Here is a 225,635-nt window from a genome sequence, read left to right on the forward strand (position 1 = left end):
GTGGCCCAGGGTGTCGGCGGCGCGCTCTACGAGCGGATGGCCTACGACGAGTCGGGGCAGCTGCTCAACGCCTCGTTCATGGACTTCCTCATGCCCTACGTCACCGAGGTGCCGACCTCGATCGACATCGACCACCTCGAGACGCCGTCCCCGCTCAACCCGCTGGGCATCAAGGGCGCCGGCGAGGCGGGTGTCATCCCGTCCGCCGCGGTGTTCGCGGCGGCCATCGAGGACGCCGAGCGGCCCCACCACCCGGACCTGGCGATCACCGCGATGCCGATCTCGCCGTCCGAGCTGTTCGAGCTGCGCCTCGCGCACGCCGCCGAGCCCGCCGCCGAGCCCGCCGCCGAGCACGCCGCCCAGAAGGAGACCCGATGAAGTTCACCGGAGAGAACGTCCTGGCCGCTCCCGTGGAGAAGGCGTGGGACGCGCTGCTCGACCCGGCGGTCCTCGTCCGCACCATCCCGGGCTGCGAGCGGCTCGAGGCGACGGGGGACAACGCGTACGCCATGACCGTGACCGCGGGGGTCGCCTCGATCCGCGGGACGTACGCCGGCTCCTGCGTGCTGACCGACCTGGTCGAGCACGAGTCGCTGGTGATGAGGCTCGAGGGCGCAGGCGCGCCGGGCACGATCGGCGCGACGGTCGACGTGCGGTTCACCCCCGAGGGGTCCTCGACGCGGGTGTCCTACGACGCCGACGCCGTCGTGGGCGGCATGATCGGCGGGGTCGGCCAGCGGATGCTGACCAGCGTCTCGCGCCGGATGGCGGGCGAGTTCTTCGGCAACGTCGACGCGGTGCTGGCCGGCGGGGGCGCCGCCGCCCCGTCCGTGACCGAGCCCGGTGAGGGCGCCGCCAGCGCTTCCCCCGAGCCGGCGACCGGCCGGGTGTTCACGGCCCCGGCCGCCGCCGCCACGACGGGGTCGCGCCAGGAGTTCCTGCTCGGCATCGCGGTCGGTGCCGGTCTGGTCACGCTCGGCGTGCTGATCGGGCGTCGCCGGTGACCGACCTGACGGTCGACTCCACCGCCCGCGAGCAGGCGGCTGCGGTGCGCTCGGGCGAGGTCTCGGCCCGCGAGCTGCTCGAGCTGCACCTCGACCGGATCGAGGAGCGCAACCCCGGGCTCAACGCCATCGTGTCCCTCGACGCGGAGCGGGCACGCGCGGCGGCGGCGGTCGCCGACCAGGCGCAGGCCTCCGGCGAGGAGTGCGGACCGCTGCACGGCCTGCCCTTCGCGGTGAAGGACACGCACGCGCTCCGCGGCTGGCGCACGACGTACGGCTCGCCGATCCACGCCGACGCCGTCGCCGACCACGACGACCTGCTGGTGGAGCGGATCCGTCGAGCCGGTGCGGTCTTCGTCGGCAAGACCAACGTCCCGGAGTTCGCCGCCGGCTCGCACACCTTCAACACCGTCTTCGGCGTCACCCGCAACCCCGTCGACCCCTCGCGCTCGGCGGGCGGGTCGAGCGGGGGAGCGGCCTGCGCGCTGGCGTCCGGCATGGTGCCCCTCGCCGACGGCTCCGACATGGGCGGCTCGCTGCGCAACCCGGCGTCGTTCTGCGGGGTGGTCGGCATGCGGCCCTCCCTCGGCCGGGTGCCGGAGTGGCCGCTGTACAACCAGTGGGAGACGACGTCGGTGGGCGGCCCGATGGGGCGCAACGTGGGTGACGTGGCCCTGCTGCTGTCCGTCATCGCGGGCCCTGACCCGCGCGCGCCGCACGCGCTGGGCGACCCCGGCTCCGCGTTCGCCCCTCCGCTGGCGCCCGCCCCGCTGGCGGGCCTGCGCGTGGCGTCCTCGGTCGACCTCGGCGGGGCGCTCGTGGTCGACCACGAGGTCGCCGCCGTCGTACGCTCCGCCGCCGCGCGGCTCTCCGACGCCGGTGCCGCCGTGGTCGAGGCCGCGCCCGACCTCGCGCTGGCCGACGACACCTTCCGCACGCTGCGGGCGTGGCACTTCCAGGCGAAGCTCGGCCCGCTGCTCGCCCGGCACCCGACGTCGTTCAAGCCCTCGCTCGAGGCCAACATCCGCGCCGGCGAGTCGCTGACGGGCGCGGATGTCGCGCGCGCGTACGCCCAGCGCACCGCCCTGTCGGAGACGATGCGGCTGTTCTTCGGCGACCACGACGTCCTGCTGCTGCCGACCTCGCAGGTGCCTCCGTTCCCGGTGGAGCAGGAGTACCCGGAGTCGATCAACGGCCAGGAGATGCCCGACTACCTGGCCTGGATGCGCTCGGCGTACTTCATCACCGTCACCGGCTGTCCCGCGATCTCCGTGCCGGCCGGCCGCACCGCCGAGGGGCTGCCCGTCGGCGTCCAGCTCGTCGCACGCCACGGTGCCGACCGCCGCCTCCTCGAGGTCGCGGCCGCGGTGGAGGAGCTGCTCGGCTGAGCGGACTTCCCGAGGGTTGTGCGAGCTTCCCGGGGTGTGCAGGCCCCCGGAAGTTCGCAATCCCCCGCTTAGGCGGGGGATTCGCGACGACCCCCCACCTGTGGACAGACCTGTGCACGAACCACCCGAGGCTGGGGACGAGCACCCCGGCGCTGTGCACGACCCGCCGGAGCCGGAGGTACGCCGCACACGCAACCCGTACCGCAGGACTTGCCGACGAAACGGCGTTCGGTCGGCAACGTCTGCCGTGGCCTACGCCGCGGCCGCCTCGGTTGAATCGTCCCCATGGCGAGCACCCACCGGACGCGGCGGCGGATCAGGATCGGCATCGACACCGGCGGCACGTTCACCGACGTCGTGGCCCTCGACGAGGACTCCGGCGAGCTCGTCACCACGAAGACGCCGAGCACCCCGGGCAACCCCGCCGACGGGTTCATCGCCGGCATCGAGAAGATCCTCGGGATCGTCGGGGCCGACGGCGGTGACGTCAGCGCCGTCTCCCACGGCACGACGGTGGCCACCAACAAGCTGCTCGAGGGCAAGGTCGAGGCGCTCGGCTTCATCACGACCGAGGGCTACGAGTTCATGCTGGAGATCGCCCGCCAGTCCGTGCCCGACGGCTACGGCAACTCCTACTTCTGGGTCAAGCCCGACCGGATCGTCCCGGCCGACCGGGTCCGCACCGTCGGCGGGCGCCTCGACCACACGGGCGCTGAGATACGCCCCTTCGACGAGGAGGCCGCCGTCGCGGCGGCCCGGTGGTTCGCGGCGCGCGGCATCACCACCATCGGCGTCTGCCTGCTGCACGCCTACGCCAACGACGACCACGAGCTGCGGATGCGCGACGTGCTGCGCCGTGAGCACCCCGACGCCGTGGTGTCGATCTCCAGCGAGGTGCTCCGCGAGTACCGCGAGTACGAGCGCTCGATGACCACGCTCGTCGACGCGGCGGTCAAGCCCAACGTGAGCCGCTACGTCACCAACATCCAGGACCGCCTGCACGCCTTCACCGGTGGCCCCAGCACGGGCGGCGCGCCCATTCCGTTCTACGTGATGAAGTCCAACGGCGGCGTGCTGTCGGCCGACGAGGTCGTGCACCAACCGATCACCACGGTGCTCTCCGGCCCGGCCGCCGGCGCCCTCGGCGCCGCGCTCATCGCCGAGGTCGCCGGCTTCCCGCGGGTGCTGACCTGCGACGGCGGCGGTACGTCGACCGACGTGTCCGTCGTGCTCGACGGCGAGCCGACCCTCACGACCGAGGGGACCGTCGGCGCCTACCCCAGCAAGATCCCGATGATCGACGTCGTCACCGTCGGCGCCGGCGGCGGGTCGATCGCCTGGCTCTCGCCCGAGGGCACGCTGAAGGTCGGGCCGCAGTCGGCCGGCGCCGACCCCGGGCCGCTGTGCTACGCCAAGGGCGGCACGGAGCCGACGATCACCGACGCTCACGTGACGCTGGGGCGCATCCCGCCCCACCTCCTCGGCGGGGAGATCCCGCTGGACGTCGAGGCCGCCCGCAGGGGCATCGCCGACCTCGCCGAGCGGCTCGGCCTGGACTTCGAGCGCTGCGCCACCGGCATCCTGGAGATCTCCGCGTGGAACCAGGCCAACGCGCTGCGCCAGGTCAGCGTCAAGCGCGGCCTCGACGTGCGCGACTTCATGCTGACGACCTTCGGCGGCTCCGGGTCGCTGCTCGCCTGCCGGCTCGTCGACATCCTCGACCTCGCCGGGGTCGTCGTGCCGCCCAACCCGGGCAACGTCAGCGCCTTCGGCCTGCTCACCGTCGACGTGAAGAACGACTACGTGCAGACCCACGTCGCGAAGGAGTCGGCGCTCGACCACGCCGTCGTGCAGGGCATCCTCGACGACCTCACGGAGCGGGCACGCGAGGCGCTGGCCAAGGAGGGCTTCGCGCCGGCGCAGCACCGGTTCCAGCGCAGCGTCGACGTGCGCTACGTCGGCCAGGCGTTCGAGGTGCGCGTCGCGGCGCCCGAGGGCCGCGTCGACGCGGCGTACGTCGAGCAGGTCGCCGAGGCCTTCCACGCCGAGCACCGCCAGCTCTACGGCTACGACTTCCGCGGCGACCGCGACCAGCAGGTCGAGTGGGTCAACCTGCGCGTCACCGGCATCGGTCCGATCACCCGGCCCGCGATCCCCACGCTGGACAAGGCCGAGGGCGACCTGCGCGAGCGGGCCGAGGACGGCCGGCGCCCCGTGTGCTTCGACCCCGAGCAGGGCTACGTCGACACCCCGGTCGTCCGGCGCGCCGACCTCGGCGCCGGCGACACGTTCAGCGGCCCCGCGATCGTCGAGGAGTTCGGCTCCACCATCCCCGTGCACCCCGGCTTCGAGGTCGTGGTCGACGACTGGGCCAACCTCGTGATCCGGAAGGAGGCCGCCCGATGAGCGGCACCGCCCCCACCACCGCCGGCCCGACGACCCGCGCGGTCGACCCGGCGTACGTCACGGCGAAGCCGGTCAACCCCGCCGGACTGCCCACGTCGTACGAGCACGGCGGCCGGCTCACCCCACCGGGCACGGGCGTCGACCCGATCCTCGTCGAGATCGTGCAGGGCACCCTCGCCAGCGTCGAGATGGAGGTCGAGACCGCGATCGGTCGCACCAGCCGCTCGCCGATGATCCGCGACGCCCACGACTTCCGCGCCGGCATCCACGACCGGCAGCTGCGCAAGCTCACCGGCCGCTCCTACAGCGCGCTGGTGCACCCGATCGTGCGGGACTTCCCGATCGCGGAGATGCGCGAGGGCGACGTGTTCTTCCACAACGACGTGTACGAGTCCGAGGGCGGCATCGGCCACCTGCCGGACCTCTGCGTGACGGTGCCGGTCTTCCACGAGGGCGAGGTCGTCGCCTTCGTGCAGGCCTTCGGCCACCACGACGACATCGGCGGCGCGGTGCCGGGCTCGATGCCCAGCAACGCGACGACCGTCTACGAGGAGGGGCTGGCCGTCCCGCCGATCAAGCTCTGGGACGCCGGCGTCCCCAACCGGTCCGCGCTGCGGATCATGACGCGCAACTCGCGGATGCCCGACAGCCTGGCCGCCGACCTCGACGCCGAGTGCTCCGCCTGCCTGATGGGGGCGCGCCGGCTCGGCGAGCTGTTCGCCCGCTACGGCCGGGACGCCATCGAGGCGTCGTTCGACGCCATCCTCGACGCGACCACCGAGACCTACCGACGCGAGATCCTGTCCAAGATCCCCGACGGCATCTACGTGTGGGAGGACTACGCCGAGCACGACGGCGTCGACGAGCCGCAGCTGCACACGCAGCGGATCACCCTCACCAAGGTCAGCGACGCACCGGCCGACCCCGACAACGGCCGTCCGGCGGGGCCGCGGCTGATCATCGACTTCACCGGCACCAGCGCCCAGGCGAGGGGTCCGATCAACCACTGCGGCGACTACGTCGGCGGCAACTTCCTCAAGAAGTGGCTCGCGCCGATCCTGCGCAACCTCGCCGACACCCCCGAGCGGATGGCCGAGCTCGACGTCAACGAGGGCATCGTTCCCCTGATCGAGATGCGCTTCCCCGAGAAGGGCACGCTCCTGACCCCGATCCACCCCGCGCCCACCAACGCCCGCACCTTCGTCATCCTGCGGCTGCTCGGCGTGCTCGCCGGCGTCGTGGCCAAGGCCGTCGACGGCAGGATGCCGGCCGACCAGGAGACCATCCGCTACACCGGCGTCTACGGCAAGGACCTCGACGGCAACGACTACCTGATGCGCGAGGTGCTCGGCGGCGGCTCGGGCGGCCGCTACTACGCCGACGGCGAGGACACCATCCACGTCGTCCCCGACTCGCGCAACCTGCCGACGGAGTTCACCGAGTCGCGCTTCCCGTTCGTCGTCGAGCGCCTCGGCCTGGCGATCGACTCCGGCGGCGCGGGGGAGCACCGCGGCGGCCTCGGCTACGAGAAGCACATCCGGATGCTCGCCGACGCCCACTTCATGTCCATCGCCGACCGCTCGATCCTCGCGTGCTGGGGGGTGCGCGGCGGCAAGGCCGGCGCGCCGTTCCAGGTCGTCATCGACCCCGGTGGTCCCGACGAGCGCGAGGTCGACGCCCTGGCCGACGCGGAGGTCGTCAAGGCCGGCCAGGTGGTGCGCATCCGCACCACGGGCGGCGGCGGCTGGGGCGACCCGCTGGCCCGCGACCCCGAGCTCGTCGTGCGTGACGTGCTCTGGCGCAAGGTGTCCCCGGAGGCGGCGCTGCGCGACTACGGCGTCGTGCTCACCGGGTCGGTCGACGAGGGCGACCTGGGGCACGACCCGCGCGCGACGGAGGCGGAGCGGGCCGGCCGGGCGCCCTGGGACCGCAGCGCGGACGCGTTCTTCGACCGCGGCCCGGGCTACGCCGCGCTCGCCGACGGGGCGGCGTTCGCCGAGGTCGACAGGATCTGAGCCGGTGCGCGTCGCAGTCGTCGGTGGCCACGGCAAGACCGGGCGCGCCGTGTGCGCCGCGCTCGCCGGTCGCGGCGTCGACGCCCGGCCCCTGGGGCGGGCGGACTGGGCCGACCTCGCCGGGGCGGTCGCGGGCTGCGACGCGGCGTACGTCATCGCGCCCAACCTGCACCCCGACGAGCCGGCGTACGTCGCCGAGGCGCTCACGGCCCTGACCGGAGCCGGGGTGCGGCGCGCGGTCTACCACTCGGTCGCCTCGCCCTACGCGCCCGCGATGCCGCACCACCTCGGCAAGGCGGTCGCCGAGGACCTGGTGCGCCGGTCCGGGCTCGGCTGGACGATCCTGCAGCCCGGCGCGTACCTGCAGAACCTCGACCTGACCGGGCCGCTCGACCTGCCCTACTCGCCCGACGTGCCGTTCGGCTTCCTCGACCTCGCCGACCTCGGCCGCGCGGCGGCCGTGGTGCTCACCGAGCCCGGCCACGACGGGGCGACGTACGAGCTGGCGACGCGGCGGGCGACGGTGCGCGAGCTGGCCTCCGAGGCCGGCGTGGACGTCCGGCGGGTGCCGGACCCGCAGCTCCATCCGTGGCTGAGCGCGATGTTCGCCCACTACGACGACCACGGCCTGCCGGTGGGCACGCGGGTGCTGGCGTGGTTGCTGGGTCGGCCCCCGTCCCCGGCGACTACTTGATGCCGGTGCGCGCCATGCCCTGCACGAAGTAGCGCTGGAGGAACAGGAACAGCACCACGAGCGGCAGGCAGGTGAGCAGGGCAGCTGCCATGAGTCCGCCGTAGTCCGCGTCGTACTGTCCCTGGAGGAAGCGCAGCGACACCGGCAGCGTGTAGAGCGCCGGGTCCTTCAGCGCGATCAGCGGCCACAGGAAGTCATTCCACTGGGCCATGAACGCCAGCAGGACGAGGACGGCGATCAGGGGCTTGCAGAGCGGCAGCACGATGCGCAGGAAGATCCGCAGCTGTCCCGCCCCGTCGATCGTGGCCGCCTCGAGGAGCTCGTCGGGGATCGCGAGGAGGAACTGCCGGGCGAGGAAGATGCCGAAGGCGGTCGCGGCGGAGGGCAGGATCACCGCCCAGAACGTGCCGAAGAGGCCGAGGTCGATGACCGTGCGGAACTGGGGGAACATGATCGCCTGGGCCGGGATCATCATCGTGGAGATGATCAGGACGAACACCGCGTCGCGGCCCAGGAAGCGGAGCTTGGCCAAGGCGTAGCCGGCCAGGAGGTTGACCGTCACCGAGATCGCCGTGGTCACCGCGGCCACCATGACCGAGTTCACGAACCAGGTCCCGACCGGGAAGCGGGCGAAGAGGCTCGTGAAGTTGTCGGTGGTGAACGCGTCGGGCCACAGCTGGGCGCCGGCGTCGAACAGCGCGTCGCGCGGGGTGAATGCCACGACGAGCATGCAGTACAGCGGGAACAGCATGATCGCGCAGACGCCCGCCACCACGACGAACCGTGTCCAGCGGCTCACCGGGTGCCTCCGGCGGGCCGGGCCTCCGCCCGCTCGCGGCGCAGCCGCAGGACCACCACCACCAGCGTCAGCAGGAAGATCACCACCCCGATCGTGGAGCCGTAGCCGAAGTCGCGGGTCGGCCCGAAGCCCTGGTCGTAGGCGTAGGTCACGAGCATCTCCGTGTCGTTGCCGGGCCCCCCGCCGGTCATGACGTAGACGATGTCGAAGACCTGGAAGGACCAGATCACGTTCATCACCAGCAGGAAGAACGTCGGGGCGGAGAGCATCGGCACGGTCACCCACCAGAAGCGCTGCAGCGCGCCGGCGCCGTCGACCTCTGCGGCCTCGGTGACCTCGCGCGGCACGTCCTGGAGGGCCGCGAGGTAGACGACCATCGCGAAGCCGAGGCGGGTCCAGATCGTCATGACGACCACCGACACCATCGCGAGCGTCCCGTCGGTCTGCCACCTCGCGCCGTCGAGCCCGGCCGCGGCCAGCATGCCGTTCAGCATGCCGACGCCCTCGTCGAACATCAGCAACCCGATGAGCGCCACCACCAGGCCGCTGATGACGATCGGCACGAAGATGATGGTGCGCAGCACCGCGCGCGCCGGGACCGCGGAGTCGAGCAGGACGGCGAGGACGAGGCCGGCCGCGATGCTCGTGGGGACCGTGGCCGCGGTGAACACGAGCGTGTTGGCGAGCGTGCGCCAGAAGACGTCCTCCGACAGCAGCCGCCGGTAGTTGTCGAGCCCGACCCACGTGCTGCCGCCGAACGAGGACACGTCCTGGAACGACATCGCGAGGGCCGAGACCAGCGGCAGGAAGAGGAACGCGACGAGGAGCACGAGGTTCGGCGAGACGAACGCCCAGCCGACGGCCGCCTCGCGTCCGCCGCGACGGCGGCGCCGCGGGCGGCGGTCGCCCGGCAGCAGCGGGGGAGCGACGGCCGGGGCCGCTCGCGTCGACGTGCTCATCGGCGCCGGGACCTCAGCCGGCCGCGGACTCGAGCGCGTCGGCGATGTTGGTGAGCGTGTCGTCCACCGACTGACCGTCCACGAAGCACAGCTCGAGCTCGTTCTGCAGCACGGTGTTGATCTCGGCGAAGAACGGAACGGTCACCTGCGCCACGTCGTCTGGCGTCATGGTGGTCGCCTGCTCGACGAAGGTGGGCATGAGGTCGGGACGCACGGCGAAGTCGAGCTCGGCGTCGACGAGCGACTGACGCGTCGGCAGCTCGGTGGTCTCCTCGCAGAAGGTGCGCATGTTGTCGGGATCCACCATGAAGCGCAGGAAGGTCGCCGCCAGGTCGGCGTTGTCCGTGGCGGCCGCGGCGACCAGGGCGTTGCCGCCCAGGTCGGTGCTCGCGCGGACGTCGCGCGGCTGGTAGGTCACCTGCCACTCGAAGCCGTCGCCGATGCTCGTCTCGAGCGAGGGCAGCAGGAAGTCGCCGACGAAGGCCATCGCCACCTTCTGCGAGGCGAACGCCGTGTCGGGGTAGGTGGCGCCCTTCACCGAGGTGTTGGGCGGGACCCAGCCCCGCTGGAGGAACTGGCGCGTGTACTCGAGTGCCTTGCGACCCTCCGCGCTGACGATCGCCGGGGTGCGCAGGTCGTCGCCGAGCAAGCGGCCGTCGGCCTCGAAGAGCCAGGTCAGCCACCGGTAGGCGCCGAGCTGCTGCCAGTCGTAGGCGAACGGGAAGACCCCGTCGGGCAAGGACCCCCGCAGCTGCTCTGCGACGTCGGCGAACTCCTGCCAGGACCATGCCGAGTCCAGCGAGTCCGGGACCCCTGCGATGCCGGCCTCGCGCAGCAGCCGCGGCTGGTAGACGATCGCCGTGGTGTCGGTCTGGTGCGGGACGCCGTAGGGGGTCCCGTTGTACTGGACCGCCTGGAACAGGGCCGGGATGAGGTCGCCCGTGAGGTCGTCGTCGAGCTGGTCGCCGAGGTCGAGCAGCTGGTCGGTGCTGCTGTACGTGCCGAGCGTGGGGTAGTCCACCCGGAAGACGTCGGGCGGGTTGCCGGCCTGCAGCTCGGTGTCGACGGCGGTGAACATCTCGGCGTACGGCACCACCTCGAGCTCGACGCTCACGCCCTCGGCCTCGTTGAAGGCCGCGACGAGCCGGGTGAACGCGTTCTTCTCCGCGTCGCTCGCCCACGTCTTGAAGCGCAGGGTGTCCGAGCCGCCACCGCCGCCGCTCTCCTGCCGCGAGAAGCCGCCGCAGGCGCTCAGCGACGAGGCGGCCGTCACGCCGCCGACGGCGCCGAGCAGCGTCCGACGGGAGAGGTGGAGTGCCGGCGGGCCCGCGGGACGCGCGTTCATCACGACACCTTCGCGGATCGCCGGACGGCCGCCACCACCCTTCTGGGGGAGACGGCGGCGCGCGGGGCGGTGGACCGTGATTGACCGCTCGGCTCCGGGTCCGCTTCCCTGACCGGGTGACGGGCGGGGCGGGTGCATCCTCGGCAGCGCACGGACCGGACGAGGCGCGAGACGTCGAGGCCGCGCTGCGCGAGGTGGCCGAGCGGTTCGTGTCCGCCCTCGGCCCCGATCGGCTGATCGAGTTCCCGGTCACGCAGCTCGACCGCGTCGGCGTACCGGTGTGGGCGACGTGGTGGACCGGCGCGGACGGTCGCGGGGAGTCCACCACGTCGGGGCTCGGCTACGGCGCCACGGAGCTGAGGGCCCGCGTCGGGGCGCTCGGCGAGTGCGTCGAGCACGTGGGCTCGCGGCTCGCCCTGGCAGGACGGGAGGTCGAGCGCGGGTCCACCCGCGAGATGCGCCGGCGGCACGGCCACCACGGCGTCGTCGACCCCCGTCTGCTCGGCCTCCCCGCCGGGACGGACTTCGACGACGACCGGCCGCTGGCGTGGTGGGCGCTGCGCCGGCTGCGTGGCGGGAGCCTGACCGACGAGCAGGTGCTCGCGCCCGCCGAGCTGGTCGCCAGCGCGCGCGGCGAGCTGCCGGCAGAGGCGGCGCCGGGCGGCTGGCTCGTCACCCCGGTGACCAACGGGCTCGGTGCCGGCGGGCGGCTCGAGCAGGCGATCGCGCACGGCGTCCTGGAGGTCCTGCAGCGTGACGGCAACGGCCTGACCTTCCGGGCGATGGACACCGGCGTCGTCCTCGACCTCGACGGGGTGCGCGACGCCGAGACCCTCGCCGTGCTGGACCGGCTGCGCGCCGCCGGCGTCGACGTCGTCGCCAAGCTGGCCGCGACCGACTTCGGCATGGCGAACATCGACGTGGTCGGCATGGCGGACGACGACGACATCCTCTCGGCCACCGCGTGCGGCGAGGCGGTGCATCCCGATCGCGAGGAGGCGCTGCGCAAGGCCGTGCTGGAGTTCGCCAGCGCCCGGGCGCGCAAGCAGCTGATGCACGGCCCGCTCGACGCCGTCCGAGGCGTGGCGCCGCCCGAGTTCCTCGCCCAGGTGGAGGCGGTCGACCCCGCCGGCGAGGAGCAGCGGGTGCTCGCGGCGATGCTCGCCTGGCTGAGGGCGCCGCGCGAGCACTGGGAGCCGCTGCTGCGCGGGAAGGTGCTGGCGCGCAGGACCACCGTCCGCTTCACCGACCTCCCGAGCGAGGCGGTGGCCGGCGACGACGTGCTCGCGGTCCTGTGCGGCCGTCTGGAGTCCGAGGGCCACGAGGTGCTCGTCGCCGACCTCTCCCCGGCGCCCGAGGACGGGGTGCACGCCGCGAAGGTGCTGGTGCCCGGCCTCGAGGTGGAGACGGTCGCCTACGGCCGGATCGGTGAGCGCAACGTGCGCCGCCTCGTGCAGGCGGGGCGCACCGACCTCGTCCGCGTGGGGGAGGCGCCGGCCGGGTGGGCTCGGGTGCACCTGACGGCGGAGGCCGAGCAGCGGCTCGGGGGCCCGGCCTGGCTCGACCGGCACGCCCTCGACGCGGTGGCCGGGTCACTGCTGCCGCTGTACCGCGAGCCCGGATGGCACGCCGCGCAGGTCGCGCTGGCACGCGCAGGGGCCGGGGGTCAGTCGGCGATGCGCACGTAGGCGGTGTTCGTTACGGCGTACCTGACGCCCGAGGCCAGCACCGCGTCGCCGGCGACCGTGCCCGGCACCGGCACCGTGCCGTGCAGGAACGCGAAGGCGGGCGGCACCGTCCCGGTCAGCTCGGTGATCAGCCGCACCGGCTCGTGCACCTCCCGCTCGACGTCCTCGGCGGTGAGGATCTCGTCGGCGCCGGTGTGGTGCGCGGTGTGCGCCGCGACGACGTGCCGCTCGGCGATCCGAGCGAGGTCGTCCCACGTCATCAGCCACGGGCCGTCGGGCTCGTCGGGGAGCAGGTCGATGGCGTGCGCCGCGGCGTAGTCGCGCTGCTGCTCGTGCGGGACGTCGAGGGCACCGGTCGGCGGGAGGAACCAGCCGGTCAGGCCGAGCTCCTCGAGGGCCGGCACGGCGACCGTGACGTGGTTGCGGTAGGCGTCGTAGAAGCACGGCACGAAGCCGGGTCGCTCGAGCCCCCAGTCGCCGGTCTCGACGAACCGGTCGAGGTGCTCGGGCAGCACCGGGTCGAACCGGGCGGCGTACCAGGCCAGCTCCGCCCGCAGCGTGGACCGGTCCGTGGCGGGGGTGTTGTGCCAGTTCACCACGCGCACGTAGCGACCCGCGGCGAAGGCGGCGCGCTGGCGGGCCGGCTCGAGGACGCCGCTCACGACACCTCCTGCGGTCGAGCGTGCAGGTGGTGGTCGCTGAGCACGACGAGCACGTCGATGAGCTCGCGCCCTCCGCCGGTGAGGTCGGGGGCGTCCGGCGGCTCGTGCGCGGGTCGAGGGAAGCCGGCTTGGGCGAGTGCGTCGTGGTAGTGGTCGAACAGCTCCGCCAGGCGGGTGTCTGCCGGACGGGACGAGGCGCCCGGCTGGTCGCTGCTGCCACGGCCAGGGCGCGCGTCGACCACGGCGACGTACATCGCGATGCCCTCGCGCTCGAGGTCGGCGGCGCGGCAGGACGCCAGCGCCGCCAGGACGTCGCGCGCCGGTTCGGTGGCGAGGTCGTCGGGCAGGTCGGCGGGCAGCACGGCCCGAGCCTGTCACAGCGACGTCCTGGACCGAGCGCTCCGAGGCCGGCGCCGGCACGGAGCACTGCGAGCCGCGCCGCGCCGGGTCACCGCCGATGTGATCTGCGTAACTCCGCCGATCGCCGGACGTTGTGCCTGCCGGTGGCTCCCCCCGTGCCACCGGTCGTGGCCGGCCACCGCCGGCGCTCACGGCCCCGGCCGCCCGAACCCTCACGGGCGCCTCGAAAGGAACGACCGTTGCGCAAACCCTTGTCCCTCGTCCTCGCTCCGGTGCTGGCGAGCGTCTCCCTGGTGGGGATCGCCTCGACCTACTCCTCGCCGGCCCAGGCCAGCCCGGCCGACGACTACGTCGGCCCCTACTTCGGTGACGGCAACCTGCCGCCCGGCTGCATCAAGGACATGAGCCGGGACAACCCGGCCAACGTCTGCTACCACGGCAAGCTGGGCCTCAACGCCCTCGACTCCCCGCAGGTCGACGTGGCCATCCTGGTCCCGGCCTCCCCGACGGCGGAGCGCGACCTCCGGATCATGCGCCAGGCCGTCCAGTCCTGGGAGGGCGGCATCGACTACCTCTCCGACGAGATGGGCCTCGGCTGGCTCCGCGACGGGGTGGACTTCCACATCACCGTGGACACCATCGACCTCACCGGCGACGGCGGCGGCGAGCTCACGACGTACCCCCTCGTGGACCCGGAGATCGTGGTCATCGCCAGCAACCCGGCGGGCGGTCTCGGGATCGGCGTCGACCCGGTCTACCTCGGCGGCGAGCTGGGCATCGTGGACGAGGACGGCGTCCCGTGCCACAACGTGGAGAACCCCTTCGACCTCGACGCCTGGGAGATGCTCCCGGGGTTCGACTCCCACCACGAGACCCGCGGCGGGACGTACGTCGAGGACTGCGGCGGCAAGGGCGGCAACGTCTGCTTCTCCGTCAACGGCGCCATCGACCCGGTGCCCGGGAAGACCGACACGTTCTCGCTCTACGACCTCGTGCTCCACGAGACGGGCCACTGCCTGACCCTGGGCCACGTCGGTGACGGGGCCGAGGGCGAGTGGGGCCCGGTCCCCACCACCGACATCATGGCGTACAGCGCCGATCCGGTGGGCCAGAACAAGTGCGTCTCGACCCTCAACGTCGAGGCCTTCGCGGTCCGGATGAGTCGCTACCTCGACGTCGACGGCGACGGCACGGTCACCGCGGCCGACCGCCTCGAGCCCAACGACGCCGCCGGGGACGGGGCCAACCCGTTCCAGGTCCAGCACCCCGACGACCACCTCTACGCGTCCTCGACCGGCTCCGTGTGGGACTGCCCGCAGCCGGACCTCGGCCTGGTCCCGGGCGACCCGGTGGACTTCTCGCCGGAGCCGGAGGAGACCAGCACCCCGGTGCTGACCCTCAGCAGTCCCGAGCACGGGGCGGAGACGGCGGACGGCCGGCTGCAGGTGGCCGGCACCGTGGAGCGACGCCCCCTCGACGGTCCGCCGACCTCCGCGAGCGCCTCCCACGACGACGCCGACGGTGACTCGCTCACGCCGGTCACCGACATCGCGAACGTGCAGGTGGAGGTCACCGACCTCGACGTGGTCGCCACGGTGAAGGTCGACCAGCTCTGGCCGGAGGGCGTCGTCGGGCTCCCGAAGTACGGGGTGAGCATCGACGGCCGCGAGATCGAGTCGACGATCCCCGACCCGCGCAACCCCGCCACGGTGGTCACCTACGACCACTCCATGGAGACCGAGCTGCCCAGCGAGTGGTCGGAGTGGGACGCGACGGCCGGCACCGTCACCTTCCGCATCCCGCGCAGCTACCTCGCCGGCGCCAAGGTCACCGCGCCGTACGACGTCTTCGCGCTGACCAGCTACCGCGCGCCGACGAACATGTGGACCGTCGTGGCCGACGACCGCGCACCGGACGAGGGAGGCATCGGCGTGGCCGCCCCGGCGGGCGTGCAGCCCGCCGCCACGACCACCGCCTCCTCCGGGACAAGCGGCGGCACCACCGGCGGCGCCGTCCTTGACACCGTCGACCTCCAGCGCGCGGGGGGCAACACGTTCGTGGTCACCGACAGCACCCTCGGCGTGACCGGCGGACCCGGGCACCGCTTCGCCCTCCCCGTGCCGGAGAAGAGCACGGTCGAGCTGCTGATGACCTGGCCCGACGCCAGCGACCTCGACATGGTCGTGACCGGTGCGGCGTCGGGCTCGGCGGCCACCGCGGGTCAGCCCGAGCGGCTCGTCCTGCAGGACGTGCAGGGCACGCTCGACATCACGGTCGACCCCTACCTCGTCGTGGGCGTGCCGTCGACGACCTACACGCTGCAGGCCACGATCGTGCCCAGCGGTCCCGCAGAGGGCGAGACGCCCGTGGACACCGACGGTGACGGCGTCGCCGACGGCGACGACGCGTGCCCGGACGTGGCCGCGCCGGGGAGCACCGGGTGCCCGGTGCCGTCCGACGAGACGGTCACCGTCTTCGTCGACGGGGTCGAGGCGGCGAGCGAGGAGGTCGAGTCCAGCAACGGACCCGACACCTTCGCGATCGACGTCACGGTGCCGGCGGGGGCCCGCGAGGTCCGGACCGTGTGGATGCAGGACGACGAGGTCCTCGCCACCGACGTGCGCACCGTCGTCCACACCGCGCCCGGCACGGACCGGGACGGGGACGGTGTCGCGGACTCGCGCGACAACTGCCTCAAGCAGCCCAACCCGGGTCAGGCCGACCTGGACCGCGACGGGCAGGGCGATGCGTGTGACACCGACATCGACGGCGACGGGCACTCCAACGCCAAGGAGCGGTCGCAGGGCACGGACCCCTACGACGCCACCTCCTACCCCGGCAGGAAGACGCGCGTCGGCCTCGGTCGGTAGCTCCCAGCCCGGCGCGTGACCCCAGGTCACGCCGGGTCGGCGGGCCGGTCCCCTCGGGGCCGGCCCGCCATCGGCCAGCGGCTCCACGACGCGCCGGCCGATCGTCCCGCCCATCGACCCACGCGGTCCCGAGAGAGGCCCCACCGTGAGCTCGTCCAGAGGCGCTGCACGACGCAGCGGCGACCCGAGCAGGCGCACCGCCGCGTCCGGCCCCCCGGTCCGCAGGAGCAGGCACCTCGTGGTGCTGGCCGCGGCGCTCGTCACCGCCGCGACCCTGTGTGCGCTCGCCCTGGTGGCGGTGCAGACCGAGGAGGGCGAGACCCGGCCGGGCACCGAGGCCCGCCAGCACGCCGAGGCGGCCTGCGAGCTGACCACCAGGGCCGGCGAGGCGGCGGAGTCGGGACAGGAGCGGAGGAGGGCGCGCTATGCCGCCTCCGTGCTCCTGCTCGACTGGGCGATCATCGAGTCCGGGCGGGCGGCCGAGTCCGACGCCGCGCTCGGCGACCTCGACGCAGCCCTCGAGGCCGCCCACGCCGCCGGTCACGCGAGGGACCCGGACGGCTGGCGGACCGCCATGCGCGCGGCCCTCGCCGAGTGCGGGGCGGCGCTGGGCTGAGCCTGCGGCTCGACGCCCACCCCTTGGCAACACCTGCGCTCAGCGGGCGCAGCCACTGACAACTGTTGCCGGTGGGGGACCCCGCGCACGATCACTAGGGTCGCCGCATGAGGGTCCTGCTCGCGCTGGGCGGCAACGCCATGACGAACGCCGACGGGCGGGCGCGCCCGGAGGACCAGATCGCCGCCGCGCAGGTCGCCATGGCGGCCGTCGCCGGCCTCCTCGAGCACGACCACGAGGTCGTGGTCACCCACGGCAACGGCCCGCAGGTCGGCAACCTGCTCGTGAAGAACGAGCTCGCCGCCGGCGTCGTTCCGCCCGTGCCGCTGGACTGGTGCGGGGCGCAGACGCAGGCCACGCTCGGCTTCGTCCTGATGGACGCGCTCGACCGGGAGACGGCCGCGCGCGGGCTCGACCGGCGCAGCGCCGCGCTGGTCACCCGCACCGTCGTCGACGCCGACGACGAGGGCTTCACCCGACCCACCAAGCCGATCGGGCGCCACCTCACCGAGGCCGAGGCGAAGGTGCTCGTCGGCCACGGCGAGACCTGGGAGGACCGCGGCGAGAAGGGCTGGCGCCGCGTCGTCGCGTCCCCCGAGCCGCGCGAGATCGTCGACGCCCCCGCCGTGCTCGCCCTCATCGAGGCGGGCTTCGTGGTGATCGCCAACGGCGGTGGCGGCATCCCGCACGTACGCCGCCCGGACGGCTCGCTCGCCGGCGTCGAGGCGGTCATCGACAAGGACCTCGGCGCCGCGCTGCTCGCCCGCACGACCGGCGCCGACGTGCTCGTCGTCGCCACCGACGTGCCGCACGCGGTGATCCGCTGGGGCGAGCCCGACGCGGAGCCGCTCGGCCGCCTCACCGTCGACCGAATGCGGGCGCACGCCGCCGAGGGGCACTTCGCGTCCGGGTCGATGGGCCCCAAGGTCGACGCGGTGTGCCGCTTCGTCGAGGCCACCGGCGGCACCGGCGTGATCACCAGCCTCGACCAGATCACCGCGGCGGTCACCGGCGACGCCGGCACCGTCGTACTCCCCGTGGAAGCATCCTGAAAGGAACCGCCATGCCCAGCGCCATCGAAGTCCGCAAGGTCCCGATCCACTCGGTCGCCGACGCCTCCGAGCTGACGAAGCTCATCGACGACGGGGTCATCGCCGCCGACCGGGTGTTCGCCATCATCGGCAAGACCGAGGGCAACGGTGGCGTCAACGACTACACGCGGATCATCGCCGACCGGGCCTTCCGCGAGGCGCTCGTGGCCAAGGGGGCGGATCCCGAGCAGGTCAAGGGCGTGCCGATCGTGTGGTCGGGCGGCACCGACGGCGTGATCAGCCCCCACGCGACGATCTTCGCGACCACCGACGTCCCCGAGGACGACCCGTCGCGCCAGGAGATGCGGCTCACCGCCGGCTTCGCCATGAGCGAGCCGATCCTCCCCGAGGAGATCGGCTACACCGCGATGATCGAGAAGGTCGCCGCCGGGGTGAAGGTGGCGATGGAGCGCGCCGGCATCACCGACCCGGCCGACGTGCACTACGTGCAGACCAAGACGCCGCTGCTGACCATCCACACCATCCGCGACGCCAAGTCCCGGGGGAAGAAGGTGTGGACCGAGCACACCCACGAGTCGATGGACCTCTCCAACGGCGTCACCGGCCTCGGTATCGCCGTCGCGCTCGGCGAGATCGAGATGCCGACCGACGCCGACGTCATGCACGACCGCGACCTGTACTCCTCGGTGGCCTCGTGCTCCTCCGGCGTCGAGCTCGACCAGGCGCAGATCGTCGTCGTGGGCAACGCCACGGGAGTGGGTGGCCGCTACCGCATCGGCCACTCGGTGATGAAGGACGCCCTCGACGCCGACGGCATCTGGGAGGCCATCGGCTCAGCCGGCCTCGACCTGCCCGAGCGCCCGCGCACCAGCGACCTCGACGGCAGGCTCGTCAACGTCTTCCTCAAGTGCGAGGCCAGCCAGGACGGCATGGTCCGCGGCCGGCGCAACGCGATGCTCGACGACTCCGACGTCCACTGGCACCGCCAGATCAAGGCGTGCGTCGGCGGCGTCACCGCGGCCGTCACCGGCGACCCGGCCGTGTTCGTCTCCGTCTCCGCCGCCCACCAGGGTCCCGAGGGCGGCGGTCCGGTCGCCGCGATCGTCGACCTAGGCTGATCGGGGCCAGCGGGACCGACCCGACACGCGCCCGCCGCTGCGCGGGACCGGCGGGACACTGTCGGTCCCTCGTGATGGGGTGTCACCGTGAGCACCCCGACCGTCCGCTACCGGCTCGTGCGCCCCGACCGCGAGGTCGTGGTGCCCGAGCTCGACGAGCACCAGCGGCGCGTGGTGGACCACGAGGGCGGCCCGCTCCTCGTGCTCGCCGGTCCGGGCACCGGCAAGACCACCACGCTGGTCGAGGCGATCGTCGACCGCATCGAGCGACGCGGGGCCTCGCCCGACTCGGTGCTCGCCCTGACGTTCTCGCGCAAGGCCGCCGAGCAGCTGCGCGACCGGGTCACCGCGCGCGTCGCGCGCACGACGTCGGCGGCGTCCTGCTCGACGTTCCACTCCTTCGCCTACGCGCTCGTGCGCAAGTACGCCCCCGCCGAGCTCTACGAGGGGGCCATCCGGCTGCTGTCGGCTCCCGAGGCCGACGTGGTGCTGCGCGAGCTGCTCCGCGACAACCCCGAGTCGGTGGTGTGGCCCGAGCCCCTGCGGCGGGCGGCCGGCACCCGCGGCTTCGTCCGCGAGGTGCAGGCCGTCCTGGCGCGGGCGCGGGAGAAGGGACTCGACCCGGCCGGGCTGCGCGCGCTCGGCATCGAGCACGACCTGCCCGAGCTGGTCGCCGCGGGACTGTTCCTCGAGCAGTACCTCACGGTCCTGGACAACCTCGGCGCCACCGACTACTCCGACCTGATCCGCCGCGCGGTCATCGAGGCGGAGGCCCACCGCGACGAGCTCCGCGCCCGGTGGCGCCACGTCTTCGTCGACGAGTACCAGGACACCGATCCCGGCCAGGTCGCGCTGCTGCGCGCCCTCGCCGGCGACGGCCGCGACCTCACGGTCGTCGGCGACCCGCACCAGTCGATCTACGGCTTCCGCGGCGCCGACGTGCGCGGCATCCTCGACTTCCCCGCGAGCTTCCCCACCGCCTCCGGTGCCCCCGCCCCGGTCGTGGTCCTGCAGCGCACCCGACGGTTCGGTCCCCGGATCCTCCTCGCCGCGGGGCGGGTGGCCCAGCGGCTCACCCTGACCGGCAGCATCGACGCCGCCGCCCGTGACGCGTTCCTCGCGCCCGAGGCCGTCCCGGGGCCGCAGGGTCCCGGCCGCGTGGAGGTCGTCACCTACGACACCGAGCGCGCCGAGGCCGAGCGGCTCGCCGACCTCCTCCGCCGCGCGCACCTCGAGGACGGCATCGCCTGGGACCGGATGGCCGTGCTGGTCAGGTCGGGACGCACCAGCATCCCGCCCCTGCGGCGCGCCCTGGCCGCCGCCGGGGTCCCCGTCGAGGTCGCGTCCGACGACCTGCCCCTGGCGCGCGACCCGGCGGTGCTGCCGCTGCTCGACGCCCTGCGGGCGGTGGTCAACCTCGACAACGACGACCCCGACTCGCCCGACCACCTCGACCCCGGCCGCATCGAGTCACTGCTCCTCTCGCCGCTCGGCGGCCTCGACGCGTCCGACCTCCGCGCACTCGTGCGCCGCCTGCGCGCCCGCGAGAAGGAGGTGCCCGACGCCGCGGCCCGACGGACCTCCCGCGAGCTGCTGCGGCTGGCGGTCGTGGAGCCGGGCTTCCTCGACGGGCTCGACGGTCCAGACGTGCAGCGCGCCGCCGCGCTGGCGGACCTGCTGCGCGGTGGCGCGCGGATGCTGGCGGAGCAAGCCGGCGTGGAGGACGTGCTCTGGCACCTGTGGTCGTCGACGGCCTGGCCCCAGCGGCTCCGGCGGCAGGTCGAGGCAGGGGGCGCGGGAGCGCGCCGGGCGCACCGCGACCTCGACGCGGTCGTGGCCCTGTTCGACCTCGCGTCCCGCGCCGTCGACCAGCGCGACCACGTCGGGGTCGCGACCTTCTTCGCCAGCGTGGTGGCCCAGCAGCTGCCGGCCGACACGCTCGCCGAGCAGGGCGTGCGCGGCGCCGCCGTGCGGCTGCTCACGGCGCACCGCTCCAAGGGCCTGGAGTGGGACCTCGTCGTCGTCGCGCACGTGCAGCAGGAGGGCTGGCCCGACCTGCGCCGCCGCACGACGCTGCTCGGCGCCGACCGCATCGGCGTCGACGCGACCGGGCACCCCGACCTCGTCCCGCCCGTCACCACCCGGGCGCTGCTGATGGAGGAGCGACGCCTGTTCTACGTCGCCTGCACCCGGGCGCGGCGACGCCTCGTCGTGGCCGCCGTGCGCTCGCGCGAGGACGACGGCGAGCAGCCCTCGCGCTTCCTCGAGGAGCTCGGGGTCACGATCGACCACCAGGACGGGCGCCCGCCGCGTCCGCTGTCCCTCGGGGGCCTCGTGGCCGAGCTGCGTCGCACCGCTGCCGACCCTGCCGTGTCACCCGCGCTCCGCGAGGCCGCGGCGCGACGCCTCGCCGCCCTCGCGGCCGAGGAGGTCGACGGCCGCCAGCTGGTGCCTGCCGCCGACCCGTCCACCTGGTGGGGCACCCGCAGCGCCACGCGGTCCGTGGCGCCGATCCGCGATCCCGACCGGCCGGTGCCGGTCTCGGCCAGCATGCTCGAGTCGATCCTGGTCTGCCCGGCCCAGTGGTTCTTCGAGCGGGAGGCCGGCGGCGTCTCGGCGGTCCACCAGTCGGCCAACCTCGGCCAGGTGCTGCACGCCCTCGCCGAACGGGTCGCGGTCGGCGAGCTCGCCGCGGAGGTCGAGCCGCTCATGGCGGAGGTCGAGGCCGTCTGGGACCGGCTGGCGTTCCGCACCCCGTGGTCGCGCCAGCGCGAGCTCGCCCGGATCCGCAAGGCGGTGGCGCGCTTCGTGCAGTGGCACCTCGACAACCCCCGCGCCGTCCTCGGCGCCGAGCAGCGCTTCCAGAGCACGGTCGACGTCGACGGGCGCCCGGTGCTGCTCACCGGGTTCGCCGACCGCCTCGAGATCGACGACGCCGGTCGCGTCGTCGTCGTGGACTTCAAGAGCGCCCGCAGCGCGCCCACCGGTCCCGCCGTGGCCGGCAACCTCCAGCTCGCCCTCTACCAGTACGCCGTCGACACCGGCGCGCTCGACGAGGCGGCCGGCCGGGCCGTCGCCTCCGGGGGCGCGGAGCTCGTGCAGCTCGGCATCGACGACGACTCCGCGCGCGCCAAGGTGCAGGCGCAGCCGCCGCACGCCGACGGCGGGCCCGAGCGCACCGTGCTGCGCACCGCCCTCGCCCGGGCGGCCGACCTGGTGCGGGCCGAGACCTTCCCGGCGACCGCGGGCGCCCACTGCCGCGAGTGCCCCTTCGTCCCCATCTGCCCGGCCAAGGGCGCAGGGAGCGTGACCGTCCAGTGACCCAGGCTCCCACCTCCCCGACTCCCGCCTCCCCGGCTCCCGGGAGCCCGCCGGTGCGGCTCGACTCGCCCCGGAACCTCCAGGCCCTGATGGGCGGCCACGCCCCCAGCGACGAGCAGTGGGCCGCCATCACCGCGCCGCTGCGGCCCACGGTGGTCGTCGCAGGCGCCGGCAGCGGCAAGACCACCCTCATGGCGCAGCGGGTCGTGTGGCTGGTCGCGACCGGCAAGGTGCGTCCCGAGGAGGTCCTGGGGCTCACGTTCACCACCAAGGCCGCCGCCGAGCTGCGCCACCGTGTCACGACCGCCCTCGGCGCCGCCGGGCTGCTGGACCGCTCGGTGGTCGCCGAGGGCGAGGACGTGCTGGAGCCGACCGTGGCGACCTACCACGCCTACGCCGCGACGCTGCTCACCGACCACGGCCTCCGCATCGGCCACGAGCCGGACACCCGCGTGGTCTCCGACGCCTCCCGCTACCAGCTCGGCGCCCGCGTCATCGAGCGGTTCACCGGCCGCATCGAGCTGCTCACCGACCACCCGGCGACCGCCATCCAGAACCTCCTCGCCCTCGACGGCGCGATGAGCGAGCACCTCGTGGACGCCGACGACGTACGCCGCGTCGACGGGGAGGCGCGCCGCGGGTTCGAGCGCGCCATCGAGGAGGAGCTGGCCGGCAAGGCCCGCAAGACCTACCTCGAGGGACCGGCGAAGGCGATCAACGCCATCGACCGGAGGGCCGAGCTGCTCCAGCTGGTCACGGGCTACCGCACGCTCAAGGCCGACCTCGGCCTGATGGACTTCGGCGACCAGATCGCGCTCGCTGCGCGGCTGGTGGACGACCAGCCGGAGGTCGGCGAGCTTGAGCGCAGGCGCTTCAAGGTGGTCCTGCTCGACGAGTACCAGGACACCTCGGTCGCGCAGGCCACGATGCTGGCCCGGCTGTTCTCGGGTCCCGACGTCGACCACGGGCTCGGCCACCCGGTGATGGCCGTCGGCGACCCCAACCAGGCGATCTACGGCTGGCGCGGTGCCTCGGTGTCGAACATCCTCAACTTCGCCGAGACCTTCCCGGTCCCCGACGGCGAGCCGGGCCGGCTGCCGCTCACCGTCAACCGGCGGTCCGACTGCCGCATCCTCGACGTGGCCAACCGGCTCGCCGAGCCGCTGCTGGCCGCCTACGGCGACAAGGTGGCCCGGCTGCGGGCGGCTGACGGGGCCGCCGAGGGCCGCGTCGAGGCGCACGTGTTCGAGCGCTCCGTCGACGAGCTCGCATGGCTGGCCACGGAGGTCCGGCGGGTCCACGACGACGGCACCGCCTGGTCCGACATCGGGGTGCTCAGCCGCGACAACGCGCAGGCCGAGGAGGTCTACGACGCGCTCACCGCGGCCGGGGTCCCGGTGGAGATCGTCGGCCTGTCCGGCCTCATCCGGCTGCCCGAGGTGGCCGAGGTCGTCGCCACCCTGACGCTGCTGCACGACGTCACCGCCAACGCCGCGATGCTCACGTTGCTCACCGGACCGCGGTGGGCGATCGGGCCGCGCGACCTGCGCCTGCTGGCCGAGCGCGCCGCCGAGGTCGCCGGCGTCCGCGGTCGTGCGGCGACGGCGACCATCGCCGACCAGCTGCTCCAGATCGCCGACGGCATCGACGCCTCCGAGCTCCCGGCACTCAGCGACGCGCTCGAGTCGCCGGGGGAGGCGGCGTACTCGCCCGAGGCGCGCGACCGAGTCGCGCTGCTGGCGGCGGAGCTCCGCCGCCTGCGCGGCCACGTCGGCGACCCGCTGCTCGACGTGGTGCGCCGCATCATCGACACGACCGGCGTCGACGTCGAGCTGGCCTCGGCGACCTCGCCGGCCGCGGCGGCCCGACGCGACAACCTCGACCTCTTCGTCAAGGCCGTCGCGGAGTTCCAGTCCGTCGACGGCGACGTCACGCTCCCGGCGCTGCTCGCCTACCTCACCGCGGAGGACGACCAGGGCAACGGCCTCGACGTGGCGACCCCGACCGCCGCCGACTCCGTCAAGCTGCTGACGGTCCACCGTGCCAAGGGCCTGGAGTGGTCGTCGGTCTTCTGCGTCGGGGTGGGGGAGACCCGCTTCCCCAGCAACAGGTCCCGCACGCTCTGGACCTCCTCGCCCGCGGTCCTGCCCGCGCCGCTCCGCGGCGACCGCGCCGACCAGCCGCAGCTGCAGGGCCACGACAAGGCCGCGCTCGACGCCTACCGCGCCGCCACCAAGGCCCACGACGCCGAGGAGGAGCTGCGGCTCGGCTACGTCGCCTTCACCCGGGCGGCTCACCACCTGTGCGTGACGTCGTACGTCTGGGGCCAGCGCTCCACGCCGTTCGGGCCCTCCGACTACCAGCGGGTGGTGCGCGAGCAGCTCGAGGAGTGGGGTCGGCCGGTCGAGCGCTGGCTGGAGAAGCCGCCGCCCAGGTCGCCGAACCCCAACGACGACGTCGACACCTCCCGCCCCTGGCCCGTCCCCGGCCCGGGGGAGGAGGCTCGCCGGCGGCTCGCGGCAGCCGAGCTCGTCCGGTCCGTCGACCGCACCGCCCCCGACGAGGGCCTCGACATGGTGGAGGCCGCCCGGGTGGCCGAGTGGGACGACGACCTGGCGCAGCTCCTCGCCGAGGCGCGGGCCGAGCGCGCGACGACGGTCGACCTGCCGCTGCCGAGCAGCCTCTCGGTGACCTCGCTGGCCAGGCTGCGCGACGACCCCGCAGCGTTCGCCCGCGAGCTCGCTCGGCCGATGCCCAGACCACCCGCGCCGGCGGCGCGCTTCGGCACCGCCTTCCACGCGTGGGTCGAGGAGCGCTTCGGCCAGCAGGCGCTCATCGAGCCCGACGAGCTCCCCGGCCGCGCCGACGCAGGCATCGACGACGAGGCCGACCTCGGAGAAGTGGTCAAGCGGTTCGAGGACGGACCGTTCGGCGACCGCGCGCCCCACGCCGTGGAGGCGCCGTTCGCGCTGGTCCTGGGCGGCCAGGTGGTGCGCGGCCGGATCGACGCCGTCTACGCCGAGCCCGACGGCGGGTTCCTGCTCGTCGACTGGAAGACCAACCGCCACGAGACCGCCGACCCGCTCCAGCTGGCCCTCTACCGGCTCGCCTGGTCGGAGCTCACCGGGACGCCGCTGGACCGGGTGCGTGCCGTGTTCCACTACGTGCGGTCCGGCCGTACGGTCGAGCCCGCCGACCTGCCCGACCGCGACGGCCTCGAGCGCCTGCTCTCCGACCTCTGACCCCGGGGTCGCGCGTACGGGCGTATGGGCGCGGGCGTATGCCCGGGGGGCCCGGCAGCGGTGTGTGGTGCAGGTTCTGGCGCTTGAGAAGCTGCGTCACCGCCCGAGAGCGGTGAGTGAGGCAGGTTCTGGCGCTCGAAAGGCTGCGTCACGCACCGCCCGTACGTTGACCGCCCGGGGAGCGGTGTGTGAGGCAGGTTCTGACGCTCGAAAAGCTGCCTCACGCACCGCCCGTGCGGTCGCCGCCCCGGGAGCGGTGAGTGGGGCAGGTTCTAGCGCCTCGAAAGCTGCCTCACGCACCGCCCGTGCGGTCGCCGCCCCGGCAGCGGTGAGTGGGGCAGGTTCCCGCGCCTCGAAAGCTGCCTCACGCACCGCCCGGGGACCCGAACGCGGCCGTCAGCGCGATCTCGACCATCTCGCCGAAGGTCTGCTCCCGCTCCTGCGCCGTCGTCTCCTCGCCCGTGACGATGTGGTCCGAGACCGTGCAGATCGCGAGCGAGCGGCGGCCGTGCTTCGCGGCGAGGGTGTAGAGCGCGCTGGCCTCCATCTCGACGGCGAGCACGCCGTAGCCCACCATCTCGCCGAGGAGCTCGGGGCGCGTCGGGTAGAAGGAGTCGCTGGAGAAGATGAGGCCGACGTGGAACGGCGACCCGCCCTCCCGTGCCTCCGCGGCCTCGACCGCCCGCCGCAACAGGCCGAAGTCGGCCACCGGTGCGTAGTCGATGCCGTGGAAGGTGATCCGGTTCATGGAGGAGTCCGTGCACGCGCCGGAGGCGATGACGAGGTCGCGCACCCCGACGGCCTCCGTGACGGCGCCGCACGAGCCCACCCGCACGATCGACTGCACGTCGTAGTCGGTGAACAGCTCGTTGACGTAGATCGACATCGACGGCTGGCCCATCCCCGAGCCCTGCACCGACACGGGATGACCGTTCCAGGTGCCCGTGTAGCCGTACATCCCGCGGACCTCGCTGTAGCAGCGGGCCTCGTCGAGGAAGGTCTCGGCGATCCACTTCGCTCGCAGGGGGTCGCCGGGGAGCAGGACGGTGGGGGCGATGTCGCCCGGCTGGGCGCCGATGTGGGTGCTCACGGCGCCCAGCCTAGGCAGTGACGCGGTCCCCGCCGGTCGCGGCGACCCCGTGGGGCGTCCGGGCGGCGGTCGCGGGAGCCGGGGCTAGCCTGACGGCGTGACCGCCCAGCGCCCCCTGCCGCACGTCGCCCTCTCGGCCCACGCACACAACCGCATGGGGCTGCGCCGGACCGACGAGGCGTGGCTCGCCGAGCGCATGTCGGACCCGGCGACGCGCGTGCTGGTCGTGGCCGGCAACCGGCTGCGCCCGGTCGAGGGCAGCGTGCAGTGGACAGCACCGCAGGAGGCGCCCGAGGGCACGCTGGTGCTCCTCGGCGACCGCGACGGCGTCGTGCACGTGGCGGTGGTGGTCGACCCCGCCGACGCTCCCGGCAGCGCCGACGAGTGGGTGCCGCTGCGCGCGGTGCTCCCGCTGCTGGCCCAAGACGCGACCGGGCAGGCGCCGTTGCTCATGCACGCGATCGGCCTGGCGGAGTGGCACCACGCCACCCGCTTCTGCCCGCGCTGCGGTGGGACGCTGGTCAGCCGGGCCGCCGGCCACGAGCTGCGGTGCACGCAGTGCGACCGCGCCCAGTTCCCGCGCACCGACCCCGCCGTCATCATGGCGATCACCCATGGCGAGGGGGACGACGAGGCGATCCTGCTGGGCCGCAACGTCGCCTGGCCGGCCGGGCGGTGGTCGACACTGGCCGGCTTCTGCGAGCCGGGGGAGACGCTCGAGGACGCCGTGCGGCGCGAGGTCGCCGAGGAGGTCGGGGTCACGGTGGGCGAGGTGACCTACTTCGGCAGCCAGCCCTGGCCGCTGCCCGCGAGCCTCATGCTCGGGTTCACCGGCCGGGCCGTGACCACCGAGATCGACGTCGACGGCGCCGAGATCGAGGAGGCGCGCTGGTGGACGCGCACCGACTTCGACGCCGCCGCCCGCGCAGGCGAGCTGCTCGTGCCGCGGGGCGTCTCGATCTCGTCCTCGCTCATCGAGAGCTGGTTCGGCCGCCCACTCGACGGCCCCGGCTGGGGCTGAGCGGGGTCCTGCGGCGTCAGTCGCAGGTGTCGCAGACACCTGTCGCGGGCAGGGCGATGAAGCAGCGCGGGCAGAGGTCGACGGGCTTGTCGGTGGCCGCCACCCGCGACGGCCGCGACGGCCGCGGCGTCCCGGTGCCGCGAGCCGACGTCGTACGCGGCGTGCTCGCGCGGGTGCCCGGCACGCGGGTGCTCGGGGGCGAGTCGTCGCGGATGTCGAACCCCAGACGGGTCAGCGCCTTGCTGGCACCGGCGCCGCCGCCGGGGATGTCGGCAGGAGTGAGCGTGCGGCCCGTCGCGAGACCATGCGCGATGCCGGCGATCGCCGCGGCGTCGTACTCCCTGCCGTGGTGCACCAGCACGTGCGTCGAGACGCCGCCGCGCACGAGCATGTAGTTGGCGCCACCTGCCGCGTCCCAGGTCTCCATCGCGGTGAGGACGTGGTCGCGGTCGATCGAGTTCAGCAGTGACACGACGTCAGGCTAACCCCGGTCCGGCGTGGCGTCCCGCTCGGGCGGTGCTCACGCGAGAGCCGCCAGCTTCTCCTTGACCTGCGCCACGGAGGGGTTGGTGAGCGTGCTGCCGTCGGTGAAGAGCAGCGTCGGCACGGTCTGGTTGCCGCCGTTGGCCTGCTCGACGGTGAGCGCCGCGTCGGGCTGCTGCTCGATGTCGACGATCGAGAACTCGATGCCCTCGCGGTCGAGCTGGCTCTTGAGGCGGTGGCAGTAGCCGCACCAGGGCGTGGTGAACATCGTGAAGGTCATGGGATGGAGTGTCCCCTCCGGCGTCTAGGGTGATGGAACGGGTGGTTCCCACCCCTGTCAACCACGACCTCGCAGGAGTTGTTCCGTTGCTCGAAGCGCTCGACCCCGAGCAGCGACAGGTCGCCGAGGCGCTGCGCGGGCCGGTCCGCGTGCTCGCCGGCGCGGGCACCGGCAAGACCCGCGCGATCACGCACCGCATCGCCCACGGCGTGGCGCAGGGGGTCTACGCGCCGACCGAGGTGCTGGCCCTGTCGTTCACCACCCGCGCGGCCGGCGAGATGCGCGAGCGCCTCCGGGCCCTGGGCGCGCCGGGCGTGCAGGCGCGGACGTTCCACTCGGCCGCCCTGCGCCAGCTGCGGTTCTTCTGGCCGCGGGTCCACCACCGCGACCTCCCCGAGCTCGTGGAGTCCAAGCTCGGCATGCTGGCCCTCGCCGCGCGCCGCCAGCGGCTCGGCGTCGACCAGGCGACGCTGCGCGACCTCGCCAGCGAGATCGAGTGGGCCAAGGTCTCCAACGTCGCTCCCGACACCTACGCGGCGATCGCCCGGGCCCGTGGCCGGGCGGTGTCCGGCCTGGAGCCGGAGGTGGTGGCGCGCGCCTTCGAGGCCTACGAGGAGGTCAAGCGCGGCCAGGGCCGGATGGACATGGAGGACGTGCTCCTCCTCGGCGCCGGGCTGCTCGCCGACAACGAGGCGGTCGCGGCCCAGGTGCGCCGCCAGTACAAGTGGTTCGTCGTCGACGAGTTCCAGGACGTCTCACCGCTGCAGCACGCCCTGCTCGACCTCTGGCTGGGCGGGCGCGACGAGCTCTGCGTGGTCGGCGACCCCGCCCAGACGATCTACTCCTTCGCCGGCGCCGACGCCCGCTACCTCCGCGAGTTCACGCAGCGGTTCCCGTCGGCCACGAGCGTCGAGCTGGTCCGCAACTACCGCTCCACGCCCCAGGTCGTGGCGGCCGCCAACGAGCTGCTCGCCGGCACCCCGAGCAAGGGTGTCGACCTCGTCGCGCAGCGGCCCTCCGGTGCCGCCATCAGCTACCGCGAGGCGAGCGACGAGGTGGCCGAGGCGGAGGCCGTCGCCGACCGCGTGGCGGCGCTGCGGGCCGGGGGGACGCCGGCCAGCCGGATGGCCGTCCTGCTGCGCATCAACGCGCAGTCCGAGCGCTTCGAGGAGGCGCTCGCCGCGCGCGGCATCCCCTACGTCGTCCGCGGGGCGGCGCGCTTCTTCGACCGCCCGGAGGTGCGTCAGGCGATCACGCTGGTGCGAGGCGCGGCGCGCAGCGGGGAGGCCGACGGACCGGTGGCCGACGCGGTCGTGGCCGTCCTGTCCCAGATGGGGCACAGCAGCGACCCGCCCGAGGGCAGGGGAGAGGTCCGCAACCGCTGGGAGTCGCTGCAGGCGCTGGTCGACCTCGCCGCGGACTTCGGTCGTGAGCGACCCGACGCAGGCCTCGGAGACCTCGTCGACGACCTCGACCGACGTGCGAGCGAGCAGCACGCCCCGGTCGCCGACGCGGTCACCGTGGCCACCATCCACTCGGCCAAGGGCCTGGAGTGGGACGCCGTCTTCGTGGCCGGCATGCACGAGAAGATGATGCCGATCTCGCAGGCGCAGACCCCGGCGGAGGTCGAGGAGGAGCGCCGGCTGCTCTACGTCGCGATGACCCGGGCCCGCGACGAGCTCGCCGTCTCCTGGGCCACGGCTCGCGAGCCCGGCGGCCGCTCCACGCGCGGCAGCTCCCCCTTCCTCGCGCCGCTGCTCGACGGCGCGCCCGGCGTGGCCGGGCAGCGCCGCGAGCGCAGCAGGCGCAACCGCTCGGCCCTGCACTGCCGCGAGTGCGGCAGGGCGCTGTCGACGGCGCAGGAGAAGAAGACCGCCCGGTGCGCGGGCTGCCCGGCGTCCTACGACGAGGCGCTCTTCGAGCGGCTGCGCGAGTGGCGCCTGGCGCGAGCCGCCGAGGACAGCGTGCCGGCGTTCGTGGTGTTCACCGACGCGACGCTGCAGCTCATCGCCGAGCACGTGCCCTCCGACGTGAAGGCGCTGCGCGCGATCAGCGGCGTGGGCCCGAGCAAGATCGCCAAGTACGGCGACGAGGTGCTCGCCCTCGTGGCGGTCCAGACCAGTTGAGGGGTCCGGACCGGGCGTGCAGGCGGCCGTCCGGCGCTCTGCAGAAGTTTTTTCATGTAATGGCCACTAAATCGTTTGCCCCTGACGTACGCCGGGGTCTAACGTTCCACTCACGACCCGCGCACTGGGATCGCTGACAACGATCCGCGCCCGATGCCCCGAAGGAGGTGGCCCCCATGGAGAACAACACGATGACGATGACGGCGTGGACGCCGTCCTTCGGCATGTCCACCCTCGGCCGCCCCTGCGCGTACACGCGCGCCCTCGGCGCCGGCGTGGTGGCTGTCCAGGGCGACGCCGCCGCCATCGTGCGCGTCAAGGGCGATTTCCCGGGTTCTCCCGCCTGGAGTCCGTCGAGCTAGGTCACAACCTCGCACCGGCAGCCTCCAGGCCGCGGAACCCGAACCCGGGATCCGCGGCCTTTCTGTTTGTCCGTCACACCCGCGATCAGGTCAACGAGGAGGAGGTGAACACATGACCATCAGCGTTCTCGACCGCCGAGCTGCCGACGTCACGCCCGAGCTGGAGCCCCAGGCCCCGCTCGGAGCCCTGCACGACGCAGCTGCCGAGGTGGATGAGGAGTTGCTGCCCTGCCGCGTCAACGACGCAGAGCTGTGGTTTGCCGAGTCCCCCGCGGACGTGGAGCACGCCAAGGCCCTCTGCACCGACTGCCCCGTGCAGGCGCTGTGCCTCGACGGAGCCCTCGAGCGGCGTGAGCCGTGGGGCGTCTGGGGAGGCGAGCTCTTCCTCCAGGGCGTGGTGATCCCGCGCAAGCGGCCGCGAGGCCGGCCCCGCAAGTCCGAGCAGGTCGCCGTACAGGCCAGCCAGGACCAGAAGGACGGGGCAGCCGCGTAGGCGCCACCGCGAACCCGACTCCACCGAGGAAACACAGGAAAACATCGATGAAGACCTACCGGAACGGAAGCACCGACATGAATCTCATGCACGAAGAACTCGCACGCGCGCAAATGTCCGCGCGCCTGGGAGAGGCGCACGAACTGCGACGCGGCCACCAGCTGGCCCTGGCCCGTCGGATGAGCCGCAAGGCCGAGCAGGCCGCGCAGCAGGCGCGTCTCGCACTCGCCCGCGCGATCTGATCGATCCCCCTCTGGGGGAGGCTCTCGCCCTGATCGCGGGTGAGCACAGCACGAGCCGGTACGTCGTCACGGTGGCGACGTACCGGCTCGTGTCGATTTCGGCGCGCGGCCCAACCGGTCGTCAGGAGTAGCCTTCGAGGCGTGAGCGAGCCCGTGACGTGCGACTTCTGCGGCACGCAGGCACCCGAGGCCGAGACCCTGACGTGGACGACGGCGGTCGAGAACGGCCGGAGGCGGTCCTTCTGCGACACCTGCTCGCGCAGCCACCTGCGCGCGATGGAGAGCAAGCTCGACAGCGAGTGGTGGTGACCCCGTCCGGGACGGCTCACCCGAGGTCGAACCACGCACACCCGCAGTAGGGGTGCCGCTGCCAGCGGCGGGCGGTGGGCAGCGGCTCGTGGTCGTGGCGCCACGACGTGAGCCACGAGTGCGGCGGCTCGCCCCGGCCCCACGCCACCAGGTCGCGGGCGGCGGCGCCGGCGGCGAGGGCCAGCAGTGGGGGCGGCAGGTGGTCCGTGCAGGTGCGGTCGCCCTCGTCGAGCACGGCCGCGGCCACGCACCGTGCGCACGGCCCGATCCCGGGTGCGGCCCAGGGGCCGACCTCGACGGCCCAGGGACGCACGGCGACGAGCAGGTGGGGCAGCGAGGCGACGCTCCAGTCGTCGATCCTCGCGGAGACGAGGCGGCCCGGCGTCACCGCGACGCCGACGGCCGCGGCGTCGTCCACCACGACCCCGGCGGCGGCCAGCGCGCCGACCACGGGCCGGTGCCACACGTCCGGGCAGTCGAGCTGCGCGCGCAGCGGGGCGGAAGGGGCGGAGCCGGTCATGAGCCGAGGCTGCCACGCGCCCCGGTCGGCCGGGGCGTCGTCCACAGGGGACGCGGCCGGCGGGAAAGCAGCGGCGGCGCCACCCGATGGGTGACGCCGCCGCGGATCAGCTCACGGGGTGAGGCTCACGCCTTGCCGAGGATCCGGTTCAAGTTGGTGCCGCAGACCGGGCAGACGCCCTTGGCCATCTTGGTGCCCTTGTCGTTGACCTTGATCTCGCCCTCCGCCTCGCGCTTCTCCTTGCACTTGACGCAGTAGAACTCGCCGCTCCAGGTCTCCGCCATGACGGCCTCCTTGCTTGTTTCTTCGTGGTCGTCGCGACGGGGTTGTCGAAGGGGAAGCCCGCCGGGGAGCGCCGGCGGTCGCCGGTGCTCCGTCGGAGACCCTACGCCACGCGTGGCGCACGCTCACGCACCACACGCGCTGAGCGTGAATCCGCCTGCTCCTACGCTCAGCGCCATCAGTACCCTCGGCGCATGCCAGAGACCCCGCCGGACCTCGTCCACCTGCGCCTCGAGCGGCCCTCCGAGGGGGTCGCCCTGCTCACGCTCGACAACCCCGACATGCGCAACGCGATGAGCGAGGAGATGACCTCCTCCTGGGTCGCCGCCGTCGACGCGCTCGCCGCCGACCGGTCGGTCCGCGCGGTCGTCGTCACCGGCGAGGGCAGCGCCTTCTGCTCCGGCGGGGACACCTCCTGGATCGCCAGCGAGCCCGACGCCGGGGTCGACCACCTCCGCTCGCGGATGCTGCCGTTCTACCGCGCCTGGCTCTCGCTCCGCCGGCTGGAGGTGCCCACGATCGCCGCGGTCAACGGGCCCGCGATCGGCGCCGGCCTGTGCCTGGCGCTGGCCTGCGACATCCGCTACGCCGCCGAGGGGGCGCGGCTCGGCGTGCCGTTCACCAGGCTGGGGATGCACGCCGGCATGGCGGGCACCTACCTGCTGCCCGACGTCGTCGGGCCGGCGCACGCGCGCGATCTGCTGCTCACCGGCCGGGTGGTCGACGCCGACGAGGCGCTGCGGCTCGGGCTGGTCTCCCGGGTGCTCGGAGCCGGGTCGTTCCTCGAGAAGGTGCTCGCGACGGCGTCCGACGTCGCCGCGACCGCCCCGATCGCGGCGCGGCTGACCAAGGTGGCCCTCGCCGGCGGCGGGCACGCCGACCTCGAGTCCGCCCTGCAGTGGGAGGCGCTCGCCCAGCCGGTCACGCTCGCGACCGCCGACCTGCAGGAGGGCATCCGGGCGGCGAGGGAGAAGCGCCCGCCGCGCTTCCGCGGCCGCTGATCCGCCGCGGCGCGGAAGAAGGGCCCCGCAGCCGACCACGCCTGCCTTCCCCTGCCGGCGTCGAGGGACCGCGGGGCCCGTCTGCTGCGCAACGCTAGGGCCGTGCCCGCGGGCGGTCAACACAGCAGTGTCCACCCCTGTGGACAGACCTGTGGATGCTGTGGGGACGGCATCCCGGGGGCCGTGGAGGACGCGGTCGGCCGTGGGGAGGACCCTGTGGGCGACATCGCCGGCCCCGCGCCGTACTGTGCCGGTGACCAGCGGCTTCGGCACCGCAGGCCCTGTGGAGGAGAAGAACGTGAGCGAAGACGGCGGCGACGTCCAGCCCGCACGCGGACCCGTCGCCACGCTGCGGCGCATCGCGTTCCTCATGGAGCGCCAGCGCGAGGAGACCCGCCGGATCGAGGCGTTCCGCAAGGCCGCCCGCACGATCCTGCCGCTTCCCGAGGACGAGGTACGCCGGCGCGCCGCGGAGGGCACGCTCACCGAGCTGGCCGGCATCGGACCGAGCACCGCCGCCGTGATCACCGACGCCTGCAACGGCGTCGTCCCCGAGCGGCTGGTCAGGCTGGAGGCCACGGCCGGCCCGCTGGCCCACGGCGGTGAGGAGCTCCGTGCCCGGCTGCGGGGGGACCTGCACTCGCACTCGGACTGGTCCGACGGGGGCTCGCCGCTGGAGGAGATGGCGATGACCGCCATGGAGCTCGGGCACGACTACCTCGTGCTGACCGACCACAGCCCGCGGTTGCGGGTGGCCAACGGCCTCAGCGCCGAGCGGCTCACCCGCCAGCTGGCCGTGGTGGAGGCGGTCAACGAGCACCTGGGCGGCAGCTTCACGCTCCTCAAGGGGATCGAGGTCGACATCCTCGACGACGGCTCGCTCGACCAGACGCCCGACATGCTGCGACGGCTCGACGTGCGGGTGGCCTCGGTGCACTCCAAGCTCCGGATGGACGCACCCCAGATGACCCGGCGCATGGTCGCGGCGGTCCGCAACCCGCACACCAACGTGCTCGGCCACTGCACCGGCCGCCTGGTGACCGGCAGCCGGGGCGTCCGTCCGCAGAGCCAGTTCGACGCGCGGGCCGTGTTCACCGCCTGCGCCGAGGAGGGCGTCGCGGTGGAGATCAACAGCCGGCCCGAGCGCCGGGACCCCCCGACGGAGCTCCTCGAGCTGGCCCGCGACCTCGGGTGCCTGTTCTCGATCGACAGCGACGCGCACGCGCCGGGCCAGCTCGACATGCTCGACTACGGTGCCGCCCGGGCCGCCGAGGTGGGCATCGAGCCCGACCGGATCGTGACCACCTGGGAGCGCGACCGGCTGCTGGAGTGGGCATCGGCGCGACTGTGACCCGCGCGTTTCGCCACCCGTGCGTGGGCGGGGGCGGCTAGGTTCGGCCCATGAGCACCCGGACCCGTACGCCCGAGGTGGAGGTGCGCCGCTCGCGCCGCCGCCGGCGCACGGTGTCCGCCTACCGCGACGGCGACCGCATCGTCGTGCTGATCCCGGCCACGATGAGCGAGCGCGACGAGGCGACCTGGGTCGCCGACATGGTGGCCCGCATCGAGCGGCAGGAGAAGCGCCGGCTGCGCTCCGACGACGACCTGGTGGCGCGGGCGGCCAAGCTGAACGACCTCTACTTCGGCGGCCTCGCCGTGCCGGCCTCGGTGCGCTGGGTGACCAACCAGAACGCGCGCTGGGGCTCGTGCACGCCCGGCGACCGCACCATCCGGCTCAGCGACCGCCTCCAGCAGGTGCCGGGGTGGGTCGTCGACTACGTCCTCGTGCACGAGCTGGCGCACCTGCTCGAGCCCGGGCACACGCCGGCGTTCTGGGCCTGGGTCGACCGCTACCCGCGGGCGGAGAAGGCGAAGGGCTACCTGGAGGGCTACTCCGCGGCGGCGCGCCTTGAGCCGCCACCGGGCGGAGTCGAATCTGGCGAGCCCGGCGAGCCCGGGCACTGACCGCGCACCCGCGCCAGCGCGGCGTCGACGAGGACGTACATGTCGTCGAAGGTCGGCGGCAGCGCGTCCGCCGGCCACCAGCGCACGTCGAGCGACTCCGCGCTCGTGGCGTGGGCGGCGGTGGGCGCTGCGACGGCGAGGAACCGGACGTCGAGGTGGTGGACGGTGCCGCGCTCCGAGCAGAACTCGACCGTGTGCTCGTCGAGCGACAACGGCTCGGGGTCGAAGTCGAACGAGACGAGTCCGGACTCCTCCACCAGCTCGCGACGGGCGCCGGCGGCGAGGGAGGCGTCACCGGGCTCGAGGTGGCCGCCGAAGGCCAGCCAGGCGTCGGCCTTGCGGTGGTGGTTGAGCAGCACCGCGTCGGCGCCGGGGGAGACCACGATCGCGCCCGCGGTGAGGTGGTCGGGGAAGCACGCCTTGGCGAGCCCGTCGTCGTGGGCGGCCAGGTGGGCGAGGTAGCGCTCGCGCAGGGCAGCCTGTTCAGGGGAGGGCGGTGCCCACGCCGTCAGCGTCGCGACGGCGCTGGCGTGCAGGGCCGGGCTCACTCGCCGGGTCGCGGGTCGCCGCCGTCGAGGAGCTCGCGCAGGCCGGCGTCGAACTCGTCGTCGGACAGCTCGCCCGGGGCGACGGAGTCCTCGCGGAACCCCAGCGGGTCGTCGAGGTCGGCGGCGGTGGGCAGGAGGTGCGGCGACATCCACACGCCGTCGCGCGCCTCGGTGCCCTGACGGGTGCGCAGCGAGCCCCAGAGCGTGGAGGCGTCGCGCAGCCGGCGGGGCCGCAGCTCCAGCCCGACGAGGGTCGCGAAGGTCTGCTCGGCCGGTCCGCCCGCGGCGCGGCGGCGGCGTACGGTCTCCTGCAGCTTGGCGGCCGCGGGCATCCGCTCCGCGGTGGCCTGGCCGACGACCTCGTCGACCCAGCCCTCCACGAGGGCGAGGGTGACCTCGAGCTTCTCCAGGGCGGCCTTCTGCGCCGGGGAGGGCTCGGGGTCGAACAGCCCGCCGGCCAGCGCGTCCTGCATCGCGGTCGGATCGCTCAGGTCGACCTCCCGCAGCTTGGTCTCCATGCCGGAGGTGTCGAAGTCCATGCCGGCGCCGTACTCGGCGACCGCGCCGATGAGGTGGTCGCGCAGCCACGGCACGCCCGCGAAGAGGCGCTGGTGCGCCGCCTCGCGCAGCGCGAGGTAGAGGAGCACGTCGTCCGCGGTGACGTCGGGGAGCTCGGCCGCGAAGGCGGCGACGTTTGTCGGCAGGAGCGCGGCCCGGCCGATCGGGCCCAGCGGCAGGCCGATGTCGGAGGCGCTCAGCACGTCGCCGGCGAGCGCCCCCAGGCCGCTGCCGACCTGCGAGGCCACCATGGCGCCGCTGGCCTTGCCCAGCATCGCCATGAACGGCCCGGCGAGCTGCCGCATCTCCTCGGGCATGGCCTGGCCGAGGGCCTGCGTGGCGGAGCCGGCGATCGGCTCGACGAGGACCTTCCACACCGGGACGGTCTCCACGATCCACTCGGCGCGCGACCAGGCCGCGGTGGTGGTGACGCCGGACGGGAACTCGGTCGTCGTGTCGAGCCAGTGGTCGGCGAGGCGCACGGCGTCGGCGACGGCGGCGGACTGGGCGGTGGTGACCGTCGGGTCGGGCTCCTGCGCGGCGGCGCGGCGGGCGAGGTCGGTCACGGTCTCCCAGTTGACGGGACCGTCGTGCGGGGCGAAGAGCGACTGCATCTGCGCCATCAGTGCGTTGAGGTCGGGCATGCCGCCGGCGAACCCGCCCATCTGCGAGAAGATCTGCTCGAACGGCGTGCCCTTGAACGGGTTGTCGTCGGGATCCCGACCGGACGATCCCGGGCCTCCGGGGGTGTCACTCATGCCCGCAACGGTACCCACCGCGCCCAGCCCGGACATCCCCGCTCGGTCCTACACTCGGAGGCGTGACCGACCCCCTGCGCCTCGTCGACATCCGCGACACCCCGCTCGACGTCACCGAGGTCGTCGACGCACTGGGCGACGACGGCGCCGGCGGGCTCACGCTGTTCATCGGGCAGGTCCGCGACCACGACGGCGGCAAGGGCGTGACCGCGCTCGACTACTCGGCGCACCCGACCGCGCTCGCGCGCCTGAGGGACGTGTGCCGACGCGTGGCGGAGGAGCACGACGTACGAGGCGTGGCGGCGGTGCACCGCGTCGGACCGCTGCGCATCGGCGACCTCGCGGTCGTGGTCGCGACGACGGCCGCCCACCGCGGCGACGCCTTCGCGGCGTCGCGTGCCCTGATCGACACGCTCAAGGCCGAGGTGCCGATCTGGAAGCACCAGGTCTTCGACGACCGGACCGAGGAGTGGGTCGGCACGCCGTAGCGCCTGCGCGCCCCGAGGCGCGCGGCCTCCTAGGCTCGGCGCGTGGAGATCCTGCTGTGGCTGGTGCCGTCCGTCGTGGTGACGGTCGCGGCGATGGCCTGGGTGTCGTGGGTCGGGCGCGACGGGCACGGCGAGGTGGACCGCGACGTCGCCGTCGAGCGGCTCGGCAGGGCCCTGGCCAAGGAGCTGCCCGCCGGCACCCGGCGTACGTCCCCGCCCGTGCGTGACCGCAGCACCGGCATCGCGGTGCGTCCCAGCCACGGCGCCGGCCGGGACGGCACGACCCGGCGCGCCTCCTGACCCCGCCGCGCACCGGCGGTCGGTCGACCGCAGGTCGGCTGCCTGCCGGCCGGTTGCGGCCGTTTGAGAGAGTTGCGCCCATGAGTCAGCGGACCAGGGCGGGGCTGCTCGCGCTCTGCCTGCTGGCCGTGCTGTGGGGCACGGCCGCCTTCGTGCCGCTGCCCTACGTCACCTACTACCCCGGACCGACGGTCGACATCCTCGGCGAGGACGACGGCGGGGAGACCGTGCGTGTCACCGGGCACCGCGCGTACCACGACGAGGGCGAGCTGCGGATGACGACCGTCTACGTCAGCACGCCGCAGGAGGACGTGACGCTCCCCGAGCTGCTGCGCGCCTACTTCGACCCCGACGCGGCGGTGTGGCCGCGGTCCTCGGTCTACGCCCCCGACGAGACCGACGAGTCCAGCGACCGCCTGTCCGAGGTCGCCATGGTGTCCTCGCAGGACACGGCGGTGGCGGCTGCGCTGACCGAGCTCGGCGAGGAGGTCGACCCGATCGTCGAGGTGCTCGACGTGACCCCGGGGCTGCCCGCGGACGGAGAGCTGGAGGTGCGCGACGTGCTGCTCGAGGTCGACGGGACCGCCGTCGACGACGCCCAGGACGTCGTCGACGCGGTCGACGGCGCGAGGGCCGGCGAGCCCATCACCTTCCTCGTGCGCCGCGGCGACGAGGAGGTCAGCGTGGACCTGGTCCCCGAGGAGGTCGACGGCGACCTCCGCGTCGGCATCACGCCGGGGCCGGGCTACGACTTCCCGTTCCGCGTGAGCGTCGACATCGCCGACAACATCGGTGGGCCGAGCGCCGGGCTGATGATGTCGATGGCGATCTACGACACCCTCACGCCCGGTTCGCTGACCGGCGGAGCCCACGTCGCCGGCACCGGCACCATCACCCCCGCCGGCGACGTCGGACCCATCGGGGGCATTCAGCAGAAGATCGCGGCGGCGCGCGACGAGGGCGCCGAGCTCTTCCTCGTGCCCGCCGACAACTGCAACAGCATCGGGGGAGTGGACACCGGCAGCATGCGGCTGGCCCGGGCCACGACCCTGCACGGCACCCTCGAGACCCTGGCCGAGTGGGTCGCAGACCCTGACACCGACCTCCCGACCTGTGAGGACACCGCCTGATGACGGACCCCAGCGACTCCATCCCCGACCCGGCCGCGCCCGACGCGCTGCCCGAGGATCCCGCACTGGCGGCAGCCGTGCTGGAGATCGAGGCCCACGTCGCGCAGGACGGCTGGGACCAGCCGGCGCGGCTCTACGCCCTCGTCGACACCGCCGAGCTCGTGGCGCAGGAGCCCGCACTCGCCGCGGCCATGTCGATCGACGGCCCGGGCGACGACGGGTCCTTCACCCCGATCGAGCAGGAGGGCCTGCCCCCCGGCCAGGCGCTCGAGGACGCGCTGCCCACCATCGCCTGGCCCGACAGCGTCGCCGGGTGCGCGGCCGTGATCGAGCGGCTCGTGCTCCCGCCCGGCACCGACGAGGAGATCCCCGAGGACCCCGCGGCCGCCGAGGTCTTCGCCCGCGAGCACCCCGACCGCCAGGAGGTCCGGATGGTCGCCGGCGTCACGCGCGCCGGGGCGTCGTACTGCGCCCTGCGGCTGCGGGCCCACGACGACGAGCAGTCGGTGGTCAACGGCACCGAGCTGGTCCCCGGCCTGCTCGCGCTCCTCCACGCGACGCTGCACGACACCCCCTCCGACACCCCGTCCGACCCCCACGAGAACCCCTGAGCAGGCGCCGGCATGAGCAATCCCTTCGACCGACCCAGCGGCCCCCAGGGCCCCGACGGCCCGCAGCGGCCCGGTGGACCCGCAGGCCCGGGCGGCCCCCGCACCGTGACGTCGTCGCGCCGCCCCGGCGCGCTCGTCATCACCGCGATCGTCCTGATCCTCGCCTTCATGCTGCTGAGCGGGTTCGCGTCGTTCTGGACCGAGCGCCTGTGGTTCGGGTCGGTGGGCTACAGCGAGGTCTTCAGCACGCTGCTGCTCACCCGGGTCGGGCTGTTCCTGGTCTTCGCCGGGCTGATGGCGGCGACCGTCGCGCTCGCGATGTCGATGGCCTACCGCTTCCGTCCGGTGCTGTGGCCGGGCATGCCGGGCGTCCCCGACGACGGGATGGACCGCTACCGCCAGCTCCTAGCCCCCCGGATGGCCTGGGTGGTCGCCGGCGCGTCGGTGGTGATGGGCCTGTTCGCCGGCGCCTCCGCGTCGGGGCAGTGGCGCAGCTACTCGCTGTGGCGGCACGGGCAGGAGTTCGGCACGACCGACCCCTACTTCGAGAGGGACGTGGGGTTCTACGTCTTCGAGCTGCCGTTCTGGCACTACGTCGTCGACTACGTCATGGCGCTGGCGGTCGTGGGCCTGATCGCCTCGATCCTGATGAACTACCTCTTCGGCGGCATCCGTCTCTCCGCGCGCCCGGGGGAGCGCCTGACCAGCGCCGCGCAGATCCAGGTGTCGTCGCTGCTGGCGATGTTCGTGATCGCGAAGGCCGTCGACTACTGGCTCGACCGGTTCGACCTCGTGACGAGCTCCGGCTCGATCTTCACCGGCATGGGCTACACCGACGACAAGGCCGTGCTGCCGGCCAAGGAGATCCTCGCCGGCATCGCCCTCGTCTGCGCCCTGCTCTTCCTCGCCAACATCTGGCGGCGCACGTGGCTGCTGCCGTCGGTCGGCGTGGCCCTGTTCGCCCTGTCGGCGATCATCCTCGGGCTGATTGTGCCGACGCTGGTCCAGGCCATCCGGGTCAACCCCAACGTGCCGGACCGCGAGGGCCCCTACATCAAGGAGAACATCGACGCGACCCGCGAGGCCTACGCGCTCGACGCGGTGGAGACCAGGCCGGTGGGCGGTTCGCCCGGCCCGGCCGACGGCCGCCTCGACGAGCTCGACGCGGCGACCTCCAACGTGCCGCTGGTCGACCCGAAGGTCGTGAGCGAGGTCTTCGAGCAGCAGCAGCAGGTGCGCGGCTACTACTCGGTGAGCAACGTCCTCGACGTGGACCGCTACGACATCGGCGAGACCGACCGCGCCGTCGTGCTGGGCGTGCGCGAGCTCTACCAGAACGGCATCGCCGAGGGCGACCGCGACTGGTCCAACCTGCACACGGTCTACACCCACGGCAACGGCGTGATCGCGGCGTACGCCAACCAGCGCCCCGAGGACGACTCCAGCCAGTCGCTCAGCATCCAGTGGGCGGAGGGCCAGCAGGCCGACGAGGACGCGCTGAGCCGCGAGTACGGCGACGACTTCGAGGGCCGGGTCTACTACGGCGAGCAGAGCCCGTCCTACAGCATCGTGGGCAAGCCCGACGGCGGCGAGGACATCGAGCTCGACCTCCCGCGCGGGACGAGCAGCTCGGAGGCCGAGGAGTCCGGGACCGAGACGACGTACGACGGCGAGGGCGGCGTGCCGGTCGGCAGCCTGTTCAACAAGCTGCTCTACGCCGTGAAGTTCGGCGAGCCGAACTTCATCCTGTCCGGCCGCGTCCACGAGAACTCCAAGGTGCTCTACGACCGCAATCCCCGCACCATGGTCGAGAAGGTCGCGCCGTGGCTCACCGTCGACTCCGACCCCTACCCGGTGGTGGTCGACGGCGGGATCAAGTGGGTGCTGGACGGCTACACCGTCACCGACAAGTACCCGCTGTCGCAGCGTGAGTCGCTGGAGACGATGACCGACGACTCCCTCCAGCAGGACAGCGGCTTCCAGACGCTGCCGACCGACGAGATCAACTACATGCGCAACTCGGTCAAGGCGACCGTCGACGCCTACGACGGCACCGTCACCCTCTACGCCTGGGACGACAGCGACCCGATCCTGCGGGCGTGGGACGAGGTGTTCCCCGGCGTGCTCAAGGAGCGCGAGGAGATCCCCGACGAGCTGCTGTCGCACCTGCGCTACCCCGAGGACCTGTTCAAGGCCCAGCGCTACCAGTACCAGCGCTACCACGAGACCTCGGCGGCCGACTGGTACGAGGGCTCGACCCGGTGGGAGGTGCCGAAGGACCCGCAGGCGGCGACGCGGCTCCAGCCGCCGTACCGGCTGTTCTCGGAGACCGACGGCGAGTCGACGTGGTCGCTGACCTCGGTCTACGTGCCGCGCGAGCGGGACAACCTGGCGGCGTTCATGAGCGTCAACAGCGACGCCACGGACACCGAGGACTACGGCAAGATCTCCGTCCTCGAGCTGCCCGACACCCGCACGGACGGCCCGCGCCTGATCGCCGCGGCGCTCAGCACCGACGAGACCGTCCGGCAGGAGTTGCTGAGCTTCACCCAGGGTGACGCCACGCCGGTGTTCGGCAACCTGCTCACGCTGCCGATCGGCGACAGCTTCATGTACGTCCAGCCGCTCTACACGCGCCGCGACGACGAGTCGGCCTACCCGATCCTGCGCTTCGTGCTGGTCTCCTACCAGGGCCGCGTCGGCATCGGCGAGACCTTGCGCGACGCGATCGAGGACTCCCTCGACGGCGTCCCGGCCACGCCGGAGGACCCGGAGGGCGAGCAGGGCGAGGAGGGTGAGGAGCCGACCGAGTCGCCGTCGGCCTCCCCGACGGACGAGCCCGGGGAGGAGCCGACCCCGGCGCCCGAGGGCACGCAGGCGCAGATCCGCCAGCTGCTCGTGCAGGCCGAGGAGAAGTTCACCCAGGCCGACGCGGCCCAGCAGCGCGGCGACACCGTCAGGTGGGCCCGGCTGATGGAGGAGGGGCGCGACCTCATCGAGGAGGCTGTCCGGCTCGCCGGCTGAGCCGATCGGTCGGAGGCCCGTCGGACGGCCCGTCGAACAGGACGAAGCCCTGTCCGACGGGCCGTTCCCGCGTACGCCGTCGCCGCTCCTGGCAGTTCCTCCTGTCCGACGCGCTGAGGCCGCGGTGTGAGCAGCGCCATGGGACCCCGATTTGGGGTCCGCTGCGGCGCCCCTGTAATGTTCTGTTCACCGACGCGGGGTGGAGCAGCTCGGTAGCTCGCTGGGCTCATAACCCAGAGGTCGCAGGTTCAAATCCTGCCCCCGCTACCAATCGGATCGAGGCCAGACATTCGTCTGGCCTCGATCTGTTTCCCGCCCAGCCGGCGCGTCACTCCTCCTGCCCGGCCTGCTCGTCGAGCAGCTCGCGGGCGTGGCCGCCGGTCTCCTCCTGGTCGAGCCCGCGCCGGAAGCTGTCGAGCTTCTCCCGCCCGGCCGGGAAGGGCGGGAGCAGCGGGACGTCGGGGTCGACGACCGCCTCGAGCACGACGGGCCGGTCGGCGGCCAGGGCGCGGTCCCACGCGGCGTCCACCTCGTCGGGCGAGCTGATCCTGATGCCGGTCAGGCCGAGGAGGTCGGCGTACGCCGCGTAGGGGAACTCGGGGAGCGCCTGGCTGGCGGCGAAGCGAGGGTCGCCCTCGGTCTCGCGCTGCTCCCAGGTCACCTCGGCCAGCTCCTGGTTGTGCAGGACCAGAACGACGAACCGCGGGTCGGCCCACTCCCGCCAGCAGTGCGCCACCGTGACGAGCTCGGAGATGCCGTTCATCTGCATGGCGCCGTCGCCGACGAGCGCCACCAGCGGCCGGTCGGGCGCGTGCAGCTTGGCGGCGAGACCGTAGGGCAGTCCCGAGCCCATGGAGGCCAGCGTCGAGGACAGGTGGGCCGGCACGCCGGGCGGCAGGGTGAGGTGCCGCGCGTACCAGTAGACCACCGAGCCGACGTCGACGCTGACCTGCGCGTCGGCGGGAAGGCAGGGGGAGAGCGCCCGCACGACGCGCTCGGGGCTGAGCGGGCGGGCGGCGGTGCCGGCCCTCCGCTCGGCCAGGTCGTGCCACTCCCGGACCCGGTCCTCGACGTCCGCCCGCCACCCGTCCCGCGGCCGGAGACGCGGCAGCAGCGCCCCCAGGGTCTCGGCGGCGTCACCGACCAGCCCGACCTCCACCGGGTAGCGGTTGCCGAGGTGGCGGCCGTCGATGTCGACCTGGACCGCGCGGGCCTGCCCGGGAGCGGGGTAGAACTCCGTCCACGGGTCGTTGCTGCCGACGATCAGCAGGGTGTCGCACTGGTCGAGCAGCCAGCCGGAGGCGGTGGTGCCGAGGTGGCCCATCACGCCGCAGCTCGTGGGCAGGGTCTCGTCCCAGAAGGGCTTGCCGAGCAGGCTGGTGGTGACGCCGGCGCCGAGGCGCTCGGCCACCGCGCGCACCTGCCCGCCCGCGCCGCGGGCGCCCTGGCCGACGAGCAGGGCGACCCGCTCGCCGGCGTCGAGCACCTCGGCGGCGGCGGCGAGGTCCACGTCGTGCGGCACGACCCGGGGTGGGCGCCACTGGACGGACGTGGGCACGACGCCGTGCTCGTGCGGCAGGGCGTCGGGCGCCGGGGCCACCTGGACGTCGTGGGGAAGGATCACCACGCACGGCGACCGGGTGGCGAGCGCGGTGCGGAAGGCACGGTCGAGCACCATCTGGGCCTGCTCCGGGGCCAGCACCGCCTGGACGTACTGCGCGGCGACGTCCTTGAAGAGGCTGGTCAGGTCGATCTCCTGCTGGTACTCCGCCCCGAGGGCGGTCGTGGGCTGCTGCCCGACGATCGCGACGACGGGCTGGTGGTCGAGCTTGGCGTCGTAGAGCCCGTTGAGCAGGTGCACGGCCCCCGGTCCCTGCGTGCTCGTGACCACGCCGATCCCGCCGGTGTACTTCGCGTGGCCGACGGCCATGAGCGCGGCGTTCTCCTCGTGCCGCGCCTGGACGAACTCAGGGTCGCCACCCGCCCGGCGCAGCGCCCCCATGAACCCGTTGATGCCGTCGCCGGAGTAGCCGAAGAGCCGGTGCACGCCCCAGTCACGGAGCCGGTCGACGACGAGGTCGGCGACGAGTCGTTGCCCGGCCACGTCAGGCCCGTCCGGAGGTGAGGTCGGTCCAGCCACGCACGTCTGCCTCCTCGGCCCGTCGGTCAGGGGCCTCCCAGTGCCCAGGGCGGGGGAGGGGATGCGTGCACTGCGGACGTGACGGCAGCGTCGCGCCGGTCGCGGGACGCATCGTCGTCGGGGCCGCGGGTACCCGTCGTTCGTGGTCGTACGACGCGTGGACCGGGTGGCCGAGCCGTGGGGCAGCCGGACGCCGTACGGCCCGGGCGAGGACTGGCCCGTCCGGGTGGACACCCACCTCGCGGACGGGATCGCGCCCGAGGACGTGGACCGGTGGGTGCAGTCGGCGTCGATCCTGCACTCCAACGGCGACGGCATCGACATCGCGGTGAAGGACGACCGGATCGTCGGCGTCCGCGGTCGCGCGGTCGACCGGGTCAACCGCGGCCGGCTGGACCCGAAGGACCTCTACGGGTGGCAGGCCAACGGCTCGCCCGACCGGCTGACGCGACCGCTGGTCCGCCGGGACGGACGGCTGGTCGAGACGGACTGGGACACCGCCATGGGGGCGGTCGCCGGGCGGACCCGCGAGCTGCTCGAGGAGCGCGGCCCGAGCTCGATCGGGTTCTACACGACCGGGCAGCTGTTCATCGAGGAGTACTACACCCTCGGGCTCATCGCGCACGGCGGGATCGGGACCAACCACGTCGACGGCAACACGCGGCTGTGCACGGCCACTGCGGCGGCGGCCCTGAAGGAGTCGTTCGGCTGCGACGGGCAGCCCGGGTCCTACGCCGACCTCGACCACGCCGACACGATCTGCCTCTACGGCCACAACATGGCCGAGACCCAGACGGTCCTCTGGACCCGGGTCCTCGACCGCCTGGCGGGACCGAACCCTCCCCGCATCGTGTGCGTCGACCCGCGCCGGACACCCGTGGCGCGGCACGCGACCGTGCACCTCGCGCCACGTCCGGGCACCAACGTGATGCTGATGAACGCGCTCCTGCGTGAGCTCCTCGTCAACGACTGGGTCGACCACGCGTACGTCGACGCGCACGCCGTCGGGTTCCCCGAGCTGCGGAAGATGGTCGACGACTGCACGATCGAGCGCGCCGCCGAGGTGTGCGACGTCCCCGCCGGCGACCTCCGGGAGGCGGCCCGGCTCATCGGGACGGCCGAGCGCCTCGTCTCGAGCGTGCTCCAGGGGTTCTACCAGTCGCACCAGGCCACCGCCGCCGCCGTGCAGGTCAACAACGTGCACATCGTCCGCGGCATGCTCGGCCGGCCGGGCTGCGGCGTCCTGCAGATGAACGGTCAGCCGACCGCGGAGAACACCCGCGAGTGCGGCGCCGACGGGGACCTGCCGGCGTTCCGCAACTGGTCGAACGACGCCCACGTGGAGGACCTCGCCCGCATCTGGAACATCGACCCGATGCGGATCCCGCACTACACCGCCCCCACGCACGCGATGCAGATGATGCGGTACGTCGAGGACGGGTCGATCCGCTTCCTCTACGTCACCGCCACCAACCCGGTCGTGTCCATGCCGGAGCTGCGGCGGATGCGGTCGATCCTGTCGCAGGACCGGCTCTTCCTCGTGGTGCAGGACCTGTTCCTGACCGAGACCGCCCGGCTCGCGGACGTCGTGCTGCCCGCGGCGACCTGGGGGGAGAAGACGGGCACCTTCACCAATGCCGACCGGACGGTGCACCTCTCGGAGCGGGCCGTCGACCCGCCGGGGCAGGCCCGGTCGGACCTCGACATCCTGCTCGACTACGCGAGCCGCCTCGACCTGCGCGACAAGGACGGGGCGCCGCTGGTGAAGTGGTCCACGCCCGAGGAGGCCTTCGAGGCGTGGAAGGAGTGCAGCCGCGGCCGACCGTGCAACTACACCGGGATCACCTACGACAGGCTGCGCGGCGGCAGCGGGATCCAGTGGCCTTGCACCGACGAGCACCCCGACGGCACGGAGCGGCTCTACGCCGGCGGGCGGTTCTGGTCCCGGCCCGACTACTGCGAGAGCTACGGCCGGGACCTCGTCACCGGCGCCCCGGTGTCGCCCGTGGAGTACCGCGCCCTCAATCCCGACGGCAAGGCGGTGATCAAGGCGGGCGAGTACCTGCCGCCCCACGAGCTGCCGACCGAGGAGCACCCCTTCCAGCTCATCACCGGCCGGACGCTGTACCACTTCCACACCCGCACCAAGACCGGGCGCGCACCCGAGCTCCGGGCCGCGGCTCCCGAGGTGTGGGTCGAGGCCTCGGCCGCGGATGCCGAGCGGCACGGCTGGAGCGAGGGTGACCTGCTGCGCATCACGACCCCCCGAGGAGAGGTCACCGCCCGGCTGCGGGTGAGCGGGATCCGTCGCGGCGTGCTGTTCCTGCCGTTCCACTACGGCTACTGGGACACCGAGGCGGAGCACGAGCCCGGCACGGTCGGACGTGCGGCCAACGAGCTCACCCCCACCGACTGGGACCCGGCGTCGAAGCAGCCGATCTTCAAGACGGCCGCGGCCGCCGCCACCCGGGTGCGGGCCACCGACGGCACGCCCTCATCGGCGCCGACGACCACGGGGTCGCGCCCGGTCGACGCCGGCGTCCCTGCAACGCGGGGGATCGCCACCGCCCTCGTCCACGAGGACTCCGGCGGGACGGGGGCCCGGCTATGAGCGTGGTCCGGACCCTCCGCAGCCTCCATGGGAACAAGGTCGGTGCCGCCATCGAGGAGCTGCACCGGGCCGAGAACGACCTGGCCGGCGCGCTGCTCCACCTCAGCGACAGGCAGCGCACCGACCAGGAGGTCTTCCACGTCGCGCGCGACATCGCACGGTGGTCCCAGCAGCACGCCCGCGACCTGGCGCGCGTCGGGTCTGACTACGGCGTCGAGCTGGACCCGGAGCCGGAGGACGAGTCGGCGCTGCTGGCCCGGCTGAGGCAGAAGGCCGCCGAGGCGGTCGGCCGGCTCCACGAGCCGTCGCTGCTCCTGCTCGCGGACCTCCGGCACATCCACCGCGAGGCGGCGGGTGTCTCCCTGGACTGGGAGGTGCTGGCGCAGACCGCGCAGGCGATGCAGGACCGCGAGCTGCTGGGGCTCTGCCAGGACGCGCACCCCCAGACCCTGAGGCAGATGCGCTGGGCCGACGCCAAGGTCAAGGAGACGGCGGCCCAGGTCATGGTCACGGGCTGACGGTCCCGTCGTCGCGGCGGGCGCCCGGCCACGGCGTCAGGGTCGTGTCCCGCTGACCACCAGCATCTCGCACGGGCCGACGAAGCCGTCGGGCCCCTCGAACTGCTCGAGCGCCTCCTCGATCTCCCGCCACGCGGCGTCACGGTCCGCCTGGCTCACCGCGGAGAGCATTTGGTGCAGCGCGCCGAAGGACTCGTGCTCGAACCGCACGCACTCGCGGGCGCTGGCCATCCGGACCGGGGACGGCACCGCGGTCACGGTGACGTCCTCGAAGCCGGCGGCGGCGTACGCCGCCTCGGCGACCCCGGGCGCGGCGAGGCTGAACGGCCCGGGCAGGCCGGGCTGCGGCGCCGGCAGGTCGGCGATCCGCCGGATGATGCCGACCGGGAGCGAGAAGAACCCGTTGCGATCTGGGGTCGAGTAGACGACGGCCGAGAGCCGCCCACCGGGGCGCAGCACGCGGTGGATCTCGCTGAGCGCGCGGTGCTGGTCCGGCAAGTAGATCAGGCCGACGCGGGAGATCGCGGCGTCGAAGGACCGGTCCGCGACCCCGGCGAGGTCCTCGCCGTCCGCCTCCAGGGTGACGACCTGGGTGAGTCCCTCCGCGGCGGCGACGGCGGCGGCGTGCTCGAGGATCGCCGGTGAGATGTCGGTCGCGAGGACGCGTCCTGACGGACCGACCCGACGGGCCGCGGCCAGGGACTGTCCGCCCGCCCCGGCGGCCACGTCGAGCACGGCCGATCCCGGGCGGAGCCGTACGTCGTCGAGCATCTGCCGGGTCGCGGCGCCCAGCCAGTCCTCGATGGCCGGTCCCCACCGGTGCCAGGCGTCGGCGGCCTGCTCCCACTGGGTGCGCGTGGTGGCCTTGAAGGCGACGGGGTCGAACGTGGTGGTCATGGGATCCTCCTGTGCTGGGTGGCTGGGCTGTGCGACCACGTTCTCCCGCCTGCCGCACCGCCCTCCAGTACGACTTCTGGACCGGGGCGGAACAGTTTCTGGACTCGCCGTCGGGACGGGCGGACACTGATGGGGTGAAGGACTACGGGCAGTACTGTCCGGTCGCGCTGGCGAGTGCCGTCATCGCGGAGCGCTGGACGCCGCTGATCGTCCGTGAGCTGGTCCTGGGCGGGAAGAGGTTCAACGAGATCGACCGCGGTCTGCCGGGCATCTCGCGCACCTTGCTCAAGCAGCGCCTCGAGCACCTGCAGCGCAAGGGCGTCGTCGACCGGGTCGCCACGCCGACCGGTCACGAGTACCACCTGACCCCTGCGGGCCGTGACCTCGAGAAGGTCATCATGGCCGTCGGCGAGTGGGCGGTCCGCTGGATGTTCAGCGAGCCCGAGCCGCGCGAGGTCGACCCGGTCACCCTGACCTGGTGGATGTCGCGGCGCCTCGACGTCGCCGCGCTGCCCGACCGGCGCACGGTCGTGCAGTTCGACTACGCGGGCGACGCCCCGACCCGGATCTGGATGGTCATCGAGCGTCGCGAGACCTCCGTCTGCACGGACCCGCCGGGCTTCGAGACCGACCTGGTCGTCGCGGTGGCGCCCGTGGACCTGATGCGGGTGTTCTCCGGCATCGTCACCTACCCCGAGGCCCTGGCCCAGGGCGCGCTCACGCTGACCGGTCCGCCGCGGCTGGTCCGTGACTTCCCGCGCTGGTGCGCCTGGAGCCCGTTCGCGCCAGCGGTGCGGGAGCGCCTGGGCTTGCCTCCCGGGGGTGCCGCGCCGGAGCCCAGGCAGCCCACGCCCTGACGGCACACAGGGCAATTCCGGTCGGGCGGACCACTCGTCCGGTCCCGCAGACTGGGGCCATGACCGAGTCGGGACGCGACCGCCTCCGCGAGCTCCTCGACGCCGTGCTGGACGAGGACCACGCGACCCTCGCCGACATGGCCGGCGGCGCGTACGCCTCGCCGTTCCACTTCAACCGGCGCCTGCGCCGCGACGCGGGCGAGCCGCCCGTCGCGATGCGCCGGCGCGTCATGCTGGAGCGGGCCGCCTGGCGGATCGCCGGAGGGTCGAGCGTCACCGACGCGGCGTTCGAGGCCGGCTACGAGTCGGTGGAGGGCTTCGCTCGCGCGTACAGCAGGGCCTTCGGGCACCCGCCCAGCACGCCGGCGTCCGGGCACTGGCTCCCGGCCCCCAACGGCATCCACTTCCACCCACCCATGTCGCTGTGGGTGCAGTCGACGGAGCAGCGCGTGAACCCCATCACCGAGCACCTCGTCCGCCACGACCTCGACGACACGCGGACCCTCCTCGACCTCGCCAAGGGCGTGCCGGCGGACGCCTACGAGGCACCGCTGCTCCCGGGGATGCAGGTCCTCGGCTTCGACGGCCCGGACGAGTCGCTGGCGCAGCTGCTGGAGCACCAGGTCGCGACGAAGGAGATCTGGCTCGCGGCGATCGAGGGCGCCGACTTCCCGCCCGCGGCCGGGCGCGACCCGGCGACCCTGCTGTCGCGCCACGACGAGGTGGCGCCGAGGTGGCTCGCGACGGTGCGGGACCTCGACGCGCGCGGCGCCTGGGAGGACCGGCTCGTCGACGCGCTCTGCGACCCGCCGGAGAGCTTCGTGATGGTCAGCGTCCTCGCCCACGTGGTGACCTACTCCGCGGCCCGCCGGCAGCTCGCGCGGCACATCCTGCTGCGGAACGGCGTGGTGGTCGACGACGGCGACCCGATCACCTGGCTGCGCCGCCAGCGCGGCGAGGAGTGAGGACCGGACCGGGCCTCGCCCTCAGGAGGTTGGGGACCAGTCCTCAGAACGCGTAGCGCACCCGGCACTCCGGCAGCTTGTCGGCGAGGAGGTCGGTGAGCTGCTTCACCCAGCGCCCCTTCCAGCCGGTGCGGTAGCGCACGTTGACCTGGCCGCTCTGGCTGCGCTTGGGCTGCTGCAGGTCGGGCCGCCACAGCAGCTCCTCGCCGCGGGGGTGCCAGCCGAGGTTCACCTCGTGCAGGTCCTCGTTGTGCGTCAGGAAGATGACCTCCGCGGCCAGCTGTGCCCGGGTGCGGGGGCTGGTGCCGTCGGCGACCTGCTCGAGCAGCTCGGACCACTCCTCCAGCCAGGTCTCGTGGACGATGACCGGGCTGAGGTTGACGTGGACCTCGTAGCCCGCCTCGACGAAATCGTCCATCGCCGCGATGCGGTCGGCGATCTTGGAGGTGCGGACGTCGACCAGCCGCGACGTGCCCTCGGGCATGAGGCTGAACCGCACGCGGGTCCCGCCGCGCGGGTCCCAGGTCAGCAGGTCGCGGTTGACCAGCTTGGTCGCGAAGCTGGCCTTGGCGTTGGGCAGCCGGGCGAACAGGTCGACCAGGTCGCGCACGTTGTCGGAGACCAGCGCGTCGGCCGAGCAGTCGCTGTTCTCGCCGATGTCGTAGACCCAGTCCACCGGGTCGCACTGGTTGGGCTCCGGCTTGACGCCCTGCCGCCCCGCGTGGCGCTCGAGGTACCCCAGCACCGCCTCGATGTTGGCGAACACGGTGATGGGGTTCGCAAAGCCCTTGCGACGCGGGACGTAGCAGTAGGAGCACGCCATGGCACAGCCGTTGGCGGTCGACGGCGCGATCCAGTCGCTCGAGCGCTCGTTGCGCCGGGCGCTGAGGGACTTCTTCTCGCCCAGGACCAGCACCTCCTGCTTGTTGCGCACCCAGTCCTCCACGGCGCCGGCGTTGCCGTAGAGGCCGGGGATCGCCTGGTGCGACAGCACCTCGATGCGCTCGGCGTCGGGGAACCGGTCGAGCACCTCGCGGGCGCGGGCGAAGCGCTCGATGTCGCGCTCGTGGTAGATGCGGCGGACGTCGAGGAGGCGGTCGGCCAGCGCGGTGGGGACCCGGCTCACGAAGGCGGACCTCCGAGCCGGCCCTCGACGTCGACGACGTGGGCACGCACCTCGTCGGCGACCGCCTCGGGGTGGGTCCGGGGAGCCCAGTGCCCCGCGGCCAGATGGCGGCGGCGGAGGTCCTCGCACCACGGGTCGCTGGCCGTGAGGGACCCCTCGCGGATGAACGGGTCGCGCGTGAGCGCGAGCTGCAGCACCGGCACCGACGTCCGTCGCTCGCGGGGGCGCCGCGCCGCGCCGCCGAGGTTCCCCCGGTAGTAGCGCAGGCCGGACACCATGTCGCGCCCGCCGGCGACCCGGAGGACGGGCGGGGCGAGGGAGGAGACGAGGAACGGCACGTAGGACGAGGAGACGGCCTGGCCGACCACGCCCGCGAGGCCACCGGGACTCGGGTGGCGCAGCGTCCGGCGCACCCAGTCGGCGACATGGTCGAGGTTCGGGCCGCTGATCGAGGTGAAGGACGCCACCCGGCGCTCGGCGCCGGGCTCGCAGACGGCCTCCCACGCCTGCACCGAGCCCCAGTCGTGGCCGACCACGTGGGCGGGGCGGTCGGGGGACACCTCGTCGAGGACGGCCATCAGGTCCGCGGCCAGGTGGGGCAGCGCGAACGACGTGTCCGGAGCATCGGTGAGGGAGAGCCCCTGTCCGCGCGTGTCGTAGACCACGACGCGCAGGTCCTCGGCGAGGCGCCTCGCCACCGGGAACCAGAGCCGGTGCGTGTCGGGATAGCCGTGCACCAGGACCACCGGGGGCGCGTCGGGGTCGCCGGTCTCGTGCACCGCGAGGTCCACCCCGTCCGCGTGCACGGTGCGCTGCCGCCAGCGGCGGCCCGGGCCGGGGGCCGGGCCGGGGGCCGGCCCGGGAGGGTGGTCGTCTGCCGCGTCCATGCCGCCCGGTACCCCGGTGGCGTCCGTCCAGCCGTTCAGCGTCGCAGCACCTTCTCCATCGGCCGACCCTTGGCCAGCTCGTCGACCAGCTTGTCGAGGTAGCGGATCCGCCGCATGAGCGGGTCGTCGACCTCCTGCACCTTCACCCCGCAGACCGAGCCGGTGATCTGCTCGGCACGCGGGTTGAGCGTGGCTTGCGCGAAGAAGTCCTCGAAGGTGGTGCCCGCCGCGAGGTGGGCCTGCAGCGTCTCCGCGTCGAACCCGGTCAGCCACGCGATGACCTCGTCGACCTCGCTCCGGCTGCGCCCCTTCCGCTCCGCCTTCGCCACGTAGTGGGGATAGACCGAGGCCACGCTCGTGGTGAAGATCCGGTGCATGCCTTCGAGGATAGGTGCCGGGACCGACACTCAGCCCTTGTCGGGGTCGGCCGCCCTGCTCAGGACCTCGGACTCGCTGGCGACGGCCTTGACGGTCGCCGGGTCGACCAGGGGCTCGGTGCCGGGCTGGTGGAGGTCGGTGTCGGTCGTGTCGGGGTTGAAACCCTCGGCGGCCGCCGGGATGCCGGACGGGGTGGTCAGGTCGTCGACGGTCTCGTCGGCTGCTCCGGCAGCCACCTCGGCCTCGCTCATGCCCAGGGCGGGGGCAAGCACCGCCGCCTTCTTGGACGGGGCCTTCTTGGCCGGGGCCTTCTTGGCCGGGGCCTTCTTGGCCGGGGCCTTCTTCGCCGGGGCCTTCTTGGCGGCAGCCTTCTCGGCCGGGGCCTTCTTGGCGGCGGCCTTCTTGGCGGCGGCCTTCTTGGCGGGCGCCTTCTTCGCGGCGGTCCCGTCGGCCGGAGCCGTACGCGTCCCCAGCACCTCGTCCACCACGGGAGCGGGCGCCGCATCGGTCTCGGACCCGGCGTCGGATGCGGCGTCGGGTGCGGCCGTCCACGGGGCGCCGGCGGGCACGGGCGTCACCCCGGTGGCACGCTCGACGGCCCAGCCGACGACGCGTGCCGTGGTGCGGAGGCCGGCCCGGGCGGCGCCCACGGACGTGCCGATCGTCGCTCCGGCGACGGCGCCAGCGGTCCGGGCGGGATGGGTGATCACTCCGGTGACCGTGCGGATGGGGTTCACGAGTCGTCCTCTCGTCGGGGGGTGCACCCCGTGCCGTACCCAGTCGGCGGCCGTCCCAGACCTCCCCGGCACGTGGCGTGGGCCACGTCGAGCCGGACCCCGCTTTCGGGGTGGGTCGGTGCGTGCGAGGCGAGCCAATGGGTACGGGGGAGGTCCACGGACGCCGACATCCACGGCGTCGAGAGGAGGAAACACCCATGACCGAGCGCGCACACCTCAACACCGGTCGGAACACCAAGGGCTCACCCGTCCAGGCGGCGGCCGTCCTCGTTGGCGCCACCTTCCTGCTCGTCGGGGTCCTGGGGTTCATCCCCGGCATCACCACGCAGTACGACGGGCTCGAGGCGGCCGGGCACGAGTCCCACGCCAAGCTCCTCGGCATCTTCCAGGTGTCGATCCTGCACAACGTCGTCCACCTGCTCTTCGGCGCCGCCGGCCTGGCGCTGGCGCGCACCGCGTCCACTGCCCGCACCTTCCTCATCGGCGGCGGCGCGATCTACCTCGTGCTGTGGCTCTACGGGCTGGTGATCGACAAGTCGTCGCAGGCCAACTTCGTGCCCCTCAACACCGCCGACGACTGGCTGCACTTCGTCCTCGGCGTCGCCATGATCGGGCTCGGCGTCGTCCTCGGGAAGCGCAGCCGGGGCTCCGTCACCGCCTGAGCCCCATGACGACGGGCGACAGGCTCCACTTCATCGGCAACGCGACCACGGTGGTCACGTTGGGGTCCTTCACGCTGTTGACGGACCCCAACTTCCTGCACCGCGGCCAGCGCGCCTACCTGGGGTGGGGCCTGTGGACCCGTCGCCTGACGGATCCGGCCCTCGAGCCCGAGCAGCTGCCGCCGCTGGACGCGGTGCTGCTCTCGCACCTGCACGGGGACCACTTCGACCGGGTCGCCAAGGCGCGGCTCGACCGGTCACCGCCCGTGCTCTCCACGCCGGAGGCCGTGCGCCGGCTGGACTCGTGGGGGTTCGACGGCCAGGCGCTGCGCACCTGGCAGGAGCACACCCTCACCAAGGACGGCGAGGAGCTCCGCGTCACCGCCGTCCCCGGGATCCACGCGCGGGGGCTGCTCGGCAAGATGCTTCCCCCCGTGATGGGCAGCATCGTCGAGCACGTCGTCGGCGGCGAGGTGCGTCGGCGCATCTACTTCAGCGGCGACACCCTCACCGGCTCGCACGTCGACGAGGTCCGTGAGCGGTTCCCCGGCATCGACGCCGCGGTCGTGCACCTCGGCGGCACCCGGGTGCTGTTTCGCACCGTCACCATGGACGCCCCGATGGGCGTCGACTTCGTCGAGCGGTGCCGGCCCGCGGTCGTGGTGCCGGTGCACCACGACGACTACACCGTCTTCCGCTCGCCCGTCTCCGACTTCGAGGCCCGCGCACGCGAGCGGGGACTGCAGGCCAAGCTGCGCCGCCCCGCCCACGGCGACGTCGTGAGCCTCGTCCCGACCACCGGCTGAACGAGCGCCCGCCGGCTCACTCCGCCCGGGACGGCAGGTCGACCGGCCGTCCGAGCAGCGGCGCCACCAGTCGTCGGATCGTGGCGCTCGGCGCCAGCCCGAGCTCGTCGGCGAGCAGCCGCCGGTAGTGGTCGTACTGGCGCAGCGCCTCGGCGTGGTTGTCCTCGGCCATGTGCACGGCGATCACCTGCCGGTGGGCGCTCTCCCGCAGCGGCTCCGAGCGCACCGCGCCCAGCCCGGCGCGCAGCGCGTCGTGGTAGCGGCCGGCACGGCACAGCAGGTCGGCGCCCCGCTCCAGGGCGTGCAGGCGGCGCTGCCGGAACGACTCCTGCTCCACCGACAGCCAGTCGTCGTGCCAGCTCGGCAGCAGGTCCTGGGTGAGCAACGACAGGTCCGGCAGGTCCTCGACGCTCGGCGAGTCGGTGCCGCACAGCAGGCTGGCGCGGGCCTCGGCCTCCCACAGGTCGACGCTCAGGTCGGGGTGCAGCCACACCTCGAGCGCGTCGCCGAGGACGAGCGCGCGGCCGCGGTCGCGCGGCAGTCGCCACAGCACCGAGCGCAGTGTGGAGGTGGCGCGCGCGGGATCGGAGTCCGGGCGCATCATCTCCGCGAGGGCGCTGCGCGAGGCGCGGCGTCCCTGGTGGAGCACGGCGAGCAAGGCGAGCAGGCGGCGTGCGCTGGCCGGGACGGCGTGCGGCTGTCCGTCGATGTCGAGCCGGAACCCTCCGAGCAGGTTCAGTCGTGCCGTCAACGCCACAGCGCCTCCCCAGATCGCGATCGCGTGGGCTGTCAGTGCCCCTCACCCGGGCGTCCATGCATCCCCGGCGACGCCGCCGTGACGCCGCGCCACGCCGGCCGCGACGGCCCGTCGGCGGTGGGTGCACACCGCCGGAACGCCGGGCGGGAGCCTCGGAGGACTCTCGGGGGACACGTAGCGGACAGGCAGGGGACACGAGGCGTACGGCAGCGCAGCCGCCGCCGTCACGGCGACCGAACGGCTCTCCGGGAGCGTGGACGGCCAGGAGCGACACCCGCTCCTGCCACCCCACGCGATCGGAAGGACCGTCATGTACCGGCACACCAAGGAGCTCCAGTGGAGCGCCAAGCCCGAGCGTCCCGACGCCCTCTACGCCGCCAAGCTGCAGGAGGTCATCGGCGGCCAGTTCGGCGAGATGACCGTGATGATGCAGTACATGTGGCAGGGCTGGGCGTGCCGCACGCCCGGCAAGTACAAGGACATGATCCTCGACATCGGCACCGAGGAGATCGGCCACGTCGAGATGCTCACGACGCTGCTGGCGCGGCTCCTCGAGGGAGCGCCGGCCGAGACGCAGGCGGAGGCCGCGGCCGCGAACCCGGCGCTCGCCGCGGTGCTGGGCGGCCAGAACCCGCAGCAGGCGATCGTCAGCGGCGGCTTCGCGATGCCGACCAACAGCCAGGGCGTGCCGTGGAACGCGGGCTACATCGTCGCGAGCGGCAACCTGCTCGCCGACTTCCGGCACAACGTGGCGGCCGAGGCACAGGGCCGCCTCCAGGTGTCCCGCCTCATCGGCATGACCGACGACCCCGGGGTGAAGGAGACGCTCTCCTTCGCCCTGGCCCGCGACACCTTCCACCAGCAGCAGTGGCTGCTCGGCATCGAGCAGCTCATCGAGGACGGGCACACCGACGGCCTCGAGGACTCGCGCAAGGACGAGGAGGCCTCCGAGCACGCCAGCGTCTTCTACAGCTTCCACGAGGGCAGCACCGCCCACGAGGGCCGCTGGGCGCAGGGCACGACCCTCGTCGGCGACCAGGAGATCAGGTTCGAGGAGGGCCGTGCCCTGACCGACGACGTGCAGGAGCTGCCCGCCCCCGACCCGCTGCACTTCTCCACCTACGACGGCTCCAAGGGCCCCGGCAAGCCCGGTACCGCCGGTGGCGCCTACGCCCAGGGGGCGCAGAATCTGATGAACAAGGCCAAGGAGAAGCTCACTCCGGGGGAGTGAGCCGCTGCCATGACCGAGCTCCTGCTCCGCCCCCTGGCCGACGCCTTCATGCAGGTCGGCGTGTTCGTCGCCCTGATGGTGGCGCCATTCGGCTGGGCACGCTGCCGGTGGGGCCACCGCCTCGACGCCGCCCTCGAGCGGCGCCGGGTGGCGGCCCCCCTGGTGGCGGCGGCGCTCACGATGCCCCCCGGTTGCGGCGGCGCCATCATGGTGATGGCGGCCTACGGCCGCGGTGCGGTGTCGTACGGCTCGGCCGTCGCCGCCCTGGTGGCGACCATGGGCGACGCGTCCTGGGTGCTGCTGGCCCACGACCCGTGGCTCACCGTGCAGCTCAAGGGGCTGCTGCTGGTGGTGGGGGCGTGCACCGGCTGGCTCGTCGACGCCGTGGGTCTCGACCCGCGCCGGAAGCGGCCGGCCGCCGCACCCACCTCCCGGCGCGTGGCCCCGCCCGCCCCGACAGCGGTCCCGGCGCCCGCCCCGGTGCCGGTCGCGGCCCGAGCCGTGCCGGCGGCGCCGCGACCCGCGTTCGCGCTGCACGAGGTCGGCGTCCTGCCGGTCCTGCTGTGGCTCGCCATCGGCGGCGGCGCGACCGTGAGCCTGCCCGTGACCTTCCAGCTGCTCGACCCGGAGACCCTGTACCTGGTGCTCGGCGTGCTCGGTGCGACGGTCGCCGTCGTGGTCTTCGCCCGCGCCGGCTGCCGGCTGGCCGACGACGACGAGTCATCCGCCTCGGAGACGTCGTTCGCGGCGGTCCTGCGCCACGGCGGCCACGAGGTGGCGTTCGTGACGGTGTGGGTGGCGGTCGCCTACCTCGCCTGGTCGATGGTCACCCACCTCACCGGGTTCGACGGATCCACGCTCCCGGTCCTGGGCGTGGCGGGCGTGCTGGTCGGGGCGCTGGTCGGCCTGGTCCCGGGCTGCGCCGTGCAGCTCGTCTTCGCCGGGATGTTCGCCGCCGGCGGGATGCCCCTGGCCACCCTCGTCGCCAACACGATCAGCCAGGACGGCGACGCGTTGCTGCCCCTGCTGGCCCTGGAGCACCGCTCCGCGCTCGTCGCGACGGTGCTCACCACGATCCCCGCCCTCGCGGTGGGATTCGCGTTCCTCGTGCTCGCGTGAGGCGGCCGCCGAACGCCCCCCGCAGACCCGAACCCAGTCCGGAACCCAGACCCAGACCCTGTCGCCGCTCGTGAAGGAGCACCCCGTGTCCGCCCACCGCCTCGTCCCCCCGCCCGCGCGGCTCACCACCGGTGACCGCGTCCAGCTCCTCCTCGCGCTGTGCTGCGCGCTCACGCTCACGCCGTTCGGCGCGGCCATGGCGGCCGTGGTCCTCGCCGTGCTGCTCGCTCGGCGCGGTGCGCGCCGGATGCTCGAGCGCTCAGTCGCGGTGGGTGGAGGGATCCTCGCCCCGGCGCAGGGGCCCGGCCTGCTCCACGCGGCCGGCCACCGTCGCGAGGCGGTCGCTCGTCCGTGAGGTGCGCGCGTGCAGGTGCGGGAAGCGCCTGCCGCCGGACTCGAGCGCGTCGCGGCTGCGGTCCAGCACGGTGAGCGGGAGGGCGGCGAGCGCGTTGCCCGGCGGCCGCCGGGAGACGACCGGGTGCGGCCGCGTCGGCGCCGTGCGGCGCACCGCCTCCCACGCGACGCCGAGCAGCTGCAGCCGGCGGGTGCTGAGAGCGTCCTGCAGGCGGGGGAGCAGCTCGTCCTCCTCGTCGCGCACGTCCTCGCGCAGCACGGTCGCCAGCCTGGCGAGCACGTCGCGGCGCTCGGGGGTCCCGGGTGCGAGGTCCTCCAGCGAGGTCCACAGCTCGTTGACCTCCTGGTGCTCCTGCTCCACCTGGAGCGTGAGCTCCTCGCCGTCGGGGAGCACCCGACGGGCGGCGGGCCAGATCACCGACTCCTCGGCGAAGGCGTGCGGGAACACCAGGCGCGCGATGGCCTGCAGGGTGGCGTCCTCCTCGACACCGGGCGCACTGCGGTCCAGCCGCTGCAGCAGCCGGTCGAGACGCTCGTGGTCGCGCTTCTGCCGGGTGAGGATGCTCAGCGGCCCGCCGAGGCTCTCGAGGTCCTGGTCTGCGAGTGAGGTCATGCCACCGCGGTACCCCGCCCGGGCGCTGTCACGCGCCTCGGTCGCCCGGGCCCGCGGCGTCCCGCGCGCCCGACTCAGCGACGCAGCGCGCGGACCGCGCGCCAGGCGGCGTACGCCCCCAGCGCCCACGGCGCCCCGTTGACGACCGGGTCGAGGGCGTGGTGGCGCACGTCGCTGCGCCCGCGCCGGGACCGCAGCCCACCGTGCGTCGTCTCCGCGCGGATGCCCGTCTCGGTGAGCGGGTTGTCCGGGCGAAGGCTGGCGAAGGACCGCACGACGTGCTCGACCACGTCGACGCGGTCCGCGGCGATCAGCAACAGCCAGTGGGCCGCCTTGCCCTCGCTGTGCCGGGCGTACGCGTAGCGCCGGATCGGGCCGGCGAGGCCGCGCAACGGCTGGGCGGTGCCGAACACGGGGGTGAGGCGTGCGTGCTCGATCGAGCGCTCGCGGCCGACCCCGCCGGGCTGGTCCACCGGGACGTCCCAGTGGGCGCCGGTCGCGCTGAGGTCGAGGACCTCGCGGGGGTACGACGGGCGGTCGGCCGGGTCGAGGTCGGCACCCCAGCCCGGGATGCGGGCGCGCAGCTCGTCGGGTGATTCGGGGAGCGGGGGCTTGTCGGCGCTGTAGGGCACGGGACGTCCTTCCTCAGTCTGCTCAGTCGTCGCTGACGACGATGACCGGCTTGATGCAGCCGTCGAGCTTGGCGGAGAAGACGTGGTACGCGTCGGCGATCTCCTCCAGCCCGAAGCGGTGGGTGACGATGTCGTTGGGCTTCAGGTAGCCCTTGCCGATGTGCTCGAGGAGGCGGGGCCACTGGCGCCTCACCGGCGCCTGGTTCATCCGGAGGGTGAGGCCCTTGTTGAGCGCGTCGCCGAACTTCACCGCGCTGAAGATGGGGCCGTAGGCGCCCATCACCGACACGGTCCCGGCCTTGCGGACGCCGTCGATCGCCCAGTTGAGCGCCGTCGGCGAGCCGCCCTGGAGCTTGAAGCGCGCCGAGGTCAGGTGCTGGGTCATGTTTCCGTCGGCCTCGGCGCCGACGGCGTCGATCACGCGGTCGAAGCCGAGGTGGTCGGTCATCCGCTTCATGGCCACGACGACGTCCTCCACCTCGTCGTAGTCGAGGACCTCGGCGTAGGCGAAGGTGCGCGCCTTCTCGAGGCGCTCGGCGAGGTGGTCGATGACGACCACGCGGCCAGCACCCATCAGCCAGGCGCTGCGGGCGGCGTACAGCCCCACCGGTCCGGCACCGAGCACCGCGACGGTGTCGCCCTCGCGGATGTCGGCGAGCTGCGCGCCGAAGTAGCCGGTCGAGAGGGCGTCGGTCATCAGCAGCGCGTCCTCCTCGTCGAGCCAGTCCGGGATCACCATCGGCCCGACGTCGGCGAACGGGACCCGGACGTACTCCGCCTGCCCGCCGTCGTACCCGCCGGTGGTGTGGGAGTAGCCGTAGATGCCGCCGACCGCGGTCGCGTTGGCGTTGACGTTGTGGCAGTTGGAGTACAGGCCGCGGGCGCAGAAGAAGCACGTGCCGCAGAAGATGTTGAAGGGGACCATCACGTGGTCGCCGACCTTCAGGTGGCGCACCGAGGGGCCGACCTCGTCGACGACGCCGACGAACTCGTGGCCGAACGTGTGGCCGACCCGGGTGTCGGGCATCATCCCGTGGTACAGGTGCAGGTCCGAGCCGCAGATCGCGGCCCGTCGCACCCGGACGACGGCGTCGTTGGGGTGCTCGATCCTGGGCCGCGGCTTGTCCTCGACGCGGACGCGGTAGGGACCGCGGTAGACCATGGCGCGCACGGGTGCCTCCGGGTGCTGTGCAGGGCTGGGTGCTGCAGGGCTGGGTGCTGCAGGACTGGGTGCTGCAGGGCTGGGTGACGGGTCGACCGACCGGTACGCCGGCCCGCGCGAGCGCGCGGGCCGGCGTACGCAGAGGGATCAGGCCCCCGGGATCAGGCCCGGGATCAGGACTGGGTCTGCGAGCGGACCTCGTCGACCCCGGACTGGCCCTCGGAGCGCACCTTGTCGGCGCTCTCCGTGGCGGTGTCCTTGACCTCCTGGGCTGCTTGCGTCGCGGTCTCCTTGACGCCCTCGGCGACGTCCTGCGCCACCGACCTCGCCTGGTCCACGACCGGCTGGCCGTGCTCCTTGGCGGCGTCGACGACGTGTCCGGCCGCGACGGCCTCCTTCTCCGAGGCGGGGATGAGCGCGGAGACGATCATCCCGGCACCGAAGGCGACCAGGCCGGCCGCGAGGGGCGCGCCCTGCACCTTGTCCTGGGCGCCGCTGACGGCGTCCTGCGCGGTGCCCGTGACGGAGCCGACCGCCCCGGACGCCGTGCCCCTGACGGAGCCGACGGCCCCGGCCGCGGAGTCCTTGGCGGACCCGGCCGTGCCGGACGCGGAGGAGCCGACGCTCTGGGCGGTGCCCATCACCTTGTCGCGCATGCTGCGCACCCGGCCGCGGGCGGCCTCCTTGCGGCGCTCGACGATGGCCGACGGGCTGACCCGGTCCTGCAGGGCGTCCACGTTGGCCGTCATCGACTGCCGGGTCTGGGCGATCTCGCTGCTCAGCTCTTCTGTGCTCTGGCCCATGCTGCGTCCTCCTTGAGTGTCTGCTGCGTCTCGGGCAGCTGCGGGTTCGACTTCTTCAGCTCGGTGCGTCCGCGGGCGGCCAGCACGGCCGCTACGGCTGCCCAGAGCAGGGTGGTGATCAGGAACGCCAGCTCCACCGGCATCCAGTTGTCGAGCAGGTAGCTCAGCGCGAACGAGGCGAGGATGAGCGTCAGCAGGCCGGCCACGCCGGCGCCGCCGAGCATCCCCGCACCCTTGCCGGCCTTGGTGGCCTCGGCCTTGAGCTCGGTGCGGGCGAGCTCGAGCTCCTGCTTCACCAGCGTGGTGAGGTCGTGGCTCAGGTCGCCCACGATCTCGCCGAGGCTGCGGTTGTCGCCGCTCGCCGTCGCCCCGGACGTGGTCGCCGCAGGGGCCGGGGGCACCGGCTCGGCTGCCGGGGTCCCGAGCATCGGGTCCACCCCTGAGGGCCCCGTCACGGCGTGTCCTGGGTGCGCTGGCCGGGCAGGCCCGACGTGGTCGGGTCGGTGCTCGCCGGGGTCGTCAGCGTCGGGTGCGGCGCCGGGGTGTCGTACCCCGTCGTGCCCGGGCTGTCGGTGCTGGACTCCGTGCTGGTGCCGGCCAGGGGGGCGGCGCCGCTGGCGGTGCCCATGGTGCCCGTGCCGGTCCCGGTGCCGCCGTACGTCGTGCCGGTGGCGCCGGTGCCGCCGTACGTGGTGCCCGTGGTGCCCGTCGTGCCGCCGGACTCGGCCAGCGACGCCGCCGCCGCTCCGTCGGCGGTGGCGCGGAACGCCCGACCCGCCACCACGCCGGCGGCGAGGGCGCCGAGCAGGAAGGCGCCGGGCCGGCGGCGCGCGAAGTCGCGCACGTCGTCGAGCAGCTGGCCGGGCTCGCGGTTCTCGAGGTGGCTGCCGAGGGCGCGCACGCGGTCGCTGACCTCGCGGGCGACGTCGGCGGCCATGCCCTGGCCGGAGCCCTGGCCCTCGACCATCTTCTGCAGGTCGTCGCCGAAGGTGCGCAGCGTCTGCGACAGGTTGTCGCGCTGGGTGGTCGCCTGCTCGCTCAGCTGGCTGGTCACCTGCTGCTTGGCGTCACCCACCACGTTGCGGGCCTGCTCCTTGGCCGTCCCCGCGACGTTGAGCGCCTCGTCCTTGGCGGTGCCGGCCACGTGCTTGCCCTGGTCGGCCGCCGTCGAGGCGGTGTCCTTGGCCTTGTCGGCGGCGCTGGTGTCGCCGCTCGAGCCGGTGGAGCCGGTGGTGGAGCCGGTGGAGCCGGTGGTGGAGCCGGTGCCGAACTCGCTCGAGCTGGTGCTGGCACCGAAGTCGCTCGAGCCGGTGCTCGAACCGATTCCGCTCGTGCTGCCTGGGTCGTTTCCGTACGTCGTCATGCGTCCTCCTCGGAGTGGGTGGGGGTCGTTCCTGCGTCCGGATCGGGGTCGGGGTCGCTGGCCGGCTCCGAAGCGGGATCCAGCTGTCCGACATCGGGCTCCTCACCGTCCGGCGTCGGCGGCTCCGCGTCCTGGTCGGGGTTGTGGGAGTGTTCGGTCATGTCGCTCCGTACCCACCGATCCGGGGAGCACTCCACCCCTCGGGAGGAAAATCGGCGGATGCATGCCGAGCCCGCCGCCGGGGCACCGGGTGCGATGGTCGCTCTCCTCCAGCACGGGCCCACGCACCGGTCGTACGGCGACCTCAGCGACGCCGAGGTGGAGCAGCTCGGCCGGGACCTTGACGCCCTGCGCGAGCAGGTCCTCGCCAGTCGCGGGGCGCGCGACGCGGCGTACATCCGCCGGCTCATCGCCGTGCAGCGGTGCCTGGAGGTGGGCGGGCGCGTCGTGCTCCTGGGCAGCCGCAGCCGCACGGCCTGGTCGCTCGGCACGGCCTCGCTCACCCTGTCGAAGGTGCTCGACAACATGGAGATCGGCCACAACGTCCTGCACGGCCAGTGGGACTGGATGCGTGATCCGCGCATCCACTCCTCCACCTGGGACTGGGACCACGCCTCGGCGCCGGAGCAGTGGCGACGCGCCCACAACGACCGGCACCACGTGAACACCAACGTGCTCGGCAAGGACAACGACCTCGGCTACGGCATCATGCGCGTCGACGAGGCCCAGGAGTGGGAGCCGCGCCACCTGGCGCAGCCGCTGTGGAACCTCGTCAACGCCTGCATCTTCGAGTACGGCATCGCGATGTACGACCTCGACTTCGGTGACGCGCTGAGGTCGCGGAAGGGGTTGTCCCCGCAGCTGCGGCGCGAGCTGCGCACCACCGCCCGGCGGGCGGGCCGCAACGCCTTCCGCGACTACGTGCTGCACCCGCTGCTGTCGGCCCCCACCGGCTCGGCGCGCAGCACGCTGACCGCCAACCTCGTCGCCAACCTGGCCCGCAACGTGTGGAGCCACTCGGTCATCATGTGCGGTCACTTCCCCGAGGGCGTGGAGACGTTCGAGGTCGCGGAGATCGACGAGCACGAGACCCGCGGGCACTGGTACCTGCGGCAGATGCTGGGCTCCGCCGACGTGTCGGGACCGTGGCTGCTGCACGTGCTGTGCGGCAACCTGTCGCACCAGATCGAGCACCACCTCTTCCCGGACCTGCCCAGCAACCGCTACCGCGAGATCGCCGGACCCGTGCGCGAGCTCTTCGCACGGCACGGGCTGGCCTACCAGAGCGCGCCGCTGCTGCGGCAGGTCGCCAGCGCGTGGCACAAGGTGCTGCGGCTGTCCCTGCCTCCGCGACGGGGTGGGGCGCATGCGGGAGCCCGGCGGGGGGCACCCGTCCCGGCGTGACAGCGATTCCCACGGGGGTGCCGCAGGAGATGGATCGGGCGCGGGTGCCGGAGTACCGGCCCGGCGGGGAGCTCACCGTCGGGGTCGAGGAGGAGCTGATGCTCGTCGACTCTGCGGGGGAGATGCTCGGTGCCGCGGCCGGCGGGCTCGTGGCGTCGCTGAGCGCCCAGCCGCTCGACGGCGGCGTGGTCACCGGGGAGGTCTACGTCGACCAGGTCGAGCTGAACACCCCGGTGTGCGCCAGCGCCGACGAGGTGTGGCGGTCGCTGCGGCTGCTGCGCGGCTGCGTGACGGCCGGCGGTGCCCGGCCGCTGGCGGCGGGCGTGCACCCGAGCGCGGCGCTGGGCGGTGCGGTGCTGGCGTCCTCGCCGCGCTACGACCGCATCCTCGACGAGTACGCCGGCCTGCTGCGCACCCCGACCGCGGCGTTGCAGGTGCACGTCGCGCTGCCGGACCCGGAGACGGCCATGCTGGCCTACCGCGCTCTGCGCCACCAGGTGCCGCTGCTGCGTGCTCTCGCCGCCGGGTCGCCGTACTGGCACGGCGTCGACTCGGGACTGGCCTCCAGCCGGTCGGCCATCCTGCGGTCCTACCCGCGGACGACGGTGCCGCCCCTGCTGCGGACGTGGGAGGAGTACGTCGAGCGCACCGAGGCGCTGCTCGACGCCGCCGAGGCCCCCGACCACACCTACGTCTGGTGGGACGTGCGGCCCCGGCCGCTGCTCGGCACGATCGAGGTGCGCGTCATGGACGCGGTGCCGTCGCTGGCGGCGGTCGCCGGCCTGACCGCGCTGGTGCAGGGCATCGCGCGGCGCGCCGTCGAGGCCCCCGACCGCGTCGACCTCTCCGACGAGGTGCTCGCGGTCAACGACAGCCGCGCCTGCCGCCACGGGCTCGAGACCCGGGTGGTCGACGTCGACCTGACCATGCGGCCGCTCCGCGAGGTGGCGGTGCGGGTCCTCGCCGAGGCACGCGTCGCCCTGGCGGGCGACGGCCTCGACGGGCCGCTCGACGCGGTCGAGTCGATGCTGGTCGGGCCGCCTGAGCCCGAGCGCCAGCGCGCGCTCGCGCGCGAGGGCGGCCTTCCGGCGCTGCTCACGGACCTCGCCGCCCGCACCGCGGACCTCGACGGCTGACCCGGTGTACGCCGACCACCTCGTGCAGCCGTGGTACGACCGGCTGCTGGCGGAGCTCCCCGACGCCCAGGTCCTGGACCCGCACACCCACGTCGGCGACCGCGACCCGAGCGGCGTCACCGCGAGCGTGGAGGAGCTGCTCGGCGCGGTCGACGCCGCCCGGGGCCGCGCGCTGGTCTTCCCGCTGTCCGAACCCGACGGCTACCGCATCGCGAACGCCGCCGTCCTCGACGCCGCGCTGCGCAGCGATGGCCGGCTCAGCGCGCTGGTGCGCGTCGTCCCGGACGAGGTGGACGCGGTCGAGGGCCTGCTCGACGCCGGCGCGCGCGGCCTCAAGCTCCACCTCTCGAGCGACGAGGTCGACCTCGCCGACCGGCGCCTCGAGCCGGTGTTCGCGATGGCCGACGAGCGCCGCCTCCCGGTCGTCGTGCACGCCGGTCCCGAGGTGGACTCGATCGGGAGGGCGGTGCTCGACACCTGCGAGCGGTGGCCCGGGGCGCGCATGGTGCTGGCGCACTGCGCGCTCTCCGACCTCGGCCGCCTGCACCCGCACGTGACCGACGTGCCCCACCTGTTCTTCGACACCTCGTGGTGGACGCCGGCACACCTGCTGGCCCTCTTCCGGCTGGTGCCGCCCGGGCGGGTGCTCGGCGCGAGCGACCTGCCGTACAGCACGCCGGTCAACGGCCTCCTCTCGGCGGGACGGTGCGCCTGGCAGGCCGGCCTCGACCCCCGACAGGTCGCGTCCGTCCTCGGCGGGCAGGCCACGCGCCTGGTCGACGGGCTCGACCCCCTCGAGCTCGGTCCGCCGCCGGCGCGCGAGGCCCGGGAGGTCGGGCCGTTCCTCGAGGCGGCCTCGAGCAACCTGCTGGCGGCGCTCGAGGCGATGCAGCGCGGCCTGGACCCCGAGGTGCCCCTGACGGTGGCCCGCCACGCCTGCGACGTGCGCCCCGACGACCCCGACGCGGACGTCCTGGCCTCGGTGCTGCAGCTGCTCGACCTCTACGAAGAGCACCACGAGCGCCTGCAGCGGCGCAACACCTTCAGCCCCGGGTGGGACCTGGTCTCCGCGGCCGCGGTCGTGGCGCGCACCCCGGCGGCGCCGCTCCCGGACCGCGCCTGACCGGCGTCGGCTCACGTAGCACCCACCACGCCCCCGCCCACGCGGCCGCACCCGCCGCCAGCTCCGCGTGGAGCTCCACGATCGCGAGCGCGACCAGCGTCGTCGCCGCGACCCAGCGAAGGACGTCGCAGCCGGTCACCGGCCGACGGGCTGGGCCGCCAGCACCGCGGCACGCCGCCGCGCGTCGAGCGCGGACGACCGGCGCGAGAGCCGCTCGTCGAGGAGCCCGGCGGCCTCGGAGGTCCGCCCCGCCATCGCGAGCGCGTGGATCAACGTGTCCTCGACGACCTCGCGCTGCGCCCTGCTGCCGCCCAGGGGGACCATCGTGCGCACCACGCCCCCGAGGGCCGCCGACGCCGCGTTCCAGCGCTCCTCCACCACGTGCACCAGGCCGGTGCACAGGGGAGCGACGACGTCGCGGAAGACGCGGTCCTCGCTGCGGGCGGCGAGGTCGGCGAGGTCGGTGAGCGCTGCCGCGTCGCGGTCCGCGGCGAGCAGCACGGCGGCGTGCATCGCGGCGAACGGGGTGGGCGGGGCCGTGAGCCACTCGCGGGGCGCCCGCTCGCGGACGTCGGCGACCGGGAGGTCCCCGGTCCAGGCGCCGGTGACGTGCCCGCGCCACAGCAGGGAGCCGCTGTCGACCACGACGCGGCTGCCGCTGACCAGCGACGGCGCCAGCTCGCGCAGGTAGCGCCGCCGGACCGCGTCGACGTCGTCCTGCATCAGCTCGTGGAGAGCGGCGTGCCACGAGAAGTGCGAGCGGTGGTTGGCCTCGGGGCCCCGGCTGCGGATCCACTCGTCGAGCCAGGCCAGGCCCGCGTCGTGCTCACCTGTCTCGTAGAACACGTGCGCCCGGGCGTGCACGGCGTGGCCCGAGGCGGGCTCGACGGAGAGGGCGTAGGCGGACAGGTCCTCGGCCTCGGCCCAGCGCTCCTGGTCCTGGCGCACGAACGCCAGCTGGCCGGCGTACCACCAGTCGTCGCCGTAGGAGCGCCCGAGCGACTCGACCAGCTCGGCGGTCTGCGGGCCGCTCGTGAGGCCGCCGAACGCGACCGTCGGCACGGCCACGCTCACGGCGAGCGCGTCGCGCGGGAAGAGGCGCACGTGGCGCAGCAGGGCCGCCGCGCCGGTGGCCTCGTCGGAGCGCAGGCGCGTGGTGACCGCGTCGAGGAACGACGACTCGCGGTCGTCGAGGTGGCGGTCGGAGGCAGCGCGGTGCGCCGCCTGCAACGAGGTGCGCCAGTGGGAGTTGGTGCCCCACTCGTGCCCGAGGAGGGCGAGCGCCGCGTGCGCCTGGACGAACCCACCGTCGGCGGCCACCGCGTCGGTCAGGCCCTCCTCGACGCCGTCCTGCAGGCGGAGCAGGCGGCCGAGGGCGGCGTTGTAGCGCTCGGCGGCCTCGGGGCTGGTCGAGAGCGTGAGTCCGTAGGGGTCGACCGGGCGGCGGCGGGACTCACCGTGCATCGAGCGGCTCACGATGCGGGCGACGTCGTAGGCCTGCTCGCGGATCTCGGGCATCGCCGTGGACTCCCACAGGTTGCCGCGTCGCAGGGAGCCGACGGCGAGGAACGGCAGGGTCGCCGGCAGCGTGCCGACGATCCGGCCGTCGTCTGCGGTGTCGATGCCGAGCCCGGCCGGGCCGGGACGGACCAGGCCGGTCTGCGCGAGCCGGCTCAGCAGCGGGTCGCCGGCGATGGAGCCGACCGGGCCGGTGCAGTTGACGACCGCGGCCACGCGCAGCGTGGTGCCGTCGTCGAGCGTCACGCGCAGGGCGCTCGCGTCGGGCTGGACCGCCGTGATGGTGCCGCGGTGCCGCTCGAGGCGGCCGGCGGCCGCGATGGCGTGGAACCGCCGAGCCGTGGCCGGGGCCATCCGGTGACGGTGCACGTCCCACGACCGGGCGTCCTCGGCGAGGAACCGGCGCTTGTCGGCCTCCGACAGCCCGCGCCACAGCTGGGCGGTGACCGGGCGCAGGCCGTCGACGGCCGCGCGCCAGTCGCCGGTCGCCTCGACGGTGTCCTCGACGTGCGCGCCGAGCGTGGCGCGCAGCGTGTCGAGGTCCTGCGTGCGGGTGATGCCGGGCGGCGGGGGCACCGGGGGCGTCGTCGGCAGCACGTGGGCGTGCGGCACGGCGTCGGTGCGGGAGACGACGTGGATCGTGCGGTCGGGACGGTCGGCGCTGATCGCGAGGTCCACCATGGTGAGACCCGACCCCAGCATCAGCACGTCGCCGACCTCGGGGATCGGCTGCGTCCACGGGTCTGCGACGAGGCGCGGGTCGTCGGCCAGCGGGGGCGGGGCCCAACCGGTGCCGGGGCGGCTGCCCGTGGCCAGGACGACGGCCCGCGCCTCCAGGCTGTCGCCGTCGGAGAGCTCGACCACGAACTCCTCGCCGGAGGCGGCGATGTCGACGACCTCCGCTCGGCGGCGCACGAGCCGGGCGTTGCCGGGGTACTCGGTGGCGGTGGTCAGCAGGCTCTCCAGGTAGCGGCCGAACACGGCGCGGGGGGCGAAGTCGTGGGGCTGGAAGCGCGGGTCGTGGTGGTTGCGCAACCAGCGCAGGAAGTGCTCGGGGTCGCGCGGGAACGCGCTCATGCCGGACGCCGGCACGTTGAGCAGGTGGCGGTCGTCCGCGGTCGAGTAGGCCTGGCCGCGGCCCGTGGTGGGCGCCGGGTCGACGAGCTCGACGCGGAAGCGGGAGGAGAGCGCGGTGACGAGGTGGGTCGCGACGAGCGTCCCGCCCGCTCCGGCTCCGACCACGACGACCCGGCAGTCACCCTCGTTCGTTCCCATGCGCGCCCCTTTCTCCAGTGAATTACTCGACTAAAGGTAGCGCAGTCGGAGCGGGACGGCGCATGACGACCCGCGGGAAGCCCGCCGAGGTGGCCTGCGTCTCCATCGCGAAGGAGAAGCCGGCGTCCTCGAAGAGCTTGCGGGTGCCGACGTAGGCCATCGTGAGGTCCACCCTCGCGCCGCGGTTGTCCACGGGGTAGCCCTCCACCACGGGAGCGCCACGCTGGCCGGCGTAGGCCACGGCGCCCCGCAGGAGGACGTGCGAGATGCCACGACCGCGGTGCCCCGGGCGGACGCGGATGCACCACACCGACCAGGCGTCCTGGTCGTCGACGTGCGGGATCTTCGTGGACCGGGCGTAGGGAAGCTCCGCCCGCGGAGCCACGGCCGCCCAGCCGACGACCTCGGTGCCGTCGTAGGCCAGGACGCCCGGCTTGGTGGGCCTGCGCGTCAGCGCCTCGACGTAGGCCTCCCGCGCCGGCCCGGACAGCTCGCGGTTCTCCCGGGCGGGGATGCGGTGGCTCAGGCACCAGCACACCGTGGACGTGGGGTTCTTCGGACCCAGCATCGTCCGCACGTCGGCGAAGCGCGCGTGGTCGGCCGGGACGACGGTGACGTCGCCGGACCTGGCGAGGGGCGTCGGGGCCATGCGGCCACGCTAGACCCGCCCAGCGACGTCCGGGGCTGTTGAATGTCGCCATGACGACGGGGATGAGGAAGATCGGCCTGCTGGGCGGCATGAGCTGGGAGAGCTCGGCGCTCTACTACACCGTGCTCAACGAGGCGGTGCGCGAGCGGCTCGGCGGCTACCACTCGGCGCGCGTGGTGATGTCGTCGGTGGACTTCGCCGAGGTCGAGGCGATGCAGGCCGCGGGGGACTGGGAGTCGGCGGGGGCGCTCCTCGCAGCCGAGGCCGCCGCGCTGCAGGCGGCCGGAGCCGAGTGCCTCGTGCTCTGCACCAACACCATGCACAAGGTCGCCGACGCCATCGAGGCCGCCACGGACGTCCCGCTGCTGCACATCGTCGACGTCACCGCTACGGCGATCCGTGCAGCCGGGCTGTCCCGCGTGGCGCTCCTCGGCACCCGGTTCACGATGGAGCAGGCGTTCGTCCGCGACCGGCTGGCCTCGCAGGGCGTCGAGGCGCTCGTCCCGGTGGGGGAGGACCTCGAGCTGGTGCACGCCGTGATCTACGACGAGCTGGTCCACGGCGTCGTGCGCGCGGAGTCGCGGGCGGCGTACGTCGACGTGGTGGAGCGCCTCGTCGCCGCCGGGGCGGAGGGCGTGATCCTCGGCTGCACCGAGATCGAGCTGCTCCTGCGACCGGAGGACGTCGACGTGCCGGTCTTCGCCACGACGCGGCTCCACGCCCTGGCGGCGCTCGACTTCGCCCTCGGCTGACGGCTGCTGGGTCACCGCTGACGGCCATACCACCCGTGGTTTGCTAGGGACGTGGACCCGACGTGGCTCGACCTGGCGCAGGTGCCCTGGGCCGCCGAGCCCGCCGGCCTGCTGCCCGCGCGGCAGCAGATGGCGCTCTCGCTCGGGTGGCACATCATCCTCGCCTGCTTCGGCGTGGCGTTCCCCGCGATGATCCTGGTGGCGCACTGGCGCGGGGTCTACCGCGGCGACGAGGTCGCCCTCGGCCTGGCGAGGAGGTGGGCGAAGGTCAGCGGCGTGCTGTTCGCGATCGGCGCCGTCTCGGGCACGGTGCTGAGCTTCGAGATGGGCCTGCTCTGGCCCGGCCTGATGGGTCCGTTCGGCGACGTGCTGGGACTGCCGTTCGCGTTCGAGGGCCTCTCCTTCTTCGTCGAGGCGATCTTCCTCGGCCTCTACCTCTACGGCTGGGGGCGCATCCCCCCGAAGCGGCACCTGCTCATGCTCGTGCCGATGGCCCTCGCCGGGGTTGTCGGCACCTACTGCGTGATCTCCGTCAACGCCTGGATGAACATGCCCGTCGGGTTCGCCATCGAGGGGGGCGAGGTGGTCGACGTCGACCCGTGGGCGGTCCTGTTCAGCTCCGGCGCCCTGCTGCAGTTCGCGCACATGTGGGTCGCTGCCTACATGGTGGTCGGCTTCGTCGTCGCCGGGGTCTACGCCGCCGGCATGCTGCGCGGGCGCCGCGACCGGCACCACCGGCTGGGGTTCACCCTGCCGTTCGTGTTCGCCACGGTCGCCGCGCTCGTCCAGCCCCTCATCGGGCACGTGCTGGGACTGCGGATCGCCGACACCCAGCCGGCCAAGCTGGCGGCGTTCGAGCTGGCCACCGAGACCGAGAGCCCCTCGCCGCTGCGGCTGGGCGGGCTGCTCGTGGACGGCGAGGTGCGCTGGGCCCTCGACATCCCGCGCCTCGGCTCGATCATCGCCCGCAACTCCTTCACTGAGCCGGTGCAGGGGCTCGAGACCATCCCGCCGGCCGACCGGCCACCGGTGAACGTCACCCACGTGGCGTTCCAGACGATGGTCGGCATCGGCACGCTCCTGGCCGTGGCCGTGCTCGTCTACTGGTTCGCGCGCTGGCGGGGACGCGACCCCCTGGCGACCCGGTGGACGCTCCGCGCCGCCGTGGCCGCCGGTCCGCTGGCGGTGGTGGCCCTCGAGGCGGGCTGGATCGCGACCGAGGTGGGCCGCCAGCCCTGGGTGGTCTACGGGGTGCTGCGCACCGAGGACGCCGCGGGCGACAATCCGCAGGTGTGGATCCTGCTGGCCGCCACGGCGACGCTGTACGCCCTGCTGACGGTGGGTGCCGTGGTCGTGCTGCGCTCGATGGCTCGACGGTGGCGAGCCGGCGAGCAGGACCTCCCCAGCCCCTACGGGCCCGAGGCCGCGGCCGCCGGCGGTGGCCGGCGGGCCGACGACGCGTCGTGACGCTCGAGCTGGCCGTCGCGGCGGCGCTCTTCGTCGGCGTGGTGGCGTACGCCCTGTTCAGGGGAGCCGACTTCGGGTCGGGCTTCTACGACCTGACGGCCGGCGGCTCGCGCGGCGGCGCGGAGCTGCGCACGCTCGTGGACCACAGCATCGGCCCGGTGTGGGAGGCGAACCACGTCTGGCTGATCTACGTGCTCGTGATGTGGTGGACCGGGTTCCCCGAGTCGTTCGCCAGCGCGATGAACACGTTGATCCTGCCGATGCTCCTGGCGCTGCTGGGGATCGTGCTGCGGGGCGCGGCGTTCGCGTTCCGCAAGTTCGCGCCGACGCTCGGGCAGGCCCGGCTCTACGGCGCGGTCTTCGCCGGCTCCTCCCTCATCACTCCCTACTTCCTCGGCGCGGTCGCGGGCGGGATCGCCTCGGGTCGCGTGCCGGCCGAGGGTCGCGGCGACCTGTGGTCGTCGTGGCTCAACCCCACCTCCACGTTCGGGGGCGTCATCGCGGTGGGCACGTGCGCGTTCCTCGCCGGCGTGTTCCTCACCGCGGACGCCGACCGTGCCGGGCGTGCGTCGCTCGCCGCCTCCCTGCGGCGCCGCACCCTCGGCGTCGGCCTGGTGACCGGCGCCGTCGTCTTCGCCGCGCTCGTGCCGATCACCCACGACGCGCCCACCCTCGCCGAGGGCCTGAGGGGCCGCGCGGCGCCGCTCGTGGTGCTCTCCGGGCTGTGCGGCGTCGCCACCCTGGCCCTGCTGCTGCGCCGCCGCTTCGCGATCGCTCGCGTCACCGCGGTGCTCGCCGTCGCCGCCGTCGTCAGCGGCTGGGGAGTGGGCCAGTACCCGTGGCTGCTCGTCGACGAGCTCACGCTCCGCGACGCCGCCGGGGCGGACGCCACGCTCGCTGGGCTCCTGGTGGTGGTGGGGCTCGCAGGCGTGCTGGTCCTGCCGCCCCTGGTGTACCTCTTCCGGCTGACCCAGTCCGAGGCCTGGTCCGAGCACTAGGCCGGCGGTGCGGGCCAGAGCGAGTGGTAGGCGTTGACGGCCGGCTGCCCGCCGAGGTGCGCGTAGAGCACGTGGGAGTCGCGCGGGACCTCGCCGCCGGTCACGAGGTCGATGAGGCCGGCGAGCGACTTCCCCTCGTAGACCGGGTCGGTGATCATCGCCTCGAGCTGGGCGCCGAGCGCCATCGCCTCCATCGTCGAGTCGACCGGGATCCCGTAGAGGTCGCCGGCCCACCCCTCGAGCACGGTGATCTCGTCGTCGCGCAGGTCGCGACCGAGCTCGATGAGCTCCGCGGTGTGCCGGGCGATCCTGGCGACCTGGTCGCGGGTCTTCTCCAGCGTGGCGCTGGCGTCGATGCCCAGCACCCGCCGGCGTACGCCGGTGAGGTCCTCCAGCGCCGCGAAGCCGGCGACCATGCCGGCGTGCGTCGAGCCGGTGACGGTGCAGACCACGATCGTGTCGAAGGTGACGCCGAGCGCCTTCTCCTGCTCGGCCACCTCGAAGGCCCAGTTGGCGAACCCGAGCCCGCCGAGCCGGTGCTCGCTGGCGCCGGCCGGGATGGCGTACGGCGTGCCGCCGGCCTCCTCGATCTCGCGGATCGCCTCCTTCCACGAGTCGCGGATGCCGATGTCGAAGCCGTGGGGGTCCAGGCGCGAGTCCGCGCCCATCATCCGGCTGAGCAGGATGTTGCCGACCTGGGTGTTCGTCGGGTCGTCCCACGGCACCCACTTCTCCTGCACCAGCCGGCAGCGCAGGCCGAGGTGCGCGGCGACGGCGGCGACCTGGCGGGTGTGGTTGGACTGGTAGCCGCCGATCGACACGAGCGTGTCGGCGCCGCTGGCGAGCACGTCGGGGACGATGTACTCGAGCTTGCGGACCTTGTTGCCGCCGTAGGCCAGGCCGCTGCTGACGTCCTCGCGCTTGGCCCACACCTGCGCGCCGCCGCCCCGCGACGCCAGGTGCTCGCTGAGGCGCCGCAGGTGGTGGACGGGGGAGGGGCCGAAGGTGAGCGGGTAGCGCTCGAACTGCTCGAGGTTCACGGGGTCTCCTGCAGGGCGGTGGGCTGGTCGGGGTCGGGGTCGGGGGCCGGATCGGGAGCCGGGATGAGGTCGGCGAGGTTCTGCCAGGTCCGGAAGGCCACCTCGGCGGCGGCGTCGGCGTCCCGGCCGGCGCACGCCTCGACCAGACGCTCGTGCAGCGCCACGGACTCGGTCGCGGCGTGGGAGGCGAAGCGGCGGCGCTCGAGGCGGCGGACGACGGGGCCGAACTGGGCGAGCACCGTGGCGACGGCGCGGTTCCCGGCGATCTCCACCGCCACCGCGTGGAAGTCGTCGTCCGCCGCGAGCGCGGCGCCGCTGTCACGCTGCTCGACCGCTGCCGCGAAGCGCCGGTTGGCGTCGCGCATGCGCTCGAGGTCGTCGGCGGTGAGCCGGGCGACGGCCTCGCTCACCGCGAGCCGGTGCATGGCGGCCACGACCGCGTGCGCCTCGCGCACCTCGGCGACGTCGATCTCCGCGACCACGGTCGATCGTCCGGGCGCCGCCCGGACCAGGCCGCTCTCGCCGAGCCGCAGCAGGGCCTCCCGCACGGGCGTGCGGCTCACGCCGAGCCAGGCGGCCAGCTCGGTGTCGCGGACGACCTCGCCCGGCGCCAGCGTGCCGTCGACGATCGCGTCGCGGAGCCGCTCGTGGACGGTGTCGCGCAGCAGCGAGGTGCGGACCGGAGCGGGGGACGGGGGCACAGGCACCGATATATTGGATATCACCGATCGCTGCGGGTCAAATTCGCGTCCATCCGCACGAGGCGACGATCAGGATGCAGCGGAGCGGCCCCCAGCGGGGCCCGTGCGTGTGCGGGCCCGACCCGGGGTACTGCACGCCCGTGCCTGCCCCCTACCGCCATGCCTTCAAGGCCATCGCCGCCGCCCGGTCCGCTCCCGCCTTCCACCCCGACGGCGTCCTCTACGAGGGACGCGCGGAGATCCACGGCCCCGGCCCGCTCCAGCAGGGCGAGTGGGACTGCCTGGTCCGCCTCTCGAAGGGCATCGGCACGCCGCGCGGCGTGCCGGACCTGCTGGGCATGGCGGTCCGCCTCCTCCAGGACCCGCCGGTCGACGTCCTGTGCACGACGGCTCCGGGCGCCTCCGGGTGGCAGCGCTACGTGCTGCGACCCGGACGGCGGTGGTCGGGCGCCACGCTGACGTCGCTCATGTGGTGGCGCTCCTCGTCCGGTGAGCGCCTGCAGGTCGTCGTGGACGCGCCCGGTGCCGGGCTCGACTCGCCCGACCCGGACGTGCTGGTGGGACGGCTGCCGGCGACCTTCGCGCTCCGCGTGGTCGGCCGGCACGGTGACGTGCAGGCGGGCACGATCCGCGTGGACCGCCGCTCCGAGCAGCCGCGCCCCGACTTCGACCCGGTCCTGCACCCGCCGCAGTCGTGGTGCCTGGCGCCCGCCTGGCTCGCGGCGCTGCGGGCGCGGGCGTACGTCGGCAGCCGGGAGGGGCAGCCGGTCCCGAGCGCTGGGGACGACCGCCCCGCTGGGAACAACCGCGGTGGTTGAGCGTTGAACCAGTCATGAAGAAGATCGGGTTCCTCAACTTCGGCCACTGGACCGACTCGCCGCAGTCCCAGGTGCGCTCGGCGTCGGACACGCTCTTGCAGTCGATCGACCTGGCCGTGGCCGCCGAGGAGCTCGGCGCGGACGGCGCGTACTTCCGCGTCCACCACTTCGCCCGGCAGCTCGCCTCGCCCTTCCCGCTGCTCGCCGCCGTCGGCGCGCGCACCAGCCGCATCGAGATCGGCACGGGCGTCATCGACATGCGCTACGAGAACCCGCTCTACATGGCCGAGGACGCCGGCGCGGCCGACCTGATCTCGGGCGGCCGGCTCCAGCTCGGCATCAGCCGCGGCTCACCGGAGCAGGTGATCGACGGGTGGCGCTACTTCGGCTACCAGCCGGCCGACGGCGAGGACCAGGCCGACATGGCGCGCCGCCACACCGAGGTGTTCCTCCAGGTGCTCGAGGGCAAGGGCTTCGCTCAGCCCAACCCGCGCCCGATGTTCCCCAACCCGCCGGGGCTGCTCCGCCTCGAGCCGCACTCGCCGGGCCTGCGCAGCCGCATCTGGTGGGGCGCCGCGTCCGACGCGACGGCCCGCTGGACCGCGCAGATGGGGATGCACCTGATGAGCTCGACGCTCAAGGCCGACGAGACCGGCGAGCCGTTCCACGTGCAGCAGCGCAGGCAGATCGAGGTGTTCCGCGAGGCGTGGCGCGAGGCGGGGCACGAGGGTGAGCCGCGTGTGTCGGTGAGCCGCTCGATCATGCCCATCACGACCGACCTCGACCGCGCGTACTTCGGCCACGAGGGCGACAGCTCCGACCAGTTCGGCCAGATCGAGGCCAACCTGCGCGCGGTGTTCGGCAGGACGTACGCCGCCGAGCCCGACGTCCTCGTCGAGCAGCTCGCCGAGGACGAGGCCATCGCCGCGGCCGACACCCTGCTGCTGACGGTGCCCAACCAGCTCGGGGTGGACTACAACGCCCACATCCTCGAGTCGGTGCTCACCGACGTGGCGCCGGACCTCGGCTGGCGCTGAGCGCGTCCCTGCTCAGCCGGCGGCTGCCCGCAGCTTCTCCAGCAGCGGGCCGGCCGCCTCGCTGAGGAAGCGGTCCTGCCCCTCGTCGCCGACCTGCACGAGCGCGACGTCGGTGAAGCCCGCCTCCCAGTAGGCCGACACGGCCTCGACGACCTTGTCGAGGTCGGGCCCGCAGGGGATCGACTCCGCGACGTCCTCGGGCCGCACGTACGTCGTCGCCCCGGCGAAGCCCGCGGGCGTCGGCAGGTCGGCGTTGACCGACCAGCCGCCACCGAACCAGCGGAACTGCTCGTGCGCACGGGCGACGGCGGCCTCCTCGTCGGGGTCCCAGCAGATCGGGATCTGGCCGATCGCCCGGGCGTCCTTGCCGACGCGCGGCGCCCCGTCGACCTCGTTCCACGTCTCCACGATCTCCGCGCTCGGCTCCACCGCGACCAGGTGGTCCGCCAGCGCTGCGAACCGGTGGATCGCCCGGTCGCCCGCCACGGCCACGCCGATGTCCACGCCCTGCTCGGGCACGTCCCAGATCCGCGCCGAGTCGACCTGGAAGAAGTCGCCGCGGTGGTCGACGAGCTCGCCGGTGTGCAGCGCCCTGATGACCTCGATCGCCTCGGCGAGCATGTCCTGCCGCTCGGCGATGGCCGGCCAGCCCTCGCCCACGACGTGCTCGTTGAGGTTCTCCCCGCTGCCCAGTCCGAGGACGAAGCGTCCCTCGGCGAGGATCTGCAGCGTCGCCGCCTTCTGGGCCACGACGGCGGGGTGGTAGCGCAGGGTCGGGCACGTCACGTAGGTCATCAGGCCCACCCGCTCGGTGGCGTGCGCCACCGCGCCGAGGGTCGTCCAGGCGTACGGCGCGTGCCCCTGCTCGGTCAGCCAGGGCGAGTAGTGGTCGCTCATCACCTCGAAGTCGAAGCCCGCCCGCTCGGCCGCGACGGCGTAGTCCACCAGCTCGCGCGGGCCGCTCTGCTCGGTCATCAGCGTGTATCCGAAACGCGTCATGCCTCGACCGTAACCAGCGCTCACCGGACGGCCACCACCCGCTCAGGTGAGCCCCCGGGCGCATGTGCGGGTCCCGCGGGGGAACTGTCCGGGCATGAGCGACGCCAAGGACACCACGAACGACGGACCCGACCAGGGCGGGCAGGTCAGCGAGCTCGCCGACATCGAGGGCGGCGGCGAGCCGATCAGCTCCGGCGACTCCGTGGCCGGTCAGCCCGACCCCCACCCGGGCGAGGTCGACGAGGGCAGGCAGGGCCCCGACGCGGTGCCCGACGACCCCACCGGGCAGCACCCCCACACCGCCGAGTGAGGCGGTGCGGTAGGACTGCTCCATGAGCAGGCCTGTCCTCGTGGTGGTGGGTGCCGGACCGGGCGTGAGCGGCTCGGTGGCCAGACGGTTCGCCGACGAGGGCCACGACGTCGCACTGCTGGGGCAGGACCAGGGCGTCCTCGACCGGCTCGTCGCCGACCTCGAGGCGCGCGGCGCCGCCGTGCAGCACGCGGTCGCCGACGTCACCGACGAGCAGGCGGCGCGCGAGGCCGTGCGCCGCTTCGGCGAGCACGCCGGCCGCATCGACGTGCTGCACTTCAACCCCAGCGCCTACCGCGAGAAGGACCCGCTGACGCTGACCGTCGACGAGCTCCTGGCAGACGTCGCCCTCGGCGTGGGCGCCCTGCTCACCGTGGTGCAGGCGGCGCGGCCCCACATGACGGCGGGCGGCCGGGTCAGCGTCACCGGGAGCATGGCCGCGGACGACCCCTGGCAGGGCGCGGCCTCGCTCGGGGTCCAGAAGGCGGGCGTGCGCAACCTCGTGCACAGCCTCGACAAGACGCTGTCGCCCGACGGCATCCGAGCCGTCTCCGTCACGGTCCGCGGCACCTTGGCCAGGCAGGGCGCGTTCACCCCCGACCGGGTGGCCGAGGCGATCTGGTCGGCGGTGACCCGCGACCCGGACCGGTGGACCAGCGAGGTCCCCTACAGCGGCTGAGGCAGCGCCACGGCACCTCCGGGCTCACGCACCGTCGAAGCCGCTGACCAGCACCCAGAAGACCAGCACGCCGACGAAGGCCGCCAGCAGGCCCCACCACGCGCCGGTGAGCGCCCGCCGCGTGGTGTCGGCACCGTCGCGCGCGAGGGCCGGCAGCCCGACGGTGACCGCCGCGCCGACGGCCGCCATCGCGAGCAGCTGCACGGGGATGATCCAGTTCTCCGTGCCCTCCCCGTCGAGGAACGACGCCGCCACCGGCAGGCTGAGCGCACCCAGGACGAGCAGGACGACGATCCCGACCGCGCGCTGGACCGACGCGGTCACTGCTCGACCCCCTCGGTCTGCTTGGCCACCAGCGTCAGCACGTCGTACGTCGCGACCGGCTCGTCGTCACCGTTGGTCACGAGCGCGTCCCAGCGCACCTCGCCGTAGTCGGCGGAGGAGCGCGGGGTGATCTGCTTGACGGTGAGGGTGACCCGGATCGAGTCGCCCGCCTTCACCGGGGTCAGGAACCGGAGGTCGTCGACGCCGAAGTTGGCGAGCACCGGGCCGGGCGCCGGGTCGACGAAGAGCCCGGCGGCCAGCGACACGATGAGGTAGCCGTGCGCGACGATGCCGCCGAAGAGCGGATTCCTCGCCGCGGCGTCGGGATCGGTGTGGGCGTAGAAGGTGTCGCCGGTGAACTCCGCGAAGTGGTCGATGTCGGCCCGGGTGACCACCCGCGGCTCGGAGGCGATGGTGTCGCCCACGCGCAGCGTCGCCAGCGAGTGGCGGAACGGGTGCTCCGGGGTCACCGTGCGCCGCGAGCCACGCGTCCACCGGCCCGTGATCGCGGTCAGCATGTCGGGGGAGGCCTGGATGGCCGTGCGCTGCATGTGGTGCAGCACGCCGCGGACGCCGCCGAGCTCCTCGCCGCCGCCGGCCCGGCCCGGCCCGCCGTGCACCAGCATCGGGAGGGGCGAGCCGTGCCCGGTGTTCTCGGGCGCGTCGTCGCGGTCGAGCACCAGGATGCGGCCGTGCCACGGCGCCAGGCCGAGCACGAGCGTGCGCGCGACGGCCGGGTCGTGCGTGACGACCGAGCCGGCGAGGGAGCCCCTGCCGCGCGCGGCCAGCGTCACCGCCTCGTCGAGGGAGTCGTACGTCAGCACCGTCGACACCGGCCCGAACGGCTCGACGTCGTGCGGCTCGACCGCGCCGGCGCGGGCACGGAGCAGGACGGGGGACATGAACGCGCCGCGCTCGGCGTCGCCGGCCACCTTCCCCTCGTCGAGGACCACGTCGCACGACGAGCGCAGCGCCTCGACGGCCTTGCGGACCTCGTCGCGCTGCGCGAGGGAGGCGAGGGGGCCCATGCGGACCGACTCGTCGCCGGGGTCGCCGACCGTCACGGTCGCCAGCCGCTGCGCGATGGCGTCGGTCACCTCGCCGGCCACCGACGCCGGCACGATCACCCGCCGGATGGCCGTGCACTTCTGACCGGCCTTCGCGGTCATCTCGGTGACGACGCCCTTGACGAACAGGTCCCACTCGGGGTCGCCGGGCGTGACGTCGGGGCCCAGCACCGAGCAGTTGAGCGAGTCGGCCTCGACCTGCAGCGAGACGCCCCCGTGCAGCACCGACGGGTGCTGGCGCAGGATCCCCGCGGTGTGGGCGGAGCCGGTGAACGCGACCGAGTCCTGCACCCCGAGGTGGTCGAGCAGGTCGCCCGCCGAGCCCGCCAGCAGCTGGAGCGAGCCCTCGGGGAGGATGCCCGACTCGACGATCCGGCGGACCACGAGCTCGGTGAGGTACGCCGTCTGGCTGGCCGGCTTGACGATCGAGGGCACCCCGGCGATGAAGGCCGGCGCCAGCTTCTCGAGCATGCCCCAGACGGGGAAGTTGAAGGCGTTGATCTGGACCGCCACGCCGGGCCGCGACGTGTAGACGTGCTGGCCGAGGAAGACCCCGGTCCGCCCGAGCTGCTCGAGGTCGCCGTCACAGACGACGGTGTCGTTCGGCAGCTCCCGGCGCCCCTTGGAGGAGTAGCTGAAGACGGTGCCGAAGCCGCCGTCGATGTCGATGAGCGAGTCGCGACGGGTGGCGCCGGTCGCGAGCGAGAGCTCGTAGAACTCCTCCTTGAGCCCGGTCAGGTGCGTGGCCAGCTCCTTGAGCAGCAGAGCGCGCTCGTGGAAGGTCAGCGAGCGGATGGCCGGTCCGCCGACGGTGCGCGCGAAGTGGGCCATCGCGCCGAGGTCGAGGCCGGCGCTGGAGATCCGGGCGACCTCCTGGCCGGTCGCCGCGTCGAGCAGCGGGTCGCCCTCGGCGGAGGAGGCGTACCACCGGCCGGCGGCATAGCTCTCGAGCAGTCGGGTCACGGCGGTTCTCCTCGGGATCGGAGCGGGCGCAGGCCGGTGTTTGCCTGCCGGGGGTGACGAGTGACACACTAATACCAGACCGATCGGTCAGTAAATGTCGTGCAGACCCCGTCGGAGGACCCATGACGCTCACGGAGACCGCGCCGGAGGAGCTCGAGCGGCAGTTCGAGGCGACCATCGCCCGGCACGACCGGATCGAGCCGCGCGACTGGATGCCGGAGGGCTACCGCAAGACCCTCGTGCGGCAGATCGCGCAGCACGCGCACAGCGAGATCATCGGCATGCAGCCCGAGGGCAACTGGATCACCCGCGCGCCGAGCCTGCGCCGCAAGGCGATCCTGCTCGCCAAGGTGCAGGACGAGGCGGGCCACGGGCTCTACCTCTACTCGGCGGCCGAGACCCTTGGGGTCTCGCGGCTCGAGCTCACCGAGCTGCTCCTCGCCGGGCGGCAGAAGTACTCCTCGATCTTCAACTACCCGACGCTGTCCTACGCCGACGTCGGCACGATCGGCTGGCTGGTCGACGGCGCCGCGATCTGCAATCAGGTACCGCTGTGCCGGACCTCCTACGGCCCCTACGGCCGGGCGATGATCCGGATCTGCAAGGAGGAGTCCTTCCACCAGCGCCAGGGCTACGAGCTCCTCACCACGATGATGCGCGGCACCGAGGAGCAGCGCGCGATGGTGCAGGAGTCGGTCGACCGGTTCTGGTGGCCCGCCCTGATGATGTTCGGACCGCCCGACGACGCCTCGCCCAACACCGCCCAGTCGATGGCCTGGGGCATCAAGCGCCACACCAACGACGAGCTGCGCCAGAAGTTCGTCGACATGTCCGTCCCGCAGGCGGAGGCCCTCGGCGTGACCCTCCCCGACCCCGAGCTGAGGTGGAACGAGGAGCGCGGGCACCACGACTTCGGCCAGCCGGACTGGGACGAGTTCATGGAGGGCGTGAAGGGCAACGGTCCCTGCAACGCCGAGCGGATCGCGCACCGGCGGCGCGCCCACGAAGAGGGGGCGTGGGTGCGTGAGGCCGCCACGGCGTACGCCGCTCGGCAGGCGGGAGGCGCGCGATGAGCGAGCTCTCCGCCGAGGGCGGGCACGGCGCCGTGCCGCTGCAGGGCGTCTCGACGGGCGAGGGCGTCTCGCCGCCGGAGCCGGAGTGGCCCCTCTACGAGGTGTTCGTCCGGGGCAAGCGCGGCCTCAACCACGTCCACGTCGGGTCGCTGCACGCCGCCGACGACCGGATGGCCCTGCTGCACGCTCGCGACGTCTACACCCGCCGCAGCGAGGGCGTGAGCATCTGGGTGGTCCGCGCCGACGCGATCACCGCCTCCAGCCCCGACGAGAAGGACCCGATGTTCGCGCCCAGCGGCGACAAGGTCTACCGGCACCCGACCTTCTACGACATCCCCGACCACGTCCCCCACATGTGACTCCACCCCGCGAGGCTGCGATGAACTCCCGTACCGAGAGACCCGCCGACGACGAGCACGACAGCGCCTACTCCGGCCTGCTGGTCAACGACGCCCACTGGGCGTTCGGCGCCGCCCCCGTTCCCGAGGGGCACGGCGAGGACCCGCTGGCGGGCCTCGACACGACCGTCCCCGCCGGCGTCGACGCGCCCACGCTCGCGACGTACGCCCTGATGCTGGGCGACGACGCACTCGTGATGTCGCACCGGATCGCGGAGTGGACCAGCAACGCCCCCGACCTCGAGGACGACATCGCGCTGTCCAACATCGCGCTCGACCTGCTCGGCCAGGCGCGGCTCCTGCTGGCGCGCGCGGCCAGGGCCGACGCCTCGGTCGTGCCCGTGCTGCCGGAGGGCTCGCCGGCACCGCCCGAGGACGCGCTGGCGTACTTCCGCGAGGCCCACGAACTGCGCAACGTGCGCCTCGCCGAGGTCGTCAACGGCGACTTCGCCGAGGCGACGGTCCGGATCCTGCTCTTCTCGGTGTGGCGGCTCGCCACCTGGGAGCGACTCCGCTCCAGCGCCGACCACGTCCTGGCCGCCGTGGCCGCGAAGGGCGTCAAGGAGCTCGCCTACCACCGGGACTACGCCGCCCGCTGGTTCGTCACGCTGGCGCAGGGCACCCCGGAGTCGCGGCGCCGGCTGCTGGCGGCGCTCGACGCGCTGTGGCCGCTGTGGCCCGAGCTGTTCGACACCCACCCGGTCGAGGCCGCCGCCGCGGAGTCCGGTGTGGGGGTGGACCCCGCAGCGGTGCGCGACGCGGCCGAGGCGGTCCTCGACCAGGTGCTCGACGCCGCCGACGTGCCCCGGCCCTCCGCGCCGCGCCGCGCGGGCGTGCTCGGACGCACCGGACGCGACGGGATGCACGGCGAGGCCCTGGGCCGGATGCTCGCCGAGATGCAGTCCGTCGCGCGCGCGCACCCGAGGGGCCTGTGGTGAGGCTCGGCACGCCCGCCCGTGCCGCCCGGGCCACTCGACCACCGAGGCGGCAGGCGACCTCGGCCCGGTCCGTCGCAGCCGGCGTGACCGACCCCGAGCTGCCGATGCTCACCCTCGCCGACCTCGGGGTGTTGCGCGGCGTCGAGGTGGTGGATGACTCCCACGTCGTCGTCGAAATCACCCCGACCTACTCCGGGTGCCCGGCCATGGCGGCGATGCGCGACGACCTCGTCCGGGCGCTCACCGGCGCCGGCTTCGAGCAGGTCGAGGTGCGGATCAGCCTGCACCCCGCCTGGACCACCGACTGGATCACGCCGGCGGGGCGGGCGGCACTCGCTGCGGCGGGCATCTCGCCCCCGGGGCCCGCGCCGTCGGCCGACGGGCCGATCCCGCTCACCCTGCTGCCCACCGCCCGCCAGGTCCGGTGCCCCCAGTGCGACTCACCCGCCACCGAGCTGGTCTCGGAGTTCGGCTCGACGGCGTGCAAGGCGCAGTACCGCTGCACGTCCTGCCTGGAGCCGTTCGACCACGTCAAGGAGATCTGAGCGACATGGCCGCCCCGACCTTCCACGAGCTGACCGTCCGCGCCGTGGAGCCGCTCACCGACGACTCGGCCGCGGTCACCTTCGACGTGCCCGACGACCTGCGCGAGCTGTTCGCCTTCGCGCCGGGGGAGTCGCTGACCCTGCGCCGCGTGGTCGACGGCGTGGAGCACCGCCGCAGCTACTCGATCTGCGCCCCCGCCGGAGCCGCCCCGCGCATCGGCGTGCGCGAGGTCCCGGGCGGCATGTTCTCGTCGTGGCTGATCCGCGAGGTCGCGCCCGGGGAGACGATCGAGGTCGCCGCGCCCGCCGGCGGCTTCCGCGCCGACCCGGCGAGCCCCGGTCGGCACCTCTGCATCGCCGCGGGGTCGGGCATCACCCCGATGCTGTCCATCGCGGCGTCCGTCCTGGCGAACCCCGAGAGCAGCGTCACGATGCTCTACGGCAACCGCGAGACGACGTCGGTGATGTTCGCCGAGGAGCTCAGCGACCTCAAGGACCTCCACGGACCACGCTTCGACCTCGTCCACGTGCTGTCCCGCGAGCCGCGCGACGTCGAGCTGTTCTCCGGCCGGCTCGACGCCGACCGCCTCCGGCGGCTGCTGACGCTCAAGGTGCCGCTCCCGGCCGTCGACCACGTGTGGCTCTGCGGCCCGCTCGGACTGGTCGAGGACGCGCGAGCCCTGCTCGCCGAGCTCGGCGTCCCGGCCGAGAAGGTCCACTTCGAGCTGTTCTTCGTCGACGCGCCGCCACCGCAGCTGCGGCACGCCGACCGCGTCGTGGAGGGCGTGACCAGCGACGTCACGGTCGTGCTCGACGGACGTGCGACCACCACGCCGATGCCCCGCGCGACGACGCTCCTCGACTCCGCCCAGGCCGTGCGCAGCGACCTGCCCTTCGCCTGCAAGGGGGGCGTGTGCGGCACCTGCCGCGCGAAGGTCGTCGAGGGTGAGGTCGAGATGGTGCGCAACTACGCCCTCGAGCCCGACGAGGTCGAGCAGCAGTTCGTGCTGACCTGCCAGTCCTACCCGGTCAGCGACACGGTGACGGTCGACTTCGACGCCTGACGCGCCGCGGGGTCGCCCTGACCGGCTCGGAGACCTTCCCTCCGTCGCTGGGGATGACTAGCGTGGGGAGGTCCCGTACGCGTCAAGGAGGTGCGTGGTGAGGATGCGTTGGCTGTCCCTGCTGGTGGCGCTGCTGCTCGCCGTGACGCTCGGTCCGGCGCCCGGCCGGGCCACGTCCGGGCCCGCGGACCGGCCCCGGTCGTCCGCTCCGCCGACCCCCGTCCTCGTCGCCGTGCGGGCGGCTCACCGCGACGGCGTCGACCACGTGGTCTTCGAGTTCCGCGGCGGCCTGCCCGAGTCGCGGCAGGTCGGCTACGTCCGTCGTCTGTTCGCCGACGGGTCCGGTCGCCGCGTGCGCGTCGCCGGCCGGGCCCTCCTCCGGGTGCGCTTCGAGCCGGCCCAGGCGCACACCGACGACGGCTCGCCGACCGCGGCGCCCCGCCGGGTCGCGTACGCCCTGCCCAACGTCATGACCGCCGTCCGCGCGGGCGACTTCGAGGCGGTCACGACGTACGGCCTCGGGCTGGCGAGACGCACGCCGGTGCGGGTGACGACCCTGCAGGCGCCGCCGCGGGTCGTCGTGGAGGTCGGGGCCGGGTTCGCCACCGTGCGGCGCAAGGTGTGGTTCCTCGACCGCGACCGCTTCGCCGACGGGCGGGAGCCCTACTTCGTCCCCGTCCGGCGCCCGGTCGTGCCGGGTGCACCCGCCACCGGCCTGATGGACCGCCTCTTCGCCGGCCCGCTGCCGGGGGAGCGGGCGCGGGGCCTGCGCCTGCTGCGCTCGGGCGCGACGGGGTACGACGACCTGACGGTCGCGGGCGGCGTGGCCGACCTGCGGCTCACGGGCCGCTGCCGCAGCGGCGGCGCCACGGTGAGCATCGCCGGCGAGGTGCTGCCGACCCTCAAGCAGCTCCCGACGGTCGACCGTGTCGTGCTGCGCGACGCGGCCGGGAGCACGCTCGACCCCGACGGACCGGGCGACTCGACACCGGCGTGCCTCGAGCCCTGAGGCCGCCGGCGGTCAGGTGCTGTGCCGCACCAGGCCGTCGAACGCCAGGGTGGTGACGGTGTCGGCGAGCGCCTCCACGTCGCTGCCGTCGCGGAGCCACTCGGTCATCGAGTTGACCATCCCGAAGAGCAGCCGACTGGCCAGCAGCGGGTCGACGTCGGCGCGGATCGCGCCGGTGTCGGCGGCCTCGCGCACCATCTCGGCCAGCCGGTGGTCGATGTCGCGACGACGCGCGAGGGCGTTCTGCTCGGCGGGGGTGTTGCCGCGCACCCGCAGCAGCAGCGTGACCGCCGGCAGGTGGTGCGCGAGGACGACGACGCTGCTGCGCACCGCCGCACGCAGGCGCTCCTCGGGCGTGTGGGACCGGTCGGCGTGCACCGCGTCGAGCGCGGCCGTCAGCTCGTCGAGCGCCTCGTCGAGCGCCCGCTCGAGGAGGTGCTCCTTGCTGGGCACGTGGTGGTAGATCGCCGACTTGGTCAGGCCCAGCTCCCGAGCGAGGTCGCCCATGCTCGTGGCGTCGTAGCCCTGCCGGTTGAACAGCGCGATCGCGACGCGCAGGACGGTCTCCTGGTCGTGCCCGGGCCGGCCCCGGCGCGCGCGCTCCGACATGGGTGAACGCTCTCACGACCCGCTGCGGATCGGCGCGACGCCGGGCGCGCCGGGTGCGGGGAGTTACCGGCAACGCCGTGCGGGGGCTACAGTGGTCGCAGCGTCCAGACGCCGTGCCCCACTGACCACCCCAGGTCCACCGGCCACCGCCCCCTGACGCCCGCACCAAACCTCCACGCCGTGGTGTGCAGGTCAGCGCCGACCCAGGCTCGCCTGCTCCGCGACGCGTACCCAGTCCGGGAGGACACCTTGGCCCAGCGCCAGCGTCAACGCGGCAACCGCCGTGCCCCTGCGCACGCCCGCCACAAGGACAACGAGGGCATCGTCCCCGTGCTGGCCCGCGCCGTGCGCGAGCTGGAGTCCGCCGTGCAGCGGGGTCCTCTCGCCCCCGGGCAGCGGATGCGCTTCCAGGTCGTCGCCCTGCTGGCGCGCGAGCACCGCACCGACGTCCGCGCCTCCACCGAGCTCACCGAGGCGCAGAAGGCCGACGAGCTCAAGCGCCTCGACGGGATCGCGACGATCCTCGCCAAGACCGCGACCCGCGACCCCTCCCTCTTCGGACTGCTGTCGGAGGAGGCCGTCGTCACCGACAGCGCCCGCGAGCTGCGCCTGGAGATGCTGCGCAAGGCCGGCATCGAGGCCGCGCCGGAGGAGCCGAAGCCCGAGGACGAGTCGGGTCCCGGGCTCGCCGAGCGTCGCGTCGTCCCGCGGTCGGTCCTGCAGCACCAGCTGGCCAACCCCTTCCTCAAGCCCGACTTCGAGATCGGCCGCGAGCGCCGCAGCGTGCACGGCCGGCTGGCCAGCTGGGAGCTGCTCGGCCCGCTGTTCCGCTCCTTCGAGCTCGGCGGCGCGTCCTCCTGCATGGACCTGCCGGAGGCCACCTCGCTCAACGCCCCGGGCAAGCTCGAGCTCATGCCCCACCAGGCGCGGCTGATCGCCGCCGCGGCGGAGGGCCACCGCACGTTCCTGCTGGCCGACGAGCCGGGGCTCGGCAAGACCGCCCAGGCGCTGCTCGCCGCGCAGGCGGCCAACGCCTACCCGCTGCTCGTCGTGTGCCCGAACGTCGTCAAGACCAACTGGGCGCGCGAGACGGAGCGGTGGACGCCGCGCCGCCGCGCGACCGTGATCCACGGCGACGGCGACCGGGTCGACGCCTTCGCCGACGTCATCGTGGTCAACTACGAGATCCTCGACCGCCACGTCGGCTGGCTGAGCACCTTCGGCTTCCGCGGCATGGTCGTCGACGAGGCGCACTTCATCAAGAACAAGACCTCGCAGCGCTCGCGCCACGTGCTCGAGCTGTCGGAGCGGCTCCGCGCGCGCACCGCCCGGCCGCTGCTGATGGCGCTGACCGGCACGCCGCTGATCAACGACATCGAGGACTTCCGCGCGATCTGGCAGTTCCTCGGCTGGATCGACGACACCAAGCCGCTGGCCCGCCTGATGGAGGCGCTGGAGGAGACCGACCTGACGCCGGCCGACCCGCCGTTCTACCCGGCGGCCCGCAAGGCGGTCATCGACATGGGCATCGTCCGGCGCCGCAAGGTCGATGTCGCCGAGGACATCCCGGCCCGGCGCATCGCCGACATCCCGGTCGAGCTCGACGACGAGGACACCCGCTCCATCCGCGCCGCCGAGGAGGACCTCGCCCGCCGGCTCGTCCAGCGCTACAAGGCCGCTCTGGAGACCCGTCGTACGGGCTCGGTGGTCGACGGCATCGACCACGAGCTCGTCCGGCGCGTGGCGACGTGGGAGCGCGAGGAGATGGACCAGGGCACCGGCGGGGAGAACGTCTTCTCGATGTTCCGCCGCATCGGCCGCGCCAAGGCCGGCCTCGCCGCCGACTACGCCGCCCAGCTGGCGCGCAACGTCGGCAAGGTCGTGTTCTTCGCCCGGCACGTCGACGTCATGGACATCGCGGAGGAGACCTTCACCCGACGCGGGCTCAAGCACACCTCCATCCGCGGCGACCAGTCGGCGAAGGCCCGCGAGAAGGCGATCGAGTCCTTCGTCAACGACTCGGACGTCCAGGTCATCGTCTGCTCGCTGGCCGCTGCCGGCGTCGGCGTCAACCTGCAGGTCGCCTCCAACGTCGTGCTCTCCGAGCTCTCGTGGACCGATGCCGAGCAGACGCAGGCGATCGACCGCGTGCACCGCATCGGCCAGAGCGACCCGGTCACCGCGTGGCGGATCATCGCCGCGCAGACGATCGACACCCGCATCGCCGAGCTCATCGACTCCAAGGCCGGCCTCGCCGCACGGGCGCTCGACGGCTCCGACGAGGAGGTGTCGTCCTCGGCCAACATCCAGACCGAGGCCCTCGTCGCGCTGCTCACCGACGCGCTGGAGCGGGAGCTCGGCTGAGCCTGCCCCCGGCGCCGGTAGTCCACCGGGAAAGGGCTGTCCGGGGGCGGTCCTGACGACCGTTTCCCGGTGGACTACCTGAAGGTGGCGGGAGAGGGCAGTGCAGGTCACACGGCCGGCCCGACGGCACTCGTTCAGTGGCCCGTCTTCAGTGGCCCGTCTTCAGTGGCTCGTCGTCAGTGGCTCGTCACACCACGCCGCGACTGCAGCCTCGGCGCGATCCAGCGGTCCGCGACCAGGCCGGTGACGAAGGAGTACAGCGTCTTGTGCGCCAGGTCGACGCGCCGCTCCGGGCCGGGCCACGACGCCGGCGGCGCGCCGACGCCGGTCGCGTTCTCCACGGTCTGGTCGAAGGCGAGCCTGACGACGGTGTGGGTCGCGTTGGCGTGGCTCCCGCGGATGCCGATGGCCGCCCACACGCCTCGCAGCGCCCCGAGGAGGGCGCCGGTGCCCCAGTGCATCGCGTGGTTCCACGTCGCGGGTGTGTCGCGGTCCGACGGCTCCCGGCCCAGCAGGGTGAGCAGCGCACGGGCCGGGACGTAGGAGCTCGGCCGGTGGGTGACGGCTTGCTCGAGCTTCTCCGCGACCGTCATCGCGGCCACGCCCACCAGGCCGGCCGCGGCCCCTCGCGCGGCCGCAGCGCGCAACGTCGAGTTCCGGTCCGATGTCCCCGCGTGGCGCGTCATGGACCACCGTGCCCAGGAACGGCGGGGGTGATGCCCCCGAGCCGCCGGCCACCTCCGCAGCCCCCGCAGAGGCCACCCGGCGACCTCAGGCCATCCGCTTCATCATCCCGGTCGGCAGCCGCTTGACCACGAACCCGAGCGGGCCCCAGGGCCAGGCGGGGACGCGGGCGGAGGCCTTCTCCTTCTCGATGGCCTCGACCATCGCCCGCACGCCCTTCTCGGTGGAGGTCACCAGGGGCGTCCGCGCCGAGGTGCCCGACATCTCCGAGACGATGTAGCCGGGGTAGAGCACGGTGACCTTGATGCCGGTGCCGTGGACGTCGGCGCGGAACCCCTCGGCCAGGTGCGCGACGGCCGCCTTCGAGGCGGCGTACGTCGTGATGTTGCCGGGCATCCCGCGCAGCGCCGAGAAGCTGGAGACCATCACCAGGTGGCCGCGGCCCTGGCGGCGGAAGATCGCGGCGGCCGCCTCGGTCTGGGCCAGCGCCCCGAGGAAGTTCGTCTCGGCCGTCTGCTTGTTGGCGTCGAACCGGCCGGTGCCGAGGGGCTGTCCCTTGCCGAGCCCGGCGTTGACGACGACCCGGTCGAGGCCGCCGAGCTCGGCGGCGAACTCCTCGAAGGTCCCGAAGACGGCCTCGTGGTCCGTGACGTCCAGCGCCTTGACGAGGACGCGTACGCCCGGGTGGGCCGCGCCGATCTCGGCGCGCAGGTCGTCGAGGCGGTCGGTGCGCCGCGCGCAGAGCGCCAGGTCGTGGCCCAGCGCCGCGAACTGCCGCGCCATCTCGGCGCCCAGGCCGCTGCTGGCCCCGGTGATGAGGATCCGTGCCATGGGGGGCTCCTAGCGGTAGGTGAGGAGGTCGGGGGAGAGGTGGTCGTGGGCGTTGAACGAGACGAGCGTCGTGCCACGCGAGCCGCGGACGACCGTGGAGGTGCCGGTGTTCACCGAGACCGGATTCAGCCTCAGCCACAGGTCGGTGCGGGCGGGGGACGAGTCGGCCAGCAGGGCGGCCGCCACCCACGCCACCGGTCCGCCACTGCTGAGCACGACCGCCGTCCCGCGGGGCGGCAGCGCCGCGACCAGCCGGTCCATGGCCGCTGCGACCCGCGCGGTGAAGGCGGCGAAGGACTCGTCGTAGGCGTCGTCGTGCTCGCCGGAGGTCCACCGCAGCGTCGCCTCCTCGAACCACCGCTGGAAGGCGGCCTTCTCCGACTCGCCGTCGACCGTGGACGGCGAGTCGTGGACGCTGAGCACCTGGAGGTGGTCGAACTCGTTCCAGCCCGCGTCCACCTCGACGTCGCTCGCCCACCCCGCCCCCTCCAGCACGTCGGCGGCGGTCTGCCCGTGGCGGCGCATCTCGCCGGCCACGACCATGTCGGCGCGGACGCCGCGCGCGGCGAGGGCGGCGCCGAGCACGCGGGACTGCTCGTGCCCGGTGGGGGAGAGGTCGTCGTAGTCGGCGGCCCCGAACGAGGCCTGTCCGTGCCGCACCAGCAGGATGCGGCTCACGACCGGGTCAGCCCGTCGAGGCGCCTGCCGACGATCTGCACGGCGGCCCCGAAGAGCGAGTACATCTCGTTGGTCGTCTGCCCGTGGAACCAGCGGTAGTAGATCTGCTGGGCGATGACGGCCATCCGGAACAGCCCGAACACCTCGTAGAACCGCCACTGGTCGGGCGTGACCGTCCGGCCGGTCCGCTCGGCGTACGCCGCCACGAACTCGTCGCGGGTGAGCATCCCCGGGAGGTGCGTGGGCACGCGGCGCATCATCTGGACGTCCTCCGGGTCGTCGGCCTGCACCCAGTAGGCCATCGAGCCGGCGAGGTCCATGAGCGGGTCGCCGAGGGTGGCCATCTCCCAGTCGAGGACCCCGACGACGGTGGTCACGTCGTCGGCGTCGAGCACCAGGTTGTCGAGCTTGAAGTCGTTGTGGATGACGCAGGTCGCGACGTCGTCGGGCTGGTGCTCGTCGAGCCACGCCATGACCGGCTCGAGGTCGGGCACGTCGTCGGTGCGGGCGGCACGGTAGCGCGTCGACCAGCCCTCGACCTGCCGGCGCACGTAGCCGAGCCCCTTGCCCAGGTCGGCCAGCCCGGCCGCGTGCGGATCGATGCCGTGCAGCTCGGCCAGGACGTCGACGGCGGCCAGGCACAGGGCGCGCGCCTGCTCGGGTGGCAGCGGCACCTCGGCGGGCCACTCGCTGCGCGGGATCACGCCGGGAACCCGGTCCATCGCGTAGAAGTCGGCACCGATCACGTCGGGGTCGTCGCAGAAGGCCACCATCGGCGCGACGTAGTCGAAGACCGGCGCCAGGGCCGACTGGATGACGTACTCGCGGTGCATGTCGTGCGCGCCGCGGGCCTTCGTGCCGCGAGGCGCCCGGCGCAGGACGAGGTCGCGTCCCGAGGGGTAGCGCAGCAGGAACGTGAGGTTGGACGCGCCGCCGGTGAACTGCCGGACCTCGGGCTCGCCGTCCAGGCCCTCGGGCGTGGCGGCGTTGTCGCGGATCCACGCGGCGACCCGGGCGACGTCGAAGGCGTCCTCCTCCCGCACCTCCCGGGCGCCCGGCACCCCGCTCACGAGCCGGCCGCCCGGAGCTTCGCCGCCTGCTCGCGCATGATCACGTCGTAGGCCGGTCGGTCCGCCCACTTGAGGAAGTACGCCTGGCGCGCCGCCTCGTCGGGCACGATCACGTCCTCCCCGGCGTCGATGCCGGCGAGCACCGCGGCCGCGACGTCGTCGGCGGTGACCTCGGAGCGCTCGACCAGCCCGGCGACGAGCCGGCCGACCGCCTCGTCGCTGCCCCGCATCGAGTCCATCAGGTTGGTGCGGAAGTAGGACGGGCACACCACGCTCGCCCGGATGCCGTACGACGCCAGCTCGTGGCCGCACGTCTCCGTGAACGCCACCACCGCGGCCTTCGTGGCGTTGTAGGAGCCCATCCCGCCCGGGTGCACGAGGCCGGCGAGCGAGGCGACGTTGACCAGGTGCCCGGAGCGCTGCTCCTTGAGCACCGGCACGAACGCCCTCGTCCCGCGGACCAGTCCGAACAGGTTGACGTCGGTGATCCACTGCCACTCCTCGAGCGTGCAGCGGTCCACGCGGCCGCCGCCGGCCACGCCGGCGTTGTTGACCAGGACGTCGAGGCCGCCCCACCGCTCGCGGACGGCCTCCACCGCGGCGGCCCAGTCGGCGTCGGAGGTGATGTCGAGGACGAGGTCGATGCCCTCGGCGGCCACCCGGTCGGTCGCGAGCACCTCGTCGCCACGAGCGCGGAACGCCGCGACCAGCGCGGCACCGAGGCCCGAGGCGGCGCCCGTGACGAGCACGCGGCGGCTCACGAGACGTACTTCCCGAGCTCGATCTTGGCCACGACGTTGCGGTGCACCTCGTCGGGTCCGTCGGCCAGCCGCAGCGTGCGGGCCCCGACCCAGGCCGCGGCGAGGGGGAAGTCGTCGGACATCCCGGCGCCGCCGTGCAGCTGGATGGCGGTGTCGATGACGTCGAGGGCCATGTTGGGGACCTCGACCTTGATCTCGCTGACCGCCGAGTACGCCTCGCGGCTCATCCCCTGGTCGAGCAGCCACGCGGCGTGCATGACCAGCAGGCGGGAGCGATTGATCGCGATGCGCGCGTCGGCGATGCGCTCCCGGTTGCCGCCGAGGTTGGCGATGGGCTTGCCGAACGCGGTGCGCGAGGTGGCCCGCGCGCACGCGAGCTCGAGCGCCCGCTCCGCGAGCCCGACGGCCCGCATGCAGTGGTGGACCCGACCGGGGCCGAGCCGGCCCTGTGCGATCTCGAACGCGCGACCCGGCCCGAGCAGGACGTTCGAGAGCGGGACGCGCACGTCGTCGAACGACACCTCGCCGTGGCCCAGCGGCTCGTCGTGGTAGCCCATGGTGGTGAGCATCCGCTCGACCCGCACGCCGGGGGTGTCGCGGGGGACCAGGACCATGGTGTGCCGCGAGTGCCGGTCGGCGTCGGGGTCGGAGAGCCCCATGAAGACCAGCACCTCGCAGTCCGGGTTGCCGACGCCGGTGGACCACCACTTGCGGCCGTTGATGACGACCTCGTCGCCCTCGACGCGGGCGGTGGCGGCCATGTTGGTGGCGTCGGAGGACGCGACCTCCGGCTCGGTCATGCAGAAGGCGCTGCGGATCTCCGCCCGCAGCAGCGGCTCGAGCCAGCGCTCGCGCTGCTCGTCGGTGCCGTACCGGAGCAGCACCTCCATGTTGCCGGTGTCGGGAGCGTTGCAGTTGAAGACGAGGGGGGCGAGGAACGACCGGCCCATCGCCTCGGCCACGGGCGCGTAGTCGACGTTGGAGAGGCCCTCGCCGCCGTCGGTCCCGAAGTCGGCGGCGTAGCGGCCGGCGTGCTCGGCCGGCAGGAACAGGTTCCACAGGCCCCGGGCACGGGCCTTGGCCTGCAGCTCGGCGATGACGGGGTGGGGCGTCCAGTGGTCCCCTCCGGACTCGCGCAGCTCGGTCGTCCGACGATGCACCTCTGCCTCGACGGGCTCGACCTCGTCGGCGACGAACGCGCGCACGCGGTCGCGGAGGTCCGCTGCGCGGGGGGAGAGGGAGAAGTCCATGGATTGACCTTGGCACACTGTTGAGCAATGCTCAACAGCGTGGCCGACCCCGCCGAGCGCGATCCCGTACGCCGGCGCCTGAGCGCGCAGGAGCGTCGTCGGCAGCTCGTGGGGATCGGGCTCGCCAAGATCGTCGAGAAGCCCATCCAGGACCTCTCGATGGACGACATCGCGACCGAGGCGGGGATCTCCCGCGGTCTGCTCTTTCACTACTTCCCGACGAAGACGGACTTCTACCTCGCCTGCATCGCCGCCGCGGGACGCCGGATGCTGCGCACCACCGCGCCGGACCCGGACGCGCCCGGGGAGGTGCAGGTCGAGACGGTCACCCGGCTGATGATCGAGCAGATCGACCGGCGGCGTGACTTCTACCTCGCGCTCGTGCACGGCCACGGCGTCGCCGACCCGCGGGTCAGCGAGGTGGTGGACTCCGTGCGCGAGGGCAGCACCGAGCGCGTGGTGGCGGCGCTCGGGGTCCCGGAGCGCCAGCGCGAGGTCGTCCGGGCGTGGTGGGCCTACACCGAGGACCGGGCGCTCACCTGGTCGGCGGTGCCGACCGGCGAGCGCCCGGTCCCGGTGTCGCAGCTGGTGCGGGAGTGCGTCGCCGCCCTCCACGCACTGCTGCGGATCAGCGCCTGAGCACCATGGGCGCTCAGCCCTTGGTGACGCGGCCCTTCACGGCGAAGCGGAGCCGGTCGTCGAGCGGCTTGCCGCCGCACGCCAGCACGGTGTCGCGGTCGCACCGGTAGCGCGTCGAGCCGTTGACCAGGGTGACCGAGACGGCACCGACGGAGCGGTTGTCGAAGGAGACCTTGGTGCCGCCGTCGCCCCCGCGGCCGAGCCGGACCAGCTTGACCTGGCGCCTGCCGTCGACGCGGTGGACGACGACCACGGCCGACGGCGACGTGCGCTTGGCCGGTCCGCTGACCCGCAGCGCGAGCTTCCACCTGCGGCCGTCGAGGCCGGTGCCGGGAACGTAGAGGTAGGACGCGGAGGCCAGGTGGTGGATGCGCGTCGCGAACCGCTTGGACCGCTTCCGCTTGCTGAGCGCCTTGCCGGCGAAGATCCGGCCGCCGGCGTACCCGGCGCCCTCGGGGAAGTTGGCGGCCGGCGTCAGGTTGCCGGCGGCGTACGTGGCGTAGTTCTTCCGGAGCCCGCCCTTGCCGCGCAGCACGCGGTCGATCGCCTGGAGGCTGTACTTGTTGCCGTCGCCCTTGAGCGTGCCCGCCTGCTTCCACGCCTTGTTGACGATCCTCGTGCCGTAGCGCGAGGAGAGGTACTCCCAGAACACCCAGTTGCCGTACTGGAAGCCGTTGGTCTGGCTGAAGGCGTCGAGCGGGATCTGGGGGGCGTAGATCTGGCTGACCGGGAGGTACTGGCGGTTGTCGTTGACGTGGGAGGCGATGCGCTCCTCCATCCAGGTCGCCGTGGACTCCAGCATCCACGGGTCCTCGGCGTAGTCGTAGGCGTACTGGACGGCGTGGAAGAACTCGTGCCCGGCGGTGACGACCAGGTTGTCGAGGGGCGTCCCGTTGGGGAACTGCGAGGCCGCGAAGTCGTTGTCGAGCACGCAGTAGCCGGAGGCCGTGCGCTTCTTCGCGCGGCGCTCGCCGGCGCAGAAGCCGTAGAGGTCGCCACCGAGGTCCTTGAGGTAGACGTCGAAGAGCGAGCTGCCACCCCTGGCGCCGTCACGCACGGGAGCGCGGTAGCCCATCTGGTCGACGATCGTCGACCACACGGAGTCCATCGTCGCGAGGTTCTGCGCCGGCCAGTCCGGCGACGGCGGGGCGTCGGTGCCGGTGGGGACGTAGTGCACGCACAGGCGGGTGTTGCAGACCGGCGGTGCCTCCGCGACGGTGTAGCCGAACCCCTGGGGGTCGCTGACGCCGTCGGTCGGGCGGGCGAGGAGGGCGTCGGCGCGGCGGCGCTCGGTGCCGCGCAGCTCCGACTTCTTCATCCACAGGTCGCGCAGCACGAGCGTGGCGGAGGGGTCCGTGGGACGGGCGTCGCCGGCGAGCACGCGGCGCGCGGTGGCGAGCGTCTCGGACGCGGTCGGGTCGACCTGCTCCTCCAGCGAGGGCAGCGCGGGCAGCGCCGGCTCGGCCGAGCGCTCGAGGAGGGCCTCGGGGTCGAGCCCCCGGGACTCCCGCAGGGCCGGACGGTCGTTGTCGGCAGCGACGGACGGAGCGGCCAGAGCCGTCCCGCCCACCAGTGCGATGGCCACTGCGGTGGTGACGATTCTGCGCATGGTTCCCCTCGTGTCGGTCGTGTCGTGGCTGACCCTAACCCGGCCGTGCGACGCCGCGGCGTCCGACGAGCGACTACAGGTCGGCGATGTGCTCGATGATGGCGGTGGTAGAGATCGCCGGGGTCCGCGGCAGGTAGACCACCTCGCACACGTCGGACAGCTCGTCGAACCTGCCGGCCCAGTCGTCGCCCATCACGAGGACGTCGGCGCCGTGCTCGAGGACGTAGTCCCGCTTCTGCTCCAGGCTCTCCTCGACGAACACCTCGTCGACCACCTTGAGCGCTCCCACGATCGCGAGCCGCTCGCGCTGGCTGAAGATCGGGGCCCGGCCCTTCTTGCTCTCGTTGAGCGCGTCGGCGGAGACGCCGACGACCAGCCGGTCGCCCAGCTCGGCGGCGCGCTCGAGCACCCGCAGGTGTCCGACATGGAACACGTCGAACGTGCCGAAGGTGATGACGGTGCGAGGCATGCGCGGCATTCTGGCACGCGGGGCTTGTGCGGGTTGGGAGAGGATGGCGCGCATGGCCGCCACGACCACAGGGAGCACGCCGTCCCTCTCGCTCATCACCCCCGACCCCGGCGCCGACGAGGCCCGCCGCCGGGGTCTGCGCCGGATGCGCACGGTGGCGGTCGGGCTGCTGCTGCTCGCGGCGTGCGTGTACGTCGCCACCCTGGGGCGCGACGGCTTCTGGGGGTTCGTCAACGCGGGCGCCGAGGCGTCGATGGTCGGTGCGATCGCCGACTGGTTCGCGGTGACCGCGCTGTTCAAGCACCCGCTCGGGCTGCCCGTCCCGCACACGGCGCTGGTGCCGAAGCGCAAGGACGAGCTGGGCAAGGGCCTCGAGGAGTTCGTGGGCGAGAACTTCCTGCAGGAGGAGGTCGTCCGCGACCGCGTCCGCGCGGCGAGGATCTCCGCGCGGATGGGCGGCTGGCTGGCCGACCCCGCCAACGCCCGCCGGGTGGTCGACGAGGCCTCGGACGTCGCCGCGATCGCGCTCGGCAAGGTCCGCGACGAGCACGTCGCCGACCTGGTCACCCAGGCGCTGGTGCCGCGCTTCCGCGAGGAGCCCATCGCGCCGCTGCTGGGCTCGACGCTCATGGAGGTGCTGCGCGACGACCTGCACCACGGCCTCGTCGACCTCGCGCTCGACGAGATGCACCGCTGGCTGCTGGAGAACCCCGAGACGTTCTCGCAGGTGCTGGAGGAGCGGGCGCCGTGGTGGGCCCCGCCGCGGCTGAACGAGGCCGTGACCTCGCGGCTGCACGTGCAGGCGCTCGCGTGGGTGGAGGACATCCGCGACGACCCTCGTCACCGCGCCCGCGAGGCCCTCGACTCGATGCTGGGCCAGCTCGCGCACGACCTGCTCAACGACCAGCCGACCCGCGACCGAGCCGAGGCCCTGAAGAACCGGCTGCTCGACCACCCCCAGGTCGTCACCACCGCCATCTCGCTGTGGAAGGCGATGCGCGCCGCGCTGCTCACCTCGATCCGGGACCGCGAGGGTGCGGTGCGCCAGCGGCTGCTGGCCGAGCTCAACGCCTTCTCGCAGCGGCTGCGCGAGGACGCCGCCCTTCGCGACCGGCTGGACCGGGCAGCGGCCGACCTGACGGTCTTCGTGGTCGAGCGCTACGGCGCCGAGGTCACCACGGTGATCACCTCGACCATCGAGCGCTGGGACGGCAAGGAGGCCGCACGGCGCATCGAGCTGCACGTGGGCCGCGACCTGCAGTTCATCCGCATCAACGGCACGATCGTCGGCGGACTGGTCGGCGTGCTGATCCACGCGGTCACCCTGCTGACCGGGTGACCGGGCGCCACACCAGGCATCGTCCTCAGCGTCGGCAGGGCTTCATGACCGGCATGACGCGCGTCGCGCTCTGCCTCGCGTGGGCGTACGCGTCGTCGAAGTGCGCGAGGTACTGGTCGTGCAGCCAGCGGTTGCCCACGAGGCGCACCATCACCTCGTCGTTGTAGAGCAGTCCGCCGCAGGTGGTGTTCGACGTGCCGGTGACGACGAGGTGGGTCTTCCTCCCGCGGTAGCGCGCGTGCACCACCAGCATCTTGTCGTGGGTCAGCGCCGTGCGGACGCGGGCGTCGGGGATGTCCCCGGCGGGGAGCGCCTGCTGGAGCCAGTTCTCGACCGTGTCGCGGGAGGTCACGATGCGCACCCGGCACCCGGACCTGGACAGCCGGGCGAGCCGGTCGCGCACGTCGGCGCGCTGGATGACGGCGAACATGGCCGAGACGTCGCGGGCCCCGCGCGTGCACGAGACGTCTCGCAACGTGTCGAGCAGCAGGTCGCTGCGGTTGGGGTAGACGGCGGCGGTCAGCGGACCGCGCCTCCACACCTTGCGGCGGTCGTTCCAGCGCTCGCCCCCCACGCGCAGGCTCTGGGCGGCGAGCCGGTCGAAGTACGCCACTCCGAAGCCGTGCAGGGCGGGGTCGTCGATCTTGAGGAACGAGTTGTACTGGCGGTACTGCCGGTCCTCGAGGTTCGCGGACGAGGTGACGAACGACTGCACCCCGCCGATGTCGGTGACGTAGAACTTCAGGTGCTGGACGTCCTGGCTGTCCGGGTACGGCCCGGGCGCGCGCCACGGCAGGCACGCCCCCCGGCAGACGGTGACGTTGCGGCGGGCGGGGTCCTGCTCCTCGATCACCCGCAGCAGCCGTCGTCCGTGCCGGTTGAGCCGCAGGTCGTCGTCGCCGACGAGCAGCACGACGGCGCCGCGCCGCTGCGCCGCGATCAGCGCGTCGGTCGGCGGGGCGATGTCCCAGCGGAACATCGCCACACGGATGGTGTCGCCGGGGCCGGCGGTGTCGAAGAGCCGGCTCGGGCGGTCGAGCACGGTCGGGTCGTTCGGAACCGTGGGCGGGGAGGTGAAGCACGTCTCGATCCCGGCCTGCGCCCAGCACCCCGACCTTCCCGCCCGCTCGCGGGGCGCGCGCTCGGCGTCGGCCGGCGAGGCCAGGGCCAGCACCGGCAGCAGCAAACAGAGCGCGGCGGCGGACCGGAACCAGCGTGAGGTGCGCACGGACGCCTACCCTAGAGATGTGCCCCCGAGCAGTGAACCCGTCGACGTCCCGATCCGTGACGAGTCGATCCGGCTCGGCCAGTTCCTCAAGCTCGCGAACCTCGTCGAGAGCGGCGCGGAGGCCAAGCCGGTGATCGCCGACGGCGCGGTCACGGTCAACGGCGAGGTCGAGACGCGCCGGGGCCGCCAGCTCGTCCCCGGTGACGTGGTCACGCTGGGCGGGCTGGCGGCCCGGGTCGCCACGGGCGAGGCCGAGGTCGACGTCCCCTGGTGAGGCGGCGGTGGCCGGCAGGCCCGCCCGCGACGACCGGCACCGCCGCCCCCGGGGTGCGGATCAGCGGACCTCGAGCAGGTCCACCACGAAGATCAGCGTCTCACCGGGCTTGATGACGCCACCGGCGCCGCGGTCGCCGTAGCCGAGGTGCGGCGGGATCACGAGCCGCCGGCGGCCGCCGACCCTCATGCCCTGCACGCCGGTGTCCCACCCGGAGATCACCTGACCGATGCCGAGGCGGAACTGCAGCGGGGTGCCGCGGTTGTAGGACGCGTCGAACTCCTCGCCCGTGGAGTGGGCGACGCCCACGTAGTGGACCGAGACGGTCGAGCCGGACGTGGCCTCGGCCCCCTCGCCCTCGACGAGGTCGGTCACCTCCAGGTCGGCGGGCACCTCGCCCATGTGCGGGTCGACGTCGGGCTTGTCGTTCACTGCTGCTCCCATCGATGGTCTGTCAGGTCCGGTGGACGTAGCTGTCGAGCTGGTCGCGCTCGAACTCGAGCTCGCCGATGCGGCTCTTGACCACGTCACCGATGCTGATGATGCCGGTCAGCCGACCGGCCGCCACCACCGGGACGTGCCGGACGCGGTGCTCGGTCATCGTCTGCATGAGGTCGGTCAGCGCGTCCTCGCCCGCGCAGGTGCGCACGTCGGCGGTCATGATCGAGCCGACGGCGCTGTCGAGCACGGCCTCGTCGGTGTGGAGGCGGCGGACGACGTCGCGCTCGCTCACGATGCCCGAGACGCGCTCACCGTCCTCGCTGACCACCAGCGCTCCGACGTTGTGCTCGGCCAGCCGGGCGACGAGCTCGCGCACCGTGGCGTCCGGCGCGATGGTGACGACGGCCTGGTCGGCCTTGGCCGAGATGACGTCCTTGATCCTCATGGTCCCTACCTCTCGTGCGGCACGGAGACTGCTGATGGGTCACCGTAGCCAAGCGGGACAGGGAGGGACAGCGCTCAGTCGAGGACCGGTGGGGCCTGCCGGTCGCGCAGGCTGCTGACCGAGCCGGGTCCCCGTCGCGGCACGTCGGGGTCGGCCTCGTCGTCGAGCGCCCCGAGGAAGGACAGCGCGGCGTCGTGCAGGTGCCCGTTGGAGGCGAGGGCGTTGCCGCCCCAGGGCCCGTCGGTGCCGTCGAGCGAGGTGAACCGGCCGCCCGCCTCCCGCACGATGACGTCGAGCGCCGCCATGTCGTAGACGGCCAGCTCGGGCTCCGCGACGAGGTCGACGGCCCCCTCGGCCAGCAGCATGTACGACCAGAAGTCGCCGTAGGCGCGGGTGCGCCAGCAGCGCCGGGTCAGCGACACGAAGTCGTCGAGCCGGCCGCGCTCGTCCCAGCCCGACAGCGACGAGTAGCTCAGCGAGGCGTCCTCGAGGCGGCGTACGTCGGACACCTCGCACCGCGTCGCCTTGAGCAGCGAGCGGCCCGTCCAGGCGCCGTTGCCCGCCGACGCCCACCACCGGCGCTGCAGCTGCGGCGCCGACACGACCCCGAGCACCACCTCGTCGTCCACCGCGAGCGCGATCAGCGTGGCCCAGACCGGGACGCCGCGCACGTAGTTCTTCGTGCCGTCGATCGGGTCGACGATCCAGCGGCGCTGGCTGTGCCCGCTCGAGCCCTGCTCCTCGCCGACGACGGCGTCGCGCGAGCGGACGCGGGACAGCGTGCGGCGGATGCCCTCCTCGACGGTCTTGTCGGCGTCGGTCACCGGCGTGAGGTCAGGCTTGCTCATCACGTGCAGGTCGAGGGCCTTGAAGCGCGCCTGGGTCAACGAGTCCGCGTCGTCGGCGAGCACGTGGGCCAGGCGCAGGTCGTCGGTGTGGTCGGTGGAGCCGGTGAGGGGCATGTTCACAGGCTATTCCCAGCATCGCGCCCTAGCCTGCCCGCATGGAACTCAACGGTGTGCCGCTGCACCCGCTCGTCGTCCACGCCGTCGTCGTCTTCGGGCCCCTGTCGGCGCTGACCGGGCTCGCCTACGCGTTCGTCCCGAGGTGGCGGTGGTTGCTGCGCTGGCCTCTCGTCGTGCTCGCCGTCGTCACGGCCGTGGCGTCGCTCGTGGCGGTCGCGGCGGGGGAGGACCTGCTGTCCGCGCGGCCCGAGCTGGCGCCGATCGTGGAGGAGCACGAGGAGGCGGGCGAGCTGATGCGCAACGTGGCGCTGGGCTACGTGCTGGTCGCCGGCTTCGCGGCCTGGGCGCTCGGAGGGGCCTCGGCACTGGCCTCCGGGCGCGGCGCGCGGGAGACCCGGCTCGGCATCCCGGCGGCGGCGCTGCTGGTGGTCGGGGCGCTCGCGCTGGTGGTCACGGTCTTCCTCGCCGGTGAGTCCGGCGCCGAGGCGGTCTGGGGCTGATCACCAGTCGCTGGCGCCCTCGCGGGCGGACAGCAGCCGGCGGAACGACTCGACGCGGTCGGGGTCGGCCCGGCCGGCCTCGACGGCGTCGTCGAGGCCGCACTCGGGCTCGCCGCTCCCGTGGCTGCAGCCGCGGGGGCAGTCCTCGGTCATCTCGTCGAGGTCCGGGAAGGCCTCGATGAGCCGTTCGGGGCGGACGTGGGCCAGGCCGAACGACCGGATGCCGGGGGTGTCGATGATCCAGCCGTCGCCGTCGGGCAGCTCGAGGAGGTAGGCGCTGGTGGAGGTGTGCCGGCCGCGACCGGTCACGGCGTTGACGATGCCCACCTCGCGCCCGGCGTCGGGCACGAGGGCGTTGACCAGGGTCGACTTCCCGACGCCGCTGTGCCCGACGAGCACGCTGGTCCGGCCGCGCAGCCGCTCCCGCAGCTCGGTGAGGTCGCCGGCGCCCTCGCCCCGCAGCTGGGTGACGACCCACGGGACGCCGAGGGAGCGGTAGGTCGACAGCAGCGTCTCGGGGTCGGCGAGGTCGGCCTTCGTCAGGCACAGCAGCGGCGCCATGCCCGCGTCGTAGGCCGCGACGAGCGCGCGGTCGATGAGGCGGGGTCGGGGCTCGGGGTCGGCGAGCGCGGTGACGACCACGAGCTGGTCGGCGTTGGAGACGATCACCCGCTCGACGGGGTCGTCGTCGTCGGCCGTGCGACGCAGGGTCGTGCTCCGCTCGACGACCTCCACGATCCGGGCCAGCGACCCGTCGGCGCCGCTCGTGTCGCCCACGACGCGCACGCGGTCGCCGACGACGACGCCCTTGCGGCCCAGCGGCCGGGACTTCATCGCCAGCACCCGCCGCCCCTCGACCAGCAGCGTGAAGCGGCCGCGGTCGACGGTGACCACGCGTCCGTCGACGGCGTCGGCGTACGTCGGACGGTCCTTGGTGCGGGGGCGGGTACGGCGGCGCGGGCGCTCGTAGTGCTCCTGGTCGTGCTCGGAGTAGCGACCGGTCACAGGGCGGTCCCGGCCGGTGCCCCGGCCGCGGCCGGCGTGCCGTGCACCGCGCGGCTCCAGGCCGTTGCGAAGTCGGGGAAGGTCTTCGCTGTGGTGCCGACGTCCTCCACCAGCACGTCGTCGACGGCCAGGCCGAGGATGACCCCGGCGTGGGCCATGCGGTGGTCGGCGTAGGTGTGGAAGGTGCCGCCGTGCAGGGCAGCCGGCCGGATGTCGAGCCCGTCGTCGCGCTCGGTGACGTCGGCGCCCAGCCGTCCCAGCTCGGTGGCCAGCGCGGTGATCCGGTCGGTCTCGTGCCCGCGGATGTGGGCGATGCCCCGCAGGTGGGAGGGGGATTCGGCGAGCGCGCACAGCACGGCGACGGCCGGGGTCAGCTCGCCGACGTCGTGCAGGTCGAGGTCGACGCCCGCGAGCCGGTCGGGGCCCACCACGGTCAGGCCGCCGTCGGACAGGGTGACCTCGCAGCCCATCAGGGCCAGGATCGTGCGCAGCTCGTCGCCGGGCTGCGTCGTGGACCCCGGCCACCCGGTGACGGTGACCCGGCCGCCGGTGGCGGCGCCGAGGGCCAGGAACGGCGCGGCGTTGGACAGGTCGGGCTCGATCACGTGGTCCACCGCCCGGACCGGGCCCGGGGCGACGGCCCACCGGTTGGCGTCGGAGTCGTCCACCTCGACGCCGTGGCTGCGCAGCATCTGCACGGTCATCTCGATGTGGGGCAGCGACGGCACCGGCTTGCCGACGTGGCGCACGTCGACGCCGCGCTCGTAGCGCGCGCCCGCCAGCAGCAGGGCGGACACGAACTGAGACGAGGCGCTGGCGTCGATCGTCACCGTGCCGCCGAGGACCGACCCGGACCCGTGCACGGCGAACGGCAGCGCGCCGCGACCTCCGTCGTCGACGCGGACGCCGAGCTCGGTCAGGGCGGCGAGCATCTGGCCGACGGGCCGCAGGCGCATGTGCGCGTCGCCGTCGAACCGCACGGTGCCTCGCGCGAGGCCCACGACGGGCGGCACGAAGCGCATCACGGTGCCGGCCAGGCCGCAGTCGACGTCGGCGTCGCGGTCCCACGCGCCGGGGGAGACGGCCCAGTCGCCGGCACCCTCCCGGGAGACCTCGCCGCCGGTGTCGTCGATGCCGGTGCCGAGGGCGGTGAGCGCGGCGGCCATGAGCAGGGTGTCGCGCGAGCGGAGCGGGCGGCGTACGACGCTCGGACCGTCGGCGATCGCGGCGAGGAGCAGGGCCCGGTTGGTCAGCGACTTGCTGCCGGGCAGCGAGACGACCGCGTCCACGCGGTCGCGGGGGCGCGGTGCGGGCCAGAGCTCACTCACCCGCGCAGCCTACCGATCAGGTGAGCTGGGCCTTGGCCAGCGTGGCCTCCCGGCGGGCGTCCTTCGCCACCTGCCTGGCCTCGCGCCGTACGTCCGACGCGGCCCGGCGGGCACGCCAGGCCAGTCCGGGCCTGCCCTCGGTGTCCACCGCCGCGAGCAGCAGGCCGCCGAGCAGGGAGGTGTTCTTGTAGAACTGCAGCTTCTGGGCGGCCTTGGCCTGCGGGTCGGTCTCGGCCCAGAACGCGTGCCCGGCAAGGGTCGTCGGCACCAGCGAGGCGGCCAGGACTGCGGCGCTGAGGCGCGGGGCCCGCCCGGTCGCGAGCGCGCCGGCGGCCAGGAGCTGGGCGGCGGCGTTGATCCGCACGAGGGTGACGGGGTCGGTGGGGATCGGCGCCCCGGGCACTGCCTGCCGGGCGGCCGGGACGACCTTGTCGGTCACCTTCTTGGCCTTGTCGGCGTGCGCCTCGGTGTTGCGGAGGGCGTTGATGCCGCCGGCGACGAAGATCGTGGCCAGCATCGGACGGGCGAGCAACCGGGTGATCGTCATGCCTTCTGTCTACACGATCCGGGGGAGGGGCGCCCCGTCCGCACGGGTGCTGTGGGGGTGGCCGGTCGGGTGGCCGGTCGGGTGGTCAGTCGAGGACCGCGCGCCAGGTGTCGTTCGCCGGGTCGGTGTCGCCCGGGACGGGGTCGAGCGCGGCCTCGAGCGCGCCGCCGAGGGGCGACACCACGGTCACCACCACCGGCGTCGTGCTCGCTGGGGGCACCGCACAGGTGAGGTCCCCGGCCCGCTGGTCGCACCTGCGGTCCTCGCTGACGACGGCCCCGAACCCCGTGAAGCGGATCCGCACGGTCGCGGTGCGGCCCTCGGGGACGCCGGATACCCGCACCGTCGCGGTGTGGAACGGCCGCGAGCTCGTCACCGCGCCGGTGACCGAGACGTCCACCCGTGCCGGGTCCGGGTCCGGATCGGGGTCCGGGTCTGGGTCCGGGTCGGTCGTCGGGTCGGTCGTCGGGTCGGTCGTCGGGTCCGTCGTGGGGTCCGTCGTGGGGTTCGTCGTGGGCGTGGGGGTCGGGACCGGCGGAGGTGGTGGGGTCGGCTCGAGCGTGGGAGTCGGCACCGAGGTGGGGTCGGGGGTGGGGTCGGGGGTGGGGTCGGAGGTGGGGTCGGAGGTGGGGTCCGAGGTCGGGTCCGAGGTCGGGTCCGAGGTCGGGTCCGAGGTGGAGTCGGGGGTCGCCGGGCTGCCCGTCGGGTCGGCCACCAGCGGCGGGGGGACGACGAGGAGGTCGTCCGGCGGCGGCGCCGAGTCCTCGCGTTGCTGCACCGCGCCACCGGGGGTCGTCCGGTCCGTGGTCGCCGGCAGGGGCGGAGACCCGGACTCGTGCGGAGCGGTGCTTCCCGGCACGGGGTCGAGGGCCGACGGCTCGGTGGTGCTCCGGTCGCCGTGGAACAGCCCGATCGTCACCGCGCCCCCGACCACCACGACGGAGGCCGCCACCCCGGCGACCGCGGCGGCGCCGCTGTTGCCGACGACCAGGTCGCGCAGGCGGCCCACGGCCGCGCCGAGGCCGGCGGGCGCGGCGAGGCCTCCCGCGGCGGACCCCAGGTACGCGGTCGCGGCGCCGCCGAGGAGCAGCGGCGCCAGGAGTGCCCCCAGCCCGGAGTTGACCTCGCTCAGCTCCAGGTAGATCGCCATGCAGGTCCGGCAGTCCTGGAGGTGCTGCTCGACCCTGGCGCCGTCGCGCCGTGAGGTCGCGCCACGGACGTAGGCCCCGAGCTGGGCATGGGTCCACCGGCACGTGTCCTGCTCGAGCCCGGCCGCGTGCTGGGTGAGGAAGGCCTGGCGCAGGCCCTCGCGCGCCCGGTAGGCCAGCGCGGAGACGGAGTTCGGGCTCATCCCCAGCAGCGGCGCGATGTCCGCGGGCTTCTCGCCCTCGACCTCGGTGTGCCAGAGCACGAGCTGCCAGCGCTCGGGCAGGGAGGCGAACGCCCGGGCCGCGGCGGCGCTCTCGAAGCCCTCGACGGCCGTGTCGCGGAAGGGCACGCCGGGGTCGAAGGGCTCCATGTCGTCGGTGGTGTGCAGGCGGGACGCGGCCCGGAAGCGGTCCACCTGGAGGCGCCGGACCGCGGTCAGCACGTAGGCCCGGAACGCGACGTCCGGGCCGCCGCCGCGCTGCAGCACCCCCAGCACCTTGATGAAGGCGTCCGACACCAGGTCCTCGGCGTCGCCGGCCGCGACGAGCTGGCGGGCCAGCCGCCGGGCCGCCTCCACGTGCCGCTCGTAGAGCGTGCCGAAGGCGTCGACCTCCCCGCCGCGGACGGCCGAGATGAGCTCGGCATCCCCGCGCGGCTCGAGGCTGGTGGCCACGGTCATGCCGACGCTCCTGGACGCAGGACCCGACGCGTTCGTCGGTCTCCGTGAGGGTAGACCCCGCGGCGCCGTCGGTGGAGTAGAAGGTGGATTCGGAGATTTCCGGTCTGGTCCGCGTCATGACCGCGCGCGACGTCCGTCTCATCGTCGAGCACGCACCAGCATGGGGGTACGCCGTGAAGATCTTCGCCACACGTGGGCGTCGGTTCGCGGCACCCGGTCCTGGGGCGAGCGCTGGTGGGTCCACCGGGCGGTCGGGGTTGTCGCACCGGTTCGAGGCCCTGGGGGAGGCGCTCGCCTCAGGCACCGGCGTGCTGGAGGCCTGCGCGGTCGCCGGTGAGGAGCTCGCGCGCGACGGGGCCTCGGTGGGCGAGGCGATGGAGGGCCTGCGCGCCACCACCCGGCGCGTGCGCCGCACGGATCCGTCGTACGACGCCGTGGCCGCGCTGCTGACCGCCTGGAGCGAGACCACGCTCGGCTACCTGCACCAGCTGTCCTGCGAGGACCCGCTCACCGGGCTCTCCAGCCAGGCGCACCTGCGCAGCCGGCTCACCGAGCTCTACCGGCTTAACGCGGACGTGGAGGGCGGCGCCGCGACGTGTGCGCTGGTGGTGGCCGCGATGCCGTTCGGTGACGACCCCTCCGAGGAGCCCGACGACCACTTCACCCGCGCGATGCGGCTGGCCCGGGCCGGGGAGCTGGCGCGCACCGCGTTCGTGCGGGACGAGACCGTCGCGCGTCTGGGCCTGCACCGGGTCGGGATCCTCACCCGGCGCGACGACCGGTTGGGCAGGCGCGTGCAGCTGTTGCGCACGCTCCTCGAGGGCGCCGAGCCGACGGGGTTCGTCCGGGTGTGGATCGAGGGGCTGCCCGGCACCGACGCCGGTGCCGGCATGCTCCTCGACGAGCTGGCGCGCGGCTGACGCCGCGCCGCGCCGCGGTTAGGGTCGAGGCATGTGTGGTCGCTACGCCTCCTCCCGGCAGCCCGACGACCTGGTCGAGGAGTTCGAGGTGGTCGAGAGCCGGATCGCCGAGCCGCTGGCCGCGGACTACAACGTCGCGCCGACCAAGGAGGTCTACGCGGTGGTCGAGCGGCCCGCGTCGCGTGAGCCGGCCGCCCGGGACGCCGCGCCGCAGCGCCAGCTCCGCGTGCTCAGGTGGGGGCTGGTGCCGTCGTGGGCGAAGGACCCCTCGATCGGCAACCGGATGATCAACGCCCGGATGGAGACCGTGGCGGAGAAGCCGGCCTTCCGCAAGGCGTTCGCCACCCGTCGCGCCCTGCTGCCGGCCGACGGCTACTTCGAGTGGTACCCCACCTCGCAGACCGACGCGAAGGGCAAGCCGGTCAAGCAGCCCTTCTTCATCCGCCCCAGGGACGGAGGGGTCCTCGCCATGGCGGGGCTCTACGAGATCTGGCGCGACCCGACGAGGGCCGAGGACGATCCGGACCGCTTCCGGTGGACCTGCACCGTGCTCACGACCCAGGCCGAGGACTCGCTCGGCCACATCCACGACCGGATGCCGCTCATGGTCGAGCGCGAGCGCTGGCAGCAGTGGCTCGATCCCAGCGTCCCCGGCGACACCTCCCTGCTGGTGCCGGCCGCGCCCGGACGGCTGGAGGCCTACCCGGTGGCGAGGCTGGTGAGCAACGTGCGCAACAACGGGCCCGAGCTCGTCGAGCCGCTGCCGGTCGAGCCCGTCGAGGCGGCCCGGTGAAGAAGGCGACCGTGCGCTCCGTCGCGACGCCCCACGGCGAGGGTCGCCTGCACACGCGCCGCGCCAGCAGCCCGATGGCGACGTTGCTGCTCAGCCACGGCGCGGGCGGCGGCGTGGAGGCGCGCGACCTGTGGGCGTTGGCCGACGCGCTGCCCGCGCAGGGCGTGTCGGTGGTGCTCTTCGAGCAGCCGTGGAGGGTGGCCGGTCGCAGGATCGCGACCGCGCCGGCGACCCTCGACGCGGCGCTGACGTGCGCCGCTGACGCGATGCGGGTGCGTACGCCGCTCGTGGTCGGGGGCCGCTCGGCCGGTGCCCGCTCCGCCGCGCGCACGGCCCGCTCGCTGGGGGCCTCGGGGTGCCTGGCGCTGTCCTTCCCGCTGCACCAGCCGGGGAGGACGGAGCCGACGCGGCTGCCGGAGCTGCGCGGGGTCGGGCTCCCGACGCTCGTCGTGCAGGGCGAGCGCGACCCGATGGGCCGCCCGGAGGAGTTCCCGGGCGACCAGGACGGCCTCGACCTCGTGGTGGTCCCGGGCGGCGACCACGGCCTCAAGGTCCCCGCCCGCGGGGAGGTCAGCCAGGACGAGGCGATGGGCATCGTCGTGGAGTCGACGCTGGAGTGGCTGGTGCGCGAGGTCGTCGGGAATCCCTCGGCCGGGTGAGGTGTTGGGGCCGGTGTGAACGCACTGACCCTCGAACGACCCGCAGAGGTACTGTGGGAGGCGATGACTGAATCGCTGAAGGACGAGATGTCCCCGCCGGACGACGCCGCTGCAGTCGCGGTGGACGACGAGAGCTCCGGCGACCGCTCGGCGCGCTTCGAGCGCGACGCGCTGCCCTACCTCGACCAGCTCTACGGAGCGGCGATGCGGATGACGCGCAACCCCGCCGACGCCGAGGACCTGGTGCAGGAGACGTTCGCCAAGGCCTACAGCGCCTTCCACCAGTTCAGGCCCGGCACGAACCTCAAGGCCTGGCTCTACCGGATCCTCACCAACACCTACATCAACTCCTACCGCAAGAAGCAGCGCCAGCCGCAGCAGTCGATGTCCGAGGACGTCGAGGACTGGCAGCTCGCCCGCGCGGAGTCGCACTCCTCGACCGGATTGCGGTCCGCAGAGATGGAGGCGCTGGAGCACCTGCCTGACTCCGAGGTCAAGGAGGCGCTGCAGCGGCTGCCCGAGGAGTTCCGCCTCGCCGTCTACCTCGCCGACGTGGAGGGATTCCCCTACAAGGAGATCGCCGAGATCATGGACACTCCCATCGGCACCGTGATGTCACGCCTGCACCGCGGTCGCCGCCAGCTCCGCGACATGCTGGCCGACTACGTCCGCGCCAACGACCTGCTGCCCGCCAGCACCGTTCCGGGCACCAACGAGGGGAGCGGGTCGTGAGCACGGACGAGCACGGCAACGACGAGTGCGTCGACTACATCGAGCGCATCGTTTACCTCATCGACAACGAGCTCGACCAGGCCGACTGTGCCGTCGTCGAGATGCACCTGCGCGAGTGCGGCCCGTGCCTCGAGCGCTACGACCTGCAGCGAGCGGTCAAGCAGCTCGTCGCCCGCTCCTGCTCGGAGTCGGCGCCGGAGTCCCTGCGCGACCGCGTGCGCCTGCGGCTGCGCGAGGTCACGGTCCAGATCACCGAGGGTGGCGCCTGAGCCGGTCGCGCCGACCCGATTCGCTGCGCCGTGGCGGATTTGAGACACTGCTCCGAGCACCGATTCCAGGAGGACCACCATGGGCAAGACCGGACGCAAGCGCCGCGCTCGCAAGAAGAAGGGCGCGAACCACGGCAAGCGCCCCAACGCCTGAGCGTCACACGACGTCAGCACCGTAGAAGTCCCCGCCGCGGCGGGGACTTTTGCATGTCCGGGGCCGGCCCGCGACCGGCTCACAACCGCGAGAGGAACCGCTCCGCGTCCACCACGACCCGGGTCACCTCGCCGGCCGCCAGGACCTTGCCCGAGGAGGTGTCCCGCGCGCTCACGGTGAACCGGTGCAGCCGGCCGTCCTCGTACGCGCTCGACGCGCTGACCTCCACCTCGGCGCCGACGGGGCTGGCGGCGAGGTGCTCCACCTGCACCCGCGTGCCCACGCTCGTCGAGCCTGCCGGGAGCACCGGCGCGAGGCAGGCGCAGGTCGCGGCCTCGAGCCACGCGAGCAGCCGGGGCGTGCCGAGCACCGGGAGGGAGCCGCTGCCGAGCGACGCGGCGGTGTCCTCGTCGGTCACGTGGTAGGTCAGCCTCGCGGGCTGGAGCTGGGGCACGGAGGGCCTCCCGGAGATGGTGGGGTCGGTGGGGCAACCTGAGGGACGACGACACGTCTACCAGACATGAGCACGAGGTCCCTCGGGATGGAGCCTTCAGTGGACATCACTGAGCTCTACGCTGCCCACCGGCTCGCCCTGGTCCGGCTGGCGGTGCTCCTCGTCGACGACTTCGCCTCGGCGGAGGACGTCGTGCAGGACGCGTTCGCCGCCCTCGCCCGGCGGCCGGAGGCGGTGCGGGACCCGTCGAAGGCGCTGGCCTACCTGCGGATCTCGGTGGTCAACACCGCGCGGTCGGCGCTGCGTCGGCGGCGGACCGCGCGGGCGTACTCACCTCCCCACGACGTCGCCGCGCCCTCGCCCGAGGACAGCGCGGTGCTGGCGGAGGAGCACCGGGAGGTCATCGAGGCGCTGCACCGGCTCGCACCGCGCCAGCGGGAGGTCCTGGTGCTGCGCTACTGGTCCGACCTCTCCGAGGCGGAGATCGCCGAGACCCTGGACGTCAGTCGCGGCACCGTGAAGTCCACCGCCAGCCGCGCGCTGGTGGCGCTGGAGAAGAGCATGCGGTCCACCGGGCCGCGGAGCGAGGGGACGGAGCAGCGATGAGCACCACGCCCGACACGGTCGACCTCGAGCAGCGGCTGCGTGCCGCGCTGACCGCCCGTGCCGACCTGGTACGTCCCGAGGACCTCGCGCCGCTCGCGCCGGCGGCCCCGCTGCGACCGCGCTGGTCGCCGTGGGTGCTGCTCGCCACCGCCGCGGCGGTGCTCCTCGTCCTCGGCGTGGTCCTGCAGGGCCTGGGCCGCGACCCGCGCTCCGACGACGTCGCGCCCAGGCCCGACGAGCCGCCCGTCGTGCTCCCCGACGACGTGGGGCGCGACTGGGAGGCCGACGACGTCTCGACGCCCGCCCGGCTGGACCTCGACGGCGACGGCACCGACGAGGTCGTCGACTTCCTCGGCGAGCCCACGGAGGACTTCGACGGACGGACGCGCCTGGAGACGACCCTCAGCAGCACCGGCGAGGAGGCCTACGGCATCGCCGAGCTCGGGACCACGATTGGGACGACCGCGCTGCCGCCCGTCGACGCGGACGGCGACGGCGACCAGGAGCTGGTGCTCCGGTACGACGACCCCGCCGCGGGACCGGCCGGCGGGGGCCACCCGGTGGTGTTCGACCTGCGTGACGGCCTGCTGGTGGAGGCGGTCGCCGAGGAGCCGGAGCTACTCCTCAGCGGCGACATCCCGGTCCCGGGCACGAAGACCGAGCACTACGAGATGGTGCACCAGCAGGACTTCTGGGTCGAGGACGGCGAGCTCTGGTCGAGCCGGTCGGTGAACGCCTACGCCAGGGGCAACATGACGATCGTGAGGCCGCTCGTCACCGTGCGCGATGCCTGGACGTGGCGCCTCACCGAGGACGGGCGGCTCGAGCACGTGGACGCGGGGTGCCTCCGGCACGACGTCATGGACGACGCGAGGACCCCGTGCGAGGACGGGGCCGCCGACGACCTCCCCGACGTGGCCGACGTCGCTGAGGAGAGCATCGGGCTCGGGGAGTCAGCCACCTTCGACGACGGGTATGCCTTCACCGCGCGGCTGGAGGCGGTCGCCGACCCGAGCCTGGTCGTCGAGGGCGCGGACGGCCGCACGATCGACCACGCTCTCGACGTGGCCGATCCACGGGTCTTCACGACGCAGCCGGTGGGGGTCTTCGCGGACGGCGCCTCGGTGGTCATCGCCTCGTCCTCCGACCCCGGCTACGTCCAGGTCCTCCGCCAGGACGGTGGACGGCTCCGCGCGCTCGACCCCGTCGGCGAGGTGGACCTCACCGACGACGGGTCGCACCGGACCTGGCTGACCCCCGACGGCACCCTCGTCACCGCCGTCGCCGCCGAGGACGACAGCTGGCGGCTCTGGTTCTGGCAGACGGTGTCTCGCTCCGAGATGGCCGCGCTGCCCGGCGCCGTCGTGTGCTTCGACGACCCGACGGACCCGTCGACGATGCGCCGGTGCTGAGGCTCAGAACGACTTGCTGAAGGCGAGCAGGTCGACGCCGGGCACCGGCGACCAGTCGCGGTCCGGGTCGCGCCCGTAGCCGAGCCGGGCGTAGACCCGGTGCGCCGACGACATCGTCGCGAGCGACGACAGGACCATCCCGGTGGCACCGTGCTCACGGGCGCGGTCCTCGCACAGCCGCGCGAGGGCGGTGCCCGCCCCGCGGCCCCGGGCTGCCGGGTCGACCGCGAGCATCCGGAACTCGCCCTCGTCGTCACGGCCGATCTCGCGCCACGGCGATCCCGGCGGGCAGTACGTCACGACGCCGAGCAGCCGCCGCTGCTCGACGGCCACCCACACCTCGGCCTGCGCGTCGCGCGCGGCCACGTCGCGCAGCCGCCTCCGGTAGTCGTCCTCGGCGCCGCCGAGCAGCGGGTCGTACGCCGCCACGCACACCTCGCCGGCCGCCGAGTGCTCCTCGGGTCGGATGCGGCGCAGCTCCATGGCGGTGCCGCTCAGATGCCGAAGGTGTTGCGGGGGTAGGCCGCCTCGACGTCGGTGATCACGTTGACGAGGTAGGGCACCCCCGCTGCGTACGCGCGGTCGAGCGCCGGGCCGATCTGCCTCGGGTCGGTGACCGTCTCGCCGGCGCCGCCGAGTGCCTTGACGACCTCGTCGTAGGGCGTGCGCTGGGCGAGGTCGGCGACGACGTCGTAGCCGTAGAGCATCTGCATCGGGCCCTTCTCCAGGCCCCAGGCGGAGTTGTTGCCCATCACCATGACGACCGGCAGGTCGTGGCGCACCAGGGTGTCGACGTCCATGAGGGAGAAGCCGGCGGCGCCGTCGCCGAGCAGCAGCGTCACCTGGGCGCTCGGCCGGGCGAGGCGGGCCGCGATGGCCGCGCCCAGGCCGGCACCGAGGCAGCCGTAGGGACCCGGGTCGAGCCAGCCGCCGGGCCGTTGCGGCTCGACGTACTTGCCGGCGAAGGACACGAAGTCGCCGCCGTCGCCGATCACCACCGAGTCCTGCTCGAGCCGCGGCACGAGCTCACCGTAGATCCGGGCCGGGTGGATGGGGTCGGCCTCGGCCGTGAGGAGCTCGGCGTCGCGGGCCGCAGCCGCCCGGACCTGGTCGGCCAGCTGGTCGGCCCACGCCTGCCAGTCGGGCTTGTCGCCGCGCTCGATCGCGGCCTGGAGGCCGTCGAGGACGGTGGTGAGGTCACCGGCGACCGACGCCGCGAGCTCGGCGTGCCCGGAGACCTGGGCGGGGGAGTCGGCGATGTGCACCACCTTGGCGAAGGCCCCGTCGGGATTCTTGTCGGGCCCGCCGAAGAGGCCGTAGCCGAGACGGAAGTCCAGCGGCGTGCCCACCACGACCACGAGGTCGGCGCCGGACAGCGCGGCGCCCCGCGCTTTGGTGACCAGCGAGCGGTGCCCGCCGGGCACGACCCCGCGGCCCATGCCGTTGGTCAGCGTCGGGATGCCGAGGTCCTCCACGAAGCGCAGCGCGGCCGCCTCCGCGTGGTCGGCCCACACGTCGGTGCCGAGGACGAGGACCGGGCGCTTCGCCTGCGCGAGCAGCCGGGCGACGGCCGCCACGGCGTCCGGGTCGGGCTCGATGCGGACCCCTTCGCCGGTGCCGACGGTGCCCGAGGCGGAGCTGAAGAACTCGTCCATCGGTACGTCGACGAAGACCGGTCCGCGGTGGCTCGAGCGGGCCAGGGTGAAGGCCTCATCCATCCCCGCGGCGACGTCGCCGGCGGTCATCAACGTCCGCGCCGCCTTCGCGACCGGGGCGATGATCGGCGGCTGGTCGAGCTCCTGGAGCGACCCGGTGCCCCAGCGGTTCTGCGGCGCGCGGCCGCCCACGACGACCATCGGCGACCCGGCGAACTGGGCCTGCGCGATCGCGCTGATGCCGTTGGTGACGCCCGGCCCGGCGGTCAGCACCGCGAGACCGGGCACCCGGGTCAGCTTGCCGGTGGCCTCGGCGGCGAAGGCGGCGGTCTGCTCGTGGCGCACGTCGAGCAGGCGCATCGGCGGGCCCTGCCCCTCCTTCTGCGTCCGGACGGCGCCGTCGTACATCGGGAAGACGTGGGCGCCCGACAGGGTGAACATCGTCTCCACGCCGTGGGCGCGGGCCACGTGCACGGCCAGCTCGCCGCTGTGCCCGGTGATCTCTTCGGTCATGGACCGAGGTTAGCCGGTTGCTACCCGCAGGTAGGGGGCGTTGGTCGTCCGCAGCGCCTCGATCAGGACGAGCAGCAGGTCGGGCCGCACCGCCGGCGCGTCGGGCGCGAGGGAGAGCTGGACGAAGAGTGCCCGGAGGAACGCCTGCGCGGCCGCCGTCGCGGCGAAGGGGTCGTGGTCGACCGGCCCGCCGACGGGGTTGCCGGCGGCGCCGAGACGCAGGATCCAGGGCTCGAGGACGTCGGTGCCGAGCGTGTTGCGGCGCAGGATCCGCATCGCGGCGGCGGCGATCCGGTCGGGCTCTCCCGCCGCGAGGGGCGCCTCGGCGGACTGCCGGACCAGCCGCTCGGCCAGCACGTCGAGGAGCGCGGCGTGCTCCGGCCCGGCCAGGTGCGGGGACTCGCCGAGCGCGCCGATGGCGTCGGCGCCGTGCGCGACCGCGTGCGCCCAGCCCTTGCCCGGGACGAAGCCCCGGGTGTCGGCCTCGGTGAGGAACCACACCGCGATGCGGTCGCCCCAGTCGAGGACCTTCGCGCCGGGCAGCAGGTGCTGCTCGTTGTTGCGGTGCAGGCACTCGGCGAGGATCAGCGCGCTGAAGCTGCGCCGGAAGACGGTGTCGGCGCCGGTGTCGCCGAGCCCGACGGACAGTCCGGCCACCATGCCGTCGCCCAGCCCGGCCAGCAGGTCGTCGTAGACGCCGCGGCCGATCCAGGTGGCCAGCGCGGGGTAGGCCGTGCCGTCGCGGACCTCGGGCTCGGTGGACCCGAGCATCGCGGTGAGCTCGGCCGTGAGGTCGTCGAGCGGGCGGTCCGAGGGGACCTCGAACCCGGCGGCCTGCACGTGGCTCCAGTACCCGAGCGACATGAGCCCCATCCTGCCAGCCGCCTCCCACACTGCCCTAGTCCGGGGCTGCGGTGCACCTAGGCTTGCCGGGTGCCCTCCCTCCACGAGCTCGTGCGAGCCCACACCGACCTCGTCGAGGACGACGTCTCGTGGCTGCAGCTGCTCATGGCGGACTGGCAGATCCTCGCGGACCTCTCCTTCGCCGACCTCGTGCTGTGGCTGCCCGACCGCGAGGGCCGCGGCTACTGGGCCGGTGGGCAGATGCGACCCACGACGGGCCCCACCGCGCTCGTCGACGACGTCCTGGGGACGTTCATCCCCACCGGTCGCCGCCGCATGCTCGACGAGGCCTTCACGACCGGGCGCCTGGTGCGGGAGGGCGACCCGGAGTGGCGCGACGACGTGCCCGTGCGGGTCGAGGTGATCCCGGTGCGCCGCGCCGGGCGCCTGGTCGCCTGCATCGCGCGCAACACCAACCTGCTCGGCGTACGCACCCCGAGCCGCCTGGAGCTCAGCTACCTCCAGACCGCGGCCGACCTCACGCAGATGATCGCCGCGGGCCACTTCCCCCTCCCGGGCCAGCGCAGCGACCACGCCGACTCGCCGCGGGTCGGGGACGGCTTCGTGCGGCTGGACCCCGCCGGGCGGGTCGTCTACGCCAGCCCCAACGGGCTCTCGGCCTACCGGAGGCTCGGCCTGCAGGGCGACCTCGCGGGGCTCGTCCTCACCGACCTCACCCGCGAGCTCGTGCCGGTCCGGATGCGCCCCGACGAGGAGACGCTCAGCGCCGTCCTCGGCGGCCGTGACGGCCGCGCGACCGAGGTCGGCACCGACGAGGTCACGTTGATCGTCCGCAGCATCCCGCTGCGCCCGCAGGGGGAGCGCAGCGGTGCGCTCCTGCTGGTGCGCGACGTCACCGAGCTGCGCAGCCGCGACCGGGAGCTGGTCACCAAGGACGTCACGATCCGCGAGATCCACCACCGCGTGAAGAACAACCTGCAGACCGTCGCGGCCCTGCTGCGCCTGCAGGCCCGGCGCACCCGCGCCGAGGACGCCAAGGCGGCGCTCGAGGAGGCCGTGCGCCGCGTGGGCTCCATCGCGATCGTCCACGAGACGCTGAGCCACGCGGTGGAGGAGACCGTCGACTTCGACGACATCGCCGACCGGCTCGGCTCCATGGTCGTCGACGTGAGCGGCGTGGAGGTGCCGGTGCGGGTGGTCCGCAAGGGATCCTTCGGCAAGCTGGCGTCGGAGGCCGCCACCCCGCTGGCGATGGTGCTCACCGAGCTGCTCCAGAACGCCGTCGAGCACGGCTACGCCGACCTCCCCGACCGGGGGGAGGGCCGGGAGGAGGGCCGGGTGGTGGTGACCGCGCGACGCATCGTCGGCCGGCTGCACGTGGTCGTCGAGGACGACGGCCGCGGCCTGCCCGAGGGCTTCGACCTCGACGGATCGACCCAGCTGGGCCTGTCGATCGTGCGCACGCTCGTCGAGTCCGAGCTGGGCGGCGTGCTCGAGATCGGTCCCGGGAGCCGGGGCACCCGGGTGCAGGCGGACCTGCCCGTCGACTAGCGCGTCACCGCGCCGCGGTCAGGCGGTGCGGATCCGGGCGCGCGCGTTGCGCCGCTTGAGCGCCCGGCGCTCGTCCTCGCTGAGACCGCCCCAGACTCCGTGGTCCTGCCCGGCCTCGAGGGCCCAGGCAAGGCACTGCTCGCGCACCTCGCAGCGTCGGCACACCTGCTTGGCCTCCTCGATCTGGAGGATCGCGGGTCCGGTGTTGCCGATTGGGAAGAACAGCTCAGGGTCCTCGTCGAGGCATGCGGAGCGGCTGCGCCAATCCATGAGTGGGGGAATCCCTCTTTCCAAGTTCACAGGCAGGTGCTGTTTTCGGACATTCAGCGGAGCCCGGGCGCTACGAGGCGCAGCGTCCAGACTGGCAAGACTTGAACGTTCACACAACCCCACACGCAGGTCGCGTCGGTCACAACTACTGTTGTCCGGTGCCCGTCACTCCTTCGGCCGATCCCCGGGATCCCGACCCCGTCGCGCCGCCTCCGCTCGTGGTCGCCGCCTCGCTCGCCGCGCTCGAGGCGTTCGGGCTGCTCGTGCTCGGTGTCCTGGAGGTGGCCAACCTCCGCGCGGCCCGGCTCACCATGGGGGTGACGACGTCGATCTTCTTCCTCGCCGCCGCCGGTGGGCTCGCCTGGTGCGCCTGGTCGCTGTGGAAGGCGCGACGCTGGGCCCGCGGGCCGGTCGTGATGGTGCAGCTCATCCAGCTCGGGCTGGCCTGGAACTTCCGCGACGTCTGGAGCGTCCTGCTCCCGGTGGCGCTCGCGCTGGCGGCGCTCCTCGTCATCGCGGGGCTGCTGCATCCGGCGACCACCCGGGTGCTCGAGGAGGACGCGCGTCCCGCGTGAGGGGCTCAGTCCTGCTCGAGCGAGGCCCGCAGCTGTGCGAGGGTGCGCGTGAGCAGGCGCGAGACGTGCATCTGTGACACGCCGATCTCCTCCGCGATCTGCGACTGGGTCATGTTCTTGAAGAAGCGCAGCAGCAGGATCCGCTTCTCGCGGTCACCGAGGCCCTCGAGCAGCGGCTTGATCGACTCGCGGACCTCCACGTGCTCGATGTTGGCGTCCTCCACGCCGAGGGTGGCGAGCATGGCCGGCGGACCGTCGTCGTCGTCGTCGGAGGCGTCCAGCGACAGCGTGGCGTAGGCGTGGGAGGACTCGATCCCCTCCATGATCTCCTCCACCGTGCAGCCGATGACCTCGGCCAGCTCTCGCGGGGTGGGGGAGCGGCCCAGCTTCTGCGTCAGCTCCCCGGTCGCCGCGCCGATCTGCATCCGCAGCTCCTGGAGCCGACGCGGCACGCGGATGGCCCAGCCCTTGTCGCGGAAGTGCCGTTTGATCTCGCCGATCACCGTCGGGGTCGCGTACGTCGAGAACTCGACGCCGCGGTCGGTCTCGAAGCGGTCGATGGCCTTGATCAGCCCGATCGTGCCGACCTGCACGAGGTCCTCGAACGGCTCGCCGCGGTTGCGGAAGCGCCGCGCGCAGTGCTCGACGAGCGACAGGTGCAGGTGGACCAGGTCGTCGCGCGCCCTCGCCTGCTCCACCACGCCGCTGTCGCCGCGCAGGAGCTCGAACAGCTCGGCGCTGCGCGTGCGGACCTGCTCCAGGCCGACGTGCCCGACGTCCTCGTCGAGCTCGCGGTGCAGCGCGGCCTCCGCCGCCAGGTGGTCCCCCGTGTCCCCCGTGACGTCGCTCATGTCAGAGCTCGGCACCTGTCATTCCCGCAGCCACCGTCGACGTCACCGTGAAGCGGACGCGGAAGCGGCCGCCCTCGGATCCTGCCGACGCGTCCTGCGCCATCGTGTCGAGCACCTGCCAGGCGAAGCTCTCCGGATCGAGTGGTGGGTCGTCCACGGCCTCGGCGTCCAGCTCGATGGTCATCGACCCCCGACCGAACCAGAAGCACGCCACCAGGTCCGTCCCGGGGTCCGCCTCACCGATGGCCAGCGCGCTCGCCTCCCCGATGGCGATCCGCAGGTCCTCGATGTCGTCGATCGTGAAGTCGAGCCGTGCCGCCAGGCCCGCGGCGGTCGTGCGCACGATCGTCGCGTAGGCACCCTCGGCGGGGAGCCGGAGCTCGACGTCGGCGCGGGCGCCCCCCGTGTTGTCTGCCATCTGCGTCCTGTCCCGTCGTCGAGGCTGGTGTGCTCGCCACACCCTAGGACATGCGACACCGGGCCCGGCGGCCACGAGTGTGGCGGCCGGGCCCGGTGTGGAGGGACCGAGGAGCGCAGCGGCGAGCCGCTCGGAAGAAGGTCTGAGCGGTGCCTTCCGCGCTCCGACCGGAGGCCTGCGGAAGGTCCGCGAGTTGGGGCGGGCAAGGGCCGACCATGACGCTGCCGCGCCGCTTCCCGCGCGGGTCCGCTGGCCTCGTGGGGACCTCGTGCGAACCGGGCCGGCCGTAGGGCTGTCGGCGACGCTCCTCAGGTGGATCGCACGCCTGGGCCGCCGTGGACGACGCACGTGGGTGCGGTCAGTGCGCGGGTTCCCACGCACGCACGTAGTCGACGCGCATCGCCCCAGCAGGACCGGTGACCGTGGTGCCCTGACCTGATCCGACGTTCAGGATCAGCTCGATCGGAGCTCCGCTGTCGTCCGTCGAGTACGACTTGACCAACCGGCCGTCCCAGTAGACGTCGACGCTCGCGGGCTTCCGGTGCAGCGTGTAGGTGTGGAACGCGTCGCCCCAGTAGCCCGGCACCGAGCCCTGGTTGTGTGCGCCCGACCTGCTGTGGTAGTTGACGGTCAGTGCACCGCTGCTGAGGATCTCGGCGATGTCGTGCTCACCATTGACCGGCTGACCGGAAACACCGTCGTAGGTGTCGTTGGCCCACCATGCAGACCAGTTGTACAGCGACGACCCGTTGCCAGGGAACCAGATGCGAGCCTCCGCCACGCCACCCACGGGCAAGCCGTAGCGGTTCGGGTCGCCCCGGTAGCCGCCGCCCGTGTGGATCAGGGCGCCCCGGGTGGAGGACGACAGCTGCAGACGCGCCTCACCGTTGGCGACGGTGACGTTGTCGGCGTAGGTGCCCACGTTGTTCATGGATCCGCCCTCGTCGAACCAGTTCGGCTTCCACTTGCTCGTGTCGAGGCTGGTGCCGTTGAACTCGTCCTGGAACGTGGTGCTCCACGCACCCGCCACACCGGTCGGCTGAACACCGGCCGAGGTGGGCGTCTGGGTCGGGCTGGGTGTCGTGGCGGAGGAGCGGCGCACCGACAGGCTGGGCCGGTAGGCGACGATGCGCGCCTCACTGGACGCGAACGACACGGGCGACTGCGCCGAGGTCGCCACCCGGACAGACAACACCCGCCCGGGCGCGATGCGGGACGCGTCGAGCTCGATGACCTCGGTCACGCCGGACTGCACCGCGGCCGACGCTCCCAGCAGGGTCCGCCCAGTGGGCTTGCTGCCCCAGGTGAGCGTCTCCTCGGACCATCGGCGGCTCGTGCGATGGACACGGACGCCCTGCTTGGACGAGGTCAGCGGCCGCAGCCGCAACGCCACCCGGCTGAGCTCCTGACCGGCAGGCACCGTCGGGACGGTGAACTTCAAGAAGGCCTGCTTGCGGCGCCCGGCGGTTCCGTCGACCTTGAGAGTGACCGCATCGGCATGACGGACGCTCTGCGTGCGGACGTTGACGTACGCGTCGGCGACAGCAGTGGTCCGGGACGGAGCCGCGTGTGCAGGGTGGGGGATCGCGAGGCCGGTGACGCCGAGGACCACCGCCAGCGCTGGGACGAACTTCTTCATGACGGCCACCATCCGAACGCGTGTCCGTGAGGTCAACTTGAGGGAGCCTCGTGCTGCCCGGGCCCCGCCTGTGGGGCGAGCAACGTCACAGGTTGATCCGGCGAGCGGCGGTTCGAGCGTGTGGCCGCCGTGTGCTGCGCAACGCCCACTCCTCCCCGTATGACGAGGACCGGACCCAGAACGTGCTCGACGCCGCACTCAGTCCACGTGCGAGCTCGTGGCGGACTGAGGCGGCGTCGGATCAGCGCTGGTGCGGGTCAAGGCCTTCCAGGCGTTCAGGCCTTCTTCGTCTCCCAGAAGATCTCGGCGATCTCGTCGATCTTGGCGAGGAGCTTGTCGGCCACCTCGGCGTCGAGCTCGCCCTTGGTGCCGGACGCGCCGGCGAGCTTGGTGGCCTCGTTGACCAGGGTGTGGAGCTGGGGGTACTTCTCGAAGTGCGGGGGCTTGAAGTAGTCGGTCCACAGCACCCACAGGTGGTGCTTGACGAGCTCGGAGCGCTGCTCCTTGATGAGGATCGCGCGGGTGCGGAAGTCCGGGTCGTCGTTGTCGGCGACCTTGGCGATGATCGCCTTGATGGACTCGGCCTCGATGCGCGCCTGGGCGGGGTCGTAGACGCCGCAGGGAAGGTCGCAGTGGGCGGAGACCTCGACGGTCGGGGCAAGCAGGTGGCGAAGCATCGGATTCCTCTCGATCGGGAAGATGTGCAGCAGCTGCGACACTACTCCGCGTGCGACGGCGTCGGGAGCGGGGTCTCGTCCCCGGGGACGAGGGTCCCGGGGCGCCCTTCGGCACCGCGCGGGTGCGGGGCCGATCGATGCTGCCGACCCTGTCGGAGGGCGACCTGCTGCTGGTGCGCCACGGTGCCCGGGTGCGGCCCGGGGACCTCGTGGTCGCCCGGTTCGCCGACGGGACGCTGACGGTCAAGCGCGCCGTCGAGCCACGGCGCACCGCGTCCGGCGCCCCGGGGTGGTGGCTACTGAGCGACAACCCCGACGAGGGCGTCGACTCACGCCACCGGGGGCCCGTCGCCGAGGAGCGCGTGCTGGGCGTCGTACGCCTGCGGGTGTGGCCCTCGCCACGTGTGGGACGCAGGCTCCGGGACCGCTGAGCTGTGCCAGTATCCCCGGCATGGCCACGCCTCACCCGCACGCGGGCGACCCCGTGTTCGACCTGCACGTCGGCGGCAAGATGGAGACCGTCTCGACGGTGGCGCTGCGCGGCCCCGACGCGCTCTCGCTGGCGTACACCCCCGGCGTGGCCCGTGTCTGCGAGGCCATCGCCGCCGACCCGTCGATGACGCAGCACTACACCTGGGTGCCCAACACGGTCGCCATCGTCACCGACGGGACCGCGGTGCTCGGTCTCGGCGACATCGGCCCCGCCGCGGCGATGCCGGTGATGGAGGGCAAGGCGGTGCTGTTCAAGCAGTTCGGCGGTGTGGACGCGGTGCCCATCTGCCTGGACACCACGGACGTCGACGAGATCATCGAGACCGTCGCCCGGCTCGCGCCGAGCTTCGGCGGGATCAACCTCGAGGACATCTCGGCGCCGCGCTGCTTCGAGATCGAGGCGCGGCTCAAGGAGCGCCTCGACATCCCCGTCTTCCACGACGACCAGCACGGCACCGCGGTCGTCGCGCTCGCCGCGCTCACCAACGCCCTCCGGCTGACCGGTCGCGACCCCGCGACCGCGCGCGTGGTGGTGCAGGGCGCGGGCGCGGCCGGCGTCGCGGTCGCCCGCATCCTGCTCGAGGCCGGGGTCGCGGACGTGGTGGTGCTCGACCGGCAGGGCGTGCTCCACTCCGGGCGGTCCGACCTGACCGCGGTGAAGGCCGCGCTCGCCCGCGACACCGCCGACCGGTTCGGTCGCAGCGGCAGCCTCGCGGACGTGATGGCGGGAGCCGACGTCTACATCGGCGTCTCGGGTGGCCAGGTGCCGGAGGACATCGTGTCCTCGATGGCCGACGACGCGATCATCTTCGGCCTGGCGAACCCCACGCCCGAGGTGCATCCGGACCTGGCGCACAGGTACGCCCGCGTGGTGGCCACCGGCCGGTCCGACTTCCCCAACCAGATCAACAACGTGCTGGCCTTCCCCGGCATCTTCCGGGGCGCCTTCGACGTCCACGCCACGGCGATCACCGAGGGGATGAAGGTCGCCGCTGCCACCGCGCTCGCCGAGCTCGTCGGCGACGACGTGCGCGAGGACCTGGTGATCCCGTCGCCGTTCGACCCACGGGTGCCCGGCGCCGTGCGGTCGGCCGTCGCGGCGGCGGCCCGGCGCGACGGGGTCGCGCGCCGCTGACGCCTGTCGCGGCCGGGGGGCTCAGAAGCCGATCGAGGGCTCGGGTGCGACCAGCGTGCGCATCGCCCGCGCGAGCTCGCCGTACGCGCCGGGCCGGTGCTCGCGCACCAGGCCCGCGCGGAGCCGCGCCCCGATCGAGTGACCGAGGAAGCCGGCGCCCAGGACGTCGATGGCGAGCGTGAGGTCGGCGGGGGAGTCGGTGCGGCCGGCGTTCCCGGCGCCGCCGGAGCAGCGCAGGCGCCAACGCCCGGCGTTCCACGGCGCGTGGCGGTCCTCCACCTCGACGACGACGTCGCAGTCCCCCTCGTAGGAGCGCAGTGCCCACGCCGCGGGGAGGTCGACCAGGCGCACCCACGTGCTGTCCCACGTCTGGAGGTCGCCGGTGCCACGCGGCCCCCCGAGCCAGCCGAGCAGCGGGTCGTCGAGCCCGACGTTCTCCAGCCTGGTCGTGCCCATCAGGTCGAGGTCGACGACCCGTCGGGCGAGCGCCAGCCGCGCCGCGGGGCCGCCGCAGAAGATGCCGGCGGTGGCGGTGCCGGACGGCCGCGCGTTCGTCCACCGGTGCTCGCGGCGCAGCCCGACGTAGCCGACGTCCGTCCCGTCGCGGCGGGCGAACACCACGCGGCGGCGCTCCTTGCCGCGCAGCTGCTCCGGCGACTCGTACGTCATCAGCGTGAAGAAGTCGGCCGACCCGACGACCGCACCGGGGAAGTCCGGCGCGGCGGCGAGCTGGCAGGCCCGCATGCGCTCGGCGACCCCGGGGTCGGACATGGTCTGCAGGGTGGTCGTGATCGCGGCTGCCTCGTGCTCGAGGTGCGGCGCCGTGAAGGTCGTCCCGCGACCGACGTCGACCTGGTGGGTGAGCACGGCGAGCCCGTAGCCGAACCGGCCGTAGATGGCGGCCTCGCTGGCGTGGAGCGCGGAGACGGCCGTCCCCGCCTCGCGCGTCCGCGCGAGGTGGTCGGTCATCATCGCCGAGAGCACGCCCCGCCGGCGGCAGTCGGGGTGCACGCCGACCCAGGTGAGGCCGGCGATCGGCGCCAGGACGCCGCCGGGCAGCGACATTTGCATCGGCCGGACCCCGTAGATGCCGCTGTGCGTGTCGCGCGGGCCGCCGGGGAGGTCGACGACGAACCGCTGGTCCTCGGGGATGCCGAGGCGCAGGTGGTCGGCGTCGGAGGGGGAGACCTCGCCGAACCAGACGAGCTGGTCGGTGGCGAGGTAGCGGTCGGCGTCCTGCGAGGGACGTACGTCGATGCTCACGCCGCCAGCCAATCGTCCGGCCCCGGGACCCGCAAGCGGATAACGCGCGCCACTCGCTAGGGTCGGAGGATGTTCGCCGTTTACGCCGAGTCCTTCTCGTCCGACGACCCGCTGAGCGGCCTGGTGGTGGGGGAGCGGCCGGCCCCGGAGGCGCCGGACGGCTGGGCCACCGTGACCGTGAGGGCGGCGAGCCTGAACCACCACGACCTGTGGTCGCTGCGCGGGGTCGGCCTGCGCCAGGAGTCGCTGCCGATGATCCTCGGCTGCGACGCCGCCGGGCTCGACGAGGACGGCAACGAGGTCGTCGTCCACGGCGTCATCGGCGACCCGGCATGGACGGGCGCAGAGGCCGACGACCCCGGCCGCTCGCTGCTGTCCGAGCGGCACCAGGGCACCTTCGCCGACCAGGTCGTCGTACCCCGCCGCAACCTGGTGCCCAAGCCCGCCTCGCTCTCCTTCGAGGAGGCCGCCTGCCTCCCGACCGCGTGGCTGACGGCCTACCGCATGCTGTTCGTGCAGGGCGACTGCAAGCCCGGAGAGACCGTGCTGGTCCAGGGCGCCGGCGGCGGCGTCGCGACCGCGCTGATCATCCTCGGCCGCGCTGCGGGCCTGCGCATCCTCGCCACCAGTCGCGACGAGCAGAAGCGCCGACGCGCGCTGGAGCTGGGCGCTCACGAGGTGTTCGAGTCCGGCACGCGCCTGCCGGTCAGGGTCGACGCCGTCATGGAGACCGTCGGCAGGGCCACGTGGAGCCACTCGGTCCGCTCGCTGCGCCCGGGCGGCCGCATCGTCGTCAGCGGCACGACCTCGGGCCCCGACGTCGCGGACGCCGGGCTCACCCGCATCTTCTTCACCCAGCTGTCGGTGATCGGCTCGACGATGGGCACCCGCGGGGAGCTCGACCGCCTCGTCAGGTTCCTCGACGCCACCGGGACCCGCCCGCTGGTCGACCGCGCGCTCCCGATGGACCAGGCGCGCGACGGCTTCGCGGCGATGGCCCAGGGCGACGTCTTCGGCAAGATCGTGTTCACCCGGTGAGCGCGCGGCGTCACGTCCTCACCGGTGCCGGCTCCGGCATCGGCCTCGCGCTGGCGCACCGGCTCGCGGACCGCGGCGACGAGCTGGTCCTCCTCGCCCGCAGCGACGCCCGCGCGCGCGAGCTCGCCGCGTCGTTCCCGCAGGCACAGCTGCTGGTCGCCGACCTCGCCGACCCGGGCACGCTGAACGGCATCGGGCGCCAGGTCGACGGTGCGGTCGACACGCTGCTCCACGTGGCCGGTGTGGTGGACCTCGGACCCGTCGAGCGCCTTCGCCTGGCGGCCTGGGAGGAGCAGGTGACGGTCAACCTCACCGCCCCGGCGGTGCTCACGCGCGAGCTCCTGCCGCACGTGCGTCGCAGCCGCGGCAGCATCGTCTTCGTCAACTCCTCGGCGGGGCTCACCGCGAGCGCCGGCTGGTCGGCGTACGCCGCCTCGAAGTTCGGCCTGCGTGCCCTGGCCGACGCGCTGCGCGCCGAGGAGGTCGACAACGGGGTGCGAGTCAGCACCGTGTACCCGAGCAGGACCGCCACGCCCATGCAGGAGAAGGTGCACGAGCAGGAGGGTCGGACGTACGACTCCTCGCGCTGGATCAGCGCCGACACGGTCGTCGACACCATCCTCCACGTCGTCGACCTGCCGGCGGACGCGACGATCCCGGACGTGACGGTCCGTCCGGTGGTGCCCCGCGCCACCTAGGACGCTCCGCCGACCTCCAGGGCGAAGTCCGTCAGGCGCACGGACAGCCACGGCCGGTGCCCCGCGAGCCAGCCGAGCGGCCCGTCTCCGGCGAAGTGCCACCGGCCCCGGCACGGGAGCGCGCGGGCGGAGCCCGAGAGCCGTGCGCTGCGCGGACCGTCGAGCCCCGGCTCGCCGACGAGCCCCGGCTGCCACACGGTGCCGCGGAACGGGAGCCGCGGCGCGAACCGGGAGGCGTCCTCGAACCGTGCCTGCAGCACGGGCGCGCCCTGGTGCGTGACCCGCCAGGCGGCCCGGTCGACGAGGCGCGAGCGCCGCACCCGCGCGTCGAACGCGGCGAGCTCCTTCGGGATCGCCCACAGCTCCCGGCCGCCCAGCATCGAGGCAGCCGAGTCGACCCAGATCTGGTCGACCGTCACGCCGCGCACCGGACGCGCCACCGGACGGGAGACCAGCAGCTCGTCGTAGGTCAGCACCCCCGGCGCCTCGTAGCGCACCAGCGCCACCGCGCACACGCCGGGCGGGCGCCCCGGCGCACCGCCTCGACCGACCCCGAACAGCGACAGCCAGAGCTGGCCGTGCAGCCGCCACGGGGCCGGGGGGTACATCAGTCCTCGGGGTCGTCGAGCCGCGCCAGCCAGGTGGCCAGGCGCTCGATGGGCACCTCGAATTCCGGGTGGGAGTCGACGAACGCCTGGAGCTGCTCGGCGAGCCACGCCAGGGTGACCTCCTCGTCACCTCGGCGCTTCTCGAGCTCCTCGATGCCTCGATCGGTGAAGTACACCCGCGGACCTCAGTAGTCGGTGCTGTGACCGCGCGGAGCCTCGAAGGCCGCGTCGAGCAGCGTCTTCTGCTCCTCCACGTGGCGCTTCACCGTGCCGACCGACGGCGACGCCGACGCGGGGCGGGTGATCGGCTCGACCGTGAGGTCGAGGTGCGGCCAGACGTTGAGCTGGTAGTGCGGCCACGGGCCCATGTTGCGCGGCTCGTCCTGCACCCAGCGGATCGCCTTGAGGTGCGGGTACCTGGCGATCTCGGCCCTGATCTCCTCGACCGGGTTCGGGTACAGCCGCTCGATGCGGCCGATCGCGAACGTGTCGCCGTTGTCGCGCTTGCCCCGCTCGACCATGAGGTCCCACGTGACCCGGCCCGAGCACATGATGAGGGTCTCGACCTTGTCCGGGTCGGCGCTCGCGTCGCCGATGAACGGCCGGAAGGTGGTGTCCCCGACGAAGTCGGCCGGCTGCGAGGCCGCCTCCTTGCGCTTGAGCATCGACTTCGGTGTGAAGACGATGAGCGGACGGTGCTCCTCGCCGAGCGCGTGGCGACGCAGCAGGTGGAAGTACGACGCGGGCGTCGACGGCTGCGCGACGACCATGGCGTCCTCGGCGCTCATCGTCAGGAAGCGCTCGATCCGCGCCGACGAGTGGTCGGGGCCCTGTCCCTCGTAGCCGTGGGGGAGCAGCAGCACCACCCCGGACTGCTGGCGCCACTTGGTCTCACCGGCGGAGATGAACTCGTCGATGACGATCTGCGCGCCGTTGACGAAGTCGCCGAACTGCGCCTCCCACAGCACCAGCGCCTCGGGCCGCGCGACGGAGTAGCCGTACTCGAACCCGAGGGCGGCGTACTCCGAGAGCAGCGAGTCGTAGGCGTGGAACTTGGCCTGGTCCTCGGTGAGGTTGGTCAGCGGCGTCCACTCGTCGGCGTTGGTGCGGTCGATGATGGTGGCGAAGCGCTGCACGAACGTGCCGCGGCGCGAGTCCTGGCCGGCCAGCCGCACCGGGCGCCCGTCCATGAGGAGCGAGCCGAAGGCGAGGATCTCGCCGGTGCCCCAGTCGATGGGGCCCTCGGTGATCGCCGCCGCCCGGCGCTGCAGCTGCGGCATCACCTTCGGGTGGACCGTGAAGCCCTCCGGCGGCGTGACGTAGCTGTCAGCGATGCGCTTGAGGACCTCCGGGCTGACCGCGGTCGAGAAGTCGCCCGCCGGCTTGTCCGGGTAGTCCGGCACGGTGGTCCACTCGGTGAGCGCCTCCGAGCTGGCCTCGCGCACCTCGGTGAAGACCCGCTCCAGCTGCTGCTGGTAGTCCTTGAGGACCTGCTCGGCCTCCTCGATCGTGATGTCGCCGCGACCGATGAGGGACTCGGTGTAGAGCTTGCGGACCGAGCGCTTCTGCTCGATGAGGTCGTACATCAGCGGCTGGGTGTACGACGGGTCGTCGCCCTCGTTGTGCCCGCGGCGGCGGTAGCACACGAGGTCGATGACGACGTCCTTGTTGAAGGCCTGGCGGTAGTCGAACGCCAGCCGGGCCACCCGGATGCAGGCCTCGGGGTCGTCGCCGTTGACGTGGAAGATCGGCGCCTGCACCATCCGCGCCACGTCGGTGGCGTAGAGGGAGGAGCGCGACGAGCCGGGAGCGGTGGTGAAGCCGACCTGGTTGTTGATGACCAGGTGCACCGTGCCGCCCGTGCGGTAGCCGCGCAGCTGCGAGAGGTTGAGCGTCTCGGCCACCACGCCCTGCCCGGCGAACGCGGCGTCGCCGTGCACCAGCAGGGGCAGCACCGGGAACTTCTCGCCCTGGTCGAGGATGTCCTGCTTGGCGCGCGCGATGCCCTCCAGGACCGGGTTGACCGCCTCGAGGTGGGAGGGGTTGGCCGCCACGGACACCTTGATCCTGTCGCCGGACCCGGCGACGAACTCGCCCTCGGCGCCGAGGTGGTACTTCACGTCTCCGGAGCCCTGGACCGTGCGCGGGTCGATGTTGCCCTCGAACTCGCGGAAGATCTGGCTGTACTTCTTGCCGACGATGTTGGCCAGCACGTTGAGGCGGCCGCGGTGCGCCATGCCGATGGCGACCTCGTCGAGGCCGGTCTCGGCGGCCGCCTCGCAGATCTCGTCGATGAGCGGGATCGTCGTCTCGCCACCCTCGAGGCTGAAGCGCTTCTGGCCGACGAACTTGGTCTGCAGGAACGTCTCGAACGCCTCGGCCTGGTTGAGCTTGAGCAGGATGCGCAGCTGCTCCTCGCGGGGCGGCTTCACGTGCGGCTGCTCCACGCGCTCCTGGATCCACTTGCGCTGCTCGGGGTCCATGATGTGCATGTACTCGATGCCGGTCGTGCGGCAGTAGGAGTCGCGCAGGATGCCCAGGATGTTGCGCAGCTTCATGAAGCGCCGGCCCTCGCCGCCGAAGGACCCGGTCGCGAACTCGCGGTCGAGGTCCCACAGGGTGAGGCCGTGCGACTCCACCTCCAGGTCGGGGTGGCTGCGCTGGCGGTACTCCAGCGGGTCGGTGTCGGCCATGAGGTGACCGCGGACCCGGTAGGCGTGGATGAGCTCGAGGATGCGGGCCTGCTTGACGATGTCGTCGTCGTGGTTGGCCACCACGTCGCGTGCCCAGCGGATCGGCTCGTAGGGGATGCGCAGCGAGCGGAAGATCTCGTCGTAGAAGTCGTCCTCGCCGAGCAGCAGGCCGTGCACGCGCTTGAGGAACTCGCCCGACTGCGCGCCCTGGATGACGCGGTGGTCGTAGGTCGAGGTGAGCGTCATCGCCTTGCTGATGGCGTTGCGGTTGATCGCCTCCTCGGAGGCGCCCTGCCACTCCGGCGGGTACTCCATGGCGCCGACGCCGATGATCGCGCCCTGGCCGGCCATCAGGCGCGGCACCGAGTGCACCGTGCCGATGCCGCCGGGGTTGGTCAGCGAGATCGTGGTGCCCTGGAAGTCGGCGACGGTCAGCTTGCCGTCGCGCGCCTTGCGCACCATCTCCTCGTACGCGGTCCAGAAGGCAGCGAAGTCCATGGCCTCGGCGCCCTTGATGCTGGGTACGAGCAGCTGCCGGGTCCCGTCGGACTTCTGCATGTCGATCGCGAGGCCGAGGTTGATGTGGGCCGGCGTGATCAGGTTGGGCTTGCCGTCGACCACCTCGTAGCCGACGTTCATCTCCGGCATCGCGCGCAGCGCCTTCACGAGGGCGTAGCCGATGATGTGGGTGAAGGAGACCTTGCCGCCGCGGGCGCGGGCGAGGTGGTTGTTGATGACGGTGCGGTTGTCCCACAGGAGCTTGACGGGGACCGAGCGGACCGACGTGGCGGTGGGGACGCTGAGGGAGGCGTCCATGTTGGCGGCCGTGCGGGCGGGCGCGCCGCGCAGCACCGTGTACGTGGGCTCGTCGCCCGCGTCGGTCGGGGCGGCCGGCTTGGGGTCCTTGGCGACCGGGCTGCTCGTGCCCTTGGCGGGCTCCTCGGCGGCGGCGGCCGGACGCGGCGTGGACCTGGGCGCGGGGGACTCGGTCCTCGGCGCCTCCTGCTGGGCCGCCGACGAGCTCTGGGTCGACGTGCGGGGCGTCGGGGACGCAGCCTTCTGGGGCGCCTTCTGGGGCGCCTTCTCGGCCGCCTGGGTGGGGGCCTTGGCAGGGGCCTTCGCGGGCGCCGAGGCCGGGGCGGCAGCCGCGGCAGGCTTCGCAGGCTGGGCCTGGGCCGCCGGCGCGGCGGAGGCCGCCGAGCTGCCGTTGCCGAAGTACGCCGCCCACTCCGGACCCACGCTGGCGGGATCCTTGTCGTACTGCTCCTTCATCTCCTCCACGAGCCACTCGTTGGCTCCGAGGTCGGATGACGGTGCAACCGAGGACTGGTTGCCGGACTGCCCGTTCGGGGACTGCGCCACGCTTGTTTCGCCTCTTCCAGGATTCTTCGCGCGAGGAAATGACCAAGTCGCCGACAAGGCTAGTCGCACACGCACGCAAATGCAGGGGCGGGCCTTTCGTTTGATGCATGGTGTGGGCCACAGCCCCGACACCACTGCCTGGAGAGCTCATGCCACGCCCCTCATCGGGCCGCACCCGGGGTGCCCGTCGCCTCGCGGGAGTCGTCCTCGTCGCCCTGCTCCCGCTGTCCGCGGGCTGCCGGTCCACCGGCGATCCGTCGGCCGCGCCGGAGCGTCCCGGCGGCGACGCGCAGGTGGAGCTGGCCTCGCACCCGGTGCCGACGAGGACCGGGATCCACCGCGTGCACGGACGGCTCCCGGTCGCGCGGCGCAAGGCAGTGCGCCGGCAGGTCGGCGAGGTCGTCGACCGCTGGTGGGAGGCCGCCTACCTCGGAGGCACCTATCCGCGCAGCAGCTTCCCGTCGGCGTTCCCGGGCTTCACCGGGGCTGCCGAGGAGCGCGCGCGCAGCGACAAGGCGCTGCTCACGAACCAGACCACCGGCCGGCGGATCGAGTCGGTCACGCCCCGGCGGCGCGCCGTCACCCTCGACATCCTCGCCACCCGCGGGCAGGCCCGGGCCGTGACGGCCCACTTCGTCCTGCGGTTCGACACCACCGGACCGAGGACCGCGACCACGACCGTCCGCGGCCGGCTGTTCCTCACGCGCAGGAGCGGGACGTGGCGCATCTTCGGCTACGACGTCGCGAGGGGAGCCCGCCGATGACCACCCGCCGGACCGACCTCGTGGGGCACCTGCGGCGTGCGCGCCGCACCACCCGGACCGCCGTGCTGGCCGCCGTGCTCGCCGCCACCGGCCTCGCGATCCCGCCCTCCGCCGTGCAGCCGACCGACGTGAGCCTGGTCAAGATCCGCCACGCGCAGGGTGTCGCGACCGGTGGGGACGACGTCGTGTGGATCCTCGCGGTCGGCTCCGACGCCCGGCCGGGACAGGAGATGACCCGCGCGCGCGGCGACGCGCTGCAGATGGTCGGCATCAACACCCGCACCGGCTCGGCCACCGCGATCGGGGTGCCCCGCGACTCGTGGGTCGTCATCCCGGGGCACGGTCGGGAGAAGATCAACTCCGCCCTCTACGTCGCCGGCCCGCGCGGCATGGCCGGAGCGATGAGCGACCTGGTGGGGATCGAGCCCGACTACGTCGTCGTGACCCGGTTCCCGTTCTTCGAGGACATGGTCGACGACATCGGGGGCATCACCGTGAGCAACCCGCGCCGGTTCTCCGACCCGTACCTGAAGAAGGAAGGGTTCGCGAAGGGCCGGATCCACCTCGACGGCTACAACGCGATGGCGTTCTCCCGGATCCGCAAGGGCCTCGCGGGTGGCGACTTCGACCGCTCGGCCAACCAGCAGCGCACGCTGCGCGGCATCCATGCGCGCATCCGCAGCCAGGCGGACGAGCCCGGCTTCATCGAGCGCGGCGTGATGACGGTGCTGGCGCACACCGACACCAACGCCTCGCCCGCCGAGCTCTTCGAGATCGCGCAGGCCGTCGCGCAGGTGGACCCGCGCAGGATCACCACCTGCGTGATCGGTGGTCGGATCGGCTTCGTGGGCGCGGCGAGCGTGGTGTTCCCCGACGTGGCGCAGGCGCGGCGCCTGGGGCGCGAGGCCCGCCAGGACGCCGCCCTGCGTCACTGCTGAGCGGGGTCGCGCAGCGACCCCGCCCGGTGCTCAGTGGGGGTAGATCCGGCCCGCCGTGCGGGCGAGGTCGATCACGACCGCCTCGGAGTAGAGCTTGATCCGCAGCGCGATGACCTGCGACCCGCGCAACCCCGTGTCGACGAGCTGCCGCTGGATCTCGCCGGCGCCGTTGGGCAGCTCGACGACGCCGCCGGGGGCGGGCACCTCGAGCGGCTGACCGCCGACGGTGATCGACCCGATGGCCGTCGAGACCTTGGAGCCCACCCGCTTGCCGGTCTTCTGGCGCATCGCGGCCCGCGAGCTGACGTCGGTGATGACGAGCTGCGCGGTCGGGATCGAGACCGACCTGATGGCGGTGCGGGACCAGCCCTTCGCCACCTTCTTGGCGCGGTACTGGTCGCCGTCGACCTGGTAGGTGATGCCGTCGAGCAGGACGGGCACCGGGACCAGCTGGCTGGCGTGGGGGACCTGGTAGGTCTGCGTGCGTCCGCGCGAGCCCTGGCACGGCAGCGCCTTGTGCTGCACGTTGCCGAACTTCAGCGCCCCCCGGAGCGCCTGGTAGTCCATGGCCGTGCCGCCCGAGCGGAAGACGCCGACCGGGGCGGGACCGCCCATGCGCACCCGCGCCGTGCCCAGCTCGACGAGCTGGCGACGACCGCCGGCGGTGACCTCGATGCGCAGCGCGGAGGCCTGCGACTGGGCGTTGTGGCTGTTGGCCCGGCCGGTCTTGTAGCCCAGCGCGATCGACCCGAGACCGGGGATGACGATCGGCTTGGTGACGTCGCTGAGGACCTGGAAGACCTGCTGGGCGGCCTGCTGCGTGCCGGTGAAGACGGTGTCGGTCACCTGCTCGAGCGGCGCGAGGAGCTGCTGCAGCTCGGGCGGCAGCTGCTGCACGACCGTGTTCTCCAGCAGCTCGAGGGAGATGCTGGCGAAGGTGAAGCTCTCGGCGTGGCCGTAGCCCCGCGGGGTGTTGAACGCGTGAGCGGTGGTCTGGAGGCCCTTGATGACCAGCCGCGGCGTCGTCAGGGGACCGACGGTCCCGCCGATCGAGATGTCGCCGATCGTGTTGGTGCCGCGGACGCCGTGCGTGCTGCCGTCGACGTAGGTCTCGGTGCGGCTCGTGCTCGCCGAGACGTGGATCAGCGGGTTGTCCGGGACCGACACCGCGCTCCGCTGCTCGGTGACCTTGCCCACGGAGCGCGTGCACAGCTGCTGTGCGTGCGCGTCCTTGAGGTTGAGCGACTCGACGCTGTCGGTCACCAGCTTCACGCCGTAGACGTCGCCGCGATAGCCGAAGTCGGTCAGCGCCGACCGCGCCACGCGGGCGTCGGTGCCGGTGCCGGCTCCGTCGGCCAGCGCCGGCGCGACTCCGGTGGCCAGCGCGAGCGAGGCGCTCACGCCGATGGCGACGGCTGCCGCCAACGGTCGCCGGATCAGGTTCTGCATGTTCCCTCCCAGGGTCCGGGGGAGTCGACACGTGGGCCGTCCCCAGTGACCGGCCAGTAACTCCCTCAGGCCGTCAACGAGGCCGGTACGGATTGGTGACGGCCGTCACCCGGGAGTCGGGCCCGGAAACGACGAACGGACCCACCTCGAGGTGGGTCCGTCGGTCTGCGCGCGGCTGCGACGGCAGCGGGCGCCTCCGGCAGGATTCGAACCTGCGGCACCTGGTACCGGAAACCAGTGCTCTATCCCCTGAGCTACGGAGGCCTGCACCTCTCCCGGAGGAGCTCCGGGGTGGGTGCGCGGTGAAGACTACCGGTCGTGCGACGCGGTCGTGAAACCGCCTAGCGGAGGGCGAGGGAGCCGGAGGTCACGGCGGGGAAGGGCAGGCCCTCGTGCTCGGCGACGCGGGCGTCGAGCGCGGCGGCGACGTCCTCGGGCCACGGCGCCGTACGCCGGGTCTCCAGGTCGATGTGCAAGAAGATCTCCTCCACCACGCAGGCGACCTTCCGGTGGGTCTCGTCGAGCAGGTAGACCAGCACGTGCGCGGCGCGCTCGGAGCGGCCGAGCAGGCGCACCCGGGCGGACATCTGGTCGCCGGTGCGCAGCTCGCTGAGATAGGTGACGTGGTGCTCGGCGGTGAAGCACGCCTGGCCGTGCGTCAGCGGCCACATCTGGGGGATCCCGACCTCGACGAGGGACTCGTCGAGGCCCTCGCTGGCGATGCCGATGTAGTGGCGGACGTTGAGGTGGCCGTTGATGTCCTCGAAGGGCATCGGCACGGGCTGCTCGACGTAGGCGGGGAGGCCGCTCAGCTGGTCGTAGGTCGGGTGCGTCGTCACAGCGCAGAACCCTAGGGCAGGACCCGGGCGCCGACCGGGGGGCCACGGCGTGAAACCGGTTCGGTCCAAGCCGGGGGCCGCCGATAGGCTTGTCCGGTGAATCCCTCGCAGCTCTCCGAGACCATCGTCGACGCGCTGGAGGCCCTCGTGGCCGACGGTGCGATCACGCTGCCCGACGGCGTGCCGACCCAGGTCACGGTGGAGCGACCCCGGCAGAAGGGGCACGGCGACTACGCCACCAACGTCGCCCTGCAGCTGGCCAAGAAGGCCGGCACCAACCCTCGGGCCTTCGCCGACCTCGTCGCCGGCCGGCTGCGCGCCTCCGCGGGCATCGGCGACGTCGAGGTGGCGGGTCCCGGCTTCCTCAACGTCACGGTCGAGGCCGGCGCCCAGGGGCAGGTCGCGGCCGACGTCGTCGCCGCGGGGCAGACGTACGGGTCCTCCGACGCGTTCGCGGGCGAGAAGATCAACCTCGAGTTCGTCTCGGCCAACCCCACGGGCCCCCTGCACATCGGCGCGGTCCGCTGGGCCGCCGTGGGCGACGCGCTGGGCCGGGTCTTCGCCTTCTCCGGCGCCGAGGTGACCCGGGAGTACTACTTCAACGACCACGGTGCCCAGCTCGACCGGTTCAGCTCCTCCCTGCTGGCCTGGGCCAAGGGACGGCCCGTGCCCGAGGACGGCTACGGGGGGGCCTACATCGAGGAGATCGCCAAGGACGTCGTGGCGAAGCGGCCCGAGGTCCTCGAGCTGCCTGAGGACGAGGCGCAGGAGATCTTCCGCGCCGAGGGCGTCGAGCTGATGTTCGCCGAGATCAAGCAGTCGCTCCACGACTTCGGAGTGGACTTCGACGTCTACTTCCACGAGAACAACCTGCACGAGTCCGGCGCCGTCGAGCGCGCCATCGCGCGGCTCACGGAGATGGGCAACACCTACGAGGCCGACGGCGCGCTGTGGCTGAGGACCGAGAAGTACGGCGACGACAAGGACCGCGTCATCGTGCGCTCCAACGGCTCGCCCGCCTACATCTCCGGGGACCTCGCCTACTACCTGGACAAGAAGGAGCGGGGGTTCGACCGCTGCTTCATCATGCTCGGCGCCGACCACCACGGCTACGTCGGTCGGATGAACGCCATGTGTGCCGCCTTCGGCGACGAGCCGGGCAAGGACCTGGAGATCCTCATCGGTCAGATGGTCAACCTGCTGCGCGACGGCAAGCCGCTGCGCATGTCCAAGCGCGCCGGCACCACCGTGACGATCAACGACCTGGTGGACGCCATCGGCGTCGACGCGGCGCGGTACGCCCTCGCGCGCTACACCAACGACACCAACATCGACCTCGACCTCGACCTGTGGGCCCGGGCCCACAACGACAACCCGGTCTACTACGTCCAGTACGCGCACGCGCGGACCTGCCGGATGATCGAGAACGCCGCCGACCTCGGGATGTCCCTTCCCGGCGACTCGTTCGACCCGACGCTCCTGGCGCACGAGCTCGACGGCCAGCTGCTCCGGGCGCTGGCGGAGTTCCCCAGGGTGGTGAGCGCGGCCGCCGAGCTGCGTGCCCCCCACCGGGTGGCGCGCTACCTCGAGGACACCGCCTCGGTGTTCAACAAGTGGTACGACACCAAGGAGTGCCGCATGCTGCCGATGGGCGACGAGCCCGTCACGCCGACCAACGAGGCACGACTCGTCCTGGTCCACGCGACCCGCACCGTCGTCGCCAACGGGCTGCGGCTGCTCGGCGTCTCCGCCCCCGAGAGGATGTGATCGGGCGTGCCGACAGCCCATCCCTCCGGCTGGGCGCACGCGGACGGCGCCCTGCGCTCGACCCGCCCCGGCGGACCGCACTGGCTGCGCGAGCCGGCTGACCCCGACGCGCTCGTCGAGCACCTCTGGTCGCGCACGACCACCAAGACCGACGGCGTGCTCAGCGTCGGCGGGGTGCCGCTGCCCGAGCTGGTCCGCGAGCACGGCTCGCCGGCGTACGTCCTCGACGAGGACGACTTCCGGGCGCGGGCCCGCGCCTTCCGCGACGCCTTCGCGGGCTACGAGGTGTTCTACGCCGGCAAGGCGTTCATCTGCACCACCGTCGTGCGGTGGCTCGACGAGGAGGGGCTGGCCCTCGACGTGTGCTCGGGCGGCGAGCTGGCCGTCGCGGAGCGGGCCGGGTTCCCGATGGAGCGGGTCGGCTTCCACGGCAACAACAAGACCCGTGGCGAGCTCGAGCGAGCGGTCGCCCTCGGGGTCGGGCGGATCATCGTCGACTCCTTCGTGGAGATCGAGCGGCTGGCCGAGACCTGCGCCCGGCTCGGCCGGACGGTGGGGGTGATGGTGCGCGTCACCGCCGGCGTCGAGGCGCACACCCACGAGTACATCGCCACCGCGCACGAGGACCAGAAGTTCGGCTTCTCCATCGCCGGCGGCGACGCCCTCGAGGCCGTGCGCCGGGTGCACGCGGCGCCGGGCCTCCGGTTGCTCGGCCTGCACTCCCACATCGGCAGCCAGATCTTCGACACCTCGGGGTTCGAGGTCGCCGCCCGCCGGGTGCTGGCACTGCACGCGCAGGTGGGTGAGGAGCTCGGTGTCGAGATGCCGGAGATGGACCTCGGGGGCGGCTTCGGCATCGCCTACACCACGCAGGACGACCCGTCCGAGCCCGTCGAGCTGGCGGCCGGGATCACCGGCATCGTCGAGCACGAGTGCCGCGCGCTCGGCATCGCCCGGCCGAGGCTTTCGATCGAGCCGGGCCGGGCGATCGTCGGTCCGTCGATGTGCACGGTCTACGAGGTGGGCACGGTCAAGGAGGTCGCCCTCGACGGTGGCCTGCGCCGGTCGTACGTGTCGGTGGACGGCGGGATGAGCGACAACATCCGCACCGCCCTCTACGACGCCGACTACTCCGCCACGCTGGCCTCCCGGGCGTCGGGCTCCGACCCGGTGCTCGCCCGGGTGGTCGGCAAGCACTGCGAGGCCGGCGACATCGTCGTGAAGGACGAGTTCCTGCCCGGCGACGTCCGCCCCGGCGACCTCGTCGCGGTGCCCGGGACGGGGGCCTACTGCAGGTCGATGGCGTCCAACTACAACCACGCGCTGCGTCCTCCGGTGATCGGAGTTCGGGACGGGACGACGTTCACCGTCCTGCGACGGGAGACTGAGGCGGACCTGTTCGCGACCGATGTGGGTGTTTCATGAGTGAGGGTGAGGTGCGCGCCTCCCGTGGCGACGTGCTCAGGGTGGCCGTGCTCGGCTGCGGCGCGGTCGGCTCGCAGGTCGTCCGGCTGCTGAGCGAGCAGAGCGACGACCTCGCGGCCCGCGTGGGCGCCCCGGTGGAGCTCGTCGGGGTCGCCGTGCGCCGCCTCGACGCGCCGCGCGACGTCGAGGTCCCCGAGGGGCTGCTCACCACCGACGCCTCGGGCCTGGTGGCGCGCGACGACGTCGACCTGGTCGTGGAGGTGATCGGCGGCATCGAGCCCGCCCGGTCGCTCATCCTGGCCGCGCTCGACAACGGCGCGAGCGTCGTCACCGCCAACAAGGCGCTGCTCGCGGAGGACGGCCCGACGCTCTTCGAGGCCGCCGCCAAGGCCGAGCGCGACCTCTACTACGAGGCCGCCGTCGCCGGTGCCATCCCGATCCTGCGTCCGCTGCGCGAGTCGCTCGCGGGCGACAAGGTGACCCGCGTCCTCGGCATTGTCAACGGCACCACCAACTTCATCCTCGACAAGATGGACAGCTCCGGCGCGGGCTTCTCCGAGGCGCTCGAGGAGGCGCAGGAGCTCGGCTACGCCGAGGCCGACCCCACCGCCGACGTCGAGGGCTTCGACGCCGCGGCCAAGGCGGCGATCCTGGCCAGCCTCGCCTTCCACTCGCGCGTCACCGCTGCCGACGTCTACCGCGAGGGCATCTCGGAGGTCACGGCAGCCGACGTCGCCAGCGCCCGCGACATGGGCGCGGTGGTCAAGCTGCTCGCGATCTGCGAGCTGCGCGGCGACCACGTGGCGGCCCGCGTGCACCCGGCGATGATCCCGCGGACGCACCCGCTCGCCAGCGTGCGCGAGGCCTACAACGCGGTGTTCGTGGAGTCCGAGGCCGCCGGCCAGCTGATGTTCTACGGGCCGGGAGCCGGCGGTGCGCCCACCGCGAGCGCGGTGCTGGGCGACCTCGTCACGGTCGCGCGCAACCGCCTGGCCGGCACCCGCGGCGCGGGCGAGTCCGCGTACGCCGACCGGGCCGTGCAGCCGATGGGCGAGACCCGCACCCGCTACCACGTCGCGATCGACGTCGACGACCGCGCGGGCGTGCTCGCCGCCGTGGCCAACGCGTTCGCCGACCACGACGTCTCGATCCAGACCGTGCGCCAGGAGGGCCGCGGCGCCGACGCCCAGCTCGTCGTGGTCTCGCACGCCGCGCCCGACGCGGCGCTCAGCGCGACGGTCGACCAGCTGCGCAGCATGGACATCGTCCGCGAGGTCACCTCGGTGATGCGGGTCGAGGGAGGCGACGAATGAGCCACCAGTGGCGAGGCGTCATCGAGGAGTACCGCGACCTCCTCGACCTGCCCGACGGCCTGCACGCGGTGACCCTCCGCGAGGGCGGCACGCCGCTCGTCCACTCCGAGTGGCTCTCGGGCCTCACGGGTGGGCAGGTGTGGCTCAAGGTCGAGGGGGACAACCCGACGGGCTCCTTCAAGGACCGCGGCATGACGGCCGCGATCTCGCACGCCCGGCACCTCGGCGCCGAGGCGGTCGTGTGCGCCTCGACCGGCAACACGTCGGCCTCGATGGCTGCCTACGCCGCCAAGGCGGGGCTCAAGCCGCTCGTGCTCGTCCCGGAGGGCAAGATCGCCGCGGGCAAGCTCGCCCAGGCGGTCGTGCACGGCGCGCAGGTCATCATGGTGCGCGGCAACTTCGACGACTGCCTCGCCATCGCCATCGGGCTGTCGCAGAACTACCCCGTCGAGCTGGTCAACTCGGTCAACCCGGTGCGGCTACAGGGCCAGAAGACGGCGTCGTTCGAGGTCGTCGACTTCCTCGGCGACGCGCCGGACTACCACCTCCTCCCCGTCGGCAACGCGGGCAACATCTCGGCCTACTGGCTGGGCTACCAGCAGTACGCCGAGCTCGGCCGCGCGACCCGGCGTCCGGCGATGCTGGGGTTCCAGGCGGAGGGTGCCGCCCCGCTCGTGACCGGCGAGCCGTTCCCCGACCCCGAGACCAAGGCCACCGCCATTCGCGTGGGCAACCCCGCCTCGTGGCACCTCGCCGAGCAGGCCGCCAAGGAGAGCGGAGGCGGCTTCGCGGCGCTGTCCGACGAGCAGATCCTGTCCGCGCAGATCGAGCTGGCCCGCCACGACGGCGTCTTCGTCGAGCCGGCCTCGGCCGCCGGTGTCGCCGGGCTGCTGGCCGCGGTGGCGTCCGGCCGGGACTTCGCCGGCACGACGGTCGCGGTCACGGTCACCGGCCACGGCCTCAAGGACACTGCCACCGCGCTGGAGTCCTGCGGCGAGATGGTCGACACGGTCGTCGACGCCGACGTGGACACCGCGGCGGCGGCCGCCGGACTGGCCTGAGGTCGATGACCACCTTCGTGGACGGGCCGGTGCGCGTCACCGTCCCGGCGACCTCGGCCAACCTCGGGCCCGGCTTCGACTCCCTCGGCCTGGCTCTCTCGCTGCGCGACGAGCTGCAGGCCGAGGTCGTCCCCCACGGCCTCGCCGTCGAGGTCCAGGGCGCCGGGGCCGACGGGGTGCCGCGCGACGAGTCGCACCTGGTGGTGAGGGCGATGCGTGCCGCGTTCGAGCTGATGGGGGAGCAGCCGCCCGGGCTGCGGCTGTCGTGCCGCAACATGATCCCGCACGCGCGGGGCCTCGGCTCGTCGTCCGCGGCGATCGTCGGCGGCGTGGTGCTCGCCCGGGCGCTCGTCGCCGGCGGCCAGCTCCTCGCCTCCGACGAGGCGCTCTTCGACCTCGCGGCCGACCTGGAGGGTCACCCGGACAACGTCGCCCCGGCGTTCTACGGCGGCTTCGTGATCTCCGGCCGGGAGGACGGTCGCTGGTACGCCGTCCGCGCCGGCGTCGACCCCCGCATCACGGCCGTCGTCTTCGTCCCGCCGACGGGGGTGGAGACGAGGGTCGCCCGGGGCCTGCTGCCCGCGACCGTGCCGCACGCCGACGCGGCCGCCAACTCCGGTCGCGCCGCCCTCCTCGTCGCCGCCCTCACCGGCCACCCCGAGCACCTGCTCCCGGCCACGCGCGACTGGCTGCACCAGGACCAGCGCGAGCCCGCGATGCCCGAGACCCTCTCGCTCGTACGCCGCCTGCGGGCCGACGGCGTGCCCGCCGTGGTCTCCGGTGCGGGTCCCACCGTGCTCGCCTTCGGCTCGACCGACACCTCGGTGCTGACCGCGCGCCGCCCCGACGGCTGGCAGTGCCACGACCTGGCGATCGAGCCCGCGGGCGCGGTGCTGCTAACCTGACGGCGCGCCGCTCGGCGCAGCTGCCCGTCCCGGACCCCCGCAGTCATCGGGTCCGTGTGGACGGGCGACCACCATCCGCCTCGGCGGCCGCTCCTCCGGTCCCGCAGGCGACGCGACGTGCGAAGGACCCACGTGACCGAGACCCCCGCTGCAACCGCGGAGAACGCTGTCCCCGAGACGGCCCAGGCCGCGCCCGCGAAGAAGGCGAGGGGCGGCGGCCTCAGCTCGATGCTGCTCGCCGACCTCAAGTCGATGGCGGCGGGGCTCGGCATCGCCGGCGCCGGCTCGATGAAGAAGGCGCAGCTCGTGGAGGCGATCAGGGCGCAGTCCGGCGGCGCCCGGTCCGGCCAGGCCCAGACCGAGCAGCCTTCGTCCGAACAGCCTTCGTCCGAGCAGCTGCGCATCGAGCAGCCGCCTTCCTCCGAGCAGCCGCAGGCCGAGCAGCCGCGGGCCGAGCAGCCGAGGGCCGAGCAGGCCCGCGCCGAGCAGGCGGGCGCCGCGGCGGCGTCGGAGGAGCCGGCAGCGCGGAGCACCGTGCGGACCCGCACCCGCAAGCAGCGCCAGGCCGAGCAGGACCAGCGCCAGGACCAGCGACAGGACCAGCGGCAGGATCGGCCCCAGGACCAGCAGGACCAGCGGCAGGACCCGTCCGGGGAGCCGTCCGACGGCCAGGACAGGGGGGCCAAGCGGGACCGGCAGGAGGACCCCAAGGACCAGAAGGACCAGAAGGGCCAGAAGGGCCAGCGGCAGGACGCCTCGCAGAAGGGCGAGCAGAAGCCGGCCCAGCAGCAGAAGCAGCGGGACGGTCAGCAGGACCGCCAGGACCGCCAGGACCGTCAGGACCGTCAGGACCGCCAGGACCGGCAGGACCGGCAAGACCGCCAGCAGGACCGGCAGTCCCAGCAGGTCGACGACGACGAGGACGGCGAGGGCGGCAGCCGCCGCAACCGTCGTCGGCGCGGCCGCGACCGCACCCCGGCTCGGCCGGGTGCGCGCAACGAGCCCGACACCACGATCCTCGAGGACGACGTGCTGGTGCCCGCTGCGGGCATCCTGGACGTGCTCGACAACTGCGCGTTCGTCCGGACCTCGGGCTACCTGCCCGGCGCCGAGGACGTCTACCTGTCGCTGTCGATGGTGCGCAAGTACCACCTGCGCCGCGGCGACGCGGTCGTCGGGCAGGTGCGCCAGCCGCGCGAGGGCGAGCGTCGGGAGAAGTTCAACCCCATGGTCCGCATCGACAGCGTCAACGGGACCGAGGCCGACAGCGCCAAGGAGCGTCCGGAGTTCGCCGACGCGGTCCCGGTGCACCCGCACCAGCGGCTGCGCCTGGCGACCGAGGGCACGGACCTGACCGGCCGGGTCATCGACGTCGCGGCCCCGGTCGGCAAGGGCCAGCGCGGCCTGGTCCTCGCGCCGCCGCGCACCGGCGTGACCTCGCTGCTGCAGTCGATCGCGCAGTCGGTGACGACCAACAACCCCGAGTGCCACGTGATGGTCGTCCTCGTGGACACCCGTCCCGAGGAGGTCACCGACTTCCAGCGCGCGGTGAAGGGAGAAGTCGTGGCCTCGACCTTCGACCGTCCGCCGGCGGACCACACCCTGGTCGCCGAGCTCGCCGTCGAGCGCGCCAAGCGGCTGGTCGAGCTGGGCCACGACGTCGTCGTGCTGCTCGACTCGCTCACCCGGCTCGGCCGCGCGTACAACCTCGCCGCGCCGGCCAACGGTCGCGTGCTCGCCGGGCTGGTGGACGCCTCGGCGGTCCACCCGACGAAGGAGTTCTTCGGAGCGGCCCGCACGATCGAGGACGGCGGCTCGCTGACGATCCTGGCCACGGTCGCGGTGGGCACCGGGTCGGCCACCGACGAGTTCTTCCTCGAGGAGCTCGCGGGCACGGCGAACCTCGAGCTCGTGCTGAGCACCGAGCGCGCCGCCAAGGGCATCAGGCCCGCGGTCGACGTCACGGCCTCCGGCACCCGCCACGAGGAGAAGCTCCTCGCCCCCGCGGAGGGAGCGGTCGTCGCCGACGTCCGCAGGCAGCTCGCGGCCGCCGACTCGCAGCAGGCGGTCGCGAAGGTGCTCGGCCCGCGCTGACGGCCCGGCCGGCGCCGGTCCGGTCGGGAATGCCCGGATTGGCGTCGGTGTTCGGACCGGTGGCACACTTGTGCGCCGGTTCCGGTTCACGTCACTACGCGATCCACGCGGGCGACCCGGAGCAAACTCGAGAGGACAACCATGAAGAAGGACACTCACCCCGACTACGTCGAGACCCAGGTGACCTGCACCTGTGGCGCGTCGTTCACCACCCGCAGCACCGCGACCTCCGGCACGATCCACGCCGACGTCTGCTCGCAGTGCCACCCGTTCTACACCGGCAAGCAGAAGATCCTCGACACCGGCGGCCGCGTCGCCCGCTTCGAGGCCCGCTACGCCAAGAAGGCCCCGGCCGCGAAGAAGTAGCGCAGGCATCGGCGCCGGTCGTCCGCACTCGCGGGTGGCCGGCGCCTTGTCGTCTTTCTGGTCGTCTGTCTGGTCGTCTGCACGGGTCGGGTCTGAGGAGGAGCACATGTTCGAGGCGGTCGAGGGCATGCGGGAGGAGCATGCCGAGCTCGAGCGGCGCCTCGCGCTCCCCGAGACCCATGCCGACCAGCGCCTGGCCAAGCAGCTCAACCAGCGCTACGCCGAGCTGACCGCCGTCGTCACGACGTGGCAGCACTGGCTCCAGCTGGGGGACGACGCCGAGGCGGCCCGCGAGCTCGCCGCCGACGACCCGGTGTTCGCGCAGGAGGCCGAGGACCTCGCCGCCCGGCGTGCGGTCGCCGAGGAGCGGCTGCGGAGGCTGCTGGTGCCGCGCGACCCGACCGACGGCAAGGACGCCCTGCTGGAGATCAAGTCGGGGGAGGGGGGCGAGGAGTCGGCCCTCTTCGCCGGAGACCTGCTCCGGATGTACTCCCGCTACGCCGAGGCCCGCGGCTGGGCGGTGGAGCTGCTCGACGCCACCGAGTCCGACCTCGGCGGCTTCAAGTCGGTGACGGCCGCCGTCAAGGCCCGCGGAACGGTCGAGCCCGGCCAGGCGCCGTACGCCCTGCTCAAGTTCGAGGGCGGCGTGCACCGGGTGCAGCGGGTGCCCGTCACGGAGTCGCAGGGCCGTGTCCACACCTCGGCGGCCGGCGTGCTGGTGATGCCGGAGGCCGAGCAGGTCGACGTGAACGTCGACGACAACGACCTGCGCATCGACGTCTTCCGCTCCAGCGGCCCCGGCGGCCAGAGCGTGAACACGACCGACTCGGCGGTGCGGATCACCCACCTGCCGACCGGCATCGTGGTGAGCTGCCAGAACGAGAAGAGCCAGCTGCAGAACAAGGAGCAGGCGATGCGCATCCTGCGCGCCCGGCTGCTCCAGGCCGCGCAGGACGCCGCCGACGCCGAGGCGAGCGAGGCGCGCCGGTCGCAGGTGCGCACGGTGGACCGATCCGAGCGGATCCGGACCTACAACTTCCCGGAGAACCGCATCTCCGACCACCGCACCGGCTACAAGGCCTACAACCTCGACCAGGTGCTCGACGGCGACCTCCAGCCGGTGCTCGACTCGTGCGTGGAGGCCGACATGGCCGCCCGGCTGGCGGCCCTCGAGCCCGGCTCGGGAGGCTGACGTGCGTGCCGGGGAGGCGCGGCGGCACGGTGCGGCACGGCTGCGTGAGGCGGGGGTCGCCTCGCCGGAGCGCGACGCCGACCTGCTGCTCGCACACGTGGTCGACGTGCCGCTCGGCCGGCTGGCGCTCGTCGACGAGGTGTCCTCGGTCGAGGCGGAGCGCTACGACGCGCTCGTCGCGCGCCGCGCCGCCCGGGAGCCCCTCCAGCACCTGACCGGCACCGCCGCTTTCCGGCACGTCGAGCTCGCCGTCGGCCCGGGCGTGTTCGTCCCGCGGCCGGAGACCGAGCTGCTCGCCGGGTGGGCGATCGAGGCCGCCCGGACGGCCGAGCACGAGAACAGCACGTGTCGCGTCGTCGACCTGTGCACCGGCTCCGGCGCCATCGCGCGCGCGGTGGCCGACGAGGTGCCGCACGCCGACGTGCACGCCGTCGAGCTCGACGAGGCGGCGCTGGCGTGGGCGCAGCGCAACCTGTCCGGCACCGGCGTCGATCTGCGCCAGGGCGACATGGCCGCTGCCTTCGACGACCTGCTCGGCACCGTCGACGTCGTCGTGTGCAACCCGCCCTACATCCCGCTCGAGGCGTGGGAGTCGGTGGCCGCCGAGGCGCGTGACCACGACCCGCACCTCGCGCTGTTCTCGGGCCAGGACGGCCTCGACGCCATCCGCGTGCTCGAACGTCGTGCAGCGCAGCTGCTGCGGCCCGGGGGAGTGGTTGGGGCGGAGCACGCCGACGTCCAGGGCGGGTCGGCTCCCGCCGTGTTCGCCGGGTCGGGTCGCTGGGTGGACGTGGCCGACCACCGCGACCTCGCGGGTCGCCCGCGCTACCTGACCGCGCGACTGGCACGATGAGCGACGTGGACAGGCTGGAGACCTCGACCGAGGAGGGGCGCGAGGCGGCGGTGACCGCCGCCGCGGGTGCCGTGCGACGGGGGGAGCTGGTGGTCATCCCCACCGACACCGTCTACGGGATCGCGGCCGACGCCTTCTCCCACGACGCCGTGCGACGGCTGCTGGACGCCAAGGGACGCGGCCGCGACATGCCGCCGCCGGTGCTCGTCTCGGCCCCGACGACCCTCGACGCGCTCGCCGAGGGCGTGCCGACCTGGGCCCGCACGCTCGTCGAGCGGTTCTGGCCCGGTCCGCTCACGCTCGTGTGCCGCCAGCAGGCCTCGCTCATGTGGGACCTCGGGGAGACGCGCGGCACCGTCGCGGTCCGGATGCCGGACCACGAGGTGGCGCTCGCCGTCCTCGAGCGGACCGGACCCCTCGCGGTCAGCTCGGCCAACCTCACCGGTCGCCCCGCCGCGACCGACGCGGACCAGGCCGAGGAGATGCTCGGCGACGCCGTCGCAGTGATCGTCGACGGCGGCACCTCTCCGGGAGGGGAGGCCTCGACCATCGTCGACGCGACCGTTCCCGGCGGCCGGGTCCTGCGGCTCGGCGCCCTCTCCCTCGACACGCTCAACGCGGCGCTCGAGGAGCACGGCGTGGTGCTCGAGGACCAGGGCTAGGGCCCGTGCGGGAGTACCTCCTCGTCTTCCTCGTCGCCCTCTCGGTGACCTACCTCCTCACGGTCGTCGCCCGCGAGATCGCGTTGCGCACCGGAGCCGTGGCCCAGGTGCGCGACCGCGACGTCCACGCCGAGCCGATCCCCTACCTCGGCGGCCTGGCGATGCTCGGCGGCATCGGCGCGGCGTACCTGGTGGCGCGCGAGCTGCCGTTCCTGGGGCTGCGCAGCGAGGGCTTCGTCTTCGACGACGCCCGCACGGTGATCATCGCCGGCGCGCTCATCTGCGCGGTGGGCGTGATCGACGACATCTTCGAGCTCGACGCGCTGACCAAGCTGGGCGGGCAGGTGCTGGTCGCGGGCTTCCTGGTCGTGCAGGGCGTGAAGTTCTGGTGGTTCCCGAACACGGACGGCGAGCTGTTCTCCATCGACAGCTCCCAGGCCGCGCTGCTCACGCTCTTCCTCGTGATCGGCACGATGAACGCGGTGAACTTCGTCGACGGGCTCGACGGCCTCGCGGCGGGCGTCGTCGGCATCGGAGCGGCGGCGTTCTTCCTCTACTGCTACGTCCTCACCGCGCAGAACAACCTCACGCTCGCCACCACCGGCGCCCTGCTGAGCGCCGCGCTCGCCGGTGCGTGCGCCGGCTTCCTGCCCCACAACTTCCACCCGGCCCGCCTGTTCATGGGCGACTCCGGGTCCATGCTGATCGGCCTGGTGCTGTCGGCGAGCGTGCTCACCATGTCGGGGCAGTTCCCGGTGGCCGACGTGTCGAGCGGCGGCAACGGCCTCTTCGTGACCGTGCTGCCGGTGCTGCTGCCCATCTCCTTGCTGATGGTCCCGATGGTCGACCTCGTGCTCGCGGTCGTGCGCCGGACGCGCGCGGGACGCTCGCCGATGAGCGCGGACAAGCAGCACCTGCACCACCGCCTCCTCGAGATCGGCCACTCCCAGCGCCGGGCCGTGGTGATCATGTGGCTGTGGGCCTTCACCATCGCCACCGGCGCGGTGCTGGTGAGCCTCAACACGGAGCCGTGGGTGTGGTGGAGCCTGGGCACGATGCTGGCGGTGACGGTGGCGATGACCTTCGTGCTGCCGAGGGTGAACCGGCCGCGCAAGACCGGGCTCGGCGACACCGGCCTCCCGGAGAACGCGGCGGTCGAGGGCCGTGTCGACGGCGACCCGCCGGGCCCGGCGGGCGACGCACCCGCGGGGACGGCCGTCCCCTGACCGCGATTTCGAGCCGCGCAGGACTTTGTGATAGTTTTCACGAGCAGACGAACACGACCTCCGACAGACAGGCCGCCGCCATGACGACCGAGTCGACGCCAGACTTCCCGACCGGGATGTCGCCGCTCCTCGGTGCCGTGGCCGCCGGAGGCCTCGCCGTGGTCGTCCTGGCGCTCGTCGCGGCCGTCGCCGACGGCAGGGCGGGCGTCGTGGGGGCGGCAGCCGGAGGGGTGCTGACCCTCGTCGTCTTCGCGCTCGGCATCCTCGTCGTCGGCCTCGTGGCGCGCGTGATGCCGTCGGCCTCGTTGCTCGTGGCACTCATGACCTACGCCCTGCAGCTCCTCGCCCTGGCCCTCGTCGTGGCGGCCATCGAGCGTGCCGGGTGGGACGCCACGACCCTGTCGCGCGGGTGGTTCGCCGCCGGGGTCATCGCCGTCACGCTGCTGTGGCTGGTGGGCCAGCTGGTCGCCGCCACGCGCCAGCGGATCCCGTCCTACGACGGCGTCCCCACGGGCGGTGCGGCGCAGCACCCCGGGGGTGAGCGATGACTCCTCCCGCTGCTAGTGTGCGGCACGCGATGGCTCGACAGCTTCCCCCGACGGCCGGACCCGACGACACCCCCAATGGCGACCCCTGGCACGCCTTCGGCTACGTCGTGTCGGGCGTGGGCGTCTACGGTCTGGCTGGCTGGGCCCTCGACCGTTGGCTCGGAACGAGCTTCCTCGTGGCGATCGGCATCCTCATCGGTGCCGGCTTCGGGATCTACATGACGTACGCACGGTTCAACAAGTCAAGCCAGTAGGAGACTGACTCGATGTTCGGCATCACGATGGCTGCGTCCGGCGACGAGTTCGTCGCTCCCGGGCCCAACAGCTTCGACTTCGACGCTGTGCCGCTGTTCAACCTCGGTGGGCTCGCCGTCACGAAGCCGATGGTGCAGCTGCTGCTCGGTGCCCTCATCGTCTTCGTGTTCTTCTACGCCGCCGCCCGCCGTGCCACCCTCGTGCCGGGCCGCCTCCAGTTCGCCGGCGAGAGCGCCTACGGCATGGTCCGCAACTCGGTCGGGCGCGACATCATCGGCAGCCACGACTTCCTCCGGTTCGTCCCGTACCTCGTCACCCTCTTCTTCTTCATCCTCGTGAACAACGCGTTCGCGTCCATCCCGGGGATCCAGTTCCCGACCTTCTCGCGCGCGTCCATGGCCTACGCGCTGGCCGGGCTCAGCTGGGTCATCTACAACGCCGTGGGGATCAAGAAGCACGGCTTCCTCGGCTACCTCAAGCTGCAGAGCGTGCCGTCCGGCGTCAGCCCGGTGATGTACCCGCTCCTGGTGCCGCTGGAGTTCTTCTCCAACATCCTCGTGCGGCCGGTCACGCTGGCGCTGCGTCTGTTCGCCAACATGTTCGCCGGCCACCTGCTGCTGATCCTCTTCTCGACCGGCGGCCTGTTCCTCATCGAGTACGGCGGCATCGGCTACGTCGCCGGCCCGCTGGCGTGGGTGCTCGCGATCGCGATCTCGTTCCTCGAGCTCCTGGTGCAGTTCCTGCAGGCCTACGTCTTCACCCTGCTCAACGCGATGTACATCTCCGGCGCCCTCGCCGACGAGCACTGAGCGCTCGAGCACGACCGCTCGCCCCACAGTTCACCACCCAGCTCTCAAGTAGAAACAACCGAAAGGACAAAGCCGTGGAAGGCTCCCTCAACATGGTCGGTTACGGTCTCGCTGCGATCGGCCCCGGTGTCGGTATCGGCCTGATCTTCGCCGCCTACATCTCCGGTGTCGCCCGTCAGCCCGAGGCCCAGGGCCGCCTCCAGTCGATCGCCATCCTGGGCTTCGCCCTGGCCGAGGCGCTCGCCATCATCGGCATCGCGCTCGCGTTCGTCCTCTGACACGACCCGCCTGCACGACTGACGAAGGACTGCCATGCAGAATCTGATCTTCCTCGCGGAAGGAACCGAGCCCACCGAGGGCGGCCACGCCCCGGAGAACCCGCTCGGCTTCGTGCCGGTCGAGGCCGCCCTGTCGCTCGTCGTCTTCGGCCTGCTGTTCTTCCTCATCTGGAAGTTCGTCGCTCCTCGCTTCGAGCAGACCTTCGCCGAGCGCACGCAGGCGATCGAGGGCGGCATCGCCGCGGCCGAGTCGAAGCAGGCCGAGGCCGACGCCAAGCTCGCCGAGCTGGAGAAGCAGCTCGCCGACGCCCGGCACGAGGCCGCGCGCATCCGTGAGGAGGCACGCGAGCAGGGTGCGGCGATCATCGCCGAGATGCGGGAGCAGGCCCAGGCCGAGTCCCAGCGCATCGTCGAGCACGGCAAGACCCAGATCGAGGCCGAGCGCCAGCAGGCGGTCACCTCGCTCCGCGCCGAGGTCGGCGCGCTCGCGACCGGCCTCGCCGGGCGCATCGTCGGCGAGAGCCTCGAGGACGAGGCTCGCCAGAGCCGGGTCGTCGACCGCTTCCTCTCCGAGCTGGAGGCGCAGAACGGCACGTCCGCGGGGAGCGTCAACTGATGTTGCGAGGAGCGTCTGCCGACGCGTACGCCGCCACCGCCGGTGCCCTCCCGGGCTCCGGTGACGTCGGCGCCGTCGGGCCGGAGCTGTTCGGTGTGGCGGACCTCCTCCGCGCCGAGCCCACCCTGCGGCGCGTCGTCACCGACGCGTCCGTCCCGAGCGAGGCGAAGGCCGGGCTGCTCCGCGAGGTGCTGTCCGGCAAGGTCTCCGAGCTCACCCTGGCCGTGGTCACCGTCGCGGTGGCCCAGCGCTGGACCGCCGGCCGCGACCTCCCCGACGCCCTCGAGCGGCTCGGGGTCGTCTCGGTCGCCCGTTCCGCGGGTGGCGACGCCGGTCGTCTCGAGGACGAGCTGTTCGCCTTCGCGCAGGTCGTCCAGGCCAACCCGCAGCTGCGCGACGCCCTGTCCGACCCGGCCCGCAGCCGGGACGACAAGGCGCGGCTGCTGGCCGACCTGCTGGGCGACAAGGTCCTCCCGGCCACCGTCGTGCTCGTGCAGCAGTCGCTGTCGGGCAGCTACCGGACGGTCGGGGTCGCCCTGGCCGACTACCAGAAGGTGGCAGCCGACGTCCGCGGCGAGGGCGTGGCCACCGTCCACGTCGCCCGGCCGCTCTCCGACGGCGACCGCCAGCGTCTCGCCGACGGCCTCGCGCGCACCTACGGGCGCGAGATCCACCTCAACGTCGTCGTCGACCCCGCGGTCCTCGGCGGCATCCGCGTCGAGATCGGGGACGACGTCATCGACGGCACGGTGTCCAGCCGCCTCGACGAGGCACGACGCCGGCTCGCCGGCTGAGCCGCGGCACCCAGCCCCCCGCACCACCAGAACTTTCGAGCAGACCAGACCAGGAACAGGTGAGATGAGATGACGGAGCTTTCCATCCGTCCGGACGAGATCCGGGACGCGCTCCAGCGCTTCGTGTCCGACTACAAGCCCGACGCGGCGACCACGGAAGAGGTCGGCACCGTTGCCGAGGCGGCCGACGGCATCGCCCGCGTGAGCGGCCTGCCCTCGGTCATGGCCAACGAGCTGCTCGAGTTCGAGGACGGCACGCTGGGCATCGCCCTGAACCTCGACACCCGCGAGATCGGCGTCGTGGTCCTCGGTGACTTCGACAAGATCGAGGAGGGCCAGTCGGTCCGCCGCACCGGTGAGATCCTCTCGGTCCCCGTGGGCGAGGGCTACCTCGGCCGCGTCGTCGACCCGCTCGGGCAGCCGATCGACGGCCTCGGCGACATCGAGACCACGGGCCGTCGCGCCCTCGAGCTCCAGGCGCCGACCGTCGTGCAGCGCAAGTCGGTGCACGAGCCGCTCGCCACCGGCATCAAGGCCATCGACGCGATGACCCCGATCGGCCGCGGCCAGCGCCAGCTCATCATCGGTGACCGCGCGACCGGCAAGACGACGATCGCGATCGACACGATCATCAACCAGAAGCAGAACTGGGAGTCCGGCGACCCGAGCAAGCAGGTCCGCTGCATCTACGTCGCCATCGGCCAGAAGGGCTCGACCATCGCCTCCGTGCGCGGCGCGCTCGAGGAGGCCGGTGCTCTGGAGTACACCACCATCGTGGCGTCCCCCGCCTCGGACTCGGCCGGCTTCAAGTACCTCGCCCCCTACACCGGCTCGGCCATCGGCCAGCACTGGATGTACGACGGCAAGCACGTCCTGATCGTCTTCGACGACCTGACCAAGCAGGCCGAGGCCTACCGCGCGGTGTCGCTGCTGCTGCGCCGCCCGCCGGGTCGCGAGGCCTACCCGGGCGACGTGTTCTACCTGCACAGCCGCCTGCTCGAGCGCTGCGCCAAGCTCTCCGACGAGCTGGGTGCGGGCTCGATGACCGGCCTGCCGATGATCGAGACCAAGGCCAACGACGTCTCGGCGTTCATCCCGACCAACGTCATCTCGATCACCGACGGCCAGATCTTCCTGCAGTCCGACCTGTTCGCGGCCAACCAGCGTCCCGCCATCGACGTGGGTGTCTCGGTCTCGCGCGTGGGTGGCTCGGCGATGACCAAGGCGATGAAGGCCGTCACCGGCTCGCTCAAGGTCGACCTGGCGCAGTTCCGCGCGATGGAGGCGTTCGCCATGTTCGCCTCCGACCTCGACGCGGCCTCGCGCCAGCAGCTCGACCGCGGCCAGCGCCTGATGGCGCTGCTCAAGCAGCCGCAGTACTCGCCGTACCCGGTCGAGGAGATGACCGCCTCGCTGTGGCTCGGCACGACCGGTCGCCTCGACAAGGTGCCCACCGACGACGTGCTGCGGTTCGAGGGCGAGTTCCTCGACTACCTCCGGCGCTCGCACGAGGGCATCCTCGCCGGCATCCGCGAGACGCTGAAGTTCGACGACGCGGCCGAGGCCGAGCTGAGCTCCGCCTACGACTCCTTCCTCGACCAGTTCGAGACTTCCGACGGCCGGAGCATCAAGGCCGGCAAGGAGGAGCACGTCGCCCTCGAGGACGAGGACGTCGAGCAGGAGCAGATCGTCAAGCAGAAGCGGGGCTGACGAGATGGCCCTCTCCGTACGCGAGTACCGCGCGCGGATCAAGTCGACGGAGTCGATGAAGAAGATCACGCGTGCGATGGAGCTCATCGCTGCCTCGCGGATCATCAAGGCGCAGCAGCGGGCCCAGGCCGCCGCGCCCTACGCCCGGGAGCTCACCCGCGCGGTGTCGGCCGTGGCGACGTTCTCGAACGTCGACCACGCGCTGACCACCGAGCCGGAGGACCCCAAGCGGGCCGCGGTGCTCGTGGTCACCTCCGACCGCGGTCTGGCCGGCGCCTACTCCTCGAGCGTCATCAAGGAGGCCGAGCGCCTCGTCGAGAAGCTCCGCGGCGAGGGCAAGGACGTCGACCTCTACACCAGCGGTCGCAAGGGCGAGGCCTACTTCAAGTTCCGCCAGCGCGAGGTCGTGCAGGCGTGGACGGGCTTCTCCGACCAGCCCACCTACGACGTGGCGGCCGAGATCGGGGCCACGCTGATCGCGGCCTTCCTCGCCGACACCGACGGTGACGAGTCGGGCTCCGACGCCCGGCCCGTCGACGAGGTGCACGTCGTCTACACCCGGTTCCGCTCGATGCTGAGCCAGGAGCCGACCGCCGTGCGCCTCCTCCCGCTGGAGGTCGTCGAGGGCACCGAGGCGCCTGCCGAGGGCGACCTGCTGCCGCTCTACGAGTTCGAGCCGTCGCCGTCCGACGTGCTGGACTCCCTGCTCCCGCGCTACGTCCAGAGCCGGATCTTCTTCGCCCTGCTGCAGGCGGCCGCCTCCGAGCTGGCCGCCCGTCAGAAGGCGATGAAGTCGGCGACCGACAACGCCGACGAGCTCATCAAGAAGTACACCCGAATCGCCAACCAGGCCCGCCAGGCCGGCATCACCCAGGAAATCAGCGAGATCGTCGGTGGCGTCAACGCCCTCGCCGACGCGAACGCCGGTCAAGACTGAAGCGGAGAAGAGAGACATGACTGCAACCGTCGAAGAGACCACGACCAGCGGCGCTGCCGGCTCGGTCGGTCGCATCACGCGCGTCATCGGCCCGGTCGTGGACATCGAGTTCCCGACCGACGCCATGCCGGCCATCTACAACGCCCTCGAGGTGGACCTGACGCTGGGTGGCGAGACCTCGACGATCATCCTCGAGGTGGCCCAGCACATCGGCGACGGCATGGTGCGTGCCATCTCCATGCGCCCGACCGACGGCCTGGTCCGCGGCGCCCAGGTGCGCGACACCGGTGAGTCCATCACGGTGCCCGTCGGCGACGCGACGCTCGGCAAGGTGTTCAACACCACCGGCGACGTGCTCAACCTCGCCGAGGGCGAGACGTTCGAGGTCAACGAGCGCTGGGGCATCCACCGCAAGGCGCCGGCCTTCGACCAGCTCGAGGCCAAGACCCAGATGTTCGAGACCGGCATCAAGGTCATCGACCTGCTGACCCCCTACGTGCAGGGCGGCAAGATCGGCCTGTTCGGCGGTGCCGGCGTCGGCAAGACCGTGCTGATCCAGGAGATGATCGCCCGCGTCGCCAAGGACCACGGCGGCGTGTCGGTGTTCGCCGGTGTCGGCGAGCGCACCCGTGAGGGCAACGACCTCATCGTCGAGATGGAGGAGGCCGGGGTGCTGGGGCAGACCGCCCTCGTCTTCGGCCAGATGGACGAGCCGCCGGGCACCCGCCTGCGGGTCGCCCTGTCGGCGCTGACCATGGCGGAGTACTTCCGTGACGTGCAGCAGCAGGACGTGCTGCTCTTCATCGACAACATCTTCCGCTTCACCCAGGCCGGCTCCGAGGTGTCCACCCTGCTCGGTCGCATGCCGTCCGCGGTGGGCTACCAGCCCAACCTCGCCGACGAGATGGGCCAGCTCCAGGAGCGCATCACCTCGACGCGCGGTCACTCGATCACCTCGATGCAGGCGATCTACGTCCCGGCCGACGACTACACCGACCCGGCGCCGGCCACGACGTTCGCGCACCTCGACGCCACCACCGAGCTCTCGCGGGAGATCGCCTCGCTCGGCATCTACCCGGCGGTGGACCCGCTGACGTCGACCTCGCGGATCCTCGACCCGCAGTACATCGGCGACGAGCACTACCGCTGCGCGATCCGGATCAAGCAGATCCTGCAGCGCAACAAGGAGCTGCAGGACATCATCGCGATCCTCGGTGTCGACGAGCTGTCCGAGGAGGACAAGATCATCGTCAGCCGCGCCCGCCGCATCCAGCGCTTCCTGTCGCAGAACACCTACGTCGCCAAGCAGTTCACCGGCATCGAGGGTTCGACCGTCCCGGTGGCCGACACCATCGAGGCGTTCAACAAGATCGCCGACGGCGAGTACGACCACGTGGCCGAGCAGGCCTTCTTCATGTGCGGCGGTCTGGACGACGTCGAGCAGAAGTGGGCCGAGATCCAGAAGAGCCTCTGATGGCCTCGGACGCCTCGACCGACAAGGCCCTCCAGGTCGAGCTGGTCGCCGCCGACCGACTCGTCTGGTCGGGCCAGGCCACCATGGTCATCGCCCGCACGACCGAAGGCGACCTCGGCATCCTCCCCAACCACGCTCCGCTGCTGTCCTCGATCATCGAGGGCGTGGTGGACGTGCAGACGGTGGACGGCGAGACCTGGGTCGCCGCTGTCGACGCCGGCTTCCTGTCGGTGGCCGACAACCGCGTCTCGATCCTCTCCGAGCGCGCCGAGATGTCGCACGAGATCAACCTGGAGAAGGCTCGGCAGGACCTCGAGCGGGCGCAGGCGTCCGGCGAGAACGACGACGCGGCCCAGGAGGCCGTGCGTCGTGCCGAGGCACGGATCCGCGCCGTCGAGCGGGCCTCCTGACAGGAGCCGTCCGACCGACCGCTAGGGTGAGCGCACGAACCGCATGGTTCGTGCGCTCACTGCGTTGCGAGGGGTGTGGATGCCGGTCTGGGAATGGGCGCTCGACATCGTCGGGCTCATCCTGCTCCTCGCCCTGCTCTACGGCATCTCCCTGATCGTCCGGCGCCGCCTCCTCGCCCGCCACGGCGGCACCTTCGAGCTCAGCTACCGGGCCCGGTCCGACCGCCCGGGCCGAGGGTGGCTGCTCGGCATCGGTCGCTACTCCGGCCAGTCGCTGGAGTGGTTCCGCATCTTCTCGCTGTCGCCGCGACCCAAGCGGGTCTGGGCCCGCGACCTGCTGGAGTACTCCGGCCGCCGCTCGCCGGCAGGGCCGGAGGAGATGTCGCTGTACGACGGCCACGTGGTGGCGTCGTGCCGCTACGGCGGCGAGCCGCTCGAGATCGCCATGAGCGAGGCGTCGTTGACCGGGTTCCAGTCCTGGCTGGAGTCCGGCCCCCCGGGCACCGACTGGAACCGGCGCTAGCCGGCCACGTCGGTCGGGGGAGCGACGGGTCCGGTCGAGCCGCCGAGGCGGAGCTCGACGGGAAGCACCACGTCGGCCGTCTCGGCGCCGGCGATCCGGTTGAGGACCGCCTGTGCGGTCGCGCGTCCCTTCTCGGCCAGCGGTTGCGCCACGGTCGTCAGGTCGACGTCGAGCCACGGCGTGGGCACCCCGTCGAACCCGGCGACGCTCAGGTCGTCCGGCACGCGGAGGCCGCGGCGGCGGGCCTCCACCACGGCGCCGGCGGCCTGCACGTCGCTCTGGCACACCAGGGCGGTGACGCCCGGCCTGCCGCCGGGAGCCGCGTCGAGCCACGCGGCGACCGTCGCCTGGGCGGCACCGATGTCGCTGGCGCACGCACCGACGACCTCGGCGTCGGGGAACACCTCACGCAGCCCGGCCTCGCGCTCGCGCTGGGGGTGTGACGCCTCGAGCATGAGGATCGCCACCCGGCGGTGACCCAGGTCGTGCAGGTGGCGGGCGAGGGCCGCGACACCGCCGCGGTGGTCGATGTCGATGAACGTGGTGCCGGGCCACGACGGACCCTCGACGACGACCATCGGCACCTCGCGCGCCGCGAGCTCGTCGTAGGAGCCCCAGGTCTCGCGACCGCAGATGTCGTAGATCGCGGCGTCGAGGGGGAGACCGACGTGGTCGGCGTCGTCCGGCATGAGCAGCAGCCCGAGGCCGGCGGCGTCGAGGACCTGGGAGATGGCGTCGAGCATGGGCAGCGCGGCCGGGTCGCTGAACGCGGTGCTGAGCCGGCCGACCGCGATGCCGACGACGCCGCTGCGGCCGCGGCGCAGGTTGCGTGCCAGGGGGTTCGGGCCCGTGTAGCCCAGCGAGGCGGCCGCGGCGAGCACGCGCGAGCGGGTCGCCTCGGAGACCGGCTTGTTGCCGGAGAACGTGAGCGACGCCGTGGACAGCGAGACCTCTGCGGCCGCGGCGACGTCGGCCAGCGTGGGCGTGCGTGCCGGCGTCCCGGCCGGGGTTCCGGCCGGGCTTCCGGCCGGGGTTCCGGCCGGGGTTCCGGTCGGGGTTCCGGGGGAGGTGCGAACTGGACGGGGCACGACGGCCACGCTAGCATCGAATCGATTCGATCGAAACGTTTCGCCGACCGTCCGCCGAGCTGGTTCGTGCCTGCGAGGAGCTGCCCGTGCCCACCTTGACCGCTGCCCGCAACGCCGTCGGGCTGACGTTCTTCCTCAACGGGCTGGTGTTCTCGAGCTGGGTGTCGCGGATCCCCGAGGTGCGCTCGAGCTTCGACCTCACCAACGGCCAGCTCGGCCTCCTGCTGCTGGCCATCGCGGTGGGGTCGGTCCTGGCGCTGCCCACCACGGGTGCCGCGATCAACGCGTGGGGGACCGTCCGCGTGGTCCGCGTCGGGGCGGCTGCGGCCACCGCCGGGATGCTGGCCGCCGCCCTCGGCCTGGGCCACCTGCTGGCACTCACGGTCGTGGGCCTCTTCGTCTACGGCCTGGGCATCGGCGTGTGGGACGTGGCGATGAACGTCGAGGGCGCCGAGGTCGAGCGCGGCCTGCGCCGCACGATCATGCCCCGCTTCCACGCCGGCTTCAGCGGCGGGACGGTCGTAGGCGCGCTGCTGGGAGCGCTGCTCATCCGGATCGACGTCCCCGCGCTCGCGCACCTGGCGGCCGTCGTGGTGCTGTCGGTGGTCCTCGTGTGGCGGTCGTCGCCGTCCTTCCTGCCCGTCGTGGAGCGGCGCGAGCAGCAGGCCACCTCGGCGGCTCGGGCCTGGCTCGAGCCGCGCACCCTGCTGATCGGCGTGATGGTACTGGCGCTGGCGATGACCGAGGGCACCGCCAACGACTGGCTCGCGGTCGCCCTCGTCGACGGGCACGACGTCTCGCACGCGGTCGGCGTCGCCGGCTTCGCGGTGTTCGTGCTGGCCATGACGGCCGGCCGGTTCGCCGGCACCGGACTGATCGACCGCTTCGGTCGTGTGCTCGTGCTGTGGGGGACCATGGTGATCGCCGGAGCCGGGGTCCTGCTGATCGTCTTCGCCACCCACCCGGCCCTCGTCGTGGCGGGCATCGTCCTGTGGGGGGTGGGCGCCTCGCTCGGCTTCCCCGTCGGCATGAGCGCTGCGGCCGACAACCCCGTGCGAGCCGCCTCGCGCGTCAGCGTCGTCTCCACGATCGGGTACGCCGCCTTCCTCGCCGGTCCGCCCCTCCTCGGGTTCGTCGGCGACCAGGTCGGCACGCTCAAGGCGCTGCTCGTGGTCGCCGTGCTGCTGATGCCGGCGGCACTGGTGGTGCCCTCGGCGCGCGAGCGGCACGGTGGGCGGGCGGTGCGCGAGCCGGTCGTGGACCGCGTCGGGGAGCCCGGCGCGTAGGGCTGCCGACCTCGCGACGCCGCCGTCAGTCGTCGAAGAGGCGGCGGACGTCGTCGGCGGTGATGCCCGTGGACGAGGCGCCGTCGCCGTCGATGACCTTGGCGAAGAGCTCGGCCTTGCGGGCCTTCAGCGCCATCACCTTCTCCTCGATGGTGTCGGCGGCGACCAGGCGGTAGACGTGGACGTGCCGCGCCTGACCGATCCGGTGGGCCCGGTCCACGGCCTGCGCCTCCGCGGCGGGGTTCCACCAGGGGTCGAGCAGGAAGACGTAGTCGGCCTCGGTGAGCGTGAGGCCCGTGCCGCCGGCCTTCAGGCTGATGAGGAACACCGGGGCCTCGCCGCCGCGGAACGCCTCGATGACGGCGTCGCGGTCCCTGGTCGTGCCGTCGAGGTAGACCGTGGCGACGCCCTCGTCGCCCAGGCGGTCGCGCACGCGGCGCAGGTAGGTCGTGAAGGTGCTAAACACGAGTGCCCGGTGACCCTCCGCGGTGATCTCGACCAGGTGCTCGGCGAGCAGGTCGACCTTGGCCGAGCCCACGTGCTCGTGGTCCGGGTCGACGAGCGCCGGGTCGAGGGCGAGCTGCCGCAGCCGGGTCAGTGCGGTGAAGATCGCGACCCGGTTGCGGTCGAAGTCCTCGACCAGCCCGAGGATCCGCTGGCGCTCCTTGGCGAGGTGGGCGTCGTAGATCCGGCGGTGCCGCGGCTCGAGCTCGACCTCGAGGACCTGCTCCTGCTTCGGCGGCAGCTCCGCCGCGACGAGGTCCTTGGTGCGCCGGAGGACGAAGGGCCGGATCCGCGTGCGGAAGCGCCTGAGCGCCGCCTCGTCGCCGTCCCTCTCGACCGGACCCACCACGACGTCGCGGAAGCGGCGCGAGGTGGGGTAGAGGCCGGGGGCGGTGATGGAGAGCAGCGACCACAGCTCCATCAGCCGGTTCTCGAAGGGCGTGCCCGTCACGGCCAGCCGGAAGTCGGCGTCGACGGCCCGGGCGGCGGCATGGGTCTTGCCCTGGTGGTTCTTGACCTGCTGCGCCTCGTCGAGCACCAGCCCGCTCCAGTGACGGGCGGTGAACTGCTGTCGCTCCAGCCGCAGCAGGGCGTAGGTGGTCACCACGACGTCGCTGGAGTCGGCGACCGCCGCGACGTCGTCGGTGCGCCGGCCCACGACGCCCACGCGGAGGCCGGGGGCGTGCATCACCGCCTGCTGCCGCCACGCCGTCACGACGCTGGTCGGGGCGACGACCAGGAAGGGCGAGTCGGCACCGGTGGCGACCGCGTGCTGCACCAGGGCGAGCACCTGCAGCGTCTTGCCGAGCCCCATGTCGTCGGCGAGGATCCCGCCGAGCCCGTGCTCGCGCAGGAACGCCAGCCACCAGAACCCCTCGAGCTGGTAGGGGCGCAGCGTCGTCGCCAGGCCGACGGGCTCGGGTCGCGGGAGCTCCTGGACGTCGCGCAGCGCGGTGGCCCGCTCGGCCCACGCGGCTGCCTGCTCGTCCACCACGCCGAGGTCGGCGAGCTCGGCCCACACGCCGAGGTCGGCGGCCCCCACGCGCACCCGGTCGGGATCGGACTCGCGCAGCTGGGCGGCGAGGGCGACCACCTCGTGCAGCCGGGCGAACTCCGGCCGGTCGAGCGCGACGTAGGTGCCGCTGGGCAGCACCAGGTAGCGCTCGTCCCGGGTCACGGCCGCGAGCACGTCGGAGAGCGGGACCTGCTCGCCGTCGACGGTGACGTGCACCTCGAGGTCGAGCCAGTCGGTATGCCCGGGAGGTGCCGCGGCCACGGTGAAGGCGATCTCGGGGTCGGCGGTCGACTCCCGGAAGACGGGCGGCTCCCGCTCCTCCACCTCGAGGTCGGGCAGGGTCCGCAGGTGGGGCAGGTCGTGCAGGGCGAGGGCGAGCGCGTCACCGCCCGCGATCTCGGTCGTCGTCGTCAGCCCGTCGGGGACGCCCGCCAGCACCGCGCGCTCGGCGTCGGGGTCGCGGACACCGCCGAGCGGGTCCTCGCTCGCCAGGGCGGTGCGCCGCTCGCCGTAGCGCCACGCCCAGTGCAGCGTGGCGTGCACCGCCGCCTGCCAGGTGACGGTGAGGACCAGTCGCGGACGCGGGGGAGCGGGCGGCTCGAGCGAGCCGTCGGACGACGCGACCCGGGCCACGCGCGCCAGCGGGCCCACGGCCTCCAGGAACGCCGCCCGGTCCGTCGGCTCCGCGACCACGGGATCGCCGAGCACGAGCTCCATCACCGCGTCGGGGCACGGCTCGGAGAGGTCGGCCAGGACCAGGTCGTCACCGTCGAGCAGCCCGACCGACGTCGCGGGTCGCCCCACGGGCACGACCGCGCCCCCGCGCCAGCGCGCGTCGCCCACCTGCACCCACGTCACGAGCGTCGGCCGGCCCTCGGGCTGGGTCAGGTCCGCGACGGCCTGGGCCGGAGCGTCGCTCAGCCGCACCGAGGACACCCCGGCGCCGGCGACCAGGGTCACCCCGGCCGCGACGGCAGCGCGCAGCCCCGGGACGAGGTGGTCGCCGTAGTCGTCGAGTCGCGGAGCCGCGCCCGCGGCGAAGTACGCGTGCCGCGACACCAGCGCCCGGTGCAGGGCCTGCAGCGCCTCGACCTGCGCGGGCACGAACCGCGACAGCGCGACCGGCCCGGCGAGGTCGCTCCACTCGGCGCCGCTGCGTGCCCAGCCGCGGCGGGCGCCCGGACGGACCGGACGCATCGTCAGGTCGCCGCCGGAGCTGCGCGACCAGCGCACCGCCGCCCTGCGGGAGACCTCGAGCCCGAGCCGCTGGCCGGAGAGCGTCGACCTGGCCCGTGCCTCGAGCTCGTCGCCGAGGCGCGCGAGGTGCCGGCGCCACGGAGGGTCCGCCGGGCGCGGCGCGGGCGCGGGCTCGCGCAGGCGCAGTGCCACGGCGGCGCCGTGCTTGCACATCCGCCCGACCGGGCACGAGCAGGCGCTGAACACCCAGTCCGCGGCGGCGTGGACCTCGGCGTGGAACTGCACCCGGTAGGGGTCGGGGGCGCTGCCCCGCACCGCCGCCGTCGCGGTCAGGCTGCTGTCGGTCTCGTGGACCACCGCCAGCTCCTCGACGGCGTCCTGGTAGGCCCGGGCACGCGACAGCGTGCCGTCGTCGAAGAAGCCGGCCAGGTAGGCGTCGGTGAGGGAGCGGCGGATGTCCATGAGGCACCCATCGTGTCACCGGCCACCCACGCCGGTCGGGCGCTCTCCACAGCAGGCGGCGGGCGCTGTGCCGGGAACGCCCCGGGTCGTGCCGTCAGCGTTCCCCGCCGGGCACCCACAGCACGTCGCCACGCTCGCGGTTGGCGTGCCGGGCGAGGATGAAGAGCAGGTCGGAGAGGCGGTTGAGGTAGGTGATGGCCAGGAGGTTCATGGTGTCCTCGTGCTCGGCCCACGCCGCCCAGCCGGCGCGCTCGGCGCGGCGTACGACCGTGCGCGCCACGTGGAGGTGCGCCGCTCCGAGCGTGCCGCCGTTGAGGATGAAGGAGCGCAGCGCCGGCAGCTCGGCGTTGTAGTGGTCGCACCATCCCTCCAGGCGGTCCACGTAGCCCTGCTCGACGCGCAGCGGCGGGTACTTTGGCTGCTCCGGGTCGTCGGGAGCCACCACCGGCGTGGAGAAGTCGGCGCCGACGTCGAAGAGGTCGTTCTGCACGCGCGTGAGGACGGCGACCACGTCCTCGTCGAGGCTTCCGTCGACGGCGCTGTGCGCGAGCGCGACGCCGATGTGGGCGTTGCCCTCGTCGACGCACGCGTACGCCTCGAGCCGCAGGTCGGTCTTGGAGGTCTCGCTCATGTCGCCGAGCCGGGTCCGCCCGCCGTCGCCGGTGCGGGTGTAGATGCGCGTGAGGTTGACCATGCGGCGGAGCCTAGCCCCAGGGACTCGCCGCACGGGTTCGGGTATGGAGGCAACCGGCCGGGGTACAACTGCGTCTGTAGGAGTGACAGCAGTCACCGCCACGGCGTCGGGGGACGCCGGTGAGGAGCACCGGATGGACATCGTCGTCGACGGTCACACTCTCGTCCTGCACGGCGACTTTGACGTGCGCAGCACGGGGAAGGTCCGCAGCGCCATCTACGAGCGCCTCGAGGTGGGCGAGGGCGACGTCGTCATCGACATGAGCGACGTGACCGCCATCGACGCCACCGCGCTGCGGCTGCTCGCCGTGGCGACCCGCGCCGCCTGGCTCTCCGGCCACCACCTCACGGTGCGCAACCCCGGCCCGGCGGTGCGCCGGATGGCGCACCTGACCAGGCTCGCGCACGCGATCGAGGTCGAGCGGGTGGCCGCCACCGCCTGAGCGCCGTGAGGCATCCGTCACACCTGTAGCCCGGTGACTCGCCGGTAACCGCCGCCCTACTGTGTCGCCATGACGGATTCGCCGGCAGCAGCCGCGGCCAGGCCGCCGGGTCGCGAGAAGGACCGCCCCTGGGTGATGCGGACCTACGCCGGTCACTCCACCGCCGAGGCGTCCAACGCCCTGTACCGCACGAACCTCGCCAAGGGACAGACGGGGCTCAGCGTCGCGTTCGACCTGCCGACGCAGACCGGCTACGACCCCGACAGCCCGCTGAGCCGCGGCGAGGTCGGCAAGGTCGGCGTGCCCGTCCCGCACCTGGGCGAGATGCGCAAGCTCTTCCGCGACATCCCGCTCACCGAGATGAACACGTCGATGACGATCAACGCGACGGCCATGTGGCTGCTCGCGATGTACCAGGTGGTGGCCGAGGAGCAGAACCCCGGGCTCGCGCCCGACGAGGTGGCCCACCTGCTCGCGGGCACCACCCAGAACGACATCATCAAGGAGTACCTGTCACGGGGGACGTACGTGTTCGGACCGCAGCAGTCGCTGCGGCTCATCAGCGACATGATCGCCTACACCGTCCACGAGATCCCGAAGTGGAACCCGATCAACATCTGCAGCTACCACCTGCAGGAGGCCGGTGCGACGCCCGTGCAGGAGCTGGCGTACGCCCTGTGCACCGCGATCGCCGTGCTCGACCAGGTGCGCAGCTCCGGGCAGGTCTCCGACGAGGACTTCGAGAAGGTCGTCGGCCGCATCTCGTTCTTCGTCAACGCCGGCGTCCGGTTCGTCGAGGAGACCTGCAAGATGCGGGCGTTCGTCCGGCTGTGGGACGAGATCACCCGTGAGCGCTACGGCGTGACCGACCCGAAGATGCGGCGCTTCCGCTACGGCGTGCAGGTCAACTCGCTCGGCCTGACCGAGGCCCAGCCGGAGAACAACGTGCAGCGCATCGTGCTGGAGATGCTCGGCGTGACCCTGTCCAAGGACGCCCGCGCCCGGGCCGTGCAGCTGCCCGCCTGGAACGAGGCGCTCGGCCTGCCGCGGCCGTGGGACCAGCAGTGGTCCCTGCGGTTCCAGCAGGTGCTCGCCTTCGAGTCGGACCTCCTGGAGTACGACGACATCTTCGCGGGCAGCCACGTCATCGAGGCCAAGGTGGCCGAGCTGGTGGAGGGCGCCCGGGCGGAGATCGACCGGGTGCAGGCGATGGGAGGCGCGATCGCCGCCGTCGAGTCGGGCTACATGAAGCAGAACCTGGTCTCCGCGCACGCCGCCCGCCGGGCGCGGATCGAGTCGGGCGAGGAGGTCGTCGTCGGCGTCAACAGGTTCCAGACCACGGAGCCCTCGCCGCTGACCGCCGACCTCGACGCGGCCATCCAGACCGCGGACCCCGAGGCGGAGCGGGCGGCGCTCGCCAGCCTCGAGGCGTGGAAGGCCGAGCGCGACGAGGCGGAGGTGGCCACCGCGCTGGCCGCGCTCGCCGAGGCGGCGAAGACCGGGACCAACCTCATGCGGCCGACGCTGGCCGCCGCGCGCGCCGGCGCCACGACGGGGGAGTGGGCCGGAACGCTGCGCGAGGTGTTCGGCGAGTTCCGTGCACCGACCGGTGTGTCCGGAGCGGTCGGCGTCGCCGAGGCCGGAGCCGAGTTGGCGGCCGTCCGCGAGCGGGTCCGGGCGACGGGCGAGGAGCTGGGCGGCCGGCTGCGCGTGCTGGTCGGCAAGCCCGGTCTCGACGGCCACTCCAACGGTGCCGAGCAGGTGGCCGTGCGGGCCCGCGACGCCGGCTTCGAGGTGATCTACCAGGGCATCCGGCTCACCCCGGACCAGATCGTCGCTGCAGCGGTCGCGGAGGACGTGCACCTGGTCGGCCTGTCGATCCTGTCCGGCTCGCACATGGAGCTCGTGCCCGACGTGCTCGACGGCCTGGCGGCGGCCGGCCTGGACGACGTGCCGGTCATCGTCGGCGGGATCATCCCGGGCTCGGACGCCAAGGCGCTGGTCGAGCGCGGCGTGGCGGCCGTCTACACCCCGAAGGACTTCGGCCTGACCGAGATCATGGACGGCTTCGTCGACGTGATCCGCAAGGCCAACGACCTGGACTGACCGGGCTGGCAGACTGCCGACATGCCTGCTGCCTCGACCGGTCCCGCGCGGCGCGTCATCGTGGTCGGTGCCGGGGTGGTGGGACTGACGTGCGCGGTGCGGCTGCTCGAGGCGGGCCACCGCGTCGACGTGGTGGCGCGCGACCTGCCGCTCGAGACCACGTCCGCGGTCGCGGCGGCGCTCTGGTACCCCTACCGCGCGCTGCCGCAGGACCGGGTGACCGCCTGGGCCAGGACGTCGTACGACGCCTTCGCGAGGCTGGCCGGCGACGAGCGCACCGGCGTGCGGATGCTCACCGGCACGGAGGTGCTCACCGAGCCCCGTCCTGACCCGTGGTGGCGCGAGGCCGTGCCCGCCCTCGACCGGGAGACCGCGCTGCCACCGGGCTACGCCGACGGATGGACGTTCGTGAGCCCGGTGGTCGACATGCCGGTCCACCTGCGCTGGCTGGTCGCGCGGGTGGAGGAGCTCGGCGGCACGCTGACCCGGATGAACCTGTCGGCGCTGCCCGCCGACGGCAGCCTCGTCGTCAACGCGACCGGGCTCGGCGCCCGGCACTTCGGCGCCGACCGGACGGTGCAGCCCGTGCGCGGCCAGGTGGTCGTCGTGGAGCAGGTGGGGCTGGATCGCTGGACCCTGGACGCCGCCGGGCTGACGTACGTCGTGCCCCGAGCCCGGGAGATCGTGCTCGGCGGAACCGACCTTGAGGGTGAGTGGAGCCGTACGCCGGACCCCGCCGTGGCCGAGCAGGTGCTGCACCGCGCCACGGCGCTGGTCCCGGCGCTCGAGGGTGCCCGCGTGCTCCGGCACAAGGTCGGGCTGCGCCCGGCCCGGCCGGAGGTCCGGCTCGAGCGAGTCGGCGAGGTGGTGCACTGCTACGGCCACGGCGGAGCGGGCGTGACGCTGTCGTGGGGCTGCGCGGACGACGTCGTGGCGCTGGCGCGTGGCTGACCTGCAGTGCGCCGCCCGGGTGTTCGTGGCCCGGCACGGTGAGGCCCGCTACGAGAGCGAGCTGGTCAGCGACTCCGGCGGCTGGCTGAGCCCGCTGGGACGTCAGCAGGCGCGTGCCCTGGCCGACCGGCTCGCCGGGGAGCGCGTCGCCGCCGTGTGGTCGAGCCCGATGGCCCGGGCGGTCCAGACCGCCGAGGTCGCTGCCGCCGTGCTCGGCGTCGACGTCGTCGTCCGCGAGGGGCTGCGCGAGTTCGGGGTCGGCGACCATGCCGGGGGCACCGGCGATCCCGACCCGTTCCGCGACACGTTCGGGGCCTGGCTCGCAGGGGACCTCGACGCACGCGTCCCGGGCGCGGAGAGCGGCGCGGAGGTGGTCGCTCGGGTCGCTGCCGTGCTGCAGGAGGTCGCCGACACCCATCGCGGCGAGGCCGTCCTGGTGGTCAGCCACGGCGGGGCCGTCTGCGCCGCCGTCCCGGCGCTGGCACGCAACCTCGATCCCGCTCACGCCCTCGACGTGCCGCTCGGCCACTGCGACGTCGTGGCCCTGGAGGGCGACGCCGACGGCTGGGTGTGCCGCTCCTGGGCCGGGATCGCCAGCCGGGATGCGAGGTAAGGCTTGCCTCACTCTGGGCTAGGGTGCAGGCGTGGGTTCCAAGAAGGGCGCGGGCAAGGCGAAGGTCGCCAAGCTGCCCAAGAAGAAGTGCTGCGTCTCCTCGACGAAGTGCAAGCGCTGCCCGCTGCGCATGCTCAAGGAGGGGACGCTGCCCCCGGGCTACACGGTGAAGAAGCGCCGGCTGGTCAAGGTGGACGTCAAGGTGGACGTGAAGATGGACGTCAAGATGGACGTCAAGCCGGCCAGGAAGCGCGGCGACCGGGCCGCCTGAGCCCCCCCGGGCCCGCCTGAGCCCGCCTGAGCCCGCCTGGGCCCAGGCGTCAGGTGAGGGCGAGCACCAGGACGGTGACGATCACCATGACCACCAGGGCGACGCCCATCCGGCGGGCCATGCCCCGCACCCACAGCGACGTCAGCGTCTGCGGGCGCCCGCGGCGGTCGAGCGGTGCGACCCCGACCACCGCGTCGCGCTCGAGCGGTCCGTGGACGTGCGGGTAGATGTCGTCCCCGACGGGCTCGAGCACGACCCTGGCCGCGGTCAGCCGGGCGGGGTCGATCGTCAGCAGGACCAGGTCCTCGCCCAGCGAGGCGTAGTAGCGGTCGAACACCGCTCGTACCTGGTCGCGGCGGCACGCGTGGATGAAGCCGACCTCGTCCAGGGTCCGGCCCACCGTCGAGGTGGTGTACCTGCCCGTCGCCACCGCCCGCCGCCAGTCCGCGGCCGTGGCGATGTGGAAGATGCGCTCGGGGACGGCGTCGGGCATCAGAACAGCCGGTGCTCGGCGTCGTCCATCCCGCGCAGCGCGTCGTAGTCGACGAAGGCACAGGCGATGCCGCGGTCCGCTGCCAGCACCCGCGCCTGCGGCCTGATCTCCTGGGCGGCGAAGATGCCGCGCACGGGACCGTTGGTGCAGAGCAGGGGGTCGCGGTTGAGCAGCTCGAGGTAGCGGGTGAGCTGCTCGACGCCGTCGATCTCGCCGCGCCGCTTGACCTCGACCGCCACGCAGACCCCGTCGGCGTCGCGGCACATGAGGTCCACCGGGCCGATCGCCGTCATGTACTCGCGACGGACCAGGGTGAGCCCGTCGGCCAGGCTCGCCGGGTGCTCGGCGAGCAGCTCCTGGAGGTGCTTCTCCACGCCGTCCTTCTGCAGGCCGGGGTCGATGCCGAGGTCGTGGGAGCTGTCGTGCAGGACCTCGTCGATGAGGATGCGCAGGGTGTCGTCGGTCTTGGTCGCGGAGACCAGCCACTCGGCGCGACCGTCCTCCGCCACACCCTCGCGCACCGTGCAGGGCGGCGACATCCAGTTGAGCGGCTTGTAGGAGCCGCCGTCGGAGTGGATGAGCACGGAGCCGTCGGACTTGAGCATCAGGACGCGGGTGGCGAGCGGCAGGTGGGCGGTCAGCCGCCCCGCGTAGTCCACCTGGCAGCGTGCGACGACGATCCTCACGACGGGCGAATCTACCGTGGCCCGCGGGCGTGGCCGACGTACGCCCCCGCGCGGTCGTCGTGCGCGGTGCGACCACCCGGACGAGTGACGCTTCCCACACGGACGGTGCTCCGGCGCCGTGGGAGCATGCCCCCATGACTGAGACCGCTACCCGCGAGTTCACCACGATCGGCGTCATCGGCCTGGGCACGATGGGCGCCGGGATCGCGGAGGTCTTCGCCCGCAACGGGCGGCGGGTGATCGGCGTCGAGGTCAACGACGGCGCGGTCGAGCGGGGTCGCCAGCACCTCGAGCACTCGACCGGGCGCGCGGTGAAGCGCGGCAAGATGGCCGAGGACGAGCAGGCCGAGCTGCTGGGCCGGATCACCCTGACGACCCGGATGGAGGACCTCGCCGACGCCGACCTCGTGGTGGAGGCGGTCGTGGAGTCCCTCGAGGTGAAGAAGTCGATCTTCCGCACCCTCGACTCCGTCGTGCGTCCGGACGCGGTGCTGGCGACCAACACCTCCTCCCTCAGCGTCACCGAGATCTCGACCGCCAACGCGCGCCCGGGTCGCGTCGTCGGGGTGCACTTCTTCAACCCCGCCCCGGTGCAGGACCTCGTCGAGATCATCCGCACCGTCGTCACCGAGCCCGACGTCCTGGCCGACGTCCAGCGCCTCCTGGTCGGCATGGGCAAGAACCCGGTCGTGTGCGGCGACAAGGCCGGCTTCATCGCGAACACGCTGCTCTTCGGGTACCTGAACCACGCGGTCGCGATGTACGAGGCCAAGTACGCCTCGCGCGAGGACATCGACGCCGCGATGCGCTTCGGGTGCGGCTATCCGATGGGCCCGCTGGCCCTGCTCGACCTGATCGGCCTCGACACCGCGTACGAGATCCTCGACACGATGTACAAGCAGGGCCGCGACCGGCTGCACGCACCGGCGCCGATCCTCAAGCAGTACGTCACCGCGGGCCTGCTCGGCCGCAAGTCGGGCCGCGGCTTCTACACCTACGAGGCGCCCGACTCGCCCGTGGTGGTGCCCGACGTGCACACGCCCAGCGAGGCCGACAAGCCCCAGCTGCGCCACGACATCCGGCTCGTGGGGGTCGTCGGCACCGGGACCATGGCCGCGGGCATCGTCGAGGTCTTCGCGCGAGCCGGCCACGACGTGCTCTTCACGGGGCGCAGCCAGGACAAGGTCGACGGCGTGGTCGCCGCGATCAGCAGGAGCATGGACAAGCAGGTCCAGCGTGGCCGGGCGACCGAGGAGGAGAAGACCGCGGTGCTGGGTCGCGTGCGTGGCACCACCTCGCTCGACGACCTCGCCGACGTCGACCTCGTGGTCGAGGCGATCGCCGAGGACCTCGCGGTCAAGACCACGCTCTTCGAGAACCTGGACGAGATCTGCCGGGGCGGCCGCGGCGGTGCGGGCGCCATCCTCGCCACCACGACGTCGTCGCTGCCGATCATCGCGATGGCGAAGGTCACCAACCGTCCGCAGGACGTCGTCGGCATGCACTTCTTCAACCCGGCCAGCGTGATGAAGCTGGTCGAGGTGGTCTCCACGGTCGCGACCGACGAGGACGTCACCGAGACCGTCCTGGCCCTCTGCGAGCGGATCGGCAAGGTGCCCGTGCGGTGCGGCGACCGCGCCGGCTTCATCGTCAACGCGCTGCTGTTCCCCTACCTCAACGACGCGGTCAAGATGCTCGAGGCGCACTACGCGACCGCCGACGACATCGACACCGCCATGAAGCAGGGCTGTGCCCTCCCGATGGGCCCCTTCGAGCTGCTCGACGTCGTGGGCAACGACGTGTCCCTGGCGATCCAGAGGGAGCTCTACCTGGAGTTCCGCGAGCCGGGGTTCGCGCCGGCGCCGCTCCTCGAGCACCTCGTCACCGCCGGCTACCTCGGCCGCAAGACCGGCCGCGGGTTCCGGGACTACAGCAGCCGCTGACGTACGCGGCTCAGTCGAGGCAGAACTCGTTGCCCTCGGGATCGGTCATGACGATGTGCCCCGCGGTCATCGGCGGCGCCGGCTCGTGGCGCTCCACCCGCGAGGCGCCGAGGGCCACGAGGCGCTCGGCCTCGGCCTCCAGCGCGGCCATCCGCTCGTCGCCCTCGAGCCCGGGGGCGGCGCGCAGGTCGAGGTGCACCCGGTTCTTGGCGGACTTGCCCTCGGGGACCCGCTGGAAGAACAGGCGTGGGCCGTCGCCGTCGGGGTCCTCGGCGGCGGAGGCGGAGTTCCACTCCGACTCCGGCACGCCGGCCGCGGCGAGGAACGCCCGCCACGCCTCGAACGGGTCCTCGCCCGGCTCGAGCGCCCGGCCCGGCGGCGGCGGGTTGACGTAGCCCATGGCCGCAGCCCAGAAGCGCGACAGCGCCTCGGGGTCGTGGGCGTCGAAGGTCACCTGGATGCTCCGGCTCATGCACCCATCCTCGCCCTCCTCACCGACACTGACGCCCGAGCGGGGCGTGAGGCACGGGCGAGCGGTGTGTGGCGCAGGTTTCGGCGGCGGGAATGCTGCCTCACGCACCGCCACGGGGCCGGGGCGCGGTCGAGCGGTGCGTGGCGCAGGTTTCGGCGGCGGGAATGTTGCCTCACGCACCGCCCCCGGGCCGGGGCGCGGGCGAGCGGTGCGTGAAGCAGGTTTCGGCGGCGGGAATGCTGCCTCACGCACCGCCCCAGGGCCGGGGCGCGGGCGAGCGGTGCCTGAAGCAGGTTTCGGCGGCGGGAATGCTGCCTCACGCACCGCCCCAGGGCCGGGGCGCGGGCGAGCGGTGCGTGGCGCAGGTTTCGGCGGCAGGAAAGCTGCCTCACGCACCGCCACCGGGGGCGGGAGGTCGTACGCCGTGCGCGCCGGCGTCGACGAGGGCGCGGGTCAGCGGTTGTCGACGACCAGGGCGGCGAGGCGGGCGCGCGAGCTGATGTCGAGCTTGCGGTAGATGTGGGTGAGGTGCGCGTCGACCGTGCGCGGGGAGACGAAGAGCTCCTCGGCGATCCGCCGGCTGGTCAGGCCGTGCGCCACGCGCTCGGCGACCTGGCGCTCGGCCGCGGTGAGCGCGTCGAGCACCGACGGGGGAGCGGACGTCGGCCGCGTGAAGACGGCCGTGATGAGCGAGACGGCGTCGGCGGACAGCTCGTCGCCGTCGATCCACTCCGCCGGAGCCCGGCTCGCCGGGACGACGTCGTAGTCGGCGGAGTAGCCCCAGCGCACGGCCAGCCGCGGGGTGCGGATGGCGAAGGCCGCTGCCGCGAGGGCTCGCGCCTCCGGCAGGTCACGGGCACGGGCGACGCCGGCGAGGCCGTCGAGGACGTCGGCCGCGCGCAGGGGGAGCCGCATCGCTCGGCACTGCTCGAGCGCGGTGAGGTAGGTCGTCGTCGCCTGGTCGAGGTCGCCGAGGTCGACGAGCGCCCGCCCCAGCAGCAGCCGCGCCTCCACGCCGTCGCGGCCCAGTCGCGCCGAGTCGGCCAGCGCCACCACGTCGGCGGCCAGCCCGGCCGCCCGACGCGACTCGCCGCGCACGAGGAGGTCGCGGCCGTCCTGGGCCAGCACCGGCAGGCGCACCGCCCACGGCAGCGTCTCGCGGACCACCTCCGTCGGCACCCAGGTCGGGTCGAGCCCCCGCAGCAGCGTCTCGGCAAGCAGCCCGACCCGGTCCTCGGCGAGCTCGCGCGCCTCCAGGACGACGGCGCGGGTGCCGGCCACCGCCTCGGCGATCCGGCCCTGCTCGAGGGCGATGCGGGCCAGGACGGTGCGGGCGGAGAGGTCGATCCAGCGCTCGTCTCGCGACGTGCGCGCCGGCATCGCCTCACCGGCCGCCCGGGTCGCCTCCGCGAAGCGGCCCTGCGAGGCGTAGACGTCGGCGAGCGTGCGCGTCGCCTGCCGGCTGATGGACCCCTCCGGGTCGAGGCTGATCGCGCGCTTCGCCTCGGCCTCGGCGCGGGCCGTGTCGCCGGCGTCGAGGTGCATCTCGGCACGGATCGAGGCCGTCTTGGCGAGCTGCTCCTCGGGCCGCGGCGCCGACGACGCGTGCTGGTCGGCCCGGTCGAGCAGCCACAGACCCTCGTAGCTGCCCCGCATCTCCGAGGCGGCGATCCCGGCCCGGCGCGCGACCTGGGCCCCGATCGCCGGGGGGCCGTCGCCGCTGGCGAGCGCCCCCTCGAGGATCTCGACGGCCTCGCGCGTGCGCATCGAGGTGTAGAGCGAGGAAAAGATCCGGTTGGCCACCGAGTAGCCCTCGGCCCGCGTCTCGGGGTCGGCGCACGCGGTGAGCACGGCGTGCCGCATCGCGGGCAGGTCGCTCAGCCACTCGGCGTCGGCTGCGCCGTAGTTGTCGTGGTCCGGCGCGTGAGCCTGTGCCCACGCCAGCAGCCCGGCCTTCACCGCGGCGACGTCGTCCGGCGTGGCCAGGGCGCGGGCGCGGCCGCGGATCGGGGAGAGCATGTCGAAGCGGCCCTCGGCGTCGACCTCGAGCAGGCTGCGACGCACGAGGCCGCCGGCGCGCTCGGCGGCATTGGGGACCGGGACGTCGAGCACCCGGGCCAGCACGCCGAGGCCGACGCGGAAGTCGAGCAGGCCGATCCGGCGCAGCGCGGACGCGCTCGCCTCGTCGAGGAGGTCGTGCGCGGAGTCGACCGCCTGGTCGAGGCTCACCGTGGCCAGGGCGTTGCCGAGGCCCACGAGCGCGGACTGCACGGCCACCTGCTCGATCAGCAACGGCAAGCCGCCGGTGGCCCGCAGCAGCCGGCGTACCTCGTGCCCCTGCGCGGCCAGGTCCACCTGCCGGCCTGCGGCGCGGACGCGTCGCAGGAACAGCTCCACGGCCGGCCCCTCGAGCGGCGCCCGTTGCGGGGGCACCGGCAGCGGCCCGACGCGGACGACGGACTCGAGGGGCTGGCCGGCGGTGGTGCGGGCGGTCACGACGACCCGTGCGTCGCTCGTGCTCTCCAGCACCGACTGCAGCACCGGGCCCGCCCCGGTGGCGTCGAGGTCGAGGCCGTCGAGGACCAGCACGCACTCCCGTCCGTCGACGGCCCGGCCGAGGGCGCCGGCCAGCGAGTCGCCCGGAGCGGTCTCCGACTCCAGGCTCTCGAGCGCGGCGACCAGGACGTCGTCGACGCTGCGGAGGCTGCGGGCGTCCACCCACGAGGCGCTCGACCGGCCGGCCGCCACGTGGCGCACGAGGAGCGTCTTGCCGCAACCTGGTGGACCGACCACGGTCACCCACCGCGAGTCGTCGAGGGCCCGGCTCAGCGCGCGCTGGACGTCGTCGCGACCGAGGCACGTGGCAAGCACGTCCCGAATGTAGCGCCATCGGCGGGGCGGAGTTAGGTAGGACTACGGATGCCCGCGGTGCGCCTGCCGCGGGAGCCTTCTCGTACGCCGACGGGGTCGGGGCCGCACGAGGGGAGGACCCCGCCGCCCGTCGGCACCCGGCCGGAGCAGGCCGACGTCGTCGGGGGTCGACGGCGGCCTGCTCCCGCAGCGTCAGGGGCCCGCTGCCTTGCCGTCGCTGCGTACGCTGGAGCCATGGAACTCGTGCTCGTGCTGGTCGTCCTGGGCGGGCTGACGGCCACCGCTGTGGCGGCCGGGAAGTCGAGCAAGAAGCGTGAGCTGGCGCGGCTCGAGGCCGAGGTGGCGCCGGTGAAGAGGCTGGCCGAGGAGGACGTCACCGCCCTCGGCGTCGAGCTGCAGGACCTCGACATCGAGATGGCCGGCCAGCAGCTCGACCCCGGTGCGAACGCCGACTACCAGCGCGCCCTCGACTCCTACGAGGCCGCGAAGACCGCCGCCGCCGGACTCACCCGCGCCGAGGACGTCAAGCACGTGACGGAGATCCTCGAGGACGGTCGCTACGCCATGGCGTGCGTCCGCGCCCGGGTCGCGGGTGAGCCGCTCCCGCAGCGCCGGCCGCCGTGCTTCTTCGACCCCCGCCACGGCCTGTCCGTCGCCGACGTGCCGTGGACACCTCCCGGTGGCGCGTCGCGCGACGTGCCTGCCTGCGCGCTCGACGTGGAGCGGGTCCGCGCCGGCGCGGAGCCCGACATCCGCAAGGTGATGGTCGGTTCGCGCCGGGTCCCCTACTGGCAGGGCGGACGCGCCTACCAGCCCTACGCGGCCGGCTACTTCGGCGCCTTCTCGCCGATGGACTGGATGTTCATGGGCATGCTGTTCGGCGGCGGGTTCGACGGCCTCGGCGAGGGCATCGGCGCCATGGGCGAGGGCATCGGCGACCTCTTCGGTGGGATCGGCGACGGCATCGGCGGCATGTTCGACGGCTTCGACTTCTGACCCGACCGGCTGCGTCCCACCTGTGCACCTCGCCGACGACGGGTCGGTCGTCGCGAGCCGAGCGGGCTGCGCGAGGATGGCCGGGTGAGCCTGCACCGCACCGAGCTCGGCGACTCCGGGTCGCGCGTCGTGTTCTGCCACGGACTCTTCGGCCAGGGCAAGAACTGGACCCAGGCCGGCCGGGCGCTCAGCGCCGACCACCGGGTCCTGCTCCTGGACATGCCCAACCACGGGCGCTCCCCGTGGACGGACACCTTCGACTACCTCGAGCTGGCCGACCTCGTCGCCGCCGAGCTGGGCGACGAGCCGGTGGCGCTGGTGGGGCACTCGATGGGCGGCAAGATCGCGATGTGCGTGGCGCTGCGGCACCCGGGCCTCGTCGAGCGGCTCGCGGTGGTCGACGTCGCCCCCGTGGCCTACGAGAGTGGGCGGGAGTTCGTCGGGTACATCGAGACGATGCGGGCGATGGACCGCGCGGTGCTCGAGCGCCGCGAGCAGGCCGAGGAGGCGCTGCGCGAGCCGGTGCCCAACCCGGTCGTGCGCAGCTTCCTGCTGCAGAACCTGCGGCGCACCGACGACGGCTGGCACTGGCAGGTCAACCTCGACCTGCTGGGCGAGCACATGTCCGAGCTCGTCGGCTGGCCCGGCGACCGCCTGGGTGACGCGACGTACGACGGTCCCGTGCTGTGGGTCGGCGGCGCGCGCTCGGACTACATCTCCGACGAGCACGCGGTGGAGATGGACCGGCGCTTCCCGCGCAACCGGCGCGTGCTGATCAAGGGCGCCGGGCACTGGGTGCACTCCGAGCAGCCCGAGGTCTTCCTCGAGGTCATGCGCCGCTTCCTCGCGTGACGAATCGCGCCGGTCCGCGAGGGCGGCCGGCTCAGCCCCTCTGCCGGGCGCGGTACGCCGCGACGGCCTCGCGGTTGCCGCAGGTCGTGGAGCAGTAGCGCCGGGACCGGTTGCGGGAGAGGTCGAGCACCACGTCGTCGCAGTCGTCGGCGGCGCAGCGGTCGAGCCGCGACATCTCGTCGGCGCGGATGACGTCGACCATCGCCATCGCGGTCTCCACCACGACACGCTCGTCGAGCGGACGGTCCGGGTCCACGGCGTGGAGGTGCCAGTCCCAGTGGTCGTGACGCTGGAGCTGGGGGAGCGCCCGTGCCGCGGCCAGCATGCCGTTCACGATCTCCGCGGCCTCGTCGCGCTCGGCCAGGAGCAGGGCCCTCAGCGCCGGGCGCAGCCGGCGTACGGCCTCGAGCTCGTCCGGCGTGGCGTCGTGGCGGCCGGTGTAGGACCAGGAGGCGAGGAAGGCGGACAGGTCGTCGACCGAGCCCAGCGGGTCGCCGGGCTCGTCGGTGGAGTTGACCAGGGCCACCGCGGCTTGGAGGGCCGCATCCGTGTCATCTGTGAAGAGCACGTTGACACATTACACCGAGCCGTCGTAGCGTCATGACCGTGAAGGCTATGACTCATGACACTCCCTCGTCCCGGGCCGCGACCGGACTGGTGCTCGCGGTCGCGTCGGCCTCCACGTTCGGCATGTCCGGAGCGCTGGCGCGCGGGCTGCTCGACACCGGCTGGAGCGCCGGCGCGGCGGTCACGCTGCGCACGGTCATCGCCGCGGTGGTGCTGCTGGTCCCCGGCCTGCTCGCGCTGCGCGGGCGCTGGCACCTGCTGCGCGACAACGCCGGCCTCATCGCCGGCTACGGCATCTCGGCCGTCGCCGGTGCCCAGCTCTGCTACTTCTACGCGGTGACCTACATGCAGGTCGGCGTGGCGCTGCTGCTCGAGTACACCGCTCCCGTCGCGGTCGTCGTGTGGCTGTGGCTGCGCCACGGCCAGCGGCCCTCCGGTCTCACCGGGCTCGGCGCCGTGCTGGCCGCCGCCGGACTGGTGCTCGTCCTCGACGTGGTGTCCGGAGCCGACCTGAGCACCGCCGGGGTGCTGTGGGCGCTCGGCGCGATGGTCGGGGCGGCGTCGTACTTCATCATCTCCGCCGACGAGGGCAACGGGCTGCCCGGGATCAGCCTGGCGGCCGGCGGGCTGCTCGTCGCCGGTGTCGTGCTCTCGGTCGCCGGGGCCACCGGACTCCTGCCGTTCCGCGCCTCCGGTGCGGACGCGGTCTACGACGGCTTCACCGTGCCGTGGTGGGCCACCGTCCTGGCGCTCGGCCTGGCGACGGCCGCCTTCGCCTACGTCACCGGCATCGAGGCCGGACGGCGCCTCGGCAGCCGGCTCGCGTCGTTCGTGGCGCTCGGCGAGGTCCTCGCCGCGGTGGTCTGGGCCTGGCTGCTGCTCGGCGAGCTGCCGAGGCCGATCCAGCTCGGCGGCGGCCTCCTCGTGCTCGCCGGCGTCGTCGTGGTGAAGCTCGGCGAGGGCCGGACCGCGCTCGGGGCCGCTCCGCTGCCCGAACCGGAGCCGGACCTCGACCCCGAGCTGGACCCGGACCTCGACCCCGATCTCGACCGCGACCAGGGAGCCGTCAGCGGGCGTCCTGTCGCTTGAGGAACACCTCGCGGTGCAGCAGCAGCAAAGCCGCCGCGACCGGCACCGCGAGCAGCGCTCCGATGACGCCCATCAGCGAGCCGCCCACCAGGGCGGCGACCACGGTCACCGAGCCCGGCAGGTCCACCGACTTCTTCATGATGCGCGGGTAGATCACGTAGGACTCGAACTGCTGGTAGGCCAGGTAGTACACGAGCGCCACCAGCGCGATCGTGGGGGAGACGGTCAGCCCGAGCAGGGTCATAATCGCGCCCGACACGAACGCTCCGACGACCGGGATCAGGGAGAAGAGCCCGACGACGAACGCCAGCGCGAAGGCGTAGTCGGCGAGCCCGACGACGAACGAGAACACCAGGGTGCTGAGGCCGGCGCACAGCGCCACGAGGAAGGCGCCCGCGACGTAGGCGCCGGTGGAGCGGATGATCTGGTCGCCGAGCTGGCTGACGCGGGGGCGCCGGGAGGCCGGCGCCAGCGAGTAGCCGGCGTGCTTGATGCTCGGCAGCGAGGCCAGGAAGTAGATCATCAGCACCAGGACGATGAGGCTGTTGGTCAGCGCCGACAGCACCCGGAGCCCGACGCCGAGGGCGCCGCCGAAGACCCGCTGGCCGAACTCGCCGTTCGCGATGTAGTCCTGGGCCTTGGCGATGACGTCGTACTTGTCGTCGAGCCGCTGGACCTGCCGGTTGGACTGCAGGTCGTCGAGCCAGCCGGGGGCGTTGCGGGTGATCTGGGCGATCTGGTCGCTGATCACCGGCGCCACCGCGACGACGAAGAGCGCCAGCACGCCCAGCACCACGACCAGCACGAGCAGCACCGCCAGCCCGCGACGGACGCCACGGCGCATGAAGAACTCGACGACCGGGTTGAGCCCGATCGCCAGGAACATCGACATCACGAGGAGCACCAGCACCGACGAGATGCTGAGCAGCTGCTGGGCGAGGAAGAACGCCACCAGCGCGCCGAGCGCGCCGAAGAAGCCGACGTTGAACGGGGCGTGGCGCAGCAGCTGGGACGGCGGGGCGGCCGGCTCCACCGGGACGTAGGGCGCGGGAGCCGCGTCGTCGAGGAGGAGGTCGGTGGCGTCGTCGATGTGCTCGGCGATCTCCGTGGCGGACTGCACCGACTGCTGGGCCGCCTCCTCCGCGGCGTCGGCGGCGGCCTCGGCCCGGTCAGCGTGGTCGCTCACCTGCTCGACGAGCTCCTCGGCGACGGCCCCGACGGGCGGTGCCGGCCGCGTCGGACGCGAGGTCGCGGCGTGGCCGTCCTCCGGCGCGGACCTCACGGCGTCGCGCAGCCGGGCACGCCAGCTCAGGACTCGTCCTCGGCGAAGCCCGCGACGACGTCGCGCAGGGCACCCAGCTGGGCGGTGATGGCGTCACGCCGCTTGGCCGCGCGCTCGACCTCGGCCTGGATGTTGGCGAGCTCGCGCTCGGCCTCCGCGACCCGGGTGGCGTTGATGGACTCGGCCTGGGTGCGCGCGGACGCGACGACCTGCTCGGCCTCCCGGCGGGCGCGGGCGAGCAGCCCCTCGGCCTCGGACTGGGCCTGCTGCCGGTGGGCGTTGGCCTGCGCCGTGGCCTCGCGGGCGCGCTGCTCGGCGGCGTTGGCGCGTGCCTCGGCCTCGGCCACGAGGCGCTGGGTCTCCGCGGTGGCGTTGCTGTGGTGCTCCGCCGCCTCGCGGGCCAGCCGCTCCTTCTCCACCGCCAGCGTCCGGCGCGCCTCCTGGACCTCCCGGTCGGCGGCCGCGCGGGCCTGCTCGGCCTCGCGGGTGGCGGTCACCCGCAGCTCGTTGGTCTCCTGCTGGGCGGCGAGCCGCACCTGGTCGGCCTCCCGGCGGGCGGCGGCCAGCAGGTCCTCGGCCTCCGACCTGGCCAGGCTGCGCTCGGTCTCGGCGTCGGCGGTGAGGCGCGCGCGCATCTCGTCGAGCTCCTTGAGCTGCACCATGCGCATGTCGTCGGCCTCGCGGGCGGCGTCGGCGCGGATGCTGTGGGCGTCGCGCTCGGCCTGCGCACGGATGTCGGCGGCCTCCCGCCGGGCGGCCGCGCGGACGTCGGCGGCCTCCTCCTCGGCGAGCTTGAGCATCGAGGTGGCCCGGCCGCCGAGCCCGGCGTACGTCGGGTTCTGGATCTCGGCGACCTCCGCCCGCAGCCGCTCGAGCTCGGCCTCGAGCTCGATGACGCGCTGCTCGCTGCTCGCGAGGCTGGTCGCGAGGCCGGCCTTCTCGCTCTGGAGCTGGCCCACGCGCTGGTCGACGGCCGCCTTGTCGTAGCCGCCACGGCGCACCACCGGCAGCGGAGCCCCCTGCGGGACGGGCGGGACCGGCCGGTCGGCGACGGGAGTCGGGCCGGACGTAGGTGCAGAGCGCCGAGCCGGTGCGGGGGCCGGCGCGGCGGCCGGTGCCGGCGGGGGGATGACGGGGGAGCGGCGGGTCGGCTGGGGGTCGGTCGTGCGCACTGCCGCGGGCACCTCGCGCTCCTCGGGCGCCGTCTCGGAGGTGGCCTCGGGAGCCATCTCCGCGGCGCGCGACTCGGCACCGGCGACCGGGAGGACCTGGGTCTCCTCTCCCGCGCCGTCGGTCGACTCCGGCTCGTCGAAGATGGACAGGCCTTGGTCGGAAGCCATGGTGAGGCACCCTCTCTCACGTCGTACGGACTGCGTCGGTGCCAGTCTGTCCGATGTCCCCACACGTTCACACCCCGGCTCGCGGGGGATCGGCAAACCGGGGTGTGGCGGAGGTCTCGGGCCCGGGTTCAGACGCCCCGGAACCGGTTGATGGCCGTCTCGTGCTTCGCGCGCATCTCGTGGTCGAGGACGCCCAGCCCCTCCTCGGGAGCGAGGCACAGGACGCCGACCTTGCCCTGGTGGGCGTTCAGGTGGACGTCGAGCGAGGCCTGGCCGACCTCGTCGAGCGGGTAGGTCCTCGACAGCGTCGGGTGGATCGCGCCCTTCGCGACCAGGCGGTTGGCCTCCCACGACTCGCGGTAGTTGGCGAAGTGGCTGGAGATGATCCGCTTGAGGTTCATCCACAGGTAGCGGTTGTCGTACTCGTGCATGTAGCCCGAGGTGGAGGCGCAGGTGGTGATGGTGCCGCCCTTGCGGGTGACGAAGACCGAGGCGCCGAAGGTCTCGCGACCGGGGTGCTCGAAGACGATGTCGATGTCCTCGCCGCCGGTGAGCTCGCGGATGCGGGCGCCGAAGCGCTTCCACTCGCGCGGGTCCTGCTCGGTGCCCTCGTCGTTCCAGAACTTGTAGCCCTCCTCGGAGCGGTTGATGATCAGCTCCGCTCCCATGCTGCGGGCGATCCTCGCCTTCTCCTCGTTGGACACCACGCACACCGGCGTCGCGCCGCCGTTGAGGGCGTACTGGGTCGCGAAGCCGCCGAGGCCTCCCGACGCCCCCCAGATCAGCACGTTGTCGCCCTGCTTCATGTTGCCGCCGTTGGTGCTCACGAGCTGGCGGTACGCCGTGCAGTTCACCAGGCCCGGGGAGGCGGCCTCCTCCCAGGTGAGGTGCTCGGGCTTGGGCATGAGCTGGTTGGCCTTGACCATCGCCACGTCGGCGAGACCGCCGAAGTTGGTCTCGAAGCCCCAGATCCGCTGCTCGGTGTCGAGCATCGTGTCGTTGTGGCCGTCGGGGCCCTCGAGCTCCACCGACAGGCAGTGGGCGACGACGCGGTCGCCCGGCTTCCAGCGGGTCACGCCGGGGCCGGTCTTGAGCACGACGCCGGAGAGGTCGGAGCCGACCACGTGGTAGGGCAGGTCGTGGCGCTTGGTGAGCTCGCTGCTGCGGCCGTAGCGCTCGAGGAAGCCGAAGGTGGACACGGGCTCGAAGATCGAGGTCCACACCGTGTTGTAGTTGATCGCGCTGGCCATGACGGCCACGAAGGCCTCGCCGGGACCGAGCTCGGGCAGCGGCACCTCGTCGACGTGGAGCGACCGGCGCGGGTCCTTCTCCTTCGACGGCAGCCCCTCGAACATGTCCACCTCGTCCTTCTTCACGAAGGCGGCGCGGTAGGACTCGGGGAGCTCGAGGGCGGCGAAGTCCTCGGACGTGGCCTCGCCGGACTGGATGGCTTCGAGGATGTTCTGCACGGGCGTCTCCTGGTGGGGCGTCGGTGGCACGATTCGGGTCAAGGTACCGGCGAGTAACCTTGGGCGGTCGAAGGTGTGACGTACGTCGCTCAGGCGTGCGTCGCACCCGTGGCGGGCTCGACGAGCTCGACCAGCACGCCGCCCGCGTCCTTGGGGTGGACGAAGTTCACCCGGCTGTCCGACGTGCCCCGCCTCGGTGCGTCGTACAGCAGGCGCAGCCCGCGCCCACGCAGGACGTCCGCCACGTGCTCGACGTCCGCCACGCGGAAGGCGAGCTGCTGGATGCCGGGGCCGTTGCGGTCGAGGAACTTCGCGATCGTGGACTCCGCCGTCAGCGGCGCCAGCAGCTGGATGCAGGAGCCGGAGTTCCCGACGCCGACCATCGCCTCGCGCACCCCCTGCTCCTCGTTGACCTCCTCGTGGAGGACGTCCATGCCGTAGACGTCGCGGTAGAACGCCATGGCCTCGTCCAGGTCGGGCACCGCGATCCCGACGTGGTCGATGGCGGTGAACAGGTGGCGGACGTCGCCGAGCGGGTCGCCGGGCGGTGCGGGTGTGGTCATGGCCGACATCGTGCACTCGGGCGGTGCGCCGCGCGAGCGGGTGTGACGTGCGCCTCATCGCGGCCCGGGTGCGCACCCTGCCGCCCGGGGCGGCGCATGGGTATCGTCGACGGACGAAGCACCCGACACCCGCACGCCTGGAGGAGAGCTCATGACCGGTTCCGTCATCGTCGCGGGGGCGCGCACCCCGATCGGACGCCTGCTCGGCGGGCTGAAGGACTTCTCGGCCGCCGACCTCGGCGGGATCGCCATCAAGGGCGCGCTCGACAAGGCGGGCGTGACCGGCGAGCAGGTCGACTACGTCATCATGGGCCAGGTCATCCAGGCCGGTGCGGGACAGAACCCCGCCCGGATGGCCGCCGTGAAGGGCGGCATCCCGATGTCGGTGCCGTCGATCACCATCAACAAGGTCTGCCTCTCCGGCCTCAACGCCATCGCGCTGGCCGACCAGCTGGTCCGCGCGGGGGAGTGCGACGTCGTCGTCGCGGGCGGCATGGAGTCGATGACCCAGGCCCCGCACTTCCTGCCGAAGTCGCGCGAGGGCGTGAAGTTCGGCGACGTGAAGCTCGTCGACTCCATGGCCTACGACGCGCTCTTCGACCAGTTCACCTCGCAGGCGATGGGCCTGCTCACCGAGGAGTGCAACGCCGCGGGCGCGAACCTCACCCGCGAGGAGCAGGACACCTTCGCGGCCTACTCCCACCAGAAGGCCGCCGTCGCCTGGAAGAACGGCGTCTTCGCCGACGAGGTGGTGCCGGTGGAGGTGCCGCAGCGCAAGGGCGACCCGATCGTCGTCGCGGAGGACGAGGGCGTGCGGGGCGACACCACCGTCGAGTCCCTGGCCCGGCTGCGCCCCGCCTTCAGCAAGGACGGCACGGTCACCGCCGGCTCGGCCTCCCAGATCTCCGACGGGGCGGCCGCCGTCGTCGTGATGAGCAAGGCCAAGGCCGAGGAGCTCGGTCTGACCTGGCTCGCCGAGATCGGCGCCCACGGCCAGGTCGCCGGACCCGACTCCACGCTGCAGCTCCAGCCCGCCGCGGCGACGGCCAAGGCGTGCGAGAAGGAGGGCATCTCGCCCGCCGACCTGGACCTGGTGGAGTTCAACGAGGCCTTTGCCGCGGTCGGCATCTCCTCGGCGCGCGAGCTCGGAATCGAGGACGCCAAGGTGAACGTCAACGGCGGTGCCATCGCGCTCGGCCACCCCGTCGGCATGTCGGGCACCCGGGTGGTGCTCACGCTCGCCCTCGAGCTCAAGCGCCGCGGCGGCGGCGTCGGGGCGGCTGCCCTGTGCGGTGGCGGCGGCCAGGGCGACGCCCTGATCGTCCGCGTCCCCGCGTGACGACGCGCGCGGGACGCGCGTGACGAGGCGGGGCGCCGCAGGGGTCCCCGCGCTCGTCGGGCGAGCGCGCGAGGGTGACCCGGCGGCCGTGGCCCGCCTCATCACCCTCGTGGAGGACGCCTCGCCGCTGCTGCGCGAGGTCATGTCCGCGCTCGGCCCGCATGCCGGGCGGGCGCACGTGCTGGGTGTCACCGGCGCGCCGGGCGTGGGCAAGTCGACCACCACCAACGCCCTGGTGACCGCCATGCGGCGCGCCGAGCGGCGCGTCGGCGTGCTGGCCGTGGACCCGTCCTCGCCCTTCTCCGGCGGTGCGCTCCTCGGCGACCGCGTGCGGATGGGCGACCACGCCCTCGACCGCGACGTCTTCATCCGCTCCATGGGCGCCCGCGGGCACCTCGGCGGCCTCGCCCGGTCGACCCCGCAGGCGGTTCGCGTGCTGGACGCGGCCGGGTGCGACGTCGTCGTCGTGGAGACCGTCGGGGTCGGCCAGAGCGAGGTCGAGGTGGCCGGGCTCGCCGACACGACCCTCGTCCTGCTGGCGCCCGGGATGGGCGACGGCATCCAGGCCGCGAAGGCGGGCGTCCTCGAGGTGGGCGACGTCTACGCGGTCAACAAGGCCGACCGGGAGGGCGCCGACCGCACCCGTCGCGAGCTGCGCACCATGCTCTCGATGGCCGACCGGCCGGACGGCGCGTGGCGGCCGCCGGTGCTGCAGACCGTCGCGAGCACGGGGCAGGGGATCGACGAGCTGCTCGCCGAGATCGAGCGGCACGCCGCATGGCTCGCCGAGTCGGGCGGGCTGGCGCGGCGGCGTACGCTCCGGGCGCGCCGCGAGGTGGAGGCGATCGCCCTCGCGAGCCTGCGCGAGCGGTGGGGCGCCGACGGGGGCACCGCCCTCGACGCCCTCGCCGACAGGGTGGCGAACGGCGACCTCGACCCGTACGCCGCAGCCGACGAGCTGCTCGACGGCTGAGGGAGCCCGCGCGGTCGGGTGCGCGTTCGGCGCGAGCCGTCGTCCGGGCCTCGTGCCGGCGGAGCGAGCGGGCGGGCCGGCCAGTCCTTCGCGAGGGGCTCAGCCCACCCGTACGTCCTCCTCGTGCAGCGGGTCCGCGAGGTCGAGCCGGCCGGTGCGCACGGCGGCGAAGGTCCAGAGCTTGTTCAGCACGAAGGACAGGGGCGTGACCAGCACGATGACCGCCAGCTGCGCCCAGTAGAGCCGGGTGCGCAGGCCGGTCGAGTCGTCCAGTACGTCGGTCGGCAACGCCACCGGCGAGTGCGGGTGCAGCAGGAGCGTGAGCAGGGCCAGCCCGACGGCGTGGCCGCCGAGGCCGACGACCAGGAAGGGCCAGTACTCCCGCCACCACCCGGCCGCGCGGCTGCTGCGGAACGTCCAGGAGCGGTTCAGCTGGAAGTTGGTGAGGTTGGCGACGAGGAAGGCGATGGTCGAGTAGACGTGGTACCACCGCAGGTTGAAGTCGGTGCCGCCGAGGGCCACGACCGCCTCGTCGAAGTGCGGGCCGAGGCGGCGGAGCACCACGAGGGTGGCCAGGTTGACCAGCACGCCCGAGGCGCCGACGACGCCGAACCGGACGAGGAGACCGACGTTGCGCCGGTGGCGCGCCACCAGCGCGGCACCCCGAGATCCCATGGTGGCGAGGCTACCGACCCGTCGCGTCCCGGCTGGCTCCTCTCCCTAGGATTGGGCCATGACGCAGCAGCCCTTCAGCCGTCCAGGTGCCATCGACCTCTCCGGGCTCGGCAAGCCCGCTCCCCAGACTGCCCCGGCGGGCGGACCCGCGAGCGCGGGCTCGGGCGGTGGGTCCTACAGCGTCGTCGTGGACCAGCAGAACTTCCAGGGACTGCTCGAGCAGTCGATGACCGCACCGGTGCTGCTGGCGTTCTACTCGCGCAGCCGGATGCCCGAGAGCGGCCAGCTGGCCGACGACCTCGCGACCGTGGTCGGCGAGCACGAGGGCCGCTTCCTGCTCGGGCTGGTCGACATCGACGCCGTCCCCCAGATCGCGCAGGCGATGCAGATCCCGTCGATCCCGCTGGTGGTGGCCGTCGTCGACGGACGCCCGATGCCGTTGCTGCAGGACGTGCTGCCGATCGAGGAGCTGCGGACCGCGCTCACCCAGGTCGGTCAGCAGCTGACCGCGCAGGGGATCACCGGCCGGCACCAGCCACGGTCCAGCTCGTCGCCCGCCGAGGACGGTGAGGAGGCGGTCGACCCGCGCTACGCGCCCGCCCAGGACGCCCTCGTGGCCGGTGACATCGACCGGGCCGTCGCGGAGTACCAGAAGCTGGTGGACGCCAATCCCGCCGACGTCGAGGCCGCCGGCGGCCTCGCGATGGCGAAGGTCATGCAGCGCACGCAGGGCGTCGACCTGAACCAGGCGCGAGCGGCCGCCGCGGAGAACCCCGACGACGTGGACGCGCAGACGCTGGTCGCCGACCTCGACATGCTGGGCGGACACGTCGAGGACGCGTTCACGCGGCTGGTGAACCTGGTGGCCCGGACGACCGATCCCGACCGGTCGAGGGCACGCGACCACCTGCTCGGGCTGTTCGCCGCGGTCGGCAACGACGACCCGCGGGTGCTCGCGGGGCGCCGCAACCTCGCCTCAGCGCTCTTCTGAGTCCCGCTTCGCCAGCACCGACCGCCCCGCCTCGAGGCGGGCGACGGGGACGCGGAAGGGCGAGCACGAGACGTAGGTGAGGCCGACGTCGTCGAAGAAGTGCACCGACCGCGGGTCGCCCCCGTGCTCGCCACAGACGCCCACCTTGAGGTCGGGGCGGGTGCGGCGCCCCTTCGTCGTGCCCATCTCGACCATGCCGCCGACGCCCTGCTGGTCCAGCGACTCGAACGGCGACACGTCGAAGATGCCGTGCTCGAAGTAGCGCGAGAAGAACGAGGACTCCACGTCGTCGCGCGAGAAGCCCCACGCCATCTGGGTGAGGTCGTTGGTGCCGAAGGAGAAGAAGTCCGCGGACTTCGCGATCCGGTCGGCGAGGAACGCCGCCCGGGGCAGCTCGATCATCGTGCCGATCGAGATGTCGAGCTTCACCCCGCGCTCCTCCTCGACCTCGGCGATCTGCTGGTCGAGCTCGGCCCGCACGATCTCGAGCTCGCGGACGCTGGCGACCAGCGGCACCATGATCTCCGGCCGCGGGGTGCCGTGCGCGGCCATCCGGTCGGCGGCGGCCTCCGCGATGGCGCGCCCCTGCATGCGGAACAGGCCCGGGATTTGGATGCCGAGGCGTACGCCGCGCAGGCCGAGCATCGGGTTCTGCTCGTGCAGGCGGCGGACGTGGGTGAGCAGGGTGGCCGCCCGCTCCTCGACCTGGCCCCGCTCCTCGGCGAGCGCCACCTCCACGCTCAGCTCGGTGAGGTCGGGGAGGAACTCGTGGAGCGGTGGGTCGAGGAGCCGGATCGTGACCGGCAGGCCGTCCATCGCCTCGAGGATCTCGGTGAAGTCCTGCCGCTGCAGCGGCAGCAGCTCGGCGAGCGCGGCGTCGACGCCGGCCTCGTCCTCGGCGACGATGAGCCGCTCCACCAGCTCCCGCCGCTCGCCGAGGAACATGTGCTCGGTGCGGCACAGGCCGATGCCCTGGGCACCGAAGCGGCGGGCCCGGGCGGCGTCGTCGGGGGTGTCGGCGTTGGTGCGCACCCGCAGGCGGCGGGCCCCGTCGGCGTGGGCCATGATGCGGGCCACGGCGTGGGCGAGGTCGTCGTCGAGCTTCTCGCCCTCGAAGTGGCGCACCACCACGGAGTCGGCGACCGGGACGGCGCCCGCGAACACCTCGCCGGTCGTGCCGTCGATCGAGATCACGTCGCCCTCGCGGACCGTGTCGCCGTCGCGCACGCGGAACTCCCGCGCCTTGGCGTCGACGTCGAGCGACTCGGCTCCGCACACGCACGTACGCCCCATGCCCCGGGCCACCACGGCGGCGTGGGAGGTCTTGCCGCCGCGGCTGGTGAGGATGCCGCGAGCGGCCACCATGCCGCGCAGGTCGTCGGGGTTGGTCTCCTTGCGCACGAGGATGACGTCCTCGCCGCGCTCGGCCCACTCCACGGCCGTGTCGGAGTCGAAGACCACCTTGCCGACGGCCGCACCGGGGGAGGCGTTCATGCCCTTCGCCAGCAGCGTGCGCTCGGCCCCGGCGTCGAAGCGCGGGAACATCAGCTGCGCGAGTTGGTCGCCGCTCACCCGCAGGACCGCCTCGTCCATCTGGATCAGGCCCTCGTCGACCATGTGCACGGCGATCCGGAACGCCGCCTCGGGGGTGCGCTTGCCGACACGTGTCTGGAGCATCCACAGCTTGCCGCGCTCGACGGTGAACTCGATGTCGCACATGTCGCGGTAGTGCCTCTCCAGCCGCGTCATGATCTCCAACAGGTCGTCGTAGGACTGCTGGTCGATCTGCGCCATGTCGGCCAGCGACACCGTGTTGCGGATGCCGGCGACGACGTCCTCGCCCTGGGCGTTCTGCAGGTAGTCGCCGTAGACGCCCTGCTCGCCGCTCGCGGGATCGCGGGTGAACGCCACGCCCGAGCCGGAGTCCATGCCGAAGTTCCCGAAGACCATGGCCTGGACGTTGACGGCGGTGCCGAGGTCCTCGGGAATGCGCTCCTGGCGACGGTAGAGCCGCGCCCGGTCGGTGTTCCACGAGTCGAAGACCGCGCGGATCGCGAGGTCGAGCTGCTCGCGGGGGTCCTGCGGGAAGGCGCGTCCCGTCTCCTGCTCGATGATGTTCTTGAAGGTCTCGACGAGCCCGCGCAGGTCGTCGGCGTCGAGGTCGAGGTCGGAGTCGGTGCCCTTGCTCCGCTTCGCGTGGTCGAGGGCGTCGGAGAACAGCTCGGCGTCCACGTGCAGGACGGTGCCGCCGAACATCTGGAGCAGCCGGCGGTAGGAGTCCTGCGCGAAGCGCTCGGACTCGCTGCGCGCGGCGAGCCCGCCGACAGAGGTGTCGTTCAGTCCCACGTTGAGGACCGTCTCCATCATCCCGGGCATGGAGAACTTCGCTCCCGAGCGCACCGAGACGAGCAGCGGGTCGTCGGCGTCGCCGAGCTTCTTGCCCATCGCCTCCTCGAGCGCGGCGAGGTGCTCGCTGACCTCCTCGCCCAGCCCCTCCGGCTCGCCGCCCTCGCCGAGGTAGGCCCGACACGTCTCGGTCGAGATGGTGAAGCCCGGCGGCACCGGCAGGCCGAGGTTCGTCATCTCGGCCAGGTTGGCGCCCTTGCCGCCCAGCAGGTCCTTCTGGTCCTTGCTGCCCTCTGAGAAGTCGTAGACCCAGGTCATGAGGGCATCCTGCCTCAGCGACCGGACTCCGTATACGCCTCCGTGCCGCCGACCGCAGCTCGCACCCGGCGGGCGGTGAAGTCGGCCGCCAGCTCGTCGACCTCCTCCAGGGTGCAGAAGCGCACGTCGCGGATCTCGCGCTCCTGCATGACCACCCCGGCGAGGACCGAGGTGGGGTGGGTGCCACCGTCGAACACCAGGCAGACGGCGTCGTCCCAGCCGCCCCACGGAGGGAGCCAGTCGGTGAGGACCAGGCCGCGGGGCTCGATCTGCAGGCCGAGCTCCTCCTCGACCTCGCGCTGGACCGCCACCCGCGGCGACTCCCCGACCTCGACCACGCCGCCGGGCAGGTCCCAGTCGCGCTTGTAGGTGAGCCGGCACAGCAGGACGCGTCCCTCGGTGTCGCGCACGAGCATCTGGGCGATCGCCCGCTTGCGGGGCAGGAACGAGTTGAGGAGCGCCCGGAAGCCCCCGGGCTCCTGGACCGGCGCGTCGGTGACCAGGCGGGCGTACACGACGTGGTCGGACTGCTCGCCGTCGTCGTCCACGCTCCGGCGTACGCCCTCGCGGTGCAGCCCCGCCCACGTCGCGGCCCTCTGGCCGGCCGCGTCGTCGATCGCGACGAGCGCCTCGACCCGGCTGTGCTCGGTCAGGGCCGCCGCCACCTCGTGACGCAGGGCGTCGGTGGTCGGCGCCCCCTCCCACCTGATCCTGGCCACGCCGTCGGCGACGGTCGTCACGGTGATCGAGTCCCGGGAGTCTGCCACCCGGCCACCCTAGCGAGCCCTGCCCGGAGGGAGCCGCGGACGTTCGAGGTGCCGCCGGGGAGGGTCCGCCCCGCGTCGCGTCAGCGCACGACGTCGAAGCGAGCCATCATCCCGTGGTCCTCGTGGTCGAGCATGTGGCAGTGGATCATGAACGGCCCGGTGTAGTCGGTGAAGCGGGCGGCGACCTCGACCTCCTCCCCGGGCTCGAGCCGCCAGGTGTCCTCCAGGCCCCGTTCCCACGGCGGTGGCCGCTTGCCGTCGCGCAGGAGCGTGCGCCACTGCTCGGCGTGGATGTGGACGTAGTGGGTCACGTCGCTGGTGTTGCGGAAGCGCCACCGCTCCACGGTGCCGAGGCGGGGGCGGTGGTCGACACGACCGGGGTCGAAGGCGCGGCCGTTGATGGACCAGTAGCTGCCGTGCGCGGACTCCTCGAGCCCGAACGTCCACGTCTGCGACACCTTGGCCGGGACGGGCGACACCAGCTCGGGCGACGGCAGTCGCGACGGCAGCCGCGAGGCGTCGCGGGCAGGGGCTCCGACCCGGAACTCCATCACGGGGGTCTCCCGCGCGTCGTCACCGGTGGCTCCGGCCGCGGCGGGCACCGACGCGAGCACGAGGCGCTGCCCGGTGGCACCGCTGAAGTCCACGATCACGTCGGCGCGCTGGGCGGGACCGAGCAGCACGCTGGACCGCACCACCGCCTTCGGCAGCAGGCCGCTGCCGGTGCCGATCTGCAGGAACGGCCTGCCGTCGGACAGCGTGAAGTTGTAGCTCGAGAACGGCGAGGAGTTGAGCAGGCGGAGCCGGTAGCGGGTCGCCGACACGTCGAGGTACGGCGCGAAACGACCGTTGACCAGCACCTTGTCGCCCACCGTCGCGTCGTCCGGCGGGGCGTGCGGTCCGCTCCACGCCATCTCGCCGTGGTGGCCCACCATCTCGGGGCCGTGGGCGAAGGGGTCGGTGAGCTGGTTGGCTGCGCTGAACGACCGCTCGGACACCATGAGGGGCAGGTCGCGACGGCCCGTCGGCAGCCGCAGCCCCCGCCTGGGCGGGTCGGTGACGATGAACATCCCCTGCAGGCCGCGCCAGTTGTTGCGAGCGGTGCGGTCCATGCGGTGGTCGTGGTACCAGAAGAAGGAGCCGGGCTCGGGGCGGCCGTCGACCACCAGCGGGTAGTCGTAGGTACGCTCGCCGCCCCGTCGGACGAGGTGGGTGGTGGGCTGCCCGTCGTCCGCGGGCGCGTGGTGGTCGCCGTGCAGGTGCGTCGACATGGCTCCGGCGCCGCGAGGTAGGCGGTTGACGACGGTGACCTCGGTGCGGCGCCCCCCGCGCCGCTTGATCGTCGGTCCGGGGTAGGTGCCGTCGTAGGTCCACATCGCGGTGCGCCGTCCGCGCGGGAGCACCCGCACCCGGGCGCGGCGCATGACGAGCCTGACGTCGGCGCCCCGGCGGGTGGCGGGGACGACCAGGGGCTGCTCGAAGCGGGTGTCCACCGGCTCGACGCCACCGGCGACCCCCTCGACGGTGATCACGCCGCGCATGCCCGGGTGCAGCTTGCAGAAGAACGCCCACGGGCCGGCGGCGAGGGTGCCGACGCCCGGCACGGTCGCGGACGTCCCGGCAGGGACGCGTACGTCGAACACCGGCGTCCCGTCGGCGGCGCGGGCGACCGACGTGATCGTGTGATCCATCGAGTCGAGGTTGACCACCGTGACGGCGCCGCCGGCGCCCACGGTCACCTCCGGCGTGGCGAAGCCCGTCCGGGCACCGCCTTCCTCGATGACGATCGTCGCGTTGCGAACCGGCTCGGCGGACGCCGCCCGCCCGCCCGGCGCCGTACCCAGGTCGGGGATCACGAGCGCCATCGCGCACGCCACGATGCCGACCAGCCAGGCAGTCGGCCTGCTACGCAGGGTCCCCGTCATCGTCCCGAGTGTGCACCAGCGACGGGGGACCGGCACCTCTCGGCGACGGTGGTCTGGACCTGGCCGCGACGTCACGAAAGTGGATGATGACAAGCGCGGACGACGGTGCCTTCACTGGAAGGTGCTGCTGTGCCGACGTCCGGCACGCACTCTCCAGAAGGGTTGGACCAAGATGCACGTGCCGACCAGACTGCGCAGGGCGGTGGCGGTCGTGTGCGCCACCGCGCTCGCCACCTCCCCCCTGCTCGTCGCTCCCACGACCGCCGGTGCCGCGAGCGCCGCCACACCGACGGCACGAGCCGCCATGCCCCACCTCACCGCCACGCTGACCAAGAAGACGATCAGGGTCAAGGGCGCCGACCGCCTGAGGGCGGGCCGGGTCCACTTCGCCGTCAAGGGCGCCGGGATCGTCGAGTTCGTGACGTTCGACAAGGGCTACGACGTCGCCGACTTCACCCGGGACGTCAACAGGTTCGGCGCCAAGAACGACATGAAGGCGCTCAAGCGAGCCATCCGGAACGCCACGATCATCGGCGGCTTCGCCGGCGGTGGCTCCGGCACCATCGTCTTCCCGCGCCCGGGTGCCTACACGCCGTTCGCCATCGGCCAGCGCGGAGTGGTGACCGGCAAGACGCTGGTCGTCCGTGGGCCGGTGAGGTCGTCCTCCGCGCCGCGGACCGACGGCCGCATCCTCGCCAAGCGCGGTCTCGCGTGGGGCGGCGCCTCGACGCTCCCCGCGCAGGGCCGGTTCCTGTTCAAGAACAAGCGCAGCGCCGCGGTGCCCCACTTCGTGGTGCTCCAGCAGGTGGCTGCCGGGACCACCACCGACCAGGTGCTGGAATTCCTGCAGAGCGGGGAGCAGGGGCCGCCCCCGTCGTGGGTGCTCCCGGGCTCGATGGAGACCGGCTCGCTCAGCCCGGGACGGAGCATGACCGTCGACTACGACCTGCCGCCCGGGCAGTACGTCGTGATGTGCTTCTTCCCGGACCCCGAGATGCAGGGCATGCCGCACGCCCTCATGGGGATGCTGCGGATGATCAACCTCACCTAGCCGGCGGAACCGGTTCCGGGCCGCGTCAGTCGGCGGCCCGGAACCACACCGTCGCCAGCGGGGGCACGACGATGTCGGCGTGCGCCGGCTGCCCGTGGTGCTCGCCGTCGACGGCGCGGATGGAGCCGAGGTTGCCGACGCCGGAGCCGTGGTAGACGTCAGCGTCGGTGTTGAGGATCTCCGCCCAGGTGCCCGCCGACGGCAGGCCGAGGCGGTAGCCCTCGTGGGGGGTGCCCGCGAAGTTGCTGACGCACACCAGGTCGGGCTCGCCCGGCGCGCGCCGGACGAACGAGAAGGTGTTGCGGCCGGCGTCGTTGGCGTCGATCCACTGGAAGCCCTCGGGGTCGTTGTCGCGTCCCCACAGGGCGCCGGTCGCCTTGTACGCGGCGTTCATGTCCCGGACCATCGCGTGCACCCCGGCGTGCTCGGGGTGCTCGAGCAGCCACCAGTCGAGCTCGCGGCTCTCGGCCCACTCCGACTCCTGGCCCAGCTCGCAGCCCATGAAGAGCAGCTGCTTGCCCGGGTGCGCCCACATGTAGGCGAGGTAGGCGCGGAGGTTGGCCAGCTGCTGCCACCGGTCGCCCGGCATCTTGCGCAGCAGCGAGCCCTTGCCGTGGACGACCTCGTCGTGGCTGATGGGCAGGACGTAGTTCTCCGCGAAGGCGTAGACCAGCGAGAAGGTCATCTGCCCGTGGTGGTGGCTGCGGTAGAGCGGGTCCTTGGCGACGTAGTTGAGCGAGTCGTGCATCCAGCCCATGTTCCACTTGAAGCCGAAGCCGAGGCCGCCGTCGCGGGTGGGGCCGGTGACGCCGGGCCACGCCGTCGACTCCTCCGCGATCGTGACGATGCCGGGGACCCGCTTGTAGACGGTGGCGTTCATCTCCTGGAGGAACTGCACCGCCTCGAGGTTCTCCCGTCCGCCGTACTTGTTGGGCGACCACTCGCCGTGCTCGCGGGCGTAGTCGAGGTAGAGCATCGAGGCGACGCCGTCGACCCGCAGGCCGTCGGCGTGGAACTCCTCGAGCCAGAACACGGCGTTGGCGTAGAGGAAGTTGCGCACCTCGTTGCGCCCGAAGTTGAAGATGTGCGAGCCCCACTCCTTGTGCCAGCCGCGCTGGGGGTTGGGGTCCTCGTAGAGCGGGGTGCCGTCGAAGCGCGCCAGCGCCCACTCGTCGGTGGCGAAGTGCCCGGGCACCCAATCCAGGATCACGCCGATGCCGGCCTGGTGGAGCCGGTCGATGAGCCGCTTGAGCCCGTCGGGGTCGCCGAACCGGGCGTCCGTGGCGAAGTACGACGTCACGTGGTAGCCCCACGAGCCGCCGAACGGGTGCTGCATGACCGGCATGAACTCCACGTGGGTGAAGCCGAGGTCGGAGACGTAGGGGACCAGCGCGTCGGCGATCTCGTCCCAGGAGTAGAGGTCGCCGGAGTAGTGCTTGCGCCACGAGGCGAGGTGCACCTCGTAGATCGACATCGCCTCGTCGACCGGCTGCCGGGTCCGGCGCGCCTCGAGCCACGCGTCGTCGCCCCACTCGTGCTGGGACTGCCACACGACCGAGGCCGAGCTGGGCGCCTTCTCGGTGTACTGCGCCAGCGGGTCGGCACGGTCGACCCACTGGCCGTCCGCGCCGCGGATGCGGTACTTGTACTGCGCGCCGACGCCGGCGCCCTCGACCCAGGCGTGCCACACCCCGGAGCCGTCGAGGCGCGTCATCGGGTGCGCCGAGCCGTCCCAGCCGGCCCACTCGCCGGCGACCTGCACCTCCATCGCATTGGGGGCCCACACGCGGAACGACGTGCCGTCGGGGGCGACCTGGGAGCCGAGCACCGTCCAGAGAAGCTCGTGCCGTCCCTCGCCGATGAGGTGCAGGTCGAGCTCGCCCGGTGCGTGCGCGACCGGCGCCTGCTCGACGGGTGCCTCCTCGACGGGTGCCTGCTGGACGGGCGCCTGCTCGACGGGCGCCGGCTTCACGGGTGCCTGCTCGACGGGCGCCTGCTGGACGGCGGCGGTGCGTCGCCCCTTCCTGTGCTTCTTCTCAGTCACTGGGTCCCTTTCAGGGCGGCCAGCGGGATGGAGAGCCATCCCGGCCGGTTGCGCGCTTCGTAGACGGCTTCGTAGACGACCTTGTCCGCGACGTAGGCGTCGAGCAGCGTGGCGGCCGTGCGGTCGAGGTCCTGACCGCGCTGCGTGGTGTAGGCGTCGAGGAAGGCGGCGCGGTTGCGCGCCGACCACTCGCCGGCGCGGTAGGCGCGCTGCTCGGCCTCGCCGCCGCTGTCGACGCCGCCCCCGGTCAGCGCGACGACGCGGGGCGCGTAGTCGAAGGAGCGGATCATCCCGGCGACGTCGCGCCACACGGAGTCGGGCCTCAGCCGCTCGGCCAGCGGCTTGGCCGGCTCGCCCTCGAAGTCGACGATCTTCCAGCCCTTGGAGGTCCGCAGGGTCTGGCCGAGGTGCAGGTCGCCGTGCACCTGCTGCACCTCGATCGCGTCGAGCGCCCGCAGCCGGGCGTACGTCTCGCGCAGCCGCGCCTCGTGCGCGGCGAGGTCCGGCACCACCTCGAGCGCCTCGCTCAGCCGCTGCTCCATGGCGGAGGCGAGACCGGCGACGGCGGCGGCATCGCGCCGCTCGACCGGGAAGTGGGCCGCGAGGTCGGCGTGCACCTCCGCCAGGGCCACGCCGAGCCGCGCCGCCTCGCCCGCGAAGTCCCCGCCGACCTCGTCGGCGTGGAGGTCGGCCTCGGCGAAGAGGTTCCGGACGCTGGCCAGCGCCAGGTCCCAGCCGTCGCTTGCGGTGCGCAGGAACTGCTGCAGCATGGCGAGCTGGATCGTGGAGTCCGTCCCGCCGAGCTCGTCGTCGACGAGGTCGAGCCAGCCGTAGAGCGAGGCGACGTGGCTGGACTCCGCCTCGGTGAGGACCTGGTGGATCGCGATGTCGGGGTTCACGCCGGGGGTCACCTTGCGGAACACCTTCATCAGCGCGTCCTCGCCGAAGGCGACCGAGGAGTTCGACTGCTCGCCGCTGAAGAGGGTCGAGTGGGCCTGCAGGTCGAGCTCGTGCCCGGGCAGGCGGTGGAAGTGGAGCAGCCCGCGCGCGGTGCTGGTCGGGGGAGCGGCGAAGGCCCGCAGCCACAGCGCCATCGACTCGCGGTCGTGGACGGCGTCGTAGACGAACGCGTGCCCGAACTCCTCGTCGTCCCACTCGCCGACGAGGGCGTGGGCGAGCCGCTCCTGCGGCTCGGCGTAGTAGGCGAGTGGAAGCTGGTAGAGCTCGGACTCCGCCGCCTGGTCCTCGCCACTCGGGGCGTAGGCCACCTCGGCGAGCTCCACCACGACGCGGACACCCGGCGGGGCGTCGGGCAGCTCGCCGACCCGGCGGACGCCCGCGAGCGTCCACTCACGGCCCTTGCCGCCGAACCAGCGGGCCTCGCCGATCCACTGGGTCAGCACCTCGGTCGGGGCGCTCATCCCTCCACCCCCGTCGTCGTCGTCGGGTCGGTCAGCCGGAGCCAGAGGAACCCGTAGCCGCCGAGCGTCAGCAGGTAGGGCAGCTCGCCGACCTTGGGGAACGGCACCCCGCCGAGGAGCTCGACGGGGACCATGCCCTCCCAGTGCCGCAGGTCGAGCTCGACCGGCTGGGGGAAGCGGGACAGGTTGTTGACGCAGAGGATCACGTCGCGCCCCTCGGCCCCGCCTCCCGCGGGCGAGTGCTCGCGGATGTAGGACAGCACGCTGGGGTTCGAGCCGCCGAGGTCGGTGAACTCGCCGAGGCCGAACGCCGGGTGGCGGCGCCGTGCGTGCACGAGCCGCCGCGTCCAGTGCAGCAGCGAGGAGGTGTTCTCCAGCTGGGCCTCGACGTTGACGGACTGGTAGCCGTAGACCGGGTCCTGGATCGCGGGCAGGTGCAGCTTGCCCGGGGTGGCGGAGGAGAAGCCCGCGTTGCGGTCGGGCGTCCACTGCATCGGCGTGCGCACGCCGTCGCGGTCACCGAGCCAGATGTTGTCGCCCATGCCGATCTCGTCGCCGTAGTAGAGCACCGGCGACCCGGGCAGCGACAGCAGGAGCGCGGTGAACAGCTCCATCCGGTTGACGTCGTTGTCCAGCAGCGGGGCCAGGCGGCGGCGGATGCCGATGTTCGCCTTCATCCGGGGGTCGTGGGCGTACTCCGACCACATGTAGTCGCGGTCCTCGTCGGTGACCATCTCAAGGGTGAGCTCGTCGTGGTTGCGCAGGAAGATGCCCCACTGGCAGCCCTCGGGGATGGCGGGCGTCTGCTCGAGGATCTCCGAGATCGGGAACCGGGACTCGCGGCGGACGGCCATGAAGATGCGCGGCATGACCGGGAAGTGGAACGCCATGTGGCACTCGGTGCCGACCCAGCGGCCGTCGGCGGTCTGCTCCGGGCCGAAGTACTCGACCACGTCGGCGGGCCACTGGTTGGCCTCGCAGAGCAGCACCCGGCCCGGGTAGTTGTCGTCGACGAACCGGCGGACCTTCTTCAGGAAGTCGTGCGTCTCCTTGAGGTTCTCGCCGTTGGTGCCGGGACGCTCGTAGAGGTAGGGCACGGCGTCGAGGCGGAAGCCGTCGAGGCCCATGTCGAGCCAGAAGGCCATCGACTCGAGCATCGCGTCGTGGACCTTGGGGTTGTCGAAGTTCAGGTCCGGCTGGTGGTGGAAGAACCGGTGCCAGAAGTACTGCTGGCGCACCGGGTCCCACGTCCAGTTCGACGGCTCGGTGTCCACGAAGATGACACGGGCCTCCTCGTAGAGCTCGTCGGTGTCGGACCACACGTAGAAGTCGCCGTAGGGCCCGTCCGGGTCGCTGCGGCTGGCCTGAAACCACGGGTGCGCGTCACTGGTGTGGTTCATGACGAAGTCGATGATCACGCGGATGCCGCGCTGGTGGCAGGCGTCGATGAACTCGTGGAAGTCGTCGACGGTCCCGCACTCGGGGAGGATGTTGTTGTAGTCGGCGACGTCGTAGCCGCCGTCGCGCAGCGGCGAGGTGAAGAACGGCGGGATCCACAGGCAGTCGACACCGAGCCACTCGAGGTAGTCGAGCTTCTCGATGAGCCCCTTGAAGTCGCCCGTGCCGTCACCGTTGGAGTCCCGGAACGACCTCACCAGCACCTCGTAGAAGACCGCCGTGCGGAACCACTCGGGCTCGGCGTTGAGCACCGCTGTCGCGGCTCCTGCATCGGCGGGCATCTGACCGGACGTGGGATGGTCGGTCAACGGGTCCTCCTGACCGTGATGACGTGGGCGGGCTCGTGGCCGGGGTCGAGGCGGACGTAGTTGTGCTGCGACCAGCTCCAGTCCTCCCCGGTGATCTCGTCGTGGGCGACGAAGGAGTCGAGGTCGCCGAGCCCGAGGGCCCGCATGTCGAGGTGGACCATCGTCTCGCGGGTGCCGTGCGGGTCGAGGTTGATGACGGTGATGACGACGTCGTCCTCGTGCCTCTTCGAGAACACCAGCACCTGGTCGTCGTCGGACCAGTGGATGGTGACGTTGCGCAGCAGCTGGAGCGCCGGGTGCTGCCGCCGGATCTCGTTGAGCCGGGTGAGGTAGGGCGCCAGCGTGGTGCCCTCGGCGTCGCGCCGGGCCCAGTCGCGGATGCGGATCTGATACTTCTCGGAGTCCAGGTACTCCTCCGACCCCGGCTTCACCGCGACGTGCTCGAAGAGCTCGTAGCCGGCGTAGACGCCCCAGCTCGGCGACCCGGTCGCGGCCAGCGCCGCGCGGACCTTGAACGCCGCCGGTCCGCCGTACTGCAGGTAGGCGTGCAGGATGTCGGGGGTGTTGACGAAGAAGTTCGGCCGCATCAGGTGGTCGGACTGCGAGGAGACCTCCACCAGGTACTCCTCGATCTCGCGCTTGGCAGTGCGCCAGGTGAAGTAGGTGTAGCTCTGGTGGAAGCCGACCGCGCCGAGGGCGTGCATCATCGCCGGCTTGGTGAAGGCCTCCGACAGGAAGACCACGTCGGGGTCGGTGCGCCGCACCTCCGCCAGCAGCCACTCCCAGAACGCCAGCGGCTTGGTGTGCGGGTTGTCCACGCGGAAGATCCGCACCCCGTGCGACATCCACAGCTTGACGATGCGCAGCACCTCGCGGCAGATGCCGGCCGGGTCGTTGTCGAAGTTGATCGGGTAGATGTCCTGGTACTTCTTCGGCGGGTTCTCGGCGTACGCGATCGTGCCGTCGGCGCGGGTGGTGAAGAACTGCGGGTGCGTGGTGACCCAGGGGTGGTCGGGCGCCGCCTGCAGGGCCAGGTCGAGGGCCACCTCGAGGCCGAGCTCGCCGGCGCGCGCCACGAAGGCGTCGAAGTCCTCGAAGGTGCCGAGGTCGGGGTGGATGGCGTCGTGCCCGCCGTCCTTGCTGCCGATCGCCCAGGGGGAGCCGGTGTCGTCCGGGCCGGGGGTGAGGGTGTTGTTGGGGCCCTTGCGGTTGACCTCGCCGATGGGGTGGATCGGCGGCAGGTAGATCACGTCGAAGCCCATCTCCGCGACGCGGTCGAGGCGCTGCGCCGCGGTGCGGAACGTGCCGCTGGTGACCTTGCCGGTCCTCTCGTCCCGCGTCGCGCCCTCCGAGCGCGGGAAGAACTCGTACCACGAGCCGTAGAGCGCGCGCGTGCGGTCGGCGCGGAAGGAGAACGGCCCGGTCACCGTCAGCAGCTCGCGCAGCGGGTGCGCGAGCAGGATGGCGTCGAGGTCGGGGTCCTGCAGGGCCGACAGGCGCGCGGCCACCGGCCGCTCCGTGTCGGCGGCGGCCGCCAGGGCGCTGCGGACGACGGCGTCCGAGGCCTTGTCGAGCTCGGCGCTCCCGGTGCCGGCGGCGACCCGCTCGAGCAGCAGCCGGGCCTCCGTGAACATCAGCTCGACGTCCACGCCGGCGGGGATCTTGATGCCGGCGTCGTGCTGCCAGGTCGCCAGCGGGTCCGACCAGGAGTGGATCTCGAAGGTCCACTCGCCGGGGACGTCGGGCGTGACGTGGGCGACGTAGCGGTTGGGCTCCTCGCCCTCGAGACGCATCCGCACCGGGTCGCGTTTCCGGCCCGACGGGTCGGTGGCGACCACCTCGGCGCCGAGCTGGTCGTGCCCCTCGCGGAACACCGTCGCCCGTACGGGCATCGGCTCTCCGACGGTGGCCTTCGCCGCCTGGCGGCCCAGGTCGACGACCGGGGAGACGTCCATCACGGGTATCCGTCCAACCATGGCACCACACTTGCGAACCCGCATGCCGTACGCAAGCCAGCCACGGCCGAGGCCACCCCTTGGGACGGCCCCGGCCGCGGCGGCTCAGCGCTCGGCGACGGTGATCCGCCTCGGCCGGGTCCGCGAGGGCGCGAACGCCGCCGGGTCGGCCGGGACGAACCGCACGCGCACGCGGTTGCGACCCGGACGCAGGTGCTTCTTCGCCACCCGCACGCGGGCCGTGCCGTCCGCGGTGGCCACGCTGCGCCACCTGCGCCCGTTGAGCCGCACGACGAGCCTGCCGGCCTCCTTCTCGGCGCCGGAGCGCACGGTGAGGAACAGCACGGGCGCCGGCTTCCGCGCGGTCTGGTAGGCGCGCTTGACGATCATCCGCAGCCGCGTCGCCGCCGCCGTGCCGGGCGTGCCCGGGGTGCCCGGGGTGCCCGGGGTGCCCGTCGAGCCGCCCGCGCCCCCGGTGCCGGGCGCGGTCGGCTGCGGCGGCAGCGTGGCGTCCTCGCCGAAGACCTGCAGCTCGGCGGCGTGGACGATCGTGCCGCGGTCCGACCCCGACTTGCAGTCGGTGGGCACGGTCGCGCTCGCGGTCTGCTGCCCGGCGTAGGCCTCCTGGCCGGTGCACTGGTTCTCCAGCGTCACCAGCCGGACGGCGGCCGCCTCCGTGTCGGGCACGTCGAAGGACCGCATGGTGAGCGTCGGGGCCGTCGGCCGGGGCAGCCCGCTCGGGAAGGCGTCGGCGGGGGAGGTGTAGAAGCGCCGCCAGGTGGCGTCCGCCGCGCCGCAGCCGGAGGTGCACGCCTCGAGCGCGAACTGGCGCAGTGCGGTGAAGCGCGAGCCCGAGTCGGGGTCCTCCTGGGCGAGCGGGAGCGCCGTGCCGGACTCCGGGGCGGGCGTGAGGTGGGCGCTGACCTGCACCCGGTCCACCGTGCTGAGCCCGCCGGCGAGGTCGACGGCGACCGACGGGTTCGACTCGTCGACCTGCGCCTCGGTCACCCCGCCCCAGTTCGTGGCCTCGGTGCCGTCGATCAGCGCCTCGGCGTTGAGGGAGCCGTCGGTGGCGCCGATGACCGACGCGCCCGCCGCCGAGGCGGCGAGGTTGACCACGTCGCCGACGGTCTCGGTGCGGGCCCGGCCGTCCGCGAGGACCGTCATCGTCCAGCGGGTGAACCCGCGGTCGGGCGAGACCGCGAGCATGTCGTACGTGCCGGGGACGAAGCGGGCGCTCGCGCCGAGGTCGGTGCTCCGGTCGGTGTCGGCCACGGGGGTCACCCGGGCCTCGTAGTCGCCGACGTAGACCCTCGCCCGGCCAGTCGTCGCGAACGTGATGGTCGACACCGGGCCGCTCGGCGACGCGAAGCTCGGCACCGGCTCGTGGTCGTCGGCGTCGACCACCGAGGCGTCCACGCCCAGGCCGCGACGGGCGAACGCACCCCAGAGGACGTCTCGGTTCGCCCCGCCGAAGCGCATCTGGTCGGCCGCGATCAACGCGTCACGGGCGTCGAGCATCGACGTGGCGCCCTGCTGCAGCAGGAACGAGTCGAACATCAGCTGCACCCACCGACGGTTGCCCGGGCAGGTCTCCACCGCGCGCGGCGTGGTGCTCGGCGTGGCCTGCGCGCACGCCAGCTGCAGGGCCTCGTCGTCGTACGGGAAGCGGGCGTCGTACTTCTCGACGAGCGCCTGACGGACCTCCCACATCGTGCCGTTCCAGATCTCGCCGTCCGCATGGACCTCCGGACCGGTGCTGTCGAAGCCGTAGTCGGAGAAGTTCAGCGGGTTGTCGTCGATCGAGTAGTCGCGGATCGCCGTCTCGGTGTTCCCGGTGGCGTAGGCGCCGACCGCCCAGACGTTGCCGCCGTTGCTGTAGCCGTGCGAGAACTGGTACTCGCCGGCGATGAGGTCGCTCCACGACTCGCCCATCGCCCCGCCGTGCTCGGACGTGAGCCCCTCGTCGGGCCCGCCGACCATCCGGTTGGTGATGGCGTGGGTGTACTCGTGCCCGACGATGCCCATGTCGAGGCCGCCGTCGGTGCAGGGGGCGTAGAACGATCCCGCGATCGGCTCGAACAGGTACTGGTTGGTGATGCCGGGCGTGCCGTCCTGGAGGGTGATCTGGTTGGCGTTGTCACGGCCGAGGAAGCTCGGGCTGCCGCCGGTGATGGCGCCGGCCTGGGCGTTGCCGATCTCCTGGTCGCCGCCGATCCCGCCGCGCCCGCCGTTGTCGAGCTGCAGGTTGTAGTTCTCCTCGGTGAAGCCGAGGTAGTAGGAGTAGTCGTGCATCCGGTTGTGCGCGGCGAACAGGTTGCCGACCGAGGCGTCGATGTCGTTGCCGCCGGGCCGCAGCTGCGTCACGTCGCACCGGCTGTTGTTCCAGGCGTCGGTGAACTCCGCGGTGTAGCGGCGCTCGGCGGAGACCGGCGCCTGGAGGAGGCCGCCCGGGGTCAGCGGGCTGGCCCACGCCTCGTGGGTGTTGGCGTTGTTGCCGACCGTGGTGAACGTCGGCAGCGCGCCGATGGTGTCCCACGGCCCGAACGCGGCGACGTTGGCCAGCGGGCTGGGGGCCGTGGCGCACTCGCTCGTGTCCCGCCTCCAGCACGCGACGACCGAGTTGCTCGGCGTCTCGTCGGGGGAGTCGAGGGTCGGGTTGGCGGGGAACAGCCGCCAGCGCGGGTTGACCTCGAGGTCGCCGGTGCCGGGAGCGGCGGTGTCGCTGGTCGTCACGGCGACGGCGTACTGCCCGACGATGACCGAGGCGGCGTCGAAGGGGCACACCTGCACGGAGTAGGTGCCGCTGGGGATGGACGCCGCGGAGTACGTCGCCACCTCCGGGTTGGTGGCCAGGTCGCCGGCCACGAGCAGGGTGTCGCCGCGGAAGATCTTCACCACGAAGTCGTCGACGGGCAGCCCGGTCGCGACGGCGGTGATCGACCTCGTCAGCGCGTCCTCGAGGTCGAAGGGGTGCTTGGGGCCGCACTGGGTGGGCGTGATCGCGCCGGTGAAGACGTCGTTGTAGGCGAAGTTCTCGACCTTGTTGTGGCGGACGAGGACCTCGCCGGTCACCGCGTCGACCAGCGAGGTGAAGGCGAGCGCGGCGCCGCCGGTGACGTCGACGACGTTGGCCTCGAGCACCGGGCGGACCGACCCGTCCGCCAGCGGCAGGGCGCGGAGGCGTACCTGCTGCTCCTGGGCGAAGCCCGGCACCGTGAGTCGGGTCCAGCCCTTCGCGACGGTCCGGGTGATGTCGGCGACCTGGCCGGCGGGCACGCCCACGGACAGGTTCGTGGCGGCGCGGAGCCAGCCCTGCAGCGGCGTGAGCGCGGGCGCGGGCACCGTGCCCGTCGGGCGGGCGAGGGACGAGGAGACGTGCGCGACCTCGCCGTCGGCGACGCCGACCGTGACGAGCCCGCCGAGCGCCGGGGCGAGTCCGTCGAGGTCCTGCCGGAACAGCACCGCCCGCGCGGCGGAGCCGGAGAACGCCTGCGAGCTCACCAGCACCAGGTCGTCGACGTCGGCGGCGGTCATCGCAAAGGCGGCGGCGTGTGCACGCAGCCACGCCCGGGCGCCGTCGACCGGGCTGCCCGGGGCCGCGCCCAGGCTGCCGTCGGCGGGCAGGATCGAGGAGGGGGTGCCGAGGGAGCCCCAGCGCACCGTGACGTCGCCGAGGGCCCGCACGGCCTGGCGCTGCAGGGCGGAGGGCGCCGCGGTGCCGCGGGCGTCCAGGTCGGCGGGGCCGGCGACGGGGTCGCCGAGCGTGCGGACGCCGCGCGGGGTCGGGCCCGGCGTGATCGTCTCGGGCTCGGCGGTGGCCGGCGCGGGGATCGTGGCGATGGTGGAGATCGCGAGCAGCGACACGGCCGCGAGGGCGGTGCGGCCGAAGCGGGGGCGGGGGTGCGTCATGCCCGCGACAACGCCGCAGCGGGCCGCGGGTTATGCGTGCCGATCCGGGGGGTGTCGTCCCTCTCCACCCGGCCGTGGGCTGGGGCCCGTCCGGCGCTGCCGACCGGGCGCCGGTTGGATCGATCCAAGAAATGCCCTACCGTGCTGGATCGTGCGAGCGTTCCGTCGATTCACCGTCCGTCCCGTCCTGCCCGAGCCGCTGGGTGCGCTGTCCGTCCTGGCCGGCAACCTGCGCTGGTCCTGGCACCCACCGACCCAGGACGTGTTCGCCTCGATCGACCCGCGGCTGTGGCACGAGGTGGCCGGTGACCCGGTCCGCTTCCTCGGTGCCGTGGGCCGGGAGCGGCTCGAGGAGCTCGTCGACGACGGCGACTTCCGCAACCGGCTCGACGCCGCGCACGCGGACCTCCAGCGCTACCTGTCCGAGGACCGCTGGTACGCCCGCAAGGCGGGCGACGACGCGCCCCGGGCGATCGCGTACTTCTCGCCCGAGTTCGGCATCACCTCGGTGCTGCCGCAGTACTCCGGCGGCCTCGGCATCCTCGCCGGCGACCACCTGAAGGCCTCCTCCGACCTCGGCATCCCGCTCACCGGCGTGGGGCTGTTCTACCGCCACGGCTACTTCAAGCAGGCGCTCGACCGCGACGGCTGGCAGCAGGAGAGCTACCCGGTCCTCGACCCCGACGAGCTGCCGCTGACGCAGCTGCGCGAGGCGGACGGCAGCCGCGCCACCGTCTCGATCGCGCTGCCCGACGGCCCCGACCTCGTCGCCCGCATCCTCGTCGCCCACGTCGGACGGGTGCCGCTGCTGCTGCTCGACACCGACATCGAGGACAACAGCGCCCACTACCGCGACGTCACCGACCGGCTCTACGGCGGCAACTCCGAGCACCGGCTGCGCCAGGAGCTGCTGCTCGGCGTCGGCGGCGTGCGCGCCCTGCGGGTGTGGTCGCGCATCACCGGGGCGCCGGCTCCCGAGGTGTTCCACACCAACGAGGGGCACGCCGGGTTCCTCGGCATCGAGCGGATCCGCGAGCTCACCGTGGGCGAGGACGGCCCGCACCTGGACTTCGACACCGCGCTCGAGGTCTCCCGCGCCGGCACCGTCTTCACGACGCACACGCCGGTCCCCGCCGGCATCGACCGCTTCCCGCGCGAGCTCGTCTCGCAGTACTTCGGCGGCAACTCGCCCACCCCGGGCGTGCCCGTGGACCGGGTGCTCGCCCTCGGTGCCGAGGACTACGAGGGCGGCGACGCCGGCGTCTTCAACATGGCCGTGATGGGCTTCCGGCTCGCCCAGCGCGCCAACGGCGTCTCCGAGCTGCACGGCCACGTGTCGCGCGGGATGTTCAACGGCCTGTGGCCGGCCTTCGACGAGGCCGAGGTGCCCATCACCTCGATCACCAACGGCGTCCACGGCCCGACCTGGATCGCGCGCGAGGTCATCGAGCTGGCAGCGAGCCGCGGCGCTGACGTCGACGGGGACGACACCGACGCCCTGTGGCCGCTGGTCGACCAGATCGGCGACCGCGAGATCTGGGACCTCAAGCGGACGCTGCGCACGCGGTTCGTCGACGACGCCCGCGACCGGATGCGCCGGTCGGCCGCGAGTCGCGGCTTCGCGCCGGCCGAGACGACGTGGATCGACAGCGCGCTCGACCCCGACGTCCTGACCATCGGGTTCGCGCGCCGGGTGCCGACGTACAAGCGCCTCACGCTCATGCTGCGCGACCCGGCGCGGCTCAGGAAGCTGCTGCTCGACCCCGAGCGGCCGATCCAGCTGGTCATCGCCGGCAAGGCGCACCCCGCCGACGAGACCGGCAAGCGGCTCATCCAGGAGATGGTGCGCTTCGCCGACGACCCGGAGATCCGCCACCGCATCGCGTTCCTGCCCAACTACGACATCGCGATGGCGCAGCCGCTCTACCCCGGCTGCGACGTGTGGCTCAACAACCCGCTGCGCCCCTACGAGGCGTGCGGCACCTCCGGCATGAAGGCCGCGCTCAACGGCGGCCTCAACCTCTCGATCCTCGACGGCTGGTGGGACGAGTGGTACGACGGCAACAACGGCTGGGCGATCCCGTCGGCCGACGGCATCGACGACCCCGACCGGCGTGACGACCTCGAGGCCGCCGCGCTCTACGACCTCATCGAGAACGAGGTCGTGCCGCGCTTCTACGAGACCAACGACGAGGGCGTCCCCCCGCGGTGGCTGGAGATGGTGCGCCACACGCTCAAGTCGCTCGGCCCCAAGGTGCTGGCCACCCGCCAGGTCCGCGACTACGTCCGCGAGCTGTACGCCCCCGCGGCGCGCACGGCGCGCACCCTCAACTCCGACTACGAGGGGGCCCGCACCCTGTCGGGCTGGAAGGCCGACGTCCGCGCCGCCTGGCACGGCGTCCGGGTCGAGCACGTCGACTCGGAGGGGGTCGGCGACCAGGCCGAGGTGGGCGCGACGCTCGCCGTGCGCGCGTGGGTGGCGCTGGGCTCGCTGTCGGCCTCCGACGTCTCGGTGCAGGTCGTCCACGGCCGGATCGGCTCGGACGACGAGCTGACCGCCACGTCGACGACGCCGATGGAGGTCGGGGAGTCCTACGACGGCAACCGTCACCGCTTCGACGCCACGGTCTCGCTCGATCAGTCGGGTGCCTTCGGCTACACGGTCCGCGTGGTGCCGCGCAACGAGGCGCTCGCCTCGGTCGCCGAGCTCGGGCTGGTGGCACAGCCGGCCTGACCGCTCGCTGCGGTGCCGCAGCCCGGTCCGAAGGGCCATCCGCGAGCGGCGGTCGCGGCCCGGGCCGGGCAGCTCAGGAGAACGTCAGCCACAGCCCGATCGCGGTCGGGACCACCCCGAGCAGCAGCCACGGCGAGGCGATGCGCCTGCCGTGGATGGCGCGGGCGATCGCGACGGCGATCGCGCCGAAGATGCCGGCGATCACGTTGAGCCCGACCTTCGAGGAGGCGGGGGAGTCGTCGAGCATGACGGCCGCCAGGACGAGGCCGACGACGAGGTGCAGGACCGTGGTGACGGCCAGGGTCGACATCACCCATCGTTGCACGCGGGCGAGGTCGCGCGCGTCCTGCTCGGGGTCCTGGACGACCTGGCGCGGAGCGTCGAGGTCGAGCAGGTGCCGGCGGCCCTTCTCCTGGCGGCGGGCGGGGACGCTGCTGGGCACGGACGGTCCTCTCGACGGGTCAGTTGCTGCGACAACAGTTGCTAGGCTAACAAGGTGCTGGACACCGCCCCAACCGACGACCCGCTCGCGCTCGAGCGGCAGGTCTGCTTCGCGCTGGCCGTCGCCTCGCGCACCGTGGTCTCGGTCTACCGACCGGTGCTGGAGCCGATGGGCCTCACCCACCCGCAGTACCTCGTGATGCTGGCGCTGTGGGGCGCGGAGCCGCTGTCCCTGACGGAGCTCAGCCGCAGGCTCGACCTCGATGCCGGCACCCTGTCCCGGCTGCTCAAGCGCCTCGAGGCCGCCGGTCTGGTGCGCCGCGACCGCAACCGTGCGGACGAGCGAAGCCTGGCCGTCGCGCTGACGCCGCGCGGGCGGGAGCTGCGCGGACGGGCGCTCGAGGTGCCGGGCACGATCCTGGAGCGGCTCGGCATGGACGTCGACGACCTGCTGGACCTGCGCGACCGCCTCACGGACGTCATCGCGGCCGCCAAGGCCGCTGCCGGGGCCGGTGCCGAGGTGCGGCCCGCCTGACCCGACTCAGGTCTGGCGCAGCACCAGCACCGACCGCGCCTGCAGGCCGAGCGTGCCACCGGCCTCGACCGGGGTGCCCACGGCGACGTCGGCGTTGGTCGACAGCACGACCTCGCCGTGGTGCACCCACTTGTTCTCCGGCAGCACCAGCTCGACGTCGTCGGGGCCGGCGTTGAGCCAGATCATGAACGACTTGTCGCGCACCTGCTCACCGCGCGGGCCGGGGGAGCGGAGGGGCGATCCGTTGAGGAACATCCCGACCGTGCGGCACGAGTCGTCGTTCCAGTCGGCGGTCGACATCTCGCGGCCGCTCGGGTGCACCCACAGCAGGTCCTTGATCCCGCCCTCGATGGTGGGTCGTCCCTCGAACCAGTGCCTCTGGCGCAGCACCGGGTGCTCCCGGCGCAGTCGGAGCGCGGCCTTGGTGACCTCGTAGACGTCGAGCCACGCGTCGTCGGCGCGCCAGTCGATCCACGACACCTCGTTGTCCTGCGCGTAGGCGTTGTTGTTGCCGCGCTGGGTGCGCCCCCGCTCGTCGCCGGCGGTCAGCATCGGGACGCCGCTGGAGAAGCACAGGGTGGCCATGAGGTTCGCGGCCTGCCGGCGGCGTACGGCGACGACGGCCGGGTCGTCGGTCTCGCCCTCGACGCCGCAGTTCCACGACCGGTTGTTGTCGGTGCCGTCGCGGTTGTCCTCGCCGTTGGCCTCGTTGTGCTTGCGGTCGTAGGACACCAGGTCGCGCAGCGTGAACCCGTCGTGGGCGGTGACGAAGTTGATCGAGGCGTACGGCGAGCGGCCGTCGTCGGCGTACAGGTCGCTCGAGCCGGCCAGGCGGGTCGCGACGGTGCGGACGCCGCCGGACCGGCCGCGCCAGAAGTCGCGCATGGTGTCGCGGTACTGGTCGTTCCACTCCACCCACGGCGGCGGGAACTGGCCGACGCGGTAGCCGTCCATGGAGGCGTCCCACGGCTCGGCGACGAGCTTGACGTGGCGCAGCACCGGGTCCTGGCCGATCGCGGTGATCAGGTGGCTGCCCATGTCGACGACCTGGTCGGTGCGGGTCAACGCGCTCATCAGGTCGAACCGGAAGCCGTCGACGTGCATCTCGGTGACCCAGTAGCGCAGCGAGTCGAGGATCAGCCGCAGGCTCTGGGTGTGGGTGGCGTCGACGGTGTTGCCGCACCCCGTCACGTCCCAGTACGTGTCGCGCGGCGGCTCGTCGGCCACGCCGATCGGCTCGACCGGCGCCACGCGCTGGTAGTAGCCGAGGTCGTCGAGCCCGCGGAAGCTCAGCGTCGGCCCGAGCGGCCCCGCCTCGGCGGTGTGGTTGTAGACCACGTCGAGGATCACCTCGAGCCCGGCGGCGTGGAAGGCCTTGACCATCTGCTTGAACTCCGTGACCTGCTGGCCGCGGTCGCCGGAGGAGGAGTACGCGTTGTGCGGGGCGAAGAAGCACATGGAGTTGTAGCCCCAGTAGTTCACCAGGCCCCGTCCGGCGAGCGCCGGCTCCGAGAAGAAATGGTGCACCGGCAGCAGCTCGACCGCGGTGACCCCGAGGTCGCGCAGGTAGTCGGTCACCGCCGGCGTCGCGAGGCCGGCGTACGTGCCGCGCAGCTCCTCCGGGACGCGGTCGTGCAGCGCCGTCATGCCCTTGACGTGCATCTCGTAGATCACGGTGTCGCGCCAGCGCCGCCGCGGCGAGGCGTCCGCGCCCCAGTCGAACTCGTCGTGCACCACGACGCTGCGCGGGACGTACGGCGCGGAGTCGAGGGTGCTGGTCGCCGCGGGGTCCTCCACGTCGTGGCCGAAGATCGCGTCGTGGACGACCAGGTCGCCCGCGACCGCCCTGCCGTAGGGGTCGAGCAGCAGCTTGGCCGGGTTGAACCGGAGGCCGGCGTCCGGGTGCCAGGGGCCGTCGGCGCGGTAGCCGTAGCGGGCGCCGCGCGGGACGTCCGGGATCGCGCCGTGCCACACGCCGAGCGAGTGCTCGGTGAGCCGGTGCCGCACCTCGATGCCGTCCTCGTCGAACAGGCACACCCACACCGCGTCGGCGGCGGGTGCGTAGACCGCGAAGTTCGTCGACTCCATGGACCACGTCGCCCCCAGCGGGTAGTGGCTCCCGGGCCAGACCTGCATGGTCTCGCCGTCGTGCTTCCAGGCGGTGGTCGTCTCGGGCGGCGGTGTCACGCGGGTCATTGTGGTGGAGGTCGCGGCGCACGGCACAATGCGGCACGCGCCGTGCGAGGGTGCACCCCGCAGACCGGGGACGGCGACACCACCAGCAACCGAAGGGGAGCCACCATGGAGTTCGTCTCGATCGACGTGACCGACGGGGTCGCCGTCCTGCGGCTGGACCGCCCGAAGATGAACGCGATCAGCGTCCAGGTGCAGGCGGACCTGCGCGAGGCCGCGGCCGAGCTCACCGAGCGCGACGACGTGCGCGCCGTGGTGCTGTGGGGCGGTGAGCGGGTCTTCGCCGCCGGCAACGACGTCAAGGAGATGGCCGACTTCTCCTACGCCGACATGGTCAAGGTCTCCGCCTCCACCAGCTCGGCGACCACGGCGATCGCGCGCATCCCCAAGCCCGTGGTGGCCGCCGTCAACGGCTACGCCCTGGGCGGTGGCTGCGAGCTCGCTCTCGCCGCCGACCTCCGCTTCGCCGCCGAGGACGCCGTCCTCGGACAGCCCGAGGTGCTGCTCGGGATCATCCCCGGCGCCGGGGGCACCCAGCGGCTGACCCGCCTGGTCGGCGCCGCGAGGGCGAAGGACCTGATCTTCACCGGCCGGTTCGTCAAGGCCGACGAGGCGCTGCGCATCGGCCTCGTCGACCGGGTCGTCCCGGCCGACAAGGTGCTCGAGGAGGCGGTGGCGTACGCCGCGCAGTTCACGGGCGCCGCCGCGCTGGCCATCCGCGCGGCGAAGGAGTGCATCGACCGGGGCAGCGAGGTGGACCTCGACACCGGCCTGGAGATCGAGCGCCAGCAGTTCGCCGCCGTCTTCGCGACCGAGGACCGTACCCGCGGCATCACCTCGTTCGTTGAGGACGGGCCGGGCCGGGCCACGTTCGTGGGTCGCTGACGGCCGACCAGAAGCTCGAGAGGAAGAGGGAACTGTGGCAACGACGATCCGGACGAGGCTCGCGCAGGTGGTCTGGCTGGTGTGCGCGCTCGCCGCGCTGGTGCTGGCGCTCGGGGCGCTGCTCATCGCGCTGGACGCCAACGAGTCCAACGACCTCGTGGACGTCGTCCTCCGGGCGGCCGACTTCGCCGACCTCGACGTCTTCTCCCGCTCGGACGGCATCAAGGACTTCCGCGGCGAGGGGGCGAGGGTGAAGAACGCGCTGTTCAACTGGGGGCTCGGCGCCGTCGCGTGGCTCGTCGTGGGTCGGATCCTCGACCGGGTCATCAAGCCCTGAGCCCCGCCCCGGCGCGGGCCGGGGGCAGGTCGGCGAGGTCGCGGGTGCCCCACGCAGGCGCGCTCGGCGACGAGGCACCTGTGCGTTCCGCGCCGAGCTGACCGTGACAGTGTCACTGTGAGCGACCACACCCGGATCTCCGTTCCGTCCGGGGTGAGCGACTTGTAACCTCACGAGCACATCCCACTGCACAGGAGGGGCCGCGAGGCCACACCACCATGAACATTGTTGTCTGTGTGAAGTACGTGCCGGACGCGACGGCCGACCGCAGGTTCGAGGACGACTTCACCGTCGACCGCGTCGGCGTCGACGGCCTGCTGTCCGAGCTCGACGAGTACGCCGTGGAGCAGGCGCTGCAGTTCCGCGAGAAGCGCGAGGGTGAGGACATCACCGTGACCGCGCTGACCGTCGGCCCCGAGAAGGCGGTCGACGCCGTCCGCAAGGCGCTGCAGATGGGTGCCGACGCGGGCGTCCACGTCGTCGACGACGCCATCGCTGGCTCCGACTACCTCGGCACGTCGCTGGTGCTGGCCAAGGCGGTCGAGAAGATCCGGGCGGAGTCCGGCGCCGACCTGGTCGTGTGCGGCATGGCCTCGACCGACGCCGCCGGCTCGGTCGTGCCGGCCATGCTGGCCGAGCGGCTCGGCATGCCGCAGGTGACGCTGGCCTCCGTCGTGGAGTCGCAGGGCGACCAGGTGCGGATCAAGCGCGACAACGAGGGCTCGACCGAGGTCATCGGCGCGCGGCTGCCGATCGTGCTGAGCGTGACCGACCAGTCCGGCGAGGCCCGCTACCCGTCGTTCAAGGGCATCATGGCGGCGAAGAAGAAGCCGCTGGCGACCTGGTCGCTCACCGACCTCGGCCTCGACGCCGAGCAGGTCGGCCTCTCCGTGGCCTACACGCAGGTCGAGCAGACCACGGCCCGTCCGCCGCGCACCGCCGGCGAGATCGTCACCGACGAGGACGGCTCGGGCGCTGGCGCGCTGGTCGAGTTCCTCGCGTCCAAGAAGTTCATCTGAGCTGGCCGGTCGAGGAGAGATAGACATGTCTGACGTCCTGGTTGTCATCGACCACGCCGACGGCGAGGTCAAGAAGCCCACCTACGAGCTGCTCACCATCGCCCGCCGCCTCGGCGAGCCGTCCGCGGTGTTCTTCGGCTCGCCCGACAAGGCCGGCGCCGTGGCCGAGAAGGTCAAGGCCTACGGCGCCGCCAAGGTCTACGTCGTCGACGACGCGCAGATCAAGGGCTTCCTCGTCGCCCCGAAGGCGGAGGCGCTGCAGCAGCTGGCCGAGAAGGTGCGCTCGAGCGGCGAGCTGGCCGCGATCCTGCTGCCCTCGACCTTCGAGTACAAGGAGGTGGCCGGCCGCCTGGCGATCAAGCTCGACTCCGGGCTGATCACCGACGCGGTCGACGTGCAGGCGGGCTCGGACGGCGGAGCCGTCACCACGCAGTCGGTCTTCGCCGGCAGCTACACCGCCCAGGCTCGGGTCACCCACGGCACGCCGATCATCACGGTGAAGCCCAACTCCGCCGCCCCCGAGCAGGCCGAGGGCGCCGCGACGGTCGAGGCCTTCGCCGCGACCGTCTCCGACGCCGCGAAGGGCGCGCAGGTCGTCGCGACGCAGCCGCGGCAGTCCACCGGGCGTCCCGAGCTCACCGAGGCCGCGATCGTCGTCTCCGGCGGACGCGGCACCGGCGGGAACTTCGACCCCATCGAGGGCTTCGCCGACAGCCTCGGCGCCGCCGTGGGCGCCTCGCGCGCGGCGGTCGACTCGGGCTGGATGCCGCACGCGTTCCAGGTCGGCCAGACCGGCAAGACCGTGTCGCCGCAGCTCTACGTCGCCAACGGCATCTCCGGCGCGATCCAGCACCGCGCCGGCATGCAGACCTCGAAGACCATCGTCGCGGTCAACAAGGACCCCGAGGCGCCGATCTTCGAGCTCGTCGACTTCGGTGTGGTGGGTGACCTCCACACGGTCCTGCCCGCCGCCACCGAGCAGATCACCGCTCGCAAGGGCTGACCGCCCCGGCGCACCGGACGCCCCCGACCGCTCGGTCGGGGGCGTCTCGCTGTCCGTGGCCCGTCACCGGCCCCGACCGCTGCCGCGGTCGCCACGGTGGACGACGTACGTCGGGATGCGAGACGCGGGCGGTGGACTGGCCGCAGCGGCCCTACGCTCGTCGACATGAGCAGCGAGGAAGCCGTCCGGGAGGTGGCGAGCCGCGCCCGGGCCGCGAGCCACGAGCTCGCCACCGCCACGCGGGCCACGAAGGACGCCGCCCTCCGGGCGATGGCCGACGCCCTCCTCGCGTCCGCGCCGGCGATCCTGGCGGCCAACGCCGAGGACGTCGCGCGCGCGGAGGCGTCCGGGACGGCCGCCAACGTCGTGGACCGGCTCCGCCTCGACGAGGACCGCCTGGCGGCGATGGCGCAGGGCCTGCGCGACGTCGCCGGCCTGCCTGACCCGGTCGGCGAGGTGCTGCGCGGCAGCACGCTCGCCAACGGTCTCGAGCTGCGCCAGGTGCGGGTGCCGTTCGGCGTGGTCGGCGTGATCTACGAGGCCCGCCCCAACGTGACCGCGGACGCCGCCGGCATCTGCCTCAAGGCCGGCAACGCCGTCCTGCTGCGCGGCTCCTCCAGTGCGCGGTCCAGCAACGCGGCCGTCGTCACGACGATGCGCGGTGCCCTGCCAGGGTGCGGCCTGCCGGAGGACGCCGTGCAGCTGGTCGCCGGCGACACCCACGACTCCGTCAAGGCCCTGATGCGCGCCCGCGGCCTGGTCGACGTGCTCATCCCGCGCGGCGGCGCGGGACTCATCCGCAGCGTGGTCGAGGAGTCGACCGTTCCCGTCATCGAGACCGGGGTCGGCAACTGCCACGTCTACGTCGACGCCTCGGCGGACCTCGACCAGGCGCTCGCGATCGTGCTCAACGCGAAGACGCAGCGCACCAGCGTGTGCAACGCCGCCGAGTCGCTGCTGGTCCACGCCGACGTGGCCGACGAGTTCCTGCCGGTGGTCGTCGAGGCGCTGCAGGCGGCCGGGGTGACCATCCACGGCGACCCCGCGTTCGCCGAGTACGACGACGTGGTGCCCGCCACCGACGAGGACCACGCCGCGGAGTACCTGGCGCTGGAGATCTCCGCCGCCGTGGTCGCGGACGTGGAGGGGGCGATCGAGCACATCCGCCGCTGGTCCTCCGGCCACACCGAGGCGATCCTCGCGCGCGACCAGGCGACGATCCGTCGCTTCGTCGCCGCCGTCGACTCGGCCGCGGTCATGGTCAACGCCTCGACCAGGTTCACCGACGGCGGCGAGCTCGGCTTCGGCGCGGAGATCGGCATCTCGACCCAGAAGCTGCACGCGCGCGGGCCGATGGGACTGCCGGAGATGACCTCCAGCAAGTACGTCGTCGTCGGCGACGGGCACGTGCGGTGAGCCGCGTCCAGCCCAGGCGATAGGATCCCCTCATGGTGAACGTCCTGGGCATCCTCGCTGCCGAACCCGGCCACGGCGCCCCCTCGGTCAGCCCGTACGTCGTCGGCGCCATCGCCCTCGGCCTCCTCCTCGCGCTGCTCCTGGCGGTGGTCTCCTTCGGCGGCGGTCGCGAGCACAGCTGAGCCGGCGGCTGATCCCGTGACGGACCGGGTCGCGACACGTCGCGTCGGGGTGATGGGCGGCACGTTCGACCCCATCCACCACGGGCACCTCGTGGCGGCGTCGGAGGTGCAGGCGTGGTTCGACCTCGACGAGGTCGTCTTCGTCCCCACCGGCGACCCCTGGCAGAAGAGCGACCGCCTCGTCACCGGCGCCGAGCACCGCTACCTGATGACGGTGGTGGCCACGGCCGCCAACCCGCGCTTCAACGTCTCGCGCGTCGACATCGAGCGCGGCGGCAAGACGTACACCATTGACACGCTGCGCGACCTCAAGGCCGAGATGCCCGACGCCGAGCTGTTCTTCATCACCGGCGCCGACGCGCTGGCCGACATCTTCACCTGGCGCGACGCCGAGGAGCTGTTCTCGCTGGCCAACTTCGTCGGCTGCACCCGGCCCGGCTACGAGATGGACCCCGAGGCGCTGGCCCGGATCCCGTCCGAGCGCGTCACGATGGTCGAGATCCCGGCGCTGGCCATCTCCTCGACCGACTGCCGCGAGCGCAAGCGCCGCGGCGAGCCCGTCTGGTACCTCGTGCCCGACGGCGTCGTGCAGTACATCGCCAAGCACGACCTCTACGCCTCGCCCGAGGCGAGCACCGGCACCAGCACCGGCGCCGGCACCAGCACCGAGACCCGATCCAGCTCCCGCTCCAGCAAGGAACCTGCATGACAGCCACCGACCACGCCCTCGAGCTCGTCGCCGTCGCGGCCCAGGCCGCCCACGACAAGAAGGCCGACCAGGTGCTGGCCTTCGACGTCAGCGACCAGCTCGCGATCACCGACGCCTTCCTGCTGGCCAGTGCCGGCAACGAGCGTGCGGTGGGCGCCATCGTCGACGAGGTCGAGGACAAGCTGCGCGAGGCGGGCGCCAAGCCGATCCGCCGGGAAGGGCACAGGGAGGGCCGCTGGGTGCTGCTCGACTACGGCGAGATCGTGGTGCACGTCCAGCACGAGGAGGAGCGCTCGTTCTACGCCCTCGAGCGCCTCTGGAGCGACTGCCCGCTCATCCCGCTCACGCTCACGTGAGGCGCGCGTGAGGCGTCTGGTCCTCCTGCGGCACGGCCGCACCGCGTGGAACGACGCGGGCCGGGCGCAAGGACACGCCGACGTGCCGCTGGACGACCTGGGCGAGGCGCAGGCCAAGGCCGTCGCGCCGGTCCTCGCCGCGCTCGCGCCCGTCGCGGTGTGGAGCTCCGACCTCTCGCGCGCCGCGCAGACGGCCGCGCAGGTGGCCGCCCAGGCCGGCCTGGAGCCGGCCCTCGACCGGCGGCTGCGGGAGTTCGACGTCGGCCCGCACCGGACCGGCCTGACGATCGAGCAGTACGCCGCCGCCCATCCCGAGGAGCACGCCGCGCTGCTGGCGGGCGACCTCGCCACTATCCCCGGGCGCGAGACCCGGAACGACGTGCTGGCGCGGTTCCTGCCGGCCCTGACGTCGTACGCCGACGCGCTGGGCGACGGCGAGACCGCCGTCGTCGTGTCGCACGGCGCCGCGCTGCGTGTCGCCGTGCCGGCGTTCCTGGGCTGGGGCGACGGCCCGGCGGACGCGCTGGGCGTGCTCGCCAACTGCGGGTGGGTCGAGCTGGAGCACGGCGCGTCGACGTGGACCGGGGGCGCCGAGCGGTGGCGGCTCATGGCCTGGAACCGCGTCGTGGCCTGAGGGGACCCCGATTTCACCTGCCGGTCGGGTGTCGGCTAGTGTTCTCGGCTGTTGGGGCTGTGGCGCAGCTGGTAGCGCATCTGCATGGCATGCAGAGGGTCAGGGGTTCGAGTCCCCTCAGCTCCACCGATCGGAAGAGGCCGGATCCACCTGGATCCGGCCTCTTCTGCGTCCCGGCCGGGCCCCTAGCAGGCCGGTGCGTCGGCGTGTTGGCGGAACGGCGGGCGGGTGACACCATGCGGGCATGACCGCGATCGACGTCTCCACCAGCACCATCCTCGAGGGCACCGACGCCCACATCGAGGCCACCGAGCGCTACGCCGCCCACAACTACCACCCGCTGCCGGTGGTGCTCGCCGAGGGTGACGGCGCCTGGGTCACCGACGTCGACGGCAAGCGCTACCTCGACTGCCTCGCGGGCTACTCGGCGCTCAACTTCGGCCACACCAACGAGCGCCTCGTCGCGGTCGCCCGCGAGCAGCTCGGCAAGCTGACGCTGACCAGCCGCGCGTTCTTCAACGACAAGCTCAGCGGGTTCGCCGTCGCCCTGGCCCGGCTCACCGGCAAGGACATGATCCTGCCGATGAACTCCGGCGCGGAGGCCGTCGAGACGGCGATCAAGGTCAGCCGAAAGTGGGGCTACGAGGTGAAGGGCGTGCCGGCGGGGCAGGCCACGATCATCACCATGGAGGGCAACTTCCACGGTCGCACCACGACGATCGTGAGCTTCTCCGACGACGACGTCGCGACCTCCGGCTACGCCCCGTTCACGACCGGCTTCCGCAGCGTCAAGTACGGCGACATCGCGTCCATCGCCGCCGCCATCGACGACACGACGGTCGCCGTGCTCTTCGAGCCGATCCAGGGGGAGGGCGGCGTGGTGATGCCGCCGGAGGGCTTCCTCCGTGACCTGCGCGCCCTGTGCACCGAGCGCAACGTGCTGATGGTGGCCGACGAGATCCAGTCCGGCCTCGCCCGCTCGGGCCGGACCTTCGCGTGCGACCACGAGGACGTCGTGCCGGACATCTACATCATGGGCAAGGCCCTCGGCGGCGGGCTCTACCCCGTCTCCGCGATCGCGGCCGACCGCGACGTCATGGACGTCATCACCCCCGGCTCGCACGGGTCGACCTTCGGCGGCAACCCCCTGGCGGCGGCCATCGGCACCGAGGTCGTGGCGATGCTCGAGGAGGGCACGTTCCAGGCCCGCTCAGCCGAGATCGGTGCGCTGCTCGAGGCAGGGTTCCGCCCGCTGGTCGGCCGGGGGCTGTCCGACGTCCGGGTGCGTGGCGCCTGGGCCGGCATCGACATCGACCCGACGCTGATGAGCGGCCGCCAGATGTCGGAGGCGCTGATGGCCCGCGGCATCCTCGCCAAGGACACCCACGGCTCGACGGTGCGCTTCGCGCCGCCGCTGGTGGCCAGCGACGAGGACATCGCGGGGCTCGTGGCCGCGGTCACCGAGATCGTCACCGCGCGCTGACGCGCCCCGCGAGCGCGGCGTCAGGCGATCGTCAGGCCCCCGTCGACCGGGATCATCTGCCCGGTGACGTACCCCGCGGCGTCCGAGGCCAGCCACACGGCGGTCGCGGCCAGCTCGTGCGGGTCGCCCTTGCGGCCGGCCGGGACCCGCTGCAAGGCCAGGTCGAGGTAGCCGTCGGGGTAGGTGGCGGTCATCTCCGAGGCGAAGAACCCCGGAGCCAGCGCGTTGACGCGGATGCCCTTGCGGCCCGTCCACTGCTGAGCGAGGTCCCGGGTGAGACCGCCGAGACCGGCCTTGGACGCGGAGTACGCCGCCTGCGGCAGGCCGCCGGTGGTGAGGCCGAGGATCGAGGAGATGTTGATGATGCTCGACCCCGGCTGCATGACGCGGCCGCACGCCTGAGCCATCCAGTAGCACCCGTTGAGGTTGACGTCGATGACCGAGCGGAACTGCTCGGGCGTCTCGCGGGTGGCCGGGACGGCCGTGCCCACGCCGGCGTTGTTGACCAGCACGTCGACGCGGCCGAACGTCGCCATCGCCTCGTCCACGAGCCGCTGGCACTGCTCGGGATCGGCCACGTCGGTCGCCACGGTGCGCACGCGGCGGCCGGTGGAGCGCACGGAGTCCGCGACGCGCTCCAGCTTCTCGACCCGGCGCGCGCCGAGCACCACGTCGGCGCCGGCCTCGGCGAAGCAGTGCGCGAAGGCGACGCCCAGGCCGCTCGAGGCGCCGGTGACGATGACGACCTTGCCGTCCAGGCGGAACATGTCCATGACTCCCATGACGGGACCCTAGGGGGTCGGGGTGGGGGCCTGCTCCGCGGGGGTCGCCGGTGCGCGCGGCAGGTCGCGCACCGAGCGTGAGCAGAGGACCAGCGCGCAGACGGCGACGTACGCGACGGCCGAGGCCACGAGGACGGGCCGGAACCCGAAGACCGCGGCGAGGGGGCCGAAGGCGAGCTGTCCGACGGGGATCGCCAGGAAGGAGCCGAGCGCGTCGTAGGAGTAGGCGCGGGAGAGCATCGCGTCCTCGATGTTCTCCTGCATCGCCAGGTTCCAGCCCATGCCGAAGACCTCCATGCCGGCGCCGGCGGCGAACGCGGCCACGACGAGCGCGACCAGGTGGGGCGACACCCCCAGGATCAGCATCGGCGGCGCCACCATCGCCACGCCGAGCATGCCCAGCAGCAGGGGCCGCTCGAGGCGCACGCGCAGCAGCACCACCGTGGTCACGAGCAGGCCCGCGGCCTCGGCGGAGAGCACGTAGCCCCAGCCCTGGCGGCCGATGGTGTCGTCCGCGATCGCCGGGCCGAGGGTGAACCACGCCCCGGCGTGGATGAGGTTCAGGAAGCCGAACCCCACGACCACCGACCAGAGCCACGGGGTGGACCGGAAGAACGTCCACCCCTCCCGGAGCTCGCGGAGCGTGTCGGGGGCCGCGCCTCCAGCCTCCCGGGGCGGGAGCGACACCGGCACGAGGAGGAGCGCCGCGAGCAGCCAGGTGAGGGCGTCGAGCGCCAGCGCCCAGCCCGAGCCGACCGTCACGACCAGCAGGGCGCCGACGGTGGGACCGAGCACCATCATCCCGTTCCGGGTCAGCGACACCAGCGCGTTGGCCGGCTGCAGGTCGGAGCGGGGCACGAGCTGGGGCAGCACGCTGGACATCGCGGGGAAGCCGATGCCGGAGACCGCCCCGTGCACGACGCTCAGCACGACGAGCATCCAGATCTCGGCCTCCCCGACGAGCACCAGCACGGCGATCGCGCCCTGGCTGACGGCGGAGGCGAGGTTGGAGAACTGCAGCACGAGGGTGCGGGGGAACCGGTCCGCGATGACGCCGCCGTACAGCAGCAGCGCGACCATCGGGATCGTGTGGGCGGCGAGCACCTGGCCCAGGGCGGTGGGGGAGTCGGTGATGTCGAGGACGGCGAAGGCCAGCGCGATGCTCGCCATCATGTTGCCGAGCGTGTTGACGAACCGGGAGGCGAAGTACCACGCGAAGTCGCGGTTGCGCAGGGGGGCCAGTGCGGCGGACCAGGTCATCGGCGCTCCTCCTCGGGCGTCCAGCGGGCGGCGGCGCCGGTGAGGCCGCCGGTCATCGTGAAGGCGTGGGTGGTGGCGGAGACGTGCACCGTGCCCGGCGTACCGGCGGGGCGGGCGGCGGCGTGGAGCACGTGCGAGGCCTCGTGCAGCAGGTCCAGCGCGCGGCGCCACGCGTCGACGGGCACCCATGCCTCGAGATCGCTGGACGAGGCGGTGCCCGGTGCCGCGTCGAGCAGTCGCCGCTCGACCTCCAGGGCGTTCGCCCTGGCGTAGGCGATGCGGTCGTCGACCGTGCTCGCGCGGGTCGGGGTCTCGCGCGTCGCGTCGTACCGGTAGCGCTTGGCCACCCCGCCGCGGATCTTCTCCTCGCCCTCGACCACCAGCGCGCCGATGTCGTGGAGCACGCGCAGGTGGTACGACGCGTTGGCGTGGGTGATCCCGAGCGTCCGGGCCACCTCCGCGGCGCTCATCGCCTCGCCGGTCAGCAGCGACATCAGCCGCAGCCGCAGCGGGTGTGCGGTAGCGCGCAACCGCGCCACCGCCTCGGGGTCGGTCTCGTCCATGTCACCCTCCAATGGTTCTTGGGCAGTAGTGTCGGGCACCTCTCCCACGACTGTCAAACACTTCTTGGGCAGTCCCCCTTCGCGGTAGTCCACCGGGAAGTGGCGGCCAGCGCGGGCTGAAGACAGCCATTGGCCGGTGGACTACCCCGGGGAGGGGAGGGAGAGGACCCGCGACCGACCCGGACGACACCCTGGCTGGACCCCGAGAGGACGTGCCTGCGTGCGTGCGGCGTGCTTGGCTGTCCCCGAGAGCGCGAGCACCCGGCCCGCCGAGGAGTGAGTGAGATGTCCGACCAGCACCAGAGCCCGTACGACCCGTCCGGCCAGCAGCCCGGCTACGGACCGCAGCCCGACGCCTACCGCGCGGGGCCCGCGACCATGTCTCCTCAGGACGAGCGCACCTGGGGAGCGATCAGCCACGGCGGCGCACTGGTGGCGATGATCTGCTCGGCCGGCTTCCTGGGGTTCGTCGCCTCCGTGGTCGTCTTCATGATGTACAAGGACCGCGGCCCGTTCGTCCGCTCGCACGCGGCCAACTCCATCAACGTGCAGATCACCATGTTCATCTGGATCGTGATCTCGTTCCCGCTCATCCTGCTCCTCGGGCTGGGCCTGCTGACCCTGGTCGCCGCACCGTTCGTCGCGGGGCTGCTGCACGTCATCGGGGCCGTCAAGGCCTACCAGGGCGAGTGGTGGAACCCGCCGCTGACGCCGCGCTTCGTCAGGTGAGGCGGGCCGGCGGCCCGTCCTGCCACGCGGACGCCGCCCGGGCCCGGACCCTCGGGACCGGCCCGGGCGGCGGCGCGTACGCCGCCCGCACCGGGCACGGGGTGAGCCCGGGCCCCGCAGGGCGCTACGATGGCAGCATGCGGTCGCAGCTCCTGCTCCTTCGACAGCCGCGCTGACTCACCGTCCAGGAAGTCATCGCGGCCACCCCTCCATGCGTGAGGGGTTTTTTCATGTCGGGAGCGGGACCCACCAGGAGCGAGAGAGATGAACCCCGAGCAGAGCACCCACGGCGAGACGACGTACGACATCCAGGCCACGGAGACCAAGTGGCAGGGCGTCTGGGAGGACCTCCAGCCCTTCCGGGCCGACGACGACAGCCCGCGCGAGAAGCGCTACGCGCTGACGATGTTCCCCTACCCGAGCGGCGACCTGCACATGGGTCACGCCGAGGTGTTCGCGCTCCACGACGTGGTGGCGCGCTACTGGTGGCAGCGCGGCTACGAGGTGCTGAACCCGATGGGCTTCGACTCCTTCGGCCTGCCCGCGGAGAACGCCGCGATCCGCAACGACGAGCACCCCGACACCTACACGCGCGCCAACATCGCGCGCTCGATCGAGTCCTGCCGCAAGTACGCCGCGTCGTTCGACTGGTCGCGCACGTTCAACACCAGCGACCCGGCGTACTACCGCTGGACGCAGTGGCTGTTCCTGAAGTTCTACGAGCGCGGCCTGGCCTATCGGAAGAACAGCCCGGTCAACTGGTGCCCCCAGGACCAGACCGTGCTGGCCAACGAGCAGGTCGTCGCCGGCATGTGCGAGCGGTGCGGGGCGGAGGTGACCAAGAAGGAGCTGACGCAGTGGTACTTCAAGATCACCGACTACGCCCAGGAGCTGCTCGACGGCCTGGACGAGCTGGAGAGCACCTGGCCCGACCGCGTCGTCACCGCGCAGCGCAACTGGATCGGCCGCTCGGAGGGCGCGCACGTCACATTCACGCTCCACACCGCCGGCGGCGAGCGTGACATCGAGGTCTACACGACACGTCCCGACACGCTGTACGGCGCGACCTTCATGGTGGTCGCGGCCGACGCGGCGCTGGCGGGGGAGATCGTGCACCCCGACCGCGCGCAGGCGCTGGAGGACTACCTGGTCGAGGTGCGCAAGGCCTCCGACATCGACCGGCTGGCCACCGACCGGCCCAAGACCGGCGTCGACCTGGGCATCACCGCGACCAACCCGGTCTCCGGCGAGGAGATCCCGGTCTGGGCGAGCGACTACGTCCTCGCCGACTACGGCACCGGCGCGATCATGGCCGTCCCCGCGCACGACCAGCGCGACCTGGACTTCGCCCGCGCGATGGGCCTGCCGGTGCGACGTGTCATCGACGTACCGGGCGAGGACGACCCCGAGGAGACGGGCGTCGCGACCTCCGGGGACGGGGCGTACGTCAACTCCGCCAGCCCCGACGGCTTCAGCCTGGACGGGCTGAGCGACAAGGCGTCGGGCATCCGCGCCATCATCGAGCGGCTGGAGGCCGACGGCCGCGGCTCCGGGGCGGTGAACTACCGCTTGCGTGACTGGCTGCTGAGCCGCCAGCGCTACTGGGGCGCGCCGATCCCCATCATCCACTGCCCGGTGGACGGCGAGGTGCCGGTGCCCGAGGACCAACTGCCCGTCACCCTGCCCATGCTCAGGGGTGCCGATCTGAAGCCGAAGGGCACCTCGCCCCTGGGCGGGGCCACCGACTGGGTCGAGGTCACCTGCCCCACGTGTGGGGGCCCGGCCACCCGCGACACCGACACCATGGACACCTTCGTGGACTCGTCCTGGTACATGTTCCGCTACTGCTCGCCCCACGAGACCGAGGCGCCGTTCGACAGCGCGAAGGTCGACGCGTGGATGCCGTGCAACCTCTACGTCGGCGGCGTCGAGCACGCCGTGCTGCACCTGCTCTACGGCCGGTTCTTCACCAAGGTCCTCAACGACATGGGCCTGGTGGGCTTCCGGGAGCCGTGGTCGGCGCAGCTGAACCAGGGCTTCGTGATCAACCAGGGCAAGAAGATGAGCAAGTCCCTGGGCAACGGCGTCAACCTCGGCGAGCAGCTGGCGGACTTCGGCGTCGACGCGGTGCGGCTGACCCTGGTCTTCGCGGGGCCGCCGGAGGACGACATCGACTGGGCGAACATGTCGCCCGAGGGCTCGGTGCGCTTCCTGCAGCGCGCCTGGCGGCTGTCCGGTGACGTCGCCTCCGCCCCGGGGGCGGACGTGACGGCCGGCGACCTCGCGCTGCGTCGCGCGACCGCGCGCACCGTCCACGACGCCGCGGAGCTGGTGGAGTCCTACCGCTTCAACGTGCTCGTCGCCCGCGTGATGGAGCTGGTCAACGCCACCCGCAAGGCCATCGACTCCGGCTGCGGCCCCGAGGACCCCGCGGTGCGCGAGGCCACCGAGGCCGTGGCGGTCCTGCTGTCGCTGGTCGCGCCCTACACCGCCGAGGAGATGTGGGAGCGACTCGGCCACGAGCCCACCGTCGCCCGCGCCGGCTGGCCGGCCGTCGACGAGGCGCTGCTGGTCGAGGACACCGTCACGGCGGTCGTGCAGGTCAAGGGCAAGGTCAAGGCCCGGCTCGAGGTCGCCCCGGACATCACCGAGGCCGACCTGGAGGCCGCCGCCCTCGCCGACGCGGGGGTGCAGCGGGCGATCGACGGCGCGACGGTGCGCAAGGTGATCGTGCGCGCACCCAAGCTGGTGAACATCGTCGTCTAGGGTCACCGCTATGCCGCGTGTGGTGGTCGTCACCGACTCGACCGCGAGCCTGCCCGCCGACCTGGCGGAGGCCCGCGGCATCCGGGTCGTGCCGCTGCAGGTCGTCATCGGCGCGAAGGTGCTCGACGAGGGCCCCGACGGCGCGACCCCGGACGTCGTCGCCCAGGCGCTGCGCGACTTCGTGCCGGTGAGCACCTCGCGACCGGCGCCCGCGGTGTTCGCGGAGCTCTACCGCAGGCTCGAGGCCGACGGGGCCGAGGAGGTCGTCTCGGTCCACCTGTCCGGCGAGATGAGCGGGACGTTCGAGTCCGCCCAGCTCGCGGCCCTCGAGGTGGGGCTCCCCGTGCACGTCGTCGACTCCGGCCAGGTCGGCATCGCGACCGGGTACGCCGCGCTGACCGCCGCCGACGTCCTCGACGGGGGCGGCAGCGGCGAGGAGGCGGCTCGGGCCGCGCTCGCCCGGGGCGAGTCGGCCTCGTCGCTGTTCTACGTCGACACGCTGGAGTACCTGCGCCGCGGCGGGCGCATGGGAGCCGCAGCCGCGCTGTTCGGGAGCGCGCTGTCGGTCAAGCCGTTGCTCGAGATCTCCGAGGGCCGGGTGGTCCCGCGCGAGCGGGTCCGGACGGCCTCGCGCGCCCTGGCCCGGCTCGCCGAGCTCGCGGTCGAGGCCGCGGGCGAGCAGCCCGTGGACGTCTGTGTCGCCCACCTCGCCAACGCCGAGCGCGCCGCAGAGCTCGCCACGACCCTGGCCGAGCGGCTCGCGCCTGGGCTCGACGGTCGCGAGGTCATGTGCGGGGAGCTCGGGGCGGTGCTCGGTGCCCACGTGGGCCCCGGCATGGTGGCCGTCTGCGTCGCGCCGCGCCCCTGAGTCCCGGCCGCGGGGTGGCTGTCCACAGATCGCTCGCGGCACCTGTCGGAGGAGGCGACGGCCTTCCTAGCGTGGAGGCATGCGACGGTCCCAGTCCTCCTCCGAGCACGCCGAGGCGGTGTCGCGGCGGCTGGCGACCCTGAGCGCGGAGCTCGCCGCGGTCCGCGGGCCGGCAGGCGACCTGCCCGACGAGGGGCACACGCGGGTCCGTGAACGTCCCGGGGAGGTGCCGGCACCCGTCGTGGTGCCCGTGCCGGGCCGGCACGCGTCGCGACGGGTGCGGATCGGTGCGCTCCGGCTGGGGCCGGTCCACCTCGCCGTGGTGGCGGTCGTGGCGGCGCTCGCGGTGGGCCTGGCGTCGTGGTGGGCCGTGCGCGACGAGGCGGAGGTGGTGCCGGTCGCGCCCGACGAGTCCGCGCCGGCGGCCTCTCCCGAGCCGCTCGCCCCGATCAGCGCGAGCGGGACGCCGGCCGGCGACCTGGTGGTCGACGTGGCGGGCAAGGTGCGGCGCCCCGGCATCGCCGTCCTCCCACCCGGCTCTCGGGTGGTCGACGCGCTCGAGGCGGCGGGCGGTGCCCGGCGCGGGGTGGACCTGAC

Annotated in this window: 215 protein-coding genes and 3 tRNA genes (2 of these 218 cut by a window edge); 126 read left to right on the plus strand and 92 right to left on the minus strand. The window is 73.1% G+C overall.

Annotated elements, in window-relative coordinates; genetic code table 11:
* From cutA to J3P32_RS13515, 6 genes are all read left to right on the plus strand, one after another.
* On the plus strand, window positions 1–378 hold the 3' end of the coding sequence (cutA, locus tag J3P32_RS13490; RefSeq protein ID WP_210440312.1) for an aerobic carbon-monoxide dehydrogenase large subunit. The gene continues 2,070 nt to the left of window position 1, outside the view; the window shows 378 of its 2,448 coding nt (coding positions 2,071–2,448); its start codon lies beyond the left edge, outside the window; the stop codon is at window positions 376–378.
* Window positions 375–1,004 carry an SRPBCC family protein gene (locus J3P32_RS13495; RefSeq protein WP_210440313.1) on the plus strand — a complete coding sequence of 210 codons (630 nt, stop codon included), beginning with the start codon at window positions 375–377 and terminating at the stop codon, window positions 1,002–1,004. Before cutA ends, J3P32_RS13495 begins: the two co-directional genes overlap by 4 nt.
* Window positions 1,001–2,392 carry an amidase gene (locus J3P32_RS13500; RefSeq protein ID WP_210440314.1) on the plus strand — a complete coding sequence of 464 codons (1,392 nt, stop codon included), beginning with the start codon at window positions 1,001–1,003 and terminating at the stop codon, window positions 2,390–2,392. The genes J3P32_RS13495 and J3P32_RS13500 overlap by 4 nt, the downstream gene beginning before the upstream one ends.
* A gap of 285 nt (window positions 2,393–2,677) precedes the next feature.
* On the plus strand, window positions 2,678–4,798 hold the full coding sequence (locus J3P32_RS13505; protein WP_210440315.1) for a hydantoinase/oxoprolinase family protein: 2,121 nt from the start codon (window positions 2,678–2,680) through the stop codon (window positions 4,796–4,798).
* Window positions 4,795–6,813, plus strand: coding sequence for a hydantoinase B/oxoprolinase family protein (locus J3P32_RS13510; RefSeq protein ID WP_210440316.1), 2,019 nt, complete (start codon window positions 4,795–4,797; stop codon window positions 6,811–6,813). The genes J3P32_RS13505 and J3P32_RS13510 overlap by 4 nt, the downstream gene beginning before the upstream one ends.
* A gap of 4 nt (window positions 6,814–6,817) precedes the next feature.
* The gene (locus J3P32_RS13515) at window positions 6,818–7,507 is read left to right on the plus strand and encodes an SDR family oxidoreductase (protein WP_210440317.1); all 690 of its coding nucleotides are present in this window, start codon (window positions 6,818–6,820) and stop codon (window positions 7,505–7,507) included.
* On the opposite strand, the gene J3P32_RS13520 is transcribed toward J3P32_RS13515, so the two are convergent.
* The 3 genes from J3P32_RS13520 to J3P32_RS13530 are packed head-to-tail and all read right to left on the minus strand — an operon-like array spanning window position 7,500 to window position 10,610.
* On the minus strand, window positions 7,500–8,306 hold the full coding sequence (locus J3P32_RS13520) for a carbohydrate ABC transporter permease (RefSeq protein ID WP_210440318.1): 807 nt from the start codon (window positions 8,304–8,306) through the stop codon (window positions 7,500–7,502). The two genes, J3P32_RS13515 and J3P32_RS13520, sit on opposite strands and share 8 nt — an antisense overlap.
* Window positions 8,303–9,265 (minus strand): carbohydrate ABC transporter permease, encoded by a 963-nt coding sequence (locus tag J3P32_RS13525; protein ID WP_210440319.1) that lies wholly within the window; start codon window positions 9,263–9,265, stop codon window positions 8,303–8,305. The genes J3P32_RS13520 and J3P32_RS13525 overlap by 4 nt, the downstream gene beginning before the upstream one ends.
* Before the next feature lie 13 nt (window positions 9,266–9,278).
* Complete coding sequence (locus J3P32_RS13530; protein WP_210440320.1) at window positions 9,279–10,610, minus strand: ABC transporter substrate-binding protein; 1,332 nt, start codon at window positions 10,608–10,610, stop codon at window positions 9,279–9,281.
* A gap of 116 nt (window positions 10,611–10,726) precedes the next feature.
* Here J3P32_RS13530 and J3P32_RS13535 point away from each other — a divergent pair, with 116 nt between their 5' ends.
* Window positions 10,727–12,298: a YcaO-like family protein gene (locus J3P32_RS13535; RefSeq protein WP_210440321.1), complete on the plus strand. Its 1,572-nt coding sequence runs from the start codon at window positions 10,727–10,729 to the stop codon at window positions 12,296–12,298.
* Here the strand turns inward: J3P32_RS13535 and J3P32_RS13540 are convergent.
* Window positions 12,277–12,960 (minus strand): polysaccharide deacetylase family protein, encoded by a 684-nt coding sequence (locus J3P32_RS13540; RefSeq protein WP_210440322.1) that lies wholly within the window; start codon window positions 12,958–12,960, stop codon window positions 12,277–12,279. The genes J3P32_RS13535 and J3P32_RS13540 overlap by 22 nt on opposite strands.
* Entirely contained in the window at window positions 12,957–13,322 is a 366-nt protein-coding gene (locus J3P32_RS13545) for a hypothetical protein (RefSeq protein ID WP_210440323.1), read from the minus strand. Before J3P32_RS13545 ends, J3P32_RS13540 begins: the two co-directional genes overlap by 4 nt.
* Before the next feature lie 237 nt (window positions 13,323–13,559).
* On the opposite strand from J3P32_RS13545, the gene J3P32_RS17930 reads away from it, so the two are divergent.
* From J3P32_RS17930 to J3P32_RS13575, 6 genes are all read left to right on the plus strand, one after another.
* Window positions 13,560–16,190: a thrombospondin type 3 repeat-containing protein gene (locus J3P32_RS17930; protein ID WP_246850123.1), complete on the plus strand. Its 2,631-nt coding sequence runs from the start codon at window positions 13,560–13,562 to the stop codon at window positions 16,188–16,190.
* A gap of 145 nt (window positions 16,191–16,335) precedes the next feature.
* Window positions 16,336–16,806 carry a hypothetical protein gene (locus J3P32_RS13555; RefSeq protein WP_210440324.1) on the plus strand — a complete coding sequence of 157 codons (471 nt, stop codon included), beginning with the start codon at window positions 16,336–16,338 and terminating at the stop codon, window positions 16,804–16,806.
* Window positions 16,807–16,913: 107 nt separating this feature from the next.
* Window positions 16,914–17,858 carry a carbamate kinase gene (locus J3P32_RS13560; RefSeq protein ID WP_210440325.1) on the plus strand — a complete coding sequence of 315 codons (945 nt, stop codon included), beginning with the start codon at window positions 16,914–16,916 and terminating at the stop codon, window positions 17,856–17,858.
* An 11-nt stretch (window positions 17,859–17,869) separates the two neighbouring features.
* Window positions 17,870–18,976 (plus strand): barbiturase, encoded by a 1,107-nt coding sequence (gene bar / locus J3P32_RS13565; RefSeq protein ID WP_210440326.1) that lies wholly within the window; start codon window positions 17,870–17,872, stop codon window positions 18,974–18,976.
* Window positions 18,977–19,063: 87 nt separating this feature from the next.
* Window positions 19,064–22,297, plus strand: a complete 3,234-nt coding sequence (locus tag J3P32_RS18555; RefSeq protein WP_307861695.1) for an ATP-dependent helicase — start codon at window positions 19,064–19,066, stop codon at window positions 22,295–22,297.
* Window positions 22,294–25,539 (plus strand): ATP-dependent DNA helicase, encoded by a 3,246-nt coding sequence (locus J3P32_RS13575; RefSeq protein ID WP_307861696.1) that lies wholly within the window; start codon window positions 22,294–22,296, stop codon window positions 25,537–25,539. Before J3P32_RS18555 ends, J3P32_RS13575 begins: the two co-directional genes overlap by 4 nt.
* A 364-nt stretch (window positions 25,540–25,903) precedes the next feature.
* On the opposite strand, the gene deoD is transcribed toward J3P32_RS13575, so the two are convergent.
* Window positions 25,904–26,629: a purine-nucleoside phosphorylase gene (gene deoD, locus J3P32_RS13580; protein WP_210440327.1), complete on the minus strand. Its 726-nt coding sequence runs from the start codon at window positions 26,627–26,629 to the stop codon at window positions 25,904–25,906.
* A 97-nt stretch (window positions 26,630–26,726) separates the two neighbouring features.
* Between deoD and nudC the strand changes: the two genes are divergently transcribed.
* On the plus strand, window positions 26,727–27,650 hold the full coding sequence (nudC, locus tag J3P32_RS13585) for an NAD(+) diphosphatase (RefSeq protein WP_307861697.1): 924 nt from the start codon (window positions 26,727–26,729) through the stop codon (window positions 27,648–27,650).
* 16 nt (window positions 27,651–27,666) lie between these two features.
* Here nudC and J3P32_RS13590 read toward each other — a convergent pair whose 3' ends face one another.
* Window positions 27,667–28,122 (minus strand): hypothetical protein, encoded by a 456-nt coding sequence (locus J3P32_RS13590; protein ID WP_210440328.1) that lies wholly within the window; start codon window positions 28,120–28,122, stop codon window positions 27,667–27,669.
* A gap of 48 nt (window positions 28,123–28,170) precedes the next feature.
* Window positions 28,171–28,413 (minus strand): mycoredoxin, encoded by a 243-nt coding sequence (locus J3P32_RS13595; RefSeq protein WP_210440329.1) that lies wholly within the window; start codon window positions 28,411–28,413, stop codon window positions 28,171–28,173.
* 86 nt (window positions 28,414–28,499) lie between these two features.
* On the opposite strand from J3P32_RS13595, the gene J3P32_RS13600 reads away from it, so the two are divergent.
* The 5 genes from J3P32_RS13600 (at window position 28,500) to J3P32_RS13620 (ending at window position 31,945) form a co-directional block, all read left to right on the plus strand.
* On the plus strand, window positions 28,500–30,539 hold the full coding sequence (locus J3P32_RS13600) for an ATP-dependent DNA helicase UvrD2 (RefSeq protein WP_307861698.1): 2,040 nt from the start codon (window positions 28,500–28,502) through the stop codon (window positions 30,537–30,539).
* A 176-nt stretch (window positions 30,540–30,715) separates the two neighbouring features.
* A complete protein-coding gene (locus tag J3P32_RS13605; RefSeq protein WP_210440331.1) occupies window positions 30,716–30,901 on the plus strand; it encodes a hypothetical protein in 186 nt (61 codons plus the stop codon).
* 112 nt (window positions 30,902–31,013) lie between these two features.
* Window positions 31,014–31,394, plus strand: a complete 381-nt coding sequence (locus tag J3P32_RS13610) for a WhiB family transcriptional regulator (protein ID WP_210440332.1) — start codon at window positions 31,014–31,016, stop codon at window positions 31,392–31,394.
* 47 nt (window positions 31,395–31,441) lie between these two features.
* Window positions 31,442–31,636 (plus strand): hypothetical protein, encoded by a 195-nt coding sequence (locus J3P32_RS13615; protein WP_210440333.1) that lies wholly within the window; start codon window positions 31,442–31,444, stop codon window positions 31,634–31,636.
* Window positions 31,637–31,777: 141 nt separating this feature from the next.
* Window positions 31,778–31,945 carry a hypothetical protein gene (locus tag J3P32_RS13620; protein ID WP_210440334.1) on the plus strand — a complete coding sequence of 56 codons (168 nt, stop codon included), beginning with the start codon at window positions 31,778–31,780 and terminating at the stop codon, window positions 31,943–31,945.
* A gap of 16 nt (window positions 31,946–31,961) precedes the next feature.
* On the opposite strand, the gene J3P32_RS13625 is transcribed toward J3P32_RS13620, so the two are convergent.
* Window positions 31,962–32,465: a hypothetical protein gene (locus tag J3P32_RS13625; RefSeq protein WP_210440335.1), complete on the minus strand. Its 504-nt coding sequence runs from the start codon at window positions 32,463–32,465 to the stop codon at window positions 31,962–31,964.
* A 125-nt stretch (window positions 32,466–32,590) separates the two neighbouring features.
* Window positions 32,591–32,749 carry a DUF5679 domain-containing protein gene (locus J3P32_RS13630; protein WP_090969683.1) on the minus strand — a complete coding sequence of 53 codons (159 nt, stop codon included), beginning with the start codon at window positions 32,747–32,749 and terminating at the stop codon, window positions 32,591–32,593.
* A gap of 192 nt (window positions 32,750–32,941) precedes the next feature.
* Here J3P32_RS13630 and J3P32_RS13635 point away from each other — a divergent pair, with 192 nt between their 5' ends.
* The 3 genes from J3P32_RS13635 (at window position 32,942) to J3P32_RS13645 (ending at window position 35,713) form a co-directional block, all read left to right on the plus strand.
* Window positions 32,942–33,748 (plus strand): enoyl-CoA hydratase/isomerase family protein, encoded by an 807-nt coding sequence (locus J3P32_RS13635; RefSeq protein ID WP_210440336.1) that lies wholly within the window; start codon window positions 32,942–32,944, stop codon window positions 33,746–33,748.
* A gap of 298 nt (window positions 33,749–34,046) precedes the next feature.
* Complete coding sequence (locus tag J3P32_RS13640; RefSeq protein ID WP_307807917.1) at window positions 34,047–35,099, plus strand: PHP domain-containing protein; 1,053 nt, start codon at window positions 34,047–34,049, stop codon at window positions 35,097–35,099.
* Between the two features lie 50 nt (window positions 35,100–35,149).
* Window positions 35,150–35,713, plus strand: coding sequence for a M48 metallopeptidase family protein (locus tag J3P32_RS13645; RefSeq protein ID WP_210440337.1), 564 nt, complete (start codon window positions 35,150–35,152; stop codon window positions 35,711–35,713).
* Here J3P32_RS13645 and J3P32_RS13650 read toward each other — a convergent pair.
* Both J3P32_RS13650 and J3P32_RS13655 read right to left on the minus strand, forming a co-directional pair.
* Complete coding sequence (locus J3P32_RS13650; protein WP_210440338.1) at window positions 35,638–36,261, minus strand: NUDIX hydrolase; 624 nt, start codon at window positions 36,259–36,261, stop codon at window positions 35,638–35,640. The two genes, J3P32_RS13645 and J3P32_RS13650, sit on opposite strands and share 76 nt — an antisense overlap.
* Window positions 36,258–37,577, minus strand: a complete 1,320-nt coding sequence (locus J3P32_RS13655; RefSeq protein ID WP_210440339.1) for a zinc-dependent metalloprotease — start codon at window positions 37,575–37,577, stop codon at window positions 36,258–36,260. Before J3P32_RS13655 ends, J3P32_RS13650 begins: the two co-directional genes overlap by 4 nt.
* Before the next feature lie 62 nt (window positions 37,578–37,639).
* On the opposite strand from J3P32_RS13655, the gene J3P32_RS13660 reads away from it, so the two are divergent.
* The 6 genes from J3P32_RS13660 (at window position 37,640) to J3P32_RS13685 (ending at window position 43,400) form a co-directional block, all read left to right on the plus strand.
* Window positions 37,640–38,065, plus strand: a complete 426-nt coding sequence (locus tag J3P32_RS13660) for a molybdenum cofactor biosynthesis protein MoaE (RefSeq protein WP_210440340.1) — start codon at window positions 37,640–37,642, stop codon at window positions 38,063–38,065.
* Window positions 38,066–38,107: 42 nt separating this feature from the next.
* Window positions 38,108–38,365, plus strand: a complete 258-nt coding sequence (locus tag J3P32_RS13665; protein WP_307807918.1) for a hypothetical protein — start codon at window positions 38,108–38,110, stop codon at window positions 38,363–38,365.
* Window positions 38,366–38,445: 80 nt separating this feature from the next.
* The gene (locus tag J3P32_RS13670; protein WP_210440341.1) at window positions 38,446–39,495 is read left to right on the plus strand and encodes a YlbL family protein; all 1,050 of its coding nucleotides are present in this window, start codon (window positions 38,446–38,448) and stop codon (window positions 39,493–39,495) included.
* Window positions 39,495–40,106 carry a PPA1309 family protein gene (locus J3P32_RS13675; RefSeq protein WP_210440342.1) on the plus strand — a complete coding sequence of 204 codons (612 nt, stop codon included), beginning with the start codon at window positions 39,495–39,497 and terminating at the stop codon, window positions 40,104–40,106. Before J3P32_RS13670 ends, J3P32_RS13675 begins: the two co-directional genes overlap by 1 nt.
* Before the next feature lie 12 nt (window positions 40,107–40,118).
* The gene (locus tag J3P32_RS13680) at window positions 40,119–43,130 is read left to right on the plus strand and encodes a UPF0182 family membrane protein (RefSeq protein ID WP_210440343.1); all 3,012 of its coding nucleotides are present in this window, start codon (window positions 40,119–40,121) and stop codon (window positions 43,128–43,130) included.
* A 193-nt stretch (window positions 43,131–43,323) separates the two neighbouring features.
* A tRNA-Met gene (locus J3P32_RS13685) sits at window positions 43,324–43,400 on the plus strand.
* A gap of 58 nt (window positions 43,401–43,458) precedes the next feature.
* Here J3P32_RS13685 and J3P32_RS13690 read toward each other — a convergent pair.
* A complete protein-coding gene (locus J3P32_RS13690) occupies window positions 43,459–45,234 on the minus strand; it encodes a thiamine pyrophosphate-requiring protein (RefSeq protein ID WP_210440344.1) in 1,776 nt (591 codons plus the stop codon).
* A 178-nt stretch (window positions 45,235–45,412) separates the two neighbouring features.
* On the opposite strand from J3P32_RS13690, the gene J3P32_RS13695 reads away from it, so the two are divergent.
* Complete coding sequence (locus tag J3P32_RS13695; protein WP_210440345.1) at window positions 45,413–47,881, plus strand: molybdopterin oxidoreductase family protein; 2,469 nt, start codon at window positions 45,413–45,415, stop codon at window positions 47,879–47,881.
* Complete coding sequence (locus J3P32_RS13700) at window positions 47,878–48,399, plus strand: hypothetical protein (protein ID WP_210440346.1); 522 nt, start codon at window positions 47,878–47,880, stop codon at window positions 48,397–48,399. Before J3P32_RS13695 ends, J3P32_RS13700 begins: the two co-directional genes overlap by 4 nt.
* A gap of 36 nt (window positions 48,400–48,435) precedes the next feature.
* On the opposite strand, the gene J3P32_RS13705 is transcribed toward J3P32_RS13700, so the two are convergent.
* Window positions 48,436–49,296, minus strand: a complete 861-nt coding sequence (locus J3P32_RS13705; RefSeq protein ID WP_210440347.1) for a class I SAM-dependent methyltransferase — start codon at window positions 49,294–49,296, stop codon at window positions 48,436–48,438.
* A gap of 134 nt (window positions 49,297–49,430) precedes the next feature.
* Between J3P32_RS13705 and J3P32_RS13710 the strand changes: the two genes are divergently transcribed.
* Both J3P32_RS13710 and J3P32_RS13715 read left to right on the plus strand, forming a co-directional pair.
* Window positions 49,431–50,153 (plus strand): winged helix-turn-helix transcriptional regulator, encoded by a 723-nt coding sequence (locus J3P32_RS13710; protein WP_210440348.1) that lies wholly within the window; start codon window positions 49,431–49,433, stop codon window positions 50,151–50,153.
* Between the two features lie 59 nt (window positions 50,154–50,212).
* Complete coding sequence (locus tag J3P32_RS13715) at window positions 50,213–51,118, plus strand: helix-turn-helix domain-containing protein (protein ID WP_210440349.1); 906 nt, start codon at window positions 50,213–50,215, stop codon at window positions 51,116–51,118.
* Between the two features lie 43 nt (window positions 51,119–51,161).
* Here J3P32_RS13715 and J3P32_RS13720 read toward each other — a convergent pair whose 3' ends face one another.
* The 4 genes from J3P32_RS13720 to J3P32_RS13735 are packed head-to-tail and all read right to left on the minus strand — an operon-like array spanning window position 51,162 to window position 54,246.
* Window positions 51,162–52,244, minus strand: a complete 1,083-nt coding sequence (locus J3P32_RS13720; RefSeq protein WP_210440350.1) for a spore photoproduct lyase family protein — start codon at window positions 52,242–52,244, stop codon at window positions 51,162–51,164.
* Window positions 52,241–53,131 carry an alpha/beta fold hydrolase gene (locus tag J3P32_RS13725; RefSeq protein WP_210440351.1) on the minus strand — a complete coding sequence of 297 codons (891 nt, stop codon included), beginning with the start codon at window positions 53,129–53,131 and terminating at the stop codon, window positions 52,241–52,243. Before J3P32_RS13725 ends, J3P32_RS13720 begins: the two co-directional genes overlap by 4 nt.
* Window positions 53,132–53,166: 35 nt before the next feature.
* Window positions 53,167–53,508: a DUF2200 domain-containing protein gene (locus tag J3P32_RS13730; RefSeq protein ID WP_210440352.1), complete on the minus strand. Its 342-nt coding sequence runs from the start codon at window positions 53,506–53,508 to the stop codon at window positions 53,167–53,169.
* 30 nt (window positions 53,509–53,538) lie between these two features.
* Window positions 53,539–54,246, minus strand: coding sequence for a histone H1-like repetitive region-containing protein (locus tag J3P32_RS13735; RefSeq protein WP_210440353.1), 708 nt, complete (start codon window positions 54,244–54,246; stop codon window positions 53,539–53,541).
* A 197-nt stretch (window positions 54,247–54,443) separates the two neighbouring features.
* On the opposite strand from J3P32_RS13735, the gene J3P32_RS13740 reads away from it, so the two are divergent.
* Together J3P32_RS13740 and J3P32_RS13745 are read left to right on the plus strand one after the other, a co-directional pair.
* Entirely contained in the window at window positions 54,444–54,908 is a 465-nt protein-coding gene (locus J3P32_RS13740; RefSeq protein ID WP_210440354.1) for a DUF4383 domain-containing protein, read from the plus strand.
* Between the two features lie 5 nt (window positions 54,909–54,913).
* Window positions 54,914–55,714: an MBL fold metallo-hydrolase gene (locus tag J3P32_RS13745; protein WP_210440355.1), complete on the plus strand. Its 801-nt coding sequence runs from the start codon at window positions 54,914–54,916 to the stop codon at window positions 55,712–55,714.
* 16 nt (window positions 55,715–55,730) lie between these two features.
* On the opposite strand, the gene J3P32_RS13750 is transcribed toward J3P32_RS13745, so the two are convergent.
* Window positions 55,731–56,465, minus strand: coding sequence for an AfsR/SARP family transcriptional regulator (locus J3P32_RS13750; protein ID WP_210440356.1), 735 nt, complete (start codon window positions 56,463–56,465; stop codon window positions 55,731–55,733).
* 316 nt (window positions 56,466–56,781) lie between these two features.
* On the opposite strand from J3P32_RS13750, the gene J3P32_RS13755 reads away from it, so the two are divergent.
* Complete coding sequence (locus tag J3P32_RS13755) at window positions 56,782–57,702, plus strand: manganese catalase family protein (RefSeq protein WP_210440357.1); 921 nt, start codon at window positions 56,782–56,784, stop codon at window positions 57,700–57,702.
* A 9-nt stretch (window positions 57,703–57,711) separates the two neighbouring features.
* Window positions 57,712–58,821 carry a putative manganese transporter gene (locus J3P32_RS13760; RefSeq protein ID WP_210440358.1) on the plus strand — a complete coding sequence of 370 codons (1,110 nt, stop codon included), beginning with the start codon at window positions 57,712–57,714 and terminating at the stop codon, window positions 58,819–58,821.
* A gap of 259 nt (window positions 58,822–59,080) precedes the next feature.
* On the opposite strand, the gene J3P32_RS13765 is transcribed toward J3P32_RS13760, so the two are convergent.
* From J3P32_RS13765 to J3P32_RS13795, 7 genes are all read right to left on the minus strand, one after another.
* A complete protein-coding gene (locus J3P32_RS13765; protein WP_210440359.1) occupies window positions 59,081–59,788 on the minus strand; it encodes a hemerythrin domain-containing protein in 708 nt (235 codons plus the stop codon).
* Between the two features lie 74 nt (window positions 59,789–59,862).
* The gene (locus tag J3P32_RS13770) at window positions 59,863–60,420 is read right to left on the minus strand and encodes a hypothetical protein (protein ID WP_210440360.1); all 558 of its coding nucleotides are present in this window, start codon (window positions 60,418–60,420) and stop codon (window positions 59,863–59,865) included.
* 22 nt (window positions 60,421–60,442) lie between these two features.
* On the minus strand, window positions 60,443–61,582 hold the full coding sequence (locus tag J3P32_RS13775; RefSeq protein ID WP_246851171.1) for a zinc-dependent alcohol dehydrogenase: 1,140 nt from the start codon (window positions 61,580–61,582) through the stop codon (window positions 60,443–60,445).
* Window positions 61,583–61,755: 173 nt separating this feature from the next.
* Window positions 61,756–62,385: a DUF3618 domain-containing protein gene (locus J3P32_RS13780; RefSeq protein WP_210440362.1), complete on the minus strand. Its 630-nt coding sequence runs from the start codon at window positions 62,383–62,385 to the stop codon at window positions 61,756–61,758.
* Window positions 62,361–62,840: a phage holin family protein gene (locus J3P32_RS13785; RefSeq protein ID WP_210440363.1), complete on the minus strand. Its 480-nt coding sequence runs from the start codon at window positions 62,838–62,840 to the stop codon at window positions 62,361–62,363. Before J3P32_RS13785 ends, J3P32_RS13780 begins: the two co-directional genes overlap by 25 nt.
* Window positions 62,837–63,748 (minus strand): hypothetical protein, encoded by a 912-nt coding sequence (locus J3P32_RS13790; protein WP_210440364.1) that lies wholly within the window; start codon window positions 63,746–63,748, stop codon window positions 62,837–62,839. Before J3P32_RS13790 ends, J3P32_RS13785 begins: the two co-directional genes overlap by 4 nt.
* Window positions 63,745–63,909 carry a hypothetical protein gene (locus J3P32_RS13795; RefSeq protein WP_210440365.1) on the minus strand — a complete coding sequence of 55 codons (165 nt, stop codon included), beginning with the start codon at window positions 63,907–63,909 and terminating at the stop codon, window positions 63,745–63,747. Before J3P32_RS13795 ends, J3P32_RS13790 begins: the two co-directional genes overlap by 4 nt.
* A 58-nt stretch (window positions 63,910–63,967) precedes the next feature.
* On the opposite strand from J3P32_RS13795, the gene J3P32_RS13800 reads away from it, so the two are divergent.
* From J3P32_RS13800 to J3P32_RS18260, 3 genes are read left to right on the plus strand one after another with little or no spacing between them, the layout of a single operon-like run.
* Window positions 63,968–65,152 (plus strand): fatty acid desaturase family protein, encoded by a 1,185-nt coding sequence (locus J3P32_RS13800; RefSeq protein ID WP_307861699.1) that lies wholly within the window; start codon window positions 63,968–63,970, stop codon window positions 65,150–65,152.
* A complete protein-coding gene (locus tag J3P32_RS13805; protein WP_210440366.1) occupies window positions 65,149–66,288 on the plus strand; it encodes a carboxylate-amine ligase in 1,140 nt (379 codons plus the stop codon). Before J3P32_RS13800 ends, J3P32_RS13805 begins: the two co-directional genes overlap by 4 nt.
* Before the next feature lie 4 nt (window positions 66,289–66,292).
* On the plus strand, window positions 66,293–67,411 hold the full coding sequence (locus J3P32_RS18260; RefSeq protein WP_210440367.1) for an amidohydrolase family protein: 1,119 nt from the start codon (window positions 66,293–66,295) through the stop codon (window positions 67,409–67,411).
* Window positions 67,412–67,546: 135 nt separating this feature from the next.
* On the opposite strand, the gene J3P32_RS13815 is transcribed toward J3P32_RS18260, so the two are convergent.
* Together J3P32_RS13815 and J3P32_RS13820 are read right to left on the minus strand one after the other, a co-directional pair.
* A complete protein-coding gene (locus J3P32_RS13815) occupies window positions 67,547–70,204 on the minus strand; it encodes an FAD/NAD(P)-binding protein (RefSeq protein WP_210440368.1) in 2,658 nt (885 codons plus the stop codon).
* 22 nt (window positions 70,205–70,226) lie between these two features.
* Complete coding sequence (locus tag J3P32_RS13820; protein WP_210440369.1) at window positions 70,227–70,853, minus strand: GNAT family N-acetyltransferase; 627 nt, start codon at window positions 70,851–70,853, stop codon at window positions 70,227–70,229.
* Between the two features lie 50 nt (window positions 70,854–70,903).
* Here J3P32_RS13820 and J3P32_RS13825 point away from each other — a divergent pair, with 50 nt between their 5' ends.
* From J3P32_RS13825 to J3P32_RS13835, 3 genes are read left to right on the plus strand one after another with little or no spacing between them, the layout of a single operon-like run.
* Window positions 70,904–71,605, plus strand: a complete 702-nt coding sequence (locus J3P32_RS13825) for an aspartate/glutamate racemase family protein (RefSeq protein ID WP_282593986.1) — start codon at window positions 70,904–70,906, stop codon at window positions 71,603–71,605.
* 51 nt (window positions 71,606–71,656) lie between these two features.
* Complete coding sequence (locus J3P32_RS13830; RefSeq protein ID WP_307861700.1) at window positions 71,657–73,072, plus strand: cytochrome ubiquinol oxidase subunit I; 1,416 nt, start codon at window positions 71,657–71,659, stop codon at window positions 73,070–73,072.
* On the plus strand, window positions 73,069–74,070 hold the full coding sequence (locus tag J3P32_RS13835; protein WP_210440370.1) for a cytochrome d ubiquinol oxidase subunit II: 1,002 nt from the start codon (window positions 73,069–73,071) through the stop codon (window positions 74,068–74,070). The genes J3P32_RS13830 and J3P32_RS13835 overlap by 4 nt, the downstream gene beginning before the upstream one ends.
* Here the strand turns inward: J3P32_RS13835 and J3P32_RS13840 are convergent.
* Together J3P32_RS13840 and J3P32_RS13845 are read right to left on the minus strand one after the other, a co-directional pair.
* On the minus strand, window positions 74,067–75,110 hold the full coding sequence (locus J3P32_RS13840; RefSeq protein ID WP_210440371.1) for a 1-aminocyclopropane-1-carboxylate deaminase: 1,044 nt from the start codon (window positions 75,108–75,110) through the stop codon (window positions 74,067–74,069). The two genes, J3P32_RS13835 and J3P32_RS13840, sit on opposite strands and share 4 nt — an antisense overlap.
* A complete protein-coding gene (locus J3P32_RS13845) occupies window positions 75,107–75,817 on the minus strand; it encodes a GntR family transcriptional regulator (protein WP_210440372.1) in 711 nt (236 codons plus the stop codon). Before J3P32_RS13845 ends, J3P32_RS13840 begins: the two co-directional genes overlap by 4 nt.
* 134 nt (window positions 75,818–75,951) lie before the next feature.
* Between J3P32_RS13845 and J3P32_RS13850 the strand changes: the two genes are divergently transcribed.
* Window positions 75,952–76,629, plus strand: a complete 678-nt coding sequence (locus J3P32_RS13850) for a hypothetical protein (RefSeq protein ID WP_210440373.1) — start codon at window positions 75,952–75,954, stop codon at window positions 76,627–76,629.
* A 14-nt stretch (window positions 76,630–76,643) separates the two neighbouring features.
* Window positions 76,644–77,666: an LLM class flavin-dependent oxidoreductase gene (locus J3P32_RS13855; protein WP_210440374.1), complete on the plus strand. Its 1,023-nt coding sequence runs from the start codon at window positions 76,644–76,646 to the stop codon at window positions 77,664–77,666.
* Window positions 77,667–77,678: 12 nt separating this feature from the next.
* Here the strand turns inward: J3P32_RS13855 and J3P32_RS13860 are convergent, their stop codons facing one another.
* Window positions 77,679–78,665, minus strand: a complete 987-nt coding sequence (locus J3P32_RS13860; RefSeq protein WP_210440375.1) for an LLM class F420-dependent oxidoreductase — start codon at window positions 78,663–78,665, stop codon at window positions 77,679–77,681.
* A gap of 94 nt (window positions 78,666–78,759) precedes the next feature.
* On the opposite strand from J3P32_RS13860, the gene J3P32_RS13865 reads away from it, so the two are divergent.
* The gene (locus J3P32_RS13865; RefSeq protein ID WP_210440376.1) at window positions 78,760–78,975 is read left to right on the plus strand and encodes a hypothetical protein; all 216 of its coding nucleotides are present in this window, start codon (window positions 78,760–78,762) and stop codon (window positions 78,973–78,975) included.
* Window positions 78,976–78,997: 22 nt separating this feature from the next.
* Window positions 78,998–79,654, plus strand: a complete 657-nt coding sequence (locus J3P32_RS13870; protein WP_210440377.1) for an SDR family oxidoreductase — start codon at window positions 78,998–79,000, stop codon at window positions 79,652–79,654.
* A 24-nt stretch (window positions 79,655–79,678) separates the two neighbouring features.
* Here the strand turns inward: J3P32_RS13870 and J3P32_RS13875 are convergent, their stop codons facing one another.
* A complete protein-coding gene (locus J3P32_RS13875; RefSeq protein WP_210440378.1) occupies window positions 79,679–79,978 on the minus strand; it encodes a hypothetical protein in 300 nt (99 codons plus the stop codon).
* Window positions 79,975–82,008, minus strand: coding sequence for a phenylacetic acid degradation bifunctional protein PaaZ (gene paaZ / locus J3P32_RS13880; protein WP_307861701.1), 2,034 nt, complete (start codon window positions 82,006–82,008; stop codon window positions 79,975–79,977). Before paaZ ends, J3P32_RS13875 begins: the two co-directional genes overlap by 4 nt.
* 122 nt (window positions 82,009–82,130) lie before the next feature.
* Between paaZ and paaA the strand changes: the two genes are divergently transcribed.
* From paaA to J3P32_RS13910, 6 genes are all read left to right on the plus strand, one after another.
* On the plus strand, window positions 82,131–83,081 hold the full coding sequence (gene paaA / locus J3P32_RS13885; RefSeq protein ID WP_210440379.1) for a 1,2-phenylacetyl-CoA epoxidase subunit PaaA: 951 nt from the start codon (window positions 82,131–82,133) through the stop codon (window positions 83,079–83,081).
* A complete protein-coding gene (gene paaB, locus J3P32_RS13890) occupies window positions 83,078–83,440 on the plus strand; it encodes a 1,2-phenylacetyl-CoA epoxidase subunit PaaB (protein WP_210440380.1) in 363 nt (120 codons plus the stop codon). Before paaA ends, paaB begins: the two co-directional genes overlap by 4 nt.
* Before the next feature lie 20 nt (window positions 83,441–83,460).
* On the plus strand, window positions 83,461–84,417 hold the full coding sequence (gene paaC, locus J3P32_RS13895; RefSeq protein ID WP_210440381.1) for a 1,2-phenylacetyl-CoA epoxidase subunit PaaC: 957 nt from the start codon (window positions 83,461–83,463) through the stop codon (window positions 84,415–84,417).
* Between the two features lie 83 nt (window positions 84,418–84,500).
* Window positions 84,501–84,962, plus strand: a complete 462-nt coding sequence (gene paaD / locus J3P32_RS13900) for a 1,2-phenylacetyl-CoA epoxidase subunit PaaD (protein ID WP_307861702.1) — start codon at window positions 84,501–84,503, stop codon at window positions 84,960–84,962.
* Window positions 84,963–84,967: 5 nt separating this feature from the next.
* Window positions 84,968–86,026 (plus strand): 1,2-phenylacetyl-CoA epoxidase subunit PaaE, encoded by a 1,059-nt coding sequence (paaE, locus tag J3P32_RS13905; protein WP_210440382.1) that lies wholly within the window; start codon window positions 84,968–84,970, stop codon window positions 86,024–86,026.
* Window positions 86,027–86,129: 103 nt separating this feature from the next.
* The gene (locus J3P32_RS13910) at window positions 86,130–87,035 is read left to right on the plus strand and encodes an AMIN-like domain-containing (lipo)protein (RefSeq protein WP_455430094.1); all 906 of its coding nucleotides are present in this window, start codon (window positions 86,130–86,132) and stop codon (window positions 87,033–87,035) included.
* A gap of 12 nt (window positions 87,036–87,047) precedes the next feature.
* Here the strand turns inward: J3P32_RS13910 and J3P32_RS13915 are convergent, their stop codons facing one another.
* A complete protein-coding gene (locus J3P32_RS13915; RefSeq protein WP_210440384.1) occupies window positions 87,048–87,644 on the minus strand; it encodes a TetR/AcrR family transcriptional regulator in 597 nt (198 codons plus the stop codon).
* Window positions 87,645–87,893: 249 nt separating this feature from the next.
* Between J3P32_RS13915 and J3P32_RS13920 the strand changes: the two genes are divergently transcribed.
* Window positions 87,894–90,008, plus strand: coding sequence for a DEAD/DEAH box helicase (locus J3P32_RS13920; protein ID WP_210440385.1), 2,115 nt, complete (start codon window positions 87,894–87,896; stop codon window positions 90,006–90,008).
* Between the two features lie 176 nt (window positions 90,009–90,184).
* On the opposite strand, the gene J3P32_RS13925 is transcribed toward J3P32_RS13920, so the two are convergent.
* The 6 genes from J3P32_RS13925 to J3P32_RS13950 form a co-directional block, all read right to left on the minus strand.
* Window positions 90,185–90,694 (minus strand): hypothetical protein, encoded by a 510-nt coding sequence (locus J3P32_RS13925; RefSeq protein WP_210440386.1) that lies wholly within the window; start codon window positions 90,692–90,694, stop codon window positions 90,185–90,187.
* An 85-nt stretch (window positions 90,695–90,779) separates the two neighbouring features.
* Complete coding sequence (locus tag J3P32_RS13930; RefSeq protein ID WP_210440387.1) at window positions 90,780–91,523, minus strand: SDR family oxidoreductase; 744 nt, start codon at window positions 91,521–91,523, stop codon at window positions 90,780–90,782.
* Between the two features lie 9 nt (window positions 91,524–91,532).
* A complete protein-coding gene (locus J3P32_RS13935; protein WP_210440388.1) occupies window positions 91,533–92,201 on the minus strand; it encodes a histidine phosphatase family protein in 669 nt (222 codons plus the stop codon).
* Window positions 92,198–93,271 carry a phosphotransferase family protein gene (locus tag J3P32_RS13940; RefSeq protein WP_210440389.1) on the minus strand — a complete coding sequence of 358 codons (1,074 nt, stop codon included), beginning with the start codon at window positions 93,269–93,271 and terminating at the stop codon, window positions 92,198–92,200. Before J3P32_RS13940 ends, J3P32_RS13935 begins: the two co-directional genes overlap by 4 nt.
* The gene (locus tag J3P32_RS13945) at window positions 93,268–94,032 is read right to left on the minus strand and encodes an SDR family NAD(P)-dependent oxidoreductase (RefSeq protein WP_210440390.1); all 765 of its coding nucleotides are present in this window, start codon (window positions 94,030–94,032) and stop codon (window positions 93,268–93,270) included. Before J3P32_RS13945 ends, J3P32_RS13940 begins: the two co-directional genes overlap by 4 nt.
* Window positions 94,029–95,282, minus strand: coding sequence for an acyl-CoA dehydrogenase family protein (locus J3P32_RS13950; protein WP_210440391.1), 1,254 nt, complete (start codon window positions 95,280–95,282; stop codon window positions 94,029–94,031). The genes J3P32_RS13945 and J3P32_RS13950 overlap by 4 nt, the downstream gene beginning before the upstream one ends.
* A gap of 27 nt (window positions 95,283–95,309) precedes the next feature.
* Between J3P32_RS13950 and J3P32_RS13955 the strand changes: the two genes are divergently transcribed.
* A complete protein-coding gene (locus J3P32_RS13955) occupies window positions 95,310–95,921 on the plus strand; it encodes a TetR/AcrR family transcriptional regulator (RefSeq protein WP_210440392.1) in 612 nt (203 codons plus the stop codon).
* Between the two features lie 13 nt (window positions 95,922–95,934).
* Here the strand turns inward: J3P32_RS13955 and J3P32_RS13960 are convergent, their stop codons facing one another.
* Window positions 95,935–97,530, minus strand: a complete 1,596-nt coding sequence (locus J3P32_RS13960; RefSeq protein WP_210440393.1) for an MXAN_6640 family putative metalloprotease — start codon at window positions 97,528–97,530, stop codon at window positions 95,935–95,937.
* A gap of 73 nt (window positions 97,531–97,603) precedes the next feature.
* Window positions 97,604–97,999 carry an adenylyltransferase/cytidyltransferase family protein gene (locus J3P32_RS13965; RefSeq protein WP_210440394.1) on the minus strand — a complete coding sequence of 132 codons (396 nt, stop codon included), beginning with the start codon at window positions 97,997–97,999 and terminating at the stop codon, window positions 97,604–97,606.
* Between the two features lie 52 nt (window positions 98,000–98,051).
* Between J3P32_RS13965 and J3P32_RS13970 the strand changes: the two genes are divergently transcribed.
* Complete coding sequence (locus tag J3P32_RS13970; protein ID WP_246850126.1) at window positions 98,052–99,338, plus strand: DUF445 domain-containing protein; 1,287 nt, start codon at window positions 98,052–98,054, stop codon at window positions 99,336–99,338.
* Between the two features lie 25 nt (window positions 99,339–99,363).
* Here the strand turns inward: J3P32_RS13970 and J3P32_RS18560 are convergent, their stop codons facing one another.
* Window positions 99,364–100,566 carry a phospholipase D-like domain-containing protein gene (locus J3P32_RS18560; protein WP_210440396.1) on the minus strand — a complete coding sequence of 401 codons (1,203 nt, stop codon included), beginning with the start codon at window positions 100,564–100,566 and terminating at the stop codon, window positions 99,364–99,366.
* A 19-nt stretch (window positions 100,567–100,585) separates the two neighbouring features.
* Between J3P32_RS18560 and J3P32_RS13980 the strand changes: the two genes are divergently transcribed.
* Window positions 100,586–100,840 carry an RNA-binding S4 domain-containing protein gene (locus J3P32_RS13980; RefSeq protein WP_374222521.1) on the plus strand — a complete coding sequence of 85 codons (255 nt, stop codon included), beginning with the start codon at window positions 100,586–100,588 and terminating at the stop codon, window positions 100,838–100,840.
* Between the two features lie 60 nt (window positions 100,841–100,900).
* Here J3P32_RS13980 and J3P32_RS13985 read toward each other — a convergent pair whose 3' ends face one another.
* The 3 genes from J3P32_RS13985 to J3P32_RS13995 form a co-directional block, all read right to left on the minus strand.
* Window positions 100,901–101,242, minus strand: coding sequence for an FKBP-type peptidyl-prolyl cis-trans isomerase (locus J3P32_RS13985; RefSeq protein WP_455430095.1), 342 nt, complete (start codon window positions 101,240–101,242; stop codon window positions 100,901–100,903).
* Between the two features lie 52 nt (window positions 101,243–101,294).
* Window positions 101,295–101,726, minus strand: a complete 432-nt coding sequence (locus J3P32_RS13990) for a CBS domain-containing protein (RefSeq protein ID WP_210440398.1) — start codon at window positions 101,724–101,726, stop codon at window positions 101,295–101,297.
* A gap of 74 nt (window positions 101,727–101,800) precedes the next feature.
* Window positions 101,801–102,688, minus strand: a complete 888-nt coding sequence (locus J3P32_RS13995) for an inositol monophosphatase family protein (RefSeq protein ID WP_210440399.1) — start codon at window positions 102,686–102,688, stop codon at window positions 101,801–101,803.
* A gap of 41 nt (window positions 102,689–102,729) precedes the next feature.
* Between J3P32_RS13995 and J3P32_RS14000 the strand changes: the two genes are divergently transcribed.
* Window positions 102,730–103,191: a DUF2231 domain-containing protein gene (locus J3P32_RS14000; RefSeq protein ID WP_210440400.1), complete on the plus strand. Its 462-nt coding sequence runs from the start codon at window positions 102,730–102,732 to the stop codon at window positions 103,189–103,191.
* Here the strand turns inward: J3P32_RS14000 and rsgA are convergent, their stop codons facing one another.
* The 4 genes from rsgA to J3P32_RS14020 all read right to left on the minus strand — a co-directional run bounded on the left by rsgA (window position 103,192) and on the right by J3P32_RS14020 (window position 107,899).
* Window positions 103,192–104,196 carry a ribosome small subunit-dependent GTPase A gene (rsgA, locus tag J3P32_RS14005; protein WP_210440401.1) on the minus strand — a complete coding sequence of 335 codons (1,005 nt, stop codon included), beginning with the start codon at window positions 104,194–104,196 and terminating at the stop codon, window positions 103,192–103,194.
* Window positions 104,193–105,524 (minus strand): 3-phosphoshikimate 1-carboxyvinyltransferase, encoded by a 1,332-nt coding sequence (gene aroA, locus J3P32_RS14010; RefSeq protein ID WP_210440402.1) that lies wholly within the window; start codon window positions 105,522–105,524, stop codon window positions 104,193–104,195. Before aroA ends, rsgA begins: the two co-directional genes overlap by 4 nt.
* Window positions 105,525–105,540: 16 nt before the next feature.
* Window positions 105,541–106,071, minus strand: coding sequence for a DoxX family membrane protein (locus J3P32_RS14015; RefSeq protein ID WP_210440403.1), 531 nt, complete (start codon window positions 106,069–106,071; stop codon window positions 105,541–105,543).
* 85 nt (window positions 106,072–106,156) lie between these two features.
* Window positions 106,157–107,899, minus strand: a complete 1,743-nt coding sequence (locus J3P32_RS14020) for a sigma-70 family RNA polymerase sigma factor (protein WP_210440404.1) — start codon at window positions 107,897–107,899, stop codon at window positions 106,157–106,159.
* A 116-nt stretch (window positions 107,900–108,015) separates the two neighbouring features.
* On the opposite strand from J3P32_RS14020, the gene J3P32_RS14025 reads away from it, so the two are divergent.
* From J3P32_RS14025 to J3P32_RS18655, 6 genes are all read left to right on the plus strand, one after another.
* Window positions 108,016–108,819, plus strand: a complete 804-nt coding sequence (locus J3P32_RS14025; RefSeq protein WP_210440405.1) for a hypothetical protein — start codon at window positions 108,016–108,018, stop codon at window positions 108,817–108,819.
* A gap of 31 nt (window positions 108,820–108,850) precedes the next feature.
* Window positions 108,851–109,612 (plus strand): SOS response-associated peptidase, encoded by a 762-nt coding sequence (locus tag J3P32_RS14030; RefSeq protein ID WP_210440406.1) that lies wholly within the window; start codon window positions 108,851–108,853, stop codon window positions 109,610–109,612.
* Window positions 109,609–110,271, plus strand: a complete 663-nt coding sequence (locus J3P32_RS14035) for an alpha/beta hydrolase family protein (RefSeq protein ID WP_210440407.1) — start codon at window positions 109,609–109,611, stop codon at window positions 110,269–110,271. The genes J3P32_RS14030 and J3P32_RS14035 overlap by 4 nt, the downstream gene beginning before the upstream one ends.
* A gap of 87 nt (window positions 110,272–110,358) precedes the next feature.
* On the plus strand, window positions 110,359–111,003 hold the full coding sequence (locus tag J3P32_RS14040) for a sigma-70 family RNA polymerase sigma factor (RefSeq protein ID WP_210440823.1): 645 nt from the start codon (window positions 110,359–110,361) through the stop codon (window positions 111,001–111,003).
* Window positions 111,000–111,272 (plus strand): mycothiol system anti-sigma-R factor, encoded by a 273-nt coding sequence (rsrA, locus tag J3P32_RS14045; RefSeq protein WP_210440408.1) that lies wholly within the window; start codon window positions 111,000–111,002, stop codon window positions 111,270–111,272. Before J3P32_RS14040 ends, rsrA begins: the two co-directional genes overlap by 4 nt.
* A 79-nt stretch (window positions 111,273–111,351) precedes the next feature.
* Window positions 111,352–111,426 (plus strand): 50S ribosomal protein bL37, encoded by a 75-nt coding sequence (locus J3P32_RS18655; RefSeq protein WP_369759046.1) that lies wholly within the window; start codon window positions 111,352–111,354, stop codon window positions 111,424–111,426.
* A 79-nt stretch (window positions 111,427–111,505) separates the two neighbouring features.
* Here the strand turns inward: J3P32_RS18655 and J3P32_RS14050 are convergent, their stop codons facing one another.
* Window positions 111,506–111,880: a thioesterase family protein gene (locus J3P32_RS14050; protein WP_210440409.1), complete on the minus strand. Its 375-nt coding sequence runs from the start codon at window positions 111,878–111,880 to the stop codon at window positions 111,506–111,508.
* Window positions 111,881–111,979: 99 nt separating this feature from the next.
* Here J3P32_RS14050 and J3P32_RS14055 point away from each other — a divergent pair, with 99 nt between their 5' ends.
* Both J3P32_RS14055 and J3P32_RS14060 read left to right on the plus strand, forming a co-directional pair.
* Entirely contained in the window at window positions 111,980–112,486 is a 507-nt protein-coding gene (locus J3P32_RS14055; RefSeq protein WP_307861703.1) for an RNA polymerase sigma factor, read from the plus strand.
* Complete coding sequence (locus J3P32_RS14060) at window positions 112,483–113,898, plus strand: hypothetical protein (protein WP_210440410.1); 1,416 nt, start codon at window positions 112,483–112,485, stop codon at window positions 113,896–113,898. The genes J3P32_RS14055 and J3P32_RS14060 overlap by 4 nt, the downstream gene beginning before the upstream one ends.
* 3 nt (window positions 113,899–113,901) lie before the next feature.
* Here the strand turns inward: J3P32_RS14060 and J3P32_RS14065 are convergent, their stop codons facing one another.
* Genes J3P32_RS14065 through J3P32_RS14075 form a run of 3 tightly spaced genes read right to left on the minus strand, consistent with a single transcriptional unit; the run spans window position 113,902 to window position 116,930 of the window.
* Window positions 113,902–114,381, minus strand: coding sequence for a GNAT family N-acetyltransferase (locus J3P32_RS14065; protein WP_246850127.1), 480 nt, complete (start codon window positions 114,379–114,381; stop codon window positions 113,902–113,904).
* A gap of 11 nt (window positions 114,382–114,392) precedes the next feature.
* Window positions 114,393–116,066, minus strand: a complete 1,674-nt coding sequence (locus tag J3P32_RS14070; protein ID WP_210440411.1) for an acetolactate synthase — start codon at window positions 116,064–116,066, stop codon at window positions 114,393–114,395.
* Between the two features lie 9 nt (window positions 116,067–116,075).
* The gene (locus J3P32_RS14075; protein ID WP_210440412.1) at window positions 116,076–116,930 is read right to left on the minus strand and encodes a DUF2785 domain-containing protein; all 855 of its coding nucleotides are present in this window, start codon (window positions 116,928–116,930) and stop codon (window positions 116,076–116,078) included.
* 69 nt (window positions 116,931–116,999) lie between these two features.
* Here J3P32_RS14075 and J3P32_RS14080 point away from each other — a divergent pair, with 69 nt between their 5' ends.
* Window positions 117,000–118,481, plus strand: coding sequence for a sensor histidine kinase (locus J3P32_RS14080; RefSeq protein ID WP_210440413.1), 1,482 nt, complete (start codon window positions 117,000–117,002; stop codon window positions 118,479–118,481).
* An 18-nt stretch (window positions 118,482–118,499) separates the two neighbouring features.
* Here the strand turns inward: J3P32_RS14080 and J3P32_RS14085 are convergent, their stop codons facing one another.
* The gene (locus J3P32_RS14085; protein WP_056601527.1) at window positions 118,500–118,751 is read right to left on the minus strand and encodes a WhiB family transcriptional regulator; all 252 of its coding nucleotides are present in this window, start codon (window positions 118,749–118,751) and stop codon (window positions 118,500–118,502) included.
* A gap of 158 nt (window positions 118,752–118,909) precedes the next feature.
* Between J3P32_RS14085 and J3P32_RS14090 the strand changes: the two genes are divergently transcribed.
* Window positions 118,910–119,326 (plus strand): hypothetical protein, encoded by a 417-nt coding sequence (locus J3P32_RS14090; protein WP_210440414.1) that lies wholly within the window; start codon window positions 118,910–118,912, stop codon window positions 119,324–119,326.
* 5 nt (window positions 119,327–119,331) lie between these two features.
* Here J3P32_RS14090 and J3P32_RS14095 read toward each other — a convergent pair whose 3' ends face one another.
* The 4 genes from J3P32_RS14095 to sodN form a co-directional block, all read right to left on the minus strand.
* Window positions 119,332–120,177, minus strand: coding sequence for an RNA polymerase sigma factor SigF (locus J3P32_RS14095; protein ID WP_210440415.1), 846 nt, complete (start codon window positions 120,175–120,177; stop codon window positions 119,332–119,334).
* 1 nt (window position 120,178) lies between these two features.
* A complete protein-coding gene (locus J3P32_RS14100) occupies window positions 120,179–120,595 on the minus strand; it encodes an ATP-binding protein (protein ID WP_210440416.1) in 417 nt (138 codons plus the stop codon).
* A 358-nt stretch (window positions 120,596–120,953) separates the two neighbouring features.
* A complete protein-coding gene (locus tag J3P32_RS14105) occupies window positions 120,954–122,234 on the minus strand; it encodes a DNRLRE domain-containing protein (protein ID WP_210440417.1) in 1,281 nt (426 codons plus the stop codon).
* Between the two features lie 275 nt (window positions 122,235–122,509).
* A complete protein-coding gene (sodN, locus tag J3P32_RS14110; RefSeq protein WP_455430093.1) occupies window positions 122,510–122,953 on the minus strand; it encodes a superoxide dismutase, Ni in 444 nt (147 codons plus the stop codon).
* An 8-nt stretch (window positions 122,954–122,961) separates the two neighbouring features.
* Between sodN and J3P32_RS14115 the strand changes: the two genes are divergently transcribed.
* The gene (locus tag J3P32_RS14115) at window positions 122,962–123,342 is read left to right on the plus strand and encodes a S24/S26 family peptidase (protein WP_307861704.1); all 381 of its coding nucleotides are present in this window, start codon (window positions 122,962–122,964) and stop codon (window positions 123,340–123,342) included.
* Between the two features lie 20 nt (window positions 123,343–123,362).
* Window positions 123,363–124,538: an NAD(P)-dependent malic enzyme gene (locus J3P32_RS14120; protein ID WP_210440418.1), complete on the plus strand. Its 1,176-nt coding sequence runs from the start codon at window positions 123,363–123,365 to the stop codon at window positions 124,536–124,538.
* A 21-nt stretch (window positions 124,539–124,559) separates the two neighbouring features.
* Here the strand turns inward: J3P32_RS14120 and J3P32_RS14125 are convergent, their stop codons facing one another.
* Window positions 124,560–125,801 (minus strand): GNAT family N-acetyltransferase, encoded by a 1,242-nt coding sequence (locus tag J3P32_RS14125; protein WP_210440419.1) that lies wholly within the window; start codon window positions 125,799–125,801, stop codon window positions 124,560–124,562.
* A gap of 69 nt (window positions 125,802–125,870) precedes the next feature.
* On the opposite strand from J3P32_RS14125, the gene J3P32_RS14130 reads away from it, so the two are divergent.
* Window positions 125,871–126,839: a zinc-binding dehydrogenase gene (locus J3P32_RS14130; RefSeq protein WP_210440420.1), complete on the plus strand. Its 969-nt coding sequence runs from the start codon at window positions 125,871–125,873 to the stop codon at window positions 126,837–126,839.
* Window positions 126,836–127,537 carry an SDR family oxidoreductase gene (locus tag J3P32_RS14135; protein WP_210440421.1) on the plus strand — a complete coding sequence of 234 codons (702 nt, stop codon included), beginning with the start codon at window positions 126,836–126,838 and terminating at the stop codon, window positions 127,535–127,537. The genes J3P32_RS14130 and J3P32_RS14135 overlap by 4 nt, the downstream gene beginning before the upstream one ends.
* Here the strand turns inward: J3P32_RS14135 and J3P32_RS14140 are convergent.
* Genes J3P32_RS14140 through J3P32_RS14150 form a run of 3 tightly spaced genes read right to left on the minus strand, consistent with a single transcriptional unit; the run spans window position 127,534 to window position 132,110 of the window.
* Window positions 127,534–128,145 carry an acetoacetate decarboxylase family protein gene (locus J3P32_RS14140; RefSeq protein WP_210440422.1) on the minus strand — a complete coding sequence of 204 codons (612 nt, stop codon included), beginning with the start codon at window positions 128,143–128,145 and terminating at the stop codon, window positions 127,534–127,536. The two genes, J3P32_RS14135 and J3P32_RS14140, sit on opposite strands and share 4 nt — an antisense overlap.
* Window positions 128,145–128,321 carry a DUF6104 family protein gene (locus tag J3P32_RS14145; RefSeq protein ID WP_210440423.1) on the minus strand — a complete coding sequence of 59 codons (177 nt, stop codon included), beginning with the start codon at window positions 128,319–128,321 and terminating at the stop codon, window positions 128,145–128,147. The genes J3P32_RS14140 and J3P32_RS14145 overlap by 1 nt, the downstream gene beginning before the upstream one ends.
* Window positions 128,322–128,330: 9 nt before the next feature.
* Window positions 128,331–132,110, minus strand: coding sequence for a multifunctional oxoglutarate decarboxylase/oxoglutarate dehydrogenase thiamine pyrophosphate-binding subunit/dihydrolipoyllysine-residue succinyltransferase subunit (locus tag J3P32_RS14150; protein WP_374222533.1), 3,780 nt, complete (start codon window positions 132,108–132,110; stop codon window positions 128,331–128,333).
* 239 nt (window positions 132,111–132,349) lie between these two features.
* Here J3P32_RS14150 and J3P32_RS14155 point away from each other — a divergent pair, with 239 nt between their 5' ends.
* Both J3P32_RS14155 and J3P32_RS14160 read left to right on the plus strand, forming a co-directional pair.
* Entirely contained in the window at window positions 132,350–132,964 is a 615-nt protein-coding gene (locus tag J3P32_RS14155) for a hypothetical protein (protein WP_210440425.1), read from the plus strand.
* Window positions 132,961–133,902, plus strand: coding sequence for an LCP family protein (locus J3P32_RS14160; RefSeq protein WP_210440426.1), 942 nt, complete (start codon window positions 132,961–132,963; stop codon window positions 133,900–133,902). The genes J3P32_RS14155 and J3P32_RS14160 overlap by 4 nt, the downstream gene beginning before the upstream one ends.
* Before the next feature lie 30 nt (window positions 133,903–133,932).
* On the opposite strand, the gene J3P32_RS14165 is transcribed toward J3P32_RS14160, so the two are convergent.
* The 3 genes from J3P32_RS14165 to J3P32_RS14175 form a co-directional block, all read right to left on the minus strand.
* On the minus strand, window positions 133,933–135,351 hold the full coding sequence (locus J3P32_RS14165) for a choice-of-anchor P family protein (protein ID WP_210440427.1): 1,419 nt from the start codon (window positions 135,349–135,351) through the stop codon (window positions 133,933–133,935).
* A 191-nt stretch (window positions 135,352–135,542) separates the two neighbouring features.
* Window positions 135,543–135,615 (minus strand) — tRNA-Arg (locus J3P32_RS14170).
* Between the two features lie 77 nt (window positions 135,616–135,692).
* The gene (locus J3P32_RS14175) at window positions 135,693–136,190 is read right to left on the minus strand and encodes a thioesterase family protein (RefSeq protein WP_210440428.1); all 498 of its coding nucleotides are present in this window, start codon (window positions 136,188–136,190) and stop codon (window positions 135,693–135,695) included.
* A 96-nt stretch (window positions 136,191–136,286) separates the two neighbouring features.
* On the opposite strand from J3P32_RS14175, the gene argS reads away from it, so the two are divergent.
* The 22 genes from argS to J3P32_RS14285 all read left to right on the plus strand — a co-directional run bounded on the left by argS (window position 136,287) and on the right by J3P32_RS14285 (window position 157,408).
* A complete protein-coding gene (gene argS, locus J3P32_RS14180; RefSeq protein ID WP_210440429.1) occupies window positions 136,287–137,957 on the plus strand; it encodes an arginine--tRNA ligase in 1,671 nt (556 codons plus the stop codon).
* A 6-nt stretch (window positions 137,958–137,963) separates the two neighbouring features.
* Window positions 137,964–139,382 carry a diaminopimelate decarboxylase gene (lysA, locus tag J3P32_RS14185; RefSeq protein ID WP_374222522.1) on the plus strand — a complete coding sequence of 473 codons (1,419 nt, stop codon included), beginning with the start codon at window positions 137,964–137,966 and terminating at the stop codon, window positions 139,380–139,382.
* Window positions 139,379–140,695 (plus strand): homoserine dehydrogenase, encoded by a 1,317-nt coding sequence (locus tag J3P32_RS14190; protein ID WP_210440430.1) that lies wholly within the window; start codon window positions 139,379–139,381, stop codon window positions 140,693–140,695. The genes lysA and J3P32_RS14190 overlap by 4 nt, the downstream gene beginning before the upstream one ends.
* Window positions 140,692–141,756 (plus strand): threonine synthase, encoded by a 1,065-nt coding sequence (thrC, locus tag J3P32_RS14195; protein WP_210440431.1) that lies wholly within the window; start codon window positions 140,692–140,694, stop codon window positions 141,754–141,756. Before J3P32_RS14190 ends, thrC begins: the two co-directional genes overlap by 4 nt.
* 5 nt (window positions 141,757–141,761) lie before the next feature.
* On the plus strand, window positions 141,762–142,661 hold the full coding sequence (gene thrB / locus J3P32_RS14200) for a homoserine kinase (RefSeq protein WP_210440432.1): 900 nt from the start codon (window positions 141,762–141,764) through the stop codon (window positions 142,659–142,661).
* Between the two features lie 132 nt (window positions 142,662–142,793).
* On the plus strand, window positions 142,794–144,755 hold the full coding sequence (rho, locus tag J3P32_RS14205; RefSeq protein WP_210440433.1) for a transcription termination factor Rho: 1,962 nt from the start codon (window positions 142,794–142,796) through the stop codon (window positions 144,753–144,755).
* A 141-nt stretch (window positions 144,756–144,896) separates the two neighbouring features.
* Window positions 144,897–145,121: a 50S ribosomal protein L31 gene (gene rpmE, locus J3P32_RS14210; RefSeq protein WP_210440434.1), complete on the plus strand. Its 225-nt coding sequence runs from the start codon at window positions 144,897–144,899 to the stop codon at window positions 145,119–145,121.
* A 106-nt stretch (window positions 145,122–145,227) separates the two neighbouring features.
* Window positions 145,228–146,313, plus strand: a complete 1,086-nt coding sequence (gene prfA / locus J3P32_RS14215; protein ID WP_210440435.1) for a peptide chain release factor 1 — start codon at window positions 145,228–145,230, stop codon at window positions 146,311–146,313.
* Between the two features lies 1 nt (window position 146,314).
* Window positions 146,315–147,166 (plus strand): peptide chain release factor N(5)-glutamine methyltransferase, encoded by an 852-nt coding sequence (prmC, locus tag J3P32_RS14220; protein WP_210440436.1) that lies wholly within the window; start codon window positions 146,315–146,317, stop codon window positions 147,164–147,166.
* A complete protein-coding gene (locus J3P32_RS14225) occupies window positions 147,163–147,828 on the plus strand; it encodes an L-threonylcarbamoyladenylate synthase (RefSeq protein WP_210440437.1) in 666 nt (221 codons plus the stop codon). Before prmC ends, J3P32_RS14225 begins: the two co-directional genes overlap by 4 nt.
* Before the next feature lie 5 nt (window positions 147,829–147,833).
* Complete coding sequence (locus J3P32_RS14230) at window positions 147,834–149,054, plus strand: MraY family glycosyltransferase (RefSeq protein WP_210440438.1); 1,221 nt, start codon at window positions 147,834–147,836, stop codon at window positions 149,052–149,054.
* Window positions 149,055–149,134: 80 nt separating this feature from the next.
* Window positions 149,135–149,602: a hypothetical protein gene (locus J3P32_RS14235; protein WP_210440439.1), complete on the plus strand. Its 468-nt coding sequence runs from the start codon at window positions 149,135–149,137 to the stop codon at window positions 149,600–149,602.
* A gap of 29 nt (window positions 149,603–149,631) precedes the next feature.
* Window positions 149,632–149,856, plus strand: coding sequence for an AtpZ/AtpI family protein (locus J3P32_RS14240; protein ID WP_210440841.1), 225 nt, complete (start codon window positions 149,632–149,634; stop codon window positions 149,854–149,856).
* A 12-nt stretch (window positions 149,857–149,868) separates the two neighbouring features.
* Window positions 149,869–150,666, plus strand: coding sequence for a F0F1 ATP synthase subunit A (gene atpB, locus J3P32_RS14245; RefSeq protein WP_210440440.1), 798 nt, complete (start codon window positions 149,869–149,871; stop codon window positions 150,664–150,666).
* Window positions 150,667–150,740: 74 nt separating this feature from the next.
* Window positions 150,741–150,944, plus strand: a complete 204-nt coding sequence (atpE, locus tag J3P32_RS14250) for an ATP synthase F0 subunit C (RefSeq protein ID WP_307807925.1) — start codon at window positions 150,741–150,743, stop codon at window positions 150,942–150,944.
* Between the two features lie 34 nt (window positions 150,945–150,978).
* Window positions 150,979–151,560: a F0F1 ATP synthase subunit B gene (locus J3P32_RS14255; protein WP_210440441.1), complete on the plus strand. Its 582-nt coding sequence runs from the start codon at window positions 150,979–150,981 to the stop codon at window positions 151,558–151,560.
* Window positions 151,560–152,354, plus strand: a complete 795-nt coding sequence (locus J3P32_RS14260; protein ID WP_210440442.1) for a F0F1 ATP synthase subunit delta — start codon at window positions 151,560–151,562, stop codon at window positions 152,352–152,354. The genes J3P32_RS14255 and J3P32_RS14260 overlap by 1 nt, the downstream gene beginning before the upstream one ends.
* A gap of 69 nt (window positions 152,355–152,423) precedes the next feature.
* A complete protein-coding gene (gene atpA, locus J3P32_RS14265) occupies window positions 152,424–154,064 on the plus strand; it encodes a F0F1 ATP synthase subunit alpha (protein WP_210440443.1) in 1,641 nt (546 codons plus the stop codon).
* Window positions 154,065–154,068: 4 nt separating this feature from the next.
* Window positions 154,069–155,001, plus strand: a complete 933-nt coding sequence (locus tag J3P32_RS14270; RefSeq protein WP_210440444.1) for a F0F1 ATP synthase subunit gamma — start codon at window positions 154,069–154,071, stop codon at window positions 154,999–155,001.
* A gap of 16 nt (window positions 155,002–155,017) precedes the next feature.
* The gene (gene atpD / locus J3P32_RS14275) at window positions 155,018–156,475 is read left to right on the plus strand and encodes a F0F1 ATP synthase subunit beta (RefSeq protein ID WP_210440445.1); all 1,458 of its coding nucleotides are present in this window, start codon (window positions 155,018–155,020) and stop codon (window positions 156,473–156,475) included.
* On the plus strand, window positions 156,475–156,885 hold the full coding sequence (locus tag J3P32_RS14280; RefSeq protein ID WP_210440446.1) for a F0F1 ATP synthase subunit epsilon: 411 nt from the start codon (window positions 156,475–156,477) through the stop codon (window positions 156,883–156,885). The genes atpD and J3P32_RS14280 overlap by 1 nt, the downstream gene beginning before the upstream one ends.
* A 79-nt stretch (window positions 156,886–156,964) precedes the next feature.
* Complete coding sequence (locus J3P32_RS14285) at window positions 156,965–157,408, plus strand: DUF2550 domain-containing protein (protein WP_210440447.1); 444 nt, start codon at window positions 156,965–156,967, stop codon at window positions 157,406–157,408.
* Here J3P32_RS14285 and J3P32_RS14290 read toward each other — a convergent pair.
* Window positions 157,405–158,496, minus strand: a complete 1,092-nt coding sequence (locus J3P32_RS14290) for a LacI family DNA-binding transcriptional regulator (protein ID WP_210440448.1) — start codon at window positions 158,494–158,496, stop codon at window positions 157,405–157,407. The genes J3P32_RS14285 and J3P32_RS14290 overlap by 4 nt on opposite strands.
* Window positions 158,497–158,582: 86 nt before the next feature.
* On the opposite strand from J3P32_RS14290, the gene J3P32_RS14295 reads away from it, so the two are divergent.
* On the plus strand, window positions 158,583–159,782 hold the full coding sequence (locus J3P32_RS14295) for an MFS transporter (protein WP_210440449.1): 1,200 nt from the start codon (window positions 158,583–158,585) through the stop codon (window positions 159,780–159,782).
* A gap of 25 nt (window positions 159,783–159,807) precedes the next feature.
* Here J3P32_RS14295 and J3P32_RS14300 read toward each other — a convergent pair whose 3' ends face one another.
* Together J3P32_RS14300 and J3P32_RS14305 are read right to left on the minus strand one after the other, a co-directional pair.
* On the minus strand, window positions 159,808–162,960 hold the full coding sequence (locus tag J3P32_RS14300) for a DEAD/DEAH box helicase (protein WP_210440450.1): 3,153 nt from the start codon (window positions 162,958–162,960) through the stop codon (window positions 159,808–159,810).
* A gap of 94 nt (window positions 162,961–163,054) precedes the next feature.
* Entirely contained in the window at window positions 163,055–163,654 is a 600-nt protein-coding gene (locus J3P32_RS14305; RefSeq protein ID WP_210440451.1) for a cob(I)yrinic acid a,c-diamide adenosyltransferase, read from the minus strand.
* A 133-nt stretch (window positions 163,655–163,787) separates the two neighbouring features.
* Here J3P32_RS14305 and J3P32_RS14310 point away from each other — a divergent pair, with 133 nt between their 5' ends.
* The 5 genes from J3P32_RS14310 to J3P32_RS14330 all read left to right on the plus strand — a co-directional run bounded on the left by J3P32_RS14310 (window position 163,788) and on the right by J3P32_RS14330 (window position 168,037).
* On the plus strand, window positions 163,788–164,096 hold the full coding sequence (locus J3P32_RS14310; RefSeq protein WP_210440452.1) for an STAS domain-containing protein: 309 nt from the start codon (window positions 163,788–163,790) through the stop codon (window positions 164,094–164,096).
* A gap of 69 nt (window positions 164,097–164,165) precedes the next feature.
* A complete protein-coding gene (locus J3P32_RS14315) occupies window positions 164,166–166,202 on the plus strand; it encodes a protein meaA (RefSeq protein WP_210440453.1) in 2,037 nt (678 codons plus the stop codon).
* A gap of 21 nt (window positions 166,203–166,223) precedes the next feature.
* Window positions 166,224–167,153, plus strand: coding sequence for an FAD-dependent oxidoreductase (locus J3P32_RS14320; protein WP_210440454.1), 930 nt, complete (start codon window positions 166,224–166,226; stop codon window positions 167,151–167,153).
* Window positions 167,146–167,766: a histidine phosphatase family protein gene (locus J3P32_RS14325; protein ID WP_210440455.1), complete on the plus strand. Its 621-nt coding sequence runs from the start codon at window positions 167,146–167,148 to the stop codon at window positions 167,764–167,766. The genes J3P32_RS14320 and J3P32_RS14325 overlap by 8 nt, the downstream gene beginning before the upstream one ends.
* Window positions 167,767–167,797: 31 nt before the next feature.
* Window positions 167,798–168,037 (plus strand): hypothetical protein, encoded by a 240-nt coding sequence (locus J3P32_RS14330; RefSeq protein ID WP_210440842.1) that lies wholly within the window; start codon window positions 167,798–167,800, stop codon window positions 168,035–168,037.
* A 49-nt stretch (window positions 168,038–168,086) separates the two neighbouring features.
* On the opposite strand, the gene J3P32_RS14335 is transcribed toward J3P32_RS14330, so the two are convergent.
* Together J3P32_RS14335 and nucS are read right to left on the minus strand one after the other, a co-directional pair.
* Window positions 168,087–168,530 carry a DUF952 domain-containing protein gene (locus J3P32_RS14335; protein ID WP_210440456.1) on the minus strand — a complete coding sequence of 148 codons (444 nt, stop codon included), beginning with the start codon at window positions 168,528–168,530 and terminating at the stop codon, window positions 168,087–168,089.
* Complete coding sequence (gene nucS / locus J3P32_RS14340) at window positions 168,530–169,216, minus strand: endonuclease NucS (protein WP_210440457.1); 687 nt, start codon at window positions 169,214–169,216, stop codon at window positions 168,530–168,532. Before nucS ends, J3P32_RS14335 begins: the two co-directional genes overlap by 1 nt.
* A gap of 134 nt (window positions 169,217–169,350) precedes the next feature.
* On the opposite strand from nucS, the gene J3P32_RS14345 reads away from it, so the two are divergent.
* Window positions 169,351–171,159, plus strand: coding sequence for a 3-hydroxyacyl-CoA dehydrogenase family protein (locus J3P32_RS14345; RefSeq protein WP_210440458.1), 1,809 nt, complete (start codon window positions 169,351–169,353; stop codon window positions 171,157–171,159).
* 10 nt (window positions 171,160–171,169) lie between these two features.
* Here the strand turns inward: J3P32_RS14345 and J3P32_RS14350 are convergent, their stop codons facing one another.
* On the minus strand, window positions 171,170–171,631 hold the full coding sequence (locus J3P32_RS14350; RefSeq protein WP_210440459.1) for a VOC family protein: 462 nt from the start codon (window positions 171,629–171,631) through the stop codon (window positions 171,170–171,172).
* Between the two features lie 453 nt (window positions 171,632–172,084).
* Window positions 172,085–174,502, minus strand: a complete 2,418-nt coding sequence (locus tag J3P32_RS18565) for a LuxR C-terminal-related transcriptional regulator (RefSeq protein WP_210440460.1) — start codon at window positions 174,500–174,502, stop codon at window positions 172,085–172,087.
* Between the two features lie 234 nt (window positions 174,503–174,736).
* On the opposite strand from J3P32_RS18565, the gene J3P32_RS14360 reads away from it, so the two are divergent.
* Together J3P32_RS14360 and J3P32_RS14365 are read left to right on the plus strand one after the other, a co-directional pair.
* Window positions 174,737–175,498 carry a hypothetical protein gene (locus J3P32_RS14360; RefSeq protein ID WP_210440461.1) on the plus strand — a complete coding sequence of 254 codons (762 nt, stop codon included), beginning with the start codon at window positions 174,737–174,739 and terminating at the stop codon, window positions 175,496–175,498.
* An 84-nt stretch (window positions 175,499–175,582) separates the two neighbouring features.
* Window positions 175,583–176,350 (plus strand): alpha/beta fold hydrolase, encoded by a 768-nt coding sequence (locus tag J3P32_RS14365; protein ID WP_210440462.1) that lies wholly within the window; start codon window positions 175,583–175,585, stop codon window positions 176,348–176,350.
* A 31-nt stretch (window positions 176,351–176,381) separates the two neighbouring features.
* Here J3P32_RS14365 and J3P32_RS14370 read toward each other — a convergent pair whose 3' ends face one another.
* The gene (locus tag J3P32_RS14370; RefSeq protein ID WP_210440463.1) at window positions 176,382–176,918 is read right to left on the minus strand and encodes a CGNR zinc finger domain-containing protein; all 537 of its coding nucleotides are present in this window, start codon (window positions 176,916–176,918) and stop codon (window positions 176,382–176,384) included.
* 47 nt (window positions 176,919–176,965) lie between these two features.
* Between J3P32_RS14370 and J3P32_RS14375 the strand changes: the two genes are divergently transcribed.
* Window positions 176,966–178,006: an EamA family transporter gene (locus tag J3P32_RS14375; RefSeq protein WP_210440464.1), complete on the plus strand. Its 1,041-nt coding sequence runs from the start codon at window positions 176,966–176,968 to the stop codon at window positions 178,004–178,006.
* Here J3P32_RS14375 and J3P32_RS14380 read toward each other — a convergent pair.
* From J3P32_RS14380 to mce, 4 genes are all read right to left on the minus strand, one after another.
* Entirely contained in the window at window positions 177,984–179,192 is a 1,209-nt protein-coding gene (locus J3P32_RS14380; RefSeq protein ID WP_210440465.1) for an AI-2E family transporter, read from the minus strand. The two genes, J3P32_RS14375 and J3P32_RS14380, sit on opposite strands and share 23 nt — an antisense overlap.
* 122 nt (window positions 179,193–179,314) lie before the next feature.
* Window positions 179,315–180,628, minus strand: coding sequence for a coiled-coil domain-containing protein (locus J3P32_RS14385; RefSeq protein WP_210440466.1), 1,314 nt, complete (start codon window positions 180,626–180,628; stop codon window positions 179,315–179,317).
* A gap of 128 nt (window positions 180,629–180,756) precedes the next feature.
* Entirely contained in the window at window positions 180,757–182,097 is a 1,341-nt protein-coding gene (ccrA, locus tag J3P32_RS14390) for a crotonyl-CoA carboxylase/reductase (protein WP_210440467.1), read from the minus strand.
* An 89-nt stretch (window positions 182,098–182,186) separates the two neighbouring features.
* Complete coding sequence (gene mce / locus J3P32_RS14395) at window positions 182,187–182,660, minus strand: methylmalonyl-CoA epimerase (RefSeq protein WP_210440468.1); 474 nt, start codon at window positions 182,658–182,660, stop codon at window positions 182,187–182,189.
* Window positions 182,661–182,811: 151 nt separating this feature from the next.
* Here mce and J3P32_RS14400 point away from each other — a divergent pair, with 151 nt between their 5' ends.
* Together J3P32_RS14400 and meaB are read left to right on the plus strand one after the other, a co-directional pair.
* Window positions 182,812–183,999 (plus strand): acetyl-CoA C-acetyltransferase, encoded by a 1,188-nt coding sequence (locus J3P32_RS14400; RefSeq protein WP_210440469.1) that lies wholly within the window; start codon window positions 182,812–182,814, stop codon window positions 183,997–183,999.
* An 88-nt stretch (window positions 184,000–184,087) separates the two neighbouring features.
* The gene (gene meaB, locus J3P32_RS14405; RefSeq protein WP_374222523.1) at window positions 184,088–184,972 is read left to right on the plus strand and encodes a methylmalonyl Co-A mutase-associated GTPase MeaB; all 885 of its coding nucleotides are present in this window, start codon (window positions 184,088–184,090) and stop codon (window positions 184,970–184,972) included.
* Between the two features lie 99 nt (window positions 184,973–185,071).
* On the opposite strand, the gene J3P32_RS14410 is transcribed toward meaB, so the two are convergent.
* Window positions 185,072–185,647 carry a GtrA family protein gene (locus tag J3P32_RS14410; protein WP_210440471.1) on the minus strand — a complete coding sequence of 192 codons (576 nt, stop codon included), beginning with the start codon at window positions 185,645–185,647 and terminating at the stop codon, window positions 185,072–185,074.
* 58 nt (window positions 185,648–185,705) lie between these two features.
* Between J3P32_RS14410 and J3P32_RS14415 the strand changes: the two genes are divergently transcribed.
* Window positions 185,706–186,638, plus strand: a complete 933-nt coding sequence (locus J3P32_RS14415) for a tetratricopeptide repeat protein (protein WP_210440472.1) — start codon at window positions 185,706–185,708, stop codon at window positions 186,636–186,638.
* Here J3P32_RS14415 and ppdK read toward each other — a convergent pair.
* The 3 genes from ppdK to J3P32_RS14430 all read right to left on the minus strand — a co-directional run bounded on the left by ppdK (window position 186,624) and on the right by J3P32_RS14430 (window position 191,994).
* Window positions 186,624–189,302 carry a pyruvate, phosphate dikinase gene (gene ppdK / locus J3P32_RS14420; RefSeq protein ID WP_210440473.1) on the minus strand — a complete coding sequence of 893 codons (2,679 nt, stop codon included), beginning with the start codon at window positions 189,300–189,302 and terminating at the stop codon, window positions 186,624–186,626. The two genes, J3P32_RS14415 and ppdK, sit on opposite strands and share 15 nt — an antisense overlap.
* Window positions 189,303–189,316: 14 nt before the next feature.
* On the minus strand, window positions 189,317–190,069 hold the full coding sequence (locus tag J3P32_RS18570) for an NUDIX hydrolase (protein WP_307861705.1): 753 nt from the start codon (window positions 190,067–190,069) through the stop codon (window positions 189,317–189,319).
* Window positions 190,070–190,149: 80 nt separating this feature from the next.
* Complete coding sequence (locus J3P32_RS14430) at window positions 190,150–191,994, minus strand: multicopper oxidase domain-containing protein (RefSeq protein ID WP_210440474.1); 1,845 nt, start codon at window positions 191,992–191,994, stop codon at window positions 190,150–190,152.
* A gap of 178 nt (window positions 191,995–192,172) precedes the next feature.
* On the opposite strand from J3P32_RS14430, the gene J3P32_RS14435 reads away from it, so the two are divergent.
* Window positions 192,173–193,045 carry a hypothetical protein gene (locus J3P32_RS14435; protein WP_210440475.1) on the plus strand — a complete coding sequence of 291 codons (873 nt, stop codon included), beginning with the start codon at window positions 192,173–192,175 and terminating at the stop codon, window positions 193,043–193,045.
* Window positions 193,046–193,070: 25 nt separating this feature from the next.
* Here J3P32_RS14435 and glgB read toward each other — a convergent pair whose 3' ends face one another.
* The 5 genes from glgB to J3P32_RS14460 form a co-directional block, all read right to left on the minus strand.
* Window positions 193,071–194,915: a 1,4-alpha-glucan branching protein GlgB gene (glgB, locus tag J3P32_RS14440; RefSeq protein WP_374222534.1), complete on the minus strand. Its 1,845-nt coding sequence runs from the start codon at window positions 194,913–194,915 to the stop codon at window positions 193,071–193,073.
* Window positions 194,916–195,085: 170 nt separating this feature from the next.
* Complete coding sequence (locus tag J3P32_RS14445; RefSeq protein ID WP_210440477.1) at window positions 195,086–196,510, minus strand: maltokinase N-terminal cap-like domain-containing protein; 1,425 nt, start codon at window positions 196,508–196,510, stop codon at window positions 195,086–195,088.
* Entirely contained in the window at window positions 196,507–198,249 is a 1,743-nt protein-coding gene (gene treS, locus J3P32_RS14450) for a maltose alpha-D-glucosyltransferase (RefSeq protein ID WP_210440830.1), read from the minus strand. Before treS ends, J3P32_RS14445 begins: the two co-directional genes overlap by 4 nt.
* 23 nt (window positions 198,250–198,272) lie before the next feature.
* Window positions 198,273–200,231 carry an alpha-1,4-glucan--maltose-1-phosphate maltosyltransferase gene (locus tag J3P32_RS14455; RefSeq protein WP_246850128.1) on the minus strand — a complete coding sequence of 653 codons (1,959 nt, stop codon included), beginning with the start codon at window positions 200,229–200,231 and terminating at the stop codon, window positions 198,273–198,275.
* Between the two features lie 105 nt (window positions 200,232–200,336).
* Window positions 200,337–204,143, minus strand: coding sequence for a M36 family metallopeptidase (locus J3P32_RS14460; RefSeq protein WP_210440479.1), 3,807 nt, complete (start codon window positions 204,141–204,143; stop codon window positions 200,337–200,339).
* Between the two features lie 151 nt (window positions 204,144–204,294).
* On the opposite strand from J3P32_RS14460, the gene glgP reads away from it, so the two are divergent.
* Window positions 204,295–206,877: an alpha-glucan family phosphorylase gene (gene glgP / locus J3P32_RS14465; protein WP_210440480.1), complete on the plus strand. Its 2,583-nt coding sequence runs from the start codon at window positions 204,295–204,297 to the stop codon at window positions 206,875–206,877.
* A gap of 73 nt (window positions 206,878–206,950) precedes the next feature.
* Here glgP and J3P32_RS14470 read toward each other — a convergent pair whose 3' ends face one another.
* Complete coding sequence (locus tag J3P32_RS14470) at window positions 206,951–207,319, minus strand: hypothetical protein (RefSeq protein WP_210440481.1); 369 nt, start codon at window positions 207,317–207,319, stop codon at window positions 206,951–206,953.
* Between the two features lie 54 nt (window positions 207,320–207,373).
* On the opposite strand from J3P32_RS14470, the gene J3P32_RS14475 reads away from it, so the two are divergent.
* Window positions 207,374–207,853 carry a MarR family winged helix-turn-helix transcriptional regulator gene (locus J3P32_RS14475; RefSeq protein WP_307861707.1) on the plus strand — a complete coding sequence of 160 codons (480 nt, stop codon included), beginning with the start codon at window positions 207,374–207,376 and terminating at the stop codon, window positions 207,851–207,853.
* Window positions 207,854–207,859: 6 nt separating this feature from the next.
* On the opposite strand, the gene glgX is transcribed toward J3P32_RS14475, so the two are convergent.
* On the minus strand, window positions 207,860–210,040 hold the full coding sequence (glgX, locus tag J3P32_RS14480) for a glycogen debranching protein GlgX (protein WP_307861708.1): 2,181 nt from the start codon (window positions 210,038–210,040) through the stop codon (window positions 207,860–207,862).
* Window positions 210,041–210,154: 114 nt separating this feature from the next.
* On the opposite strand from glgX, the gene J3P32_RS14485 reads away from it, so the two are divergent.
* The 11 genes from J3P32_RS14485 to rocD all read left to right on the plus strand — a co-directional run bounded on the left by J3P32_RS14485 (window position 210,155) and on the right by rocD (window position 218,070).
* Entirely contained in the window at window positions 210,155–210,931 is a 777-nt protein-coding gene (locus J3P32_RS14485; protein ID WP_210440482.1) for an enoyl-CoA hydratase/isomerase family protein, read from the plus strand.
* A 34-nt stretch (window positions 210,932–210,965) separates the two neighbouring features.
* Window positions 210,966–211,268 (plus strand): hypothetical protein, encoded by a 303-nt coding sequence (locus J3P32_RS14490; protein WP_210440483.1) that lies wholly within the window; start codon window positions 210,966–210,968, stop codon window positions 211,266–211,268.
* 236 nt (window positions 211,269–211,504) lie between these two features.
* Entirely contained in the window at window positions 211,505–212,287 is a 783-nt protein-coding gene (locus J3P32_RS14495) for an electron transfer flavoprotein subunit beta/FixA family protein (protein WP_307807930.1), read from the plus strand.
* A 25-nt stretch (window positions 212,288–212,312) separates the two neighbouring features.
* Window positions 212,313–213,290 carry an electron transfer flavoprotein subunit alpha/FixB family protein gene (locus J3P32_RS14500; RefSeq protein WP_210440485.1) on the plus strand — a complete coding sequence of 326 codons (978 nt, stop codon included), beginning with the start codon at window positions 212,313–212,315 and terminating at the stop codon, window positions 213,288–213,290.
* Between the two features lie 165 nt (window positions 213,291–213,455).
* Window positions 213,456–214,706: a glutamate-5-semialdehyde dehydrogenase gene (locus J3P32_RS14505; protein WP_210440486.1), complete on the plus strand. Its 1,251-nt coding sequence runs from the start codon at window positions 213,456–213,458 to the stop codon at window positions 214,704–214,706.
* A gap of 32 nt (window positions 214,707–214,738) precedes the next feature.
* Window positions 214,739–214,888, plus strand: a complete 150-nt coding sequence (locus J3P32_RS14510) for a hypothetical protein (RefSeq protein WP_210440487.1) — start codon at window positions 214,739–214,741, stop codon at window positions 214,886–214,888.
* Window positions 214,889–214,904: 16 nt separating this feature from the next.
* Window positions 214,905–215,597: a nicotinate-nucleotide adenylyltransferase gene (gene nadD, locus J3P32_RS14515; RefSeq protein ID WP_307861709.1), complete on the plus strand. Its 693-nt coding sequence runs from the start codon at window positions 214,905–214,907 to the stop codon at window positions 215,595–215,597.
* On the plus strand, window positions 215,594–215,953 hold the full coding sequence (gene rsfS, locus J3P32_RS14520; RefSeq protein ID WP_210440488.1) for a ribosome silencing factor: 360 nt from the start codon (window positions 215,594–215,596) through the stop codon (window positions 215,951–215,953). The genes nadD and rsfS overlap by 4 nt, the downstream gene beginning before the upstream one ends.
* Before the next feature lie 7 nt (window positions 215,954–215,960).
* Entirely contained in the window at window positions 215,961–216,587 is a 627-nt protein-coding gene (locus J3P32_RS14525) for a histidine phosphatase family protein (RefSeq protein ID WP_210440489.1), read from the plus strand.
* 53 nt (window positions 216,588–216,640) lie between these two features.
* A tRNA-Ala gene (locus J3P32_RS14530) sits at window positions 216,641–216,713 on the plus strand.
* 118 nt (window positions 216,714–216,831) lie between these two features.
* Entirely contained in the window at window positions 216,832–218,070 is a 1,239-nt protein-coding gene (gene rocD / locus J3P32_RS14535) for an ornithine--oxo-acid transaminase (RefSeq protein ID WP_210440490.1), read from the plus strand.
* 20 nt (window positions 218,071–218,090) lie between these two features.
* On the opposite strand, the gene J3P32_RS14540 is transcribed toward rocD, so the two are convergent.
* From J3P32_RS14540 to J3P32_RS14550, 3 genes are read right to left on the minus strand one after another with little or no spacing between them, the layout of a single operon-like run.
* Window positions 218,091–218,852, minus strand: coding sequence for an SDR family NAD(P)-dependent oxidoreductase (locus J3P32_RS14540; RefSeq protein WP_210440491.1), 762 nt, complete (start codon window positions 218,850–218,852; stop codon window positions 218,091–218,093).
* Window positions 218,853–218,861: 9 nt separating this feature from the next.
* Window positions 218,862–220,112 (minus strand): MFS transporter, encoded by a 1,251-nt coding sequence (locus J3P32_RS14545; RefSeq protein WP_210440492.1) that lies wholly within the window; start codon window positions 220,110–220,112, stop codon window positions 218,862–218,864.
* Entirely contained in the window at window positions 220,109–220,675 is a 567-nt protein-coding gene (locus J3P32_RS14550) for a winged helix-turn-helix domain-containing protein (RefSeq protein ID WP_210440493.1), read from the minus strand. Before J3P32_RS14550 ends, J3P32_RS14545 begins: the two co-directional genes overlap by 4 nt.
* 285 nt (window positions 220,676–220,960) lie before the next feature.
* Here J3P32_RS14550 and J3P32_RS14555 point away from each other — a divergent pair, with 285 nt between their 5' ends.
* The 4 genes from J3P32_RS14555 to J3P32_RS14570 form a co-directional block, all read left to right on the plus strand.
* A complete protein-coding gene (locus J3P32_RS14555) occupies window positions 220,961–221,404 on the plus strand; it encodes a DUF4870 domain-containing protein (protein ID WP_210440494.1) in 444 nt (147 codons plus the stop codon).
* 264 nt (window positions 221,405–221,668) lie between these two features.
* Window positions 221,669–224,170 (plus strand): leucine--tRNA ligase, encoded by a 2,502-nt coding sequence (gene leuS / locus J3P32_RS14560; protein WP_210440495.1) that lies wholly within the window; start codon window positions 221,669–221,671, stop codon window positions 224,168–224,170.
* Between the two features lie 10 nt (window positions 224,171–224,180).
* Complete coding sequence (locus J3P32_RS14565; RefSeq protein WP_210440496.1) at window positions 224,181–225,038, plus strand: DegV family protein; 858 nt, start codon at window positions 224,181–224,183, stop codon at window positions 225,036–225,038.
* Between the two features lie 79 nt (window positions 225,039–225,117).
* Window positions 225,118–225,635, plus strand: the 5' portion of a protein-coding gene (locus J3P32_RS14570; protein ID WP_210440497.1) for a ComEA family DNA-binding protein. The gene runs 301 nt beyond the window's last position; the window shows 518 of its 819 coding nt (coding positions 1–518); it begins with the start codon at window positions 225,118–225,120; its stop codon lies off the right edge, out of view.

Origin of the sequence: Nocardioides xinjiangensis (assembly GCF_017916385.1) — a bacterium.
Lineage (GTDB): Bacteria > Actinomycetota > Actinomycetes > Propionibacteriales > Nocardioidaceae > Nocardioides > Nocardioides xinjiangensis.

Excerpts from the sequence above, each read along its gene's own strand:
- J3P32_RS13495 (WP_210440313.1), top strand. The coding sequence starts at position 375 with ATGAAGTTCACCGGAGAGAACGTCCTGGCCGCTCCCGTGGAGAAGGCG.
- J3P32_RS13505 (WP_210440315.1), top strand. The coding sequence starts at position 2,678 with ATGGCGAGCACCCACCGGACGCGGCGGCGGATCAGGATCGGCATCGAC.
- J3P32_RS13510 (WP_210440316.1), top strand. The coding sequence starts at position 4,795 with ATGAGCGGCACCGCCCCCACCACCGCCGGCCCGACGACCCGCGCGGTC.
- J3P32_RS13525 (WP_210440319.1), bottom strand. The coding sequence starts at position 9,265 with ATGAGCACGTCGACGCGAGCGGCCCCGGCCGTCGCTCCCCCGCTGCTG.
- J3P32_RS13530 (WP_210440320.1), bottom strand. The coding sequence starts at position 10,610 with ATGAACGCGCGTCCCGCGGGCCCGCCGGCACTCCACCTCTCCCGTCGG.
- J3P32_RS13560 (WP_210440325.1), top strand. The coding sequence starts at position 16,914 with ATGAGGGTCCTGCTCGCGCTGGGCGGCAACGCCATGACGAACGCCGAC.
- bar (WP_210440326.1), top strand. The coding sequence starts at position 17,870 with ATGCCCAGCGCCATCGAAGTCCGCAAGGTCCCGATCCACTCGGTCGCC.
- J3P32_RS13595 (WP_210440329.1), bottom strand. The coding sequence starts at position 28,413 with ATGACCTTCACGATGTTCACCACGCCCTGGTGCGGCTACTGCCACCGC.
- J3P32_RS13605 (WP_210440331.1), top strand. The coding sequence starts at position 30,716 with ATGGAGAACAACACGATGACGATGACGGCGTGGACGCCGTCCTTCGGC.
- J3P32_RS13610 (WP_210440332.1), top strand. The coding sequence starts at position 31,014 with ATGACCATCAGCGTTCTCGACCGCCGAGCTGCCGACGTCACGCCCGAG.
- J3P32_RS13615 (WP_210440333.1), top strand. The coding sequence starts at position 31,442 with ATGAAGACCTACCGGAACGGAAGCACCGACATGAATCTCATGCACGAA.
- J3P32_RS13625 (WP_210440335.1), bottom strand. The coding sequence starts at position 32,465 with ATGACCGGCTCCGCCCCTTCCGCCCCGCTGCGCGCGCAGCTCGACTGC.
- J3P32_RS13630 (WP_090969683.1), bottom strand. The coding sequence starts at position 32,749 with ATGGCGGAGACCTGGAGCGGCGAGTTCTACTGCGTCAAGTGCAAGGAG.
- J3P32_RS13635 (WP_210440336.1), top strand. The coding sequence starts at position 32,942 with ATGCCAGAGACCCCGCCGGACCTCGTCCACCTGCGCCTCGAGCGGCCC.
- J3P32_RS13645 (WP_210440337.1), top strand. The coding sequence starts at position 35,150 with ATGAGCACCCGGACCCGTACGCCCGAGGTGGAGGTGCGCCGCTCGCGC.
- J3P32_RS13655 (WP_210440339.1), bottom strand. The coding sequence starts at position 37,577 with ATGAGTGACACCCCCGGAGGCCCGGGATCGTCCGGTCGGGATCCCGAC.
- J3P32_RS13670 (WP_210440341.1), top strand. The coding sequence starts at position 38,446 with ATGAGTCAGCGGACCAGGGCGGGGCTGCTCGCGCTCTGCCTGCTGGCC.
- J3P32_RS13675 (WP_210440342.1), top strand. The coding sequence starts at position 39,495 with ATGACGGACCCCAGCGACTCCATCCCCGACCCGGCCGCGCCCGACGCG.
- J3P32_RS13680 (WP_210440343.1), top strand. The coding sequence starts at position 40,119 with ATGAGCAATCCCTTCGACCGACCCAGCGGCCCCCAGGGCCCCGACGGC.
- J3P32_RS13700 (WP_210440346.1), top strand. The coding sequence starts at position 47,878 with ATGAGCGTGGTCCGGACCCTCCGCAGCCTCCATGGGAACAAGGTCGGT.
- J3P32_RS13705 (WP_210440347.1), bottom strand. The coding sequence starts at position 49,296 with ATGACCACCACGTTCGACCCCGTCGCCTTCAAGGCCACCACGCGCACC.
- J3P32_RS13715 (WP_210440349.1), top strand. The coding sequence starts at position 50,213 with ATGACCGAGTCGGGACGCGACCGCCTCCGCGAGCTCCTCGACGCCGTG.
- J3P32_RS13725 (WP_210440351.1), bottom strand. The coding sequence starts at position 53,131 with ATGGACGCGGCAGACGACCACCCTCCCGGGCCGGCCCCCGGCCCGGCC.
- J3P32_RS13730 (WP_210440352.1), bottom strand. The coding sequence starts at position 53,508 with ATGCACCGGATCTTCACCACGAGCGTGGCCTCGGTCTATCCCCACTAC.
- J3P32_RS13740 (WP_210440354.1), top strand. The coding sequence starts at position 54,444 with ATGACCGAGCGCGCACACCTCAACACCGGTCGGAACACCAAGGGCTCA.
- J3P32_RS13745 (WP_210440355.1), top strand. The coding sequence starts at position 54,914 with ATGACGACGGGCGACAGGCTCCACTTCATCGGCAACGCGACCACGGTG.
- J3P32_RS13755 (WP_210440357.1), top strand. The coding sequence starts at position 56,782 with ATGTACCGGCACACCAAGGAGCTCCAGTGGAGCGCCAAGCCCGAGCGT.
- J3P32_RS13760 (WP_210440358.1), top strand. The coding sequence starts at position 57,712 with ATGACCGAGCTCCTGCTCCGCCCCCTGGCCGACGCCTTCATGCAGGTC.
- J3P32_RS13765 (WP_210440359.1), bottom strand. The coding sequence starts at position 59,788 with ATGACCTCACTCGCAGACCAGGACCTCGAGAGCCTCGGCGGGCCGCTG.
- J3P32_RS13775 (WP_246851171.1), bottom strand. The coding sequence starts at position 61,582 with ATGGTCTACCGCGGTCCCTACCGCGTCCGCGTCGAGGACAAGCCGCGG.
- J3P32_RS13780 (WP_210440362.1), bottom strand. The coding sequence starts at position 62,385 with ATGGGCCAGAGCACAGAAGAGCTGAGCAGCGAGATCGCCCAGACCCGG.
- J3P32_RS13790 (WP_210440364.1), bottom strand. The coding sequence starts at position 63,748 with ATGACGACGTACGGAAACGACCCAGGCAGCACGAGCGGAATCGGTTCG.
- J3P32_RS13795 (WP_210440365.1), bottom strand. The coding sequence starts at position 63,909 with ATGACCGAACACTCCCACAACCCCGACCAGGACGCGGAGCCGCCGACG.
- J3P32_RS13800 (WP_307861699.1), top strand. The coding sequence starts at position 63,968 with ATGCATGCCGAGCCCGCCGCCGGGGCACCGGGTGCGATGGTCGCTCTC.
- J3P32_RS13815 (WP_210440368.1), bottom strand. The coding sequence starts at position 70,204 with ATGGGAACGAACGAGGGTGACTGCCGGGTCGTCGTGGTCGGAGCCGGA.
- J3P32_RS13820 (WP_210440369.1), bottom strand. The coding sequence starts at position 70,853 with ATGGCCCCGACGCCCCTCGCCAGGTCCGGCGACGTCACCGTCGTCCCG.
- J3P32_RS13825 (WP_282593986.1), top strand. The coding sequence starts at position 70,904 with ATGACGACGGGGATGAGGAAGATCGGCCTGCTGGGCGGCATGAGCTGG.
- J3P32_RS13855 (WP_210440374.1), top strand. The coding sequence starts at position 76,644 with ATGAAGAAGATCGGGTTCCTCAACTTCGGCCACTGGACCGACTCGCCG.
- J3P32_RS13860 (WP_210440375.1), bottom strand. The coding sequence starts at position 78,665 with ATGACGCGTTTCGGATACACGCTGATGACCGAGCAGAGCGGCCCGCGC.
- J3P32_RS13865 (WP_210440376.1), top strand. The coding sequence starts at position 78,760 with ATGAGCGACGCCAAGGACACCACGAACGACGGACCCGACCAGGGCGGG.
- J3P32_RS13870 (WP_210440377.1), top strand. The coding sequence starts at position 78,998 with ATGAGCAGGCCTGTCCTCGTGGTGGTGGGTGCCGGACCGGGCGTGAGC.
- paaA (WP_210440379.1), top strand. The coding sequence starts at position 82,131 with ATGACGCTCACGGAGACCGCGCCGGAGGAGCTCGAGCGGCAGTTCGAG.
- paaB (WP_210440380.1), top strand. The coding sequence starts at position 83,078 with ATGAGCGAGCTCTCCGCCGAGGGCGGGCACGGCGCCGTGCCGCTGCAG.
- paaC (WP_210440381.1), top strand. The coding sequence starts at position 83,461 with ATGAACTCCCGTACCGAGAGACCCGCCGACGACGAGCACGACAGCGCC.
- paaE (WP_210440382.1), top strand. The coding sequence starts at position 84,968 with ATGGCCGCCCCGACCTTCCACGAGCTGACCGTCCGCGCCGTGGAGCCG.
- J3P32_RS13910 (WP_455430094.1), top strand. The coding sequence starts at position 86,130 with ATGCGTTGGCTGTCCCTGCTGGTGGCGCTGCTGCTCGCCGTGACGCTC.
- J3P32_RS13915 (WP_210440384.1), bottom strand. The coding sequence starts at position 87,644 with ATGTCGGAGCGCGCGCGCCGGGGCCGGCCCGGGCACGACCAGGAGACC.
- J3P32_RS13925 (WP_210440386.1), bottom strand. The coding sequence starts at position 90,694 with ATGACGCGCCACGCGGGGACATCGGACCGGAACTCGACGTTGCGCGCT.
- J3P32_RS13930 (WP_210440387.1), bottom strand. The coding sequence starts at position 91,523 with ATGGCACGGATCCTCATCACCGGGGCCAGCAGCGGCCTGGGCGCCGAG.
- J3P32_RS13950 (WP_210440391.1), bottom strand. The coding sequence starts at position 95,282 with ATGGACTTCTCCCTCTCCCCCCGCGCAGCGGACCTCCGCGACCGCGTG.
- J3P32_RS13955 (WP_210440392.1), top strand. The coding sequence starts at position 95,310 with ATGCTCAACAGCGTGGCCGACCCCGCCGAGCGCGATCCCGTACGCCGG.
- J3P32_RS13960 (WP_210440393.1), bottom strand. The coding sequence starts at position 97,530 with ATGCGCAGAATCGTCACCACCGCAGTGGCCATCGCACTGGTGGGCGGG.
- J3P32_RS13965 (WP_210440394.1), bottom strand. The coding sequence starts at position 97,999 with ATGCCTCGCACCGTCATCACCTTCGGCACGTTCGACGTGTTCCATGTC.
- J3P32_RS13970 (WP_246850126.1), top strand. The coding sequence starts at position 98,052 with ATGGCCGCCACGACCACAGGGAGCACGCCGTCCCTCTCGCTCATCACC.
- J3P32_RS13985 (WP_455430095.1), bottom strand. The coding sequence starts at position 101,242 with ATGGGCGAGGTGCCCGCCGACCTGGAGGTGACCGACCTCGTCGAGGGC.
- J3P32_RS13990 (WP_210440398.1), bottom strand. The coding sequence starts at position 101,726 with ATGAGGATCAAGGACGTCATCTCGGCCAAGGCCGACCAGGCCGTCGTC.
- J3P32_RS13995 (WP_210440399.1), bottom strand. The coding sequence starts at position 102,688 with ATGCCCCTCACCGGCTCCACCGACCACACCGACGACCTGCGCCTGGCC.
- J3P32_RS14000 (WP_210440400.1), top strand. The coding sequence starts at position 102,730 with ATGGAACTCAACGGTGTGCCGCTGCACCCGCTCGTCGTCCACGCCGTC.
- J3P32_RS14015 (WP_210440403.1), bottom strand. The coding sequence starts at position 106,071 with ATGACGATCACCCGGTTGCTCGCCCGTCCGATGCTGGCCACGATCTTC.
- J3P32_RS14020 (WP_210440404.1), bottom strand. The coding sequence starts at position 107,899 with ATGACCGTGGCCACCAGCCTCGAGCCGCGCGGGGATGCCGAGCTCATC.
- J3P32_RS14025 (WP_210440405.1), top strand. The coding sequence starts at position 108,016 with ATGACCGCGCGCGACGTCCGTCTCATCGTCGAGCACGCACCAGCATGG.
- J3P32_RS14030 (WP_210440406.1), top strand. The coding sequence starts at position 108,851 with ATGTGTGGTCGCTACGCCTCCTCCCGGCAGCCCGACGACCTGGTCGAG.
- J3P32_RS14040 (WP_210440823.1), top strand. The coding sequence starts at position 110,359 with ATGTCCCCGCCGGACGACGCCGCTGCAGTCGCGGTGGACGACGAGAGC.
- J3P32_RS14060 (WP_210440410.1), top strand. The coding sequence starts at position 112,483 with ATGAGCACCACGCCCGACACGGTCGACCTCGAGCAGCGGCTGCGTGCC.
- J3P32_RS14065 (WP_246850127.1), bottom strand. The coding sequence starts at position 114,381 with ATGGAGCTGCGCCGCATCCGACCCGAGGAGCACTCGGCGGCCGGCGAG.
- J3P32_RS14070 (WP_210440411.1), bottom strand. The coding sequence starts at position 116,066 with ATGACCGAAGAGATCACCGGGCACAGCGGCGAGCTGGCCGTGCACGTG.
- J3P32_RS14075 (WP_210440412.1), bottom strand. The coding sequence starts at position 116,930 with ATGTCGCTCGGGTACTGGAGCCACGTGCAGGCCGCCGGGTTCGAGGTC.
- J3P32_RS14085 (WP_056601527.1), bottom strand. The coding sequence starts at position 118,751 with ATGGATTGGCGCAGCCGCTCCGCATGCCTCGACGAGGACCCTGAGCTG.
- J3P32_RS14095 (WP_210440415.1), bottom strand. The coding sequence starts at position 120,177 with ATGAGCGACGTCACGGGGGACACGGGGGACCACCTGGCGGCGGAGGCC.
- J3P32_RS14100 (WP_210440416.1), bottom strand. The coding sequence starts at position 120,595 with ATGGCAGACAACACGGGGGGCGCCCGCGCCGACGTCGAGCTCCGGCTC.
- J3P32_RS14105 (WP_210440417.1), bottom strand. The coding sequence starts at position 122,234 with ATGAAGAAGTTCGTCCCAGCGCTGGCGGTGGTCCTCGGCGTCACCGGC.
- J3P32_RS14120 (WP_210440418.1), top strand. The coding sequence starts at position 123,363 with ATGGCCACGCCTCACCCGCACGCGGGCGACCCCGTGTTCGACCTGCAC.
- J3P32_RS14130 (WP_210440420.1), top strand. The coding sequence starts at position 125,871 with ATGTTCGCCGTTTACGCCGAGTCCTTCTCGTCCGACGACCCGCTGAGC.
- J3P32_RS14140 (WP_210440422.1), bottom strand. The coding sequence starts at position 128,145 with ATGTACCCCCCGGCCCCGTGGCGGCTGCACGGCCAGCTCTGGCTGTCG.
- J3P32_RS14150 (WP_374222533.1), bottom strand. The coding sequence starts at position 132,110 with ATGAAGGAGCAGTACGACAAGGATCCCGCCAGCGTGGGTCCGGAGTGG.
- J3P32_RS14155 (WP_210440425.1), top strand. The coding sequence starts at position 132,350 with ATGCCACGCCCCTCATCGGGCCGCACCCGGGGTGCCCGTCGCCTCGCG.
- J3P32_RS14160 (WP_210440426.1), top strand. The coding sequence starts at position 132,961 with ATGACCACCCGCCGGACCGACCTCGTGGGGCACCTGCGGCGTGCGCGC.
- J3P32_RS14165 (WP_210440427.1), bottom strand. The coding sequence starts at position 135,351 with ATGCAGAACCTGATCCGGCGACCGTTGGCGGCAGCCGTCGCCATCGGC.
- J3P32_RS14190 (WP_210440430.1), top strand. The coding sequence starts at position 139,379 with ATGAGTGAGGGTGAGGTGCGCGCCTCCCGTGGCGACGTGCTCAGGGTG.
- thrC (WP_210440431.1), top strand. The coding sequence starts at position 140,692 with ATGAGCCACCAGTGGCGAGGCGTCATCGAGGAGTACCGCGACCTCCTC.
- thrB (WP_210440432.1), top strand. The coding sequence starts at position 141,762 with ATGACCACCTTCGTGGACGGGCCGGTGCGCGTCACCGTCCCGGCGACC.
- rpmE (WP_210440434.1), top strand. The coding sequence starts at position 144,897 with ATGAAGAAGGACACTCACCCCGACTACGTCGAGACCCAGGTGACCTGC.
- prfA (WP_210440435.1), top strand. The coding sequence starts at position 145,228 with ATGTTCGAGGCGGTCGAGGGCATGCGGGAGGAGCATGCCGAGCTCGAG.
- J3P32_RS14225 (WP_210440437.1), top strand. The coding sequence starts at position 147,163 with ATGAGCGACGTGGACAGGCTGGAGACCTCGACCGAGGAGGGGCGCGAG.
- J3P32_RS14235 (WP_210440439.1), top strand. The coding sequence starts at position 149,135 with ATGACGACCGAGTCGACGCCAGACTTCCCGACCGGGATGTCGCCGCTC.
- J3P32_RS14240 (WP_210440841.1), top strand. The coding sequence starts at position 149,632 with ATGGCTCGACAGCTTCCCCCGACGGCCGGACCCGACGACACCCCCAAT.
- atpB (WP_210440440.1), top strand. The coding sequence starts at position 149,869 with ATGTTCGGCATCACGATGGCTGCGTCCGGCGACGAGTTCGTCGCTCCC.
- J3P32_RS14255 (WP_210440441.1), top strand. The coding sequence starts at position 150,979 with ATGCAGAATCTGATCTTCCTCGCGGAAGGAACCGAGCCCACCGAGGGC.
- J3P32_RS14260 (WP_210440442.1), top strand. The coding sequence starts at position 151,560 with ATGTTGCGAGGAGCGTCTGCCGACGCGTACGCCGCCACCGCCGGTGCC.
- atpA (WP_210440443.1), top strand. The coding sequence starts at position 152,424 with ATGACGGAGCTTTCCATCCGTCCGGACGAGATCCGGGACGCGCTCCAG.
- J3P32_RS14270 (WP_210440444.1), top strand. The coding sequence starts at position 154,069 with ATGGCCCTCTCCGTACGCGAGTACCGCGCGCGGATCAAGTCGACGGAG.
- atpD (WP_210440445.1), top strand. The coding sequence starts at position 155,018 with ATGACTGCAACCGTCGAAGAGACCACGACCAGCGGCGCTGCCGGCTCG.
- J3P32_RS14280 (WP_210440446.1), top strand. The coding sequence starts at position 156,475 with ATGGCCTCGGACGCCTCGACCGACAAGGCCCTCCAGGTCGAGCTGGTC.
- J3P32_RS14285 (WP_210440447.1), top strand. The coding sequence starts at position 156,965 with ATGCCGGTCTGGGAATGGGCGCTCGACATCGTCGGGCTCATCCTGCTC.
- J3P32_RS14300 (WP_210440450.1), bottom strand. The coding sequence starts at position 162,960 with ATGGACATCCGCCGCTCCCTCACCGACGCCTACCTGGCCGGCTTCTTC.
- J3P32_RS14305 (WP_210440451.1), bottom strand. The coding sequence starts at position 163,654 with ATGGTCAACCTCACGCGCATCTACACCCGCACCGGCGACGGCGGGCGG.
- J3P32_RS14310 (WP_210440452.1), top strand. The coding sequence starts at position 163,788 with ATGGACATCGTCGTCGACGGTCACACTCTCGTCCTGCACGGCGACTTT.
- J3P32_RS14315 (WP_210440453.1), top strand. The coding sequence starts at position 164,166 with ATGACGGATTCGCCGGCAGCAGCCGCGGCCAGGCCGCCGGGTCGCGAG.
- J3P32_RS14320 (WP_210440454.1), top strand. The coding sequence starts at position 166,224 with ATGCCTGCTGCCTCGACCGGTCCCGCGCGGCGCGTCATCGTGGTCGGT.
- J3P32_RS14335 (WP_210440456.1), bottom strand. The coding sequence starts at position 168,530 with ATGCCCGACGCCGTCCCCGAGCGCATCTTCCACATCGCCACGGCCGCG.
- J3P32_RS14345 (WP_210440458.1), top strand. The coding sequence starts at position 169,351 with ATGACTGAGACCGCTACCCGCGAGTTCACCACGATCGGCGTCATCGGC.
- J3P32_RS14350 (WP_210440459.1), bottom strand. The coding sequence starts at position 171,631 with ATGAGCCGGAGCATCCAGGTGACCTTCGACGCCCACGACCCCGAGGCG.
- J3P32_RS14360 (WP_210440461.1), top strand. The coding sequence starts at position 174,737 with ATGGAACTCGTGCTCGTGCTGGTCGTCCTGGGCGGGCTGACGGCCACC.
- J3P32_RS14375 (WP_210440464.1), top strand. The coding sequence starts at position 176,966 with ATGACTCATGACACTCCCTCGTCCCGGGCCGCGACCGGACTGGTGCTC.
- J3P32_RS14385 (WP_210440466.1), bottom strand. The coding sequence starts at position 180,628 with ATGGCTTCCGACCAAGGCCTGTCCATCTTCGACGAGCCGGAGTCGACC.
- mce (WP_210440468.1), bottom strand. The coding sequence starts at position 182,660 with ATGACCACACCCGCACCGCCCGGCGACCCGCTCGGCGACGTCCGCCAC.
- J3P32_RS14400 (WP_210440469.1), top strand. The coding sequence starts at position 182,812 with ATGACCGGTTCCGTCATCGTCGCGGGGGCGCGCACCCCGATCGGACGC.
- J3P32_RS14410 (WP_210440471.1), bottom strand. The coding sequence starts at position 185,647 with ATGGGATCTCGGGGTGCCGCGCTGGTGGCGCGCCACCGGCGCAACGTC.
- J3P32_RS14415 (WP_210440472.1), top strand. The coding sequence starts at position 185,706 with ATGACGCAGCAGCCCTTCAGCCGTCCAGGTGCCATCGACCTCTCCGGG.
- ppdK (WP_210440473.1), bottom strand. The coding sequence starts at position 189,302 with ATGACCTGGGTCTACGACTTCTCAGAGGGCAGCAAGGACCAGAAGGAC.
- J3P32_RS14430 (WP_210440474.1), bottom strand. The coding sequence starts at position 191,994 with ATGACGGGGACCCTGCGTAGCAGGCCGACTGCCTGGCTGGTCGGCATC.
- J3P32_RS14445 (WP_210440477.1), bottom strand. The coding sequence starts at position 196,510 with ATGAGCGCCCCGACCGAGGTGCTGACCCAGTGGATCGGCGAGGCCCGC.
- treS (WP_210440830.1), bottom strand. The coding sequence starts at position 198,249 with ATGCCCGCCGATGCAGGAGCCGCGACAGCGGTGCTCAACGCCGAGCCC.
- J3P32_RS14455 (WP_246850128.1), bottom strand. The coding sequence starts at position 200,231 with ATGGACGTCTCCCCGGTCGTCGACCTGGGCCGCCAGGCGGCGAAGGCC.
- J3P32_RS14460 (WP_210440479.1), bottom strand. The coding sequence starts at position 204,143 with ATGACGCACCCCCGCCCCCGCTTCGGCCGCACCGCCCTCGCGGCCGTG.
- J3P32_RS14485 (WP_210440482.1), top strand. The coding sequence starts at position 210,155 with ATGGAGTTCGTCTCGATCGACGTGACCGACGGGGTCGCCGTCCTGCGG.
- J3P32_RS14500 (WP_210440485.1), top strand. The coding sequence starts at position 212,313 with ATGTCTGACGTCCTGGTTGTCATCGACCACGCCGACGGCGAGGTCAAG.
- J3P32_RS14505 (WP_210440486.1), top strand. The coding sequence starts at position 213,456 with ATGAGCAGCGAGGAAGCCGTCCGGGAGGTGGCGAGCCGCGCCCGGGCC.
- J3P32_RS14510 (WP_210440487.1), top strand. The coding sequence starts at position 214,739 with ATGGTGAACGTCCTGGGCATCCTCGCTGCCGAACCCGGCCACGGCGCC.
- rsfS (WP_210440488.1), top strand. The coding sequence starts at position 215,594 with ATGACAGCCACCGACCACGCCCTCGAGCTCGTCGCCGTCGCGGCCCAG.
- rocD (WP_210440490.1), top strand. The coding sequence starts at position 216,832 with ATGACCGCGATCGACGTCTCCACCAGCACCATCCTCGAGGGCACCGAC.
- J3P32_RS14540 (WP_210440491.1), bottom strand. The coding sequence starts at position 218,852 with ATGGGAGTCATGGACATGTTCCGCCTGGACGGCAAGGTCGTCATCGTC.
- J3P32_RS14545 (WP_210440492.1), bottom strand. The coding sequence starts at position 220,112 with ATGACCTGGTCCGCCGCACTGGCCCCCCTGCGCAACCGCGACTTCGCG.
- J3P32_RS14550 (WP_210440493.1), bottom strand. The coding sequence starts at position 220,675 with ATGGACGAGACCGACCCCGAGGCGGTGGCGCGGTTGCGCGCTACCGCA.
- J3P32_RS14555 (WP_210440494.1), top strand. The coding sequence starts at position 220,961 with ATGTCCGACCAGCACCAGAGCCCGTACGACCCGTCCGGCCAGCAGCCC.
- leuS (WP_210440495.1), top strand. The coding sequence starts at position 221,669 with ATGAACCCCGAGCAGAGCACCCACGGCGAGACGACGTACGACATCCAG.
- J3P32_RS14565 (WP_210440496.1), top strand. The coding sequence starts at position 224,181 with ATGCCGCGTGTGGTGGTCGTCACCGACTCGACCGCGAGCCTGCCCGCC.